We start from the raw sequence: 230,686 nt of genomic DNA on the forward strand, positions 1-230,686 counted from the left end.
GCAGATACTGGGCTGGCACGACATGCGTTGGCTGTATGTGCCATTCTTCCTGCTGCCGATTCCCAATACCGTGTTCTATGTGGAGTTCCTGCAATTGCGCCGGCACTTCCCCCGGCTGGCGCGCCTCAGCCGTATCAACTACGTCTTGCCGCTGTTGCTGTTGCCCAGCGTGGTGCTGGCGTTGCCGTATGCGCCATTCCTCGCCACGGTCGCCATCAGTACCTGGCTGACGCTCGCGCTGGTCAGCGGCATTGCCTGTGTCCGGGCAGGGAACCGGCCGGCGCGCTATTTCGTGCTGGCGTTTATTGCGCTGCTGGTGCCGGCCTGCCTGATCTTGCCGAGCAACCTGGGACTGGTGCCGCCGCCGGTGGACAACCCGGAATTGCTGACCTTATTGGGCGGCACGCTCGACGCCATACTGCTGGCGTTCGCGCTGGCCCACAAGCTGCGCCAGCTGGCGGTGGAAAAGGACCAGGCGCTCAAGCGCTTGAACCATTCCATCATCCAGGCCCAAACCGACCATTTGACGGGCATTTACAACCGCCATGCATTCGATGAACACCTGGCGCAGCGCTTCGATGCGCAGCGCGACGAATTGGCGGTGCTGTTGATCGACCTCGACGGCCTGAAGGCCGTCAACGACCGCCACGGGCATCCGCGCGGCGATGCGCTGCTGCGCGCCTTTGCCCAAGGGCTGGCGCGGCTGGCGGGCGAGGGCGTGTCGGTGTTTCGCCTGGGTGGCGATGAATTCACCGTATTGGCGCGCCAAGCCGATGTGACGGACTTGCTTGCGGCGCTGCAAGTGCTGGACCAGTCGTTGCGGGCGGAAGGATTTCCGCAGGCCGGCGCCAGCGTGGGCTGGGCCATCGCCATGGAAGCGGCGTCGAAGGACGCCATGGTGGCGCTGGCGGACCAGCGCATGTATGAACAAAAAACCGCGCGGCGCCACGCCCGCGCCGGCGATCCCCGTCCGGCCGGTGCGCTAAGCGCCTGATTCCGCCTATTCGACGATCGCCGGGTGTCCCGGCGCCGGCCCGCCCAGCATGGCGCGGTGCGACGGCGGCTGCTTGCCATCGAGGTCGCGGATGCCATAGGTTTCCGCCAGCTCCGCGCCGATCAGCACCTGGCCTGATTTGTCCATCCGCTGCGGATCGCCGTGCAGCTTTGCTATCACCATGCCGGTGAACTGCGGGCTTTCCGCCATCGGTTCGAATGCCGCATATTTATCGGGTTCGCGCTGCCACACGGCCTTGGTGCGCTCGGTCTTCAATGGCCCCATCCACAGCGACACGCACGCCACGTTATGGGGGCGCAAGTCGACCGCCATGTCCCGGGCGAATTTGTCGATGCCGGATTTTTGCGCGCCATAGGCGGGGCCGTGCATGTAGCAGCTGGCGCCGAACGACGACGTGAACACGATCAACCCCTTGCTTGATGCGATCAGCAGTGGCGCCGCGTAGTGGCTGGCCACGTAGCCGGACCGCAGGCCGACGTCGAGGATATCGACCAGCGCCAGCGGCTTTTCCCAGAACGGGCCCTTGTCGATCAGGCGGTCGTGCAGGAAGGTGGCGTTATTGACGAGGATATCGAGCTTGCCGTGTTCGCGTTGCACCCGCGCGAACAGCGCGGCCACCTGCGCATCATCGGCGTGGTCGCACGCGACCGCGATGCCGGTGCCGCCCGCCTTTGTTACGTCCGCAGCGGTGGCGTGGATGGTGCCGGGCAGGGCGGCGTCGCCTTCCTGCTGCGAACGGCCGGTGACATACACGGTGGCGCCCTGCGCGGCCAGCGCCAGCGCGATGCCTTTGCCGGCGCCGCGCGAGGCGCCCGTGACGACTGCAATCAATGGCTGGGTCATCGTGTCCTCCTTCACATGCGCTGCGACGACAGGTTGCCGCCGTCGACGACGATTTCCGCCGCCGTGATATAGCTGGCCTCATCGGACAGCAGGAAGCGCGCCACCTTGCCCACTTCGTCCGGGCGGCCCAGGCGCGACAGCAGGATGCGGCGCTCGAAGGCGCCCGCCGGCAAATGGTCGACCACCGGCTTGATCATCGGGGTCAGGATCTGGCCCGGCGAAATGCTGTTGATGCGGATGCCGTCGCGCCCCAGCGCATCCGCCAGCGAGCGCACCAGCGACAGCATGCCGCCTTTCGAAGCGCTGTAAATCGGGTTGACGGCGTTGCCCAGGGTGGCGTTGATGGAGGCGATGCCGACGATGGCGGAACCGGGGTTGGCTTTCAGGTCGGCATGCAGCGCGCGCACCAGCAAGGCCAGCGGGCGCAGGTTGACGTTCATGACCCGGTCCCAATTGGCTGGCGTGAGGCCATCGATGGAACCCATATCCACCATGCCGGCCGCGTGGACCAGGCCGCCGATGGCGGGCAACGCGGCGCGGGTGGTGTCCAGCGCGGCGGGCAGCGCGTCGGCATTGGCGAGGTCGATGCCGACGCCGATGGCGCGCACCTTGTAATCGCGCTCGATGGCGGCGGCCTGTTCGACGGCCGCGCCGCCATTGATATCCCACAGCGCGACGGGACGGCCGGCCTGCGCCAGCGCTTGCGCGCAAGCGAGGCCGATGCCGGAGGCGCCGCCGGTGACGATGACGGCGGTGTTGGAAGAAGACGTTTGCATTGGAACTCCCGTAAAACTAGAAATGGTGGGGCCGCATGGCGGCGTCGATGCCGCCATCGGCGAACAGGACGCTGCCGTGGATGAAGGGGGCGCTGTCGCCGGCAATAAAACCGATCAGCGCGGCGATATCGGCAGGTTCCGCGCGGGCGCGCGTGCTGAGCGGCGCGACAAAGTTGCGGATGCCTTCGCCATAACGGACATCGGCCAGCCCCGCTTCCAGCAGCGGGGTTTGCACGGCGCCGGGCGCCACGGCATTCAGGCGCACACCGGCCTTGCCCCAGCTTGCCGCACGCTGGCGCACCGCGCAGGCCACCGCGTTCTTCGAACTGGCATAGGCAATAAAGCCCGCCTGCGGCGCCAGGTCGGGCGGCAGCGCGGCCAGCATGGCGTGCACCGCGCTTTCATCGCCATCGAGGTAGGCCTGCCGCAGCGGGCTGCCATCCCAGGCCTGCAGGGTGGCCGAACTGGACGACACCACCACGGCGCTGGCGCGGCAGCCCGCCTGCAGCGCGCCGGACAGGCCGTCCAGCAGGGCGGTCACGCCAAAGTAATTGACGGAGGCAATGCTGGCCACCGGTTCCGCTTGCGGGCCCAGTCCCGCGCAGCACACCAGGGTGTCGATGCGCCGCTCCGACAGGCACAGCGCCGCTTCCACCGCATAGGCGCGTCCTTCCTGCGTGGACAGGTCGGCGCAGATGTCGCTGTGGCGCAAGTCGATGCCGATCACGCGCATGCCGGTGTGGCGCAACTGTTCGCACACGGCGGCGCCGATGCCGGAGGCGGCGCCGCTGACGATGGCGGTTCTTTTCATGGCCGCCCCTTATGCGCGCAGCGTGTAGTGGTCCATCCGCGGCGCCGTCATCGCTTCGCGGAAGCGCTGCTGCGACCATGGCCAGGTGGCTGGCACGCCTTCCGCGTCGAGGTACCAGCTGTTGCAGCCGGAGCCGAACACGGTCTTTTTTGCCGCCGCGATGCGGGCCGCGTCATAGTCGTCCAGCGCCTCCTGCTTCGCTTCGACTTCGTTGCACACGCCGTTGCGCACCAGGTCCATCAATTGCGCCACGTAGTGCCACTGCTGTTCCGCGATATCGATCAGCGAGAAGTTGCCGACCGGGCCGGTGGGGCCGTTGAGCATGTAGAAATTCGGGAAGGCCGGTATTGCCACCGCCAGGTAGGCGCGCGGGCGCTTGGCCCAGACGTCGTTGAGTTTGACGCCGTCGCGGCCCACCACATTCATCGGGCGCATGAACTGGTCGGCTTTGAAACCGGTCGCCAGCACCAGCACATCGAGTTCATGCAGCTTGCCGTCACGGGTGCGGATGCCTTTCGCTTCCACGCATTCGATGCCGTCCGTGACCAGCGCGGCATCCGGGTGCTGGATCGCCTTGTAATAGTCCGGGGAGTAAATCAGGCGCTTGCAGGCGACGCGGTAATCGGGCTGCAGCCTGGCGCGCAGCGCCGCATCGGGCACGCTGCGTTCCAGGTGGCCCAGCGCGATGGCTTCGATTTCCTTGATTTCCTGCGATTCCGCATCGAGGATGGCGTTGGTGAAGCGCTCCACGTTGGACAGGTACGTCGGGTCGTAGCGCAGGGAGTTCAGCAATGCGCGGTCGGCGCGGAACGCGGCTTTCTGTTCGTCCGTGAACGTCGGGTTTTCAACAGGGAAGATCCACTGTGCGGTGCGCTGGAAGTGCGATACCTTGGCGGCGCGTCCGGCCAGTGCGGACACGATTTGCACGCCGGTGGAACCATTCCCAACCACGCCGACCCGGGTGCCGTCGAGCGGCACACTGTGGTCCCAGCGCGAGCTGTGGAATTTTTTGCCTTCGAATTCAGCCAGGCCCTTGATGTCCGGCAGGCTTGGATGGTGCAGCACACCGGTGGCGGCAATCACGATGTCGGCCGTGTCGCGCAGACCGCTTTTCATGGCCAGGTTCCAGCGGCCATTGGCAAACTCGCAGCCGATGATTTCCTCATTGAAGCGGATCATGTCGCCAATGCCATACTTTTCCACCGTGCGTTCAAAGTACGCCTGGACTTCGGCGCCGGGCGGCAGCACGCGGGTCCAGTCGGGGTTCGGTTCGAACGAATAGGTGTAGGCGTGGGAGGGCACGTCGCAGGTCAGGCCCGGGTAAGTGTTTTCACGCCAGGTGCCGCCCACGCGGGCCGCCTTTTCATAAATCGTCACGCGGGTGTAGCCTGCCTCGCGCAATTTGATGCCGGCCAGGATGCCGGCCATGCCCGCGCCCATTACCACCACGCGCAGGTCGCTTGGATTTGTCGTTTTCTGATTCATTGGAACCTCTGAATTGGGTTGTCTGTAGTGCTAGGCTATGCGAGGGACCAGCGGGCAGCTACATCCGTTTGGACTAGTTCCCTACGGAGTCACCGCCTGCAGCATGTCGTAGCGCTGCGCCAGCGCGCCCTTGAGCATCTCCGCATGCGGGAAAATCCAGAACTGCTTGCGGTCCACACCGGCCAGCACAAGGTCCGCCAGTTCAGCGGGCGTCATGCCTTCCGCGATCATGCCGCGCAGGTAAGTATTCAACCCGTCCACCGCGGCATCGCCGGTGGCGCCGCCGATGTTGCGGCTGATGCCGGTATCGACGGGCCCGGGCAGCGCCACCGACACGTGCAATGGCATGCCCAGCGCCTGGAATTCCTGCTGCAGGGTTTCGCTGTACGACACCAGCGCATGCTTGGACACCGTGTAGGGCGCCAGGAACGGCGCCGGCAGCATGCCCGCCAGCGACGCGATATTGACGATGTGGCCGTGGCCCTGTTGCAGCATGCGCGGCACGAAGGCGCGCGCGGCCCGCACCACGCTCCAGAAATTCACGTCCATCAGGCGCGCCCATTGCTGTTCATCGAATTCCCAGCTGCGGCCGCTGGCCAGCAGTCCCGCGCAGTTGAACAGCCAGTCCACCCGTCCGAACGCTTCGAACGCGCTGCCGGCCAGGCCCGCGACCTGGCCGGGCTGGCTCAAATCAGCCACGATGGGCAGGATGCGGACAGCGGGGGCGGCCTCACTGAGGTGGCGCGTGGTGGCGTGCAGGGCGGCGCTGTCGATATCGGCCAGCATCAGGCTGGCGCCGCGCGCGGCCAGCGCGAAAGCCAGCGCGCGGCCAATGCCGCTGGCGGCGCCGGTGATGACAGCGCATAAGAAAGTCGGGGATTCAATGCCGCTGGCGGCGCCGGTGATCACGGCACATTGGAGGGAGGGAGTTTGCATGGCGGTCCTGTCGATAGGTGGAAGACTGGCTCAGAATGTGCGCCAGTCCCGCCCGCCGGTCATCGTCCCTTCAGACTAAGCGGGCGCTGACAGCCATGTGTTACTATGCGTTTTGCAAGTCGCCGCATGCCGGCGGCTTTTTTATTTCCCGCCTTAATTTGCAACGTTGTCAGAAGTTAAATGAGTAAAGAAGTAAAATCCCCAGTCAAACCCGAAGTAAGCACCGTCAAGGATGCCTGCGCGCTGACGGCGCGTGTCTGGCGCGAATCGGCCGGCTTTTTCAAGAGTGTCGAAGTGTGGCTGATGGTGCTGGTCGCCATGGCCATGGTGGCAGGCGTGATTTTCGCCTTCATGCTGGACGTGCGCGGCGTGTTTGCGTTCGGCTTTGTGGTGACGTACTTCGTTGCCCGCCCCGTGCTGCATGCCAGGGGCATCCTCAAGTGGCCGTTCGTCTAAGCTGCTTACAAACCTATGCGTTGTGACAATTTGCGCACATTTGCAGCTTGTTATTCGGTAGTATCCCGCCTTGGCTTACATTCAGGGGGAGTTGCAAGTGAAGTTTGGGAAGATTATCGCGTTTGGTCTGGTGCTGGCAGTAGCACTTTCCTGGGGCCATCCCGTATTCGCGCAACCGGTGTCAGAGTTTGACCTGATCGACCCAACCGGCATTAAGCGGGTGCGGATTTCTCCTGATGGCAAACATATTGCGGCACTTATACGTGACGCAAAGGGAATTCGCGTTTCGCTTGCCTCCACCGACAAGCTGGAATTCAAGGACTTTGCCAGCCGCCCCACGTTTGATGGCTTCAGCTTCAATCTGCCTGAGGATATTGTCTGGCTGAGTCCTGAAGTGCTGGTCATCAATTTCAGTAAGGGCGCCAGGGCTTATACCCTGGATGGCAAAGGAACAGCCTGGCTTGGAGAACGGGCTTTGCACCCGGTAACAGGTACCAATGATACGAGAACGCTGGCTTTGGCGTTTAATGATGAATCCCGCGACGATCTGGCGATTTTCGATGCGCTCACTGGTTCCAGGACGCGTTACCGTCTGCCCCCTCAAGGGAAATTGAGACACCTTGCCTATGACCGTAACGGCCTGCCCAGGGCTGCGACCATGGCTGATTCCGCATTTTGGAGTGACAAGACCAAAGTGTCCAATTGGTATCGGAAGGCTGACTCGGACGAATGGGAAAAACTGGAAGAGTTTGCATTGACGGCGGAAGCCTGGCTGCCGATGAAGGTGTTGGATGCTCCCGATATGCTGGCTGTTGCCAGCCGGATGGATCGGGATACCTATGCGGTGTTCTCATACAATACGCGTACCCGCAAGATGGACCGGATGCTGGCCGGGTATGCCGACCAGGATGTGCTGCTCACCAGTGAATTGACGGACGGGAAAGTTGAATTTGTGCGTACCGGAGGAATGAAATCGGAAAACATCTGGTTTGATCCCGTCTGGGCAAAAATACAGGCGGATGTCGACGCCACGTTTCCTGGCCAGCTTAATACCTTGAGCGGGCAGCCGGACGGGATGGTGTTGATTTTCTCCCATAGCGACACGCTGCCAGGTGAATGGCACCTTTACGACACGCGCAAGGGCGCGATCCAGACGATCGGCGCCATGCGCGGAACGGTCAATCCATCGGCCATGCGGCCCATGCAAACAGTGCGCTATAAGGCAAAGGATGGCTTGGAAATTCCCGCTTACCTGACATTGCCTGCCGGTCCAGCAAAGCAGCTTCCTGCCATCGTGATGATTCATGGTGGTCCAACAGTTCGGGATTACTGGGGATGGGATCAGGAAGTACAGTATCTCGCGTCGCGCGGATATGCCGTGTTACAGCCGCAATTCCGGGGCTCGACGGGGTTTGGCCGGCACTTCCAGCAAGCGGGATATGGTCAGTGGGGCAAGGCAATGCAGGATGACGTAACGGAAGGCGTCAACTACCTGATTGCGCAGGGGATTGCCGATCCGGCCCGCATTTGCATTTTTGGCGCGAGTTATGGCGGATATGCGGCACTGTGGGGGCTGGTCAAGACGCCCGATCTTTATCGGTGCGGTGCCAGCTTCGCCGGGGTGGTTGATCTTAATTTGATGTTCAACGACGGCTCCGACAACAATTACGACACCATGGCGCGCGAATTGATGCATTCGCGTATTGGCGATCCCCGCATCAATAAACAGCAGTTCGACGAAGTATCGCCGCTGAAGTCCGCTCACCTGATAAAAGCGCCTGTGCTGCTGATGCATGGCGAAGACGACATACGCGTGCCAATCGAGCATAGCAAAAGCATGTTAAAAGCGTTGCAGCGCAGCGGAAAACAGGTCGAGTTGATCCCCTTCCGTTTTGAAGGGCATGGGGTGGGGTTTATGGATAACCGCTTGCAGTATCTGAAAGCACTGGGCGCCTTCTTTGACAAGCATCTGCGCAAAAGTCCCGCGCCCTGACAGCGGCGTGCTGCGGACCATTCAGGACAGCCGTCCAAAGGTCAAAAACACCCAAGCGACGGCAATCACCACCATGCCCACCATGGTCATGCACGACCAGGTGAAGAAACAGGCCGACAGCACGGTGGTTTGCAAGAACCGTTCAAACAGGAATCCCAGTCCGAAGTCGAAAGTGGCCAGCACGGTCCAGCGGCGGAAATACAGCGGCAGGTAGCGGCTCATGTACTTGTTGTGCTGCAGCGCCGCGTGCCGCTCGAACAGGTTGCGTGCGGTGCTGACGTCGCGGAACAGCCAGTCGAAGAAAATGAACCGGTACAGCAGGGTGCGGAACGGCATCAGCGGCCGCACCGGTTCCTCTTGATCAGGTTGCAATGTTTCCATCGTCATGTGCACCTCCGATGACCTCATCATGACTGAACTTCCAATCGTGCGCCAGCCTGACCCTGTTGCCTGGCTGGCCTGACTGTTGCAGATGTGCCAATCCAGTGACTGCCCGGGATGGGATAATAGGAGATCCGTACGGGAGACTTCCGATGAAAAAACAGCCCACAAGGCTACAAATCAATGGCAAACCCCAGCGCTGCCAGGGCGATGCCGACCAGCCACTGCTGTGGTACCTGCGCGATGAACTGGGTTTGACCGGCACCAAATTTGGCTGCGGTATCGGCATGTGCGGCGCCTGTACCGTGCACGTCGATGGCGTCGCCGTGAAATCCTGCACCGTTCCCGCCGCCACCCTGGGCGGCAAACGCATCACCACCATCGAAGGCCTGGCGGGCCGTGATGGCGCCTTGCACGCGGTGCAGCGCGCGTGGATGGAAGCCAATGTGCCGCAATGCGGCTATTGCCAGGCCGGGCAAATGATGGCCGCCGCCGCATTGCTGGCGCGCCAGCCGCACCCCACCGATGCGCACATCGACGAAGCCATGCAGGGCAATTTGTGCCGCTGCGGCACTTATGACCGCATCCGCAAGGCGATTCACCGCGCCGCCGAACTGGCGCGCCAGCCGGGAGTGGCCGCATGACGCCCGCATCCCCCGGGCGCCGGCTGGCGCTGAAATCCGGCGCGGGCGCCGCGCTGGCATTGACCCTGGGCTTCCGCGTCGGCGCCGTTGAAAACAACGCGGGCAGTGGCGCAAAAGCCGGCGCAAGCTTCCAGCCCAACGCCTGGCTGCGCATCGACGACAGCGGCGCCGTGACCGTGCTGATTTCCAAGACGGAAATCGGGCAGGGCACGGCCACCGGCATTGCGCAAATTGTCGCCGACGAGCTCGATGCGGACTGGGCCCGTGTGGCGGTGCAAACCATCCGGCCCGATGGCAAGCGCATGATGGTGACGGGCGGCTCCTACAGTACGGCCGGGGCGTGGGATGGCGGCCGCAAGGCGGCGGCCGCGGCGCGCCACATGCTGCTGCAGGCGGGCGCGCAGGTCCTGGGCGCGGAAATTGCCGCGTGCGGCACGGCCGGCCATGCGGTGGTGCACCACGCCAGCGGGCGCCGCGTCGAATACGGCAAGCTGGTGCGCCACGCGGCGGCCTTGCCGGTGCCCGCCGCGCCGGCGTTGAAGGACGCGGCGGACTTGCGGCTGGTGGGCAAGCCGCTGGCCGCCAAAAACCTGGAACCCATCGTGCGGGCGCAGGCGGTGTATGGGCTCGATGTGCGGGTGCCGGGCATGGTGTATGCCGTGATCGAGCGCAGTCCCGTCATCAATGGCCGCGTGGCCAGCGTCGACGGCAAGGCGGCTTTGATGGTGGCGGGCGTGGAAAAAATCGTCACCCTGCGCGGCAACACTTTCCCGACCCTGGAATATGTGCGCGACGGCGTGGCCGTGGTGGCGCGTTCCACCTGGGCCGCGCTGAAAGGGCGCGGCCAGCTGAAAGTGCAGTGGAATGACGCCTGGTCCCAGAGCAAGGTCAAGAATGGCGCCCTGGCGTCCAGCACGGAGCTGGCGGCGGATTTCGACCGCGCGCTGGAAGGCCGGGACATCGGCAAGCCGCCGCATAAAATCCATGCGATGGCGACGGCCAGCCGCAAGGGATCGGCCGATGGCATGGCCGCCGCCTTCCAGTCCGCCGCAAAAACACTGGAGTTGCAATACGACGTGCCGCTGCAGGCGCACGTGCCGCTGGAACCGATGAACGCGGTGGCGCACTGGACGCCGCGGCGCTGCGAAGTGTGGGCGCCGTGCCATGCGCAATCGCAGTTGCTCGAGGTGTTGTGCGAAGTGACGGGCTTGCCGCCGCAAGCGGTGATCATCAACACGCCGATGGTGGGCGGCAGTTTCGGCCGCCGGCTCGACGCCGACTATGCGGTGGAAGCCGTGCTGCTGTCGCGTGAACTGGGCAAGGCGGTGCAGGTGGTGTGGACGCGGGAAGACGATATCCGCTATGGCCTGTACGCGCCGCCCAGCCGCCACAAGGTCAAAGTCGCGCTGGATGGGGCGGGGCGCATCCTCGCGCTGGACCACGCGTTCGCCGCGTTGTCCGTGTTCCGCCAAATGACGCCGGAAGCCATTGGCGCGGATGGCGTCGATTATGCGGCGGCCATCGACGCCATGAAGTTCCCATACCTGGCGCCGCAACTGCACGTGCGCCATGCGCTGGTGGAACAGGCGATCCGCGTGTTCTGGTGGCGGCGCGGCTATACGCCGAACCATACCTTCGTCAACGAATGCCTGCTCGACGAGTGCGCGCATGCGGCCGGGACCGACCCGCTGCAATACCGCTTGTCGCTGTTGCCGCCGCCGCAAGTGCTGGGTTTTAAAAATGGCGAAGACGTGGAAACCATCGATACCGGGCGGCTGGCGCAGGTGCTGCGGCTGGCGGCCGCCACGGCAGGCTGGGGCCAGGCCTTGCCGGCCGGCGCGGGGCGGGGCATTGCGTCGACCGTGACGGATACCTATGTGGCGCAGGTGGTGGAAGTCGCCTCCCATGATGGCAAGTTGCGGGTGCGGCGCGTGGTGACGGTGGTCGATTGTGGCCGCGTGGTCAACCCGCAACTGGTGAAGGCGCAGGTCGAAGGCAGCATCGTGTTTGCGTTGACGGCGGCGCTCAAGGGCGCCATCACGGTCGAGCAGGGCCGTATCCAGCAAAGCAATTTCCACGATTACCCGCTGCTGCGTATCGATGAAATGCCGCTGATCGAAACCGTGCTGGTGGACAGCACGGCGGCGCCGACCGGCATCGGCGAGCCGGCCTCGCATGCGGTGGCGGCGGCCCTGTCGAATGCGATCTTTGCCGCCAGCGGCAAGCGCTGGCGCTCCACGCCGATGCAAATGTAAGCAGGCCCGCCGTCGGGCAGCCGTGCAATGCCGCTGCCCGCTGCCCGCTGCCCGCTGCCCGCTGCCCGCTGCCCGCTGGCCCGGTCGCCCTGCCGCCCCGTGGCGTCGGTCCGGCTCCGGTTACTTCGAGCCGGCCACCGGCTGCAGCGGCTGCAAATTCGACGGACTGCTGGCGGTTTTCATCGACTGCACGGCCAGCAGCTTGCACTGGCCGTTCACGTCCGCGTAGGTGCGCATGAACTGGTACTGGTTGCTGCGCCAGGTCTTGCCATCGGCATTCCATTGTTCGACCGTGGACAGGCCGCGCAGCACGATGGTCTGCCCCAGCACGTGCGCGTGCACCTGGCTGGTGCTGCGGCTTTTCGGAATACTTTCCGGCTTTTTCAGACGCGCCAGCACCGATTCCCGGTTTTCGATTTGCGACGCCAAGGTGTGCACCCACACGTAGTCGTCGGCCAGCCAGGCCTGCAGGAACGGCACGTCACCAGTGCGCAGCGCTTCTTCATATTGACGGTCGCGCTCGATCAGGCTGTCGACCGGCAGGCAGGGCGCGGCCAGCACCGGCAAGGGCAGCAGGGCGCACAGGGAAAGCAGTGTTTTCATAGCGTTCACAGGTTCAGTGTCACGATGCGCGGGCAGTGGTCGCTGGACTCGATGACCTGGCCCGGTTCATTGACCACCGGCACCTTGCGCGAGCTGAACGTGGCATCCGGCTGCACGGCTCTCAACGCCTGGCTGACCACAATGTGGTCCAGCCCCGTAAAGCCCTTGCAGCCGCTGTCGGCGCCGGACAGCGGCACCTGGAACAGCGTGGGTTTGCCATCCGAAATTTCCTGCCACAGGTACCTGGTGGCCACATAGCCCAGCGCATCCTTCTTGTTCGGACCGGCCGGGTCGCTGCCGTCGGTGCGCACGTGCGATGGCGGCACCGATTCCGCCGCTTCTTCATCGATGCGGCGGTTGAAGTCGCCCAGCAGTACGAAGCGGGGGCTCTTCGCATCGATGGCGTCGATCCAGTCTTCCAGCGCCGGCACCTGGCGGTTCAATACGCGGCAGGCGGCATCGGCGTCATCGAGCTTGCGCGGCTGGTACGGCCCGTTCGGCTTCAGGTTGGCGCAGGCGGATTTCAAATGCACGTTCATGAACGTGACCGGCTGGCCATTGACCGTCAGTTCCAGCGCCAGCCCCGGGCGCAGGGTGCGGAAGTTGGCCGGGTTGGCGGGATCGTCGGACACGGCCAGTTCGGTGCGCGACGCGCACTGGCCGGGCTTTTGCGTGGCCGCCTTGTTCCAGGCAAAGGCCACGGTCTGGAAGGCATTGTGCGGCGCGAAGCAGACGTCGAAGGTGGCGGCATGTTTGCCCAGCACGTCGCGCACGGCCTGGTCCGATTTGACTTCCTGGAACGCGATCACCTGCACGCCGTCTTTTTCAATCAGGCTGGCAATGGTGGCGCGCAGGCCGGCCAGCTTTATCCGGTAATTGGCCAGCGTGACGTCGGCCGTGTTTTTGGATTTGTAGGCATTGCACGGCGCGATGCGCATTGCTTGCGGGGCGCCGCCGGCGAACTGGTCGATCGCCGCTTCGCAGCGCTTCGCGGTGGCGATCGCGTCAGGCGATGGCGTGGTTTCGCCCCGGTTGCGGCGCGGACGGGTGTCGCACCACTCGACGGCGGTGCACATCGCAAGGTGGGCCTGGAAATCGGCTTCCGTGCCGGCCCAGGCCATGTTGAATGAAGCAACGCCCAGCGGCACAGGCTGGGACACTGGGGTGGCCGGGGTGGTGCAGCCGGCCGTGGCGGACAGCAGGGCCAGCGCGGAAAGACGGAATTTCATGGGTTGAATGCGAAGTCAGCGGAACAAGTGGGCGACGATATCACAGCGCCGCCGCGCGCGACAGGGCGGGTTTGTATCAGCGTATTGCCGGCGCCGGCCGGTTCAGCCGCTCCATTAAAAAATCGACAAAGGTACGCACCCGCAGCGACAAATGCCGCGCGTGCGGATACAGCAGGATGAACGGCCGCGACGTGCCGCCATGCTGCGGCATCAGTTCCACCAGCTCGCCGCGCAGCAAATCCTGTTCCACGATATAGCGGTAAGTTTGCACCAGCCCCGCGCCGGCGCGCGCCAGGGTGACGATGCCCAGCACGTCTTCGGTGCAGGCCAGGCCGCCACGGGTGGCGATATCCACCGGTACGCCATCGCGCATGAAGGACCACGGAATGTGCCTGCCGGTGCTGGGCAGTTCGAACTGGATGCATTCATGGCGCGCCAGGTCGTCCAGCGATGCCGGGCGGCCGGCCCGCTTCAGGTAGGCCGGGGATGCCACCAGCACCAGTTCCGCGTCTTCCAGCTTGCGCGCCACCAGGCTGGAGTCTTGCGGCGCGCGGCCCCGGATGGCCAGGTCATAGCCCTCGTCGGCGAAATCGATATTGCGGTTGCTGACATGGACATCGACCGTCACCTCCGGATACAGCGCGCGGAATGCGCCCAGCAGCGGAAGCAGCCGGTAATGCGCATATGGCGTGGGCGCGCTGATGCGCAGCGGGCCGGCCGGCTTGGCCTGGCTGCCCGTCACTTGGCGCTCCGCTTCGGCCAGTTGCGACAGCGCATCGCGGCACTGTTCGAAATACAGCCGGCCGCTGTCGGTCAGGCGGATTTGGCGCGTGGTGCGCACGAACAGGCGCGCACCGAGCCGCTGCTCGAGACGGGCCACCGAACGGCTGACAGCGGCCGGCGTGACACTGGCGGCAACGGCGGCGGCGGTGAAGCTGCCCAGTTCCGCGGCCAGGCAAAACAGCTCGATGCTGCCCAACAGTACATCGTCAAACTGGCGCTGCATGGCGGCCTCATTGATTACATGGTGTATTAATTATAGTGATATCGAGGCTATTTATGTTCCTAGTGCGCATAAGTATAGTGATTTCCATGGCGGCGCAACGGCCGCTGTCACTGAAACACTGGACCTGAAACCAACCGGAGAATCGAACATGAACGCATCCCCCAAAACCGTCATCGTGACCGGCGCATCGAGCGGCATCGGCTTTGCCATTGCCAAGGCTTACCTCGAGCGCGGCGACAACGTGGTGGGCAACGCCCGCACCATGGAGCGCCTGCATGCGGCGGCCGATAAACTGGGTAGCCCGCCCAACTTCATCCCCGTGGCCGGCGATATCGCCCAACCCGGCACGGCGCAGGCGCTGCTGGCGCGCGCGGTGGCCGCCTTCGGCAAGGTCGACATCCTCATCAACAACGCAGGCATCTTCCTCGCCAAGCCGCTCGCCGACTACACGGAAGACGACGTCGAAGCCATGGTCGGCACCAACCTGAAGGGCGTGTTTTATCCGACCCAGGCGGTGGGCGCGCACATGGCGGCCAATGGTTCCGGCCATATCGTCAACATCACGGCCAGCATCGCGATGCAGCCGACCGCGAAAGTGCCGGCGCTGCTGCCGGTACTGATCAAAGGGGGCCTGAACCACGCAACGCGCGCGCTGGCGCTGGAACTTGCGCCGTCCGGCGTGAAGGTCAACGCCGTGGCGCCGGGGATCATTGAAACGCCGATGCACGGCAAGGATGAGGGCACGCGCAACTTCCTGAAGGGCTTGAATCCGACGAACACCATCGGCAGCACGCGGGACGTGGTCGATGCGGTGCTGTACCTGACGGATTCCCGTTTCACCAGCGGCGCCGTGCTGAACGTCGATGACGGCGCGGCCAGCGGCACCTGGTAAGGAGAACGAGCATGCCATACGTAAATATCCGCGTGACCAACGAGGGCGTCACGCAGGCGCAAAAACTGGAATTGATTGAAGGCGTGACCGACCTGCTGCAGCGCGTGCTGAACAAGAATCCGGCCACCACCTTTGTCATCATCGATGAAGTGGAAATGGATAACTGGGGCGTGAACCGGCAAAACGTCACGACCTTGCGCCAGCGCGCGGCGCAAGGCGGTGACCAGCCAACTTAATCGAGCTTGACCACGCGGTCGCCAGGCCCGGCCTGGCACCCGTCGGCAATCGGTTCCCAGCCATGGCGCACCACGATGTGCTTCTCGTTGTGGCAAATTTCGACCCGGTCGCTGCCCGGGATGCGCTGGTGCATGAACGATTCCAGCGAGGCCGGCAGGCTGACCTGCAATTGCAGCGCCTCGCGGTCTTGCCGCGGGTGGTCATCGACGTGCAGCAGCGGCACGAACGTCGGGAGCCACATCAGCAGGCGCGAACCGACCGGCACCGGTTCCGGCGCATAGTGCTGTGCGCGCAGCCAGTCTTGCGCGCGGGCGCGCAAATCCGGGCCCTCGGGCATGCCGGACCACGCCACCGCCAGCATTTCCGCCACCCACTGGTTGCAGTTCTGGTATTGCAGGCTGTAGGCATAGGCGTTGGCGCTGTATTGCGCCGCCAGCAATCCCAGCGCGCGCGGGCCGTCGAGCAGGGCCGGACGCAGGGTGTCGGCCGCCGCGCGGGGCAGGCGCAGCGCCGAGATATAGCCGAGCGACGGATTGTCGGTGCCCATGGTGAAGCCCGCCACGCCCTGGTCGAAGATGCGCGGCTTGCCTTCATCGCAGGCGTAATACAGCTGGCGCGCCGACCACGTGCCAGAGGTGGCGCGCCAGGCCAGCGCCGCGTGCGAATAGCGGATGCCGAAACGCGACAGGTCCAGGCCGGAACGGCTGATCAGGGCGATATCGCTGTCGCCGGCCGACAGCTCTTGCCGCACGATCGCGGCAAAGCGCAGCAGGCGGCTTTCTTCGGCCACGCTCAGGGACGGGTCTTCGTCGCAAAAGCGGGACAGGCCCGAGTTGGGCGCGGCGGCGTGCGCCGCGCCGGTGGCCAGGCAAAGCAGCAGCCCGGCGTACTTCACATCGATCACAGCGTCACTTTGCGCGACGCCAGTTCACCATAGACTTCGTCGGCAATCGCCAGGAAGAACGCTTCGCGGGTATCGGCGCGCGCGAATTCCACACCGAATTCCAGGTTCTTCGCAACCACGGCGTCGCCCTTGGCCAGGTGCGACTGGTCGAAGGTTTGCTGTGGCAGGGTCAGCACGAAGCTGTCCTGGCCGGCTTGCAGGGTGACGCGAGTCATGCCTTTGCGCTCGGGCGCCTGGGCGATGTCGATGATGTGGTAGGCGCCATCGGCCACCTTGTTGCCGCCGCCGGAAGAGCTGTTGCTGGAGGCGCCGATCGAATCGGACACGCTGCCGCTGGACGCGGAACCGGCGCTGGAGGCGGACGAGGTACTGTCGGCGCTGGCATTGACGGCAAAGGCCAGGGCGCCGGCCACGCACAGGAGACGCAGGGAAGACAGTGTACGCATGGGTTTCCTTCATGAAGTGAGCAGAGTATGGCCTCGATCATAGCGCATGAGAGGCAAGTATTGTATGCGTGCAATTGTTGATATGCCGCCCATGCAACGGATGCGCGCTGCCCGTGAAAGCCGACTACACGACAAAATGTAGGCAAACTACATATTGATTCACTTTGTGAGATGCCTATTCAATAAACACGTAATACATTTATGCTAGTTACAAACGATTGTAAACGGTATAAAAATAGGAAAATTACAGAATATTGAAGAAATATTTAGATATTTTCTAATTTTCTTACATTTGCATATTGACTACATCTAGTAAAAGTACAGAGAATGGCGCCGTGCGGTACATAGACTGCCAACCTACTACATGGAGACATTTGTGAAAGTTTTTCCCAATGGAAGTAAAGCCGGCGCGGCGTGGCGCCTGAGTCCTGTCGCGGCCGGATGCGCGGCGCTGTTTTGCGCCGCCGCCCCCGCCGGCAATGCGCTGGCGCAAGCCGCCGGCGAGCAAGCCGATGCCGCCGTGTCGACGGTGCGCGTGACCGGCATCCGGCGCGGCATCGAAGACGCGATCTCGGTCAAGAAGGACGCCACCTCCATTGTGGAAGCCATTTCCGCGGAAGATATCGGCAAGCTGCCCGATATCAGCATTGCCGAATCGATCGCGCGCCTGCCCGGCCTGGCGGCGCAGCGCGTGGCCGGCCGCGCGCAAGTGATTTCCGTGCGCGGCCTGTCGCCGGACTTCGCCACCACCACGCTCAATGGCCGCGAACAGGTCAGCACCGGCGACAACCGCAGCGTGGAATTCGACCAGTACCCGTCCGAACTGCTGGGCGGCGTGACCGTCTATAAAACCCCGGACGCCGCGCTGGTCGGCCAGGGCCTGTCCGGCACCCTGGACCTGCAAGCGGTGCGCCCGCTGAACTTCGGCGGCCGCACCGTGGCGCTCAACGCCCGCACCGAACGCAATTCGCTGGGCAAGCAGGGCCCGACCAGCCCGCAGGGCAACCGGTTCAGCGCCAGTTACATCGACCAGTACTTGAACCGCACGGTGGGCCTGGCGATCGGCTACGCGCACCTGGAGTCGCCCGTGGTGACGCAGGAAACCGGCATGTACGAGCCATGGAATGCCGACAGCCGCCCGGGCCTGGCGGCGGGCCTGTACAACACGGGCGGTTCGCGCGCCGGCTTGCGCACGGGTTTCAACCGCCGCGACGGCGTGATGGCGGTGCTGCAGTACCGTCCGAACCGCGAGTGGAACAGCACGCTGGACCTGTATGCGTCGCGTTCGCACGGCGAAAACACCAGCAACCGTTTTGAATTCAACCTCGGCGACTACAACGGCGGCCTGACGCCGGGCCTGCAATACACCAACGTCACCACCACCGGCAACACCTTTTCCAGCGGCCTGGCGTCGAACGTGTATCCGCTGGTGCGCGGTGTGTTCAACCGCCGCAAGGATGACATCCGCGCGCTTGGCTGGAACAATGAATGGCGCCTGAAGGGCGTCAAAGTGGTGGCCGACCTGTCGTACTCCACCGCCACCCGCGACGAATTCAATATCGAAACCAACTTGCAGCGCGGCGCCACCACGTCGGCCGCCTACCTCGACAACATCGCGTTCCAGGTGCGTCCCGGCCAGTTCCCGCAAATGGTGCCGGGCCGCACCTATGACGACCCGTCGCAGTTGTACGTCAAGAGCAGCATCTATGGCGTCGGCTATGGCACCTTGCCGAGGGTCGACGATGAAATGAAAAGCGCGCGCCTGAGCGCCACATTCGATGCGCCCGCCGCGCTGGAAGCGTGGGTCACCAGTATTGATGTCGGCATCAACCGCACCGACCGCAATAAGGAGCGCGGCCAGCCGGAAGCCGGATTGACCCTGCCGGGTGGCAGTTCCTTCGTGCTGCCGCAGCAGTACCTCACCGGCTCGATCGACGTCGGCTTTGCCGGCGTCGGCCGCATCCCGGTCTGGAACACGCCGGCGCTGGTGGCGGACCGCCTCGGCTTTGTGCCGACCACCACGGAAAGCTATTTGATTCCGAAACAATGGACGGTCGACGAAACCATCGATACCGCTTTCTTCCGCACCAACCTCGAACATGAATTCGGCGCGGTCACCCTGCGCGGCAACTTCGGCGTGCAAGTCCAGCATACCGACCAGTCGTCGCGTTCGAACTATTGGGACAACACGGCGCCGGCCGGGCAAAACATCAAGCCGACGCAAAACGGCAAATCGTATACGGACGTGCTGCCCAGCCTGAACCTGGCGTTTGCGTTCGACCATGAGCAGACCTTGCGCGTCGGCCTGGCCCAGCAGATCGCCCGCCCGCGTGTCGACCAGCTGCGCTCCGCACTGGACTTCGGCGTCGACCGCGCCACCGGCCGTCCCGGCGGCAGCGGCGGCAATACGGAGCTCGATCCATGGAAAGCCAAGGCGTTCGACCTGTCGTATGAAAAATACTTCGGCAAACGCGCGTATGTGGCGGCCGCGTTCTTCTTCAAGAAACTCGACACCTACATCTATACCCAGACCCGCGATTACGACTTCTCCGATTACATCGCGGGCACGCCGGCGCGCACGCCGATCGGCCAGTACTCGGCGCCATTCAATGGCAATGGCGGCACCCTGCGCGGCATCGAGTTGTCGGCATCGCTGCCACTGGGACTGGTCGCGCCCGCGCTGGACGGTTTTGGCGTGGTCGCCAGCACCAACTACAACGACAGCGCGATCCAGGTGGCCGACCCGGCCAGCGGCATTGGTTCCAATATCCCGTTGCCGGGCCTGTCGAAGCGGACCTCGAACCTCACGGCCTACTATGAAAAAAATGGCTTCGAAACCCGCATCAGCATGCGCCGCCGTTCGGACTTCGTCGGTGAAATCGCCAACTTCGCGGCGGAACGCATCCTGCGTTACGTGGCGGCGGAAAACGTGATCGACCTGCAGGTGGGTTACAACTTCGACGCCGGCGCGTTCAAGGGACTGGGCTTCCTGCTGCAAGTGAACAACTTGCGCAACGAACCGTATGAATCCTATAACGCGGTGCGCAGCCGCCAGGGTGATTTCAGCAACTACGGCCGCACCATTCTGTTGGGCGCGAACTACAAGTTCTGACGTTTTATCCAGTTTTATCGCAGTTCCGGGTTACCGCGCGCCAGTTCGGGCGCGGTTTTTTTCCTTGATGGCCCGGCTTCATACCTGGCAGGTATGAAAACCCTACCAAATCAGTGTTGGACCGCATGGCGGCAGGTATCTATTCTGCAAGTGCCTCGCACACATCCATATAACACTAAGGGAGACACCTGCCATGCGCAGTATCGACGTACACAAACTTTCCGATGGGGCGGCTTTTGGCCGGTTCCACGCCGGCGTCCTGTTCTGGTGCGCCATCATCATTATTTGCGACGGCTATGACCTCGCGGTGGCCGGCATTGCGCTGCCTTCGATCATGAAGGAAATGGGCGTCACGCCGCAAAGCGCGGGCTTCATGGTCAGTTCCGCGCTGTTTGGCATGATGTTCGGCGCCATCTTCCTTGGCACGATTGCCGACAAAATCGGCCGCCGCAAGGCCATCGCCATTTGCGTCGCCCTGTTTTCCATCTTCACCGCCGCCGCCGGCATGACCAGCGATCCCGTCATGTTCAGCGTGATGCGTTTCCTGGCGGGCCTGGGCATCGGCGGCGTGATGCCGAACGTGGTGGCGCAAATGACGGAATACTCGCCCAGGAAAATCCGCGCCACCATGGTGACGCTGATGTTCAGCGGCTATGCGGTGGGTGGCATGCTGGCGGCGCTGCTGGGCAAGGGGCTATTGGAATCCTATGGCTGGTCGTCGGTGTTCCTGGCGGCGGGCGTGCCGGTGGTGCTGATTCCGTTTATCTTGAAATCGATGCCGGAATCGATGCCTTACCTGATCCGCGCCGGCCGCACCGATGAATTGAAAGCCATCCTGGGCCGCATGGAACCGGCGTACGTGGCCAATGCGCAGGACCGTTTCACGCTGCAGTCGTCCGGCCACGCGTCCGACGCCACCATCGGCAAACTGTTCCAGGACGGGCGGGGCTTTTCCACGGTGATGTTCTGGGTGGCGTTCTTCATGTGCCTGTTCATGGTGTATGCGCTCAGTTCGTGGCTGGCCAAGCTGATGGCGGGCGCCGGCTACAGCCTGGGTTCCGCGCTGACCTTTGTGTTGGTGCTGAATTTCGGCGCCGTGTTTGGCGCGGTGGGCGGCGGCTGGCTGGCGGACCGCTTCCATATCAAGTACGTCCTGGTCGGCATGTATGCGCTGGCCGCCGTGTCGATCACCCTGCTGGGCTATAAAGTGCCGACGCCGGTGCTGTTCCTGCTGGTGGGCCTGGCCGGCGCCTCGACCATCGGCACGCAAATCGTGACCTATGCCTATGCCGGGCAGTTTTACCCGATGGCGATCCGCGCCACCGGGATCGGCTGGGCATCCGGTGTCGGCCGCAGCGGCGCGATCCTGGCGCCGATCGTGATCGGCACCCTGGTCGGCATGGCGCTGCCGCTGGAACTGAACTTCATGGCAATGGCCATTCCCGCCGTCATTGCCACCATCGCGGTGTCGATGATCCGCCACGGCCGCTCGGCCTCGCTGGCCACGGCGCCGGTCAACGCTGAAACGGCGCAAGCCGTGTAATACCCCGGCGGCGCCGGTGTCATTCCATGCGTGGCGCCGCCTCCTTTCGAAAATAATCCGGAGACATCATGAAACCAGCAGTAACGGGCGCCATCGTGGCCGCCCTGGGCGCGTGCGCCTTGTCGACCGCGTCGGCGCAAAGCAGTGTGACCATCTATGGCATCCTCGACAGCGGCATCGTCTATACCAGCCACGCCAACGCGGCGGGCGATTCGGTGCTGAAGGTGCCTGGACTGACGGGCAGCGTGCCGTCCCGCCTCGGCTTCCGGGGCACGGAAGACCTGGGCAATGGCGTGCAGGCGCTTTTCGTGCTGGAAAACGGCGTGTCCGCCGATACCGGCACGGTGGGGCAGGGCGGCCGCCTGTTTGGCCGCCAGGCGTATGTCGGCCTGAAAAACGCCTATGGCACGCTGACCTTCGGCCGCCAGGTCAACATGACCTTCCTCGCCGCCGTGAAATCCGACGTGATGGGGCCGAACCTGTTTTCGATGTCGAGCATCGACCTGTACATCCCGAATGCGCGCAGCGACAACGCCATCGGCTACCTCGGCACGTTCAATGCATTCACGGTGGGCGCCACCTACAGCCTGGGCCGCGACAGCTCCACCGCGGGCGGCCCGGCCGGCACCAGTTGTGGCGGTGAAGTGGCGGGCAACAGCAAGGCGTGCCGCCAGGTGACGGCCTTGCTGGGCTATGACAACAAGGCGCTGGGCGTCACCGCCTCGTACGACATCATGTATGGTGGCGCGGGCGCGGCGGCAGGCTTGACCACCAGCGACAGCCATGACCGCCGCGTCACGGTCAATGGCTATGCGATGGCGGGTCCGTTGCGCGTGGGCGCGGGGCTGATGGCGCGCAAGAAGGTGGCCGCCACGCGCGCCAATGACCTGGAGTCGAACCTGTGGTACTTCGGCGCCAGCTATCCGCTCACGCCATTGCTGCAGCTCGACGGCCAGGTGGCGCGCCATGACGTGAAAGGCAGCGGCAACGATTCCACCTTGTCGGTGCTGCGGCTGACTTACAGCCTGTCGAAGCGCACGGCGGTCTACGGCTCGATTGGCCACATGCGCAACAATGGCGTGGCGGCGATTGCGCTCGATGCGGGCGGTACGGTTGGCGTGGGGCGGGAGCAGTCCGGGTTGTCGGCGGGAGTGCGCCATGCGTTTTAATGTGCCGCTGCTGGCGGCCGCCGCCCTGGCCACGTCGCTGGCCACCGCCACCACCGCGGCCTGGGCCCGGGGCGCGAGCCGCGACGATGCCGTGGCGCTGGTGAAGAAAGCCGTGGCCCATGCCCGCGCCAAGGGCTTGGAGCAGGCGTGCCGCGACTTTGCCGATCCGCAGGGGGGCTTTATCCAGGGCGAACTGTATGTGTTCGTGCAGGATATGAACGCAAAGATGTTGTGCCACGCCGCGAATAAACGCATGAACGGCAAGGACTTGTCGCAACTGAAGGATGCGGATGGCAAGTTCTTCTCACGCGACATGGCGGCGCTGGCGAAGGCGAAGGGATCGGGCTGGGTCGATTACCAGTGGGTCAATCCCGCCACGCAGGCGCTGGAACCCAAGACGTCGTATATCGAGAAAATCGACGACGGGGCCTGGCTGGGCGTCGGCATCTACCGCAAATAAGCTACCGCAAACGGACGATGCCCCGGCGTGTGCAAACACGCTACAATTCGCGGCGCCCCGGCATGGAATCCAGGGCGCCCGTCTTGAAAGGAACCATCGCACATGGACAGCGTCCTCACAACTTCCACCTTGGCCGGCATGGCGCTGGACCGCGACAGCCTGGCCGCCGCCCTGGCGCGCGGCGTGCGCAGCTTCGACGGTTGCGCCTTCGATGACCTGGACTTGTCGCGCCTGGACTTGCAGGATTGCGCATTTATCCGCTGCACGTTTGGCGGCGCCGTGCTGTTTGCCTGCAAGCTGGGGCGCACCGTGTGGCTGCGCTGCCGCGCGGGCGGGGCGGATTTCGAGGCGGCGGACGCGGTCGATGCGCAATTCGACAGTTGCGACTTGAATAACACCAAGTGGCGGCGCGCACGGCTGGCGTCGGTGCGCTTTGCCAACTGCAAGCTGACCGGCGCATCGCTGGAAGAAACGTCGCACCTGGGCGCGACGTTTGAAGAATCGCTGCTGGTGGGCGCGGATTTGCGCGGCTTTTCCTTCAAGTCGGCCACCTTGAAACAGCTGGATTTTTCCGATGCCTACCTGGCCGGCTGTGATTTCCGCGATGCGGTGTTCGAAGGCGGCAGCCTGCGCAACGCGGTTTTAAAACAGGCGAAGTTTGCCGGGGCGGATTTGCGCAGCGTGAACCTGGAAGGGGTCAAACTGTCGGAGGCTGGCCTGTTCAAGGCCGCCGTGATTTCCCATGGCCAGGCAGCGGCCTTCCTGGGCGAACTGGGGCTGATCGTCGCCTGACCGCTGCCGGATTCGCGCAATTCCCGATCAACACCTTGAGTGTTTTTGTTCCGCCGCCGTGCCGCTGGCCGGAAAACTCTATCATGGCCCACCATGACAGTGACTGTGACGGAACACCACGATGAGCAACCATAACGATAACCGGAGACCAACCCTCAACCCGGGGCGCCTGACCTTGCTGGCGCTGGCCATGGCGGCCGGCGCCGCGCTGGCCCAGGCGCCCCAGCCCCAGCCCCAGCCCCAGCCCCAGCCCCAGCCCCAGCAACCGCCCGCCGTGCCCAATACTGGCGATGCGCTGCTCGACACCATGGGCCTGACGTCGGCCAACAAGGTGCAGACCACGGGGCCGCAGCAGGCACATGACGGATCGCATTTGAAGGTGACGCCGCGAAAGGGCGCCACCACGTATATCGCTGCGGCCTTCCCGTCCACCGCGGCGCCGTCACTGAGCCTGTTCAGCGGGTATGACGGCAAGCTGTTTACCTCGCTGGCGTCGGAAACCTATGCGCCGCCCGGTGGCGTGCGCGATCCATCGATTTTCCATGCGGAGGATGGTTATTACTATGTGGCTTATACGTCCGATTCCGCGCCGGGTAAATCCGGCGGCCTCGCCGTGGCGCGCTCCAGGGATTTGCGCAGCTGGACGCACGTGGTGGAGTTCAAGCTGCCGGGCGCACGCGCGCCGGAATGGCTGAAAGGGCGCGACGGCAAGGTCCACGTGATCGTGTCGGCCGCGCAGGGCGACGGGCCTGCGGTGAATTACCTGTTGACGGCGGCCGGGCCGGGCTTCAAGCGGTTTGGCAAACCCGTCCGCCTGCCAGGGCTGGACGGTTATGTCGATGCCTTCGTGGTGCCCGATGCCGGCATGTTCCGGCTGTTTGCCCGCAAGCAGGCGACCGGACACCTGGAAATGGCGCAGGCCAGCGATCCGGCCGGTCCGTGGACGTTCGAGCAGACCGGCGACTGGGCTGGCTGGGGCGCCGGTCATGGCGCGCCGTCGCTGGTGAAGCTCGAAGATGGCGGCTGGCGCCTGTACTTTGAGGGGGACGGCGGGCAGCGCTATTACACCAGCGACAGCAAGGACTTGCGCACGTGGACGCCGAAAGCCGAACTGGTATCGATGTCCGGCACCGCGCGCCATTTCACGGTGCTGGCCGAGCCGTCCGGGGTGGTCGATGCGGCCACCGCGCCCAAAGGCAAGCCGCAACAGGTCACCTGGGACAGGCATTCGCTGATGTTCGATGGCCAGCGCAAGATGATCTGGGGCGGCGAAATCCACCCGTTCCGTTTGCCGTCGCCGGACTTGTGGCGCGACGTGCTGCAAAAGATGAAGGCGATGGGCATGAACACCGTGTCGTTTTATTTCGACTGGGGCTACCACACGGCGCGTCCCGGCGAATATGACTTCACGGGCATCCGCAACATGGAGCGCGCCATCGAGATGGCCGAAGAGCTGGACATGTACGTCATCATGCGGGTCGGCCCCTACGTCAACGCGGAATTGACGCGCGGCGGCTTCCCCGGCTGGCTGGCGCGCCAGCAGGCCGTGGCGCGCACCGATGCGCCGGACTATATCCGCGCCGCCGATGAATGGCTGACGCAGATTAACGCCATCGTCGCCCGCCACCAGATCACCACCGGCGGCGGCAAGATCATTGCGTACCAGCTGGAAAATGAACTGAGCCAGACCACCGACACGCACCAGCGCTACATGCGCTACCTGCACGACAAGACCCGCGCGGACGGCATCACGGTGCCGCTGTTCCACAACTCGGCGGGCCGCCTGCCCAACTGGACGCCGCCGGATTCGAGCGCGCCGTTTGCGGTGCCGGGACCGGTGGATTTGTATGCGTTCGACGGCTATCCGGGCGGCGGCTGCACCAATACCCGCACCCCGGGCAAGCCGAACACCGTCCCGAACTGGGGTATGTATGGTGAAATGCCGCCTGCCGGCGCCGCCGGACCGGTCAAGATCGGGGCGCTGGCGTCACCGAAAACGCCGGGCTTTGCGGCGGAAATCGGCGGCGGCTGGTTTGACTTCTGGGGCAGCGTGGGTTCCTACGAATGCACGGCCGAGCGCATCGGTTCCAGCTATACGCGCGTGTTTTATGGCTCCAGCCTGGTCAATGCGCTGTCGATCCACACGGTCTACATGCTGTATGGCGGCACGTCGTGGGGCTGGTCGCCGGCCTCGGTGGTGTACACGTCCTACGATTATGGCGCGGCCATCGATGAAGGGCGTGGCTTGCGCGAAAAGGCGCAGACATTGAAACAGATGGGCCACTTCGTGCAGGCGGCGGAAGGCTTGCTGGCCAAGATGGACAAGGCTGAACCGCTGAAGGCATCGACCGACCGCATCAAGCTGTATCACAACATTAGTCCGGACACGGGCGCGCGCCTGATTTATGCGCAGCATGTTCCGTCCGACGCGACCACCAATGATCCGTTCAGCTTTGCGCTGACGCTGAAAGCCGGCAGTTATACTGTGCCGCAGCAGGGCAAGCTGGCGCTGAATGGCCATGACGCGAAACTGCTGCTGGCCGACTATGCGCTGGAACGGCAGCAACTGGTGTATACGACGTCCGATACCCAGACCCATATGCGCCAGGGCGCGCGTGACCTGGCGCTGCTGTATGGCCGGGCGGGCGAGGATGGCGAGACGGTGCTGCGCTATGCAAAGGCGCCGAAGGTGGACGTGCTGCAGGGGCAGGTGGCGCATGCGTATGACGCGGCGCGTGGCGATTTACGCTTGAATTATGTGCACCGGGATTTAGCCGTGGTGCGCATCACGCCGCCGGGCGGGGCGCCGTTGCTGCTGTTGCTGGCCGATGATGCGGTTGGGCGCCAAATGTGGAAGGCCGAGACCGCACAGGGGCCGGTGCTGCTGCGCTCCCCGGGGCTGGTGCGCTCGGCCGCATGGCAACAAGGTGTGCTGGCGGTGCAGGGCGACAGCGCCGCGCCGTCCAGCCTTGAACTGTGGGCCGGACGCGCCGCCACCGGTGTGCGCTTCAATGGCCAGGCGCTGAAAGTGTCCGGCGGCCCGGATGGCCGTGTCGTGGCAAGCGGGATTGCCGGACCGGCGCCGTACCAGTTGCCGGATCTGATGGCGCTGCCATGGGGCTTGCGCGTGGATTCGCCGGAAGCGCGCAAGGATTTTGACGACAGCGGCTGGCGCAGGGCCGATTTGAAGGTGAGCGCGGCGACCACCGCCACGCAGCCGCCGCAGGGGCAGCCGGTACTGGCCATGAGCGATTATGGCTTCCACCATGGCGACGTGTGGTACCGGGGCCGCTTTGAACTGGCGTCTGGCCACAACGCGCCGACGCAGCTGGAACTGGCGTATGGCGGTGGCGGCGCGGGCATGCTGCAGGCGTGGCTTGATGGCGTCTATCTCGGCGAGAGCGAAGTGCCGACCGGCGAAGCCCGGCCAAAGACCACGGCCACCGCATCGTTCACATTGCCGCCGGACGCGCTGAAGCCGGGGCCGCATGTGCTGTCCGTCATGGTGCGCAACAATTCCCACAATTGGGACTTGGCGGCCAACGACGAGCACAAGGAAGCGCGCGGCTTGATCAGCGCTTCGCTGGCCGCGCCACAGGGGCCGAAATTCGCGACGCCGATCGCATGGAAATTGCAAGGTAACCGGGGCGGCGAATACATCGCGGACCTGGTGCGCGGGCCGATGAACAATGGCGGCCTGTATGGCGAACGGCAGGGCTGGTATCTGCCCACGCCCGGCGCGGCGGCCGCCGATGGCTGGACGGCTGCAGCACCCGGCGCGGCGCCGCCACAGCCGGGCACCTACTGGTTGCGCACGAAATTCAAGCTGGACTTGCCGAAGCAGCACGACATCCAGCTGGGCCTTGCGTTTGGCGACACCAGCAAACCCAAGTCGGAAACAAAGACGCGCGTATTGATGTTCGTGAATGGCTGGAACATGGGTAATTTCATCAGTCACATCGGCCCCCAGCGCACCTTCGTGCTGCCACCGGGCGTGTTGAACGCCAACGGCGACAACACCATTGCGCTGGCGGTAACAACCGACGGCAAGCCGGAAAACGCGCTGGAACCGCTCAAGCTGGTCACGCTAAGGGCCGTACGCGGCGGCGTCCCCGTCACCCCCGTAGCCCAACCCACCCAAACCCTGCGATAACAACAATGGGGTCAGGCGTGCATTCGTGCAGAAAAATCGTGGGGTCAGGCGTGCAATCATGCATTCGTTTTGCAGTGCCAAGCATGGAAATATGCGTGGAAAGGCATTGAATGCATCGCCTGGCCAGGGGTGGCAATGCGGCGCGCCAGGCAGGCGCACTGCCGTGCTGGATATGCGAACAGCCTGTAACGGCGGGCCCGGTATCAAACGGGACCGCCCTGTTGGGCCCCAGCGAATGCACGAATGCACGCCTGACCCCAGCGGGAAAGCGCATCAATGCACGCCTGACCCCAGACTGGTCACAGCGAATGCACGAATGCACGCCTGACCCCAGCGGGAAAGCGCATCAATGCACGCCTGACCCCAGACTGGTCAGCGGGCGAAGTGGGCTTCGATTTCTTCCAGGGTTTTGCCCTTTGTTTCGGGGAGCAGGAACGCGGCGGCGAGGAAGTAGATGACGGTGCAGGCGGCGCCGTAGAAGAACATGGTGGAGTAGCCGTGCCGGCCCACCGTCGGCAGGAATACGGCGGCAATCACGGTCGAGACAAACTGGTTGATCAGCAGCGCGATGCTCATGCCGTTTGAGCGGATACGGGTTGGCATCAGTTCGGACAGGGCCAGCCAGACGCAGACGCCGGGGCCGACCGCGAAGCTGGCCACGAACAGGCAAATCGCCAATGTGACTTGCCACCCGTGCGATGCCGGCGGCACCATGCCCAATGTGGCCTGTTCAATTCGCAGCGGGGCGCCGCGCGCCTCGGCCGGATCGGCAAACGGATTGATGTGCAGCTTGCGGAAGAACGTGCCGATCACGCTGTCCTGCTGCACAGTGGCGTCGCGCGACACTGCCAAGGTGGGCAGGGCGGGATCGTCGCTGCGCAGCGATTGCACGTTCGTGAAGGGACCATACGCATAGGCCACCGTCAATTGCGCAGGGCCGTTGCTGGCGCCAGCGCCGCCGAGCGCCTGCAATGTCGCCGCATCGACCCGCAGCGACAAGCCATCGGCCGCCACCATCGCCTGCACCTGCGCCGTCACATCGCGCTGCGTGCCTTCGGCGCTGCGGAACAGCAAGCCCGCCGCCACCAGCGCAATCACTATGCCGCCGCTGCCCAGCATCAGCAGGAATTTGCGGCCCCGCGTATCGACCAGCGCCACGGCGGCCACCGTCATCACGGCATTCAATACTTTCAGCCCGACGTCCGCCATATTGGCGGTGGCCCCTGGCAACCCGGCCTGGTTCAGGATATTGACGACATAAGCCAGGATGGAATTAATGCCGGTCGCTTGCGTAAAGGCCAGGATCAGGCACGCCAGCAGGAACGGCAAGACGTAGCGGCGGCTCAGCAGGGAATCGGTGGCGCGCACCTGCCCCAGGTTGGCGTGCACCTGCGCCAGGCCGGCGCCGATGTCGCGCATTTCCGCGTCCGTCTCGGCTTGGGTGCGGGTGCGCAGCAGCGCGGCGCGGGCCTGTTCGATCCGGCCACGGCGCGCCAGCCAGCGCGGCGATTCCGCCAGCAGTAAGCTGCCGAGGGTGAACACCACACCCGGCGCAAGGCACATCCAGAAGATGCGGCGCCACGCGTTGTCCTTGGCGTCGAACAGTGCCTCGGCACGGGCCGATTCCGGCAGCGATTTGGCGGTTTCGACGGCGGCTTCCACCCCTTGTGCTTCCACGTAGCCGATCACGGCGGCGGCCACCAGGCCGATGGTCAACAGCAGCTGGAACAGCGCGGCGCCGCGTCCGCGTTGGCGCGCGTGCAGGCATTCGGCCAGGTACAGCGGCACCACCACGCCGATCAGGCCACCCGACACGCCCTGCAGCAGGCGGCCCAGCAACAGCGCGGTATAGCCATCCGATAAGGCGATCAGCGGAATGCTGGCGGTGAACAGGCCGCCGGCCAGCACCATGGCCCAGCGGCGGCCGATGGCGTCCGCCAGCGCCCCGGCAAACAGCGACGACAGTACGGAGCCCAGCAGCACGGCCGCCACGATGAACGACAACTGCTGGGCGCTCAACTGCCACGCCTGCGATGCGGTCGATTCCAGGTAGGGCAGGGCGCCGGCGATGATGCCGACGTCGATGCCATACAACAGGCCGCCCATGCCGGCGATGAACAGCATGTAGCGCATGGCCCAGGTGCGGGAGGGCGGGGCGGCGGTGGATGCTTCTGCTTGCGTTGATGCGGTTTGCATGATGTCTCCAGGTCGTTATTGGGCGTTATCGTTGTTATTGGTACGCGGTGAATTCCGTGCGGCGTGGCGGCGCATACATGGCGGCTTGCGCTGCGCGCAAACCGCCCTACGGGTTTTGCAATACAGATTCTGTTAACGGGATGGCCTCGCCCTCGACATAGACCGCGACTGGCTGCAAATCCTTGTCCAGCACGACCATGTCGGCCCAGGCCCCCGGCTGCAGGCGGCCCCGTTCCGCTTCGCCCAGGTAATCGGCCGGATAGCGCGACAGGCGGTTCGAGGCGTCGGCCAGGTCCAGTCCCAGCCCGACAAAGTTGCGCAGCGCCTGGTCCATTGTCAGCACGCTGCCGGCCAGCGAACCGGTCGCCAGCCGCACGCAGCCCTGGCATTTGAAGACCCGCTGCGTGCCCAGCGCATATTCGCCGTCCGGCATGCCGGTGGCGGAAGTGGCGTCGGTCACGCCATACAGGCGGGGGATCGCGCGCAGCGCTGCACGGATCGCGCCCGGCTGCACGTGCTGCAAGTCGGGGATGATTTCAGCGTATTCCGCATGGGCCAGCGCGGCGGCCGCCATGCCGGGGTCGTGGTGGCCGGCGCCGGTCATGCCGTTATATAAATGGGTGAATCCGGTGGCGCCCGCGTTGAGCGCGGCCACGCCGTCGTCATAGGTGCCGGCGCTGTGGCCGATCTGGACCCGGATGCCCATGCCGCGCAAGGCCGGGATCAATTCCTGGTGGCCCGGCACTTCCGGCGCCATGGTCAGCACACGGATCGGGGCGATCGCATTGAGCGCTTGCACCTGCGCCAGGCTGGCCACCATCACGTCCGGCGGCTGCGCGCCGAGGCGGTGGATATTCAGGAACGGCCCCTCCAGGTGGACGCCCAGCATGCGGGCCCCTCCCGCCGGGCGCGCCGCGATGACGCCGGCCAGTCCCGCCAGCGCGCGCCGGATCGCAGGCTCGCGCGCCGTCAGGGTGGTGCCCAGCAGGGCAGTGGTGCCATGCCGCGCATGGGTGCGCGCCACGACCGCGCCGGCATCGCCGCCCTCCATGATGTCGGTGCCGGCCGCGCCATGCACGTGCAAGTCGATAAAGCCCGGCAGGATGGTCAGTCCGCCATTGGCGGCGGCGTCATAGCCGATGGCGTGGATGCGCTGGTCAAAGGCGACCGTGCCATTGATCCAGCCGGAAGGAGTGAGGATTCTGCCACTGATCTCGTTCAACACAACGCTTTATTCCGCAATAAGTAATTCGATGCCCAGCCGCTGCAAGCCCTCGCGGTATTCCGGGCTGATGGCGGCATCGGTGATGACGGTATGGACGCGGTCCAGCTGCACGATGCGGTGCAGGCTGACGCGCCCGAACTTGGAAGCGTCCGTGAGGACGATGACTTTGCGCGAACGCTCGACCATCTTGTGGTTCAGGCTCGCTTCCGCTTCATGGTGGGTGGTGACGCCGAACTGCAAATCGAATCCGTCGACACCGAGGAACAGCTTGTCGAAACTGTAAGCCTGCAAACAGGATTCGGCCTGGCTGCCCTGGATCGACAGCGATTTCTTGTGCAGCAAGCCGCCGGTCAGGATCAGGTCCACGCCCGGCGCATCCTGCAATTCCCACGCGATATTCAAGCCATTGGTGGCCACGGTGACGCGTTCCGCCTCGCGCAAGTGGCGCGCCAGCGAAATCGTCGTGGTGCCGGAATCGATGACGATGTTATCGCCCGGCTGCACCAGGCTGGCCGCCAGCGCGCCGATGCGTTCCTTTTGTTCGTGGTTGATGGCGTCCTTCTGGCGGATGCTGTGTTCCGGCGGCGGCGTGCGCGCCAGCAGCGCGCCGCCGTGGCTGCGCGTGACCAGGCCCTGCGATTCGAGTGCCGTCAAGTCGCTGCGGATCGTCACGGCGGACACGCCGAACTGCTCCACCATGTCGGTGACTTGCACCGAACCCTGGCGGGCCAGGAGTTGCAGGATCGTTTCGCGGCGTTGGCTGGTATTGCGCATGGTCGGGCTCTGTTGGCGTGGGCTGAAAAAACGGCAGCTTAACAGATTGCCGCCGTGGCGCCAGCGGCGGCGGCGGTCCCGCTGTCCAGGGCCGCAATCGCGACGATGGCGGCGGCCTGGTTGCGGTTGCAGGCGCGCGCATATTGCGCCAGCACACGGCCCACTTTGTGTTCCAGCAGGCTGGCCGGGCGGTTGTCCAGCTGTCCCTGCAGCACTTCCAGGTATTGTTCCGGCAAGTGCTGCGACAGCAGCGGCAGCGGAATCGCCACGCTTGCCAGGTTGTCCATCAGGCGCGCCACCGCATGCACCACTTCCGGCTCGCCCCAGTAATAGCGGCAGCGGTCCGACAGCGCATAGCGGCGCAGCAAGCGTTGCTCGGCGCCGCTGCCATGGTAATGCTTGCGCCAGTGCTGCGGCTTGTCCAGCATGGTGTCTTCCAGTGCACGCATCAGGTTCGAGCACTGCGCCTTCGGCACCAGTTCACTCTCGATCTGTTCCAGCGCATACAAGCCTTCGCGCAGCGCGAAGGTTGCGGCGGGACCGACTTTCAGGATCGCGAAGTGGTCGCGCACCATCTGGTGCAACGCGCTTTCGCGCTGGTAATCGGTCGAATGCGCTTCGAACACCAGGCCCGGCTGGCCCGCCACGAAATCCGACAGGCTGGCCGCCTGCGCCGTGTCGTAATGCTGGATTGCGCTGTGGTCGAAATCCACGCCCGGCTGCACCACCATGGCGATCACGCGGCGCCAGGCGTCGTGCAATGCGCTGTCGTAGAAGGCGCGGCGGTGCACGTCCAGCGTATTGCGTGCGGCGGCGGGGGCGGTGACGGCCAGCGCTTGCGCCAGCGACGCTTCGCCGCCCGGCACCGGCACTTCAGTGCCGATCACGTACACCGGCGGCGGCAGCCCCGCGCCGGCGGCAGCAAGCTCGGCCACCACGCACAACCGCGCCGAGCGGGCCGCCACGGTTTCGTCGGGCAAGTGCTGCGGATCGTCGGCGCAGCGCATGCTGCAATCAAGGTGAATCTTATGGAAGCCGGCCGCCGCATATGCGGCAATCAGGGTTTCCGCATGGGCCATCGCGGTGGCGGCATCGAGGTGCTGCCACGCGTTTGGTCCCAGGTGGTCTCCGCCCAGCACCAGCCGTTCGACAGGGAAAGCCAGTTCGCGCGCCAGGCCGTGCACATAGTCACGGAATTGCGGCGGCGTCATGCCGGTATAGCCGCCAAACTGGTCGACCTGGTTCGAGGTGGCTTCCACCAGCAGCACGGTGTCATAGGCCAGCGCGGTGCGCATGGCGGCGCGCAGCACGACGGGGTGGCTGCAGCACACGCTGTACAGGCCCACGGCTTCGCCACGGCGGTGCGCCTTGACGATGTGCTGGACGGGAGACAGGGTTTCGGTCTGGTTCATAGGTCGGGACAGATGCGTTAAAAGATGGAAGTCATGGTTTGCTGGCGCGCCAGCAACGCCGCGCCGCGTGCGCCGCCGGCGTCGCCGAAGCGGGGCGGCAGGACCGGCGGCACTTGCACGCCACGGAACAGGTGGCGCCGCATCGCACCCGGCAAATCGCGGTACAGGTGCGGCAGATTCGACAAGCCGCCGCCCAGCACGATCGCATGCGGGTCATATGTGAGCACCAGGCAGGCCAGCGCATGGCCCAGTAAATCCAGGTGTACCGCTTCGGTATGCACCGCGGCCTCCGACGCCGCAGCCCCATGGGCACGCGCCGCGATGGCCAGCGGTTCCGCGCCGTCGCCGCCGAAATGCGCGTGCAGGCGGCTCATGCCGGGGCCGGAGACATAGCGTTCCAGGCAGCCTTGCTTGCCGCACGGGCAGTCGACAATTGGCAAGCCATGGCGCGCCAGCAGCGGCGCCGGGATGCTCCAGTGGCCCCATTCACCTGCGATGCCGTTGAAACCGCGCTGCAAACGGCCTTCGACGCAATAGCCACCGCCGGCGCCGGTGCCGAGGATGGCGCCGAACATGGTGGGCAAGCCATCGGCCGCGCCGCCCTGTGCTTCGGACAAGGCAAAGCATTGGCAATCATTGCCGATCGCGACCGGGCGCTGCAGCGCTTCCTGCATGGCTTGCGCCACCAGCCGGCCATTCAGCGCGGGCACGTTGGAACTGACCTGGCGCCCGCTGGCGCTGTCGATCACGCCGGGCAGGCCCACACCAACAGCGGCCCGCAACGGCTTGTCCTTGCCCAGCGCCGCATCGGCGCGCTTCACCAGAGCGGCAATCGCGCCCATGAATTCAACGAAATCGTGGCCCGGCGTGGCAATGCGTTCGCGGTGCCGCTCTTGCAGTTGCGCGCCCTGTTCGGCATAGGTCACCAGCTCGATCTTGCTGCCGCCGATATCGATGCCGTGCCACGCGCGGGGCATATGCTCGCTCATAGTCTTCTCAATCCTGGTAAATGGTGACGCCTTGCACCACGCGATTGACGGTGCCGCCGGCGAACGGATTGTCGGGGCGCAAGCCCAGCAGCGCGGACTGGTGCAGTGCATATTGCTGGGCCATCAGCAGCCACAGGGGCGCCAGCCACGCGTCGTTCAAGCCCGCATGCACATCGTCACCGCCCGGCAAGCCGACGTCGGCGTCAAAACCCACCGTCAGGCAGCGCGTGGCAATGCCGTCGCGGCGCAATTCCGCCAGCAAGTCCGCGTCATAGCGGCGCGCCAGCGCTTTCGCGCTGTGGAACAGCACCACCAGGGTCTGGCCGTTGACGGCGGCTTTCGGGCCGTGGCGGAAACCCAGCGGGGTGTTGGCCATCGCCTGCACCTGGCCGGCGGTCAGTTCCAGGATTTTCAGCGCGGCTTCCTTCGCCAGCGCTTCCAGCGGCCCCGCGCCCAAATACACTACGCGCTCGACACGCTGCGCCGCCAGCTCCGCCACCGGGGCGGCCCATGCGGCCAGGCCCTGTTCGGCCAGCGCCGCCAGCTGACGTAACTGTTCAACCGATTGCGCGGCGGGCCGCGGCGACAGCGCGCACAAGGTGGCCAGCACCATCGACGTAAAACTGCTGGTCATGGCAAAGCCACGGTCGCAGCTGGCGGCCGGCATCAGCAAGGTGCAGACGTGGTCATGGTCGCTGGCCTGGCGCGCCAGGGCGCCGTCCGCATTGCAGGTCACGTGCAGGAAACGCGCCCCGGGCACGGTCTTGCGCAGCAATTCCACCGCCGCCACGCTTTCCGGGCTGTCGCCGCTGCGCGCAAACGATACCAGCAGGGTGGGCGCGGCCGGGTCCAGGTACAGTTCCGCATGTGTCAGCAAGCTGGTGGTCGGCACGGCGCGCACGCGGGCCGGCCAGGCCGCATCGAGCGTGTCGGCAATGATTTCACCCGCATAGGCGGAACTGCCGGCGCCCGTCAGGATCACGCGCTGGGCGGGATTGCGCAGGCAGTCACCGAGGAAGGCCGCCACGCGCGGCAGTTCCGTTTGCAGGCTGGCGGCCAGGGCGCGCCAGACGGCCGGTTGCTGGGCGATTTCCTCGGCGGTGGACAGGCCGCCTATGTCGGACCAGCTGTGCGGGTCGCGTTGCAGAAGTTGTGTCATCGAAAGAAAGTAAAAGTGGCGATTGATTGAAAGCATAAGGTTCGTCTTTTCAAAAGTCAATAACGAAAGTAAAACGAAAGATAAATCGTTATTTACTTTTGCTTCCGATGCCGCGCAAGGCCCGCTTCAAGCGTATTAATGTGTGCTGTTTGCCACGAATTCGAAAGTAAAACACGTTAAAACACCTATAAACGAAAGAAAAATACGGAAAAATTGAGCTTTTTTCGCACGAATTTACAGTTTTTCTTTCTTTTGGTTGACGTTGCTTATTTTTCTTTCTAAAGTGCGTGCATCGATTCACATTGCAAGCCAGCCATGAAACGCAAACAAGTTTATCGCCGCGCCGCCGCCAGCGGCCTGTTGTCCCTGCTGACCGCCACCGCCGCGACGCTGCTGGCCGCGCCGGTCGGCAACCTGCGCAGCTTCCAGCCCGCGCAGGGCGCCGCCGCTGCCGGGGCATGGGATATTGCCACCGACAGTGGCGCCATTGTCCGCATTGAATTGCCCTGTGCCGATGTGGTGCGGATCTGGGCGGCGCCGAAGTCGGGTAATCAACCCGCCAAGCTGACCGGTGCGGGCGACCAGGCGGCCGCCATCGTGGTGGGCAAGGCGGATGCGCAAGTGGCGGCCAACGTTACCGAAGACAGCACGCACGTGGAAATCGCCACCAGCGCGCTGCGCTTGCGGATCGACCGCAAGCCGCTGCGTTTCACCTTGTACCGCGCCGGCGACACGGAACCGTTGTGGCGCGAAGTGCAGCCACTGGAATTGGCCACGGCAAACAACGACACCCAAACCGTGCAAACGCTGTCGAGCAGCCGCGCCGAGCGCTTTTATGGCGGCGGCCAGCAAAACGGCCGCTTTGAATTCAAGGGCCGCCAGTTGCACGTGTCGTACTCGGGCGGCTGGGAAGAGGGCGACCGTCCCAGCCCCGCGCCGTTCCTGATGAGCTCCAAAGGCTGGGGCATGCTGCGCAACACCTGGTCCGACGGCGTCTATGACTTGCGCCAGCAAGAACAAAGCACCTTGCAGCACGCTGAAAAGCGCTTCGATGCGTATTACTTCGTCGGCAAGGATATCCGCGACGTGCTGGCGCGCTATACCGAATGGACCGGTCGCGCGCAACTGCTGCCGCGCTGGGCGCTCGAATATGGCGACGCCGATTGCTACAACGATGGCGACAACGTGAAAAAGCCCGGCACCGTGCCGGCCGGCTGGAGCGATGGTCCGACCGGCAAGACGCCGGACGTGGTGGACAGCGTGGCCCGCAAGTACCGCGAACACGATATGCCGGGTGGCTGGATCTTGCCTAACGACGGCTATGGCTGCGGCTACACGTCGCTGCCGGACACGGTGGCGGGGCTGGCGAAATATGGTTTCCGCACCGGCCTGTGGACGGAAAACGGCGTCGACAAGATCGCGTGGGAGGTGGGCCAGGCCGGCAGCCGCGTGCAAAAGCTGGACGTGGCGTGGACCGGCAAGGGTTACCAGTTTTCGCTGGACGCGAATAAATCCGCGTATGACGGCATCTTGAACAATTCCGACAGCCGCCCGTTCCTGTGGACCGTGATGGGCTGGGCCGGTACCCAGCGCTACGCGGTGGCGTGGACCGGCGACCAGAGCGCCAGCTGGGATTACATCCGCTGGCACATTCCCACCCTGATCGGTTCCGGTTTGTCGGGCCAGGCGTATGCGACCGGCGACGTCGATGCGATCTTTGGCGGCAGCCCGGAAACCTATGTGCGCGATTTGCAGTGGAAAGCATTTACGCCGGTGTTGATGGGCATGTCCGGCTGGTCGCAGGCGGCGCGCAAGCACCCATGGTGGTTCGATGAGCCATACCGCGCCATCAATCGCCGCTACCTGAAACTCAAGCTGCGCCTGACACCCTACATGTATACCCTGGCGCGCGAAGCGGAACAAAGCGGCGCGCCGCTGGTGCGCGGCCTGATGTGGGATTATCCGGACGACCCGTCCGCGCTGCTGGAAACCCATAAGTATCAGTTCATGCTGGGACGCGACATGCTGGTGGCGCCGGTCTACCGCAGCCAGGCCGTGACGCAGGGCTGGCGCAAGGGCATCCACGTGCCGCAGGGGCAGTGGTTTGATTACTGGGATGGCCGCCAGGTGACGGCGGACAAGGCGGGCCGCGACCTGGACATGCAAGTCACGCTGGACAAGCTGCCGGTGCTGGTGCGGGCCGGCGCCATCTTGCCGATGTATCCGGAAGCGCTGTATGACGGCGAAAAGCCGAAGGATGTGGTGACCTTGGACCTGTATCCGCAAACAAGGGATGGCGCGTCCACTTTCACCCTGTATGAAGACGACGGCAACACGCGCCGCTACCAGCAGGGCGCCTTCAGCCAGCAGCGCTTCGCCATGGCGACGGCCAATGGCGCCGTGTCGGTGGAAATCGGCGCCGTGGCCGGCGGCTACGATGGCCAACTGGCGCGCCGTGGCTATGCGCTGCGCATGCTGGCCGCCAACCGCCCGTCGGCGGTGGACGCCGGTGGCCGCGCGCTGCCTGCCCTGCAGGACCGCTCCGCCTGGGATGCGGCGGCCGAGGGCTGGTATTTCGATGCGCAGGAACGGGGCGGCACCGTGTTCGTAAAAACCGCCGCCCGCGATATCCGCCAGCCGCTGCACATTACCGTGCAAGGCTCGGTGGCCGTGGCGCGCGCCGATGGCGACTTCCCCGCCGCACCGGCGCTGGGCCGCGCCTTGCCGGCCGACGCAATGGTGATCGTATCGCGCCCGTTTGAAGAACCGGGCCACCCGCTGGAAAACGCCTTCGATGGCAAGCCGGGCACCTGGTTCCGCACGGTGCGCAGCCAGGCCATCAAGAGCGGCGCGCATGAATGGACCATCGGCTTCACGGAGCGCCGCCTGGTCGACGGCATCGAGATCGCGCCGCGCACGGACGCCAACTGGAAGCATGGCCAGGTGCGCGACTATGAAATCTACCTGGCCGACAGCAATGGCGATTGGAGCAAGCCGGTCCACATCGGGCGGCTGAAGCTGGAACAGGGCAAGCAGGCCATCGCCTTCAAGCCTTCGATCGGCCGGCTGCTGCGCTTCCGCGTGCTGTCGGTGCACAACCCGGAAGGCGATGGCGCGGAAACCATTGACCCGATGGTGACGGCGGCGCAGGGGGCAAGCGCGCGGGCCTTCGATGCGGCGGCTGCGAAAGATGTGCCACCGATTACCTTGTCGGAATTCCGCATCCTTGAACATCCCGTCAAGGAAGGCGAAGAACAGCAGCGCTACCTGTCCGACCTGATGCCGGCCAAGGCGCCGGGCCGCGACAAGCCGGCGTCGATGGGTAAAGCGAACAACAGCGCGGAAATGCGCATGAACGGACTGAGGTTCCACAAGGGCCTTGGCATGGGACCGGCGGGCCGCATCGACCTGCAGCTGGCCGGGAACTGGAACTTGCTGCGCGCCGACCTCGGCGTGGACGACAGCTGCCGGGACGCCGGGGGCTTGCAATTCCAGGTCTGGAGCGGTGACCGGCTGTTGTACGACAGCGGCCTGGTCACGGCGCCCGCCGTCGTCAAGCCGGAACTCGATATCCGTGGTGTCACGCAACTGAGCCTGCGCACCTTGGGCGCGCAGGGCAAGCAACCCGCGAACGTATGCGGCAACTGGGCCAACGCCATGCTGACCGGCGCCGAAGGCGCGACGGTGCGAATGCGGCCGGATGCCCGAGCGGATTCGCGATCAGACCCACGCTGACACCAGCCTAACACCCCAACCACAACAAGACGCGCACCCCTCGCCATGACGGGGGAGGGGAGCGTGCATCCTAAAGGAGACGCACATGGAGACGCACATGCAAATGAAAAAAATGATCGCAGCCCTGGCGGCGGCGGGACTGGCATCGGGAATGGCCACCGTCCACGCTGCGGAAGGCGCGGAGGGCGCGGACCAGGCGGCCGCCAAGGAAATCGTACGGGTGGAAGTGACGGGTTCCAGCCTGAAACGCATCAATGCGGAAACCGCGTCGCCGGTGCAGGTGATCGATGCGAAACAGATTGAAAACATGGGCGCGCGCACCCTGATGCAAGTGCTGGACAACTTGCCGGCCGCCCGTCCCGCCCAGCAAGACTTCCGCTCCATGTTCACTGGTTCCGACGGCGGCTCGCAGGCGAACTTGCGCGGCCTCGGTGCGCAAGGCACGCTGGTGCTGCTCAATGGCCGCCGCCTGTCGTTCTATGGCGCGCCGTCCGGCTTCCAGACCATGTTCGTCAATATCGACGCGATTCCCGCCGCCGCCATCGAACGCATGGAAGTGCTGACCGACGGCGCCTCGGCCGTGTATGGTTCGGACGCCGTGGCCGGTGTGATCAACGTGATCACGAAAAAGAATTACAAGGGCCTGGAAGCACGCGCCAGCAACGACAGTTCGTCCAGTGTGAAATCGTATGGCGAGCGCCAGGCCAGCCTGATTTTTGGCACCGGCGACCTCGATAGCGATGGCTACAACGTTTACGGTTCGGTCAATGTCTACCAGCGCGACCGCATTTCGCTGGCGGACACCTACCTGAAGCGTCCCGAGTACTTCTATGTCAACAACCCTAACTTCATTTCCAACTTCCGCATCGGCACCGGCAGCGAACCGGGCACCTTGAACCCGGGCACGTTCTTTGTGTTCGACCCGCTGAAAAACAATGCGCGCACCCAGCGTGCGGTGGCCGGTTGCCCGACCATGATCACGGAAGCTTCCGGCACCCGCTGCATCTGGAACACCTTGCCGTATTCACTCGATACCGGCCCGACCTCGGACCGCGCCACGGCCTACCTCAGCGGCCGCGCGAAACTGGGCGGCGACATGGAAGGCTTCGCGGAAGCGGTGCTGACCCACATCAAGCTGCGCGGCGAGAACGGCCCGCGCAGCTTCAACAGCGGCACCACCAACAACTGGTTCTCGCGCAATACCGGCACCAAGCTCAATACCTTCAGCATTCCCTACCTGGGCCCGAACAATGTGTACCTGAAGGGCAAGCTGGATGCGGACATGGCGGCCACCATGGGCGGGGCGGCAGGCATGAATTACCTGATGCAGGATGCTGTCGGCCACTTCGGCCAGAAAAACACGGACGATAACTATCGCCTGATGGCGGGCTTGCGCGGCAGCGTAGGCGGCTGGCTTGGTGGCTTCATGAGCGGCTGGGACTTTGAAACCGCGCTGACGGTGGCGGGCAGTCATTCGGTGCTGTACCAGACCATCAACGTCAACACCAAGGGCTTTGAAAAGGCGTTCGGTCCATTCACCAAGGATCCTGTCACGGGCCGCACCTATATCTCGGACAATCCGGCCTATAAATTCGGCGTGATCAGCGACGCCAATGCGGCGCTGTTGCGCGAAGCCTATCCGACCTTCGACATCCAGTCCTGGACCAAGCTCATTACGTGGGACGGCAAGGTGGAAGGCACCCTGTTCAAACTGGGCGACCGTGAAGTGCGCGCCGCGTTCGGCGCCAACCTGATGCGCGAAAGCTTTGAGACGCCGGGCAATGCCGATGCGGCCAATGGCTTGATCACGCAGCAGGGCGGTTCCTGGTTCGACGGCAAGCGCACGATTTCGTCGCTGTTTGGCGAAGTGGTGGTGCCGGTCACGGACACGCTGGAAGTCAACGCGGCGGCCCGCCTCGACAAATACCCGAACTTCTCCGCCAATGTGGCGCCGAAGCTTGGCGTGCAATGGCGCGCGCGTCCGGAATTGCTGGTGCGCGGCACCTATTCGGAAGGTTTCCGCGCCCCGAACCTGGCGGAATCGGGCAGTGGCGGCGTGTTTGCGCAAGTCGGCGGCATCCGCGATACGGTGCGCTGCGACGAAACCAATGCGATTGCCCGCATGCTGATGAAGTCCGTGACCAAGACCGATGCGGACCTGGGCAAGGCGCTGCTCAACTCGAACTGCTCGACCACGGTGGGTGGCCTGACGCCGCCGAACCCGCAACTGCAGCCGGAAAAAGCCAAGATTTCCACCGCCGGCATCGTGCTGCAGCCGGCCAAGGATGTCAGCATCTCGCTTGATTACTGGTTCGTCTACCGCCGCAATGAAATCATCCGGCAAGACTTCAACCAACTGTTTACGCAACTGGTGGAAAAACATGGCCCGGGCCTGACCGGCACCAACCAGGCGATCCGCAGCGCGCTGACGGACGCGGACCGCGCCAATATGGCGGCGGTGGCGGCCATGTGCGGCAATCCCGCCAATGCCGCCGCCTGCGCGGGCGGTGTCCCGAGCTACTCGGTGGGCAACCTGGGCGGTTTGATCAACTCGTATTCGAACCGTGGCCGCACCCTGGTCGATGGCTTCGATATCGATGCGCGCACCCGCTTCTCGCTCGGCGATTGGGGCAAGCTGGGCACCGGCATTGCCACCACCATCCGCAAGCGTGAAAAATATAACTCGGACGACGGCGAGGGCTTCTCGGGCAATTACGTTGGCAGCTACGATTCGCCACGGGTGCGCGCCACCTTCAATGCGGACTGGAGCTACGGTAATTTTGTCACCAGCGTGTTCGTCAATTACACGGGCAAGACCAACTGGGCCTACGGCCCATGGGATGAGGAAAATGCACCAGGCACCTGCAAGGCCGCCGGTCTCGACATGCCGAAGGAATTGTGCGATGGTGCGCCGTCCTACACCACGGTCAACCTGGGCTTGACGTGGAAACCGATCAAGCACCTGGATGTGGGCCTGAACGTGAAAAACGTCTTGAACAAGCGTCCGTATTACGACCCGAATGGCTGGGAAGGCTATAACCACAGCACCAACCTGTTTGGCCGCCAGTTTGCGCTGTCCGCCAGCTACAAATTCTGGTGATCGTTCTAAAAACAAGAGGCTATAAACAATGGAAAAACTGATTAATCGACGTCACTTCCTCAATACCGCCGCCGGCGCCGGCGCGGCGCTGGCGGGCGGCTTGTCGCTGCCATCCTTCGCCGCCGCGGGGCGCGAGCGGCTGCGCCTGGGCATGATCGGCACCGGCATGCGCGGCCAGGTGCTGCTGCGTGAACTGGTGCGCCGCGATGACGTGGAAGTGGTGGCGCTGTGCGATATCGAACCCATCATGCTGGGCAAGGCGCTGGCCATGGTGGAAAAGGCCGGCAAAGCCAAGCCGCGCACCTTCGGAGAAAACGGCGACAAGCACGCCTACCGCGCCATGCTCGATGCCAAGGCGCTCGATGGCGTCATCATCGCCACGCCATGGGAGTATCACGCGCAAATGGCGATCGACGCCATGCAGGCCAAGGTGGCGGTAGGCTGCGAAGTGGTCGCGGGTGTATCGCTGCAAGACCACTGGAATGTGCTGGAGACGCAATTGAAAACCGGCACGCCGTACATGCTGCTGGAAAATGTGTGCTACCGGCGCGACGTGCTGGCCGTGCTGCAAATGGTGCGTTCCGGCCTGTTCGGGGAACTGGTCCACTTGCAGGGCGGCTACCAGCACGATTTGCGGGCGGTGAAGTTCAACAACGGCGATCCGGCGAAGCCCTATGGCAGCGGCGTGGAATTCGGCGCCAAGGGCTGGTCGGAGGCGCGCTGGCGCACCGACCACTCGGTGCAGCGCAATGGCGAACTGTATCCGAGCCACGGCATCGGTCCATGCGCGATGTACACCAACATCAACCGGGGCAACCGCTTTACCCGCATTAACACCTTTGCCACCAAGGCGCGCGGCCTGCATGACTACGTGGTGAAGCAGGGCGGTCCGGCGCATCCGAATGCGCAAGCTAAGTTCAAGCTGGGCGATATCGTCACCACCACGATTTCGTGTGAAAACGGCGAGACCATTTTGCTGCAGCATGACACCTCGCTGCCCCGCCCGTATTCGCTGGGCTTCCGCGTGCAGGGCACCAATGGCCTGTGGATGGACCTCAACCAGGGCATCCATATCGAAGGCGTCAGCAAGCCGCACCAGTGGGATGATTTCAAGGGTTACCAGGATAAATTCGACCATCCGCTGTGGCGCAAATATGGCGAACAGGCGGCCGGCGCGGGCCATGGCGGCATGGATTATTTCGTGATCCATGCGTTTATCGAAGCGCTGAAGGCGCGTGCGCCGATGCCGATCGATATCTATGACGCGGTAACCTGGAGCGCGATTACGCCGCTGTCGGAGCAGTCGATTGCGCAGGGCTTCCAGACCCTGGACTTCCCGGACTTCACCAAGGGGTTGTGGGCCAAGCGCAAGCCGATCTTTGCATTCGACGACAAGTATTAGTGCCGTAAGGCGGTCCCAGTCCCGGGACCGCCAACAGGGGGGGGAATGAATAATCCATCCAAGAAATTAAGAGTTATCGCCATCTCATTCAAGATTCTTTGCTTCATCGGGTTGTCGATTTCGGCCTGGATGCTGGCGACGCACGGCTTCGACTGGACCATGCTGTTTCTCCTGTTAAGCACGGCCGGTCTTATTTCGGAATCGAACGCACGAATCGCGTCGATGCTCGGCAGCGACGCAAGAATGGCGCTGTCAAATGCTTGGCAAGGAAAGGTCGAGGAGAGCAGCACGGAATCCAGGATCCTGGGGGCGATGACCGCGGTGGCTCTCCTCTGTCTCATCGCATCGACGATCTATTCTCTACTTTAGGGTATCTCGTTACCGCCTAAGTATTGATATCCGCAGCGCCGTAGAAGGGCGGTTTCCGCAGAGCGGAAGCCGCCATGCATGTACCTTCACCACATTGGAGACAGAAACGATGAAACGTAGAAGTTTGCTGGTGCAGTTCTCAGTCTTGTTGCTGGCTGGTTGCGGTGGTCCCTCCGCCGTCACGCAGGAAGCGCCCCGCGCGGTACAGGGCGCCAAAGCCGGCGCCCCGGCGGCTGCCGCCACCGTGGCCCTGGCCGGCAACGCCTTCATTACCAGCGCCCCGTCCGGCGCCACGGAAATCATCAACAGCAATGGCCTGGCCAACTGGACCAACGCCAATACCGTCACCAGCGCCTGGTTCCGCGTCAATGCAGCGGGTAGCGTGACGGTGGCGATGGACGCGAAACTGGCCGGCAGCGCCAACAGTACGGTGCGCGCCACCGTCAATGGCACGCCGTTTACCGTCAACCTGGCCGGCGCGGCCAGCAAGACGTACGCGGTGGGCACCGTCAACGTCCCGGCGCCCGGCTATGTGCGGGTGGATTTGCAGGGGATCAGCAAGAGTGGTGGCTACTTTGGCGACGTGTCGGCATTGAAGGTCACGGCCAACGCCACCTTGAACTATGCCAATGATCCTGCCAATTACTATTGGTCGCGCCGTGGCCCGTCGGTCCACCTGGGTTATACCGCGCCCGCCAACACGGAATATTTCTATAACGAAGTCACCGTGCCGGCCGGGCAAGACAAGATCGGCTCGTACTACATGGCCAATGGCTTTGGCCAGGGCTACTTCGGCATCCAGGTCAAGTCGCCATCGGAACGGTGGATCCTGTTCTCGGTCTGGGATGCGGATAACGGCGCCAAGACCACCTTGGTGAAAAAGGGCGCGGGCGTGGTGGACAACGCGTTCGGCGGTGAGGGTACGGGCGGGCAGACGTACCTCGTCTATAACTGGGCGGCGGGCACCACCTACCGCTTCATCACGCGCGCCCGTCCGGACGGCGCCGGCGCCACCGATTACTCGGCATGGTTCTATGCGCCGGAACTGGCCAGCTGGCGCTTCATCGCGACGTGGAAGCGTCCCGCCATCAGTACCTATTTGACCGGTGTGCACTCGTTCCTGGAAAATTTCATGGACACCAATGGCTACCTGGAGCGCAGCGCACAGTTTGGCAACCAGTGGGCGCGCAACACGTCCGGCACGTGGACCGAGCTGACCACGGCGCGCTTCACGGGCGATGCGACGGCCACCAATGCGCAGCGCATGGATTACGCGGGCGGGCTGCAGAATGGCCGCTTCTACATGCGCAATGGCGGCTTTTTCAGCCCTTACGTGCCGGTGAACCAGAACTTCACCCGGCCTGCCACCGGTGTGGCGCCCAATGTCGATGTGACGACCTTGCCGCAATGACATAGCGCGGCAGGCGGGATGGGCGCGTGTTATTCTTCCGGCAATGAACACGCCCATCTTTGAAACCACGATCCCCGCCGCCAGCCATTTGCACCATGATCTGGCTGGCGCATATTTCCACGATTGCTGGCAAACCACGGTCGCACCCCATCAGCGCACGGCCATGGAGATGTACCTCGAGACGGTCCGGCAGACGCCGGGCTGGGTCAATGCGCTGATGTCGTTGCGGAACCGCGTGGTGGGGCTGGTGGGCTTGAAGAACCTCGGCAGCCTGGGCGGCTTGCGGCCCGGGAAGGCCGCCGCCGACTACAAGCCGGGCGACCGCGCCGGTATTTTCAAGGTGCTGCGCGTGTCGGATGATGAAGTGATCCTCGGCGACGATGACAAGCATTTGCGCGTGCAAGTGTCTGTTTGCAAACTGCGCCACGACGGCCAGGATGCCGTCGCCGTGTCGACAGTCGTGCATTTGCACGGGCTACTGGGACGCATCTACATGATCCCGGTCGCGCCCATCCATAAGCTGATCGTGCCGGCCGTGCTACGCCGGCTGCGCCAATAGCAACCCGCAGCCGCCGGCTCAGATGCGCAGCTGCCCCTGGATACTGTCGTCCAGGGTTTTCCTGAGCACGGCGCCGGCCATGATCTTGGCGCCGGCCACCACGTCGCCATGCTTGTTGTCCCAGTAATAGCCCTGCGTCGGCGTGACGCGGATCACCGTGATGCGGGAATCGGCTTCGCCTTCCGTAAACCAGGTTTTCAGCGCGAAGTTCCACAGTTCGTGGATGCGCGCCTGGTCGCGTGAAATGACGGCGTGGCCATCGAGATACAGGAAGCCCGAATGCGCCGAGCCCTGGAAATACAGGCGCACGGCCGGGTTGGCGTCCAGCTCCTCATTCTTGTGGCTGTCGGCTGCGCTGAGGAACCACAGGTTGCCGCTGTCGTCGACTTCCAATGGGCTCATCGGGCGCACGCCGCCGGCCGTGCAAAAGAAACAAGTCTTGGCGTCGTCCACCATGTCGCGGATGCGGTGCACGGCGTCCGGGCCGGACAGGTCGCAATGATTGCTTTCGGGCTGCTGCTGATCGATGGAATTCATGCTGTGCTCCTGGTTGCGCGCGGGCCGGAACGGCCGCACCGGCAACCATGGTAGGGATGGCGCCGGCGCGGGTCGGTGCACCAGCTAACGCAGCGGCGCTATTGGCGTTTCCACCCATACCACGCGCATGCGGCGACGGGCAATGCGTGCTTGCGATTGACGTGGAAGTATTGAAAAGGACAAGCGTTGCCGGCCTGCATGTGGCCGGCAACGCTTACTACACTTACTTAAACGAATACGTCACGCTGCCAAACCACCGCCGCCCGCGCGGATCGGTGTAGGTCGGGTCGTAGCCGGAAATAAAGTAATACGCCTGGTTCGAATACGGCGGGCTGGTATCGAAGATATTTTGCACACCGGCGCGCAGCCGCAGGCGTTTGTTGGCCTGGTACGAGGCCGACAAATCCCACAGCGAATACGCCTTTACGCGGTTGGCCGCCACGACGCTGCCATCGTCGATATTGATGGCGGAATTCTGGTCGTTGTAGGCTGACGAATACGTGTGCGACAGGTACGCCGACAGCGCGCCCTGTTCCCAGTCGAACGTTGCCGTGTGGCGCCAGCGCTGTACGGCGCTGTCGGTGACGAAGCGTCCCAGGTTGCTGACCCAGGCGTCGCCCGGCGCTGTCTGGATGCGCGACTTCAAGACAAAGGTGCCATTGATGCGCGTGCCGAAGCGGCCCCACGGCGTCGATGCGCCGCGCCAGTCCAGCGCCAAGTCCACGCCGGACGCCTGTTGTGCGCCCCGGTTTTCTTTGCGCAGTTCAATGTATTCAATCAAGCCATCTTCATCGCGGTGCACCAGGTCGCCATATTTGGCCAGGTTGCCGAGGATGACGTCGTCGCCGATTTCGGAAATCAAGTTCGTGCGTGTGATTTTCCAGTAATCGATGGAGACATTGGCGCGGTCGGTGGCAGCCCACACGGTGCCCAGCGAGAGCTGGCGGCTACGCTCCGGCTTCAAGTTCTTGTTGCTGTAGCGGCGCGTTTCCCAGATATCGGCGCAATCGGCGTAATTATTGTCCACCGTGGCGCAATACACCGGGTCGGGCAGCGTGCCGGTAAAGCTGACCACGGTCGGGCGGAACAGGTCTGTCATCGACGGTGCGCGGAAACCACGTCCTGCGGAACCGCGCAGCATCAAGCCCGTTTGGGGACGGTAGCTGACGCCGATTTTCGGACTGGCGGCGCTGCCCACCACCTGATAATGATCATAGCGTCCCGACACTTGTGCTTCCCAGTCCTTGGCGAATGGCAGCAACAGTTCGCCATAAAAGCCCGCAATGCTTCGCTGGTCTCGGGTGGCGCGGCCGCCTCCCGGAGCTGGGTCTTCGTTGATGTTATCGCTCAGCAGCAATTGCGACGGATTGAACCAGGTGCGTTCGCGCCGTACTTCGCCGCCAACCGCCACCGCCATCGGACCGCCGGCCATCGGTGACAGCAGGCGGCTGAACTTGAAGTCGAGGCTGTCCATGGTGCCGCGCGAGTGGCGCACGTCGTCGTCCACCTGAATGGAATTCAACAGCGCGACACCGGCAGCATTGGAGGGACCGAACGGATTGATGATGCCATCGGTAATACCTTGCTGGAGTTTGTCGTATAGCAGGTAGCCGTGCGTATCCTTGTCGCTGATCGTGCTGGCACTGTGATTGATGGCCACGTCGTAATCCCACTTGCCCGCCACGCCATTGGTGCCGAGTACCAGGCGCGTGCCGGTGCTGGTCAGCTCACTGGTGCGGCGCCCTGCCTGAAACAGGCGTATGCGCAGTTCCAGTTCACCGTCCACTTGGTCCAAGCCTGTATTGGCCAGTTGCGGCACCTTGCTGTAATCAATGTAGCCCCGGGTCCGGGCGGATGACCCGACGTAATGGGTACGCGCGCGTGCATACGACGCTTCAGCATACAGCTGCGACACGGGATTCAACTGGAACACCGCGCGGCCCAGCAGGCTGGTTTTTTCCGACTTCGGATACAGCTCCGTGTCGCCCATGTAGTTATAGGTGCAGCCGTTTTCGCCACCGGTGCCCAACGGCAGGTAGACGTTGGCGGGCGGCGCGCAATCGGGCGCGGACAGGTTGATCAGGCGGTTGACGATGGGTTTGCCGTTGATCTTGAAACCGATGTCCTGCAAGTGGTCGCGCTGGGCCGACGTCAGGCGGATGTTGGCCGGGCTGGTGTAGCTTGACAGCAGATGGCCGAGCCGTTCCTCGATCTTCAAATCCTTGATGAAGCTGCGCTGCGACGTGCTCAGGCTCTCGGTGCGCTGGAAGTCCGCCATGCCGAACACATTGAAGCCGTTTTGCACGATGTCGCCCAGGCCGCCGGTAATGGTGGCGGTGCGCTTGCCGGCGCCGCCTTCCCTGGTGGCCGCGCCGTACACGCCCAGTTCCAGGCCCTGGTAATCGCGGCGGGTAATGAAGTTGATCACGCCGCCGATGGCGTCGGTGCCATACAGCGACGAGGCGCCATCGAGCAGCACTTCCACCCGTTCCAGCGCGGCGGCGGGGATCGTGTTCAAGTCCACGCCGGTATCGTCGCCGGGCGAGGCGAAGTTCGCCATGCGGCGGCCATTCAGCAATACCAGGGTGGACGAGGTGCCGATGCCGCGCAGATTGGCGCTGTTAAAACCTTTCTGGTCATAGCCGCCGACATTGATGCTGCCGCCATCGCTCAAGCCATTGAGGTTGGCGGCAATGCGGGCAATCAGTTCGGCCGCGGTCGTGACGCCGGCCTTGTCCATCTCCGCGCGCGTGATGATGTGCACCGGCAGCGGGGTTTCCGCTTCCACCCGCTTGATGGCGGAACCGGTGATTTCAACCCGGATCGGCGTGTCCGTGTTGGTATTCAGTGGGGTGTCTTGCGCCGTGGCGTGGCTGGCGGCCGCCAGCAGCGCGCCCGCCGCCAGCGCTTGCGCGCGTTTCCTTGTGTGCTGTCTGATCCGCTTGGTCATTGAATCTCCCGGGGCTGTTGATCTAATGTCATGATTGTTGAAGCGATCATACCATCGGGGCGGGAGTTGCGTGGCGGCACGCCCGGAGCGTCGCATGGCACAGCATTTGCTGCTATGCACCATGCGCTCCCAGGCCCCGTGCGCGGCAGTGAGATTTGATCGATAGTGGGTCACTGATGCACTCATTTAGTGCAACGACACAGTGCGAAGATACCGGAAGACCATGAAGAACGATTGCCTGCAGTTCCCCCGCGAAGACATTTTGGCCGCCGCGCTGGCGCCACCATCGCCAGGCGCGGGGGATGCCTGGCGCATCGTGCGCGAACGGGCGCTGCGCGCCAGCGCGGTCGACGAAGCGGCGGGACTGGGGCGCTGGTGGTATGAGCATCGGCACGGACGCCTGTATTTGTCGGCGGTGGCGGCGTCCCTGCTGGGGATTGCCGCCAGCGGTTGCCACGAAGTGGACGAAGCGCTGCTGTACGTGGCGCCGCATGATGCGTGGCGCCTGCGCAGCACGCTCGACGCCATCACCGACGCGCACCTTGGCGCCGCCTGTGAATTCCGCGTTAGCGCGCCGGGACGCGGCACGCGCTGGCTGAAAGTGCAGCCCGTGGCGCGCGAAGGGGAGGCCATCGTGGCCGGGATGGTGGTCGACATCACGGCCACCAAGCACGCGGCCATGCGTGAGCGCTTCAGCTTCGCACTGACGCAATACCTGATCGGCACCGATACCTTTGACGCCGCCATCCACAAGATCATCCAGCTGGTTTGCGATGAACTGGGCTGGGACTGGGGCGCGTTCTGGGTGCGGGACGAACCGGAGGGCCGTCCCGGGGTGCTGCGCTGCCGCCATGTTTGGCATGCGGCCACCGGCGACTATGCCGAATTGCGCTCGGTGACCAGCACCATCGCCAGCGATACCAATCACGGCATCCTGGGGCAGGTGTGGAGTGGCAAGGCCCAGTGGATCGATGCCGATACGCTACCGCTGCCCGGCCAGGACATGGCCGGCGCCGATACCCAGGAAGCGGCGCGCTTTGCCAGCGCGCTGCGCTGCGGGTTGCAGTCGGGTTACTTTTTCCCCGTGACGTACACCGGCGGCGATGGCGGCCTGCACAGCGCGGGCATCCTGGAATTCTTTTCGCGCGAGCCGCGCCAGCGCGAAGCACAATTGCCCGGACTGGCGGAATCGATCAGCGCCTTGATTGCGCAGACCGCGCAGCGCATGGCGCAGCAGGAACGCATGCGCGTGCTGGCGCAGACCGATGAAATGACGGGCCTGGTCAATCGCGCGCATTTTCACTACCTGCTGGACCGGGCGTGCGAACAGTGCCCGCCATGCACCGGCTTTGGCGTGCTGTATATCGACCTCGACCAGTTCAAGCCGATCAATGACGCCTTTGGTCACGCGGCCGGCAACGTGGTGCTGAAAGCGTTTGCCGAACGGTTGCGCAAGGTGGCGCCGGACGGCGCAGTGGTGGCGCGCCTGGGCGGCGATGAATTTGCCCTGATGACGGGCTATGGGCTGGAGCCGCCGGCGGTGGAAGCGCTGGCGCAGCGCGTGGCGGCTTGCGCCCGCGAACAATTCCAGTACATGGGCCATGAATTGTCGGTGTCGGCCAGTATCGGCATCAGCATGTTCCCGGGGCATGGCGCCAATACGGCGCAATTGCTGCATGCGGCCGATGCCGCCATGTATACCAGCAAGCGTAATGGCCGCAACCGCGTCAGCCACTACAGCGACGCGCAGGGCGCCGAACAGGATGTGCTGGCAAAGCAATTGATCATGCTGTCGGAATTGCAGCATGGCTTTGAGCGGGGCGAGTTTTTCCTGGCCTACCAGCCGATCATGGATGCCCACGGCGAAGCGATGCACGCGGTGGAGGCACTGATCCGCTGGCGCAAAACGGATGGCACCATCGTGCCGCCGGACCAGTTCATCCCGGTGGCCGAGCAAAGCCGCCTGATCGTGCACCTGGGGCGCTGGGTGGTGCAGCAAGTGTGCCGCGATTTGCCACTGATGCACGCGGCCGGCATGCATGGCGTCAAAGCCCACATCAATATGGCGGCGCCGGAATTCCTCGACAGCGCCTTGCCGGCGGAATTGATGGCCACCGTGCGCGCCGCCGGCATCGCCCCCGCCAGCCTGCAAATCGAGCTGACGGAAAACATGGTGATGTCGCACATCGATACCTCGCTGCCGATCATGCGCAAGCTGGCGCAGATGGGCTTTGAGATCAGCCTCGATGATTTCGGCATGGGCTATTCCTCGCTGTCGCTGCTGAAAACCCTGCCGATCGCTTCGCTGAAAATCGACCGCCTGTTCCTGCAGGGCGTGCCGCGCGAACGCGATGACTGCGCGATTGTCCGCACCATGCTGGACCTCGGCCGCAATATGGGCATTGGCGTGATTGCCGAGGGCGTGGAAACCGATGCCCAGCTGGGCTACCTGCGCCAGTTTGGCTGCACGCAAGTGCAGGGCTACCTGCTGGGCCGCCCGATGACCTTGCCCTTGCTGCTGGAACGCTACGGCAAGCAGTGATCCCCGCCGGCGGCCTGTTCCGGGCCGCCTTTGCTTTCTTTCTCCCGCATTTCCTGTTGCATTGCACACTGATCGGGCCTATACTCGATTTATGTTGTATGACATCCTATGACTTAAATTAATGGCAAAAACCATGAAAGGAGCAGGACTGTGAACATCAGGGTCAATCACTTCAAGCGGGCGCTCAAGGCGAAGCAATTGCAGGTGGGCTTGTGGTCCGGGCTGTCCAGCAACATCACGGTGGAATTGCTGGCCAATGCCGGCTTTGACTGGCTGCTGCTCGATACCGAGCATTCGCCCAATGAATTGCCGATGGTGCATTCGCAGTTGCAGGCGATCGCCCACAGCACCACCCATCCGATCGTACGCCCGGCCTGGAATGACACGGTGCTGATCAAGCGCCTGCTGGACGTCGGCGCGCAAACCCTGTTGATTCCGTTCGTGCAGGACGAGAACGAGGCGCGCGGCGCGGTGGCGGCCACGCGCTATCCGCCGCACGGCGTGCGCGGGTATTCCGCGGCGGCGCGGGCGTCCGACTATGGCCGCGTGAAAAACTATCCGCTGGTGTGTGAAGACGAACTGTGCCTGCTGCTGCAGGTGGAAACCCCGCACGCCATCGACCATATCGAAGCCATCGCCGCCCTGGAGGGGGTGGACGGCGTCTTCATCGGCCCCGGCGACCTGGCCGCCAGCATGGGGTATATCGGCCAGCTGGGCCATCCGGAAGTGGTGGCCGCGATCGAAGCGGCGATCCGGCGCATCGTCGCCACCGGCAAGGCGGCCGGCGTGCTGACGGGCGACGAAGCGCTGGCGCGCCGCTATATTGAAGCAGGGGCCACCTATGTTGCCGTCGGCAGCGATATCGGCTTGCTGGCGCGTGGCGCCGAAGCCCTGAGCGGCCGTTTCAAACAGGCAGCTTAACCAGACAATCAAGGAGATCAACATGAGTAAAATCGGCTTTATCGGCCTGGGCATCATGGGCGCGCCCATGGCGGCAAACATCGCCAAGGGCGGCCATACGCTGTATGTGCATGACCACAAGCCGGCGCCGGCCGCGCTGCTGGAACTGGGCGCGGTCGATTGCGCCAGCGGCAAGGCGGTGGCGGAGCAGGCGGACATCATCATCATCATGGTGCCGGACACGCCGCACGTGGCCTCGGTGCTGTTCGATGACGGCGGTGTGGCGCAGGGCCTGTCGGCCGGCAAGATCGTGGTCGACATGAGTTCGATCTCGCCGATCGAAACCAAGCAATTCGCGGAAAAAATCAATGCGCTGGGCTGCGACTACCTCGACGCGCCGGTTTCGGGCGGCGAAGTGGGGGCGAAAGCCGCGAGCCTGACCATCATGGTGGGCGGCCCGCAGGCGGCGTTCGACAAGGTGCAGCCGCTGTTTGCCTTGATGGGCAAGAACATCACGCTGGTGGGCGGCAATGGCGACGGCCAGACCACCAAGGTCGCCAACCAGATCATCGTGGCGCTGAACATCGAAGCGGTGGGCGAGGCGCTGCTGTTTGCCTCGCGCATGGGCGCCGACCCGGCCAAGGTGCGCCAGGCGTTGATGGGCGGCTTTGCCGCGTCGCGCATCCTGGAAGTGCATGGCGAGCGCATGATCAAGCGCACCTTCGACCCGGGCTTCCGCATCGAGCTGCACCAGAAAGACTTGAACCTGGCGCTGTCGAATGCGCGCCAGCTGGGCCTGAGCCTGCCGAACACCGCCACCGCGCAGGAATTGTTCAATACCTGCGCCGCCCACGGCGGCAAGGCATGGGACCATTCCGCGCTGGTGCGGGCGCTGGAAATCATGGCCAACCACGAAATCGGCGCGAAGTAAGGACGAGGCATGGGCATCCACCGAACCCTGTTGCGGCGCATGTTTGACGCCGCGGTGGCGGCCGCGCAGCCGTCGGCCTGCCTGCCGTCGCATTTGCCCGCGCCGCCGAAGGGGCGCACCATCGTGATTGGCGCCGGCAAGGCGTCCGCCGAGATGGCGCGCGTGTTCGAGCGCCACTGGCCCGGTCCCCTGGAGGGCCTGGTGGTGACGCGTTATGGCTATGCGGTCCCTTGCGAACGCATCGCGATCGTGGAGGCGGCGCACCCGGTGCCGGATGCGGCCGGCCTCGATGCGGCGCGCCGCATCCGGGAACTGGTGACGGGCCTGACGGCGGACGACCTGGTGGTGTGCCTGGTCTCGGGCGGCGGCTCTGCGTTGCTGGTGCAGCCGGGCGAAGGCCTGACCCTGGAAGACAAGCAAGCCATCAACCGCGCGCTGCTGGCGTCGGGCGCGACGATTGCGGAAATGAATTGTGTGCGGCGCCACCTGTCGGCCATCAAGGGCGGCAGGCTGGCGGCGGCGTGCTGGCCGGCGCGGGTGGTGACGTTATTGATGTCCGACGTGCCGGGCGACGATCCGGTCGATATCGCCTCCGGCCCGACGGTGGGCGACGCCAGTACTTGCGCCGATGCGCTGGCGATCTTGCGGCGCCACGCCATCGACGTGCCGCAAGCGGTGATTGAATTGCTGGAGAGCGGCGCCGGCGAAACCGTCAAGCCGGGCGATGCGCGGCTGGCGCGCTGTGAAACGCGCATGATCGCCACACCGCAGCGGGCGCTGGAAGCGGCGGCGGCGGTGGCGCGCGAGGCCGGCGTGGCGGTGCACATCCTCGGCGACAGCATCGAAGGGGAGGCGCGCGATGTCGGCATCGTGATGGCGGGCATTGCGCGCCAGGTGGCCAAGTGGTCGCAGCCGTTTTCCCCGCCCTGCATTTTGGTGTCGGGCGGCGAGACCACGGTGACCTTGCGCGGCACGGGCCGGGGCGGGCGCAATGTGGAATTCCTGCTGGCGCTGGGCGTGGCGCTCGATGGCCACACGGGCATCCATGCGATCGCGTGCGACACCGATGGCGTCGATGGCGCCGAAGAAATCGCCGGAGCGCTGCTCGATCCCGGCACCCTGGAGCGGGCGCGGGCGCTCGGCATCAAGCCGCGCGACAGCCTGGCCAACAATGACGGCCACGGGTTTTTCCAGGCGCTGGGCGATTCGGTGGTGTGCGGGCCGACGCTCACCAACGTGAACGATTTCAGGGCCATTTACGTCGAAGGTCCGAGCGCGCCGACTCCGTAGGGCGGCTTTTACAAAGCCGCCATGCTTGCGCCGCCGGGCTGCATGCGTGGCGGGTTCGAGGAACCCGCCCTACGGAGTCGCCCGCATCTCGGAGGTTGAAGCAGGTGGCCTGTCTTCAAAACAGGTTGCCGATATCCTTGTAAATCAGCTGCACCCCGGTGGCCAGCAACCCGGCCTGCGCGATCCGGTAAAACCACGTGGTATTGACCTTGTCCTGCAGCCACATGCCAAAGCGCACGCCCAGCGGCACCAGTGGCGCCAGCGCGAGGCTGGTGGCCAGGTTGTCGGACGAGAACTGGCCCAGCCACGCATAGGGCACCAGCTTGGCCGCATTGACGAAGGCGAAGAACACGCTGATGGTGGCGACATAGCGCACCTTGTCGAGTTGCTGCGGCAGCATGTACACCATCACCGGCGGGCCGCCCGCATGCGCGATAAAGCTGGTCAGCCCGGACAGGCCGCACCAGAACGTGCCTTTGACCGGCGAGCGGCCTGCCGTGTGCTGCCGGGCGGCCAGGCCCAGCCAGTTGTTGATGGTGAAGGCGATCGCCAGTCCGCCGATCATCAGGCGGATCGCGCTTTCCGACAGCATGCCGAACGTCAGCGCGCCGATGGCAATCCCGATCAGCGCGCCAGGCAGCATAATTTTGAGGTTGTCGGTATCCCACTTGCGGTAGTAGGCGCGCATTCCCACCAGGTCCATCAGGCACAGGATCGGCAGCATCACTGCGGCCGCCTGTACCGGCGAGACGGCCAGCGCCATCAGCGGCACCGCGACGCCGCCCAGGGCGCTGCCGAAGCCGCCCTTGGAAATGCCCGTCAGCAGGACGGCGGGTATGGCGGCGGCGTAGAACAGCGGGTCGGTGATCAGCATGGCGTGCGGGAAGGGGGAAGCCGGTATCTGGTAGCGCTGATACCCATTATAAGTACGCTTTGAATAGTCTGCCGGCGGTGCGGTGAAATCATAAGGTAATACTTATCAATCACGAATAATAATTAATTTTTCTTCCGCGTTTAACGATCGTATATTGACAGCTCTGCAAGCACCCACTGACGACGAAAGAGAGCCATGACGATCAACGCGATTCTGCTGAACCTGGATGAAATCCTGTTCGATACGGCGCCGCTGCACCTGGCGGCCATCCGCGCCGCAATGGAGGGCACGGGCGTGCCGCTGCGCTGGAGCATGCCGGAATTGCGCGAAGTGGCGTCCACCGTGGGCTGGACCCGGGTGCTCGACGTGGCGCTGCCACAGGACGAGAAGACCGACGGCAAAGCCGGCAAGTCGCGCGCGATCGACCTGAACGCCGCCCACCACCGCCATTTCCACGCGGCGCTGGCCACCCGCAAGCCGGAAGCCAATCCGCGCGGCCTGCAATTGATCAAGGATGCGCTGGACGCCGGCTGCAAGCTGGGCGTCATCAGCGATTTGCCTGCGCCATCGGTCGGCGCGCTGCTGGAGCAATTGTTTGGCAATGACGTCAACAGCAAGTTCACCGTGGTGGCGTCGCGCCACGACGCGCGCCACCGCCAGCATGACGGCCTGCATGCGCTGGCGCTGCGCACCATGGGCGTGGATGCGGAGGAAACCGTGTTGATCGATACCTCGCTGCCGAACCTGCTGGCGGCCCGCAAAGCCGGCTTGCGCACGGTGCACTTCAAAATGCCCGGTATCCTGAGCTGGAAATCGCTGCCGGCCATGGCCTCGCGCGCCAGCGCGAACTGATACAGGGTGCTGGCAGCGATATCGGAATCGATATCATCATTATCAAGAACTTGATTGGAAATTGAGCAGCGATCCACCTAAGATGGACTCGGCAGTCAACGGATCATCACCATCAGGAGAACCAGCATGACGCAGCAAAAGCACCCGACCAAGGAACAAATCCGGCAATACCTGGAAGCGCGCCAGGCGGAACGCTGCCCGCCGCCGTCGATGCAGGAAATCCGCCGCCAGCTGGGCTGGGACATGCTGCGCACGGCCGGCGGCCCGGCCACGTTGGGTTATCGCTGAATTAATGTGGTATCAGCCGGCGGGCCGCGTGCAATGTCTTTGCACCACCGCCAGCAAGTCGGCCCAGTCGACCGGCTTGGCAATAAAGTCATCCATCCCCGCCGCCTGGCATTGCGCCTGTTCCGACAACGTGACGCCGGCGCTCATGGCCAGCACCGGCAGCGACAATCGCAGGTCGTTGCGGATGCGGCGGGTGGCTTCGAAACCATCCATGACCGGCATTTGCACATCCATGATCACCAGGTCGATGCTGCCGGCATGGGTGCGCAGGTACGACACGGCTTCTTCGCCATTATTGGCAATCGCCACGTTGGCGCCGCCATGCTCCAGCATGTTGCGCGCCACCACCTGGTTCAGCAAGTTGTCTTCCACCAGCAGCAGCGATACGCCGGCCAGCGGCTGGTCCATGTCGGGTGGAATGTATTCCGGTTCAGGCGTGGGTTCTGGTTTCATTATTGATTGTTGGTCAGCTTTGATCAGCGCATGATACAACGCGGCGTGTGTCAATGGATGGGTCAATACCGCGCCGGCCGTTGCCTCCCGGTTGCCGGCCTGCAACTGGTACGCGTGGGCCGCCTCGATCACCAGCGGCGCGGGTTCCGTCAACGCCGCCACCGCCGCCAGCGCCGCAACCTGGTCATGTTCCGCCAGCACCGCGCTGTAAGCCTGGCCCTGCTCCCTGGCGGCCAGTGCCAGGCGGTACGCCGCCGTGCTGTCGCCGGCCATGTCCACAGTGTAGCCGAGGCGTGCCGCCAATTGCGCCATGCTGGCTTGTTCCGGCTTGTCCAGCCCCACGCACAGCAATCGCAATCCTTGCAGGTGCAATGGCAGCGGATGGCGGTCGGGCAGGGTGGCTGCGCGCAGCGGTAACTGCAGGCCGAAGGTACTGCCCACGCCCAGCGTACTGCGCACGTCCAGGGTGCCGCCCATCAGCGCGGCCAGGCGGCGCGACAGCGCCAGTCCCAGTCCCGTCCCGCCAAAGCGGCGCGCCATCGAGCTGTCGGCCTGGTTGAACGGGATGAACAGCCGGTCGGCCTGTTCCGGTGCGATGCCGATGCCGGTATCGGCCACTTCGCAGCGCAGCCATGGCCGGCCGTCCGGACCCGGCGTCGTCGACACCGTGACGGTCACCGAGCCCCGTTCGGAAAACTTGATGGCATTGCCGACCAGGTTAAGCAAGATTTGCTGCAGGCGCAACGCATCGCCGTTCAACGCATCCGGCACGCCGGGCGCGATGACGATGGCCACCGCCAATCCCTTGTCGCCCGCATGGATGGCCATCACGGACGCCAGCGCATCGACCACGTCGGCCAGGTAAAACGGTTCCTGCGCCACATCGAGCTTGCCCGCTTCGATCTTGGAAAAATCCAGCACGTCGTTCAGCACCGCCAGCAGCGATTTGCCGGCCACGGAAATCATTTGCACGAAACCGGATTGCTGGGAATCGAGGGTGGTCCGGTCCAGCAATTGCACGGCGCCCAGCACGGCGTTCATCGGCGTGCGCAATTCATGGCTCATGTTGGCGACAAACAGGCTTTTGGCGGCGCTGGCCGCTTCAGCCTGGATTTTCGCGTCATTCAGTTCGCGCTCGGCGGCTTTTTCCCGCGTCACATCGCGCAGGATCATGGCGTAGCCGATGCACGCGCCACCCTGGCCCAGCACGGGGAACAGTTGCATCAATGCGAGGAAAGCGCTGCCGTCGTGCCGCGTGCGTTCGCCCAGCTCTTCGAACTGGCCGGCCTGCAGCGCCGTATCGAGCATGGCGCGCGCCGCGTGCACCGCGGCGAGATCGGGGCTGATCAGGCTGGACATCGGACGGCCGATGATTTCGCTGTCGCCATAACCAAACAGGCGCGCCGCGCCGGCATTCCAGGTGGCGATAAAGCCGGACGGGTCGAGCAGCACGATGGCGTGGTTGGCGATGTTTTCGGTCAACAGCCGGAAACGCGCCTCCGACTGTTCCAGGCTGGCGGCCGAACGCACCACGTCGACTTGCGCCAACTGGCGCGCCTTCACCAGGCTCAGGCTGAGGCCATAAAACAGCAGGCTGACCAGCGTGCCCAGGGTCAGCACCAGGTGAGATTTGCCGCGGTCGACGTCGGCGTCGAAGGCCGCGGTGGGACGCATGCGCAAGATCCACTGGTGGCCGTTGTCGCCCACGGTGACGGACTGCAGGCTGGTGAGCGGGAGATAGCTGGGCGACTGGCCATGGTCGGCCACGCTCTCGTACATCAATTTGCCGTCGGGGGTGCTGTCGAGGATGTCGAGCCGCACCTGTTGCAGGCTGGCGCCGAAGATGCCGCGAATCAGGTCGCGCATACGGAACGGGCTGTAGACGAATCCGGTGGGCGGACCCAGTTCTTGCGCGCTGCGCGCGGCGCCGGTATACACCGGGTTATACATCAGGAAGCCGATCTGCTTGTCGCGTGTGATTTCCTGCACCAGCGTGACGGGTCCGGAAGCGCTGAGGCGGCCATTCTGGATGGCCTCCTGCAGCGCGCGCCGGCGCGTCGGTTCTTGCAGCATGTCGTAGCCGATGGCGGCACGGTTGCGCTCACTTTGCGGTTCCAGGTAGGTGACGGGCACATAGGCGGCGCGCCTGCCCTCCGGCCAGATGTGGAAGGTGGCGTACTCGCGCCGCAGCGCTGCTGCCTCCTCGTCGGCCGAAGCCTGGGGAATATAGCGTGCATACCCCATGCCCTGCAGGCCGGGATATTGATGTTCCAGGTCGATGGCGCTGACATAGGCGCGCCATTCCGAGCGGTCCACAGTGACCGATGCGTCGAACAACGCCGCGCCGGCGCGCAGCAGCGATTCATACGACGCCAGCCGTCCGGCCAGTTTTTCACGCACCGTGCTGGCGGCGTCGTCAAACCGTTCCCGGGTGCGCCGCTCCGTATCGGCATCGACCAGCGCCCAGGTGCAGACCGTGGCCGCGACGCCCAGGCCCAGGGTCAGCGCCGGCGTCCATGACAGTGGCGGATGCGCATGGCCGTGCTGGTCCGGCACCTGCTGGGCCGCCATGCGTTCGTCGCCATAGCCCGCCGTCAGCACCCACGCAACGATGGCCAGGATGGCGAGGAACGTGCACAGCGACAGCAGTGAGTGCTGCAGTACGCCGGAAATAAAGGCACCGCGCTGCATGGCGGTGGCGGGCACCGCGATGATGCAGATGATGGCCAGCACCAGGCACACCGCCGCGCGCCCGTGCCGCACCGCCGCCCAGCCGGCGAATACCAGCAACAGATAGGGCAGCGCACGCGGCACGATCCATTCATCCGGTGGCGGCGCAAATACCAGCAGCGCCGCGCAGGCGGTGGCGGCCAGCAGCGGCGCCAGGCGCGGTAGCGCGGCCCAGGCCCTGCGGCTGGCGCCGGCGTCGCGCTCATGGCGCATCAGCACCAGCAGCAGCGGGGAAATAATCAGCAAGCCAAGGAAGTCGCCGGTCCACCAGGTACCGCCCACCACCGCCAGCACGGCGGCGGGCACGATGCCGGACGCGCCCAGGGTCAGCGCGCCGATGATGGCGGCCACCAGGGCCGAACCGGCCGCGATGGCGGCGTACAGATAGACTTCCCGCTGCGATTTCATGCGGTGTGGCCGTACCCGCCAGCGCTTCGCCAGCCACGCGGCCAGCACGGCTTCCAGCGTATTGCCGATGGCGATGGCGCCGGATGCGGCAAAAATCACGGTATCGGCCGCGACAGCGTTGGATTTGAATACCGCGACATTGGCGCAAAACGCCCCGGCCAGTATCGCCGGCCACAGCGGCATGCCAAAGCGCAGCAGCAGCGCCAGCGCAAAACCGGAGGGCGGCCAGACCGGGCTGGCGTTGCTTTGCTCCAGCGCCAGCAGCAACCCCAGGCGGGCCAGCGCGTAATACACCAGCGCCGCCAGCACGATGCGCAGCACCAATGCCGGCTTGCGATTGACCAGTAACTGCGAGCTCACATCCATGCGTATCACCTGGCTGCGGGAAGGTGGGGTCAGGATACCCGAAAGGGGCCGGCGGGTGGTGACTGGTGGTGGCCCGCCGGTGGCGCTAAACCCACAACATCAGCGTATTGGCCATGGCCTGCAGCGCCGGCACGCAACGCGACGTGGCTTCCGCCTTCGACGTCCCCGACGCCAGCATCGACACGCTGAGCGCGCCGATCAATTGCCCGTGGCGGGTTTTCACGGGAACGGAAATGCCGCGCATGCCGATTTCATACTGGTTTTCCGTGATGCCGAATCCGGTTTCACGGATCGCCAGCAATTCGCGCAACAGCACGTCCTTGTCGGTCACCGTCAGGTGGGTGTAGGCGATCAGCTCGACCCGCGCCAGCCACGCGTGCAAGTCCTCGTCCGGCAAGGCCGACAACAGGACCCGTCCCGCCGTGGAGGCATAGGCCGGCAGGCGCGTGCCCGGTTCAAAGCCGGGCGACAGGTGGCGCGGCGCGTTGACCCGGCTGACGTATACCACGTCGTCGCCTTCGAGCACCGAATAATTGGTGGACTCCTGCAATTGCGCCGTGAGCTTTTGCAGGTACGGCACGATGGTGCGCGGCAGCCGCGCCGAATCGAGATAAGAGCGGCCCAGGGTCAGCACCTTGGGCGTCAGCCAGAACTGGCGGCCATCGGTGGCGGCCATGCCGGTATGCACCAGGGTCAGCAAATAGCGCCGCGCCGCGCTGCGGCTGATGGCGATCTTATCCGCCAGGGTGGTGGCGCTCAGGCGGGTGGTGTCGTCATCGAACGCGGCCAGCACTTGCAGGCCGGTCACCAGGCCGTCGATCAGGTCGCGCTGCGCGACTTGCACGTTGAGGAGCGGTGGCTTTTTCATGCCCTCATTATGCCCTCAAACCCGGCGGCACTGTCCGATAATCGCGCAAATTGCGCGATTAGCGCAGAAATCACGGTTTTTGCCGCTATTTTTGCCCCCTTGCCGTTTCTATACTGCCCTGCATACCAAGGACATGAGCAAGGAGCACATCATGCAAACACCACACAATCCGCTGGGCGTGGACGGCATTGAATTCATCGAATACGCCACCTCGCAGCCACTGGCGCTGGGCGCGCTGCTGGAACAGATGGGATTCGCCGCCACCGCGCGCCACCGTTCCCGCGAAGTCACCCTGTACCGCCAGGGCGGCATGAACGTGATCGTCAACGCCGATCCGCGCGCCCTGTCGCAGGCGGACGATGCGCCGCAATCGACCGTGATCAGCGCAATGGCGCTGCGCGTGCGCGATGCGGATGCGGCTTACCGCCATGCGACGGGGATGGGCGCGTGGGCGATCCAGACTCGCGCCGGCGCGATGGAACTGAATATCCCCGGCGTCCACGGCGCCGGCGACTCCATCGTGTATTTCGTCGACCGCTGCGACGACTTTTCCATCTATGACGTGGACTTCAAGCCAATCGCGCATGCACAGGACGGGAACAATGCGAATCCCGCCGCGCTGGAAGGATTGCATTTCTTTGGCGTGGTGCAGGCGATCGGCGAAGGCCGCACCGCCGAATGGTCGGACTTTTATCAGCAATTGATGGACTTCCGCCCGCTGCCGGAAGGCAGTTATTTTGGCGTGGTCCCGAAAGGCATGCTGCTGCAAAGCCCTTGCGGGAGCTTTTACCTGCAACTGGTGGAACCGCCCGCCGGCGCCGGCGGCTTGCAGTGGGAAGAACAGCTGATCCGGGTCGGCTTTGGCGCGCCGGACGTGCCGCGAGCGGTGCGCGCGCTGCGCGAACGGGGCATCGTGTTTGTCGACCGCGAGCCGGTGCAGGCCAGCGACAAGGGCGCATTGACGCAGCTGTACCGTGGCGGCGTGAGTTTCGAACTGGTGAAATCCAGCGGAGGCCGCCATGCGTGAGATTTCCGGCACCACCCGCATTTTCCCCGTGATCGGCTGGCCGGTGGAACAGGTCAAGGCGCCCGCGCTGTTCAACGCCTATTTCCAGCGCCACGGTATTGATGCCCGCGTCGTTCCCTTTAAAGTGCCGCCGCAGGATTACATCAACGCCGTGCGCACCCTGATGGCCATGGACAATGTCGGCGGCATCTTCGTGTCGATTCCCCACAAGCCGATGAGCGTGGAGGCGGTGGACCATCCGACCTCGCGCGCGCTGCTGGCCGGTTCCTGCAACGCCATCTATAAAGACGCGGACGGCTCGCTGATCGGAGATTTGATCGATGGCGAAGGTTTTGTGCGCGCCTTTGACCGCACCCTGGCCGGCGCGCCGTTCAACTGGGCCACGGCGAAAGCGCTGGTGGTGGGCAGCGGCGGCGTCGGCTGCGCGATTGCCGAAGCGCTGGCCGCGCGCGGCATTGCCGAAGTGGCGATCTGTGATACCCGCACCGAACAGGCCGAAGCGCTGTGCGCCCGCCTGCGGCATGCCTTCCCGCAATGCCGCGTGGTGCCTGGCCAGCCGGCCGCCGAGGGCTATCAGCTGGTGGTCAATTGCACGCCGCTGGGCATGTACCCGGACGATCCGATGCCGATCGACCTGCGCGGCGCGTCTCCCGAGTGCATCGTCGCCGATTGCGGCATGAAGATCGAGATGAGCCGCCTGCTGGTGGAAGCGCAAGCCCATGGCTGCCGCATCCAGAAGGGCAAGGAAATGCTGATCGAGCAGGCCCCGCTGTACCTGGAGCGATTCGGCTGGCCGGGTGTGAATTCCGATGATTTCCGCGCGCTGGAGGCCTTATGAATTTATCCAACTTCGGCATGGATATGATCACACTGCGCGGTCCCCTGGAAGCCAGTGTGAATTCCGCTGATTTCCGCGCGCTGGAGGCAGAATGAATTTATCCAACTTCGGCATGGATACGGTGACCCTGGCCGGCCCCCTGGAAGCCAAATTGCGGGCCTCGAAAGCCGCCGGTTTTTCCCAGCTGATGCTGTGGGCCAAAGACCTGGCGCAGCACCCGGCGGGCCTGGCGGACGCGGTGCGGGTGGTGCGCGAGAGCGGCGTGCGCGTGACGGGCATCCAGGTGATGCGCGATTACGAGGGACTCGATGGCGCGCTGCACGACTACAAGCTCGATATCGCGCGCCAGATGCTGCTGGTCTGCAAGGCGGTCGGCTCGCCCTTGCTGATGGTGTGCTCCAGCACCTCGGCGCACGCGACCGGCGACATGGACCACATCGTGCGCGACCTCGCCAAGCTGGCCAACCTGGCCGTGCCGCTCGGCGTCAAGGTTGGCTATGAAGCGCTGTCGTGGGGCCGCCACGTCAACCAGTACCAGCAATCGTGGGAAGCGGTGGAACGCGCCAACCATGCCAATCTCGGCATCGTGCTCGATTCCTTCCACATGCTGGCCAACCGCGCCGACTTCACTGAGCTGGACGATATCCCCGCGCACAAGATCGCGCTGGTGCAACTGTCCGATTTCATGTGGCGCGAAGTGCGCACGGCGGAAGAACGGCTGGAAACCGCGCGCCACCTGCGCGTGTTCCCCGGCGAAGGCAGCCATGCGCAGGAATTGTCCAACATGCTGCGCCGCCTGGACCGCAACGGTTACCGGGGCGATTTCAGCTTTGAAGTGTTCAACGATGATTACCTTCAATTCACGCCGGAAGTGGTGGCGCAGCGCGCGCACCGTTCCGCCAAATGGGTGACGGATCAAGTGTTGCGGCGCCGAGTGACGGTGCTGCAAGCGACCGCCGGCCATGCGGAAATGGCGTGAGGGGATGGCCATGAGTGTGAAAAAAACCATCCTGGTGTTGAACGGTCCGAATTTGAACTTGCTGGGCCAGCGCGAACCGGGCGTGTATGGCGCACAAACCTTGGCGGACGTGGAAACGCTGTGCCGAGCGGCCTGCGAACAGCATGGCCATGCGCTGGACTTCCGCCAATCGAACCATGAGGGCGCGCTGATCGATGCTCTGCACGAAGCCGGCGCGGCTCAGGCGGCCGGCACCTTGGCCGGCGTGGTGTTCAACGCCGGCGGCTATACCCACACCTCGGTGGCGCTGCATGACGCCATCAAGGGCGCGCAAGTGACCGTCATCGAGCTGCATATCTCGAACGTGCATGCGCGTGAACCGTTCCGGCATCACTCGTATCTGTCGCCAGTGTCGGCCGGCGTGTTGTGCGGCTTCGGCGTGCGGGGCTATGCCATGGCCATCGGCGCGCTGGCGGCAACTTTGTAATACCCAGGCAGTAACCAGGCAGTACCCATAAAACCACAACATCACAGAGACATCATGAACAAACACACTACCGCAGCACTGCTGCTGGCCGGGGCGGCGTTGTCCGCGCAAGCCCAGACTTCGTCCAGCGCAGTCCTGTACGGCACCTTCGATGAATACATCGGCTACATCAGCAGCAGTTCCGGCAACAGCGTCACGGGCCTGAACGATGGCGCCATCCTGCGCAGCCGCCTGGGCGTGCGCGGCACCGAGGAGCTGGGCAACGGCCTGCAAATGAAATTCACCCTGGAGCAGGGCGTCAATGCCGATACCGGTGCCGGCGCGGACAGCAGCCGCCTGTTCGACCGCCAGGCGTGGATCGGCCTGAACACGCCATATGGCGAATTCCGCGCGGGGCGCCAGAACACGCAAGTGTTTTATATCGGCGGCGCCATCGATTACACCGAACGCACCACGTTCGGCTCCATCTTCAATACCTTTGGCGTGCCGTCCCGCTACGACAACGATCTCTCGTACAAATCGCCCCGCGTCGCCGGCGTGCAAGTGGATTTGCACTATGCGCTGCCGGAAAAAGCAGGCTACGGAGCCGGTGGCGGCGTGCGCCAACTGGCCATCGACTGGCAGCAGGGCGCATGGCGCGCCGGCTACGCGGGCGTGGTGGCCAGTCCGGATCCGGCCACGGCGACCGTGCGCCGCAAGATCGAATACCACAACCTGTATGCCAACTACCGCTATGGCCCGGGCACGCTATATGTCGCGGCGGGGCGCAGCAACAATTCGACCACCAGCGCCGCCGGCCGCAATGCCGGCTCCATCCTCAGCAACGTGGCCGCCGCCGGCAACAGCTTTGCCGGCATCGACGCCAACGCCAACCGCTTTCACAACCTGTGGGAACTGTCGGTTGACTACCGCGTCAACCAGCAATTTCGCGTGGGCGCGATGGTGGGCGGCGTGCACGACACCAGTGGCGGCAACGCCGGCGCGCGCAGCGCCAATATCGGCGCGTATTACGACTTATCGAAGCGCACGGTGTTGTACGGCTTTGCCACGGTATTGAAAAACCAGGCCAATGCCGGCTTCCGCTTCAGCAGTTCCGCCGCGCCCTCGGCCAACCTGGCCGGCGCCGATATCGACGGGCACCGCCTGACCGGCGTGCAGCTCGGCATCCTGCACAAATTCTGAGCCACACATTGATAGATAATATGGAGGAAGACATGAACACCACCACCACGTTACGCCAGCGGGATGCCATGCGCACAGCACCAGACCAGGCGGAATCCGCCGCCGAACCGGCTGTAAAACATAAGAGTTCGCCACGCAAGGCGGCCTTTGCCAGCTGGATCGGCAGCGCGGTCGAATACTACGACTTCTTCATCTATGGCACGGCCGCCGCCCTGGTCTTTGGCAAAATCTTTTTCCCGTCGTTCGATCCCGCCGTGGCGGCGGTGGCGGCGTTTGCCACTTTTGGCGTGGCCTACATCACCCGTCCGCTGGGCGCCGTCATGCTGGGGCACATCGGCGACAAGTATGGCCGCAAGAAAGTGCTGACCTTTACCTTGCTGCTGATGGGCGTATCGACCTTCTGTGTCGGCCTGCTGCCGACCTATGGCCAGATCGGCATGGCCGCGCCGGTGTTGCTGGTGGTGCTGCGCATGCTGCAAGGCGTGTCGGCGGCCGGTGAACAGGCCGGCGCCAATTCCATGACCCTGGAACACGCGCCGCCACACCGCCGCGCCTTCTTTACCAGCTTTACCCTGAGCGGTACCCAGGCCGGCCTGATCCTGGCGACGCTGGTGTTCCTGCCGCTGTCGTCGCTGCCGGAAGAAGACTTGCTGTCGTGGGGCTGGCGCATTCCGTTCCTGCTGAGCGCGGTGGTGGTGGCGGTGGGCATGTGGGTGCGCCGCACCTTGCCGGAAACCCCGGCCTTCGAGGAGGAAGCGCCGCAAAAGAATGAACGGATGCCGCTGGTGGAATTGATTGCCGACCACAAGGCCAACCTGCTGCGCGTGATCTTTGCCGCGCTGGTGTCGGTGGTCAGCACGATCTTCAGCGTGTTCACCTTGTCGTATGCGGTCAATACCATGCAACTGCCGCGCTCGACCATGCTGACGGTGCTGATCCTGGCCAACGCGGTGGCGCTGGGCGCGATCCCGCTGTGGGCGTCGCTGGCCGACCGCATCGGCCGCAAACCGGTCTTCATCTTTGGCGCGCTGGGTTCCGCCGTGCTGGCGTGGCCCTACATGTGGTCGATCGCCCATGGCCAGGTCGCACTGATTTTCGTGTTCGGCATTGCGTTGTCGGGCGTGGTGTACAGCGCCGCCAACGGTGTGTGGCCGGCCATGTACGGTGAAATGTTCTCGACCCGGGTGCGCTTGTCCGGCATGGCGATCGGGACCCAGATCGGCTTCGCCCTGGGCGGCTTTGCCCCGACCATCAGCGCGGCGATCCTGCAGCCAGGCCCGATGGGCTGGATGCCGGTGGCGGCGTTTGTCACGGCGACCAGTATCGTGTCGGCGATTTCCGTGGCGTCGGCGAAGGAGACGTACAAGGTGCCGATGAGCGAGTTGGGCAAGTAAAGTTGGGCAAGTAAGCTTCACGCTGCTGGAATACCGGGGCCGGTTCCTGTAAAGGACCGGCCTTTTTTTATTGCATTGTTTTATCATGCCGGGGCGCCTGCAATCTTGTCAGGCTTTTAATGGAGTCATGATCGATGAAACGCGTTTTGACCTTACTGGCGGCATTGTTGCCGTTGACCTTCTCCAGCGCGTGGGCCGATGGCGGCAGCACGGTTGCCGGCCCGGAAAACAGGGGGAATTCGAACGGGCTCGCGGTGCAACTGGTCCTCACGGCCGACGAAAACGCGTTCCGGCAAGCGTGGAGTCAACCGACCACGCCGAAATTGAGCGTGACGCAGACGGTGCGCCAGGGTGGGGAGGTTGCCGCGCTGTTGATCTTTGGCGGCTGCGTGGCCAATGCGGCGGGCGTGTGCGACCTGGTATCGGAATTTGAGCTGGAAGGGCCTGATGGCAAAAAAGTTCCGGCCAGCGGCGGCGCGGTATGGCAGCTCCAACCGATGGCGCCCGGCCGGGTCCAGCTTGGGACTGTCTCTATCAGGATGAGTTTTGACCAGACCGATCCCCTTGGCGATTACCGGCTCTGGGCCGAGGTCAAGGACAAGGTGTCGGGCAATGTGGTGTCGGTTCGGACGGGGTTGAAGGTCACGCAATAGCCAGCGGAATCGCAAGTGAAAAATATTCCCGTTCAACCATAGGAAATCGCTTTCCGGCCCGTCAAATCAGTAGAGAGTAAGCGAAAGCCAGGTCATGGACCCAGAAATAATTGATTGGATGGCAACAAATTTTGTGCCGTTTGAGGCCGAATTGCGGCAGGTGCTTCGTCGCGTCTGTAGCAATCACTCCGAAATCGATGATGTCATCCAGGAGTGTTATTACAAGGTGCTGATGCTCGACAGCGTCGACCATGTGCGCGAACCGAGGGCTTTTCTGGTGCAAATGGCAAAGAACCTGGTGATCGACCGGTTCAGGCGGGAATCCATCGTCAATATCGAGGCCATGGCGAACCTGGATGAACTGGATGTGGAAGATTATTCGCCAACGCCTGAACGTGTCGCACTGGCCCGCTCCGAACTCAAATGGGTGATCGGACTGATTGCCAACCTGCCGGACCGCTGCAAGGAAGTGTTCCGGGCGCGCCGGATCTACGGGCTGTCGCAGCGGGAAACGGCGGAAACCTTGGGGATCACTGAAGGTATTGTTGAGCAGGAAACGATTAAAGGGATGGGCCTGATTTCGGATATGGTTGCGCGCGTGGGGTCGGACAATGGCCCCGGGCACGTGAAGACTCACAAACGCGCAGGCAAGAGAAAACATGTCAACGATTGATCAAGAAGCCATGCACTGGCTGGTGCGAAACACGCAGGGAACGCTGGGCGACGCGGAGCGCCAGGCTTTCCAGGCCTGGTTTGCCGCCGATATCCGGCATAAGGGCGCCTATGCGCGTGCCGCCGCCATCGACCAGACATTGTCGCGCGCTGCGGTGCAGGAAAACTTACGGCCAGGCCGTGAGCGGCTGCAAGTGGAGTGGTCGGGCGCATCCTGGAATCAGGCCAGTTCGCGCCGGAATTTCCTCCGGTTTGGCGCGATGGCGGCGGGTGTGGCGGTGCTGGCAACCACTGGCATTTTTTATATGCAGCCCGAAGAGTTCGCGGTGACCACGGCGGTCGGCCAGTTCCGCAAGGTGCAACTGGCCGACCATAGCATCGCCAGTATCAACAGCGGCAGCGGCCTGGATGTCCGGCTGAGCCGTACCGGGCGCGATATCACGCTGCGCCAGGGCGAGGCCTGGTTCGAAGTCGCCAAGGACAAGTCGAAACCGTTTGTGGTGACGGCGGGTGACGTGCAGGCGCGGGCGGTGGGAACGGCGTTCGGCGTGCGGCGTTTTGGCAATGGGTCCGAGGTGATGGTGACCGAGGGCACGGTGGAAGTGTGGAGCAGGGAAGCCGTGGCCCGGAAAGTCTTGCTGGCCGCCGGCGAGATGGCGTTCGTGCCTAACCAGGCCGCGCAGATCACCGTCGTCAGGCAACCGCAGGAAATCGAGCGCAGACTGGCCTGGAGGGAGGGTAAAGTGATCTTCGTGAACCAGACCTTGGCGGACGCGGTGGCGGACTTCAATCGCTACAGCCCGCGCAAGATCGTGATCGTCGACCCGCAACTGGGCGGCAAGTCGTTCGTCGGCCAGTATCCGATCGATGCGCCGGAATTATTCGCCAAGGACGTCGGCGCGTACCTGGGTGTGCCGATCGTGATTACCGCCGACCGCATCCTGATTGGCGTGAACCGGGGGAACAACGCTAAAATCTGAAGCGGTTGATCACAGGGACAGGCGATAGTCCCGGATAATAAGCCTTTCCAGGCAGGGGAGACGCCCGATGAACAGTCATCATTGCAGAAGCGTCGCTGCAATCGTGGTGAGTGTGGGAGCGGTGGCGGCGCCGCACCAGATACATGCGCAGGAAGTGCGCAAGCCGTTCAACATCGCGGCGGGAGCGGCAGCGGGCGCCATCGCTGAATTCGCGCGGCAGGCCGGCATCAATGTCCTGGTATCGAGCGAACACCTGACCGGAATCGCCACCCGCGAAGTGCGTGGCACGTTCCATGTGGCCGAAGCGCTGGAGCGGCTGCTGGCGGGCACCGGCCTGGCCAGCAAGGTCAGCGAGAGTGGCGGGGTGTTTATTTCGCCCCGGGCCATTGCGCCTCCCAGGCGTAACGAGGCGCCCAAGCCGGATGCCGCAAACGCCGCTGCGAACCCGCCGCAGGAAGCCGTCGTCGTGATTTCCGGCACCCGCCAGTCGATGATTTCCGCCATTCATAGCAAGCGGCTGGCCAGTACCATCACCGATGCCATCTTCGCCGAGGACATAGGGCAGTTCCCCGACAAGAATATTGCCGAGGCCATGTCGCGCGTTACCGGCGTCCAGCTGTCGCATGAGTTTGGCGAAGGCAACCAGATTTCCATCCGTGGCGTGCAGCCGGACTTGAACCGGATTGAGATCAATGGCATGACGGTGCTGTCCACGGTGGAAGCGGGCAGCCGCGCGCCGGAATTGCGCGAACTGCCGTCGGAACTGATCAAGGCGATCGATGTCATCAAGGGGGTGACCGCCGACACCACCGAGGGCGGGATCGGCGGCACCGTGAAAATCCGGACCAACCGGCCCCTGGATTTCAAACAATTCACCATTGCGGCCACCAGCGCGGCGGAACAAAATTCACTGCGCGGTGGTGTTCAGCCACGCGCCAATTTCCTGATTGCCGATCGCCTGCTGGACGACAAGCTGGGTCTGATGGTCAACCTGGTCTACGACAAGGTGCTGACCCAGGCGGACCGCGTGCGCAATACCGGCTGGCGTTTTCTGCGTGACTGGGATTTGTCTCCCGAGAAAACCGTCCCTTCGCTCAACCCGGCCGCTGCGGCTGTGATGGAGCGCAGCGGTTGCGGCACGTTGAGCGGGACCAGCCGCAGTGACTGCGAGCGCCAATGGTATGACTACAGCCCCAGCGTGCCGCGCTATGGGCTGTGGCGGCGCGACCATCAACGCATGACGGGCGAATTCACGGCCCAATACCAGTTCCAGCCTGGTCTGACCGCGTACGCGTCCTTTCAGCGGTTCCGGCAAAACACTCGTGTCGTCGACCATAACTTCCAGACCGATCTCACCACCGTGGACCGCCTGGCCAATGCCGATGTGCTGCCGTCGTATAGCGCCAGCGGTGTTCCCTCCGGTGGCGCCTGTCAAGCGGTCGATGGCGCCAGTACGCCGGCCGGCGTGGTGGTCACCAATCATCACGTGACCGAGTACGTGGTGGGTAACTGCGTCGCGGTGGCGGGGCGGGGCGGCTATAACGCTTTCACCATCTCGGCGCGCGACTCCGCGCAGCGTGCCGATGCCTATTACCGTTCCGCCGGCGCCAACTGGCGCCACGGCAACTGGGAAGCCGAGGGCATGCTGGTCAGGTCCAACGCCGGCTATCGCGCGGACAACAACTTTGTCGGCCTGACCATGAATGCACCCGGCCTGAAGGTCACGCTGGACAGGCATGGCTTCCCGCACTTCACCTTCCCGTTGGCCGCGCGTCCCGATAACCCGGCTGCCTATACGCAGGCGCAACTGGCATACCTGCCGTCGGAGCTCGACACGTTCGAAGACCAGATGAAGCTGGATTTGCGCTATCGGACCGGCCTGCCGCTGATGAAGAAAATCGCCTTTGGCGTGCAAGGCCGCCAATACGGATCGGTACGTTATGCGGACGGTGGCTACGTGCTGAACGCGGGTGGCAACCTGACCAGCACCGCCGACGACCTCGACGTGCAATCGTCCACCACGCGCTATACGTGGAACTACGATCCGCTGAATCCCGGGACGGCACTGCGGCCGCCCACGGCCTTGCCCTTCATCGACGCCAATAGCAGGGAACTCTGGGTATCGTCCGCGCAAATGCGGCAACTGGTGCGTGCGATCAGCACGCCGACACCGGCGTTTTTAACGGGGGCCGGACTGGGCGGATTTCCGTCGACGTGGGTGACGCCGGATTACGCCGCCACGACGCCTTTTTTTAATACCGCAACCTTCAACCATGACCTGGTGCGCCAGGCGCTCGGCAGGGATGGCAATGTCTACCCGCAAATCCCGTCGTACCAGGTGGAGGAACGGGTTCGCGCCGCCTACCTGCGCCTGGACTTCGACCATGAGTGGCCGGGTTTTTCAGTCGATGGCAACGTCGGCCTGCGCTATGCCGGCACCCGCACCCGCTCAACCGGCCGCTACAGGGTGCTGCAGCGGATTGAACGCACCCCCGGTAGCCCCTTGTTTGATGACCGCCTGGTGAGCAATGCGATCGTCGTGAAAGACAGCCGTTACGCTGACTATCTTCCGAGCCTGAATGCGGCCCTGTGGCTGCTCGACGGGCAGCTTGTGCTCCGCACCGGATATGGCAAGGTCATGGCGCGCCCGAGCCTGGACCGGCTCAATCCCAATTTTGCCTGCGTCATCGATAGCGGCAAACCGCAATTTGGTGGCGACGGCGTCGATGATTGCAATGGCGGCAACCCGGACCTGAAGCCTTACCGCGCAGCGAACAAGGATCTGTCGCTGGAATGGTATCCCCGCCGCGACAGCCAATTGAGCCTGGCGTACTTCCGCAAGGATATCGCGTCGGCGATCCAGGGCAACGCGGTGGTGCGCAAGGACTTGCTCGGCGACGGCATGCTGTTCGATGTGGCCACCGCCGTCAATGGCCCGGGCGCCACCACCACGGGGCTGGAGTTGGCGGGACGCACCGCGCTGACCTTCCTGCCGGGCGCATGGAGCGGCTTTGGCGTGGATGGCAGTTTCACGCGCATGGGGTATGACTATGCGCCTGGCACGGAGCTGGTCAATCCACTCGATGGCAGCCAGTTGCCGTTTCCAGGCATGTCCCGCACCGCCTACAACATGGCGCTGTGGTATGACAAGGGACCGGTCAACGCGCGCCTGGCCTACAGCCGCCGGGCCGGTTTTTACACCGGCTCGAATGACGCCAATACTGGCAATCCCTTGTTTGTCGAATCCTACGGTTTCCTCGACGCCAAGCTGCAATTCCGGATCGACAAGCATTGGTCGGTCTCGCTGGAAGCAAAGAACCTCACCGATGAAAGCACACTGACCACGGCCGGCGCGCGTACCCGCCCCGTGGAATACTCGTGGAGCGGCCGCCGCTACTTCCTGACGCTCGGCTATCGGCATTAAGCGGATGCCTCCTGGCCGGATCCGCTCACATTGTTGAGCGATTCAAATTTTTTCACGCAATCCCATAGGAAATGCCGTTGGAGCGCGTCAGAAATTATAAGAAGACCAGGATTGAAAACCAGGAGACCCGCATGACGTTCCCCCCACTTCGCCACAGTCCCGCACCGGCCATGTCCTGCCGCTAGCGGCGCGCGCTTAGCCACATCCCGTCGTTGGCATCGGTACCCGGTTTGTCCGGGCGCCAGGGGATGCTTTTATCTTTTTTTAGCACCAGCAGACATAACAATCAGGAGACCAGTAGCATGGATAAGTATGTAAGCCAGACCGTCGTGTTCCAGCGTAAACGTTGCGCCGCAGCGGTTGCCGCGGTGGTGGCGATGCTGGGCAACAGCACGGTGCTGGCGCAGCAGGCGCCGGCCAAATCGGAAGCCAAAGAGGGCGCGGCCCAGGTGGTGGTGGTATCGGGTACCCGCCAGTCGGTCATGTCGGCGATCGAGCGCAAGAAGGGCGCCGCGACCGTGACCGATTCGATCGTGGCCGAAGACATCGGCCAGTTCCCGGACAAAAACGTCGGCGAGGCGCTGTCGCGCATCACCGGCGTGCAACTGTCGCGTGATTTCGGCGAAGGTAGCCAGATTGCGATCCGGGGCGTGGAACCCGACTTGAACCGGGTCGAGATCAACGGCCTGAGCGTACTGAGCACCAACAACACTGCCGGCCGGGGCGCCGAACTGCGCGAATTGCCGGCCGAACTGATCAAATCGATCGATGTCTACAAAGGCATCACCGCCGACCTGACCGAGGGCGGCATTGGCGGCACGGTCAGCGTCAAGACCAACAAGCCGCTGGACTTCAAGAAGCTCACGGTGGTGGGCAACCTGTCCGGCCAGCAGGCCACCTTGCGTGGCGGCGTGCAGCCGCGCGCCAGCTTGCTGGTGGCCGACCGTTTCCTGAACGGCGACTTGGGCCTGATGGCCAATCTGACCACCGACAAGGCGTACACGCAAGGCGACGCGGTGCGCAACACCGGTTGGCGCTTCATCCGTGACTGGGACTTTTCGCCGGAAAAAACCGCGCCCTCGACCAATCCCGCCGCCGCCGCCGTCGGCACCAAGGCCGGTTGCGCGGCACTGGCCGGCGCCGACCGTACCGCCTGCGATCGTCAATGGTTTGATTATTCGCCGTCGGTGCCGCGCTATGGGCTGGGAACGCGCGACAATAAACGCACGTCCGGCGAATTCACCGCGCAATACAAGGTCAGCAACGAATTGAATGTCTTTGGCAGTTACCAGCGTAACAAACAGGAGGCGCGTTTTGTCGACCTCACGTATGGCACCGACCTGACCGATGCGAACCGCCTGTCGGGCGCTGGCACGCTGCCGCGCTATAACGCCAACGGCACGGTGGCCGCAGCCGGCAGCTGCACGCCGGTCAGCGCCACCGCCACCCCGGCCGGCATGGTGGTGACCAATCACCATGTAACGGAATATGTGGTCGGCAACTGTGTTGCCGTGGCCGGGCAGGGTGGCTATGGCGCCTTCACCACGTCGACTCGCGACTTCCAGCAAAAGGTCGATTCCGACTACCGCTCCGGCGGCTTTAATTGGCGCAAAGGGGCCTGGGATGTGGAGGGCCTGTTCGCCAAGAGCAAGGCGGCCTATGAAAACGATACCAATTTCCTGGGACTGACGATGAATGCGCCGAGCCTGAAGGTCAAGCTGGACGCAGACGGCCGCCCGCATTTCGAATTCCCGGCCGCCTCCAGCCCGGACAGCGCAACGTCGTACACCCGCGCGGAATTCAGTTATCGCCCGACGGAATCGGAAAGCATGGAAGACCAGGTCAAGCTCGATTTGCGCTACCGCCCCGATATCCCGTTCATCAAGAAAATCTGGTTTGGTGGCCAGGGCCGCAAGACGCGCCAGTTCCAATACAACGGCGGCGGCTACTTGATCAATAACGGCAGCAACCTGGCCAGCACGGCGGACGACCTGGACGTCAAGACCGCCAACGTGACCCAGGTATGGAACTGGGACCCGCTGTATGTCGGCTCCCCCCCGGGCACGACCCAGCGCCCCGCGACCACCCAAAGCTTCATCAACAGCAATAACTCGGAAATCTGGGTCGGCCCGCAGCAAATGCAGCAGCTGGTCAACGCCATCCAGGCCCGGTCGCCGAATTTCCTCGGCGGTTCCGGTATCGGCGGCTATCCGGCCAACTGGATGGCGCCGGATTACCAGAGCGGTGCGACGTACTTTGACACCTCGCGCTTCAATCATGACGAAGTGCGCCAAGCGCTGGGCCGCGACGGCAACATTTATCCGCAAGTGCCGGCCTACGACACCCAGGAACGAATCCGTTCGGCTTATCTGCGTCTGGACTTCGAACAGGAACTGTTTGGCTATGACATCGACGGCAACATCGGCCTGCGCTACACCGGCACCCGTACCGTATCGACCGGCTTGCAGCAATACCGCCGCCGTGTGGAGCGCTCGGCCGGCAGTGCCACATTCGACGACCGCGTGATCGCCAACAGCATCGTTTCCAAGGAAAACAAGTACCACGACCTGCTGCCGAGCTTTAATGCGGCGACCTGGCTGGTCCCGGACCAACTGGCGGTGCGCGCCGGTTACGGCAAGGTCATGTCGCGTCCCGCCATCAACCGGCTGGCGCCCGCCATTAATTGCCTGGAAGGTTCCGGCAAGACCCAGTTCGGCGGCGATGGCACCGATGACTGCTCCGCGGGCAATCCGGACTTGAAACCGTACCGCGCAGCCAACAAGGATTTGTCGGTCGAGTGGTATCCGAACCGCGATACCCAACTGAGCCTGGCGTACTTCCGCAAGGATATCCAGACCTCCATCATGCCCAACGTGGTGGTGCGCAAGGACTTGTTTGGCGACGGCAAGCTGTGGGACGTGACCACCACGGTCAATTATGAAGGCGCCACCACCAAGGGCATTGAATTGGCGGCGCGCACCGCCTTCACGTTCCTGCCGGGCTTCCTCAGCGGCTTTGGCGTGGACGCCAATTACACGCGGATGAACTTCAAATATGCGGCCGGGGCGGAAATCCTCAATACGCTCGATGGCAGCGTGCTGTCCTTCCCGGGCATGTCGAAGACCGCCTATAACTTTTCGATCTGGTACGACAAGGACAAGATCAATGCGCGCCTGGCCTATAACTACCGCGATCCGTACTACACCGGCGGCAACGACATCAACACCGGCAACCCGGTCTTCATGGAAGCCACCGGCTACCTCGACGCGAAGGTCCAGTACCGCATCACGCCGAACCTGACGTTCTCGGTTGAAGTGAAGAACCTGACGGATGAAGTCTCCCAAACCACGGCCGGGTCGCCGGAGCGCAAGAACGACCTGACTTGGAATGGCCGCCGCTATTACGCCGGCGTGAGCTACAAGTTTTAACGTTTTCATCGAGGGCCGTTATTTCGGCTCTTCTCCCTTCCCCGCGTACGCGAGTACGCGGGTTTTTTTGGCAAAGCTGGAACCAAATTTATGACTCGCATACGCTGGACTGCCATCGTGACCGCACTGGGCTTGGCAACGTCGCTGTCGCTGGGCGCTGCCGCCCAGGAATCGCCGCACCTGAAAAAGCAGGGGACCGCCACCCAATTGATCGTTGACGGCAAGCCCTTGCTGATACTGGGCGGTGAACTCGGTAACTCCACGGCATCCGACCTGAAATACCTGGACAGTCACTGGGCCACCTTGAAAACCATCGGCGTCAATACGGTGCTCGCGCCGGTTGAATGGGACCAGATCGAACCGCGCGAAGGCGTGTACGACTTCGCCCCGCTGGACGGGTTGATCCGCCAGGCCGAGGCCAACAACGTCAAGCTGGTGCTGTTGTGGTTTGGGGCCTGGAAGAACTCGATGTCGTCTTATGCGCCGCCGTATATCAAGCATGACTACAAGACCTATGCCAAGGCCCAGGACGATAAAGGTGTGCCGCAGGATATCTTGAGTCCCTATGATCCGGATACCTTGAAGGCCGACCAGCGCGTGTTCGGCGCTCTGATGGCGCACCTGAAACAGTTCGACAAGAGGCACACGGTGGTGATGGTGCAGGTTGAAAACGAGATCGGCATGTTGCCGGTTGTGCGCGATTACAGTCCGCAGGCGCAGGCCGCCTTCAAAGGTGCGGTGCCTGCGGCCCTGACCGGCTATCTGCGTAAAAACACCGCCGGGTTGCATCCCTACGTGCGCGACGCCTGGGCGGCCAATGGCAGCAGGAGCGCCGGCACCTGGACGGAGGTGTTTGGCGATGGCATCGCGGCCCAGGAAATTTTCCAGGCCTGGGGCTTCACGGTCTTCGCCAATGCACTGACCAAGGCTGGCAAGGCGGCTTACGACTTGCCGATGTTCGTCAACGTGGCCCTGAACAGCCCCGGCCAGAAACCGGGTGAATATCCCAGCGCCGGGCCGCTGCCGCACCTGTTTGACATCTGGAAAGCCGGCGGCCCGGATATCGACATGATTGGCCTGGATGCGTATTTCCCCAACTATGTGTACTGGGCCGACCAGTTCAAGCGCCCCGATAATCCGGTCTTCGTCCCCGAAGCGAACCAGGCCGGCAAGTCCGATGCCGGCGCCAACGCGTTTTATACCCTGGGCGAGCTGGAAGGCATCGGCTTCGGCCCGTTCGCGATTGAACTGTTACCCAATCCGGCGACCGATCCGTTGACGGATGCCTACCGGGTCTTGCACCAGATGGCGCCGCTGGTGCTGGCCAACCAGGGCAAGGGCACCATGCGCGGCTTCAAGGCCCCGCTCAGCTATGAAGGCAAGCCGGACGAGACGCCGCGTACCTTCGACCTTGGCGGCTACACACTGACGGTGTCCATGGTGGATTCCCGCACGCCGAAAGAGACGCAGGATATCGCCGCCCACGGTGGCCTGGTGATCCAGACCGGCAAGGACGAATTCATCGCGGCCGGCCGGGGCGTGATTATCCGCTTCGCCGATGCCGCCGGTGCTGCCCATGCCGGCTACCGGGTCGGCATCGAGCAGATCGTCGACGGCGAATTCGTCAATGGCCGCTGGGTCGGCGGGCGTTGGCTCAATGGCGATGAGAGTGGCCAGGGCCGCTACCTGCGCCTGCCGCCGAACAAGTTCGGTATCCAGAAAATCAAGGTGTATCGGTACAAGTAAATTGCCTGGCAACTACCCGCCGCTGCGGGGACATCAACAATGAAGGATAGGAAATGAAGATTGCAATTCGTGGGAGCAACCTGCGCCAGGGCGTGCTCCTGGGCGCCGCGGCAGTGGCATTGCTGGCGGGGCACAGCGCCACGGCGGCACCGCGTTGGCTGGAAAACCTGGACCGTGGAGCGGTGGCGGTGCCGGCCAAGGATGGCGGCATCCTGGTGAACTGGCGTCTGCTGGCGTCCGATGCGCCGAAGACGGATTTCGATGTGTACCGCGATGGCACGAAGATCAATACGCGCCCGATCGGCGGCGCCACCAATCTGGTGGACAAGACCGGCACGCCGCGGTCGACGTATGTGATCAAGACCCGCGCCAACGGCAAGGTGGTCGCCTCCAGCAAACCGGTGGGCGTGTGGAGCGACGGCTATCTAAGTATTCCGATCCAGCAGCCGGAACCCGGGGTGACGCCATCGGGCGAGGCGTATTTCTATACCGCCCACGAAGCCAGCGTCGGTGACCTGGACGGTGATGGCCAGTATGAAATCATCCTGAAATGGGACCCGTCGCAAAAAGATCCTGCCAAGGAGCGCATCAGCCATGGCGACAATGCCAGGGACAACGCCTTCCACGGCTATACCGGCCCGGTCTATCTGGACGCCTATACGCTCGAAGGCAAGCGCCTGTGGCGCATCAACCTGGGCCGCAATATTCGTGCCGGCGCCCACTATACTCAGTTCCAGGTCTACGATTATGACGGCGACGGCCGCGCGGAACTGGCCGTGCGCACCAGCGACGGCACCATCGACGGCACCGGCCAGGTGCTTGGCGATCCGAACGCCGATTGGCGCGAGACCGGCGGCGAAGTGCCGTCCACCGACCGCACCGGCGGCGAAGTCAAATCGGACGGCAGCCTGAGCGCGCCGCTGCAGGGGCGGATCTTGAAAGGGCCCGAATTCCTGACCGTGTTCGATGGTCTGACCGGCAGGGCGCTGGCCAGCGAACCGTACTGGCCGCAGCGCGATCCGCGCACCGACGCGCCGACCGCCGACCAGTTGATGGAAACCTGGGGCGACCGTTACGGCAACCGCGCCGACCGCTTCCTGGCGGGCACCGCCTACGTGGACGGGCAGCGCCCCAGTATTATCATGGCACGCGGCTATTATGGCCGTACGGCGGTGGCGGCCTGGGATTGGCGCGATGGCAAGCTGACCAAACGCTGGACCTTTGACAGCGCCGCGCCGGGCAACGAAGCCTTTGGTGGCCAGGGCAACCACCAGCTCAGCGTGGCAGACGTCGATGGCGACGGCAAGGATGAAATCATCTACGGTTCGATGACCATCGATGACAACGGCAAGGGCTTGTGGAGCGCGGGCCTGAAACATGGCGACGCCATGGCCGTCAGCGACCTCGATCCGACCCGTCCCGGCCTTGAAAAATTCGGCGCCCATGAGGAAGTCAGGCATAACGGCGGGATCGGCGCCGCCATGCTCGACGCGCGCACCGGCAAGGTCCTGTGGAGCACCCCGGCCGACAAAGACACCGGGCGCGGCGTCGCTGCCGACATCGACCCGCGCTTCCCTGGCGCCGAAGCCTGGGCATCCAACAATGACGTGCTGTACACCGCGCAAGGCAAGCCGATTGAAGGCGTCAAGCATCCGCGCGAGCTGAGCTTCTTCGTGTGGTGGGATGGCGACGACTTGCGTGAAATGTTCGACAAGAACCGCATCACCAAATGGGACTGGCTTGCAGGGAAATCGCACACCTTGCTGGAGGCTACGGGTGCGGTGCACACCACGGGATCGAAAAATGTCCCGGTGCTGTCGGCCGACTTGTTTGGCGACTGGCGCGAGGAAGTCATCTGGCACACGCCGGATGAAAAATTCTTGCGCATCTATACCACGCCATATCCGACTGAACGCCGCCTGCCCACCCTGATGCATGACGCGCAATACCGGGTCGCCATCGCTTGGCAAAACACGGCGTATAACCAGCCGCCTTATCCGAGCTTCTTCCTGGGACACGGGATGAAGACACCGCCGGCGCCAAAAATCTTTACCCCATTGCTGAAGGCGGGGAACGACAAGGCCAAGTAAGCAGCAATTCAGGGCTGACCAGCGGCGCGTGCGGGCAAGTCTTGCATGCGCCGCTGCCACATTTATCAGGGAAAAAGCATGAAACAACACGCTACAACGATCGCGAAGGCGGCGCTGCTGTCGGTGGCGCTGCTCGGCGCGCCGCAACTCCTTGCCCAGGAGGCGAAAAGCAGGGCGGATTGGGCGGGGCGGGGGCAACTGTATGTCGGCGCCTGCTACCAGCCGGTCGACCGTTCGCCGGCGCAGATCAAGCTCGACATCGCCTACATGAAACAGGCGGGGCTGACGGTCGTGCGCCTGGGCGACCTATCGTGGGATTACTTCGAGCCACGGGAAGGCCAATTCAGTTTCGCGGCCTTTGATGCGGTCATGGCCCAGATGCACGCGGCCGGCATCAAGGTGCTGTTCGACATCGGCGGGTCCCCCGCGCCGCAGTGGCTGCACCAGCAGTATCCGGGCGTAACGCTGGTACGGGAGGACGGCAGCAAGCAGTATCCGGCGGAGCGCTACATGGACGATATCTCGGACCCGGACTACCGCCGCTTGCTGCATCGATTTGCTGAAAAAGTCACGGAACGCTATGGCAACCATCCCGCCGTGATTGCCATCGGCTACAACAATGAAATCGGCAATGGCTATATGTCGTTTTCCGAACCGGTGCGCCAGCGCTTCATCGGCTGGCTGAAAGCCCGCTACGGCGGCCTGCCCGCGCTGAACAAGGCATGGGCGGCGCAGCGCTGGTCGCGCACGATCACGGACTGGGACCAGGTCCGCCTGCCCAGCATTGCAGGGGTCGGGCCCAACGAGCGCTACCTGGACTTGCGGCGCTTCTGGTCCGATACCACGATCGGCGTGCTGCAGGACCTCGAAGCCATCCGCAAACGGCACGCGCCGGACAAGCCGGCGATCTCCAACCTGTTCAGCGACGCGGCGCGCCGCGGCTTCGACTACCTGTCGTCGTACCGCCAGTACGCCACCCACGGCGCGTTTGGCTACTACGCCGGCAACGCGATCGCGGGCGCCTTTGAGACCATGATGATGAAGGGGGCGATGACGTCGCCGGTCTGGTTCAACGAATTCCAGGCCGGGAATTTCGGCTTTTATGGCGAAAAGGGCCGTTCGCGCATGCTGACGTATTTCGGCTTGCTGAACGGCGGGCAGGCCATGCTGGCCTGGACCTTCAACAGCCACCTGGGCGGCGAGGAACAGATCATCTTCGGGCTGCTTGACCATAACGACAAGCCATCGTGGAAGCTGGCGGAATGGGGCGCGATCTCGAAGGAATTCAGTGCCCTGCAACAGCTGGGCTTCCCGCGCGCGGTCCAGCCCGAGATTGCCATGTCGTATTCCTGGGAGTCGCGGCAGGCGGCCAGCCGCCAGTCCGAGGGCGTGCGGCTCAACAAGTACTACACCACGCCGTACCGCGACCACAAGCACAACGCCTTCGCGCCGCTGTACAACGACAACCTCGACGTGGCCGTCATCAACATCGCGCATGAGGATTTGAGCCGTTACAAGCTGCTGGTCATTGCCGGTGAATACCTGATGGACCAGGCGGCCACCGATGCCGTGCGCCGGTACGTCAGCGGCGGCGGCACGGTGGTCATGACGGCGCTCTCCGACAAGGTGGACGGCACCAACCAGTGGCACGGCAGCGACTTGCCGGGCCGGCTCAGCGACGTGTTCGGGATGAGCACACGCGAGTTCTATACCCATCCGGCGCCGCTGACCGGCGCCATCGATGGCGTGCCCTTCAAGACCGGCACGCACTTCTATGAAGTGCTGGAGCCGGGCACCGCCGAGGTGCTGGCGCGCTTCACGAATGTCGAGGGCGCGCCGCCCGCGGTCACGTCGAACCGCTATGGCAAGGGGCGGGCAATCTATGTCGCGACCCACGCCCAGCCGTCGGTGCTGCAGCCGCTGTATCGCCAGCTATATCGGGAGCTCGGCATCGCGCGCGGCCCGGTCACGCCGGACGGCGTCTATGCCCGTGCTGTGGATGGCCGCACGCTCTATGTCAATACCAGCCGCAATGCCGTGGACATCCCGCTGCAGGGCGCGAAGCGGGGGAGGCTGTCGGGCGACAGCCTGGACGGCAAACTCCAACTGGGCGGCTATGGCGTCGAGCTGGTGGAGTAATCACGGAACAGCAGGGCTTGCCCGTTGTTCCATCTTGTAACTATTCAGGAAGGACAAGAAACATGAACAGGAAGGAAGCAGCCATGATCGCCAGGCGGGCCGGCATGGGGAGGATGGTGCTGGCGGTCGCGCTGTGCTGGTTGCCGCTCATGCCGGGGGCGGCGGCGACGCCGGCCCAGGACAGGGACGCGGTGCGGCGAGCCGCGGCGGAATTGGTGGTCGTGAACGCAGACGCGGCGTATGGCAACCTGGCCTTGCCCGCGACGGCGGGCGGCGCGAGTGTGACCTGGACGTCCAGCGATGCCACGCTGGTGAGCGCGACGGGCGTGGTGGTCCGGCCTCGGCACCGCGACGCCACGGCCAGGTTGCGCGCCACGCTGCGCAAGGGCGGGGCGAGCGCCGTGCGGGACATTCCGGTCCGTGTGGTCAAGGCAACCACCAGGGGCGCGGACGAGGCTTACCTGTTCGTGCATTTCACCTTTTCGGACGAGAAGATCTATTTCAGCACCTCGAACGGCAACAACGCGCTGGACTGGCGTGAACTCAACAATGGAAAGCCCGTTTTCAGTTCAGCCATCGGCATGACGGGGCTGCGCGATCCGTACATCGTGCGCTCGCCCGAGGGCGACACGTTTTACCTGATGGCCACGGACCTCAAGTGGTTCAGCGGTCCCAAAGGTCCGGACCGCAAGCGGTATATCCAGGTCTGGGAGTCGCATGACCTGGTGCACTGGTCGGCGCAGCGCGACGTGCTGGTGTCGCCGCCGAATGCGCGCAATACCTATGCGCCGGAGGCGGCATGGGATGCGTCGATTGGCGCCTACGTGGTGTTCTGGACGTCGAAACTGGACGACAGCGAAGAGTTCACGCCGATGTACGCGACCACCCGGGACTTTGTGACGTTCAGCGAAGCGCAAGTCTGGCAAGCGGGCGAATGGCGCATCGATTCCACCGTGGCCAAGGTGGGAGAGTGGTACCACCGCTTCACCAAGTCGATCGACAAGGCGCATGGCCATTGCCATGACATCGTGCACGAACGCTCAAAGCACCTGCGTGCGCCGCGCGGCCAGTGGGAGACGGTCGGCGCGTGCATTGGCGCGGGGGCGGGCGTCCCGGAAACCGAGGCGCCGCTGACGTTCAAGGCGAATCCGGGCGATGTCCACGGCGACTACCACTACCTGTGGATAGAGCGCTGGGTACCGGACAAGCGCTATGTGGCGCTGCGCACGCGCAGCCTCGATCAGCCGCAGTGGGAAGTGGTGCCCGTGAAATTCCCCAACCCGCTGCCCAAGCACGGCGCAATCCTGCCGATCACGGCCGCCGAAGCGAAGGCGCTGGCCGCCGCCTATCCCACGACGGAGGCGGCGGCCCCGCAGTGACTTCACCGATGGCGGCGCTTTGCGGCGCGCAATCCGGCCGCACCGCCGCCATCTGATCAACTTGTTGCGCATTGCGCCGGCCGGCAGGGCCACTTCATAGGAATGTGCGAGGGCGCGCGTCGACATCATTGCAGGGTATCCGTCCTGCGCATGATTGTTCATACCACGCAAGCAAACCAAGATCCAGGAGACCTATGAAAATCAAAGACGTAATCCTCGCCACCACGTGCGCGCTGGTGGCCAGCACGTGTTTCGCCAACGTGCCGGGCGGCGGCGACGGCACCGGGCCGAATGTGACGTACCAGGACCTGGGCACGACCATCGTGCTCGACAATGGCATCGTGGCGATCACCATCAACAAGGCGGATGCATCCATCCGCAAGTTCATCTACCAGGGCACCAACCTGTTCGAAGGCGGGCATGGCGGGGGCGGCAATTTCTGGAGCTGGAACACGCCGAGCTTCGGCGGGCCGTCCGGCACCACCGCGACCGTGACCGTCAATCCGCAGTCCAACAATGGCGAGTATGCGGAGGTGAAGATCCGCAGTCCGTGGTCGGGCAACACGGCGCAGGGCGCCATGGACGTGGAAATCTTCTACAGCCTGAAACGCGGCGCGCAGGGCTATTATGTGACGGCCATGCTGGACCATCCCGCCTCGTATCCGCGCACCCCGGTCGGCGAGTGGCGCTCGAATATTTACGTCAATCCGACTTTCGACTGGCTCAGCGTCGATGAACTGCGGCAGCGCAAGATGCCGACCGTGGCCGACATGTCGGCGGCGGTGGCCGTGCCGGGCGCGCCGGTGGAAGTCACCCGGCTCACCACGGGCATCCATGCCGGCGAGTTCGAATGCAAGTATTCGTACAGCGCCGACCTGGGCGACTTGAACGTGTGGGGCTGGAGCAGCACCGCCAAGCGGGTCGGCATCTGGATGACGGTCCCCAGCCATGAGTATTACAACGGCGGGCCGATGAAGCGCGAGTTGACCGTGCACATGAACCCGGTGCTGCTGAACATGTTCAACGGCACGCACTACAGCCAGGGCACGCAATTGATCATGGAGGCGGGCGTCCCGTTCAAGAAGACGTTCGGCCCATACCTGGTCTACGCCAACAGTTACCAGGGGGCCGCGGCCGACTCCACCGCCCAGGTGACCGAGGCGCTGTGGCGTGACGCCCAGGCGCAGGCACTGGCCGAGCGCGCGGTCTGGCCGTACGCCTGGTTCAGCCACCCCAACTATGTGCAGGCGGCGGGGCGCGGCGAAATCACCGGCAATTTCCAGGTGAACGACCCCGCCAACCCAGGGGCCACGGCGGGCGGGGTGTGGATCGGCCTGGTGCCCGACGATGGCGGCGTCGACTTCCAGTTGCAGGGCAGGACGTACCAATTCTGGGTCAAGACCGACGCGAACGGCCAGTTCCGCATTCCCAATGTCTTGCCCGGCACCTACAACCTGACGGCGTTTGGCGGCAGGAATATCGGCACCTTCAAGCAAGCCAATGTCGAGGTGCTGGCCGGCCAGTCGCGCTATTTGGGCAACGTGCAGTGGACACCGGCCCGGGTCGCCGGCACGCTGTGGGAAATCGGCGTCCCCACCCGCAATTCCGAAGAGTTCCGCAACGGCGATTTCAACTATTCGCAGTGGGCCACCTACGCGCAATCCCTGGCCAACGCCGCCCTCGGCCAGACCTACACGGTCGGCGCCAGCGACTGGCGCACCGACTGGAATTACGCGCAATTCGGCCAGGCGCCGTGGAACGTGGATTTCTCGCTGTCGTACCAGCCCGCCGCCGACGCGGTGGCATCGCTGTACCTGGCCTTTGCTTCCGCCGCCACGACCTTGCAGGTCAAGGTCAATGGCACCCAGGTGCTCAGCAACAGCGCCCAGCTGCTCGACCATGCGCCGGTCCGGCTGGGCAACCATGGCCCGTTCGCGGAAAGGCGCGTGGCGATTCCCGTCAACTTGCTCAAGCAGGGCAAGAACACCATCACGTTCACCCAGGTCGGCGGCAACAGCCCGACCGGTACCACCCAGTACGACTACCTGCGCTTCGAGGCTTCCGGCATGCGGCTGTCTTCTCTGCAGGATGCCGATGCGAATGGCGTCATCCAGGCGGAGGCAGCCAATGTGGGCGGGGGCACGGCGGTCAAGGCCGACCGCACCGGCTACCGCGGCGCCGGATTCCTGACCTTCCCCGCAAGCGGCGGCAGTGCGCAGATCAACGGCATCAACGGCGGCACCGGAGGGACGAAAACCATCACTATCCGCTATGCCAACGGTAATCCGACGCCGCGCGCCGGCGTACTGAAAGTGAATGGCGTGGCGCAGCCGATTGTCTTTAACATCACGGGCGGCTGGGGTACCTGGAAAACGATGACAGCCAATGTTGCCCTGGCCAGCGGCCGGGACAACACCTTGCGCTTTGAATCCACCGGCCAGTCCTTGGCCAATATCGATGAAGTGACCGTGCAATAACGACTGCGTCGCCGGCCCCCACGCGTGCGGCCGGCGCACGTTGCTGGTCCATCCAATAAGGAAGACAAAAAAATGAACAAGAAAATGCTGTTGTTATATGCCCTGCTGGGCTGGTGCCTGCAAGCCGGCGCGGCGCCGATCGGTTGGTACAGCTTGAATGAAACCTGGCGTGATGGCGCCTTCTCCGGCCGTTTCTATTACGACCGTGCTGTACCTGGGGCCATCACGCAAATCACCGGTACCCTGACCGATGCCGCGCAGACCACCGCGATCAATACGGTATGGGCAGGAGAGAAGCCGGAGGGGGCGTCCTGGGTGTTCGTGAACAATGCGCTGCCGGGTGATCCCGATTCCTACGACGCGGGTTTTTACCTGAATTTGCTGGACCTGGGCACGTCGCTGACGCTTGATATTGTGGCCGATCTGGAGACCGGTAACCGGCTCTACGACTGGTCGAGCGATTTTTCCTTCTTCAGCCCGGAACAATTGAACGGCTCTCCGCTGTTGTCGTTCCAGATTGCCCCCGTTGCCGAAGTGCCTGAACCGGGCACCGCCAGCCTGGTGCTGGTCGGCCTGCTTGGTAGCCTGTATTGGCGCCGCCGTAGGCCGTCCGCCCTTTAGGTTGCTGAAGGCGGCGCCACGCGGGATGGTGGCGCCGCGTTTCACCCGTATTACCAATGTTCAAACCAAACGAAGGAGATGCACTTGATGAATGCCTTGAAGCTGCGCCGTTGCCTGACCGGGATGCTGGTCGCGGGGGTGTTCCCGCTGACGCTGCCGGTGTCGGCGCAGGACGCGCCGGTGGCGCAGGAAAAAGGACCGGCGGCAGCCGATGCCTTGCTGCACACCTTGCAGGTGGCGTATCCGACACCTTACCGCACGATGGAGGCGGCGGAAGTGAAGGCGGTGCTGGACCGCGTGTTTGGCTACCTCGACCGGACCACGCCCGCTGAGCTGATCAACAAGACCAGCGGCGCCCCGGTCACGGATCTGACCAAACCCGATCCCGACGCCGTGTTCAAGCCGGGCGACTTCCGCATCACCAGCTACGAGTGGGGTATCACTTACATGGGCATGCTGGCCGTGGGCGCCGCCACCGGCGACCAGCGCTACACCGATTACACGCTGACGCGCCATCAGTTGCTGTCGCGGCTGACCGAAACCTACCATCCCGCCGTCCAGGCGGATCCGAAGCATGCGCTGGCGCCGCACAAGAGTTTCCTGAATCCCCACGCGCTCGATGACGCGGGCGCGCTGTGCCACAGTTTCATGAAGGCCAAGCTGGCCGGATCGATGGTTGACTATGCCCGGATGATCGGCATTTGCGGCAATTTCGTCGCGAAGAAGGAGTACCGCCTAAAGGACGGCACTCTGGCGCGTGGTGGTCCGGATGGACAGGGTGGCGTGAAAATGCGGCCGCTGGCCGATACACTGTGGCTGGACGATATGTTCATGGGCGTGCCGACCATCGCTTACCTGGGCGCGGTCACGGGTGAACGCCAGCATTTCGACGACGCGGCCAGGCAAGTCCTGCAATTCTCCAGGCGGATGTTCAATCCCCGCTTGGGCATTTATATGCACGGTTACGTGGAGGGGGCGCGCGACCACCCCGAATTGCACTGGGCACGCGCCAATGGCTGGGCCGTGATGTCCATGGTCGAGATCCTGGAAGTGCTGCCGAAAAATCACAAGCTGTACAACGCGGTGCTGGCGCAGTTGCGCTCCCACATCAAGGGCCTGGCCGCGTACCAGAGCCGCGACGGTTTTTGGCACCAGTTGCTGGACCGCCCGGACACGTATCAGGAAACGTCCGCCACTGCGATCTACACCTACGCCATCGCGCGCGCCGTCAACCGGGGCTATGTGGATGCGCCGATGTACGGCCCGATGGTCAACCTGGCGTGGAACGCGGTTGCCAGCAAGGTGACCGCCGAAGGCCAGATCGAAGGCATTTGCGTCGGCACCGGCATGGCGTTTGATTCCGCGTTTTACGCTTACCGCCCGACCAGCGTGAAGGCGGCCCATGGCTACGGCCCGGCGCTGCTGGCCGGCGCGGAGATCATTGAGATGAATAAAAAATTCAGGTTTGGCCTGAACGACAGCGGCTTGATATACCAGGGCGCGCGCCGCTAAGCGGGGTCCAGTTGGCCGCCGTGCGCGGCGTTAGCGGGACGCGGACGGCAGGATATGCATTTCCGCGATCAGCTTGCCGCGCCGGTAATCGGTCACCGTGTCCACATCGAACCGTTCAGCAACATGCACCGCTGCCTTCGGTATGAATGGCTCCGCATCACGCAAAGAACCCGCTCGGCGTCTGCCCAAACTGCCGCTTGAACATGGTGGCAAAAGCGCTCGGGCTGTCGTAGCCCAATTCCAGCGCCACATCGACCACCTTGTGTCCCTGCGCCAGCCGTTCCAGTGCGCCCAGCAAGCGGGTTTGCTGGCGCCATTGGCCGAACGTCATGCCGGTTTCCTTTGAAAACAGGCGCTGGATGGTTTTCACGTCGATCGCCAGGCGCCCGGCCCAGTCGCGCAAGGTGTCGGGGCTGTCCGGCTGTTCCCGCAAGGTGTCGCAAATGGCCCGCAGGCGCGGGTCGCGCGGTTGCGGCAAGTGCAGCGGCAAAGTCGGCAGCGCTTCCAGTTCATCCACCAGCAGGGCCATCAAGCGGCCATCGCGCGAATCGCGCTGGTAGGGTTGCGGCACCTGCATCGCCGCCACGATCAGTTCGCGCAACAGCGGCGTGACCGCCACGGCGCGTGGCTGGCCGAATGCCGGTACCGGCAACGCCAGGGGGGCCGCCGCTTGCGGATGGATATAGACGCTGCGCATCAAGGTCGTGCCGATGCAGCGGATCCAGTGATCGACGCCGGCCGGCATCCAGATCGCCCGGTTGGGCGGCACGATCCACTGGCCATGGCTGGAATGCACGCACAGCACCCCTTGCACCGCATAGACCAGCTGGTGCTTGTTGTGGCGGTGGCGTTCAATGAAGGTATTGGCCGGATAATCGTTGGGCTTGCAACTGACATCGGTGGTGGCTCGGTCAATCGCGTCCAGGTATTGCCGGGTCGGGGTGTGCACTGAATGTCCTTTTTGCGAGGTGTTGCGCCATTTTTGCGTGAGAAGGGCGCCGCTATTATGCCTAAGATGGGCACAAGTTCAAGCCATCGACAGGAACACCATGCCTCTATCCGCTACCGCCAGCGCCGCCCCATCCAGTTCAAAACCGGCCGCACAGCCCGCCGCGCACGGCATCCTGGCCGCCGTCAGCACCTCGCACTTCATCAACGACATGATGCAATCGCTGATCCTGGCGCTGTATCCACTGTTGAAAGGGGAGTTTGCCCTCAGCTTTGTCCAGATCGGCATGATCACCCTGACGTACCAGTTGACGGCGTCGCTGATCCAGCCCTTGATCGGTTGGTACACCGACCGCCGTCCGCAACCCTATTCGCTGCCGTTCGGCATGCTGGCCACGTTGTGCGGGCTGCTGTTGCTGGCTTGGTCGCCTGGCTACACGGCGGTGCTGTTCGCGGCGGCGCTGATCGGGCTGGGCTCCGCGACTTTTCACCCTGAATCGTCGCGCATTGCGCGGCTGGCTTCCGGGGGCCGCCACGGGCTGGCGCAATCGCTGTTCCAGGTTGGCGGCAATTTGGGCAGCGCGCTGGGTCCCTTGCTGGCCGCCGCCGTGATTGTCCCTTTGGGCAAAGGCAGCGTGGCGTGGTTTTCGCTGGCGGCGTTGGCCGGCATGGCGTTGCTGCTGCAAGTGGGACGCTGGTATGCGCAGCATCACGTGGCACCGGTGGCGCCCGGCAAGGCCAATCCGCCGGTTGTTGGACCTTACCCTCGCCCGGTGGTCAAGCGTGCGCTGGCCGTGCTGCTGGTGCTGGTGTTTTCCAAGTATTTTTATATCGCCGGCATCAGCAGCTTCTACACGTTTTACCTGATGCACAAATTCGGCCTCGGCGTGCAAGACGCCCAGTTGCAATTGTTTTATTTTCTGGCGGCGTCCGCGCTGGGGACGATCGTTGGCGGGCCGGTGGGCGACCGCATCGGCCGCAAGCCGGTGATCTGGATGTCCGTGCTGGGCGTGGCGCCGTTTGCGCTGGCGCTGCCCTATGCGGACCTGTTCTGGACCACGGTGCTGGCGGTGACGATCGGCCTGGTGCTGTCGTCGGCGTTTTCCGCGATCCTGGTGTATGCACAGGAACTGGTGCCGGGCCGGATCGGCATGATTTCCGGTCTGTTCTTCGGCTTTGCCTTCGGCATGGGCGGATTGGGCGCGGCGGTGCTGGGGATGCTTGCCGACCGCGCCGGTATCGACGCCGTGTATCGCGGCATTGCCTGCCTGCCGCTGCTGGGCGTGGTGGCGGCGTTGCTGCCGGCGCGCGCCGCCCCGGGGATTACACCTCGGCGATGAATTGCTTGACGGCCCGCGCAAACGCGGCCGGCTGCTCGATCGCCGCCAGGTGCGACGCATCGGCCAGCACCACCAGTTCCGCGCCAGGTATGGCTGCCGCCATGGCCTGCGACATGGCTGGTGGCGTGCCCTGGTCCAGTTCCCCGGCGATCACCAGCGTGGGAATCGCCAGTTGCGGCAGGCGCGCCGTGGTGTCGACACCACCCACCGCCGCGCAGCAGCCGACGTAACCCTCGGTGCCGGTGGTGACGAGGCGCAGGCGGAAGCGGGCGACTGTCGCGGCGGAGGTGGCGCGGAAGTCGTCGTGGAAGTAGCGGCCCATGACGGCGTCGGCAATGGCTTGCGTGCCGCCCGATTGCACGGTGGCGATGCGCTGTTGCCACATGGCGCGCGCCTCGTCCGGATAGCCGGAAGTGGAATTGGCGATCACCAGCGCTTTGACCAATGCAGGGTGGCGCAGCGCCAGTTCTTGCCCCACCATGCCGCCCATCGACAGGCCGACCCAGACCACCGGCCCCGTGCCCAGTTCTGCCAGCAGGCGCGCCGCGTCGTCGGCCAGGCCGGCCATCGAATAGGGACCTGCCGGCGCGGCGGAACCGCCGTGGCCGCGGTGGTCATAGGCGATCACGCGGCAATCGGCTGCCAGCACCTGCGCCAAACCATCCCACATCGACAAATCGCAGCCCAGCGCATGGCTTAGCACCACGGTGTGGCGGTGGGCGCCGCCGCTGCGCGGTTCGCGCACCGTGTAATGCAGCGCGGGGGCGGACTCGGTGCGGCCTTCGCGGCCCACGCCGGGATGCGGCACGCCGGATGGCGCCAGCGGTTCCAGCTGGTAGCCGATTTGCGGACCGATTTCGCGCAGGATGTGCTGGGCATGGGTAAAGGCCGTGTTGGCGGCGGGGACGCCGGCGTAAATCGCCGACTGCATCAGCACTTCCTTCAATTCGTCGACCGACAGGCGGTGCTCGTCCGGCGCCAGCAGCGCGGCGCGCACGTGCAATTCGAATTCTTCCCAGCGGCCCAGTGCAATGGTAATCGACAGCACGATGGCGCGGCGGGTCTGGTAGTGCAAGCCCGGACGGCCCCAGATGTCATGCCATGCGAAGCGCGTGATCAGGTTCTGGAAATCGGCATTGAAGGTGGTGGCGGCGGCGCTGGAGCGGTCGACCCAGGCGTCGCCCAGGACGGCGCGGCGGTTGGCCATGCCGCGTTCGTAGTCATGTTGGTAGGGATCGTAAGTCATGTGCTCTCTCTTTGTGATGATTGCGCCGACGCCAGGGCGCGCCGCAACAGCGGCAATTGTTCCCGCGCCAGCCGGCGCGCCGCTTCGGACGCGTACACCGGATCAAACCGCACGCCCAGCTGGCCCGCATCGATACCGGCCAGCGCCGGATCGTCTTGCAGCGCTTCCAGCGCCAGGTCGCGCACATGGCGGCCGGTTTGCACTGCCTGCCGCGACAATTGTTCCAGCAGCGCATGGGCGGCGGGACGGCCGATGGCGGACGCCATCAACGCCGATGCCGCTTCCGCAAACACGAGACCCTGCTGCGCATCGATATTGCGCAGCATGCGCGCGCGGTCCACCTGCAAGCCGGCAAAGGCATCGTTGAGCGCTTGCAGCGCGCCATGCGCGCCGAGGAACAGTTGCGGCCACGCGGCCAGTTCCGCCTGCCAATTGCCCAGGCCCCGTTCATGCTGCTGGCCCATGGTGGACAGCAAGGTCGCTGCGATATGGGGCGCGCGGGCGCTGGCCGCCAGCGCGATCATGGCGGAAACGGGATTGCGTTTATGCGGCATGGCGGACGAGCCGCCACGGCCCGCGCCGGACGGTTCCGCCAGTTCGCCCACTTCGCCCTGCGCCATCAGCGACAGGTCGGTCGCCACCTTGCCCAGGCTGCCCGTCAATACCGCCACTTCCATGCCGAGCCGCACCCATTCGTCGCGCTGGGTATGCCAGTTGCCCTCCGGGACGCGCAAGTTCAGAGCATGGGCCATGCGCTGCGCCACGGCCGGTCCCTGTTCGCCCATGACGGACAGGGTGCCGACCGCGCCGCCCAGCTGCAATTGCAGCGCGCGTGACGCCGCGCCGCGCAGCCGCGCGCGGGCCCGCACCAGCGGCGCCGCCCAGCCGGCCAGCTTGAAGCCGAACGACGTGACTTGCGCCGGTTGCATCAGGGTGCGCGCCAGCACCGGCGTGTCGAGGTGTTGCGAGGCCAGTTCCAGCAAGTGTGCGCACAGCGATTCGAGCGCGCTGTCGATCAATTGCAGGGCATCGCGCGTGGCCAGCACCATGGCGGTGTCGAGCACGTCCTGGCTGGTGCCGCCCCAATGCACGTGCGCGGCGGATTCCTTGTCATACAGCGCCACGGTCCGGGTCAGTTCCTTCACCAGCGGGATCGCCAGGCTGCCGGCCCGCTGTCCCGCCACGATCAGCGCGGGGATGTCATACAGGGGCGCGCTGCAGACCGAGCCGATGGCGCGCGCCGCGCTGTCGGGGATCACGCCCTCGGCCGCCTGGGCCGCGGCCAGCGCGGCTTCGAACCGGAACATGCCCTGCACGATGGCTTCATCGCTGAAGACCGCCTGCATGTCCGTGGTGGTGAGAAAACTGTCGAAGATCGATCCGCTCACGGCGCCTCCCGTTATTTATAGTCGAAGAAGACGGTTTCCCGGCCGCCCTGCAGGTGGATGTCCCAGGTGTAGGAACCATCGGGCTGCGCGGCGGCCAGCAGGGTGGCGCGCCGTGGCGGCGGCACCTGGTCGAGGATCGCGGAATCGCGCAATCCCGCGTCGTCGCCGAGGAACACGGCGGTGAACTGGTGTTTCACCAGGCCGCGCGCGAACACGGTGATGTAGGCGGCCGGCTCGCCCGGCGTGGGCTGCGCGGGGCGTGAGATGCGGAACGCGAATTCGCCCGCTTCACCGGTGGGCTGGCGGCGGAAGCCGGGAATGGTTTGCTGCGGTTCGTGCGGCGCGCGGTCCGGCAGCCAGGCTTCGATCTGCGCATCGGTGACGGGCACGCCGTCGCCGTCATAGAGCACGCCGCGCACGGTCACGACGGCGGCGCTGGTTTGCAGCGGGACGTCCTGGGTGGCGGTCACGGCCCACTGCCACGCCTCGTGCGAGAACGGACCGATGGTTTGCGAGGTGGTGATGTTGCTCATGGCGATACTCCTTGTCAGATGCCCATCGGCGTGGCGTGGCGTCCGCGCAGGACGATGTCGAATTCGTAGCCGAGCATTTCATCGCCGACCGTGTGTTCCAGTGAAAAGCGGGAAACCAGGCGCTGGCGCGCGGCTTCGTCCGGGATGCTCTGGAAAATCGGGTCATAGGCGAACAGCGGGTCGCTCGGGAAATACATTTGCGTCACCAGGCGCTGGGCATACACATTGCCGAACAATGAAAAGTGGATGTGGGCGGGGCGCCATGCCTTGTCGTGGTTGGCCCATGGATAGGGACCGGGCTTGATGGTGACAAAGCGGTAGCGGCCGTCGTCGTCCGTCAACATCTTGCCCCAGCCATTGAAGTTCGGGTCCAGCGGCGCGTTGTGCTGGTCTTTCTTGTGGCGGTAGCGGCCCGCCGCGTTGCATTGCCAGACTTCCAGCAGCGAATTGCGCACCGCTTTGCCATCTTCATCGACCACGCGGCCGGTGACGACGATTTTCTCGCCCAGCGGTTCGCCGGCGCCCTGCGCCGTCAAATCCATGTCGTGCGGCAGCAGCAACTGGCGCGTCGCCACGATGTTTCCCGTCACCGGGCGCGGCGCGTCGATGCGCAGCGGCGCCTGCAGCGGGCCGCGCTTGGCGGTGGATTTGTACGGGGGGTAGACCAGTTCCGGATAGACGCCCGGGGCAATCGCTTCGAAATTCACGCTCTCTCCTTTGTGCGCATAGCGCGCGTTTGTGGGTTCGATGGGGACCATCTTAGGCAGGGAGCGGTGGGCAAACAATTGGGTAAATGCGGGGTGTATGCGATATTCGCCCATTTTGTGCGACAATCGCCCTTTTCATGGAATTTATGGCTGCCGACGACGATTTTTCCGCCCCCCATCCGCGCGATTTGATCGCCGGCCTGGAAAAGGGGCTGCAAGTGATCGAAGCGTTCGACCAGGAACGCTCGCGCCTGACCATCGCCGAGGTGGCCGAGCGCACCGGCCTGACGCGGGCCGCCGCGCGCCGCTACCTGATCACGCTGACGTTCCTCGGTTATATGCGGCATGAAAATAAACAGTTTTCACTGACGCCGGCCGTGCTGCGGCTGGGCCAGTCGTACCTGCACTCGGCGCGCTTGCCCCGCATCGTGCAGCCGCTGCTGTACCGGCTCGCGTATTCGCTGGAGGAAGCCGCGTCGTGCGGGGTGCTCGACGACGACCAGCTGGTGTGCGTGGCGGCGGTCAGCGCGGGGCGGCTGGTGTCGAACACCTTGCAGCCGGGCACCCGGGTGCCGGCGTATTGCACGGCAAATGGCCGCATGTTGCTGGCCTGCCTGCCGCATGCGGCGGTGGAGCGTTTCCTGGAACGGGCCGAACTCGAACCCATCACGGCGCACACCATCGTCAACAAGGACCGGCTGGCGCTGGAAATCGCGCGGGCGCGGGAACAGGGCTATGCGCTGGTGGACCAGGAACTGGAGCTGGGCTTGCGCACCATCGCGGTCCCGCTGCGCAATTTCCGGGGCGACGTGGTAGCGGCCATGAATATCAGCGTGCATGCCGGGCGCATGACGGCGCAGCAAATCGTCGAGCGCTGTTTGCCCGCCATGATCAAGATCCAGGTGGAGCTGGGCGCGCTGCTGTGACCCCGGGGAGTGACGAATGGCTGGATGACAGGCGCCGCCAAAACTGATACTTTAAATATTCAAGCAAATGATTGATATTTAAGGAGCCGCCATGTACCCGGATTTGCCCCGTTCCGCCCGCCATACGCCGGAACATGAAACCTTCCGCGCCTCGGTGCGGCGCTTTGTCGACGCGGAACTGATGCCGCATGTCGATGCGTGGGAAGAAGCGGGGACATTTCCCCGCGCGCTATACCGGCGGGCGGGGGAGCTGGGCTTGCTGGGACTGGGGTATCCGGCACCGTACGGCGGCAGCGAGGCGGACTTGTTCCACCACCTGGCGCTGATTGAAGAACTGGCGCGCACCGGCTGCGGCGGCCTGATGGCGTCGCTGTTCAGCCATGCGATCGGCGCGCCGCCGATCCTGCACGGCGGCTCGGACGCGCTGAAAGCGCGGGTCTTGCCCGGCATCCTGTCCGGCGAGCTGGTCAGCGCGCTGGCCATTACCGAACCGTCCGGAGGCTCCGATGTCGCCAATCTGGCCACCCGGGCCGTGCGCGAGGGCGATCATTACATCGTCGACGGGACCAAGACCTTTATTACCTCCGGCATGCGCGCCGACGTCATCACGGTGGCGGTGCGCACCGGCGGCCCCGGCGCGGGCGGCGTCTCGCTGTTGCTGGTCGATGGCGGCACGCCCGGGCTGACGCGCTCGCCCTTGAAGAAAATGGGCTGGTGGTGTTCCGACACGGCGCAATTGCACTTCGATGGCTGCCGCGTCCCGGCCGGGCACTTGCTGGGCGAAGAAAACGCGGGCTTTAAACTCGTCATGCGCAACTTCAACCACGAACGGCTGATGCTGGCCATGCAAGCGTATGGCCTGGCGCGGGCGGCGCTCGATGAAGCGTCGGACTGGGCCCTGCAGCGGGCCACCTTCGGCCAGCCGCTGGTGCGGCACCAGGCGGTGCGCCACAAGCTGGTGGCGATGGCGACCCGGATTGAAGCGACGCGCGCATTGATCGAAGACCTGGCGCGGCGGCTGGAGGACGGCGAAGCGCCCATCGCGCAACTGTGCATGCTGAAAAACTTCGCGGCGCAAACCATGCAACTGTGCGCCGACCACGCCGTGCAAGTGCTGGGCGGCATGGGATTCATGCGGGGCACGAAAGCCGAGCGGATTTACCGCGATACCAAGGTCTACATGATCGGCGGCGGCGCCGAGGAAATCCTCAACGACCTGGCCGCGCGCCAGCTGGGCTGGCATTGAACCGGACCGTTATGGATGAGTGAGGCACATGCACCACGCTATTTTGCTTAAATATTCAGTCATCTTAATAATTTCAACATAAAAGTCACGTTGGAAGCTTGCGGTGGCTGTGGCATTCCGGGATACTTGCCGGTGGACAAAACCGGAAATTCCGGTTGATCTCGATCAACTTCCAACTGAAGACCATGACTATTACCAAGCGCTTGATTACGACTCTCTCAGTCGCGCTATTGGCCCTGATGTTTGTCGGCGCCAATGGACTGATTCAACTGAAGCGCTCGCAGCAGCGTTTTGAAACCGTGCAATCGCGCCTGCTGCCCAGCATTGCCGGCCTGAACGCCGCCAAGCACGCGCTGGCCGCCAGCCGCCTGGCGGGTTACCGCCTGTCGGTATTCTCGAACTTGCCGGACAAGACCGGGCTGGACAAAGCCTACAACGATGCCCACGGCAACTTCGACAAAGTCATTAACGAGTACGAAAAAGAGCGTATTTACGACGACACCGACCGCAAGATGGTGGAGTCGGACAAATCCACGATGGCGGCTTACCGCCAGGCGCTGGTGCCGTTCCTGGCCGCGTCGCACGCGGGCGACATGGACGCGATCCGCGCCACACTGCAGCCTGGCACGCCGCTGGCGGTCAGCGCCGCCGCGCTGCAAAAGTCGCTGGACGACCATATTGCGTATAACAACAAGCTGATCGACGAAGTGCGCGTGGAAGCCGAAGCCGCTTACAGCAGCGCACTGACGATGCTGAGCATCGTGATGGTGCTGGCGCTGATCGTCACCGCCGTGCTGGGCTACCACCTGTACCAGATCATCAGCAACAGCCTGGCCGCCATCAAGGGCACGATCGAAGAGGTCAGCCAGTCGCTGGACCTGACCCGCCAGGTGCAAGTGGAACGCATGGATGAAATCGGCCACACCGCCGTCGCCTTCAACAAGTTGTTGACCGATATCGGCGGCGCGATAGGCGCGGCCCGTTCGTCGGCCGAAGCGGTCAGCTCGGCGTCGCAGCAAATCGCGGCCGGCACCGGCGACCTGTCGCAGCGCACCTCGGCACAGGCCGCCGCGCTGGAACAGACCGCGTCGTCGATGGAAGAATTGACGTCCACCGTCAGCCAGAACTCGGACAATGCCCGCCAGGCCAACCAGCTGGCCCGCTCGGCATCGGAAGTGGCGATCCAGGGCGGCAGCGTGGTGGAGCAGGTGATCTTCACGATGGGGTCGATCAACGATTCGTCGCGCAAGATTGTCGACATCATTTCCGTGATCGATGGCATCGCGTTCCAGACCAACATCCTGGCGCTGAATGCCGCGGTGGAAGCGGCCCGTGCCGGCGAGCAGGGCCGTGGTTTCGCCGTGGTGGCGACCGAGGTGCGCAACCTGGCGCAGCGTTCGGCGGCGGCGGCCAAGGAAATCAAGGTCTTGATCAACGATTCGGTGGAAAAAGTCGGTTCCGGCACCAAGCTGGTCGAGCAGGCCGGCATGACCATGGAACAGGTCGTGGCCAGCATCCGCCAGGTGACCGACATCGTGGGCGAAATCAGCGCCGCGACCGACGAGCAAAACGCGGGCATCGCCCAGGTGCACCAGGCGGTGTCGCAAATGGACCAGACCACGCAGCAAAACGCCGCGCTGGTGGAAGAAACCGCTGCCGCGGCGCAAGGCATGCAAGACCAGGCCGCCAGCCTGGCCAGCGTGGTCAGCGCCTTCCGCATCGACAACGCGCACTATGCGGCCAAACCGGCCACATCGCGTGCCGCCAAGGCGCCGGTCACGGCGCTGACGGTGTCGCGTCCGGCCAAGCCGAAAGCCGCGCCGAAAGCCGCCGCAGCGAAGAAAACCGTGAATTCGCCGGATGGTGAGTGGGAAGAGTTCTAACCCCGCCGCGCCGTACCGGCGCATCACGCCAAGCAGCCCGCCCCGTGCGGGCTGTTTCGTTTTGGTGCCCGTCAGTCGATTACTGCGCGAAGTGCACGCGCATTTTCGGCTGGCGGGGTTGGGCGATGTGGTCCAGCGGCAGTTCCGTCACCTGCTTAACCTTCTTTAATGAGATATTGGTTTTCACGTTGGTGACGCCCGGGATGCGCAGCAGGCTGTGCATCATGAATTCGGAAAACGACGCAAGGTCGTGCGACACCGCCCGCAGCACATAGTCCGCTTCGCCCGTGACGGAAAAGCATTCCAGCACTTCCGGCAAGTCGCTGACCGCCTGTTCAAAACTCGCGCCCGACGACGTGTTATGCCGGTCCAGCGTCACATGGATGAACGCCAGCACCCCCAGTCCCACCACGGCAGGCTCGAGCATGGCCGCGTAATGGTCGATGACCCGCGCTTCTTCCAGGCGCTGGATGCGGCGGCTGACTTGCGACGTCGATAAATGGATGCGCTCGCCCAGCGCGGCGTTGGTGGCGCGGCCGTCGCGCTGCAGTTCGGCCAGCAGGGCCAGGTCATGGCGGTCGACGCTGATGGTGGACATGACGATTCCTTGGTAAGGGGTGCACGATTTATGCGGGATTGATAAAAACCATGCACATTATGGCCGAGATGGCGTGGCCGGGGTAAGGAAATCCTCACGGTGGAATCAGGCGCGGATGATAGCGGCATGCAAGCACCGTTGTTAAGGTAAAGACAGCATCCAAGGAGATCATGATGAAACACACTTTCACGATGGCTTGCCTGGCGCTGGCGGCCGCGGTCTATGCCCCCGCAGCCGCCGCCGCCGCACCGGCCTACGCCACGCCGGCCCAGGCGGAACAAATGGTGGCCAAGGCCGTCGCCGCACTGCGCAAGGATAGTGCGAAAACCCGGGACGCGATTACCGCCAAGGATCCGGCCTGGGTCCAGGGCGACCTGTATCCGGTGGTCTACAGCCTGACCGGCAAGGTACTGGCGCATGGCCAGAATCCGCGCATGGTGGGCAAGGAAGTGCTGGACTTGCGCGATGCCGACGGCAAGGCCTTTATCCGCGAACGCATGGACCTGGCCGCCACCAAAGCCAGCTTTTGGCAAGATTATGCGTTTGTCGATCCGGTTACGAAGTCGATCTTGCCCAAGCGCATGTATTGCGAACGGTCGGACGATACCGTGGTGTGCGCCGGCATTTATAAACGCCATTGATCACCCCGATAGCGCCATCTGTTGCGCGCCGTCCGCACCGGTATCGCGCAGCAGCGGCAATCATCTTGCCTGCACCCGGTTAGTCAGTAATCATGGGAAACTACTTGCCAGGGGATAAACCATGCCACTGCCAGACGCACTGCCGGACGCCATTCCAACCGTGATTGTGGTTGGCCAGCGGGCCAGCCTGGAGTCGGCGCGCCAGATCCGCCGGACAAGCCTGGGCGTGATCGACGCCGTCGTGGCCGACGATATCGACAAGTTGCCCGACTTCAGCGTCAACGATGCCTTGCAGCGCATCCCCGGGGTGCAGGTCGGGCGTGACCGTGGCGAAGGCACGGCGGTGGCGATTCGCGGCTTGTCGCAAATGGAAACCACCCTCAACGGCCGCGAAGTGTTCACCGCCGGCACCGGCCGCACCCTCGATTTTGCCGATGTGCCGGCGGAGCTGGTGGCGGCCATCTCGGTCCATAAAACCGCGTCCGCCAGCCAGCTGGAAGGCGGCGTCGGCGGCCTGGTGGATTTGCGCACGCGCCGCCCGTTTGATTTCAATGGCATGCAGCTGGCCGCCACCGTGCGCCATGTGCGCGGTGAGCTCGTTGCCGGCGGCGCGCCCCAGTATGCGCTGCTGGCCAGCGGCCGCTGGCCCGGCGCCTTCGGTGAATTCGGCGCATTGGTCAGCGTGGCCAGCCAGCGCCGCGCGTGGCGTGAAGACCAGAAAAGCAGCGCCGAACCGCGCTTGCGCGCCGACCTGGCGCCGGGGCAGTCCGTGCTGGCGCCCGCCGGCGGCACGGAAACGGCCAGCCTGGGCCGGCGCCAGCGCGACGCCATCAGCGCCGTGCTGCAATGGCGGCCGGCGCCGGGGGCGGAATTGTATGCCGAAGGCAGCTATGCGCAATTCAAGACCGTGCAGGATTCCTGGCAGGTCAATCTGTCCGCGCCCGCCACCTTCCTGGCCGGTAGCGTGGCGCTGTTTCCCGGCACGCGCGACGTGCAGCGCGTTACATGGACCGGGGCGCCGGTCTCGGTATTGAGCTTTGCGCGCGACACGGTGGACCGCAACCGCCAGCTGGCCGTGGGCGGCGCCTGGCGCACGGGTGACTGGCTGTGGCAGCTCGACGCGAGCCATACCGCCAGTTATAACAACCTGTTCTTTTCCGGCGCCACCCTGGCCGCCAGCGCGCCAACCTACAGCATAGACTACAGCGGCAAGGTGCCCGCCACGGCGGTCGATGGCCTGGCGCAGGGCGGCGCCGCCGCTTACCGCTTTGTGGGAGCGCCATACCGCACGCGCCCTTTCGACGGCGCCCTCAATGCGCTGCGTATCGATGCCACGCTGGCGCGCCCGGGCCAGTGGCTGCACACGGTGACCGGCGGCCTGCGGCTGGCGCGCCGTAGCGCCGGCAATGCGCCGGGCCTGATTTTCGCCGACGCCGCGCTCAGCCTGCCTTCGTCGGCCGCGCCATTGACGGCGGGGCCGGCCGGGGCGCTGTTCCCGGGTGAAGCGGGCGGCAGTGTGGCCGGCCTGCTGTATGCGGACCTGGGCCTGGCCCGCGATGCGCTGGCGCTGCGCCGCCAGCTGGGGGTGACGGCGGCGATTCCATCCCAGGCCAGTGCGCTGACCCTGTGGCGCATCGATGAGCGCAGCGCGGCGGCGTGGCTGATGGCGGATTTCAAGGCCGATGGCTGGCCGCTGGAGGGCAATGCGGGCTTGCGCGCGACGCGGGTGCGCGAAGCGGTGGACGGCAGCCGCAGCGTGCCGGGCGTGGGCGTGGCGCCGCTGGCCGTTGCCGGCAGTGCGCTGGACTGGCTGCCCAGCGCCAGCGTGCGCTACCGTCCGGCGCCAGACACGGTATGGCGCGCGGCGCTGTCAAAAACCATGACGCGTCCGAATTTCGACCAGTTGTCGCCGTCGCTGACCCTGGTGCCCAATGCCATCACGCCAACGGCCAACACCGGCAGCGCCGGCAACCCCGCGCTGCGCCCGGTGCGCGCGGATAATCTCGACCTGGCGGCCGAGCATTATGGCGGCGGCGGGGGCAGCGCCGGCCGCCTGCTGTTTGCCACCGTGTTTTTCAAGCAGGTGGACGGCTTTGTCACCAGTGTCAGCGCGCCTGAAGTGCATGACGGCGTGACCTACCAGGTGACGCGGCCGCAAAACGGCAACCGGGCCCGCATCAAAGGCGTGGAACTGGGCTACCAGCAATTCTTTGATTTCCTGCCCGGCGCCTGGCGCGGCCTGGGGGCGCAGGTGAACGCCACCTGGGTGGACAGCAGCACGGCCAGTCCCATCCTCGGCGCCAATGTGCCGCTGCAAAACCTGTCGCGCCGCAGCGCCAACGCGGTGCTGATGTACGAGCGCGGCGGCTGGTCCGCGCGCGCCGCCTATAACTGGCGCTCCACCTTCCTCAGCGGGGTGTCGAATATCGTCGGCGTCGGCGCGCTGCCGGTGTATACGCAGGGTTATGGCTGGCTCGACGCCGCGCTGCGCTATCAGGTCAACTCCAGCCTGACCCTGGCGCTGGAAGGCAATAACCTGGGCAATACCGTGCGCCGCAATTTCTATGGCGCGCAGCAACGGCACCAGGGCAGTTTCATGAACGACCGCCAGTTCGCCGTCAGCGCGGCGTTCCGCTATTAGGGGTCGAGTTGTGTTTTTTGAATTCAGGATTTCCTTATAGGCAGCCCCGGGAAATTCTGGCATGCTGGTCCAGGCAGTGACGACTATGGGGCGGGCATGAAGATCAACGTCAGTGGCCGGTGGCTCCGTGCCGGCGTGCTGGCCGTGCTGGCATGGCACGGGCAGTGCGGCGCCGGCGATATGCCGCTTGGCTTGTGGCGCGCCGAAGCGGCGCGCGTCCTGCTGCTGGCCGACAATGACGCGGTGCGCGCCGAAGAACAGGTGCGCAAACTGGCCGCCACGCTGCCGCCGGGCGCGCCGCCGGCCGATACGGTGCGCCTGCTGAACTTGCGCGCCCGCATCGCGTTGTACCGCGCCCATACCGACGCGACAGCCACCCTGGCGGACCAGGCCTATGCGCTGGCGCTGCGCCACGGCGACCTCGTCGGGCAAGCCGAAGCGGACCTGGTGGTCGCGCTCAATACCGTCAACCAAGGCAACTTCCAGCGCCTGATCATCGTCACCAACCGCGCCGTCAAGGCGCTCGACGGCATCGACCGGCCCGATTTGCTGAGCGAAGCCATGCTGCGGCTGGCGATGATGTACAACCGCTTCGGCAAGATCGATGAATCGGTCGACGCGTGCGTGCGCAGTATGGAAATGGCGCGCCGCAGCGGGCAGCCGCTAGCGATGGCGTACGCCCACCAATGCATGGCCATTTCGTATAACCAGAGCGACAACAACAAGGAGTCGCTGCAGCAATACCGGCAAATGCAGGTGCAGGCGCAAGCCGCCGGTTCGCGCTTGCTGGAAGCCCTGGCGGTGGCCGGCCAGGGCGGCGTGCTGTCGTCGCAGGGCGACACGGCGGCAGGCAGCGCGCTGGTGCGCCAAGCCACGGCGATGTACCGCGCCATCGGCTTGCCGTTTTACCTGACCGCCGGCCTGTTTGCCGAGGCCCACCAGGCGCGCATGGCGGGCGAACACGCGCGGGCGCTGGCGCTGCTCGATGAAGCGGTGGCAACCTACGAACGCCTGCCCAACAAGACCGGGCTGTGGTGGGCGCTGACCGCGCGCAGCACCAGCTATGTGGAATTGAAGCGCATGGCGGCCGCCGAAGCCGACCTGGCGCGCTCGCTATGGCTGGCGCGCGAGCTGGGCCTGGCGCTGTACCTGAGCGAAAGCGAGCGCCTGCTGGGCCAGCTCGATGCGCGCCGGGGCGATTACAAGCTGGCCTATGAACATGCGCAGGCGGCGGCGGAAATGACGGCGCAGGCCAACCGCCAGAAGATCAGCACGCGGGTGCTGGAATTGACGGAACGCTATGAACAGCAGGCGCGCCAGCGCGAAATCGCCGACCTGACCCGGCGCAATGAACAGCAGCAGGTGGAATTGCGCGAACGCGCCTTGCAGCAGCGCTGGTTGTGGACGGTGCTGGCGGCGATTGCGCTGGTGCTGGCGGTGCTGGCGTTCTTCCTGCTGCGGTTGCGCCGCTCGCACCGCTTGCTGGGGGATGCCAATGCACAGATCCGGGCGCTCAACAGCAGCCTGGAATTCAAGGTACAGCAGCGTACCGGCCAGTTGCGCCAGCAGACGCGCTACCTGCGCGTGCTGATCGACACCATGCCGTGGCAAGTGTGGTTCAAGGATACCGACAGCCGTTACCTGGCGGCCAACCTGGCCACGGCGCGGGAAATGGGATGCGATGCCGACGACATGCCGGGCAAATCCGATTTCGACGTTAGTCCGGCGGACGTGGCGCGCGCCGCGCGCGCCGATGACATGCTGGTCATGCATGCGCGCTGCCAGCAAACCGTGGAGGAAGTGCGCAGCGGCGCCGGCGGCATGCGCTGGGTGGAGGTGTTCAAGGCGCCGGTGCTGGACGATGACGGCACGCTGCTGGGCACGGTGGGGCTGGCGCGTGACATCAGCGCGCGCAAGGAAACCGAAGCGGCGCGTGACGCGGCGCTGCTGGAAGCGCAACGGCTGGCGCGTATCCGCAGCGAATTCGTGGCGCAAATGAGCCATGAATTGCGCACCCCGCTCAATGCCGTGCTGGGATTTGCCCACTTGCTGTGGCGCGATACGCGGCTCGACGCCGACCAGCGCTCCCACGCGGAAGCCATCCGCAACAGTGGCGAGCATTTGCTGGGACTGATCAACAACGTGCTCGATTCAGCCAAGCTGGAAGCGGGCAAAGTCGAACTGTATCCGCAACCGTTTGATTTGCGCACCGAGCTGCAAGCCATTGCCGGCATGGTGGGCATCCGCGCGGCGGAGAAAAACCTGGAATTCGTCTGCGACGTCGGGGCCGATGTGCCGGCCACCCTGGTGGCGGACAGCCAGCGCCTGCGCCAGGTGTTGCTGAACCTGTTGTCGAACGCGGTGAAATTCACCGATGCGGGGCGGGTCGGCCTGCGTGTGATGCACGGCGAAGCGGGACGGCTGCGCTTCGAAGTGGGTGACAGCGGCGTCGGCATCGCGCAGGGCCAGCTGGAATCCATCTTCCAGCCGTTCGAGCAGGCCGGGGAAGCGCAGCGGCGCCTTGGCGGCACCGGGCTGGGACTGGCGATCAGCCGCCAGTTTGTGCGGATGATGGGCAGCGAAATCCAGGTCGAAAGCCGCCCGGGCCAGGGCAGCGTGTTCTGGTTTGACTTGCCGCGGCAGGTGCTGCCGCAGCAGGCGCCGGAACCGTTGCCGGACCAGCAGCCGCAACTGCGCGCGCAGGAACCGGCGGCAGACATGGCGGCGCCGGCGATCCTGGCCCGGGACGACAGCATCGATGCGCAGCTGACGCCGCCGCCACCGGAAGAAATGGCGGTGCTGCAGCAACTGGCGCGGTTGGGCAATATGCGGGCGATCCAGGTCCGCGCCGAGCGGCTGGAACAGATGGATGCGCTGTACCAGCCATTTGCGCGGCAATTGCGGATATTGGCGCGGGGTTACCAGTCGAAGGCGCTGCGCCAGCTGGTCGAGCGCTATGCCGGCGCCGCCCGCGCGGAAGAATAAAGAGGACATGACATGATCAGGGTATTGATAGCGGATGACCATGCGATCGTGCGGGAAGGATTGCGCCAGCTGTTTGCGCTGTGTCCCGACCTGGCGGTGGCGGCCGAGGCGGTCAACGGCGGGCAGGTGCTGTCGCACTTGCGGGACGGCGAGGTGGACTTGCTGTTGCTGGATATGGCCATGTCGGGCATCAGCGGGGTCGATTTGATCAAGCGGGTGCGGTTGCACCACGGCGGCTTGCCGGTGCTGGTGCTGTCCATGCACAACGAAGTGCAGATTGCACGGCGCGCACTGGCGGCGGGGGCGAATGGCTACCTGACCAAGGATTGTGGCGCCGAGACGCTCACCACCGCGATCCGCAAGGTCGCTGGCGGCGGGCGCTATATCGATGCCCGCATCGTCGAGCGGATGGTGTTCGACAGCGATGATGAGCAGTCACCGCCGCATGAACAGCTGTCGTCGCGTGAACAGCGCATCCTGGGTTTGCTGGGGCAGGGCCGCACCGTCAATGAAATCGCGGCGGAACTGTCGATCAGCAACAAGACCGTCAGCACGCACAAGGCGCGCCTGATGCAGAAAATGAGCTTTGCCAATAACGCCGAACTGATGCGCTATGTGTTTACGCATGATGTGACCGGTTAGGTTCCCCGGCCTTGTCAGGATTTCCCGACAGCGCCGTCGCGCTGCCCTACCGAGGAATCAGTCCGGGATGATAGGTATCCGCCGCGCTTGTTCCTATGCTGGTAAGTACGGAGCATGGGAAGTCCGGAAGTCATCAAAGCGGCGGAGTCGAACGTGATAAAAATTTCAAACATCCGTATCGGGATAAGGCTGGGAGCCAGCTTCGGCATGGTGCTGGCACTGCTGGCGGTGATCGGGCTGCTGGGACATTTCCTGCACCAGCGGCACAAGCAGGAATTGCTGGACGGCCTGGCGCACGTGGAACGGATGCGTGAACTGGGCGCCGACCTGAAGTCCTCCCTCCTGGAAGGGAGTGTGGCGATCCGCAATGTGGGCCTGGCGCATGACGTGGCCACCATGCAGCGGGAAGAGCGGGTGCTGGCCGCGCAGCAGGTCCGCTTCGATGCACAGCACGCCGAACTGGCGGCCACCGCGCTCAATCCGGAAGAGCAGGCGCTGGTGGCGCATATCGGCAACCAGCACCGGCAGGCCGCCGCGCACTACCGGGAAGCGCTGGGCCTGGCGCTGGCGTTCGATGCGGAGCACGCGATTGGGCTGATTAACAACAAGATCGAACCGTTGAACAAGGCCACCCTGGCCGACATCGTGGCGCTGGCGGGATTGCAGCGCCTTGCGGCGCGGCGCGTGGTGGCGCAGGTCGACGCGGAAGACCGCCGGCTGGCGCTGGCGCTGCTGGCGATCGGTGTGGTGGCGCTGGCGGCGGGTGCCGGCTGCGCCTGGGGCGCCACCGTCACCATTACCGGTCCGCTGGACCAGGCGGTGGTGCTGGCGCGGCGCGTCGCCGAAGGCGACCTCGGTTACACCATCGAACATGAGGGCCGCGACGAAATCGCCCAGTTGCTGACGGCGCTGGAGCGCATGAACGGCAGCCTGGCGGGCATCGTCCACCAGGTGCGCGGCGGCGCGGTGCGGATCCACCAGGCGTCCGATGAAATCGTGGCCGGCAATACCGACCTGTCGCGCCGCACGGAAGCCCAGGCGGCGGCGCTGGAACAAACCTCGGCCTCGATGGTGCAGTTGAACGGCGCCGTGCGCCAGACGGCGGACCATGCGCGGCGCGCCGAGGCGCTGGCGCAAAGCGCGTCCAGTGTGGCGGCGCGTGGCGGCAGCGTGACGGCCGATGTCGAGCAGATGATGGCGTCGATCCAGGCCTCGGCGCACCGGATCGCGGACATCATCGGCGTGATCGACGGGATTGCCTTCCAGACCAATATCCTGGCGCTGAACGCGTCGGTGGAAGCGGCGCGCGCCGGTGAGCAGGGACGCGGCTTTGCCGTGGTGGCCGCCGAAGTGCGGGCGCTGGCCCAGCGCAGCGCCGGCGCCGCGCGTGAAATCAAGGCCTTGATCGCCGATTCCGTCGGCAAGGTGGAAGCCGGGGCGCGGCTGGTCGGACAGGCCGGCGCCACCATGCGCGACATTGTTGACAGTGTGCAGTCGGTCACCTTGATCATGGGGGACATCGCGCAGGCCACGGGCGAACAGACCGACGGCATTGCCCAGATCAGCAGTGCGCTGGCGCAGATGGATGAAGCGACGCAGCAAAATGCCAGCCTGGTGGAACAGGCGCTGGGCGCGGCGGACGGATTGCGGGAACAGGCCGCCGAATTGTCGGAGATGATGAGTGTATTCCGGCTGGCTCCTGCCATGGAGGAGCACACCGCGCCGCTCCAGCCGGTCCAGCCGAACCAGGCGATGCGGCCGGGGCAGGCGCCGGCCGCATCGCCGCGCCAGCGCCTGGCCCTGGCGGCCGGATAACGAAGGCGAGGCAAACAAAATGGCTGACGGATCAAAACCAGTGTACCGCGCGGCTGCCGCCGGATACGCGCCCCCCCCGGCGGCGCAGGACCGGCTGCAATGGAAGCTGGAACGGCTGTTGCAATGGACCAGCCTGCTGGCACAGCGGGTCGATGCCTGCACTGGCGACGCGCTGTACTTGCAGCGCAATAAATCCAGGCTGCTGGCGGAGCTGGACCGCTATCGCCGCACCGTGCACCGCCTGGCCTACTTCGATGCACTGACGGGTTTGCCGAACCGCACCATGTTGTCCGAGTCGTTGCTGAACGCCGCCCGTGTTCCGCCGGTCGGGCTGATGATGCTCGACCTGGACCACTTCAAGGAAGTCAATGACACGCTGGGGCATGCGGCCGGCGACCGCTTGCTGGTGGACGTGGGGCGGCGCCTGCAGGCGTGCGCCTTGCCGCAGGAAATGGTGGCGCGCTTTGGCGGTGATGAATTCGCCATGCTGGTGCCGGCCGGCCGCGAACAACTGGCGCGCCGCGCCGCCTGCTTCCTGGCGGCCCTGGCGGAGCCTTTCTTTATCGATGGCCATGAATTGTTCGTGTCCGCCAGTATCGGCATCGCGGTGTGCCCCGACGATGGCAATGATATCGCCACCCTGTGCAAGCATGCGGATTCGGCCATGTATTACGCCAAGCGCGAAGGGCGCAACCACCATGAATTCTATGTGCAGGAATTGACGCGCCAGGCCGCCGAGCGGCTGGAAGTGGAAGCGGCATTGCGGCGCGCGTGCCGCAACGGTGAACTGGAACTGCACTTCCAGCCGCAAGTGGAGCTGCACACCGGCCGCCTGATTGGCGCCGAGGCATTGCTGCGCTGGAACCGCCCCGGCCATGGCGTGGTGATGCCGCAGCACTTTATCGGCATTGCCGAAGCGTCCGGCCTGATCGTGGAAATCGGCGAATGGGTGCTGGCCGAAGCCTGCGCCGCGGTGGCCGCTTGGAACCGCGACGGCGGCGCCGCGCAGGCATTGCAACTGGCGGTCAACCTGTCGCCGCGCCAGTTCGTGCGCAATGACCTGGCCGGCGCCGTACGCCGCCATTTGCAGGCCAGCGGCTGCCGGCCGGAATGGCTGAAGCTGGAGATTACGGAAAGCCTGCTGCTGGAAGGCGACAGCACGGTGGCGGACATGCTGCAAACCCTGACCGGCATGGGCCTGGCCATTTCCATCGACGATTTCGGCACCGGCTATTCCGCGCTCAGCTACCTGCACCGTTTCCCGGTCAGCCAGCTGAAAATCGACCGTTCCTTTGTCGGCGACGTACCGGGCGACCGCAGCAAGAGTGAACTGGTGAAAGCCATGCTGTCGATCGCCGCCGCGCTGCGGCTGGAAACCGTGGCGGAAGGGGTGGAGTCGGAAGAGCAAGCCGCCTACCTGGAGCTGCATGGCTGCCGCCATGCACAGGGCTACCTGTACGGAAAACCCATGCCGCGCGCGGCATTCGAAGCGCAACTGCAGCTGGCATAACGGAGTATCATGACAGCTATCACTCTCACCGTATCGTCGCCACGGCAGGAAGCCATGCAAGCGAGCCAGCTTTCCACGATATTGATCATTGATGACACCCCCGCCAACGTGCGGGTGGTGGCCGAGTACCTGGGCAGCCATGGCTATACGGTCATGGTGGCGGAAGATGGCGAAGAGGGCCTGGAGCGGGCCCGCTTCGGCCAGCCGGATTTGATCCTGCTGGACGTCATGATGCCGGGTTGGGATGGTTTTGAAACGTGCAGCCGGCTGCGGGCCGATCCCGCCACCTGTGGCATTCCCGTGATTTTCATGACCGCGCTGTCCGACATCAATGACAAGATCCGCGCCTACGATGCGGGCGGCGTCGATTACGTGACCAAGCCATTCCATGCGGAAGAAGTACTGGCGCGGGTCAGCACCCATTTGAACTTGCGCGCCACCCAGCGCCAGTTGCTGGAGCGCTCGCAGGAACTGGCGCGTTCCAATGCCGAACTCGAGCGCATGGCCTATGTCGCCTCGCACGACTTGCAGGAACCGCTGCGCATGGTGGCCAGCTACGTACAGTTGCTGGCGCGGCGCTACAAGGGCCGGCTCGATGGCGAGGCCGACGAATTCATCGCCTTTGCGGTGGAAGGCGCGACGCGCATGCAGGCGCTGATCGAGGACTTGCTGACCATTTCCCGCGTCGATACCAAGGCCCGCCCGCTTGCGCGCGTCGATTGCAATGACGTGGCGGCGATGGCGCAGGCCGCGCTGCGCATCGCGATCGATGAAAGCGGCGCACAGGTGCGCTGCGGCGAATTGCCCTGCGTATTGGGCGATGCGGGACAACTGGCGCAAGTGTTCCAGAACCTGATTGCCAATGCCATCAAGTTTTGCAAGGACCGGCCACCACGGATCGCCATCAGTGCGCAGCGCTCCGGCCGTTACTGGCGCATCGACATCAGTGACAACGGCATCGGCGTCGCGCCGCAACACGGACAGCGCATCTTTGACATGTTCCAGCGCCTGCACGCGGGCCAGGAATATCCGGGGACCGGCATCGGGCTGGCGATCTGCAAGAAAATCATCGAACGCCATGGCGGCGTGATCGGCGTGGCGCCAGGCGCGGCAGGTGGTTCCGTCTTCAGCTTTACGCTGGCGGCCGATGAACAGGAGGGGCTGTGATGGCGCCCGATCCCGCGGACCGCAACCGCATCCGCATCTTGCTGATCGAGGATAACCGCGGCGATGCGCTGCTGTTCCGGCACATGCTGGCCGACGCCGGGGCGCTGGACTGGGAATTGGCGTGGGCCGCCAGCCTGGAACAGGGCGTTGAACACTTGCAGTCCCATGAAGCGGACCTGGTGTTGCTGGACCTGGGGTTGCCGGGGTCGACCGGCTTGGAAACCATGCAGCGCCTGCAGGCGTGCCGCACGCGCGTGCCGGCGCTGGTGGTGTTGAGCGGGCTGAACGATGAAGCGGTCGCCATGCGCGCGGTACAGGCCGGTGCGCAGGATTATCTGGTCAAGGGGCAGGTCGATACCGGGATGCTGGTGCGTTCGATCCGCTATGCGATTGAGCGCAACCAGGCGGAAGCGGCGCTGCGGCAGGCGCATGACATGCTGGAAGCGCGGGTGGCGCAGCGCACCGCGGAACTGGCCAGCACGGTGGACGCACTCAATGCGCAGATCCGCGAACGGGAACAGGCTGAAACCCTGCTGCGCCGCCGCGAACAGGAATTCCGCACGCTGGCGGAAAACGCGCCGGACATGGTGATCCGCTACGATGGCGAATGCCGCCGCACCTATGTCAATCCCGCGTTTGAACGGGAAACCGGGATACCGATGGCCGAAGCGTTGCAGCGGCAGCCCCAAAAAATGGTGCGCACCCAGTCCGACATTTCGCCGGACGATTACATGGTGGCGCTGCGCAACGTGATGGCGTCGGGCGAGGGCACGGAAGTGTTCGTGCGGCTGGCCGACCCGGGTGAATCGGCGCGCGACTATGCGTTTCACCTGGTGCCCGAACGCAATGCGGATGGCCAGGTGGTGGGCGTGCTGGCGATCGGCCGCAATATCTCCGCGCTGAAGGAAACCGAGCGCCGCCTCAGTGAATCCCAGCAATTGCTGCGCCAGTTGGCCTCGCGCAGCGATGCGGTGCGGGAAGAAGAACGCAAATACATTACCCGTGAAATCCACGATGAACTGGGACAATACCTGTCGGCGTTGCGGCTTGGCGTGTCGGTGGTGGAAATGCAGTTTGGCGCGGCCAATCCCGCGCTGGCCGAGCGTACCCGCGCGCTCACGGGACTGGTCGATTCGACCATCCAGGTGGTGCGCGATGTGGTGTCGGCGTTGCGCCCCAGTGCGCTGGACATGGGTATCGTGTCCGCGCTGGAATGGCTGGTCGAACAGTTTTCCAGCCATAACGCCGTCGCTTGCCAGCTGCATGTGGATGAAGGACAGGTCAGCCTGGATGAGGGGCGGGCCACGGAATTGTTCCGCATCGTGCAAGAGTCGCTGACCAATATCCGGCGCCACGCGGGCGCCAGCCGGGTGGACATCGTCCTGGCCCGCGATGCTGAACGCTTCTTCCTGGAAGTGCGCGACAATGGCTGTGGATTCGATCCCGCGAAACGCAAGCGCCAGTCCTTCGGTTTGCTGGGCATGCACGAGCGGGCGCTCAAGCTGGGCGGCACCGTGGCGGTGGACAGCAAGCCAGGTCACGGTACGCGCATCCGCGTACAGTTTCCCATCGTGCCGTCAGGATTTCCTGACGACAAATCAGGCTCCACCTGATATTCACGGCCCGGGCCGTCCCGTACCATCGGTTGTGATCCGGCATCCATGCGGGATGCCGGCGCAACCATGGAGACTGCGGATGAACAATATAAAAATAGGCTGGCGGTTGACGGCGGGCTTTGCCGTCGTGCTGGTGCTGATGGCGGTATTGGCTGGCGCCGGACTGGCGGCCATGGCGCGCATGGACACGCACATGCAAGACATCACTGAAAACTATGTCGTCAAAGTCAAATTATTGGCGCAAATGCGCGACGCGGTGCGCAGTGCCGCCATCAACGTACGCAATGCCGTCATGGTTGACACGGAAATGGAAGTGGCGGGACAGGTGGCGCGCTTGCAGGAAGCCCGCGCGGCCTATGCCACCGCCTTCGAACAGTTGCAGCCGCTGGGGTGGACGGAAACAGGCAAGGCCATGCTGGCGACGATCGAGCGGGAGCGTCAGGCGGGCTTGCCGCCGATGGACCGGGCGATTGCGGCCGCGCGCGCCAACCACGACGACGAGGCGCGGCTAGTGCTGATGCGCGAAGCGGCTCCGGCGCAGGAGCGGTTGCTGGCGGCGCTGGACGCGCTGATCCAGCGCCAGGAAAGCCTGACCACCGCCGCCGTGGAGGAAGCGCGCACCGCGTATGAACGGGCGCAGGCCATCGTGATTGCCTTGTCGGCCGCCGCGCTGCTTGCCGGACTCGTGATCGCCTGGCGCATTACCTTGTCGATCACGCGCCCGATGGGAGAGGCGGTGCGGCTGGTGCGTACCGTGGCCGATGGCGACCTGACCAGCCGCATCGATGTCCGTGGCGCGGATGAAGCGGGACAGTTGCTGGAAGCGTTGCGGCAAATGAATGACAGCCTGGCGCGTATCGTCGGCGACGTGCGCGCGGGCGCCGATACCATCGCCACCGCGTCGCGCCAGATTGCCAGCGGCAACCAGGATTTGTCGTTGCGCACGGAAGAACAGGCTGGCTCGCTGGAAGAAACCGCGTCGTCGATGGAAGAAATGACGGTGGCGGTCAAACAAAATGCCCAGCATGCGGAACGCGCCAGTCAACTGGCGCAAGCCGCATGCGATTCGGCCCGCCATGGCGGCGATGTGGTGGCGCAAGTAGTGCGTACCATGGGGGCGATTCACACATCGTCCAGCAAGGTGGTGGAAATCATCGGCGTGATCGATGCGATTGCGTTCCAGACCAATATCCTGGCGCTGAATGCGGCCGTGGAGGCGGCGCGGGCCGGCGAGCAGGGACGGGGCTTTGCCGTGGTGGCGTCGGAAGTGCGCAACCTGGCGCAGCGCTCCGCTGCCGCCGCGCGGGAAATCAAGCATTTGATCGGCGATTCCGTCAGCGAAGTGGAAGCCGGTACCCGCCTGGTGGAAGACGCGGGATTGGCCATGCACGATATCGTGGCGGGCATCCGCAGCGTCACCGACCTCATGGCGGAAATCACGCAGGCGGGGGCGGAGCAATCGTCCGGCATCGAACAGATCAACCAGGCGGTGGTGCAAATGGATCAAGCCACGCAGCAAAATGCCGCGCTGGTGGAAGAAGCGGCGGCGGCGGCGGGGGCGCTGCAAGACCAGGCCGGGCAACTGGCGGAACTGGTCAGTGTGTTCCGGCTGGCGCCGGCCGACGGCGCGCGGGCAGCGGCAACCATCCGGCCGCACAGCGGCATGGTGCTGGAATTCAGCGCGCCGCGCGGCACGCAGCGCGCGCACGCTGCCGGCGACCCGTCAATCCCGCATGGGGGCAGGGACGGCGCGGCGCATGTCGCCTGACGGGATTCAGTTTTCCTTCATGACTGCAAAAGGTTGACCCTTTTGCAGGTTGCGGTACTTTTCCCGGGCCTGCGACTGCTTTTCCGCTTCCATTGCAACGTTTGCGGCGTGGATACGTTTCTTTTCTTCCTTGCTGCGGTGCTGGGCAATATCCTTGTTTCCAATACGTTTGGTCATGATGGCCTCCTGTGGACAGAACCCACATGGTGCGCCGGTCCCGGGCCCGATACCGTTCGCTCTCGCACATTCCCGCGCCGTATGTGCGGGGGCGCACGGTCATGAAGTGATTGCCGAATTACAGTCGAGCATGTTATTCAGGCCCAGGGAGCATGCTTTGAACTACCAAAAACTGGTCGCCGCATTCGACGGCATCTTTGAAGGAACCGACTGGCAAAACTGGCTGCTCAGCATCGGCGTGGCGCTTGCCTGTTACCTTGCCATTCACGGGGCCGTGGCGCTGTCCCGCCGCCGTCTCGAACGCATGCAGGCCGATCGCCGCGCCAACAAGCCGATGGCGGAAATGCTGTGCGCGATGCTGAAAAAGACCAGCAACCTGGTGGTGGTCATCACGGCGCTGCTGATCGGCCTCACCGTGCTGGACTTGCCGCAGCCGTGGGCCGGCCGGGTCACGCACCTGTGGTTCATTACGCTGGGCGTACAAATTGGCCTGTACGTCAACCAGCTGATCGACATCGGGTCACGCCGCTACTTTGGCGGGCGGCCCTCCGCGCAGGCGCGCGACACCGGCGCCGCCAATCCGACCGTGGCCCGCACCTTGATGGTGTGGGCGCTGAAGACCGCCCTGTGGGTGGTGCTGTTGCTGGCGATCCTGTCCAACCTGGGTATCAATATTTCCGCCTTCGTTGCCAGCCTGGGGATCGGCGGTATCGCGGTGGCGCTGGCGGTGCAAAACATCCTGGGCGATTTGTTTGCCTCGCTGTCGATCGCGGTCGATAAACCGTTCGAAGTGGGCGACGCCATCAGCGTCAACGGTTTTTCCGGCACAGTGGAACATGTCGGCCTGAAAACCACCCGTATCCGCGCCGATAGCGGCGAACAAATCGTCATTGCCAATGCGGACTTGCTGAAAAATACCGTGCGCAACTTCAAGCGCATGCAAAACCGGCGCGTGCAATTCTCGCTGAACCTGGCGCCGTCGACGCCGGTCGATGTGGCCGAGCGGGTGCCGGAAGCGCTGCAGCATGTGGTGGAAGCCCAGCGCCAGGTGCGCTTTGACCGCGCCCACTTGAAGTCGGTGACGCAGGATGCCCTGGAATTCGAAGTGGTCTATTACGTGCTGGATCCCGCCTATGCCGCCTACATGGAAGTGCAACAGCAAGTGTTGCTGGGCGCGATGCGGGTGCTGGCCGGTATCGGCGCTTCCACCGCCAAAGCCAGCCAGCGGGTGCTGGTCGATGGCCAGGGCCATTTGCGGCCGGCGACGCCGCTGCGCTCCATGCCCAAACCCTGAACCAGTGGGTCACGGTCGCGTCACATTGCGCTGATAAAGTGTGGCTTTTTCGCAATTTGACTATACAAATTTGCCAAATAGTTAAATTTGTCGATTTGTTATGTTACGCTGCGCCCTCGCTTTTTTTAACGCGACCGTTCGTACTTTTTAATTCAGGGAAACTATGAAAGTTGGAATGACTGCCATGGCGCTGGCCATGGCGGCGGGCATCGCCACGCCTGCCCACGCCTGGCAACAGGAAACGCACCGCCGTATCGTGCTGGACGCGGTGACGTTCATGAAAAACAATCCGTCCACCACCAACTACAACAAGCTGGCCACGGGCGTTGCGCGCGCCGGCTACACGGTGGACCAGTTCGCGCAGGCGCTGGGCCAGGGTGCGTATGACGTCGATGATTTCGCCGACACCTACCTGTGCGGCGCATCGACCGGCAGCTGCGTGCTGGCGCCGGTGTGGGGCGCGGGCGCGTCCATCGTCAAGTACACGTCGTACTGGCACTTCCAGAACCACACCTCCGGACCCGACGTGCACGGCAACCCGTTTGGCGGCTACAACTATGCCAAGCTGACGGTGAACGGCGACATCGACAACATGGCGGCCGGCTGGCTGTACGGCGATTACCTGGACGATGGTCCCGGCGGCCTGAAGGGCTGGTTCGGCGATAGCAGCAAGTACAACAGCTATGGCGTGACGGAAGCGCATTACCGCCTGGGCGGCAGCTCGAACGTGAACCAGTACGCCGATTTTGAAACCATGCCGTTCCAGCCGATCGACAACCTGGGCCAGTACTGGTTCCAGCAATTCCTGGCGCAGCCGACCGCGCAAACCCTGGGTTTCGTGCTGCACACCACCGACTTGCTGCAGCCGCACCACACCTGGACCACCTCCGCGCATGACCATGGCGGCTGGGAACAGTGGGTGCAGGATTACTACGACACGGAAAAGCTGAATGACCCGGCGCTGGTGAAAGCCGCGCTGGCCGACTTCACGCCGGTGGCGCCGGCCGGTGTCGACATCCGTCCGCTGCTGACCCAGGGCGGCACGTATTCGTACGCGAATGGCGGCATCGTGCTGTCGTCCAGCGACCATGGCGACCGCTCGCGCGTGGCCAAGCAAATGATTCCCCATTCGATCGCGATGGTGGTGCACGTGCTGAACCGCGCGGCTGAACGGCTGGGTAACTGATGGGGAAGCGGGCAGTGTTGATACCGCCCGCTGCGGCGCCGGTCCCTGCCGGGCCGGTGTTCCGCCGTGGGGTGGGGACGGCCGCGCATGCGGACCGGCTGTCGTACCGCGCGTTGCAGGGCATGTTGAGTGGCGCGTGGCGGGGTGCGCTCCGCGCCGGGCCTGCCGTCATGCTGGCTGTAGCCGTGACCTTCGCGGCATTACCCACGACGGCACCGGCGGCGGTGCGCCTTGGTGTGGATGATCCCGCGCTGGCGGCGCGCATCGACGCCGCGCCGCTGCAGGCGTTCACGCTCGACACCCTGTGGCGGCAGGCGCGGCTGGCCGATCCTAAAGCTGCCCGCGCCGCCACGCTGGAGACGCTGGTGGCCGAACGCTTGCTGGCCGCCAGCGCCCGTATCCAATGGGGCGAGGCTATCCTGTTGACGGGGCAGGGCGTCGGCTATGCGCATGACGTGGCGCTCGACGACCAACTGGCGGCGCTGCTGCGCAATTTGTACAAGAAAGAACTGGAACAGGCGCTGGCGCAATTGCCGGGCGGATCGCTCGATGGATTGATCGTGGCCGAACCGGGCGTGCCCGCAGCGGCGCTGGACGCGGTGTTTGGCAAGCAGGGCGCGCTGCGGCTCGATTATTCGCTGACCGGGGCGCAGGCGGAGCAGGCGAAAGCCTTGCCGGTGCTGGCTTACCGGTTGCCCGGCGGCGGGACAGGGACGCTGTCGCTGCATGACGTATACCGCCGCCAGAATGTACAGGGCCGGATCGCGCTGCACACGCGCCAGCCAGGCGCCTTGCCGCAGCAGGCGCGCCAGGCGCTGGGCGTGCTGGCGGTGCTGGACTGGGCGCGCGCTCGCTTTGGCGAGGCCGCGCTGGCGGACTTGCGGCGCGCGCTGTCGGACCAGATGGTGGTGGTGGCGGTGCAGCGCCTGCACGGCATCGGCGCGGACACCGACAGCGGCAGCGCGCTGCTGGACCGGCTGGCCGCGCAGGCGGACCGGGACGCGATCCGCGCGTATTACGAGCGGCACCGCGATGAATTCCGCCGCATCGAGAAAGTCCGGGCGCGCCACCTGCGCACGCACGACGAAGCGGCGGCGCAACAGGCGTATGCCGCGCTGAAGGGCGGCGCGGACTTCGCGGCGGTGGCGCGCAGGGTGTCGATCGCGGGCAATGCGGCGCAGGGCGGCGACCTGGGCTGGATCGACGCGGCCGGCAAGACCGGCTGGCTGCAGCAACTGGCCTTTGCGCATGCGCCGGGCGAAGTGTCCCGCCCCGTGCGCGCCCCGGTCGGACCGCACGACAAGGCGACCTGGGACATCGTGCTGGTCGAGCAGCGCGTGGAAGGCTACCAGCCTCCCGATGCGGAAAGTGTGCGCTACCTGGCCAGCCGCGCCATCGCGCGCCGCACGGCCATTGCGCAGTTGGCCGCGCTGCGCGAGCGGGTGGTGCGCGAGGCCGACATTGAATTGAACCGCAGCCTGCTCGACGCGCCGCTGCGGGTGCTGGAGCCGTCGCCATGAGGAGGCGCACGGCATTGGCCGCACTGGCGTGCGTGGCCATCCTGGCGTGGTACGCGTGGCCGGCACAGGGCGGACCGGCGCCGTTGCCGGCCAGCGCGGCGGCCATCCCGGCACCCGCTGCCCCCGCGCCTGCGGCCGATGAAGGGCCCCAATGGATGCAGGCGCTGGCGGACCAGCCGCCGCCGGAACCGGAACGGGTGCCGCTGCCCCCCGTCGATAGCAGCACCCCCGCGTGGCTGTCGATGGCGGACGCCCGCGAACACGGCGACCCGCGCACCCCGCCCGTGGTGCACGACGACCCTGCCGCGCAGGCGCGGCCGAGCGCCGAACAGCTGGCCGATCCGCAAGCCTACCGCCGCTTCGAACAGGGCCGCCATGCGCGCCTGCTGGCCTCCTTCGCCGATGCCGCCAAGGAAGAAGTGCCGCGCCTGCGCGCCGACGTGGAGCGGGGCAGGGCGGCGGGGGTGCCGGAGGGGGAGTTGGCAAAGATGGAGGAAAAGATCAGGCGGATCGAGGTGTTGCGGGATGAGGCGGTTCAGCACCAGGTTGGCCGCTGAACGGAATGTGGTCGCTGCGTTCGTCACGGCCGATGGCGCCATTTTCCATGCGCAGTATCCTGCGCGACATGGCGATGGTCTCGGGGCGGTGGGCAATGCAGATGCGTGTGATGTTGAGTGCACTGATCGCGCTGCTGACCTGTTGTTCCCGTTCGACATCAAGGTGGCTGGTGGCCTCGTCCAGTACCAGGATATGTGGCTGTTTATAGAGCGCCCTGGCCAGGAACAGACGCTGGCGCTGGCCACCGGACAAGGTGGTTCCCATATCGCCCGCCAGCGTCTGGTAACCCATCGGCATGGCACTGATGTCTTCATGAACCGCGGCAGCGCGCGCGCATGATGCGATACGTGCGAGGTCCGGCTGGGGATCGAAGAAGCAAATATTGTCGGCCAACGAACCTGCCAGCAAATGATCGTCCTGCATGACGGCTCCCATCACCTGCCTTAAAGCGGCGGGACCAAGGTGCGATACTGGATGTCCACCGTATCGAATTTCACCTTCAACTGGCTGCAATATACCGAGTATCAGCTTGACCAGCGTGGTCTTGCCGCAGCCTGATGGACCTGTAATGGCAAGCGACTCGCCAGGCTCGATCGTGAGCGACAGATTGCGAATCACCCACGGTTCCTGGTCCGCATAACGGAATCCGATTCCCACCAACTCCAGCCGGGCAGGTAAACGCTGGGTAGGCAAATCGGCGCGGCCATCGGGTTCCGGCGCTTCCAGTACGATGTCGGCCAGCCGCTCCGCATGCAGCGACAGCAGCCGGAATTCAAAAAATTTGTTGATCAAAGCAGAGAGGCGGCCGCCTAGCTGGTTGCCGTAGGCGGTAAAAGCGAACAGCATGCCTGTTGTGAAGCTGCCGGCGATGACCTTACCCGCGCCCAGCCACAGGATCAGCAGTCCTTCGAGGCCAAATACCGCCGTGTTTGCGATGGTAAACCACAGCATGAATTTTTCAGTGCGTATGGTCCGGTTTGCGGAGTCCACGGCGAGATTGAACCACCGGTTGCGCCGGTCGAGCTCACGGCCATGTAGCTTGATGACTTGTACTCCGCGCAGGGTCTCCAGGAAACAGCTCTGTTCCCGCGCATCGAGTACCAGCGCTTCTTCGTTGGCTTCCCGTAGTGGCTGGTAAAACAGGGCGCGCAGCAGCGTATAGACAGCGACCGCCACCAGCACGATGGCGGTGAGTTGCATGCTGTAGTAGAGCATCATGACCAGGGTCAGGATGGCAAACAGGCCGTCAAGGATGACTTCTATAAAGCCGGTAGTCAGCGTGTGCTGGATGGCGCTGATGGAAGCAAAGCGGGACACGATGTCGCCCAAGTGCCGCTTTTCAAACCATGCCACCGGTAGCCGCAAGAGATGGGCAAAGACGTTGGCAACCCATTGCAGGTTCAAATGCGTCGAAAGAAACATGACAGTCCAGCCTCGCGCCAGCGCGATGGCGGTTTGCATGGCCAGCATCAGCGCAAAGCCGGCGGCAATGACATTGAGCAGCTCTCTGTCTCCCGATGCGAGGGCTTCATCGACGACCCACTGGTTCAACATAGGTCCTGCAAGCGAGAACAGTTCAAGCGCCAGTGCCAGGGCGAATACCAGCGCCAGCGAATGCCATAAGCCGGCAATTTTTCCAGTCAGCGCCGCCAGCGAAACTCGGCGTCGTTCATCGGCTGGCTTGAAGCCTGTATTCGGTGTAAGTTCAAGTGCAACGCCAGTGAAATGGGCATTCAATGCATTGATTTCCACATGGCGCTTGCCTACAGCGGGATCGTGGATGACGGCGCGCTTGTGGTTGATGCTGACCAGGACGACGAAGTGGTTCAGGTCCCAGTGCAAAATGCAGGGAAGTGACAGTTGCGGCAATTCGTCCAGCTCCAGTCGGACGGCTCGGGAATTGAGGTTCAGTTGTTCTGCGCACGCGATCAGCTGTGGCAGGCTCATGCCCTTGAGCGATAACGGGAAGCGTGAACGCAACGTCACGAGATCAGAGTGCAGGCCATGCCATCCCGCTACCATGCCGAGACAGGCAAGCCCGCATTCAGCGGCTTCGCTCTGCAGCAGGATTGGAACGCGCCTGCTTCCAAACTGTAATCCAGACAATGTGTGCATGGCGCCTCCTGACCTGTGGTGAGGGCGCCGGATAAGTTCCGGCGCTGTACTGCGGATTAGGCGTCAGAATTCTTGTTTAAACCCATCAGGTAGCGGATCGGCCTACGCGGGCGCCTGCCTGAATCCACGTTGACGGAAGGAGTGGTCGTGCTTGTGGATGTGGGCGAGGGCATAGTGAGTACATCTTGTTGAGCTTCAGGCTTTAGTGCAGGGTTGGTGGGCACAGGTGGCATTCCGTCACGTGCGTACGGAACCGGGTGCAGTTTGATATCGCCATCGTCGGGCTGTTTGATCATGCGGCTCGACGCTTTCAGGCCGCCGCAAACCTGTCCCAGTTCATCATTTGAGATTTCGCGCATGGTTTAAGTCTCCTTCTGCAGGTTGAATTGCCATTCCAGGTGGAATGGGGGAATGCTGCCCGGTTAAGGCAGATTTTGAAAAGTTTGTACGGGCCTGGCGTTTGGTTGCGGTCCTGTGTCCGGGGCCAGGCGCCTCCAATACGCCATTCAGGAATTGTCGAACCCGATGCGCGATCGTTGCCGCAAACTCGGGCTCGAACCAGACTTCGTCCGGGTCGTTTGACAGCAAGTGCAAGCGTCCCGGGTACCGCTGGAACTGAATATTGGCGCCACGGGCACTGGCCTCTGCAATCAGGGGCAATTGCCGCTTTATACTGACTTGTGTATCGGCGTCGCCCCACAGGTAGAGGCCGGGTAGTCCATGCCGCTCCATGACATCGACCGTTGACAGGGAGTCCTGGAGGATGTGGTACAAGAACGAGTCGGTCGCGTAGGGTGCTCCGACCTGGTCGTTAATAAAGCGCCAGTGCAGGCGGCCAAGTTCCTTGTCGTCGCCAAATTCGCCAAGTATTTCCGCATAGGTGAATTCCAGGCGGGATTTCAACTGATCGAGGTTATGCTGATCCCATTGGCCATCTGGACTGATCCATAAGCGCAGCGACATGATGTTACCGATGCCCTGCTGGTACCCGAGCCGGATCTCGTCGTTGGTGACAATGCCATCGGCATCGAGGTCAAATCGGGGCAGCCATTCCAGCGCGCGCTCCTCGATTTGCCATCGTGCTGCATCAGACACCTTTTCCGCTGGGGAGCCCACCGATACCAGTGCCGCGACAGGGATGCCGGTGGATTCCACGATCGCGGCCGAGTGGACCAGCCCTTCCGAAAAGCCGAACAACGTCATGTTCCTCCGGGATTGCGGTATCCGACGCTGGACATGGGCTAACAAATTGGCGAGCGCCGCACGGTAGCGGGCTACCGTCAGCGTTGCAATCAGCCGGTAGTCGATGCACTTGGTGCGCAAGGTGAATTCATTGATGTCGCCTCGTTGCAATGTCTCGCGACACTGGCGTTGCGGTACGCGGGCGGCGGGATGCTCGAATCTGACGACGGCAATGCCTACGTTGCGCAACGCGGCGGACAAATCGGAAAAAGGCGCGTGGTGCCGTGTTTGGCCTGGAAATGCCGGCGCCTGCCAGCCGTCACGGGTGTATGGTCCTGCGGGGGGAATTAATACTACGACCGGGCCGTTCCACTGGCGCAGCGGACCGGCGGGCCATTCAATGACGCCGGTGGTCGCATCGGCGGTGCCATTCGCCGGCAACGAAAATTCCTCGCGATGCTGTCCAAACGCTGGGGGAGTAACGCATAAGACGATGCCGCCCAGAAACAGCAGTGAGCAAGTAATGGCGGATATATTCATGGCGCGGGAGTCCTTTTGCCGCCAGTAGCCAGGGCACTGGCGGCGGCAGTTTTAATGGAAGTTACTTGGTCTGGTGGGTGGTGGAAGTGCGGGTTGTTGTGCAGCCACCGACCATTTTTATGCTAAAGCCGGTGAAGCTACCGCTGGCTTCAGTGATGCGCGTGTCTGTGCAAGTCTCTGTAATCGTACCGCTGGTGGTGGTCGTAGGTTTCGGTGCGGTTGTTTGGGATGCTGCTCCCCCGCCACCAGCGTTGCCGCCACCGCTCGTGCCACTGTTTGTGCCCGTGCTGAGTTGAATGGTGCCGACTCGCGCCGGTGCGGCGCTGTCATCCCGCTTGCGGCTGATCGTCACTTGAGGTGTGCCGTCACCGCCGCCGATACTGTTCAGTTCGTGCTGTTCAATCTCGCGCATGTTGGTTCTCCTGGTTACGATGGAAGGTCTATCCATGGGATGGACCAAGGACTCCGCACATGTATCGATCTCGCTGTGCGGTCTGTTGCCACCCGGTCGGGGCGGCAAATTCATTTAGCGGTTGAGTCGCCTTGTGTGGCCGGCAAAATGGGCGCCACAAGCCATTCGAACAGCCGTCGTTGTTCCTGGCGGATTTCCGCGTCCAGGGTCATCCCGGGCAGCAAGCGGTGACGTTTGCCGTGGGCCGCGATCCCCTGTTGTGACAGTGACGCGGTAATCCGGTAGACCGGCGCCGGGCCCGCCGCAGTTGCATTGGGCGCGGCGATGGTGTCTTGTTCGACACGAGTGACAGTTCCAGCCACATAACCGAATTTTTGATAAGGGTAGGCCGCGACCATGAGCCGAACGGGCTGTCCTTCCGTTACTAATCCAATGGCGCTGGTGGGCGCATACAGGTGGGCCTCGAGTCCCCCATTGTCAGGAACGATAGACAATAACTGCGCGCCGGGCGCCACAGTTTGGCCTACCGTCGCAAGTAGCGCCGTCGCTGTACCGGCAGCGGGGGCCAGCACCTGGCTTTGCTGTCTTCCCTGTTGTTCCGCAGATTCGTGGACGAGGCCTTCCAATGCGCGTCGAGCTTGAATCGCATTGATCGATGACTGTGTGCGGACTTGGGCGATTTCCGCATCGGATTGCGATAACTCGCGTCGCGCATCCAATATGGCCCGCTCCAATACCTGGACACGCGATAGCTGTTCGTCACGTTCCGCCTGATGCTGCATTAACTGCAGCTGTGGCAGGAATCCTTCCTCATGCAGCGTCGCGTACCGTGCCAACATGGCGTTGCTAGTGGCCGCGCGGCTACGCTGTAGTGCGATTTCGTTTTCCAGACGGCGGATTGATGCTTCCGCCAGGGCGCGCCGGCGGAGCAAGGCTTGTTCCTGAGTGTTTGCCTGTTGTACCTGGAACTGCTGTTCCTGGACCAGCAGCGAGCGTCTTTTCTCCAACGTCGCCAGGATACGGTCATCCAGGTTGCCATCTGCCGTCATCCGTGTCGCCGATATTTCATATAGCACTTTGCCCGCTTCAACATGCTCGCCTTCACGAACGTGGCACGCTGTGACACGTCCGAATTGCGGGGCAGACACACGGACGGCTCCCGTCGCCGGTAATAACTGCCCCTGGACGCGCACCCGGGATGTATAGACACCTGTGTACAGAAAAATGATGAGGGCAACGGCGAGCATTGCGGCTACGGTCGCGGCGATCCGCATCGGAACAGGTCTGGCCAGCAGGATTGGGCCAAGCCATTGACTGCCACGGGCCGCCAGCGCTTCAGAGCGAAACAGCGGGCTATTCATGTTCGCCCCTGTCCGCTGGCAATGAATCCGGATTTGGATACGAAGTCCATGGCGGCTTCCCCTGTGGATTGAATTCATGAATCCATTCTAGGGAGCAGTGCAGTGCAGATATTGCGTGCCCGCAAGTAATTGCAGCTAGGTAAGTTAGAAGCACGACCGTGCCTTTCCCACCCCCATGCTGCGCCGCAAAACTTTCTAGTTGCCTGCTTTAACGATTTTGCACATAATGTAGTAAATTTACCTTATACCAGGTGTATGCGGCGGCTTATAGTTGAGCTATGCCGTATTTGGTGTAATTCTTATTCTAATCTGTAAAATTACTACATATCGGTGAAGGACAGCAACATGGATGGGTCGAAGGCGGTTGAGTTCAAGGATGAGTTGTTGGGACGGGATATCCGGCAACTGGGACGCATGCTGGGCGAGACAATACGCGCACAGCACGGTGAGGAAGCGTTCAACCGCATTGAAAACATCCGTCAGCTGGCGATCCGCTTCCGCCGCGACCAGTGCGAGCAGGCCAAGGCGGAGCTGGACCAGGCGCTGCACGCGCTGGGCCAGGAGGAAACCAGCCAGCTGATCCGTGCATTCACGTATTTCTCGCTGTTGGCCAATATCGCGGAAGACCAGCACCACACGCGCCGCAGCCGCGCCCACTTGATCGCCGGTTCCGCGCCGCGCGTGGGCAGCATGGCCAAGGCGGTACAAAATGTCGTCAATGCCGGCCGGGTCGATGCGCTGCCGGACTTCTTTGCCGACGCCCATATCAGCCCGGTGTTTACCGCGCACCCGACCGAAGTGCAGCGCAAGTCCACCCTGAATTGCCAGATGGCGATCGCCCGCGTCCTCGATGAGCGCGACCGCGTGCACATGACGCCGGAAGAACAGGAAAGCAACGAGAACGCGCTGGCGCGCGGTATCCACACCTTGTGGAATACCCGCTTGCTGCGCACGGCCAAGCTGTCGGTGCTCGATGAAGTGGAAAACGGCCTGTCGTTCTTCGACCGCACCATCCTGTCCGGCCTGCCGCAACTGTATTGCAACCTGCAGGATAGCCTGGCCAAGCTGGATGCGCGCTGGGCGCAGGAAGAACTGCCGACCTTCATGAAAGTGGGCAGCTGGATCGGCGGCGACCGTGACGGCAACCCGTTCGTGACCGCGACCATCCTGAAAGCGACCTTGCAGCGCCAGGCCGATGTCGCGCTGGAGCACTACCTGGGCGAACTGCATAAACTGGCGTCGCAGCTGTCGCTGGCGCAAACCATGACGGGGTCGTCGGACGAGCTGCGCGCGCTGGCCGACGCCTCGGCCGACCTGTCGCCGCACCGCATCGACGAGCCATACCGCCGCGCCATTTATGGCATCCATGCGCGCCTGTCCGCCAACCGCCTGCGCTTTGCCACCGGCGCGCAAGCCGATGCGAAAGTGCAGCCATACGCCAACCCGCAAGCCTTGCTGGCCGACCTCGAGATCGTGCACCGTTCGCTGGTGGCCAACGGTTCGGCCGTGCTGGCCCGTGGCCGCCTGCGCCATCTGCGCCGCGCCGTCAACGTGTTCGGCTTCTCGCTGGCGCCGATCGACTTGCGCCAGAATTCCGACGTGCACGAACGCGTCGTGGCCGAACTGCTGTGGGCGGCCCGTCCCGGCGTCGATTACAAGTCGCTCGATGAAGATGCGCGCTGCAAGCTGCTGCTGGAAGAATTGCACACGCCGCGCCTGCTGATTTCCCCTTACCTGGAATACAGCGACGACACGGCCGGCGAACTGGCGATCTTCCGCGCGCTGAAAGAGGCCCACGCGGCCTACGGTCCGGAATGCGTGACCAACTACATCATTTCCAAAGCCGCCAGCGTGTCGGATTTGCTGGAAGTGGCGCTGCTGCTGAAGGAACACGGCTTGCTGCGCGCCGGCCGCGTCGATGCGGAATCGCACATGGCGGTCAACATCATCCCGCTGTTTGAAACCATCGACGACTTGCGCGCCGGTCCCGCCATCATGGGCAAGGCCTTTGCGATCCCGCTGTACATGGACTTGCTGAAGTCGCGTGGCGCCATGCATGAAGTCATGCTGGGTTATTCGGACTCCAACAAGGACGGCGGCTACTTCACGTCCGGCTGGGAACTGTACAAGGCCGAGATCGAGCTGGTGCAAGTGTTCGAGAAATACGGCATCAAGATGCGCCTGTTCCACGGCCGCGGCGGTTCCGTCGGCCGTGGCGGCGGCCCGTCGTATGACGCGATCCTGGCGCAGCCGCAAGGCGCCGTGCAGGGCCGTATCCGTTTGACGGAACAGGGCGAAGTCATCACCGCCAAATACGCGAACCCGGAAGTGGGCCGCCGCAACCTGGAAGTCATGGTGGCCGCCACCATGGAAGCGACGCTGCTGGGCGACAGCGCGGCCGGCAAGGCTTCAGCGGCGCAATTGGCCGCGATGCAGGCGCTGTCGGATGAAGCGCTGCGCTCTTACCGTTCGCTGGTGTACGAGACCGACGGCTTTGAACAGTATTTCTGGGAATCGACCGTGATTTCCGAAATCGCCGCCCTCAATATCGGCAGCCGCCCGGCCTCGCGTAAAAAGACCACGTCGATCGAAGACTTGCGCGCGATTCCATGGGTGCTGAGCTGGGCCCAGTGCCGCGTGATGCTGCCGGGCTGGTTCGGTTTCGGTTCGGCCGTGGAAGCCTTCCTGGCCAACAACCCGGACGGCCTGGCGCAATTGCAGCAGATGTACAAAGACTGGCCATTCTTCACCACCTTGCTGTCGAACATGGACATGGTGCTGGCCAAGAGCGATATCGCGATCGCCAGCCGCTATGCCACCCTGGTGCGCGACGAGGCGCTGCGCGACGCGATCTTTGGCCGCATCAAGGCCGAACATGAGCGCACCGTGGAAGCGGTCAAGCAGATCACCGGCCAGGCCGAACTGCAAGACGCCAACCCGCTGCTGCAGCGTTCGATCCGCAACCGTTTCCCGTACATCGACCCGCTGAACCACGTGCAGGTCGAACTGCTGCGCCGCTTCCGCGATGGCGAGACCGACGCCGCCACCCGCGAAGGCATTCATTTGTCCATCAACGGCGTGGCAGCCGGCCTGCGTAACAGCGGCTGATTCAACATGAGATCGGGACCGGCGCTTCGCGCCGGTCTTTTTTTGCAGTACTGACCAATACATCCAAGAGGCATACCGTGAGAGACAGCGTAAAGAACAGCGCGAAAGACAATGTGAACGTGAACGCAGCAGTACCCGCCAAGCAGCGCGCGACCAAGATCGTATCGACCATCGGCCCGGCATCGAATGACATCGAGACCCTGGTCCGCATGTTCCGCGCCGGCACCAATGTCGTCCGCCTGAACTTCTCGCACGGTAAAGCCCAGGACCACGTCGAGCGTGCCCGCATGGTGCGCGAAGCGGCTTCCATCGTCGGCCGCGAAGTCGCCATCATGGCGGACTTGCAAGGCCCGAAAATCCGTATCGGCAAATTCGAGAACAGCAAGATCGAACTGGAAAACGGCGACAAGTTCATCCTCGACGCGAAGTGGGGCGAGAACGGCGAACTGGGCAACCAGGAGCGCGTTGGCCTCGACTACAAGGATTTGCCGCGCGACCTGAAAGCCGGCGACGTGCTGTTGCTGAACGATGGCCTGATCGTGCTGACCGTGGACCGCATCATCGGCAGTGAAATCCACACCACCACCAAAATCGGTGGCGAACTGTCGAACAACAAGGGCATCAACCGCCAGGGCGGCGGCCTGTCGGCGCCGGCGCTGACGGCGAAGGACATGGAAGACATCAAAACCGCGATGAGCATCCAGGCCGATTACGTTGCCGTCTCGTTCCCGAAAAACGCCACCGACATGGAAATGGCGCGCCAGCTGGCCAATATCGCCGGTGAACCGTATGGCCACAAGCCGTTCATGATCGCCAAGATCGAACGCGCCGAAGCGATTCCCGCGCTGCAGGAAATCCTGGACGCCTCCGACGGCATCATGGTGGCCCGTGGCGACCTGGCCGTGGAAGTGGGCAATGCCGCCGTGCCGGCACTGCAAAAGCGCATGATCAAGATGGCGCGCGCGTCCAACAAGCTGGCAATCACCGCGACCCAGATGATGGAATCGATGATCGTCAATGCCGTGCCAACCCGCGCCGAAGTGTCGGACGTGGCCAACGCGGTGCTGGACGGCACCGATGCGGTGATGACGTCGGCGGAAACCGCGTCCGGCAAATACCCGGTTGAAACCGTGGAAGCCATGGCGGCGATCTGCCTGGACGCGGAAAAATGGAACCCGTCCAACCCGGACGTGGAACTGATCAACACCACCTTCAGCCGCATCGACCAGTCGATCGCCTACGGCGCGCTGTTCACCGCGCACCACCTGCGCGTGCAGGCGATTGCCGCGCTGACCGAATCGGGTTCGACCTGCCTGTGGATGAGCCGTAACAGCATCGACGTGCCGATCATCGCACTGACCCCGAGCGTGGCGACGCAGCGCAAGCTGGCGCTGTTCCGCAACGTCACCGCGCTGGAACTGAAACAGACGCGCGAGCGCGAAGTGGTGCTGCGTTCCGTTGAAGACTTGCTGATCGCGCGCGGCATCGTGCAGCGCGGCGACAACGTGGTGCTGACCTGGGGCGAGCCGATGGGCCTGGTGGGCGGCACCAACGCGTTGAAAATTATGAAAATCGGCACCCCAGCCTGATTGGGCCAGGTGCTATTCGATGTAAATGGGGCCTGCCCCGTTTTGATATGAGGATGCCCGGCCTGAAGGCCCGGCACCCTTGGCTAAATTAGGAGATTTGAAATGACTGCAATCGTCGATGTTATTGCCCGTGAAATTATCGATTCGCGCGGCAATCCGACTGTGGAATGCGATGTGCTGCTGGAATCCGGCGTGACCGGCCGTGCGGCGGTGCCGTCCGGCGCCTCGACCGGCTCGCGCGAAGCCATCGAACTGCGCGACGGCGACGCCAAGCGCTATTTCGGCAAAGGCGTGCTGAAGGCCGTTGACAACATCAACTCGGAAATCGCGGAAGCCATCATCGGCCTGGACGCTTCCGAGCAGGCGCTGATCGACCGCACCCTGATCGAACTCGATGGCACCGAGAACAAATCCCGCCTGGGCGCCAACGCCACCCTGGCGGTGTCGATGGCGGTGGCCAAGGCCGCGGCCGACGACGCCAAGCTGCCACTGTACCGCTACTTCGGCGGCTCGGGCGCCATGGCCCTGCCGGTGCCGATGATGAACGTGATCAATGGCGGCGCGCACGCCGACAACAACCTGGACATCCAGGAATTCATGATCATCCCGGTCGGCGCGCCAAGCTTCAAGGAAGCCATCCGCTACGGCGCGGAAGTGTTCCACACGCTGAAGAAAATCCTGCACAAGAAGGGCCTGACCACGGCAGTGGGCGACGAGGGCGGTTTTGCGCCTTCCGTTGAATCGCATGAAGAAGCGATCAAGCTGATCATCCAGGCGATCGAGGAAGCCGGCTATGCGCCAGGCAAGGATATCGCGCTGGGCCTGGACTGCGCCGCGTCCGAGTTCTACAAGGATGGCAAATACCACCTGGAAGGCGAAGGCAAAGTCTTGAGCGCCGAGGAATTCACGGCGCTGCTGGCGTCGTGGTGCGCCAAGTACCCGATCGTGTCGATCGAAGACGCGATGCACGAAGGCGACTGGGACGGCTGGGCGCACTTGACCGAAGTGCTGGGCAAGAAGGTGCAGCTGGTGGGCGACGACCTGTTCGTCACCAACACCAAGATCCTGAAAGAAGGCATCCAGAAAGGCATCGCCAACTCGATCCTGATCAAGATCAATCAGATCGGCACCCTGACCGAAACCTTCGCCGCGATCGAGATGGCCAAGCGCGCCGGCTATACCGCCGTGATCTCGCACCGTTCGGGCGAAACCGAAGATTCGACCATCGCCGATATCGCGGTTGGCACCAACGCGCTGCAAATCAAGACCGGCTCGATGTCGCGTTCGGACCGCATGGCCAAGTACAACCAGCTGCTGCGCATCGAGGAAGACCTGGGCGCAACGGCTTCGTATCCTGGCCGCGACGCGTTCTATAACGTGAAGTAATACGCTTGAAGTAAAAGCATCAACACGGGAACCGCATCAAGCGGTTTCCGTCTCCGCCGGTGCTTCGCACATCGGCAACCGGATGGTAAAGCAGCTGCCTTTCCCGGCGCCTTCACTGTAAGCGGTCACGCTGCCGCCATGCAGTTCCACGATTTTCCGCACCAGGGCCAGTCCCAGTCCCAGTCCGCCCGCCGCGCGGTCCGGACGGCGCGCACCCTGTGAAAACAAGTCGAAGATCCGCGGCAGCAAGTCCGGTTCAATGCCGCTGCCATTGTCGGCCACCGACAGCACCAGCGTCGCGCCGTCGGATTCCGCACGCACCACAATGCGGGTGTCGGGTGGCGAATATTTGACGGCATTGACCAGCAAATTCGTCAGCACCTGCACCAGCCGGATCGCGTCGCCGCTGATCCACAGCGGCGCGTCGCCGGTTTCCACCACCAGTTCATGCCGGCCCGCTTCCACGATGGACGAGGCCTGTTCCAGCGCACTGGCGATAATGGACTGGATTTGCAGCGGCTTGCGTTCCAGTGAAATCAGCCCGCGCGTCACGCGCGACACATCGAGCAAGTCATTGACCAGGCGGTTCATGTGTTCGACCTGGCGGCCGATCACCTGGCCCGCGTGGCGCAGCCGGGACGGATCCAGGTTCGGCATGGACAGCAGGTGTGCCGCCGTGCTGATGGGCGCCATCGGATTGCGCAATTCATGGCCCAGCATCGCGAGGAATTCATCCTTGGCGCGGTTTTGCGCATCGGCCACTTCACGCGCCTGCTGCGCCTGCACCAGCAGGCGCTCGCGTTCCAGCGCGGCTTCCGTCAGCAGGCGGTTGGCCTGGTACACGCTGTCTTCCAGGTGGTCCAGTTCATCGATGCCGCTGCGTTGCGGCGGGCCGCCGGCGCCCGCGCCCATCGCGCGCGCGGCATCGTTCGTGGCCGCGATGGCCTTGGCGATGCGGTCCGACAGCGCCCAGGCGGTGGCAATCGCCAGCGCCAGGGCCAGCGCCAGGCCCAGGCCGGACAGCAGCACGGTGCGCTCGGTGGTGCCGTCCACCTTTTCCGTGGTTTCCGACATGGCGACCCACCAGCCCGACAGTGCGGAGCGGGCCAGCACCGTATAGGTATCGTCGTCGGTGCGGATCAAGCCGGTTTCATTGGATTTGATGGCCGCCGCAATCGTGGCCGGGGCCAGGGAACCGGCGCCGGTCGGCAAATGGTTGCTCTGGACCAGCCGGCCGTCGCGGTCGTAGATGCGGAACACGGCCCGGCCCGGGGCTGGCGGCGGCAACGCCTGCGCCAGCAGCGCCGCATCGAAACCATAGCTCATCACATAATGGCGGTCTTCCGGCAAATGCACGGGAAATTCCAGCGCCACCACGTGGCGGCCATTGCCCGGCGCCCGCAGCAGGTTGGAAATCACGGGTTTTTCGCCAGCCAGCACGGTGGCGATGCGCGGTCCGGACACACTGCGCGTGTCCGGTAGCGCGGCATCGGTTGACATGGATGTATTGATGAGTTGCTGGCCTTCGTGGTCAAACAACACCAGGTAGGCGGAGCGGTCCTGCACCAGCGAGCGGGCCTTGCCGCCAAACGCTGCCATCTGCTTGTTTTCCAGCTTGCTGGAATTGCTGGTGGCGCGCACCAGGCCAATGACTTCATACCACTGCGCATCGACCGCGAGCGACGTGGCGCGCGCAGCTTCCTGCATGGTGCGGACACCCGCATCGCGCTCCGCTTCCACCAGCCGGCTCAGCGGCGCAGCGAAGAAGACCACCACCGGCACCAGCGCAACTGTGATGGTCAGGGCAAGTAGCGAACGGACTTTCATGTCAGGGATCGATTGAAGAGGTCACATTGTTGCATAGTTTGCATTTATTTGCACCCCGCACCATGCTGCGGCGCGCCATATCCGCTTTATGAATTTGTTACGTCGGAATGATTCGTGTGCGAATTCCCCGCCAGCCGGTAGTCTGATGCCACCAACATAACAACGGCGCCGCGCCCATTGCAGTGCCGCAAAAAGGGAACACTCGTGGATAAATTACTGACTTTCCCGGATACGTCCGGAATGGCGCTCTCGATACGCGCCAAGGCCCTGATGTTCCACGATCCGCGCTCCGCGGAATTGCTGGAACAGGTTGAGCGTATTGCGCCGACCGAGGCCACCACCCTGATCATCGGCGAGACCGGCACCGGCAAGGAATTGATCGCGCGCCACATCCATAACGTCAGCGGCCGGCGGGGGCCGTTTGTGGCGGTCAACTGCGGCGCCTTCAGTGAAACGCTGATCGACGCGGAACTGTTCGGCCACGAAGCGGGCGCCTTTACCGGCGCGACGCAGGCGCGCTCAGGCTGGTTCGAAGCGGCCAACGGCGGCACCCTGTTCCTTGACGAGATCGGCGACCTGTCGATGGCGCTGCAAGTGAAATTGCTGCGGGTGCTGCAGGAGCGGCAAGTGGTGCGCCTCGGCGCGCGCACGCCGATCCCGCTCAATGTGCGGCTGGTGGCCGCCACCAACGTGGACTTGCACAAGGCGGTGGCGGCGGATCGCTTCCGCTCAGACCTGTATTACCGCCTCAGCGTGGCCACCGTGCATCTGGATCCGCTGTGCCAGCGTCCCGGCGACATCATCCCGCTGGCGCGCCATTTCATCGGTGTCTACAGTGAAAAAATGAAGGCGCCGGAAGCCGCGCTGTCGCCGGCGGCGCGCCTGGCGCTGCTGGAATACGACTGGCCCGGCAATATCCGCGAACTGGAAAACGTCATCCACTTCGCGCTGATCGTATGCCGCGACGGCGTCATCCAGCCGGACGATTTGAAATTGTCCGGCGTGTCGCGGCGCCGGCCGCAACGCCAGGATGAGCCTGCCGCCGCACCGGTGGCGCATGGCGGTGGGCTGGGCGCCACGTCGCCCGACGGCTTCCGCCAGCGCCTGTCCGCGCTGGTCAACGGCATGATCGAAGCGGATCAGCCGGACTTGTTCGACACGGTGGAAGAAATCATCGTCCGCACCGCGTTTGACGCCTGCCACCGTAACCAGGTGCAGACCGCGCGGGTGCTCGGCATCAGCCGCAATATCTTGCGTACGCACCTGAAACGCTTTGGCTTCATCAGCCATGCCGCCGGCACTGAGGGGGCGCTGGCGGTCGAACCGCTGGCGGCCGGCCGGGGCGTCGAGCTGTTGCAATGAAGCGCGCCGCTTTGCAGGCTTGCGCGCTGGCGTGCGAGCGGGGCGGGCGGCGGCTGTTCGAGGGCGTGGAATTTTCGCTGCACGAAGGTGACGCATTGTGGCTGTCCGGCGGCAATGGCAGCGGCAAGACCAGCCTGCTGCGGCTGCTGGCGGGGCTGGGGCTGCCGGCCGCGGGCGACGTCCGCTGGCGCGGCAAGCCGGTGCGGGAATTGCGCGAAGACTACCACCGGCACTTGCTGTATGCCGGCCACGCGGCAGGGATCAAGGATGACTTGTCGGCGTGGGAAAACGTGGTGTACAGCGCCACCCTGGCCGGCCGGCCGGTCAGCCGCGCGCAGGCGCAAGCGGCGCTGGAACAGGTCGGGCTGGATCACGTTGCCGTGCTGCCGGCGCATGCGCTGTCGCAGGGGCAGCGGCAGCGAGTGGCGCTGGCCCGCCTGAACCTGGATCCGTTGCCGCCGCTGCTGTTGCTGGACGAACCGTTCACGGCGCTCGATGCGCGGGCCGTGCAGGCGCTCGGCGCGCGCATCGCGGCCCATCTCGAGCAGGGCGGCATGGCGGTCTATACCACGCACCAGGCGCACGGGTTACGGCCGGCGCGGCTGCAGCGGCTCGATCTGGACAGCCTGGCCGAGGCGCGCGGCCGGCGGGCGGAGCGTTTATTGGCGGGAGCCGCATCATGATGGCCGCGCTGCGCTGGACCGTACAACGCGACGTGCTGCTGGCGTGCCGCCGCCGTGCCGATGCACTGGGATCGCTGGGTTTTTTTGTCATCGCCTGTTCGCTGTTCCCGTTGGGCGTGGGCCCGGAACCGGCGGCATTGCGGGCCATGGCGCCCGGCGTGCTGTGGGTGGCGGCGCTGCTGGCGGCCACCTTGTCGCTTCCGCGCCTGTTCAGCGCGGATTATGCCGATGGTGCGCTGGAGCAAATGCTGTTGTCGCCGGAACCGCTGGCCGTGATCGTGGCGGGCAAGGCGCTGGCGCACTGGCTGGTGTCCGGCTTGCCGCTGGTGCTGTTGTCACCCCTGCTGGCGCTGCAATTCGGCCTCGATGCGCAAGCGCTGGCGGTGCTGATGACCAGCCTGCTGCTGGGGACTCCCATCCTCAGCCTGGTGGGCGCCGTGGCGGCCGCGCTGTCGCTGGGCGCGCGCGGCGGCGGCGTGCTGGTGGCGCTGCTGGCGCTGCCCTTGTATACGCCGGTGCTGGTGTTCGGCGCCGGCGCGGTCGATGCGCTGGGCACGGCCGGCGGACCGGATGCGCACCTGCTGCTGCTGGGTGCGGGGCTGGCGTTTGCACTCGGGCTGGCGCCGTGGGCGGCGGCTGCCGCGCTGCGCATCTCCGTTGAATAAGCAAGTTTGAAGTTGGAATCGAAAGGAGTCACCATGTCCGCACATCTCACCAGCGCTTTTCCCCCAGGGAGGGGCCGGCGCTGGCTGCAATTCGCATCACCTCAGGCCTTCTTCGGCCCGGCCGGCGCGTTGGCGTCGCTGTTCCTGTCGTTCGCGCTGCTGCTGGCCGCCGCCGGCATGTATATCGGCTTTTTCCTGGCCCCCACCGATGCGCAGCAGGGCGACGCCTACCGCATCATCTTTGTCCACGTGCCGGCCGCCTGGCTGTCCATGCTGATTTACCTGGCCATGGCGTTCTGGTCGGCGGTCGGACTGGTGGCCAATACCCGGCTGTCGGCCATGATGGCCAGCGCGCTGGCGCCGACCGGCGCGCTGTTTACCTTCCTTGCCTTGTGGACCGGCGCCTTGTGGGGCAAGCCCACGTGGGGCGCGTGGTGGGTGTGGGATGCGCGGCTGACGTCGGAATTGCTGCTGCTGTTCCTGTACCTCGGTTTTATCGCGCTGCAGGCCGCGATCGACGATCCGCGCCGCGCCGACCGCGCGGGGGCGCTGCTGGTGCTGGTGGGCGTGGTCAACATCCCCATCATTTATTTCTCCGTCAAGTGGTGGAACACCCTGCACCAGGGCGCATCGGTGTCGGTCGCCAGCGCGCCAACCATCGCCACGCCGATGTTGCTGGGGATGCTGGTGATGGCGCTGGCCATGTGGGCCTACGCGGCCGGCGCGGCGCTGGTGCGGCTGCGCTGCATCATCCTCGAACGGGAAGGGCAGTCGGCCTGGGTGGCGCGGCTGGCGGGAGGTGCGCCATGATCTGGGGCAGCTTCGCGGAATTCGCCGCCATGGGCGGTTATGGCGGCTATGTGTGGGGATCGGTGCTGGTCACGGGCGGCGCGCTGGCGCTGGAACTGGTGTTGCTGTCGCGCCGCAAGCGCGCGGCGCTGGAAGCCGCCGTGTTGTCGGCGCGGCTGGCGTCACGCGGGAGGCGCGCATGAGCGGCCGCCGCAAACGCTTGCTGCTGCTGGCGGCGGCACTGCTGGCGCTGGGGGGCGCGGCGGCGTTGGTGCTGCAGGCATTCCAGAAGAATATGGTGTTCTTTTATTCACCGGCCCAGGTGGCTGCCGGCGAAGCGCCCAAGCACCGCAGTTTCCGCATCGGCGGCATGGTGGAGCCGGGCAGTGTGCGGCGCGAGGCGGACGGTTTGTCGGTCAGTTTCGCCGTGACCGATTATGCGAAAACCATCCAGGTGCGCTACAAGGGAATCGTGCCGGACTTGTTCCGGGAAGGGAAAGGCGTGGTGGCGCAGGGACGGCTGGAGGGAGGGGCGCTGTTTGTCGCCGATGAAGTGCTGGCCAAGCACGATGAAAACTATATGCCGCCGGAAGCCGCGCAAGCGGTGGCGGCGGGACGGGCGGCGGGCGCTGGCGCAGCGGCTTCCGATCCCCGTGACAAATGGGCTGAGCGTGGTCCTGGCGCGGTGCCGCGCGCGGGAGGTGCGCAATGACGGGCGAACTCGGTAACTTTGCCTTGATGCTGGCGCTGGGCCTGGCCCTGGTGCTGGGCACCTTGCCGCTGGCGGGGGCGTGGCGCGGCAATGCGCGCTGGATCGCGCTGGCGCGGCCCAACGCCTATGCGCTGGCGCTGTTTGTCACGCTGGCGTTCGGCCTGCTGTTGGCCGGCTTTGCGCAAAACGACTTTTCCATCGCCTACGTGACGGCCCATTCGAACACCATGCTGCCGTGGTATTACCGGCTGGCGGGCGCTTGGGGTGGCCATGAAGGCTCGCTGCTGTTGTGGATCCAGGTGCTGGTGCTGTGGCTGGCCCTGGTTGCGCGCGGCAGCCGCCGATTGCCGGATGACGTGGCGGCCCGCGTGCTGGCGGTCATGGGCTTGATCGCGGTGGGCTTCCTGGCGTTCACCTTGTTCACGTCGAACCCGTTCGAACGGCTGCTGCCGGCCGCGCGCGATGGCCGTGACTTGAATCCGCTGCTGCAGGATATCGGCATGATCATTCATCCGCCGTTGCTGTACATGGGCTATGTCGGCTTTTCCGTGGCGTTCGCGTTCGCCGTGGCGGCATTGCTGGGCGGGCGTCTCGACGCCGCGTGGGCGCGCTGGTCGCGGCCATGGACTCTGGCCGCATGGGCTTTCCTGACCCTGGGCATCTTCATGGGCAGCTTCTGGGCCTATTACGAATTGGGCTGGGGCGGCTGGTGGTTCTGGGATGCGGTGGAAAACGCGTCGTTCATGCCCTGGCTGGTGGGCACGGCGCTGCTGCATTCGCTGGCGGTGACGGAAAAGCGCGGCGCCTTCCGGGGCTGGACCGTGCTGCTGGCCATCCTGGCGTTTTCACTGTCGCTGCTGGGGACTTTCCTGGTGCGCTCGGGCGTGCTGTCGTCGGTGCATGCGTTTGCCAGCGATCCGCAGCGCGGCCTGTTCATCCTGGGCTTCCTGGCGGTGGTGATCGGCGGGGCGCTGGCGCTGTACACCTGGCGCGCACCGGCGCTGGCGCAGGCGGTGAAGGGCGCCACCTTCGCCCTGTGGTCGCGCGAATCGCTGCTGTTGCTCAATAACGTGCTGCTGTTGTCGGCCACCGGGGCAGTGTTGCTGGGAACCTTGTATCCGTTGCTGCTCGATGCGCTGGGACTGGGCAAGATCTCGGTCGGCCCGCCATATTTCGATGCCGTGTTTGCGCCGCTGATGCTGCCGGTGCTGGCGCTGCTGGCGGTGGGACCGTTCGTCGCATGGAGGCGCGACACCTGGCAAGCTTTGCCGGTGTCCCTGCGCTATGTGGCGCAGGCGGCGGCGCTGGCCGGGCTGGCGGCGGGTTTTGGGGGCGGTTTTGGCGTACTGGCGTCGCTTGGCGTGGCGCTGGCGGTGTGGATCGCGCTGGCGACGACGCTGCACCTGTGGCGGCGCCTGGCGGATGGCCGCGGCTGGCGTGCGCGCCTGCTGCGCCAGCCGGCCAGCTACTGGGGCATGCTGGCTGCGCACGGCGGGTTGGCGGTCTTTGTGGCCGGCGTCACGCTGGTGAAGTCCGGTGAAAGCCATGTCGACGCCAGCCTGCGGGTGGGCGCTTCCGTGCGGGCCGGTGCGCTGGAGTACCGCTTTACCGCGATGGAGAGGCACGACGGCGCCAATTATGTGGCGGCGCGCGGCACCTTTGAAGTATGGCAGGGCGCCGGGCGCATCGCCGTGCTGCAGCCGGAAAAGCGTTATTACCCGGTGCAGCAGTCGCCGATGACGGAAGCGGCGATTGACCGGGGCTGGACGCGCGACCTGTATGTGTCCCTGGGTGAACCGGCCGCCGATGGCGGCTGGCAGGTGCGCATCCAGCACAAGCCGTTTGTCGGCTGGATCTGGGGCGGCGCGCTGGCCATAGCGCTGGGCGGTTTCCTGGCCGCGTTCGACCGGCGCTACCGCGCGCGCCGCACGGCAGCCGAATCTTCCATTGAATCTTCCCATCGTTCGACCCGGGCCGCCGGCCTGGCTGAAGGAGTCTCGGTATGAAACGTTATATTCCCGCGGCGGTGTTTGCCGCCCTGCTGATCTTGCTGGGTTTGGGCCTGCGCCTGAAGCCCGATGACAAACCCACCGCGCTGGCGGGCAAGCCGGCGCCGGCGTTCACCCTGCAGCGCATCGGCGTGCCCGGTCCCGCGTTCCAGTCGCAGCAAATGGCGGGCAAGGTGTGGCTGTTGAATGTATGGGCGTCGTGGTGCGGGCCGTGCCGCGCCGAACACCCGGTGCTGGTGGACCTGGCGCGGCAGGGCGTGGCGCCGATTATCGGCCTGAATTACACGGACAAGCTGGAAGAGAGCGGCAAGTGGCTGGCCGAACATGGCGACCCTTACGTGGCGGCCGTGTTTGACGGCGATGGCCGGGTTGGCATGGACTGGGGCGTGGTCGGCGTGCCGGAGACGTTCGTTATCGACAAGCAGGGACATATCCGCCTGCGCCATGTGGGGCCGGTCACGGACGCCGTGGTGCGCGATAAATTGCTGCCGCTGGTGAGGGAGCTGGAACGTGCGTGACATCTCGGAACGGGGCGCCGCGCGGCAGCGCTACTTGCGCGCGTCCGGCGTGCGCAAGGGGCTGGCCGTGCTGGGACTGACAGCGGTACTGGCGCTGCCGTGCGTGGCGGTTTCGGCCGCCGCGCCCGCGGTGTCATCCAGCGCCGAACTCGAGGCGAGGGTCGAGCGGCTGGCCACGGAATTGCGCTGCCTGGTCTGCGACAACCAGACCATTGCCGATTCCAATGCGCAGCTGGCGCGGGATTTAAAGGGCGTGGTGCGCGAACAGCTGGCGGCCGGGCGCAGCGAAGACGACGTGATTGCCTTCCTGACGCAACGCTATGGCGACACCGTGCTGTACCGGCCGCCGGTGCGGGCCAGTACCTGGCCGCTGTGGTTTGGGCCGTTTGCCTTGCTGGGCGGCGGGCTGTGGTGGCTGTGGCGGACATTGAAGCGGCAACAGGGGGAGAAAACATGAACTGGTTTTTTGCGGCGGCCATTGCGATGGCTGCCTTGGCTTTTTTTGCCATTGCCGCGCCATTGGCGCGCACGGGCGCGGGCGGTACGGCTGACCCGTCGCCGTGGCGGCGCTGGCGCTCCGCGCTGCCGGCCGCGTTGATTGCGCCGCTGCTGGGTGTCGGAATGTATGCGGCGCTCGGCACCCCCGCCGCGCTGTTGCCGGAACAGCAGGCGGTGGAAGAAGCGGCGCCGCCGCAAGTCGAAGCCATGGTGGCGCGGCTGGCCGCGCGCCTGAAAGACCAGCCGCGCGATGCGGACGGCTGGCGCATGCTGGCGCGCTCCTATGAAACCCTGCGCCGGTTTGACCAGGCTGCCGAAGCGTACAAGCAATTGCTGGCGCTGCAGGGCGAGAGCGCGGAACTGCTGGCCGATTACGCGGTGGTGCTGGGCATGGCCCAGGGCCAGCGCCTGTCGGGCGAGCCGGAACAACTGCTGCAGCGCGCCCTGGCCCTCAATCCGCAGCATACGCAAGTGCTGGCGCTGCTGGGCAGCGCCGCGCTGGAACGCGGCGATGTCGATGCGGCCCTGCGCGCCTGGAAGAAAATCCTGTCCCTCGCCCCCGCCGGCAGCGAAATGGCCCGCACCATCGAAGACAGCATCAAAAGAGTGGAAGCCCAGGACTCCCGGCGCTAGCCAACCAGCAACCCCGGTGGGGTCAGGCGTGCATTGATGCATTCCCACCGTGGGGTCAGGCGTGCGTTCGTGCATTCAATGCGCGGCGTGACGCCGCTGTTTTTTGAACCACGCCAGGCGCTGCCTGGCGTTTTGCATTGGTGGGGCCGGATCACCGCGTCGTGCCTGATGCCCGTTGTTGCGACGAAGGCCATGCGTTGTGCTGGCGCTGAAAACAGCGTTCAGGCAGCAATGGCGGGGAAACCGGGCGTGAGAAGTGCACGAATGCACGCCTGACCCCACTGACAATATGCATGATCGCACGCCTGACCCCCCAAACACGCCAAAAAAAGGCACGCCCTGGCGAGGCGTGCCCTGTCAAAGTGATACCGGGGTGGTGTGCGGGTGTGGCGTGCTTAGTTGGCTGCGAAGCAGTACAGCAAGCCCGCGCCGCCGGTCGAGACCAGGTTTTGCTGGCCGCAGCCGCGGCTTGGGTGGGCGGAATTCCACGAGGTGTTGCCGCCGCCGGTGCGGTCGAAGTGGCCCAGTTGGGCGGAACCTTCGGCGGCACTGCTGGTGTAGTTCTTGCACGTGCGGTCCGCCGCATCGGCAAAGGCGCGGCCGTCCGGCGTCGATCCGGTCAGGATGTCATGCTCGTTCGGCTTGTCGCCCGCGCCTTTGACCGGCTCGTTCTTTTCCGTCAGCACCGTGTTCTTGCTCAGGTTATTGCCCAGTTGTGCGGCTTCCAGGGAATCGCCGTGCAAGTGCGCCACATCGCGTGCGATTTGCACGCCACGCGTGTTGAACCACGGGCCCTTGCCGATGCGGTCGCGTGCATTGACCGCCGGTTGGCCATCGGCCGCCTGCGTGCTCAGGTATGCGCGCCACGTCTTGCCACCGGCACCCACCGTTGCCGCCAGCTTCTGGCAGTGCGCATCGGCGCCGGCAACGCCACCCAGGTCCGCGCCTTTGCCGCTGCCTTCGCTGGTCACGAAAAAGCTCAACGGTTTAGCCGGATCGGTGGAACGGGCAGTGTTGGGAGCAGCCGCCGGCGCGGCGGCCGCAGCCTGGCCGGCCACCTGCGCCAGCACATGGCCGCCCCATGCGGAGGCCACCAGGGAAGCGCACACCAGTGCAGCGGTATGGAGTTTGATTTTCATAAGTGATCAGTCCTTGGCCTTGAAATCATCATGGCAGCTCTTGCAGGTGCGCTGCAGCTTGCCGAATTGCGCCTTGATCGCGTTCACGTCGCCGCCGGCCGAGACCGATGCCAGTTCGCTGGCTTCCTTGCCAAAACTGGCGCCCAGTTCGCCGAACTTCTTGGTGTCCTTGAACAGTTCCGGTTTCGAGCTGGTGTCGTGCCAGCCTTTGCCTTGTTCGGTGCCCGGCGCGAACAGCGCACCCAAGCCGCCGTTGGCGATGGCGGCGATGCTGTTGGCGGCGCGTTGCACTTCATCCTTGTTGTAGGTGCCGTCCAGCGACGCCTTGATGCGGCCGGTGTTCCAGGCCACCACCTGGAAGGCGGACTGGCGCCATTTGATCAGGTTTTCCGGCTTCGGACCCTGCTGGGCGATGGCGGGGGCGGTGGCGGCAAACGTGGCTGCCGCGATCGCCGCGGCGGCGATGAGGGTTGCTGCTTTCTTCATGTGCTTCCTTTTAGGTTGGCGTGAACAGGTAAGGGCCACACGGCTGCGGCCCGGAAATCAAAGGATTACTTGGCGCGGCCGGCAAAGCCCTGGGTCAGCGTGGCGATCTTGTAGGCCGCCCCGCGGCCCACCGCGTACAGGGTTTTCTTGCCGGGACCGGCGAAGGCGATGTTTTGCGGCGATTTCGGCAGCGCGATAATGCCCAGCGCTTCGCCCTTGTTGCTGAAGACCTGGATGCCGGCCGTGCTGGCGACGTACACCCGGCCGTCGGCGTCCACCGCCAGGCCGTCGGCGCCGCTGGTGCCGCCGGTTTCCGTTTTCTTGAATCCTTCCAGCTTGGCGAAGTTGCGGCGCGGGCCGACTTTGCCGTCGCCCAGGATGTCGTACGCCAGCACGTATTCGCCAAACGTGTTGGCGACATACAGGGTTTTTTCATCGGGGCTGAGCTGGATGCCGTTCGGGCGCTCGACGTCGGCGGCCAGGCGGGTCAGCGCCCCTTCGCTGGAGATGTGGTACACGGCTGGTTTCGCGGGCTTTTCCGCCGGCTGCGGGGCCGCTGGCGCCACCGCCGAGGCGCCGGCGGCCGGCGGATTCACGCCGGAATCCGTGAAGTAGACGCCGCCCTTGCGGTCCAGCACGATGTCGTTCGGGCGGCCAAACGGCGCGCCGTCATAGCGCGCCGCCAGGGTACGGGCACGATGCGGCGGATAGACGATGCCGACCTTCGGATCGGCCACCTGCACCGCGTAGATGTCGCCATCGGCGTTGATGGCCAGGCCATTGGAGCCGTTGGTGTTTTCCAGCAGGGTCGAAATCGCGCCTTCCGGGCTGATGCGCGTGATGCGGTTGGCCGGGGTCTCGGTGAAGGCGAAATTCCCGTCCGGCAGGGCCACCGGGCCCTCGGTGCCGTTGAATCCCTCCTTGATCAGTTCAATCGGCGTACCGGCCGCCACCACGCCGGCAATCGCGGCGGTGGCCAGCTGCGCATGCGCGTTGCCGCCGAAGGCGGCGAGCAGCAGCGCAACAATGGGGGCGATGTTCAATGTCTTATTCATGGTTTATCCCTCGAGGCTTATCGGTTGAGTTATCGATTGAGTTGTCAGGTACGCTTGCGCGCCAGTTGCTGCACGGTTTCCAGCGCTTTTTCCACATTGGCCGCCGGCGTCAGTCCGCCCACGGCGGCGGCAATGCGGCCGTCCGGGGTCACGATGAAGGTGGTGCGCTCGGTGGTGGCGTGCTCGATGTCGATGCCGCGCGTATCCTTCTTGCCGGCCGTTGCTTCACGGATGGCCAGGTCATACGAGCGGGCGATCTTGCCGTCGGCATCGGCCGCGACCGGGAATTTGCCCGCGCAATAATTCGGGTCGGCCGAGAAATCGTTGAGGCGCGCAATGCTGTCGAGCGACACGCCGACCACGGTGGCGCCGGCCTGTGCGAATTTGTCATGGTTGACGGCGAACGTGTGCGCCTGCACATTGCAGCCGCCGGTGTAGGCGGACGGGTAGAAGTACACCACGACCGGTCCCTTCTTGAGCGCCTCCTTCAGCGAAAATTCAAACGCCTTGCCGGCCTGCGAAGCCTGGGTGGTGAAGCCCGGCGCGTTGTCGCCGGCTTTCAGCGCCGCATGGGCGGGCAGGGTGCTTGCTGCCGCCAGGGTTGCTGCTGCCAGCATCAGTTTTTTCATCATGGTCATTCTCCTGTGGTGGTTTTACATTTCCGATACATACAGTGCGAGGGCGTCGATTTCCGCGTCGCTCAGGCTGGCGGTGGCTTCCCGCATACCCGCGCCATTGCTGCGCTCCCCGCTGCGCCAGTTCTGCAATTGCTGCGATAAATAGCGGCGCCCCTGGCCGCCGATCACCGGCGCCACGCCGGCAATCCCTTCGCCGGACGCGCCATGGCAGGCGGCGCAGGCGGCAACCTTGCGCGCCGCGTCACCATGCCGGTACAGCTGCGCCGCCGGACCGGCAAGCGCCGCCGGCGCCGCACCGCCTTTGCCGCCATTGATGCCATCGCGCAGCGCGGACGGCATCGCCGGCTGCGCGGCAAAGTAGGCGGCGATATCGGCCACGTCTTCATCGCTGACGCTATTGGCCATCATCGCCATGAACTCGTTCTTGCGGCGTCCCAGCCGGAAGTCCTGCACCTGCTTGACGATGTAGGCGTGCTGCTGGCCGTCCAACCGGGCAAACTTGCCATCCTCGCCCGCGCTGTGGCCTTGCGCCACGCCGGGCTGGCCGTGGCATTCGAGGCAGCGTTCCGCCTCGGCCTTGATCCGCCCCGCATCGGCATTGCCCGGCAGCGCGGCCGCCGGCCTGGACGCCTTGACAGTGGCCGTGGCGGGCGCCCTGGGCGCCGCCCGCGCATCCGGCGCCAGCCCAGCGGCCAGCATCGACGCGGACACCATCAGCAGCGCGCGGCGCAGCATGCGCAGCGCCTGTGACGCGACAGGCCAGGCGCATGCCTCGGCCAACGCGGCGGCCAGGCCGGCGGGCCATTCAATGCGCGTCACCGCGTCCGCAGCCATGCTCTTGATCGCAGCGATGGCCTACTCCTTCTTGTAGAACGTGTGGCAGGTACGGCAGGTGCGCGACAAGGTCGTGGCCTTGTCGGTCGCCACATCGAACTTACCGGTGGCAACCAGCTGCACGATGTCGGCCGACAATTCGCGGCTCTGCTTTGCCAGGTCGACCGCGTTTTTCGCGTCGCCCTTGTGTTCAAAGAAGGTTTCCACTTCCTGGAACATGCGCGTCAATTCCCTGGCATCGTCGCCGGCCGCCTGCTTGTTGGCCAGCGCGATATTGGAGGACAGGCTCTTGTTGGTATCCTCGATGGCCTGCATCAGGTCCATGCCCATTTCCGGCTCGGCGGAGCCGGCGTTGAAGGCAACGACGGCGGTAATCAGTGTCAGTAATATCGGTACTTTTCGCATACGGTTTCATGTTCAGGTCCGGTCCGGCGCGAAGCATCCGCGCCGGACCGGTGGTACAGCGTTACGGCGTGGTCAACTCACCATCAGGCGATCAATTCCTTGATGACCTTGCCGTACACCACGGTCGGACGCTCGGAGCGGCCGTTGTTCAGGAACGTCGTCTTCAAGTGGTCCAGGCCCAGCAACTGCAGCACGGTGGCGTGCAAGTCATAGGTATCGACCGCCTGGTCCTTGTTGGCCACCTGCAGGCCGATTTCATCGGTCGCGCCGTGCGTGTAGCCGGCCTTGACGCCGCCACCGGCCATCCATTGCGTGTAGCCCCATGGATTGTGGTCGCGGCCATTGCCGCTCTGGCCATACGAGGTGCGGCCGAACTCGGAGGTCCACACCACCAGCGTAGTGTCGAGCAAGCCGCGCGATTGCAGGTCGGCCAGCAGGCCGGCGATCGGCTTGTCGATCATGCGGGCATTGACGCCGTGATTTTTCTCCAGGTCGTTGTGCGCATCCCAGCTGGTGACTTCGGTCTGGCCGTCCGGCGCGCCGGACACCACCTGGATGAAACGGACACCGCGCTCCACCAGCCGGCGTGCACGCAGCAGCGTGGTGCCATAGCTGGCCGAGGTTTCATCATTCAGGCCATACAGTTCCTTTGTGGCGTCGGTTTCCTTGGTCAGGTCGACCGCTTCCGGCGCCGACACCTGCATGCGGTCGGCCAGGTCGTACGAACGCAGGCGGGCTTTCAGTTCCGTATCGGACGGATAGCGCGACGCGTTTTGCTGGTTCAGCTTGCGCAGCAAGTCCAGCGAGGCGTGCTGCTGGCCTTCGGTGCGCAGTTCCGGACGCTCCAGGTAGAAGATCGGCGACGGACCCGGACGGAACGCGGTGCCCTGGTAGACGGCCGGCAAGAAGCCCGAGTTCCAGTTGACGGAACCGGCGCTCGGCTCGTTCTTGCCGTTGTACAGCACCACGTACGGTGGCAAGTCCGGATTGGCCGAACCCAGCGCATAGCTGACCCATGCGCCCAGCGATGGGCGGCCCGGGCTCAGGTCACCGGTGTTCAGTTTCAGGATCGAGATGTCGTGGGTGGCGCCGACCGTCACGCTGGATTTGATGAAGGCGATCTTGTCGGACTGGGTGGCGATGTTCGGCACCAGGTCGGAGAAATAGTGGCCGCTTTCGCCATGCTGTTTCCACTCGCGCTTGGAGGCGAACACTTTGCCCACGCCGCCCTGGGTACTGGTCTTGATCCCTTTCAGGAACGAGGCCGGCACGTCCTGGCCCGCCAGCTTGATCAGGTCGGGCTTGTAGTCGAACAGGTCCAGCGTGGACGGGGCGCCGTTCATGTGCAGCCAGATGACGGATTTCACCTTGGCCGGGAAGTGCGGCGATTTGGCGGCCAGCGGATCGATCAAGTCCGCCGCCATGGCGCCCTGCAACAGGCCGCCGCCGGGCAGGAAGCCGGTAACGGCTGCGGCGCCCAGCCCGAGGCCGGATTTCAGCAGGAAGTCGCGACGCGAATGTTGGCACATATTGGTGTTTCCTTTTTTATTGAGTTAGTCGGTTGTGTGTAGTCGTGATGGATCAGAAGCGGTAGGCGAAATCGTTCGAGTTGGCCACCGTGTGCACCAGGTCCACCAGCGCCGCTGCGCGGATCGGGTTGACTTGCTGGTTTTCCTTCAGGCCGGTCGGCACCGCCACTTCGAACTTGCCATCGGTATTGCGCGCCTGGATGATGCGTTCCTGCTTGTTCAGGAATTCCTTCAGGGTCGCGCGCTCGGCCTTGCTCGGGGTACGGGCAAACAGGATTTCGTACAGGCGGTTCAACTGCGCGGTTTCATCGTTGCCCGCTTCGCGGATCACGCGGCCGGCCAATGCCTGCGACCAGTTCAGCACCACGTCGCTGTTGAACAGGGCCAGCGCCTGCAGCGGCGTGGTGGTCACGTTGCGCTTGTGGTGCGCGGCCGACGGATCGGCCGGGTCGAAGTTTTGCGTCAGCGGATACGGCACGCTGCGGCGCACGAAGGTATAGATACTGCGGCGGTTCTGGTCATGCGGATCGTTCGACGCGGTCCACAGGTTGCCGGCGCTGAAGTTCGATGGCACTTTCGGGAATACGGCCGGGCCACCGAGTTTCTCTTCGAGCTTGCCGGACGCCGCCAGCAGCGAGTCGCGGATCTGTTCGGCTTCCAGGCGCTTGCGCGGATACACTGCCAGCAGCTTGTTGTCCGGATCGGCGGCCGCCACGTCGGCGCGTTCGGCCGACGACTGGCGGTACACCGACGACAGCAGGATCTGGCGGTGCAGCTGCTTGACGCTCCAGCCATTCTTCACGAAGTCCGACGACAGGTAGTCAAGCAGTTCCGGGTGGGTCGGTTTCTGGCCGGCGCGGCCAAAGTCCGCCACGGTCGACACGATGCCGTTGGAGAAGTACTGGCTCCAGACGCGGTTGACGAACACGCGCGCCGTCAGCGGATTCGATTCGCTGGCCAGCCAGTTGGCCAGCGCCGTGCGGCGGCCGGACGACGTTGCGGTTGGCTTGATCTCGACTTTCGTGCCGTTGGCCCACAGGGCGGGCACGCCCGGCTCCACCGCATCGAGCGGCGCTTCATGCACGCCGCCAAAGCGCACGTGGGTCGGCGGCGCGTCCGGACGGCCCAGTTCCGTGGCCGCCGTGTAGAACAGCGAACCGCGTTCCGGACGCTGCTTGTCGAACTTGCGCAGTTCGGCCGTCAGCTTCTGGTACTGCTTCCATTTGTCCGCGTTTTCCGGGTTGTAGTCGGCGCTGTCCTTGTCTTCGGCCGTCAGGCGCAGGTACTGCACCACGTCGTTTTCCGTGCTGACGGTTTTCAGGCGGAAGTTGACCCAGCGGTCCAGCGCGTTCCATTGCGCTTCCGGCTTGAAGATGGCTTCGCGGCTGTCGGTCAGGTAGCGTTCCTTGTGGTACTTGACGCCGGCTTCACGCACGGTATCGAGGATGGCTTTCTGCTTGTCGCGGATGTCCTTGGTGGCGGCGCGGTAGGCGGCCTGCTGCTTTTCATAGGCCAGTTCCGCTTCGCCTTTCTGGGCCGGCACCTTCTCGTCGAAGCTGGTGTTGGCGAAGAACGCCTGCAGCTGGAAGTATTCCTTCTGGCTGACGCGGTCCGCCTTGTGGTTGTGGCAGCGCGCGCAACCAATGGTGGAGGCGAGGAAGGTTTCACCGACGGTGTCGGTCATGTCGGTGGCGATCTGGTATTTGCGCTGCACCAGGTCGCGCGAGTTGGAGTTGTCCGGGTAGCCTGCCAGGAAACCGGTGGCGACTTTCGCTTCCTCGCTGTCCGGGAACAGTTCGTCACCGGCGATCTGCTCCTTGATGAAGCGGTCGAACGGCTTGTCGCTGTTGAACGCCTTGATCACATAGTCGCGGTAGCGGTAGTTGTTCGGGCGGGTGTTGTCGTTCTGGAAGCCGGCGCTGTCCGCATAACGGGCCAGGTCCAGCCAGCGGCGTGCCTGGCGTTCGCCGAAATGGGGCGACGACAGCAGGCGGTCCGCCAGCTTTTCATAGGCGTTCGGCGACTTGTCGTTGACGAAGGCTTGCACTTCTTCCGGCGTCGGGATCACGCCCCAGGTATCGAGCGTGGCGCGGCGGATGTAGGTCGCGCGGTCCGCATCGGCGGATGGCTTCAGGTTCTTCTGTTCCAGCTTGGCCAGCACGAAGGCGTCGACCGGCGTGCGCACCCAGGCTTTTTGTTTGACTGCCGGGACGTCCGGGCGCTGGACGGTCGAATACTGCCATGCTTTCGCGGCGGCGGCGGCGGCGGGTGCGGCTTTGTCATCGGCTGCAATGGTGGCGGCAGTCGAGGTGGCTAGCAGTATGGCAATGGTGATGGCTTTGAGTTTCATCGGCAGAGGCTCCTGTGGAATAGTTTTATGACTGAACCTTTAATAGCAACTGCCGTGCCAGCAGGCATTGTTTGCTCAACTAATTGATTTTTAAGGAAGTTGTGACTGGAGCGTGACGAAGGGGTGATGCGTTGCACGCAGTGAAGCAGCAGAAGTGTTGGCGGATAATCAGTAGGGTGGATTTGCCGGAGGCAAAGCCACCGTGCTGGCGTTCCATCCGGCGCATGCAGTACTGGTCCGTTGGCGTCGCGCAAACCGCCCTACGGATTTAGTGCCAGTGGCCGCGCGTAAACGTTGTAGCGGGCCGGCACCGGTAATCCCGGTGCGGCCCGCTCATTCCGCGCGGTGGATCAGATCTTGCCGCTCACCACCAGCCCGATCCAGCGCGGCACCGCCGGCGTGTAGGTATTCCACGTCCTGGTCAGCGGCGCATCGTTCTGGAACGCGTTCTTGACGATCACGCTGACGTCATATGAGCCGCTGCGCGTGCCAAAGCCCACCGACAGGTCGGTGATCGACGAGGCGCCGACCCAGCCATAGCTCGACAGCGTGTTGTCCGCGTTGTAGCGCGAATTGAACGCGGTGTTGAAGCTGGCGTGGAACTCCTTGTCGGTGAAGACCGGCTTGCGGTAGTCGGCGCCGATGTTGAACGTGAACTTCGATGCGCCCGGCAGCGACTGGCCCGTGACGTCGCGGTACGGCGCCGCGCCCGCATAGCCGTTTTCCACCGGTTGCGCGGATTGCTTGAAGTCCTTGTAGACCGCGTCGGTGTAGGCGCCCGAGAAGCGCAGGGTGGTGTTGGCGATGCCGGAATACGCGCCGTCGAATTCCAGGCCCTTGGCCTGCACTTTGGGCGCGTTGCCGGTGGCCGTGGTGTAGTACAGCTGGCCGTCGTTGTTGAGGTTCGTGGTGTAGACGTCGAGCACCCGCACCGCCTGCTGGTAGTCCTTGATGTTCATCAGGAACAGGTTGGCGTTGATCAGCAGCTTGCGGTCCAGCAGCGCGGACTTGAAGCCAGTTTCCAGCGCGTTGGTCTTTTCCTTGCGCACCAGGTTCGACACGCCGTTGGTCAGCTGCGAAATGCCGGCCTTTTCACCGTATTGCCACGAGGCGTAGGCGGTCAGGTCCTTGCTGAACTTGTACGAAGGGCTCAGCACGAACGAGGGCAACGTGTCCTTGAACGGTTCGGCTTCCGTCGATGGGAAGATCACGCCGATCTGCGAGGCGCGGATGGCTTTCGCATCGGCCACTTGCTGTTGCTGGGCCGCCGTCAGCGCGCTGTATTGCGCCACGCCGAAGTATTTGAGGGCGGTGCTGTTGGCCAGTGCGATTTGCGCCGCGCTGTTGGACGCCAGCAGCGAACCGTTGGCCGCGCTGCCGAAGCCGCCGAAGGCCACGCCGTTGACGGACACCGGGTTCAGTTCCGGTGCATTGCCGTCATTGTTGACCAGGGTGCTGCCCTTGTTGCGGCGGTCTTCTCGGGTGAAGCGCAAGCCGGTGGTGACGGTCAGCGGATCGGACAGGTGCCAGTTGGCCTGGGCAAACAGGGCGGCGCTCTTGTTGCGGATATCCTGCGTGCCGGCGGGAGAGTTGAACGACATCTGCAGGCGGTCCAGCGAATTTTGCAGCAGGTAGCGGCCCGCCGCATTGGCGTCCAGGCGGTTGTACTGGGTCGCATTGGCATACCAGGCGCCCGCGTCGTTGCCCCATTCGCGGCGGTAGTCGGCCTGGTTATTCACCTTCATCAGGAACACGCCGGCCTGGTAATCGACAAAGCCGCCCGGCTGGGACGAGATGCGCAATTCCTGCGTGGCCTGGCGGTAGTCATTCCAGAAGCCGCCCGAGTTGCGGTGCACGTCGAACGGCGTGCCTTCGTCATTGGTGGCGTTGAAGTGGTAATCCTTGTATGCCGTGATCGACGTGATGTTGAACTTGTCGAGGTACCAGTTCAGCTCCGCCGCCGCGCCATTGCTGCCGGTGACCAGCGGGCGCTGGTTGTCGTTGTTAACCTCTCCGGTCTTCTCGTTGAGGAAATTGTTCTCGTAGCTGTAACCGGTCTGCTGGGTGAACCAGCGGCGCGCCAGGCGCACGGAGGCGTCCGTGGCCAGGGTATTGGTGGCGCCGTTCGCGTACACGTTTGGCGTCGGCGTGTTGATGGTGCGGGCGTTGTAGGTCTCGCCGGCGCGCGGCTGTGCATCGAGCGCGATGCGGGCGCTGAACGACGAATCGGGCGTCAGCAGGAATTGCAGGCGGCCCGACACGCGGTCCTTGTTGGTGTAGGTGATGTCCTTGTTGTACGCGTTTTTGATGTCGCCTTCGCCCTTGCTGACGGACAGGTTGGCGCGGTACGCCAGCAAGCCGTCGACGATCGGACCGCCGGCGGCAAAGCGGCCTTGCACCGTGTCCTGCTGGCCGATCGTCAGCGACCACGACGCATCGGGCGTGAAGGTTGGTCGGCGCGTGGTGACGTTGACCACGCCCACGCTGGTGTTCTTGCCCAGCAGGGTGCCTTGCGGACCGCGCGTGACTTCCACCGCATCGACATCGGTGAAGTCGAAGCTGGACGACAGCGCGTTGTAGGCGTAGTTGACGCCATCGACGATCAGTCCCACGCTGGGGTCTTGCGCCTCGGTCTGGCCCTGTTTGCCGACGCCGCGGATGGCCAGGCTGGCGGTGCGCTGGTTACCCTGGTTCCACGACACGTTGGCGGCGCGCTGGGTCAGCGACTTGATATCGGTGGCTTGCAGGCGGTCCAGTTCCTTGCCGGTCACGACGGAGACCGACAGCGGCACGTCTTGCAGGCGTTCCAGCCGGTTGCGGCTGCGCACCGTGACTTCGCCCAGGGTTTCGGATTCGTCCACGGCTGGCGTGGCGGCGGGCGTGGCGGCAACCACCGCGGGCGCAGCCGTCACCGGGGCACCCTGTGCCGCCGAAGGGTTCTGCGTTGCGAGTTGCTGCTTGAGCCGCGCGATTTCCGCTTGCAGTTCGGCCACGGTCGGCTCGGCCGACGTTTGAGCCGCGTACAGCGGCGCGGACGCCAGCAAGGCGGCGCCGGCGAACGTGGCGGCCAGTGTGGCGGCGACGGGAGACAAACGGAATGGCAGGGCGGTACGGTATTGTGCTTGGGTCGTCATTGCGAGGCTTTCATTGAACAAGAGAACAGCCTTACCTCAGCAAATGCCGTGCCACGCTGGAAACCCGGCAAATCCGTGGATTTCCACCAGGGTGCTGCTGCAAATGCAGCAGCACCGCCGGGGATATTGCTTATTACTGCAAACCAGGGTGGTGTGATCCGTTCATGGTGAAGTTGATATATGCATATGGTATGCGGGGCGCGGCAACGGCTGCAACGTCAAAGCTTGCCGCTGAACGTGATGCCATACCAGCGGGGATACGGGTTCGGCGAGTAGCTGACCCATGCCGGTTCGTGCTTGCGGTTGTCGAACGCGTTCTTGACGTTCAGGCTGACGTCGAAGCCCTTGAAGGCCACGCCCAGCGACAAGTCCGTGATGGCGCCGCCGCTGACCCAGCCATAGGACGACAGCGTGTCGGTATTGTTATAGCGGCTGGTGAAGGCGGTATTGAAGCTGGCGTGGTATTCGCGGCCGTTGTACGGCTTGCGGTATTCGGCGCCGATATTGCCGGTCCATTTCGCCGCGCCCGGCAAGACCAGGCCACTCTGGTCGACATAGGCGCCCGGCAGGTACGCCAGTTCATCCGGCTTGGCCGCCAGCGGGAAGCTGACGTAGCGCGCATCGTTCCACGCGCCGGAAAAGCGGATGGACAGGTTGGGAATGCCGCTGTAGACGCCGTCGAATTCAACGCCCTTGGCGCGCGCTTTTGGCACGTTGCCCTGCGCCGTCACATAGGCGGTCGGGTTGGCCTGGTTATTGGCGATGTTGGTCGCCGTCGTGAATTCATCGACCACCCGCACGGCGGTCTGGTAATCCTTGATGTTCATCAGGAACAGGTCCGTGTTGAGCACCAGGTTGTATTGCGGCAGGCTGGTTTTCAGCCCGATCTCGAACGCATTGGTTTTCTCCGGGCGTACGTTGGCGTTGGCGCCGTTGACGTTCAGCGCGGAACCGGACTTTTCACCGTACTGCCACGACGTGTACGCCGTGTACTGGTCGCTGAAGCGGTACGACGGCGCCAGCGCGGCGGTGTACAGCGTGTCGTCGTACTTGGCCACGACACCGGAGATCAGCTGGCCGATCTGTCCCGCGCGCAGCGCCTTGGCGGCGGCGACCTGGCGCTGTTGCGCCGCCGTCAGGCTGCCATAGGCGGCGCCCGGGACCGCCGTGATGGCCGCGCCATAGTATTTATTGGCGATCGCATCGGCCAGCGCCAGTTGGGCCGCGCTGTTGCCGATGGCCAGGCCGCCGTTGGCGCCGCTGTCGAAACCACCCAGCGCCACGCCTCGTACCGTCACCGGGTTCAGGGCGGCGCCGGCGCCATTGGCGCCCAGCACGCGGGTGTCGGTGGTGGTGCGGTCTTCGCGTGTCACGCGCAAGCCGCCCGTCATATTGAGCCGATCCGTCGCGTGCCAGGTCGCGTTGCCGAACAGCGCGTTGCTCTTGGTGTGCACCACGGTGTCGCCCTTGACGATCAAGTCGTCGAGGGAATCCTTCAGCAGCGCCAGGCCCACACCCCGGTTGACGCCGGCATCGCGTTCCAGCGTGTTGTATTGCGCCGTGGTGGCGAACCACGCGCCCGCGTCGGAACCCCAGCCGGATTTCGATGCGATGTCGTCATCGGTGCGGATATGGAACAGGCCCGCCACGTAGTCGAGCGGGCCGCCCGGCTTGGATTTCAGCTTGAATTCCTGGGTGAACTGGCGATAAGCGACGCCGCCGCCGCCATTGCGGCTGATGTCGAACGGTGTGCCTTCGTCATTGTGGGCGTCGAACGAATAAATGCGCACCGCCGATTGCGAGGTGAAGGTATGGCCCGGCAAATCCCACGTCAATTCGGCCGAACCTCCTTTGTTGTGCACAGTCTGGCCCTGGTTTTCATTGAAGTTGATGTTGTCGTCGCCGATATAGTTGGCTTCATAGGTATACGGCGTACCGCTGAAGTTGCGGCCGGCGAACCAGCCGCGCGGCCCCGTGAAGTTGCCGTTGGCATCGCGGTAGCCGGTTAGCTTGGAGCGGGTCGAGGTGCCGCTCGGGTCGGTCGGGCTGCCATTGGCAAAGGTATCCGGGATGTTCTTGTAGAAGGTCAGGCCGTTCTGCACCTGCGGCGCGTGCGGTTCCACGTCGAGGCTGATGCGGGCATTGAAGGTGCTGGTCGGTGTGAACAGGAATTGCGTGCGGGCGCTGACCCGGTTCTTGTTATACAGGCTGTAGTTATGGTCGAAGTTGTTGTCATAGAAGCCGCGTGCGCGGTGCACAATGAACGAACCGCGCCAGGCCAGGAATTCATCGATGACCGGGCCACCGAGGTTGGCCTTGCCGATCACGGTTTCATTCTTGCCATAGGTGACGGAATAGTCGGCGGTGGGGTAGAACGACGGCTTGCGCGTATTGATGCTGACCACCCCGGAGCTGGCGCCTTTGCCGCCCAGCGTGCCCTGCGGGCCGCGCGTCACGTCCACTGATTCCACGTCATAGAAATCAAAATTGGCCAGCTGCGACAAGCCATAGCTGACGCCATCGACCACCACACCCACGCTGGGGTCCTGGGTTTCCGTAAACGAGCGTTTTCCCCGGCCCCGCACCGACAGCGACGCGCCGCGCGTGTTGTTCTGGTTGAACTGCACGTTGGCGCCGCGTTTGGTGATGGCCGATAAATCCTGCGCCAGTTCGCGGTCCAGTTCCTGGCCGCTGACCACGGAAATCGACAGCGGCACTTCCTTCAGGGTTTCAATTTTCTTGCGGCCCCGCACGGTGACGGCGCCCAGCGCCTGGGGTTCTTCTTCCTGTGCGGCGGCCGGCGCTTGAACGGGCGGGGTGGCGGCCGGCGGCGTCACGCCCTGTGCCGCCAGCGCTTCTTTCAGGCGCGCATTCTCTGCCTGGATACGGGCGATTTCCGCGCGCAGATCAGTGATACCGGCGTCAAAGGACTGGCCGGCCGCGTGGGCGCTGAATCCGGCGCCGGCCAGCAGGGCGGCGATGGGCAGCAGGCGGATGGAGAAACGACGTGAGTGAATTTGCTTATGCATGTATGGCATCTTGGTGGTGGAGGATGCCCTATGCGTCGCAAACACCATGCCACCTGCGGGAAGCCCGCCGTTGCAGGCAAAACGGGGAATAGCATGGTTTGCGCTGGTGACCCGGCAACAGGCTGCCAGCGGCATTGATGGAAATGCAACAAGTTGCGGATAATACGTATTTGGCAACTTTATTGATCATGTGAAGATCAGGGCCCACCCCGCTATCGCAACCCAGGAAAACCATGCTGGCTGATCTTTCATACTCTCAATTTGCAATGGTCTGGTGCGCGGTCGCGCTGGCCTATGTGATTTTTTCCATTGCCGGTTTTGGCACGGCGCTGGTCGCCAGCCCCATCCTGGCGCAATTTGTTCCGGTGGCGCATATCGTCCCGCTGCTTGCGCTGCTGGATTTCTTTGCCGCGGTCACCAACCTGGCCCGCGACGGCCGCCACGCGGAAGTCGCCGAGTTGACGCGCCTGGTGCCGCTGATGATGGTCGGCAGCGCAGTCGGTGCGGCCATCCTGCTGGTCACCCGGCCCGATGTCCTGATGCTGATGCTGGGTGTATTTGTTATTGCCTACGCGCTGTATTCGCTGAGCGGTCTGAAAGCTGAAACCCGGTTCAGCGCAAGGGCAGCCGTGCCGTTCGGGCTGGTTGGCGGCGTATTCAGTGCGCTGTTCGGCAGCGGCGGTTTCCTGTATTCGATTTATCTGACGGGACGCATCGACGACAAAAACCGCGTCCGCATCACGCAAAGCACGCTGATCGGATTGAGTACGCTGACGCGGCTGGCCTTCTTCATCGCCGCAGGCGTGTTTGCCAATACCGGCTTGCTGTTGCTGGCCGCCGCGCTGGCAACGGCCATGCTGACCGGCGTGTTTGCCGGCCGGCGCATCACATTGCGGTTGACACGGGAGCAGTTCATCAAGGTGGTGAATGTGGTCGTGCTGGTGTCCGGCATAGGCCTGTTGTACCGCTACTTTGCTTAATCCGGATGGCGGCCGGCTGTTGAATTCTCAACAGCGGTGCGTCCACGCATGCTGGGCAGGCACCAGCATGCGTGGACGCAAAGGCCCATGCCGACGCTGTTTCGACTGATCCGGCGAATCGCAGGGAGCCTGTAACAGCGGGCGTTATGGTCAATCTGGCGCGGTGCGCAAGGCATCCGCAGGCCCCTTGGCACGGGAGTTGCAATCCCTGGTGGCGACAGTGGTGCGAATCGCGCACTGCGCTACTTGAGGAATGCCATGAACGCTCTGAAATCCGTTATCACCCTGACCCTGGCCCTGGCGGCCGCATCCGCCCTGGCCCAGCAAGCCCCGCAGCCATGGAAGTACAAGACCCGGCAATTGGAGCGCGCCGACGTCGACAAGCTGCTGGCCAGCCCGGAAAAACTGCTGGTGATCGACGTGCGCCGTCCGGATGAGCTGACCGCCAAGGGCAGCTTCCCGGTCTACCTGAATGTCCAGGCCAAGGAAGTGGAACAGCACCTGTCGTATATCCCGAAAGACCGCGTGATCCTGACCGTGTCGAACCATGCGCACCGCGCCGGCGCCGTCGGCGACCTGTTGGCCAGCAAAGGTTACAAGGTGGCCGGCGCCACCGGTTCGGAGGATTACGAAGCCCAGGGCGGCAAGATTACCCGCGTGGCGCCGCCGCCGCCACGCCAGACCGCACAGGCCGCGCAAGCTGCAACCGCGCAACAGTAAGGCGGATCGCGGCATGAGCAGCAAATTCTTCACCAGGACCTACGCCGCCGCCGGCGCGCAGCCAGACCGGCAGGTCCCGGCTGTCCGCAAGAGCCTGCGCGGCGTGGCCAAGGCCAAGCTGCGCGCGAGCAAAGCCGCTTCGGCCGCGTACCTGGCCAGCGCCGGCGGCGCGGCCGTGCGTGGCGGCCAGCAGGACGCGGTGCGGGGGCAAGGCGGCGCGGAACGCGGCGGCCCGCCGCCGGCGGTGCGCGTCTCCACGCCGCAAGGCAATACGGGTGGCGCGGCGGTCCACAGCCTGTACGCGCGGTCCATCCCGCCGGGCCAGGCGGGCGGGATAGCCAGGGCCGTCACCGACGGCGCATGCGCCTGCGACGCGGTCGGCCCTTCGGCCCGCATCCATGTGTGGGATTTGCCGACGCGGCTGTTTCACTGGTCGCTGGTGCTGTCGGTAACGCTGGCGCTGGCCACCGGGCTGGTGGGCGGCGACTGGATGCCGGTGCACGGCTATGCGGGCATCGCCATCGTGGGCCTGGTGGCGTTCCGGCTGGTGTGGGGCATTGCCGGCGCCGCGCATGCGCGCTTTGTGAATTTCGCCCCGACGCCGGGCCGCCTGCGCGCCTACCTCGGCGGCCGCTGGCAGGGACATGGCCATAACCCGCTCGGCGCCCTGTCGGTGTTTGCCTTGCTGGCGCTGCTGGCGGCGCAGGCGGGAACAGGGCTGCTCGGCAATGACGAAATCGCGTTCCAGGGGCCGCTGGCGCCGCTGGTGGATGAAGCCCGTTCGCTGCAATTGACGGGGCTGCACCAGCAACTGGCTTATGTGCTGCTGGGCGTGATCGCCTTGCACGTGCTGGCCATCGCGGCCTACCTGGTGGTGCGCAAGGCCAACCTGGTCAAGCCCATGGTGACTGGCTGGAAAGACGTGCCGGTGGTGGATGTGCCGGCCGCCAGCGCGCAAGCGTGGCGCTGGACCGCGCTGGCTTGCGCCGTCGGGGTGGCCGTGCTGGCGATGGCGTTTGCCAGCGGCGCCGGGCTGGCGCAGGACGCCGCGCCGGTTGCCGCCCCCGTGGTGGAAAGCACGGCGCCCGATGCGGCTCCGGCCGCGGCCCCCGCACCCGTATCAAGCCCTGCGCCCGCGTGGTAGCAGCGCCTTAACTTCCGGATTTGACAAAGGTATCCCATGACGACACTGACCTTCGACAGTTTTCATTCCGCCTCCCATGCGCCGCGCCGCGCCAAGACGCGCCGCGCCACGCGGCCGGCCGCGCAGCCAGTGCAAGCCTTGCCCAATGCGGCGGCGGTGCGCCCCGATCTGCTGAAGCAGGGCTTGCACAACCGGGTTGGCTTGACGGCGCTGGCCGGCGCGGCGGTGCTGCTGCACGCCGCCATCATCGTCGGCGTGCACAACCTGCCGGCCGATGCGAAGCTGCCGCCGCCCAAGGCCGAGCCGCTGGCGCTGGAATTCGCGCCGCCGCCACCGCCGCCGCCACCACCGGAGCCGCCCAAGCCGCAGCCTCGGACACCGGTGGTGAAACAGGCGCCGGTTCCACAATTGCCGGTGGTGCGCAACGTGGTCGACACCGGCCCGGCGACGGCGGACACCGTGGCGGTGGCCACCACCCCGCAGCCGCCCGCGCCGCCGGCGCCGGTGGCCGCGCCGCCCGCACCGCCGCCACCTGAACCGGTGACCGAACCGCGCGGCTTCGCCGGCTACAAGAACAACCCGGCGCCGGAATACCCGGCGCTGGCGCAAGACCGGGGTTTGCAGGGGCAAGTCATCCTCAAGGTGCAGGTACTGGCCACCGGCAAACCTTCCGCCATCAACATCGATAAATCCAGCGGCCACAAGATCCTGGACGATGCTGCGGTCAAGGCAGTGCAGGGCTGGGCTTTCGAACCCGCCAAGCGCGGCCAGACGCCGATCGATGGCTGGGTCAAGGTCCCGCTGAATTTCAAGCTCTCGTAAATTATTTTTGAAAGGAATTACCCATGCAATCCCATTACCTCGAATTGATCGTCCAGGGTTCCCTGTATGCGCTGGTGGCGTTTTCCGTCGTGACCTGGGTGCTGATCGCCGCCAAGGGCGTCCAGCACTACCGCCTGGCCAAACGCGACAAATCCTTCGGCAAGGCTTTCTGGAGCGCCAGCTCGCTGGACGCGGCCGCTGCCTTGCCCAGCGGCGCCAGCCCGAAAGCGCGCCTGGCGGAAGTCGGCTTCGAAGCGCTGTACGTCAGCGATGCCGACGCCAGCGCCGACCTGGAGCACAGCTGGGATCGCCGCGAATTGCTGGAACGCTACCTGCGCCAGCAAATCCAGAAGGAATACCAATCGCTGGAAAGCGGCCTGGCTGTGCTGGCGTCAATCGGTTCGACCGCGCCATTCGTCGGCCTGTTCGGCACCGTGTTCGGGATTATTCACGCGCTGGGCGCGATTGGCGCCAGCGGTTCGGCCAGCATCGACGTGGTGGCCGGTCCGATCGGCGAGGCGCTGATCGCCACCGGCGTCGGTATCGCGGTGGCGGTGCCTGCCGTGCTGGCGTTTAACTTCTATGTGCGCCGCCTGAAAGTCACCGCCGCGGAACTGGATAACTACGCGACCGACTTCGTCAACCTGGCGCAAAAGAACAACTTCCGTGTATCGGCCGCGCCGACGGGCAAAGCGCCGGTCCGTGACGACAGCGCCCAGGGCGCACTGGCAGCCGGCTTGCCGGCAGGAGCATACGCATAATGGCTTTCACGACAGGCAGGGATAGCAGCGACGTGGTCAGCGAAATCAATATCACGCCGCTGGTGGATGTGATGCTGGTGTTGCTGGTGGTGTTCATCCTCACGGCGCCATTGCTCAATAACGCGGTACGGATCAACCTTCCAAGAACCGCCGCCACCACGCCGGCCACGCCGAACAAGAGCGTCACGGTCAGCGTGGATGGGGAAAACCGCGTCTTCATTGACAAGCGCGAAGTGGCCTTGGCGGCGCTGGAACCGGAATTGCGCACGCTGGTGAGCGCCGACCCGGAACTGGCGCTCAGCCTGCAGGCTGACGAGGCGGTGCCTTACCGTTCGGTGGCGCAAGTGATTGCCCATATCCAGCGCTCCGGCGTCAGCAAGCTGTCGGTGCTGACGGAGCCGGCAAGTTAGCGGGGGCGGGAGCGGTATGGCAATCATCAGGGAAAGCGCCCGGGCCAAGGGTGGGCGCAAGGTACTGGCGGTGGCGGCGGTGGCCGCCGCCGTCGGCGCGGGGGGCTGGTTCTGGGCCGGTGGCGGGCAACTGCGGGACGGGCCGGCGCCGGGGGGCGCTGGCGCGCAGCAAGGACAGGACCGTGCGCGCGGCGCAGGCGATGGCGCCGCTGCGCAAGGTGTGGCCGGCCGGGAAGGTGCCGGGGCGGCGCGTGGCCCGGCGGGCGGCGCCGACGTCAATGGCGGCGGACGGCGTGGCGGTCCCGGCGCCGGCGGGCCGCCGCTGGTGCGGCTGGCTGCCGCCCGGCAGCAGGACGTGGCAGTGGAAATACAGGCCAATGGCACCGTGGTGCCGTTGTCCACGGTGGAAATCCGTCCGCAGGTCAGCAGGGTAGTGCGCCAGGTACACGTGAAAGAAGGACAAAACGTGGCGACTGGCGCTTTGTTGTTTTCGCTCGACAGCCGTGCGGAGCAGGCCGCGCTGGACCAGGCGCAGGCGCGCCTGGCGCGCAGCGAGGCCTCGCTGGCCGACACCGAGCGGCAAGCGGCCCGTTCACGTGAACTGGCGGCGCAAAAGTTCATTTCCGTCAGCGCGGCCGACAGCTTGCAGGCGCAAGCCGAAGCGGCCCGCGCACAAGTGCAGGCCGACCGCGCCGCGCTGCGGTCGGCCCAGGTGGACCTGGGCCATACCGTGCTGCGCGCGCCGTCGCCGGGCCGGATCGGCATCATCAACGTGTATCCTGGCAGCATGGCGCAGGCTTCCGCCGCGCTGGCGACGGTGACGCAAATGCATCCGATCGCGGTCAGCTTTGCCGTGCCGGAAAGCGGCTTGCCCGGTTTGCTGGACGGGCAAAAGGCGGGCGGCGCGCGGGTCAGCGCCACGGTGCCGGCCAATGGTCCGGGGCAGGATGTGCACAGCTATGCGGGACGCCTGAGCTTTATCGACAGCGCGGTGGATGCCCAGGCGGGCACCATCCGCGTCAAGGCGCAATTTGCCAACAACAGTTCGCCAACCGGCGCGCAATTGTGGCCGGGCCAGTTCGTGCAGGCCAAGGTCACGCTCGATACCTTGCGCAAGGCGGTGGTGGTGCCGCTGGCGGCCATCGTCACCAGCGGCAATGGCGCGCGGGTTTTCACGGTGGACGGTGAACAGCAGGCGCAATCGCGGCCGGTAAAGGTCTTGCATTCTTTTGGCGGCAAGGCCGCCATCGCGGGCATCGATGCCGGTGAACAGGTGATCGTCGAAGGCAAGCAGAATCTGCGGCCAGGCGCGAAGGTACGGGTCGACAAGGACGGCGCGGCGGCCCTCGCCGCACTGGGAGGTCCGGCATGAACTTGTCTGAACTGTGTATCCGCCGCCCGGCCATGGTGATTGTGCTGGCGCTGGCGCTGGCGGCGGCGGGTATCCTGGCGGTGCTGCAATTGCCGGTGGCGGCGCTGCCAAGCTATAACACCCCGGTCATCAACGTCAATGCGGACTTGCCGGGCGCCAGCCCGGAAACCATGGCGTCCTCGGTGGCGCTGCCGCTGGAAAAGCAGTTTTCCACGATCGCGGGGCTGAACCTGATCACCTCGTCGAGCGGGTCGGGTTCGACCTCGCTGACGCTGGAATTCGACCCGTCGGTGGACATCAACGTGGCCGCGCTGGACGTGCAGGCGGCGCTGCTGCGCGCGCAGCGATCCCTGCCGCAGGAAGTCACGGAATTGCCGTCTTACCGCAAGAGCAATCCGGCCGACGGGCCGACCCTGTTCATCGTGCTGAACGCGCCGTCGCTGAGCCTTGCTGAGCTCAACGACTATGCGGAAAACCTGATCGCGCCATCGATCGCCACCCTGGAGGGCGTGGCGCAAGTCAACGTGAACGGGCAAAAACGCTTTGCCGTGCGTGTCAAGGCGCAACTGGACAAGCTCAATGCCCGCAACATGACGCTCGATGAACTGGCCGCCGCGATCCGCGCGGCCAACGCCAATTCGCCGCTGGGCGTGATCGAAGGGCCGCAGCAATTGCTGACGATCCAGGCCGATGGCAAGCTGATGAAGGCGGCCCAGTTCGCGGAACTGATCGTGGCCAACCGCAATGGCTTGCCGGTGCGGCTGAAGGAAGTCGCCAGCGTGGAAGACAGCTACCTGTCGGTACGGACCACGGCCAGCTACAACGGCGCGCAATCGGTGGTGCTGCAGGTGCAACGCCAGCCGAACGCGAATACCGTGGCGGTGGTCGACGCGGTGCGCAAGCTGATGCCGCGCCTGCAGGCGCAATTGCCGTCGTCGATTTCCGTCACGCTGTCCGGCGACAGTTCGCTGTCGATCCGCGAAGCGATCCACGACGTCAATATCACTTTGGCGCTGACCGTGGCGCTGGTGGTGCTGGTGATTTTCCTGTTCCTGCGCCGGCTGGCGGCCACGGTGATTCCCGCTGTGACGTTGCCGCTGTCGCTGCTGGGCGCGATGATCCTGTTCCACTGGTGCGGCTACAGCCTCAATAATGTTTCGCTGCTGGGCATTACCCTGGCCGTGGGCCTGGTGGTGGATGACGCTATCGTGGTGCTGGAAAATATCGTGCATCACACGGAGCGGGGCGAATCGCCGATGAAGGCGGCGTTGGTGGGGGCGCGTGAAATGGGCTTTACCATTGTGTCGATTTCCGTGTCGCTGGTGGCGGTGTTCATCCCGATCTTCTTCATGCCGGGCGTGATCGGCTTGCTGTTCCGCGAATTTGCCGTGGTGGTGTCGCTGTCGGTGCTGGTGTCGGCCGTGGTGTCGCTGACGGTGGTGCCGATGCTGGCCAGCCGGCTGCTGCCGAAGCATACCGGCACGGCAACCATTTCCGGCGGCTGGCTGGGGCGCTGGTTTGAGGCGGGATTTACCGCGCTGACCAACGTGTACCGCGTGTCGCTGGACTGGAGCCTGCGCCACCGCCTTGTGGTGCTGAGCGGCGCGCTGGCCAGCGTGGCGCTGACGGTGGCGCTGTACCAGGACATGCCCAAGGGGTTCTTCCCGGACGAAGACCTGGGCCGCATCCGCGTCACGACGGAGGCGGCGGAAGACGTGTCGCCGGCGGCCTTGCTGGCGCTGCAGTCGCAGGTGGCGGAACGTTTCCGCAACCATCCGGCCATGCAGGGCGTGTTGTCCTTTACGGGGCCGGGTGGTCCGGGGGGCGGCAATACCGCGTCCAGCGGACGCATGATATTGACCCTGAAGCCGCGCGGCGAGCGGGCCCCGATGCAGGAAGTGCTGGCCGGGCTGCGCAAGGAAGCGCGCGCGGTGCCGGGCATCGCGGTCTACCTGAACCCGATGCAAAACCTGCAGATCGGTGGCCGCAGCAGCAAGAGCCGCTACCAGTACACCTTGCAGAGCGTCAGCCCGGAAGGGCTGGAAAGCTGGGCTGAAAAGATCCAGCAGGGCATGCGAAGCGATCCGATGTTCCGCGACGTGACCAGCGACAGCCAGAGCCGGGGCTTGCAGGCCAGCCTGCGCATCGACCGCGACAAGGCCGAAGGGCTGGGCGTGCGCATGTCGGACGTGCGCAGCGCGCTGTACCTGGCGTTCGGCGAGCGGCAGGTGTCGACCATCTATGCGCCGAGCGCCAGTTACGCGGTGCTGATGGAGGCGCAGGACAGGGAATACCAGGAAGCGCTGGGCAAGGTGTCGGTGCGCGGCGCCAATGGCGCCCTGGTGCAGCTGTCGGCTATCGCGGCGGTCGAGCGCACGGCGGGCCTGCTGGCGGTCAACCACCAGGGCCAGTTGCAGGCGATCACCCTGTCGTTCAACCTGGCGCCCGGCGTGGCCCTGGGGGAGGCGACCGCGAAGATTGCGGAAATCGGGCGTGACGTGCAGTTGCCGCTTTCGGTGATTACCCGTTATGGCGGCGAAGCGGCCACGTTCCAGGAAACGCAGAGCAGCCAACTGGTGCTGGTGTTTGTCGCGCTGGCGGTGATTTATGTGTTGCTGGTGGTGCTGTATGAAAGCTGGATCCATCCGGTGACGATCCTGGCGGGGCTGCCGTCGGCGGTGGTGGGGGCGTTCCTGTCGCTGAAACTGTGCGGCATGGAGCTGACCTTGATTGCCACCATCGGCATCCTGATGCTGATCGGTATCGTCAAGAAAAACGCCATCATGATGATCGACTTCGCGCTGCATGCGCAGCGCACCCGGCGCGTGCCACCCGGCGAAGCGATCCGGCAGGCCTGCCTGCAGCGGTTCCGGCCGATCATGATGACGACCCTGGCGGCGCTGATGGGCGCCGTGCCGCTGGCGTTCGGCCTCGGCGCCGGCGCGGAACTGCGCCAGCCGCTGGGCGTGGCGGTGGTGGGCGGGCTGCTGTTTTCACAGGTGGTGACGTTGTACATCACCCCGGTGATCTACCTCGCGCTGGACCGCTACAGCGGCACCGGCCCGTTGACGGATGCGGAGGTGGCGGCGCAAACCGGGGCGGCAATATCGGTGTCTGCGCCGCCCGCATTGGTCCCCGAACGCGACGCCGCCTGAAACCCCGCAATGGGGTCAGGCGTGCATTGATGCGTTTCCCCGGTGGGGTCAGGCGTGCATTCGTGCATTCAGCTCCCCTTTGACAGAGGAGCGCCGGTGCCGGGATGCATGCCAACCCCGTGGTGGGAGCCGGCTGTTTCCAGATTGCGCAGGCAGGCGAATCGGCTGATTTCCGCAACAGCCCCTTAACCACGGGCGCCGTTGAATTACGCATGGCGGGCCGAATGCACGAATGCACGCCTGACCCCAGGTCAAACGTGCACGAACGCACGCCTGACCCCATGGGTTGATCCCATGATTATTGCGGGTCCCAGCCGGCGCCATTGTTGTAGGCGGAGAAGACTTGGGCGCGGGTGGCGAAGCTTGTGGCTACGTCGGAGGCGCTTAGCTGGTAGCCGCCGACGCGCGTTGCCAGGTTGACGGGGTTGCCGGCCAGGTCGGTGGTGCCGTATTCACGCCAGCCGCTTGCCGCGGTTGGTGTGACGGGGTTTGGCGCGGGTTGGCCGTTCACGCCGAGGCCGGCCCAGCCCGCCGGCGCCACGTGGCTGTCCATCCGGCAATTGATGAAAGCGATGTTGTCCCACGTGGAGCTGCTGCCCGCGCTGCGCGCCAGCCAGGTGACGCCGTTCGGGATGTCGCCGTGCAGCGGGCCGGGGCCCGGGCCGTGCGTCAGCGTGCTGTTGAGGAAGACATAGCCCTTGTCGGTGGCGTTGGCCACGCGCGCCTGCAGCACATAGCCGCCGCTTGTGCTGCTGGTGGTATCGCCCACCGAGCGGATTTCGCTGTCCTCGAACAGTGCTGCGCGGCTGGAACCCCAGATGAAGTCCACATTGCCCGCCACCAGCGTACGGTAAAACCACGACCAGCCCTTCAAGTTCAGCGTGTCCTGCTCGCTGTAGAAATTCGCATCGGTGGCGATCAGCCGGCCCGCGTCATTGTTGAAGTACAGCGTTTCAGCCTGCGCGGAAATCGATGGCGACCGCAAGGTCGTGTTACGCAAGGTCAGCGACTGCAGGCGCAGCATGTCCGATGCCTCCACCAGCAGCACGGCGCGGCCACCGGCCGGCGTGGCGCTGGTCCCGGCGGCCTGGCTGGCGCCGCTGCCGGTGTTCAACGTGTCATGGTTGGTGTAGCGGATGTCCACGCCATCGCGGCTCTCGCCGGTCAGCGTGACATTATCCTTGCCGCGCAAGTACAGCAATTCCCGGTACACGCCATTCTTGATGCGCACCGTGACCGGCGCCGCCTTGTCCATTTCCTTCATGATGAAGTTCAGCGCGCCCTGCACGGTATCGAAGTCGCCGCTGCCATCAAGCGCCACGGTGATCTCGCTGTCCGCCACCGGCGGTGCGCTGCGCGTGCCGAAGGTCCAGCCCCCCAGCTTGCCAATGCCGACGAACGGCACGCCGCCCAGCGAAGCGCCGGTGATGGCGCCATTCGAGATCGCCACATAGTATTCGCCGCCATACGCCAGCTTGTTGGCATGGGGACGGATGGTCAGCGTGTTGCCGCTGATGGCCAATGGCGTGGTGTTGACCTTGCGCATCAGCGCCTGCCCGGCATAGCCGATTTCCTCCACTTCGCCGGACAATTTAATGGTGTCCACCAGCGCGTCATCGACCTTGCGGAAAATGCGGATGGTACCACCGGAACCCAGTGCCGGCGGATTGTCAAAGGTCAGCTTCAGGCTGGCGTCGATATTCACCCCGGTCTGCGCCACGGCGGGCCAAGCGCCGGCCAAGGTATACGTTTGTGCCGGCTGCACGAATTGCGGGCTGATGGTGGCAGCGATGCCGCGTTTTAAGGTGGGGTCGCCGTCGCTGGTGATGGTGATGTTGGCGGTGCCGGCGCCGACCGGCGTCACCGTCAGGGTGCCGCCATTGATGCCCACGGCCGCCACGGCGGGATTGCTGGAACTGGCCATGAAGGTGTCGGCGGAACCGTCCGGCTTGAGCGCCGTGATGGCGAGCGACAGCGGCGCATCGCCCGCTTCCGCCGCATAGGTTGTCACGGCGGGATTGAGCGTCAGCTGCGAAGGTTTCAAACGCGGGTCGCCGATGCGGACATCGTCGACCTGGAACGATTTGTTGGCCGTATACAGACCCACCAGCCCACGCGCGGCAAACGCCGTATCCGTGACGGAACCCAGCGATTCGCCATCGAGGTACACCGTCAGCACGCCGCCGATCATTTCAAAGCGCACCGTATAAAACTGCGCATCCATGTTGATGGGTTTTTTCACCTGTTTTGGACGGCTCAGCGAACCGGCCGCCATCTTGGCGATTTCCACCTGGGTGGACGCCGTCGTGCTTTGCACGTTCAATCCCGCGCCATACCAGTTGCTGGCGTTGCTGTAGCGCGTGAGCAGGTACAGCTGCTTGTTGCCGGTGGTGCTGTTGGTCAGTGGCTTGATGCGCGCTTCGACGTAATAGTCGGCGCCGGGTATGGCCGCCAGCGCGGCAGGTTTTAACAGGGCCAGCACGCCGCCCGTGGTGGCCGCCGTGTATTGCAGCACCTTGTTGCTCGCGCCGATGGTTTCCGTCTTGACGCTGAACGAACCGTTCGGACCCGCGACCGGCAGCAAGTCCCAGTTGGCGCTCGATCCATTCTGGAAGTCGTCGCAGAAATACAGGCCATTGCCAGTGGCGGGGCAGGCCAGCGTCAGGCCCGGATCGGTGCTGACGTCGCCGGTTCCCGTGATGGTAGTGGCCAGCTTGCCGCTGCCCGCCTGTGCCAGCGCATTGGCTTTCACCAGCGCCACGGGGCGGGACGTGAAGGCATATGGCGGCGTCCACGCGGCGGCGGCGGACACGGTGCAGCCGGACAGCGCGGCCCCGTTCAGCAGCGAGCCGGTATCCTTGAACACGCCGGTCGGCGTGCCGCCCGGGTTTTTCACGACATGCGCGCACGTCGTGGCCCCGGCAATGTCGAACACGTTGCCATGCGAAAGCACTTTCGCGTTATAGCCCGGGCCGATGCTGTAATCGTGCGGATACACCGCATGCGACTTGCTGCCCACGAAATAATTGTTCAGCATGTGCACCTGGCCATAGCGCACGCGCGGCGCGCGGTTGGTCACATCGCGGAACACGTTGTTGGCAAAGGTCACGCGCAATTTGCCCTCGTCCGCACTGGCGGAGTCGCTCGATCCGATCAGGTTGTTCTTGTGGTGCTGGCCGAACACGTTGTACGACACGGTGACGTAGTCGGATGCATTGGTCACATCCAGGGCGCCGTCGTGGCATTGCTTGATCTTGCCGTTTTCAATTGGCAGCAAATCGTCCGTGGTGGGTGTATCCGTAAACGTGTTGTGGTCGATCCAGATATGGTCCGACTGTGAAATACCGATGCCGTCATAGGCGGAATTCCAGTTGCCGGTGGCGCCATCGGTGGGATCCCAGATGGGGCCGACGTCGCACGCGTTGACCAGCTTCAGGTTGCGGATGATGACCTGGCTGACATTGCTGATGATGATATGGCCGTTGACGATGCCGGCATTGGCGCCATCGCCGATCAGGGTGGTGTTGCTCTTCATGCGGATTGCGCCGCGGATGGCCTGGTCGCCGGTATTGGCAAAGGGCACACCTTCGCTCATGTCGATCGTGCCAACCAGTTTGATGATCTTGGCGTTGTTGCCGCCATTGTTCAACGCCGCCAGCAATTGCGCGCGGTTGGTGACGGTATAGATAAAGCCGCCGGCGGCATTGGCGCCGCCAGTGGTGCCGCCGGCCTGGCTGGCCCAGCCATCGGCCGGGGCAAGCTGGCGTGCGGGATCCGTGGCGGCGGCGTTGATGCTTGTGCCGCCGCCTGCCGCCAGCATGGCCGACAGGCAAAGCGCGGCCCTGAAACTCCAGTGTTTCATGGTGAACTCCTGTGATCGGGTTGACGGTGGGTCAGGCTTTGCGGCAGCGCGCCAGCGCCAGCATGCCAAGGCCGCCCAGCAGCAGGGCAGTGCCGCCCGGTTCCGGCACGCTGGCACTGTCTGTGGTGGCCGTGAGGACGCCATAGCCGTCATCCCAGGTCAGGCCACTGAGGTCCAATCCCAGCGCCCGGCCGCCATCGAGCAGCGACAGCAGCGGCGTGCCGCTCACGCCGGTCATGCCGGCCAGGGTGAAGCTGGACAGCGGCGCGGCCAGGGACGCGCCAAAGTCGAAGCGGAAGCGGTAGTCGCCGGCGGGGATGGGGGCGTTGTTGTAGATGGTCAGCGAACCATTGTCATCGAAGTCAAAGCCGAACAGGGCGTCGGCGGTAAAGAATTCCACCCCGGCGCCGCCCGCATGAATCGCGCTGGTATTGGAACCCGGTTCCGTGGCGAAGCCATGGTCGAGGCCCAGCATGGACGCGCCGTCGCCGTTATAGGTGGCGGTGATGACGGCATTCTGCAGCGGCAGCACGGCGGCATGGGCGGCCGGTGCGGCGGTGGCGGCGAGGGCGCCGAAGAGTAGGCCACCAAGCACGCCACTGAGGACGCCATTGAGGGTGGTTTGGACGAATGTCTCCCGTATTGTTTTCATTGTTGCTCCTTGTAGGTCAGGAACTGCGTGAGGGATGTGCGGCGCTTCCGGGTTGTCTGCCGGTTGCGGTCGGGCCACCTCGCGTGGCCCGTGCCTCATGAACGAGGGCCGGTGGGGGCGGGGGCCGAGGTTCTGGAAGGGGGGAAAGTGAAATGATTCTATATTGGCCTGACCAAAAATTCAATATGGTCAGGCCGGACGGGAGGAAAAATCATCTTGGAATGTCCACTTTTGTCACATTTGGGGTCTGACCCCCGGATGTGACAAAGATGGGGGAATTCAGGCTTTCGCGCCACGTTTGTGCTGGCTCTGGTATTTCTGGTAATACGCTTCCAGTTCGGTTTCAATCAGCGCCTGGCCGGAATTGACCATGAAATCGCGGAACGCGGCGGCAATCCGGGGCAGGGGCTGGTCGGCCAGGTGCATCACGTGCCAGTCGCCTTCCAGCGGACTTTCCTTCATCGGCAAAATGTCGATCAGCCCGGCCTGGAATTCCAGCGCGCACGCGTGCACCGACACGAAGCCGACCCCGAGTCCCGCCGCCACCATGCTCTTGATGGCCTCGTTGCTCGATACTTCGGAACTGATGTGCAGGGTATGCCCGTGTTCCTTGAACAGCCGCTCGACGGCGGTGCGCGTACCCGAGCCGCGTTCGCGCACCAGCAAGTTCGATTTCACGATGTCGTCCAGGGTCACGCGCTTCTTTTTCATCAGCGGGTGCTTGGGGCTGGACACGAACGCCATCGGGTGGTGCGCGAAACGGGCCGCGTTGATGCGCAGCTCGCGCGGCGGCGTGCCCATGATGGCCAGGTCCACTTCCTTGCGCGACAGCAGGCCGATGATTTCACTGCGGTTGCCGGCGCGCAGGTTCATGCGGACATTGGGGCGCTCCAGAGTGAACTTCACCAGCATCGAGGGCAGCAAGTGTTCCGCGGTGAAGACCGCGCCGATGCGCAGGGTGCCGCTGCTGACGCCTTGCAGCTCGCCCAGTTCATCGCCGGCCTGGTCCCACAATTGCAGGATGCGTTCGGCGAAATTGCGCATGACTTCACCGGCGGCGGTCAGTTGGATATTGCGCCCGACCTTGCGCGTCAGGGCCGTGCCGGCCAGTTCTTCCAGCGCGCGCAGCTGGGCGGAAATCGCCGGCTGCGTGACATGCATTTCCTCGGCGGCGCGTGAAACGCTTTCATGGCGGGCCACGAGCACCAGCGCTTCGAGCTGGCGGAAGCTTGCGTGATACATAATCTAAACCTTATCAATCGCTGAAAATAAGTAATTTCTCTTTTCGTTTTGCGGGAACTATATTAGCACCCAGAAGGAAACAAAACGGAGGAAACATCATGCAAACCATCGTAATCGTAGGCGGAGGCGCAGGCGGCCTCGAATTGGCAACCCGGCTCGGGGACACCATGGGCCGCAAGGGCCGCGCGAAGATCATCCTGGTCGATCGTTCCCCAACGCACTTCTGGAAACCGCTGCTGCACACGGTGGCGTCGGGCAAGCGCGACCCGCAGGTTTTCCAGATCGAATACTCGGCGCAGGCGGCCGAACATGGCTTCCAGTTCGTCCATGCGGAAATGTGTTCGGTGGACCGCGCCACCCGCACCCTGGAACTGGCGCCCTGCATGCGTGACGACGGCATTGCGCCGCCGCTGCGCACCCTGGAATACACGACCCTGGTGCTGGCGCTGGGCGCGGTCACCAATTTCTACGGCGTGCCCGGCGCGGCCGACAATGTATGCACGCTGGATCATGTCGGCGATGCGAAAAGTTTTTACCGCCGCTTCCTGGGCGCCTGCGTGCGGGCCAGCCAGGGCGACGGCGAAAAGGTCAATGTGATGATCGTCGGCGGCGGCGCCACCGGCGTGGAACTGGCGGCGGAACTGGCGCACAGCGCCCGCGCGCTGGCCAAATACAAAGTGCACACCCTGGACCCGGCGCGCGACGTGCGCATCAGTATCCTGGAGCGGGGTGCGCGCATCCTGCCGCACCTGCCGCCTGAAATGTCGGCGCGGGCGGAAAAATACCTGGCCACGCGCGGCATCGATATCTGCACCGGCGCCGCCGTCACCAGCGTCGAAGCGGACACTATCCACGTGGACGGCGTGCCGCGTCCCGCGACCCTGACCTTGTGGGCGGCCGGAGTGGAAGGCCCGTCCATCAGCAAGACCTTCGGCCTGTCGCTGGGCCGCATGCGCCAGATCATGGTGAATGCATCGCTGCAATCGGTCGACGATGCGAACGTGTTCGCGATCGGCGACTGCGCCAGCTTCGTGTGCCCGGTGAAGGGTGCCGCGCCGCCACGGGCCCAGGTGGCGCACCAGCAGGCGGTGTTCCTGGCGGATGCATTGTCCCGCCGTGAAGGCAAGCCGCTGCCGGAATTCCGCTACCGCGACTACGGTTCGCTGGTCTCGCTCGGACCGGTCGCCGCCGTCGGCGTGCTGCTGGGCGGCTCGGTCGGCCGCCAGATGCCGGTCAGCGGCGCCACGGCGAACCTGCTGTACGGGATGATGTACCAGAAGCACCTGATGGCGCTGCACGGGGTGGTCCGGGCCGCCGCCGTCATGCTGGTGGACTGGCTGCGCAAGCGCATCACGCCGTCGGTCAAGTTGCATTGAGGTCGCCGCCATGCATGCGTCCCGTTGGCGCATGCATGGCGGCTTTGCCTGCGGCAAAACCTCCCTTCGGAAATTTTTGCCTCAAACCGGTTTAAATATATTTGATTGCGCTATCATTGCGCAATGTCTCCCATTTCCGCCACTTCTTCCCGTCCCCACGTCTTTACCCTGGCCTGGCCCCTGCTGATCGAACTGTCGCTGGCGGTGGCGATCGGCGTGGCCGGCACCGCCATGGCGGCGCGCGTGTCCGATACCGCCGGCGCGGCCTTTGCCGTCACGATCCAGATTTCGCAGACCCTGTTCCTGCTGTTCCGCATCATCGGTTCCGGCATCGGCGTGGTGATCACGCAAAACCTCGGCGGCGGGCGGCGCGATGTGGCGGACAGGGTGGCGCTGGCCATGGTCGGCGCCAGCACCTGGCTGGGCGTGGTGGCGGCGCTGCTGGCCTTTGCCGGCGCGCACGCCTTGCTGGGCGCCTTGCATGCGCCGGACGCGGTGTTGCCGCTGGCGGCGCCGATGCTGCAGGTGCTGGCGCCCGCGCTGCTGTTCGATGCGTGGAATGCCGCGATGGCGGGCGTGATGCGGGCCCACCTGCGCATGCGCGATTCGCTGCTGGTGCTGGCCGCCATGCATACCTCCCACTTATTGCTGGCGTTTCCGCTGATGTATGGCTGGGGCCCGCTGCCGGCGCTGGGCTTGCCCGGCTATGCGCTGGCGCTGTTGCTGAGCCGGGCGCTGGGCCTGGCGCTGCACCTGGGTTTCTGGCGGCGCAGCCTTGGCATCCGCCTGCAGTGGGGCGACTGGTGGCGGCTGCGCCGCGCGCCGCTGACCGACGTGCTGCACATCGGCATCCCGGCCGGGGCGGAAAATATCGCGTGGCGCCTGGCGTTCATGGCCAGCATGGCGGTGGCTGGCAGCCTGGGGGAGCGGGCGCTGGCCACGATGGCCTATGTGCAACAGATCGGCGGCGTGGTCATCATGTGCAGCATGGCCGTGGCGCTGGCCGTGGAAATCCTGGTCGGGCATATGATCGGCGCGGGCCGGCTGCGCGAAGCGCATGGCCTGGTGCGCGCGTCGCTGGCACGGGGGCTGGCGGTCAGCGGCGTGATTTCCGGCTGCATGGCGCTGGCGGGCCCGTGGCTGCTGGGCTGGTTCACCCGGGACCCGGACATCCTGCGCGACGGCGCGGCCCTGCTGTGGCTGACCGTGGCGCTGGAAGTGGGCCGCACCTTCAACCTGGTGGTCATCAATGCGCTGCGCGCGGCGGGCGATGTGCGCTATCCCGTGATGGCGGGCGCCGCGTCGATGGCGATGGTGCTGGCGGGCGGCAGCTGGCTTTTGGGCGTGTATTTCGGGCTCGGGCTGGTGGGGCTGTGGATCGCCTATGCGGCCGATGAATGGATCCGGGGGGTGATGATGTGGCGCCGCTGGGCCGTGCAGGCCTGGGTGCCGTATGCCCGCGCGGCGCGCCGGCGGCTGCGCCTGCAATGACGGCGGCGACAAGGTTGATGAACTTTGGTGAACTTTTGTGACAATTCGCCGCTGAAAACAAGGCACAATAGAGGCTTTCGCCCATAGGGCGGCGGCAGGGGCGGCGATGGCACACAAATGGATGAGCTGGACGGCAAAGGGCGGCGCGCTGGCGGCGGCGCTGGCGTTTGCCGTGGCGGGCGCATCGCTGTCCGGTTGCTCGCGCACGGAACGCTGGCAGGAACAGGTGCGGCTGCATACGGGCGAAGTCATTGTGGTGGACCGCCGCAGCACCGACGATGGCACCGCCATCCGCTTTACGCTGCCGGCCCAGCCGGGCAAATCCTATGAATGGCGCGCGGCCCACGACGGCGGCCAGGGCCAGCACGAAAACCCGCTGGTGCTCGATGTGGAAAATGGCGTGCCGGTCATCTATACCGTGGTATCGACCTCGCCCGGCTGCCGCCTGTTCACCCGCTATGCCTACCGTGACGGCGGCTGGTCCGAACAGGTCTTGCCGGACAAGTTCAAGGGCAAGGAAATGAACCTGTTTGTGCTGAACGGCCTGAACATCGGCGACATGGTCACGCTGGAGCAAAAGCGCCGGGAAAACGCCGCCGTCTCGTATTCGCGCGCGCTGCGCTTCCTGGGACCGGGCGATAAATCCTGCGGTTTGTGACGGTGCGGCCGCGGACGGTGTGGCGTGTGACATTCCCGGTAGCCTGACTATACAATTTCACCCGGGCATCGTGCATAATCTCCGCAGGCACTCAATTCCCGGAGAACGCGCGTGGCCAGACCATCCCCCCTGACAAATACTTTGCCGCCAACCCTGCTGGCGGTGCTGTTGTCGTCCCTGCTGGCCGCCTGCGGCGGTGGTGGCGGCAGTGGCGGCAGTACCACCACGCCGCCCGTGGTGACGCCGCCGGTGGTCAACGACGGTTCCCTGAACGATCCCGTGATTTACTCGGGCAATCCGACGGCGTCGCTGGCCAGCGCCACCGAAAGCGCGGCCATCGTCAAAGGCAGCATGGTGCTGAACGGCCAGACGATCGCCTACACGTCCACCACCGGCCATCTGACTGGTACGGATACGCGCACCGGCAGGGCGGCGTCGTTCTTTTATGTGGCCTATACCGCCGATGGCAAGGAACCGGGTTCGCGTCCCGTGACGTTCTTCTACAATGGCGGTCCCGGTTCGGCGTCGATGTGGCTGCACCTGGGCTCCTTCGCGCCCAAACGCATCCAGTCCCAGGTGCCGTCCAATGTGATCCTCGGCGCGGTGACCCCGGTGGATAACGCGGAAAGCCTGCTCGACGTGTCCGACCTGGTGTTTGTCGACGCCGTGGGCACCGGCTATTCGCAGGCGATTGCGCCGGCGCGCAACCGTGACTATTGGGGTGTCGACGCCGATGCGGCGGGCTTCCGCGATTTCGTGCAGCGCTATGTGGCGGCCAACAACCGCCAGCAATCGCCCAAAGTCCTGTTTGGCGAATCCTATGGCGCACCCCGCACCGGTATCATGGCCAGCTTGCTGGAAACCGCGGGCACCCGCGTCAGCGGCGTGGTGCTGCACTCGGCCATCATGGATTACAACAGCAATTGCAGCGTGATCAGTACGCGCATTTGCGAAGGCTACATTCCGACCTACGCGGCGACCGGCAATTACTACAAGCTGTCCAGCCCCGCGCCGGCCGATGTGCCATCGTTCCTGCAGGAAGTGCGCAGCTATAGCGCCACCACCTACCGCGACGCGGCCGGACGCTGGCTGTCGTCCAACACCTTGCCGCAGCCCGGCGTTGCGCAGCAATTGTTCCGCTACACCGGCGTGCTGGCGTCGCGCTGGCAAACCAACCTGAATTACGGGCCGGATGCGTTTGCGAAGGAACTGGTGCCGGGCCAGTTGCTGGGCCGATACGATGCGCGCGTGTCCGGCGCGGTCGGTTCGCCCGTGACGGCCGATGGCGATCCTTCGCTGACAGTGGTGAACGGCGCTTTCAATTCAGCGATCCGCAGCTACCTGACCGGCGCCCTGAAATACAGCGCGGCCAGCACCTACGTCACGTACAACAACATTATCGAAACGTGGAACTTCTCCCATGATGGCAAGGAAGTGCCGGACACGATTCCCGACCTGGCCGCCGCCATCAACCTGAATCCGGCCATGAAGGTGCTGGCGCAAAGCGGCTACCATGACCTGGCGACGCCGTTTTACCAGACCGAACTCGATTTGCAGCGGCTGGGCGCCAACCCGAATATTGTGATCCGCAATTACGCGGGCGGGCATATGATTTACCTTGACGATGCCGCGCGCCGTGCTCAAAAAACGGATCTGGTGCAGTTCTACAGCACGCTGGGGAAATGATGAATAAACTGCTTTTGATGACGATGCTGGCGCTGTCCGCCACCACCACGGCAACCGCCGCGGGTAACGGCAACGAACCGCCGGTCCCATGCGCCGACCCTTGCGTGCCCCAGCGCCTGCGCCACGCGCCCGCCACGCCGGCGGCATCCGGCGCCGCCTTGCAGCAGCAAGCCGTGGCCAAGCTGCGCCAGCGTTTCAGCGAAGCGGACCTGGACGCCAATGGCGCGCTGACGCAAGACGAGGCGCGCAAGGCGGGACTGGGCTGGGTGGTCAATCACTTCGCCGAGATCGATACCGCGCGCAGCGGCAAGGTCACGTTCGACGACATGCGCCAGTACATGGCCAAGCGGCGCAAGCAGGCGCTGGGTCCGGCCGCGCCGCAATAGTCCGCATCGATGCTGCATCGCAGCGGGAACGCCGCTACAATGAAACCGACACTGTTGTCGTTTCATTGAGGAGCGTATCGTGCAACCCCGTCCATTTATCGCCCCCCGGCATTTCGATGATCCTGCCGCTGCGCTGGCCCAGGTCCAGCATTTGTATGACGATTCCATCGGGTATTTGCGCGAATCATTGCAGCGTTTTGTGGCCGGAGAAAATCCGCAGGAACATGTGCGCGCCTGCTATCCCTATGTGCGGATCAATACGGAAACCGTGGCGCGCGCGCCGTCGCGCCTGTCGTTCGGCTTTGTGGCCGGCCCCGGCGCCTTTGAAACCACCTTGACGCGCCCTGATCTGTTTTCACGCTATTACCACGAACAATTCCGGCTGCTGTTGAAGAACCATGGCCAGCAGCTGGAAGTGGGCATGAGTTCGCAGCCGATTCCGATCCACTTTTCGCTGGCGGAACACGACCATGTCGAAGGCAGCATGGGTCCGGAACGGCGCTTGCTGATGCGCGACGTGTTTGATTTGCCGAACCTGGGGGCGATGGATGACGGCATTGCCAATGGCACGCATGAAGCGCCGTTTGGCGAGGCGCAGCCGCTGTCGCTGTTTACCGCGCCGCGCGTCGATTACTCATTGCAGCGCCTGCGCCATTACACCGGCACGTCGCCCGCGCACTTCCAGAAGTTCGTGCTGTTCACCAATTACCAGTTCTATGTCGATGAATTCATCCGCCTCGGGCACGCGCTGATGCAGGCGCCGGCCACGGGCGACGATGACTATATCGCGTTCGTCGAGCCGGGCAATGTCATCACGCGCCGCGTGGGCGCCGCCGCGCAGCCGGACGACGCGTTTGGCGTGGTGCCGCCACGGCTGCCGCAAATGCCGGGCTACCACCTGGTGCGCAGCGACGGCACCGGCATCACGATGGTCAATATCGGCGTGGGGCCCGCCAACGCGAAAACCATCACCGACCATATTGCCGTGCTGCGTCCCCATGCGTGGCTGATGCTGGGCCACTGCGCCGGCTTGCGCAATTCCCAGCAACTGGGCGACTACGTGCTGGCGCATGGCTATGTGCGCGAAGACCACGTGCTCGATGAAGACTTGCCGCTGTGGGTGCCGATCCCGCCGCTGGCCGAAGTGCAGGTGGCGATTGAAAAAGCCGTGGCGGACGTGACGCAATTGTCCGGGCTGGAATTGAAGCGCGTGATGCGCACCGGGACCGTGGCCAGCACCGATAACCGCAACTGGGAATTGCTGCCGCAGCGCACGCCGGAACGGCGTTTCAGCCAGAGCAGGGCGGTGGCGCTCGATATGGAAAGCGCGACGATTGCCGCCAATGGCTTCCGTTTCCGCGTGCCTTATGGCACCTTGCTGTGCGTCAGCGACAAGCCGATGCATGGCGAACTGAAATTGCCGGGCATGGCCAACCAGTTTTACCGCGACCGGGTCGACCAGCATTTGCAGATCGGCATCCGCACGGTGGAACTGTTGCGCGGCCTCGGCGTGGACCGGCTGCACAGCCGCAAGCTGCGCAGCTTTGCGGAGGTGGCGTTTCAGTAATCGTCAAAAACTTAAGATGATCTTCATGGTGGGCGCGTTACATTCTCGGCAACGCTGTTTCGCAGCTCATCCATGAGGAGAATTCCAATGCGCAAGACCACCCTGGCCGCCGCCATCATCACCGCCGCGCTGGCCGCACCGCATGCCGGCGCCGCCCAGGGCCGCGCCGGCTTCGGCGAATTGCCGGGCGAAAGCAGCCAGGCCTATGACGCCAACCGCGCCGGCCAGGTGGTCGGCATGATTGAAAGCGAAGACGGCCGCCGCCGCGCCGTGCTGTACGAGTATGGCAAGGTGACGGAACTGGGCACCCTGGGCGGCTCCGACAGCGAAGCGCGCGCCATCAATGCGGCCGGCATGATCACCGGCGCCGCGCAAAACAAGGATGGGCGCTGGCGCGCCTTCGTCTATGAAGTGAAAAAGGGCATGACCGACCTGGGTTCGCTGGGCGGCGGCGGCTCGTCCGCCGTGGCGATCAACGCGTCGGGCCAGGTGGTGGGCCATTCCGATGTGCCGAACGGCGACTTCCACGCCTTCATCACGCAAGACGGCGCCATGAAAGACCTCGGCACCCTCGGCGGCAAGACCAGCTATGCGGCCGGCGTCAACACCGCCGGCACCGTGGTGGGCACGGCGCAAAACAGCGATGGTTTCCGCCGCGCCTTTGTCGCCACGGCGGGCCGGCCCATGCAGGAAGTGCCGGGACTGGGCGGGCGCATCAGCATGGCCACCGCCATCAATGACGCGGGCCTGGTGGCGGGGGCGGCGGAAACGCCGGACCGCCGCTGGCACGCCTATATCTGGGACGGCGCGCGCACCATCGACATCGGCGCGCTGCTGCCGAAAGGCGTCAACAGTTTTGCCACCGGCATCAATGCGGCGGGCCACGTGGCCGGCTCGGTCACGGCCGAGGGTTACCAGCCGCTGACCTTTGTCTACAAGGATGGCAAGGTGTCGGTGCATCCGCGCGAAGCGGGGCTGTATTTGACCAGCAAGATCAGCGACAGCGGGCTGGTGGTGGGATCGAAATTCACCGGCCAGCGCCTGGCCGCGTATGCCGTCGATGAAACCGCGCCGGAAATCAAGACCAGTCCGTGGGACTGGGTCATCCGCTTTGGCATCGCGGCCGGCGTGGCCTTCACCGCGTGGCGCGTGCGGCGCCGCACGGCGGGCCCGATGTTCCCGTCGTCGCAGGTGAAGGTGATTGCCAACCGCTTTATCCGTTAATTAAAAACGGTAGCGCGCCGTCAGCTGCACGGCGCGCGGCGCGCCCGGCAGGATCAGGTGCTTGCTGCTGCCATGGCCCGCGCCCGCATAGGTGCGGTTGAACAGGTTCGTGACGTTCAACTGCAAGTCCAAGGCCCTGGTGCGGTAATACGCCATCGCATCGGCCGTGGTGTAGCCCGGCAGGGTCACCGTGTTGCCCGGATTGGCGTAGCGGTCGCCCACGTAATTGACGCCGCCGCCGGCGCCCCAGTGTTCCGCCAGCTCCTTGGTCAGCCACAGATTGGCGCTGTGTTCCGGCGTCAGGGTCGGACGCTTGCCTTGCACCAGCTGGCCATCGTCTTTCGCGATGGATTTCACCATGCGGCCGTCGAGCCACGCGTAGCCGGACCACACTTGCCAGCCGGCGCCAAGGTCGCCAGTGAGGGTCAGTTCCACGCCATCGGTGCGCTGCGTGCCGATCGGGATCACGCGGCTGGTGGCGGGATCGGTGGATTTCATGTTGGTGCGCTCCAGGCGGAACAGCGACGCGCCCGCCGTGGCGCGGCCGCCAAACAAGTCGATTTTCGCGCCCACTTCGTGGTTGGTGGTGCGTTCGGGCGCCAGGTCCGCGTTGTTGGCGGCCAGTACAAAGGTTTCACCGGACGGCTGGAACGATTTGCTGAACGACGCATAGTACGACTGGGTTTGCGTGGGCTGGTATACCAGGCCGGCGCGCGGGCTCCAGGCGCGGTCGGTGCGCGCCAGGCTGGGCTGTCCGGCGCGGCGTTCGCGGGTTTCCTGTTCGAAGCGGTCGTGGCGCACGCCCAGCAGCGCTTTCCAGTGCTCGGCCAGCGTGGCCAGGTCTTGCACATAGGCGCTGCCGATCCCCATCACGGCCGTGCTGTTGGCGGTTGGCGCGCCGCCCGCCGTGAAGGGCACGGTGGCCGGCTGCGGATTGAACAGCGACACGGTGGCGGCATTGGCTTGCGAGCGCACCAGCTGGTCCTTGTGCTGGCGGCCGAATTCCACGCCATATAAAACCTGATGCCGCAGGCCGCCCACGGTGGCGTGCTGCGTTAGTTCGGTCTGGTTGAACCAGCCGTCTTCATCGCGCAAGACGTTGCCGCGCGTGAGCGACACGGTCTTTGCCACTTCATTGACGGCGCCGACCAGCGTATTGTTGCGGTCGAGCTTGTAGTGGAAACCGCGGAACGCATTGCGCAGCGTGAAGTGCTCGTTGATGCGGTGGTCCAGCGTGAAGCCCAGCGCGTTGACCCGCGCTTCGCTGTAATCGAATGCTTTTGCGTTGGCGGCGCCGTAATACGTCCCCGCCGGCACGTCGGCAGGGCGGCCCTGGACCGAGGGAATCCCAAAGTCCGTGACGCGCTTGTCATGCAGGTATTCGCCCTGCACCAGCAGGCTGGTGGCCTGGCCCAGCTTGAATTGCGCCGATGGCGCCAGCGCTTCGCGTTCCAGGAATTGCTGGTCGCGGTAACTGTCGGCGCGCTCGACGGCGCCGGTGACGCGCAGCGCGGCGCCGGCCGTGCCGAGCTTGCGCCCAAGGTCGATTTCACCACGGCGGCCGTGGTGGCTGGCCAGGCGCACGGTGGCTTCGCTGATGTCGGCGCCCGGCTTCTTGCTGATGCGGTTGATCATGCCGCCCGACGAACCACGGCCATACAGCACGGAAGCGGGGCCTTTCAGCACCTCGACCTGTTCGATGTTCGACAGGTCGCGGAAGTACAGCGCATCGTCGCGCATGCCATCGATGAACTGGTCGGCGATGGCGGTAAAACCACGGATGGTGACCTGGTCGCGCTGGCCGTCGCCGTGAGACATGCCGACACCCGGCACGGATTTCAGCACATCGTTCAGCGACGCGACACCCTGGTCGCGCAACAGCGCCTGCGGCACCACGTTGATGGTTTGCGGGATGTCGCGCAGCGGCGCGTCGAGCTTGGCGGCGCTGGTATTGGCCGGGTTGTAGGCCGGTTCGGCCGAAGCCGTGACCATCACGGCGGGCAGGGTGGCGTCGGCGGAAGCAAAGGCGGGGGCGCTGGCGGCCAGCAGCAGCGCCAGGGGCAGTTTTTTCAATCGCATGGCAAGTCCGGAAGTTAAGGGGCTGGCTGGCGGATCGGCTTGCTGGCGGAATGAGAATTATTCGTACTGCCGTATTGTCGCAAAGCTGCATCAGCAATGCAAGTTAATGTCGGGAAATTAAGGAATGTTCAGCGTATCAATGCATCAAAGCGTCAGCGGGACGGCGGGCAGGCCGGCACCACGATGTCGGACTTGTGCGCCATGGCCTGCCAATCGTTGTTGCAGGGCAGGGTCGCCAGCGCTTCGTTGAGGGCGGCCAGCAATTCCGGTTTGTCGCGGGCCACAAACAGGTGGCGCGCAAAGCTGTTGGGGCCCGGCGTGCGGACGTACGACAGCTTGCCGGCAAATTCCTGTTCCGATGTGATGTGGCGGAACATGAAGCGGTTCATTTGCGTGAAATCGATCCGGCCGGCCAGCAGCTTGCGCAAGTTGGAATGTTCATCGTTGGCCAGGTCAAGCTGGACCACACCGTCCGCCACCATGGTTTCCAGGCCGGTATAGCGGTAGCCGCGCACGGTGCCGTAACGTTTGCCTTTCAAATCCGACAGCAGGTGGATGGCGGGCGGTTTGGCGCCGGCAAACACCAGCAAGTTGTAATCCTCGAAGATTGGCGTGCTCCACAGGTAGCGCGAGCGGCCATCGTCGTCGATGAAATTCGGCGCCAGCATCAGGCCCACGGCGTCGAAATGCAGTGGCGCATCGAGGTGGGCGCGCAGCAGGCGCATGCGCGGCAAATGCTGCAATTCGAATTTGTAGCGCCCCTTGAGCTGCTGGTTCAGGTGCTTGACCAGCACGTCGCACAGGCCGCTGCCGTCCTGATACAGGAATGGAGGGTAGCGGTACGTGTTGATCGCACTCAGGGTGATTTCCGCCGCCGCCGCGCCACCGCCGGACAGCAGCAGGGCAGGCACAGCACAAAAAGCGGCGAACAGGCGTTTGAGTCGCAGGGTCATGGTGCGGGCTGGTGTGGGAAGCGCTTGAAACAGTATATGTCAGGAAATATCCGCTGCACATCGGCTAGCGCGCGGTTGTCGATCAACTACGGATGGCCAGAAGATAGCATGCCAGCGACGCTAGCGCGGCGCCCAGCAAGACCAGCAGCAGGACGGTGGGCGACCCGGCCTGCGCCAGCGCCGCCACCGCCAGCGGCCCGGCGGCGCGCGACAGCAGCGATGGGCCGGCCAGCGCACCGGAAATCGCGCCGTAATGGCGCCGCCCGAACAGGGTTTGCGGAATGGTGCCGCGCACGATGGTCAGGATCCCGTTGCTCATGCCATACAGTATGCAAAACGCGGCCGCAGCCCAGCCGTGGCGTCCAAACAGCAACAGCGCCAGCAGGGCGGCGGGCAGGGCGCCAAAGGTCAGCTTGCCGATGGTTTGCGGCGCGGTGTGGCGCCCCAGCGTCATTTCACCGATCCGCCCCGCCACCTGCATCGGTCCCACCAGCGCGGCCAGCGCCACCGCCACGCCGGCCATATGGCCAAACTCCCGCAGCAGTGGAATCAGGTGGACCGACAGCGCGGCAAAAATAAAGCTGTTGGCGGAAAACGCGAAACCCAGTTTCCAGAACGCCGGATGGCGCACGGCTTCGGCCAGCGTGTGCTCGCGTGGCCCGGCGGTTGCGGGCGCAGTGGCGGCAGGTGTGGCAGGTGAAGCGGTGGCGGGAGGTGCGGCAGAGACAGCCGATGCAGCCGACAGGCTGGATCGGCCGGACTCCGCCTTCTGCCGCTCGCCCCGCTGCAACATCAGATGCAAGGGCAGGCACACCACCCAATGCGCCACGCCATACCACAGCCAGGTATCGCGCCAGCCGGCCGCGTCCAGCACATGCTGGGTCAGGGGCCACGACACGGTACTGGCAAAGCCGCCAAACAGGGTCAAGGTGGAAATCGCCTGCCGGCTCCGCATGCCGAATTCCCGGTTGATGGTGGCAAACGCCGCTTCATACATGGTCATTGCCATGGCCACCCCCAGCACGGTCCAGGCCGCGTAATACGCGGCCACCGTGTGCACCTGGCTGAGCGCGGCAAAGCCCGCGCCACACAGCAGCGAGCCCGCAGCCATGACCCAGCGGCCGCCATGGCGGTCGATCAGCATGCCGACCGGTGTCGCCGCCGCGCCGGACACCAGCAGGCTCCACGAAAAGGCGCCAATCACGGTTTCACTGCGCCAGCCCAGGTCGCCGGCCATGGCCGGGGCCAGGATGGCAATCGCGTAATACAGCGCGCCCCATGACATTATTTGCGTACAAGCAAGAATTGCGAGATTGGCGCGACGAAAATGCATGAGAAGTTGTGCAATGGCAAAGCGCCAAGTGTATATTGTTATCGCGCCGCCGCTGCAATTGGCATAGCATGGAACTGAAATGTTTTCCGCATGAAACGAGGGTTGGTATGCTGAAAAAGATTCCCGTCATAGAGTTGAAACTCGGTATGTACATCGAGAAGATTGTCGGTTCCTGGATGGATTCACCGTTTTGGCAAAAGCATTTGCTGCTGGAACGGCTGGAAGATTTGCAGCGGATACAGACCAGCCCCATCAAGGAAGTGTGGGTGGACTTCAGCAAGTCCCGCGCGCTGGAGGCGCCGGCGCAAGGTGTTGTTGTTGAGCAAGATTCGGACGGCGATGCGGACGAGGAGGACGCCGAAGCGGAGGCCGGCGGCGTCCAGGACGCCGTGGCCGCCCCAGCCAAAGCCGCCGCCGCGCCGGCGCCCGCGCAGGTAATTGCCCGTGCACCGCGCGCGCCCCGCGCCCCGCTGCGCTCGATCGCGCGCACCAGCATGGCCAGCGAACTCAAGCATGCCTCCGCGCTGATCAAGAAATCGCGCCAAGCCGTCCACTCCATGTTCACGGAAGCGCGCATGGGCAAGGCCGTGACGGTGGATGACGCCATGCCGCTGGTTGAGGAAATTTCCGAATCCGTGATGCGCAACGCGGGCGCCATGATCGGCCTGGCGCGCCTGAAAACCGCCGACGATTACACGTATATGCATTCAGTGGCGGTGTGCGCGCTGATGATTGCGCTGGGCCGGCAGCTGGACCTCGATGATGAACAAATCCGCCAGGCCGGTTTGGCCGGACTGTTGCACGACATCGGCAAGATGGCCGTGCCGGCGCCGATCCTGAACAAGCCCGGCAAGCTGACCGATGAAGAGTTCAACGCCGTCAAGCTGCACCCGTCGAAAGGCCATCAAATGCTGCTGGAAACACCCGGCATGCTGGAAGCGGCGCTCGACGTGTGCCTGCACCACCACGAGAAAATCGATGGCAGCGGCTATCCGGAAGGGTTGAAGGGCGACCAGATCAGCCTGTTTGCCCGCATGGGCGCGATTTGCGATGTATATGACGCGATCACGTCGAACCGCCCCTACAAGCAGGGCTGGTGCCCGGCGGAATCGCTGCGCCGGATGGCGGAGTGGAGCAAGGGCCATTTCGATGAGCGCATGTTTGCCGCCTTCATCAAGTGCATCGGGATTTACCCGGTCGGCACGCTGGTGCGGCTGAAGTCCGAGCGGCTGGGCGTGGTGGTGGAATTACCTACCGGGCAATCGCTGATCAAGCCGAAAGTGCGGATATTTTACTCCGCCAAGGCGGCCAGCTATGTGCGGCCGGAACTGGTCGACCTGGCGTCGCCCGCTGTGACGGACAGCATCGTGGCGCGCGAAGATGCGGTGACGTGGGGCTTGAAAGACGTCGATCGGTATTGGTCTGGCGCAATAGAATTTGCATAAGGCATTAAAATTGTTGCGCATGCGACACATTTGACTTCGCGGCGGGCATTCGTCCGCCGTGTCACATTCCCTGCTTTTCCCCTTGCCGCACCTATATCCATACTGTAAGGTTTGCAGTTGTCGTACAACCTTCGAAGCATATGACGTTCCCTTGTGATACCAAAAACGATATCGAAAAGCGCGAAAAATTGATTGGATTGAATTCAGTCCCGACAATTAATATGGTTTCCAGGCAGACGGGTTTGGCAAGGACCCGGAATCGATAACTAAAATGGTATTGGAGACCAAATGGAACGGACACAAGGCCCACTTACGGCCTCGCATCAACCTTTCATGTTGAAAGCCGCTGTGGCATCGCTGGTGGCGGCTGGCGTGATGAGCAGTGCTTCGGTCTGGGCACAGGACGCCAGCACGGTGGTGGTGACGGGTGTGCGCAAGGCAGCCCAGAGCGCACAAACCATCAAGCAAAATAATGAACAGGTGATGGATTCCATCGTCGCCGACGACATCGGCAAATTCCCGGACAAGAACGTGGCGGAAATCCTGGGCCGCGTACCGGGCACCCAGATCATCCGTGACAATGGCGAAGCGGGCCAGGTCATCATCCGTGGCCTGGGCGGCATCGTCACCACCCTCAATGGCCGTGAAATGTTCACCGCCGCCGGCCGCAGCCTGTTCCTGGCCGACGTGCCGGTCGCCATGCTGCAGCGCGTGGATGTCTACAAATCGCAGGCCGCCGACATGAATGAGGGCGGCGTGGCCGGCGTCATCGACGTGCGCACCAACCGTCCGTTCGACTTCAAGGGCGAGCAGCTGGCATTGACCGCGCGCGCCGAACATCGCGACCTGGCCGGCCACACCGACCCGAACCTGTCCGGCATGTGGTCGAACCGCTGGAAGAGCGCGGAATGGGGCGACTTCGGTATCCTGGCCGGCGTGTCGTACCAGCGCGGCCGCTACCATGACGAAACCGCGTGGGTCGCGCCACCGATCAAATGGCCGCTGTATAACAACATGCAGGGCGCCGATGCCATGGGCCGCGTGATGTCGCAGGGCGACCGCAAGCGCTGGGCCGGCAACTTCTCCGCGCAATGGCGTCCGAATTCGGACCTGGAAGTGTACGCGGAAGGCTTCAGCACCAAGATCAACCACGATTCGTCCAGCGTGTTCTTCGTCGGCGTGCTGCCGTGGTTCCAGACCGGTTCCACCGTCACCACGCAACAGGGTTCCAATTACCTGGATTCGATCAGCAAGAATGGCGCGACCGATCTGTTCACCCTGAGCTCGACCCAGGCCCGCCGCGATGAATCGATCGGCCACCAGGGCGCGATCGGCGGCCGCTATAACCTGACCCCGTCGGTGCGCGTCACCACGGAACTGGCTCGTACCCTGAGCCGCTACACCCAGGAAAACCCGATCCTCGACGCCGTGCTGCCAGGCCCGCATAACATCAAGGGCGCGATCCGCGACGGCGGCGGCTACCTGGAATATCCGGGCACCGACATGACCAGCCCGAACAAGTGGGTGACCGACGTGTTCTGGGATAACCACAATGCCTCGTCCGGCCGTTCGACCGACTGGCGCGGCGACGTGATCTGGGAGCCGGAAGACAACGGCATCCTGAAAGAACTGGCCAGCGGTGTGCGCCTGGCCAAGCGCTTCGCAACCTACGTGCACGAAAAGGACAACTTCAACAAGGTTGCCGCGATTCCCGTGACGTCGATGCCAAGCGGCCTCAATTGCGTGACCGAAGCCACCGGCGGCAACTATGGCATGAACCAGTTCTATGCGCCATGCCGCGATTACCTGCTGAACAACACGCAGGCATTGCGCACCGCGCTGGGCCTGAAAGGCCGTACCGCAGATGATCCGCTGTCGTACTACTCGGACGTGGAAACCACCACCGCCGTGTACCTGAAAGCCAAGTTCGGCGTGGACGTCGGTTCGGTACCGGTCGACGGCGCGGTGGGCGTGCGCTGGGTGCGCACCAACCAGGAAGTCGATGGCTACACCCAGTTGACGTCGGCCACCGGCGCCTCGACCATCACCCCGGCGCACAGCGACACCACCACCAACGACATCCTGCCGAGCGCCTCGCTGCGCGCCAAGTGGGCGCCGAACCTGCAATCGCGCCTGGTGGCTGGCAAGGCCATCCAGCGCGCCAACTTCGGCGACTACAACCCGGGCCTGATCCTGCACGATTCGACCGCCACCACCCTGGCGACCGGCAGCGCGGGCAATCCGAACCTGCGTCCGACCCAGAGCAAGAACGTGGACGTCTCGCTGGAATGGTACTTCGCTCCGGCCAGCTCGCTGACCGGCACGCTGTTCGAGCACAAGTTCACCGATTACGTGATGTGGAAGCAGCGTAACGAAACCATCAACGGCAAGACCTACCTGGTCAACCGTCCGCATAACGTGGGCAAGGCCAACCTGAAGGGCGCGGAAGTCGCGTTCCAGCAGTTCTTCACGTTCCTGCCGGGCTGGATGAGCGGCCTGGGCGTGCAAGCCAACGTCACCATCCTGCAGGGTGGCGTACAGGAAGAAGGCGGCACCGGCACCACTCCGGACTTCCCTGGCATGTCGAAAAAGGCGTACAACCTGGTTGGCCTGTATGAATACGACAAGTTCTCGGCCCGCCTGGCCTACAGCTGGCGCGACAAGTTCGTGGCCGAGTACAACTACCGCGGCTGCTGCGACCTGATCGTCGATCCGATCAAGTTCCTCGACGCGTCGGTCTCGTACAAGCTGACCAAGGACGTGACGGTGAGCGTGGATGCGAACAACCTGTTGAATTTCGCTTACCACGATTACCATGGCACTTCCGCCGCACCGCGTGACGTGCGCCGCTATGACCGTACGGTCGGCGTGTCGCTGCGCTGGAAGATGTAAGGAAGGCGTTGTATGAGCGGTTGTGCCGTCGAGGTCAGAGGCGGCGGCATGGCCGGTCCGGTGCTGCTATCGGGGCAGCGCCAGCCGCAGGCCCGCTTGGCGGGTTTGTAAAACCCGCCCTACGGACGCAAACTCCGTGGGGCGGTTTTGCCAAGGGCATAGCCACCAGCCATGCCCGCGGCTTGAAACAGGTTTGACAGTATCGGAGCAGCAGATGCACACGCAAAAACTAACCACGCTGGAAAAGATCGGTTTCGGCGCCGGCGACATGGCGCTGAATGTGGTGATTTCGTCGATGATGTTGATCATCACGTTCTTTTACACCGACATCTACGGCCTGCACACGGAAGACCTGGCCGTGCTGTTCTTCGTGGTGAAACTGGTGGGCGCCTGCGCCGACCTGGTGATGGGCCAGATCACCGACCGCTTCAGTGGCAAGTGGGGCCGCTACCGTCCGTATTTCCTGCTGCTGGCCGTCCCGTACGGCATCAGCGTCTTCTTTGTCTTCACCACGCCGTCGTGGGGCTATGACGCCAAGCTGCTGTGGGCGTATTCCACCTACATCCTGATGACCATCATGACCGCCGGCGTCGGCATTCCCTATATCTCGCTGCCGAGCAGCCTGACGGCCGATCCGCAGGAACGCCTGTCCGCCAATGGCTACCGCCTGTTCTTCGCCAAGATCGCCGGCTTCCTGGTCACCATCGTGGTGCCGGTGCTGGCCGAGCGCTGGGGCGGCGGCAATCCCGCCACCGGCTACCAGATGGCGATGGCGGTGATGGCCGCGATGGGTGTGGCGCTGTTCCTGTTCTGTTTCTTCACCACCACCGAGCGCGTGACGCACGTGGTGGAAAAACAATCGCTGTGGGCGCAGCTGAAGGTATTGCTGCGCAATGACCAGTGGCTGATCCTGTGCGGCGTCTGCGTGACGGGCACCATCGGCTATGTGCTGCGCGGCTCGGTGGCGATTTATTACGCCAAGTATTACCTCGGCGGCGATACCGCCACCGTCTCGACCTTCATGTCGCTGGGCGTGGCCGCCGCCATCGTGTCGATGATCGCGTCGACCTGGATCACCAAGTTTTATTGCAAGGTCAAACTGTTCCGCTACTCGCAAATCGTGGTGGCGCTGCTGTCCGTCATGATTTATGTGTTCGTCAAACCGGGCGACATCATGCTGGCCTTCGCGCTGTACTTCGCGCTGTCGTTCGTGGTGGATTTGCATGCGCCGGTGTTCTGGTCCGCGATTGCCGAGACCATCGACTATGGCCAGGTGAAAACCGGCAAACGCGTATCGGGCTTTGCCTTTGGCGGCATTTCCGTGTGCCAGAAAGCCGGCATGGGCGTCGCCGGCATCCTGGTGGGCGTGCTGCTGACTTACTTTAATTACCAGCCTAACCAGGAACAAACCCCGTTCGCGCTGAATGGCATCGCGCTGATGCTGTCCGTGATTCCTGGTTTCTTCCACTTCCTGATGGGCGCGCTGATGTTCAAGTACCGCATCAGCGACGAGTACTACACGGAAGTGAAGGCTGAAATGAAAAGCCACGCATATCAATAACCATGTGGCAGGTTGAATTTCTGGAAATGGAGAATCCCGTGGCTGACATTTTGAAGCCCCTGATCGAGCAACGCGCCGATCCGCATATCACCAAGCATACGGACGGCTATTACTACTTCACGGCGTCCGTGCCGCAATACGACCGCATTGAATTGCGCCGCTCGACGACCATCGCCGGCCTGGCCGACGCGGAAAAAGTCGACGTCTGGCACAAGCCGAGCGTCGGTCCGTACAGTGAACTGGTGTGGGCGCCGGAACTGCACTACAACCAGGGCGCCTGGTACGTGTACTTCGCCGCCGCGCCGAGCCGCGAAATCAAGCACAAGCTGTTCCAGCACCGCATGTATGCGATCCGCAATACCAACGCCAACCCCTTGGCCGGCGAATGGGAATTCATGGGCCAGGTCGATACCGGCATCGATACCTTCTGCCTGGATGCGACCACGTTTACCCACAATGGCCAGCTGTACTATCTGTGGGCGCAAAAAGATAACGCTATCGAAGGCAATTCGAACCTGTATATCGCGCCGATGAAGACGCCGTGGGAAATCGAAGGCAAGCCGGTGATGCTGTCGAAGCCGGAGTTTGACTGGGAAATCCGTGGTTTCTGGGTCAACGAAGGGCCATCCGTCCTGAAACGCAACGGCAAGATTTTCATCAGCTATTCGGCCAGCGCCACCGACGAGAACTATGCGATGGGTTTGCTGTGGGCCGATGACGGCGCGGACTTGCTGGACCCGGCCTCGTGGACCAAGTCGGCCGCGCCGGTGCTGCAAACCTGCTTCGAGCACGGCGTGTATGGCCCGGGCCATAACAGCTTCACGGTCGGCGACGACGATGAAGTGCTGCTGGTGTACCACGCCCGCACCTATACGGAAATCATCGGCGATCCGTTGTGGAACCCGGACCGCCATACCTATGTGAAACCGCTGCGCTGGGATGACCAGGGCATGCCGGTGTTCGGCCGTCCCTCTTTGGCGTAACTGCGTGGTGCGATGAAACTTCTACATATTTCCGAAGCTCCGTTTGGTACCACCCAGGCCGGTGAGCCGGTCAGCCTGTTCACCATGGTGAACGGCAATGGCATGACAGTGAAGGTCACCAATTACGGCGGCATCATCACGGAATTGCACGTGCCCGACCGTGACGGCAAACTGGCCGACATTACGCACGGCTTTGACAGCGTGACGCCATATGAAGGCGATGTGCCGTACTTTGGCGCGCTGATCGGCCGCTATGGCAACCGTATTGCCAACGGCAAGTTCGAGCTCGATGGCGCGCAATACGAGGTCGATGTCAATAATGGCGTCAACCACTTGCATGGCGGTGCGCAGGGGTTTCACAAGCAGGTGTGGAAGGCCAAGGCCTTTAGCCGCGCCGATGAAGTTGGCGTGGCTTTGCAGTACACCAGTGCCGATGGCGAAATGGGCTATCCCGGCAAGCTGCAGGTGGAAGTCGAGTACCAGCTGAACAACGCCAATGAATTCAAGGTGCTGTACCGCGCGACGACTGACAAGACCACGCTGGTGAACCTGACGCAACATGCGTATTTCAACCTGTCGGGCGAGGGCGACATCCTCGGCCACCAGTTGCAGATTTGCGCCGACCGCTACACGCCGGTCGACGCCGGCCTGATTCCGGTCGGTGGCCCGGTGGCCGTGGCGGGCACGCCGTTTGACTTCCGCAAGTCGCAACCGATCGGTGCGCGCATCGACGCGGACGATGAACAGTTGCGCCGTGGTCTCGGCTACGACCATAACTGGGTCTTGAATAAACCGGTGCCGGGCTTGCTGGCGCTGGCCGCCACCGTGCGCGACCCGGCATCGGGCCGGATGCTGGAACTGTACACGCGCGAACCGGGCTTGCAGTTCTACAGCGGGAACTTCCTGGACGGCACGCTGCAGGGCAAGGGCCGCACTTACCAATACCGCAGCGGCATTTGCCTGGAGCCGCAGCATTTCCCGGATTCGCCGAACCGGGCCGATTTCCCCCCGACCGTGTTGCGGCCGGGAGAAACGTACATGACGGAGTCGCTCTACCGGTTCTCGGCGGTGTGACGATAGTCGTGTCAGGTGCGCGGGCCGGTGCCGTGAACAGTACGGGCCTGCGCACCGTTGTGTTGTCGTAGTACTTTTCTTCTGTGTGATGTCTTTCGGGCCGGGAAGGGTGACTTTCCCGGCCGTTTTTTTTACGCCACCATCTTGTCAGGCGACGGTGAACAGCATGTTGTACGTGTCCTGCGTCTCGCCGATCACGACAAAGCCCAGCCGTTCATACAGGTGCAGCGCCGGATTGACTTTCAGGACGCACAGCTTGACCGAGGCGCCGGCCGCCATGGCTTGCGCCATCAGGGCGCGCAGTATTTGCTCGCCCAGCCCTTTGCCCTGGTGGGCGGGCGCCACCTGGATTTGAATCAAGTCCCACACCGGCGCCGTGCGCACCACTTTCAGCAGGCCGATCGGCTCACCCGCCAGCAGCACCACCTGCGCCCACTCGAAGGCATGCAGGACGCGCTGCATATGGGCTTCATCGCTGGGCGTCATGCCTGCCGCCACCATCACCGCATCCATCGCCTGGTGGCGCAAGTCCATCAGGAACGGAATATCGGTTTCCGTCGCGGGCCGCAGGGCGGGGCGGTGCTTGGGGCCCAGTAAGCTGAAGCTTTCGTCCGGAAAGCCTGCGCGCACCGCCTGGTAGATGATCCGGCCGACGGATTCGTAACCTGCGCCTTCTTCCCGCACGAATTTCAGCAACGGCGCCGGCGCGCGTCGCGCCGCCTGCTCAAGGATCGGCAAGGCCTCCAGCGCAGGGATGGTGACGCCCTCGATGGTGACCGTCTTCTGGTCGGCATGGAAGTGGATTTCGAGCGTATCGCGGGCTGGCGTGAGAGTAGTATTCATTGTGCGGGGACTCCGGCAGCGCGTGGAAAGAGTTAATTTTATGCTACCGCCGTGCCGGCCGCAAAAAAAACAGGCCGGAGAGTTTCCTCACCCGGCCCCAAAGACATCACACAAAGCTACTACAACTACCGACAACACAAATTCACGTTATGGCACCGCCTTCAATGCCACGCGCACCGGACTGTTCAAGCGTGCCGCGGCTTGCGCCACGTAGGCTTGCCACTGCTCGCGCGTGGTGATGTCACCGGCGCGGCTCCACGCGGCGCCCGCCAGGTAGCGCACCGGCTTGCCGGACACCGCCGGCGCGACGATCAACTGGTTCAGCGGATCTTCCGCATAACCGGTGGAGGTGGGCAGCACGATGGCCGTACCAAACGCACCGTTGGTGCTTTGTTCAACCCACTGCAGCAGCGCATGCGACTTGCCGTCGCGCTCGACCTGGATCACGGGATTCTGGCCCTTGTCGGTGGGCGTCTTGTTCAGGCCCGCCGCGATGTCCAGCTTCGCCGGGCCGTTGAAGGTGAACGTGCTGTCGATGGTGTCAAACTGGTGGCCCGCATCGACAGTAAAACGCTTGGTTTCCGCTACTTGCGTTCCGGCCGCGTCCCAGCCGCTGTAGCGCAGTTCGAATATCGCGCGGATCGGGCCATTGGCCAGCACTTTCCATTCCGCGTAATTGGTGCTGGCATGCAGCGCCTTGCCATCCCAAACACCGACCCCGCCCGCGCCGCGCGAACGGCCGACGTTGTACATGTCCATGCCTTCGCCTTCGTCATGGTGGTAATGGTCGTGGCCCTTGTTGTACCAGCGGTCGACGATCGGATAGCCCACGCGCTTGAACCAGATATCGAGGCCGCTGGTGACCAGCACTTCCTTGCCGCTGCCCGGCGCGGCGGGCGCGGCCAGCGCGGGGCCATAGGTGCGGTGCGCGATCTTGTCGTTTTCCCACGCGAAGTCATCGAGCCGCTCCTGCACATAGCGGGCCGAGACCTTGTTCGGGAATACCGGCGCCAACGTGTCGGTTTTCTCGACGGTGAAGGTGGCGCTTTTTTCACCGCTTGCGAAGCTGTGCTGGAAAATAAGGTCGCCGTACGCGATACCGACATTGTTCGGGTCCTTCGCTTGCGGCGCCACGTTGGTCACCTGGTGCGCCAGCACGCGGCCCTGCGCATCCTTGACCGCGATCCGCTGGATCAGCGCGTTCGGCAGCGCCTTGTTAACGTCCGCCCACGGGATCGTGATGGTTTCCGACGGGCGCGCCATCTCGAGGTCATGGCTGACCGTGACCGACAGCGACGCGGCCCACGCCGGCGCCGTGCTGAATGCCGCGGCGATGAAATACATTCGTTTCATGGCAACTCCCGCTTACTGGTGTTCACGGTAATCGGTGGCGCCAATGCCCTTGGGCTGGTAATGATAGGTGCGCACCTTGTACTCGACATTGATGTTCGGGTTTTTCAGCATTTTGAGCACTTCGGCGCCCGCCATCAAAGTCGGGCCGTAGCCATGCAGCGCATGCACGCTGGTGGGACGGTTGTAGTAATACGCCTGGTCGCCCGCCAGGGTGGTGCCGACGCAAATGCCTTCGATCTCGCCCTTGGCCGTGACCTTGGTGGACAGTGCCTGCCAGCCGGTCTGCGCGATGGAACCGTAGGTGGTCGGGCTGATCCAGCCCTGGTTGACGGCGTGCGCGATGGTGTAGACGAACATGGCGCTGGCCGAGGTTTCCAGGTACGAATCGTTGCGGTCGATCATCTGGTGCCACAGGCCGGAACCGGACTGGCGCTCGGCGATGCCTTTCAGGGCCGCGCGCAACTGGTTCAGCACCGGCTCATAGCCCGGATGGTCTTTCGGCAGCACGTCGAGCAAGTCGGACATCGCCAGCACGGCCCAGCCATTGGCGCGCGACCAGTAGAAGCGCGGCGCGTCCGGCGCGTTCTGGTGCCAGCCGTGCGTATAAATGCCCAGTTGCGGGTTGAACAGGTAGCGCGACATGTTCAGCACATTGTTGACGGCGTCGTCGAAGTACTTGCGCTGGCCCGTCATGCGGCCCAGTTCCGCCAGCGCGGGTATGCCCATGTACATGTCGTCGCCCCACAGCGACACCGCTTGCGGACGCTTGCGCGCCAGGGTACCGTCGGTCAGGCGGAACTGTTTGTTGGCGACCCAGTCGCTGCAGGCCGTGATCATGCCGGACAAGTCCGGGCCGATTTTCGCGTGGCGCACGCGCATCAGCGCGGCGCAGAACGAGCCGGAATCGTCCAGCGAGCGGGGATCGAGGAAGCGCGCAAAGCTGTTGGCGCGTTCCAGCTTGAATTGCTTTTCCTGGGCGGCGAAGTAGGGCTGCTTGTCCTTGAAGAAGGCGAAGTGGCGTTCCGTCATGGCCATGTAGCGCTTGTCGCCGGTGGCGTCCGCCACTTTCAGCAGGGCGGAATGGAACAGGCCCATTTCATACACGAGGATGCCGTAATCGCCCTTGGCCGGTTCGATGATGGCATCGGCCACCGGCTTGCTGAAGTCCGTGATTTCCGCACCGGTCTTCTTGTTGATGACGCGGGTCGGGGTGGTCGACTCCATGTAGCCCCGGATGCGGTCCAGCGTGCCCGTGATTTCCGCGGCAACCGGCATCTTGTAGGGAATCGGGTACGTCCCCTCGGACACATCGTCGAGGTTCTTGTTGTCCGGATTACGATAGGGGCCGGCGGCGTGCGCGGAACCCAGCAGGACGATGGCGGCGGCCAGGCCGGTCAGCAGGTGCGGAATGGTTTTCATGGCGTCTCTTTGTAATTGGTCAGGCCATTTTAATTTGGTCCGGCCAAATTCGCAATCTGGACTAGCCAAATATTTTCGAGGAACGGTATGCGGCGCGTGGTGGACGATGGGCGTGCGGCATCCACGCGGGCGGCAACTTGCCTGCGGTAAGTGTACGGGAACTGTGGGGTGGCCGCGGATTGCGCCGCGGGCCGGCGCGACTGCCAGCCTGCGGCGGGAATGAGGCAGGAACGCGGGTCAGCCGCGCGAGAAGGTGCGGTTCACCCGCTCCAGGTGGGCGCGCATCGCGGCGCGCGCCGCCGTGGCATTGCGCTCGGCAATCGCGCCCAGGATCGCCCGGTGGTCATTCAAGGTGTCCTTGCGCAGCTCTTCGGTACGGTAGTGTTCCTTGAGCCGGTGCCACAGGCTGCCCCGCTGGTCCCACAAATATTCCACCACGCCGACGAAGGCGGTATTGCCGGTGGCGCGTGCGATCGCCACGTGGAAGTTGCGGTCGGCCAGTTCATTGCTGGACTTGTCGTCGTGGCTGCGCTCCATTTCTTCCACGGCGCGCAAGATCGCGTCCACGGCGGAATCGGTGGCGTTTTTCGCCGCAATGGCGGCGATTTCACACTCGATCAGCTTGCGCGCGGCCAGCACTTCAAACGGCCCGGGACCGACTTCCGGCACCACCGCCGGCAGCGCCGCCTGCTCGCTGACATACACGCCCGAGCCGCCCCGGACTTCCACCACGCCGCCCAGTTCCAGCGCAATCAGCGCTTCGCGCAGCGAGGCGCGGCTGACATTGAGCTTGGCGGACAATTCACGTTCGGCCGGCAGGCGCGCGCCGGCCGCGATGTTGTCGTCCCTGATCAGTTGCTGGATACGCTCGGCGACAACGCGGTACAGCCGCTGTTCCGGCGCATGGGTGGCTTCCTGTGGTTCCTGGGGCTTTTTCATTCTTTTCGGTGTTGGCTGGGCTAGCGTGACTGGGTGTAACCGCTGATTGTAAGTGGCGCGTGGTGCTTCTGGCAATGCGAGGGGTGCCATATAATCGCGGCCATGCTTATTGACCACATCTTTATCCGCGTGCGGCCCGGCGCGCCCGAAGCCGCCGTGCTGTCGGCGTTTGGCCTGTGCGAGGGTTCCGGCAACCGCCATCCGGGGCAGGGCACGGCGAACCGGCGCTTCTTCTTTGCGAACGCGTTCCTGGAGCTGCTCTGGCTGGACGATGAGGCCGAGGCGCAAAGCGACATGACCCGCCCCACCATGCTGTTCGAGCGGCTCTCGGGCGCCGGTTCACCGTTTGGCATCTGTTTCCGTCCAGCGCTTGGCGACGCGGCTGCGTTGCCGTTCGCCAGCTGGCGCTACCAGCCGGGCTACTTCCCGCCCGGCGTCGCCTGCGATATCGCGCTGTCGCCGCTGTCGGAGCCGATGTGGTTTCATCTCGCCCCGGGCGGGCGGCCCGATGCCTTGCCGGCGGAACGCGCGCAGCCGCTGGCGCACCGGGTGCCGCTGCATGAAATCACCGCCGTCAAGGTCAGCCAGCCGCGCTGCCTGCCATCGCTGGCCTTGCCGGTGGCGTTTGCGCAGGGCGACACCGATTTGCTGGAAATCACATTCGATGGCGGCGCCCAGGGCCGGTCGCATGACTTCCGTCCCGCGTTGCCGCTGATCTTCAAATATTGAAAATTAAGAATCATCATGAAAAACCGTTCCCAGGGTGGCCTGGTCTATTCCACTGAAACCGGCCGCATGTGCCCCGCCTGCGGCAAGCCGGTCGCCGGCTGCGCCTGCGAGGCCAACGCCAAGGCCGTTCCGCGCGGCGACGGCAATGTGCGGGTGTCGCTGCAAACCAAGGGCCGGGGCGGCAAGGCCGTGACGCTGGTCAAGGGCGTGGCGCTCGATGACGTGGCGCTGGTGGCGCTGGGCAAGCAGTTGCGCTCCGCCTGTGGCGCGGGCGGCACCGTCAAGGATGGCGTGATCGAAGTGCAGGGCGATCACCGTGAATTACTGTTGGCGGCGCTGCTCAAATTGGGACACAAGGCCAAGGCGGGGTGAAACAGTGCTTCCATGTGATCCCGGCTATGGCTAAACTTAAGGACTGAAACCCACTTCAGGCCACACATAGCATGGGCAAATTTGCCGCCGCTGCATTTACACTGACTTCCCTTTCGCTGTGCGCGATGCCCGCCACCGCGCAGCAAGTAGTCAAAGTCGGCGGCTATGACTTCCCTCCCTTTGTCGATAAAGCCCCGGGCGCCACCAGTCTGACGCTCGACCTGATTGCCGCCCTGAACGCCTTTCAGAAAAAATATCATTTCCAGTTTGTCGAGACCTCGTCCAAGCGCCGGTTCATCAACTTCGAGGAAAAGAAGTACGACCTGATATTTTTTGAATCCATCGAATGGGGTTGGCAGGGCAAGGACGTGGAAGCGTCGGACGTGATCATGCACGGTGGGACGGTCTACATCACCCGGGCCGACCGCTATAAGGACCAGCACTATTTTGACGACCTGACCGGGAAAAGCATTTGGGGCATCCTTGGCTACCATTATGGCTTTGCCAATTTCAATTCCGACTACGAATTCCTGAAGAAGACCTTCAACGCCCACATGACGACGTCGCAAGACGGCTTGATCGAGGCGGCAGTGTCCGGGCGCGCCGATATTTCCGTGGTGGTGAAGGAATATTTGCAGATTTACCTGACCAGGCATCCGGGCGTGCAACGGAAAATCCTGATTTCGAAGAAATTCGACGCTGTGAACTTTTATACAATCCTGGCGCGCAAGGGCGCCAATCCGGATGCCGGTGAAATGAATAAACTGCTGTCGGACATGGAGAGCGCCGGCGTGTTGAAAAAACTGTGGGGAAAATACAATCTGAAATAGCGGCTGTGTTGCAATCGCGATAAAACCGCCGAGCTATGCCATTTTTGGTATGGCTTTCGTCAAAAAATTGATTAGTACCGGGGCGGTGTGCGGATAACAATGGCCATACAAACCCCATAAGAGGAGACGCCATGTTCCGCCATCCCGCCGCCGCCGCGCTGCTTGCCGGCGCCTTGTTGTGCACCCCGGCCACCGCCGCCATCAGCACCCTGAAGTTCAAGGTTGCCGCCGGCGAGGTCGAAACCGCCAGCATCACCTGTGTGGAATCGACCAGTGGCGGCTGCACCGTCATGACCGGCGTGCATGGCGATCCCAGCCCGGTGACCCACCGCATTGCCAGCGGCGGCACCATCGAACTGAAAAATCCGGGCGGGACGCTGCATTACTGCGTGGCGTTGAAGGACCGGATCGACTGGCCATCGTGCCTCGAAGGCAGCAATGCCGGGCTGCTCGGCGCGTCGCGCACCGTCAACAAGCTGCTGTGGGAGTGATCCGCCAGCCAGCTCCGCAAACCCGCCACGGCGCCTTCAGGGCGCCGCCTGTTTTCCCGATACCGATACAGTTTTTAATATCGATTTTGATTTTTAATTCATTGGAAACATATCGATAGCAGCTTTAGTATTCCTACATCGCAACCCGCCGCATCCCATATAGCCGGATGGTCAGAGCGGGACAATTACAGGAGAATTTTGCATGTCGGAGACTAAGAAAAAAGTAGCCCTGCGCTCCGCCGAATGGTTCGGCACGCAGGACAAAAACGGCTTCATGTACCGCAGCTGGATGAAAAACCAGGGCATCCCCGACCATGAATTCCAGGGCAAGCCGATCATCGGTATTTGCAACACCTGGTCCGAACTGACCCCGTGCAATGCGCATTTCCGCAAGCTGGCCGAGCACGTCAAGCGCGGCATTCTGGAGGCCGGCGGCTTCCCGGTGGAATTCCCCGTATTCTCGAGCGGCGAATCGAACCTGCGCCCGACCGCCATGCTGACCCGTAACCTGGCCGCGATGGATGTCGAAGAATCGATCCGTGGCAATCCGATGGATGCGGTGGTGCTGCTGGTTGGCTGCGACAAGACCACGCCGGCCCTGCTGATGGGCGCCGCCAGCTGCGACATTCCCGCCATCGTGGTATCGGGCGGCCCGATGTTGAACGGCAAATTGAATGGCAAGAGCATCGGTTCCGGCACCGCCGTGTGGCAGTTGCACGAACAAGTCAAGGCCGGCGAAATCTCGATGCACGATTTCCTCGCCGCCGAAGCGGGCCACTCGCGCTCCGCCGGCACCTGCAACACCATGGGCACCGCGTCCACCATGGCCTGCATGGCCGAAGCGCTGGGTACGACCCTGCCGCACAACGCCGCGATTCCCGCGGTCGATGCGCGCCGCTACGTGCTGGCCCACATGTCCGGCATGCGGATCGTGGACATGGTGTGGGAAGACCTGCGCCTGTCCAAAATCCTGACCAAGGAAGCGTTTGAAAACGCGATCCGCGTCAACGCCGCCATCGGTGGTTCGACCAACGCCGTGATCCACCTGAAAGCCATTGCCGGCCGTATCGGCGTGCCGCTGGAACTGGAAGACTGGACCCGCATCGGCAAGGGTACCCCGACCGTGGTGGACTTGCTGCCATCGGGCCGCTTCCTGATGGAAGAGTTTTATTATGCCGGCGGCTTGCCGGGTGTGATCCGCCGCCTGGGCGAATCGGAGCTGGTGGTGCACAAGGACGCGCTGACCGTGAATGGCAAATCGCTGTGGGAAAACTGCAAGGATGCGCCGATCTACGACGATGAAGTGATCCGCCCGCTGGACAAGCCGTTGCTGGACGATGGCGGCATCTGCATCTTGCGCGGCAACCTGGCGCCACGCGGCGCCGTGCTGAAACCATCGGCCGCCACGCCGGAACTGATGCAGCACCGTGGCAAGGCCGTAGTGTTTGAGAACTTCGAGCATTACAAGGAACGCATCCTGGATCCGGACCTGGACGTCACCAAGGATTCCGTGCTGGTCATGAAAAATTGCGGCCCGAAAGGTTATCCGGGCATGGCGGAAGTGGGCAACATGGGCCTGCCGCCGAAGCTGCTGGCGCAGGGCGTCAAGGACATGGTGCGGATTTCCGATGCGCGCATGAGCGGCACCGCCTACGGCACCGTGGTCTTGCACGTGGCGCCGGAAGCCATGGCGGGCGGCCCGCTGGGCATCGTCAAGGATGGCGATTATGTCGAACTCGATTGCGCCAACGGCAAACTGAACCTGGATATCTCGGACGAGGAAATGACGCAGCGCCTGGCGGCCCGTGCGGAACAGCATGTGGAAGGCGCCAAGTCGGGCTACCAGCAGCTGTACATCAACCACGTGCTGCAAGCCGATGAAGGCTGCGATTTCGACTTCCTGGTCGGCATGCGCGGTTCCAAAGTTCCGAAGCATTCGCACTAATTCGCCTACACAAGGATACAAACATGCTGCTCGTACAGTTCAAGAAAGAAAACGGAGAACGCCGCGTCGGCCTGCTGGAGCAGGACACGATCCGCGAACTCGAAGGCGTGAGCACCACCTACGCCCTGGCGCAGGAAGCCATTCGCGGCAAGACCGGCCTGGCGCAACTGGCGCAATCCAAAGCCGGCGCGCAAACCCACGCTTATGCGGACGTGCTGGCAGGCGGCCGTTTGCTGACGCCGCTGGATCATGAAGATAGCGCTCACACCTATGTGTGCGGCACCGGCCTGACCCACCTGGGCAGCGCCGACACCCGCGACGCCATGCACAAGAAAATCGGCGGCGATGTGGAAACGCTGAGCGATTCCATGAAAATGTTCCGCATGGGCGTGGAAGGCGGCAAGCCGGCTTCCGGTACCCCGGGCGTGCAGCCGGAATGGTTCTACAAGGGCGACGGCTCCGTCGTGGCCGCCAACGGTGAAGTGCTGAACATGCCGGACTTCGCGCTGGACGGCGGTGAAGAGCCGGAAATCGCCGGCCTGTATGTGATCGGCGACGACGGCCAGCCATACCGCCTCGGTTTCGCGATCGGCAATGAATTCTCGGACCACGTGACCGAACGCCAGAACTACCTGTACCTGGCCCACTCGAAACTGCGCGTCTGCGGCCTCGGCCCGGCGCTGCTGGTGGGCGACTTGCCGGCGCACGTGCAAGGCGTGTCGCGCATCCTCGACAAGGAAGGGAAAGTGCGCTGGGAAAAGGCGTTCGTCAGCGGCGAGCAAAACATGTCGCACACCATCGAGAACCTGGAATACCACCACTTCAAATATGGCCTGTTCAACCGTCCGGGCGATGTGCACATCCACTTCTTCGGCACCGCGACCCTGAGCGTGGCGGACAACATCAGCGTGCAGGCCGGCGAGAGCTTTGAAATCGAAGCCCCGGCGTTTGGCCCGGCATTGCGCAACAAACTGGCAGTCGTTGCCACCACCTATGCGAAAGTGAACCAGCTGTGAGCGTGACCATTACTGTAACCGGACAGGCATTCATCAACGGCCAGGCCGTGCAAGGCAACGGCGGTTCGTTCCAGGCCTTCGACCCGTCGCAGCGCAAGCACATCGAGCCGGCGTTCAACATGGTCGACGTGGAACAGATCAATGAAGCGTGCGCGCTGGCCGGCGCCGCTTTCGACACCTTCCGTGCGGTATCGGACGTCAAGCGCGCCGACTTCCTGGAAACCATCGCCGCGGAAATCATGGCGCTGGGCGATGCGCTGATCGAACGCGCCATGGCGGAATCGGGCTTGCCGCGCGTGCGCCTGGAAGGCGAACGTGGCCGCACCTGCAACCAGTTGAAATTGTTTGCCGACTTGCTGCGCGAAGGTTCGTGGCGCGACGCCCGCATCGACACCGCGCTGCCGCAGCGCACCCCGCCGCGTCCGGACTTGCGCATGCGCCTGATCCCGGTCGGTCCGGTGGCCGTGTTCGCGGCCAGTAACTTCCCGCTGGCGTTTTCCGTGGCGGGCGGCGACACCGCGTCCGCGCTGGCGGCCGGCTGCCCGGTGGTGCTGAAAGCCCACTCCGCGCACCCTGGCACCTCGGAACTGGTGGCGCGCGCCATCGTCAAGGCCGTGGCGCAGTGCGGCTTGCCGGCCGGCGTGTTCGCGCTGTTGACCGGCACCGGCAACGGCATTGGCCAGACCCTGGTGGCGCATCCGGCCATCCAGGCGGTTGGCTTCACCGGTTCGCGTTCCGGCGGCACCGCGCTGATGGCGGTGGCGGCGGCGCGTCCGCAGCCGATTCCCGTGTATGCGGAAATGAGCAGCATTAACCCGGTCTACCTGCTGCCGGAGGCGCTGGCAGCCCGTCCCGACGACATTGCCAAGGGCTTTGCCGGTTCGCTGACGATGGGTGTCGGCCAGTTCTGCACCAATCCCGGCCTGGTGCTGGGCATCGATGGCGCGGCGTTCGACCGCTTTGCCTTCGTTGCGGCGGAAGCGCTGGGCGACGTGCAGGGCGCGACCATGCTGACTCCAGGTATCGCAGGCTCGTTCCAGCGCGGCGTGGCGGCACTGGCCGGCCAGTCGTGCGTGACGACGCTCATCAACAGCAATGACAGCGGCGTGCAGGAATCCGGCAAAGGTGCGCCGGCGCTGTTCAAGACCACGGCGGCGGAATTCCTCGCCAAGCATGAATTGCATGAAGAAGTGTTCGGCCCGGCGTCGATGCTGATCGCTTGCGCCGATGTGGCGGAAATGGTGGCGGTGACGGAGCGCCTGGAAGGCCAGCTGACGGCCACCTTGCAGCTCGACGAGGGCGACTTCGGCGCGGCGGAACAATTGCTGCCGGTGCTGGAGCGTAAAGTTGGGCGCATCCTGGCCAATGGGTTCCCGACCGGTGTCGAGGTATCGACCGCGATGGTGCACGGCGGGCCATTCCCGGCCACCGCCGATGGCCGCAGCACGTCGGTCGGTACGGGCGCGATCAGCCGCTTCCTGCGGCCGGTGTGTTACCAGAATTTGGCGCAGGCGTTGTTGCCTGAATCGCTGCGCGATGGTAATCCATCGGGGATCTGGCGCCGTGTTGATGGCGCTCTCGGCAAGGCGTAATTTTCGCGGTATGCAGGCATGGCGGTTTAAGCGTTTCGCTTAAACCGCCCTACGGAAGCCGCCATGCCGGCACAGAGTTAAAATAAGATTCAGGAGACATCATGACAAATCTGGCCAAATTCGGCAGCTTGCAAGGCAAGCGCGTATTCATCACGGGCGGCGGCACCGGTATCGGCGAATCGCTGGTGGAATCGTTCGCGGCGCAGGGCGCCTCGGTCGCTTTTGTTGACATTGCCAAGGACGCCAGCCTGGCGCTGGTCGAGCGCGTCCGCGCCGCCGGCCACCCGGCGCCGCAATTCCGCTATTGCGACATCACCAACATCCCAGCGCTGCAAGCGGCCATCGCCGAATGCGCGGAAGAACTGGGCGACTTCGACGTGCTGGTCAACAATGCCGCCAACGACCAGCGCCACAACATCGAAGACGTCACGCTCGAATACTGGGACCAGCGCATCGCCATCAACCAGCGTCCGATGTTCTTCACGTGCCAGGCCGTGTTGGCGGGCATGAAGAAAAAAGGCGGCGGTTCCATCATCAATATCAGTTCGATTTCGTGGAAAGCCAAGGGCGGCGGCTACCCGGTCTACGCCACCACCAAATCGGCCGTGATCGGCCTGACGCGCAACCTCGCGCGTGACCTGGGCCCGCACAACATCCGCGTCAACACCGTGACGCCGGGCTGGGTCATGACCCAGCGCCAGATCGACCTGTGGGTCGATGATGCGGCGGAAGAGGAAATCAAGCGCATGCAATGCCTGCCGGGCAAACTGATGCCTGAACACATTTCCTCGATGGTGCTGTTCCTGGCGGCCGACGACAGCAAGATGTGCACGTCGCAGGAATTCATCGTCGACGCTGGCTGGGTTTAAGACCCCGACAGGCCCGCGTCCTGCCCGAACGCACCGGCTCCGCCGGTGCGGTGTTCGTTCACATCCCAAACTTCGATGAAGAACTCCATGACCGATTTGCGCCCGCATCGTATTGCCCGGCCAACGCGTTCCGCGTTGGCATTTTCCGTCCTGGCACTTGCCGTTTCCCACGCATACTCCGCGCCGCTGGCCAGTCCCGATGGCCACCTGGCCGTTGACGTGACCGTCGGCCCGGGCGGTGTCGCCCGCTACACCGTGACCCGCGACGGCGCCGCCGTCATCTTGCCGTCCACCCTGGGCCTGCGCCTGCAGGGCGCGGATTTTTCGCGCGGACTGAGCCTCAAAGAGACGTCGGACGCGGTGCGCGTCTCGGACCGCTATGACATGGCGGTCGGCAAACGCCGCCAGATCAGTTATACCGCCAGCGAACAAACCTACACGCTGGAAAACAGCCGCAAACAGCGTATCGCCATCACGTTCCGCGTGTCGGACGATGGCGTGGCGTTCCGCTACGTGGTGGCCGAAGGGACGCTGCCGGTCAAGAAGTTTATCGATGAAGCCACCAGCTTCGCCTTCGCCAAATCCGCGCAGGGCTGGCTGCAACCGATGTCGGTGGCGCAAACCGGCTGGGCCAACACCAATCCGTCGTATGAAGAACTGTACAAGATGGGCGTTCCCGCCGGTACGCCGTCGCCGCTGAAATCGGGCTGGGTATTCCCGGCCCTGTTCAAGACCGGAGACACCTGGGTGGCGCTGACCGAAGCCGGCATCGACGGCACCTTCCACGCGTCGCGCCTGCAGGCGCAGGCGCCAGGCGGCGTGTACCGCATTGGCGGTCCGACGAAACCGGAAGTGTTTTCCAAGGGCGCGCTGCTGGCGGAAACCACCGGCACCCTGACCTCGCCATGGCGCGTATTGACCATCGGGTCGCTGGCGCAGGTGGCAGATTCCACGCTGGGCACCGACCTGGCCGCGCCGGCCGTGGGCGCGCCGGTGGGCCAGCCGGGCCGCGCCTCGTGGAGCTGGGCGATCCTCAAGGATGACGCCACCGTCTACGACGTGCAAAAGAAATTCATCGATTACGCGGCCGACATGCGCTGGGAATACACGCTGATCGATGCCGACTGGGACCGCAAGATCGGCTACGACAAGGTGCGCGAACTGGCGCAGTATGCGGCGTCGAAAAATGTCGGCGTGCTGGTCTGGTACAACTCGTCGGGCCCGTGGAACAAGACGGAATACTCGCCGAAAGGCAAGCTGCTCGAGCGCGATGCGCGCCGCGCGGAATTCGCCCGGATCAAAGAAATGGGCGTCAAGGGCGTCAAGATCGACTTCTTTGCCGGGGATGGCAAGTCCATGATCGCTTACTACGTCGACATCCTGAAGGATGCGGCCGATGCCGGCTTGCTGGTGAACTTCCACGGCGCGACCTTGCCGCGCGGCTGGGCGCGCACCTATCCGAACCTGATGACGATGGAATCGATCCGGGGCTTTGAGTTCGCGACCTTCGAGCAGGCCAACCAGGATGCGGTGGTCAAGCATGCGGCCATGCTGCCGTTCACCCGCAACCTGTTCGACCCGATGGATTTCACGCCGGTGGTGTTCGGCGACATTCCGAACATCAAGCGCGCCACGCGCAACGGTTTTGAACTGGCGGAGTCGGTGCTGTTCCTGTCCGGCATCCAGCACTTCGCGGAAATCCCGGAAGGCATGGCCAGTGTGCCGCCTTACGTGAAAGCGTTCATGCAACAGCTGCCGAGCAGCTGGGATGACAGCAAATTCGTGGACGGCTTCCCCGGCCGCTACGCCGTGATCGCCCGCAAGGCCGGCGACACCTGGTATGTGGCGGGCATCAATGCGGAAGAGGGGGCCAAGACCCTGGCGCTGGATTTGTCGTTCCTTGGCCAGCGCAAGGGCGAACTGATCACCGACGGCGCCGGTCCACGCGACTTCACACAAACCGCCATCGAGGCGGGCAAAACCACTCAAATCACGATACAACCCCACGGCGGCTTCGTCGCGGTATTCAAATAAATAACAGAAAATAACTGGGAGATTCAAATGCGACCGACCATCACTAAAACTATTTTCGCCGTAGCGGCCGGCCTGCTGGCCAGCGCCGCCTGGGCCGAAACCGTTGTCACCATCGACGCCGCCAAGCCCGGCGCGGTCATCAACAAGAACGTGTACGGCCAGTTCGCCGAACACCTGGGCACCGGTATTTACGAAGGCATGTGGGTCGGCCCCGAATCGGCCATCCCGAACACCAAGGGCTGGCGCAATGACGTGCTGGGCGCGCTGAAGGAATTGCACGTGCCGCTGGTGCGCTGGCCGGGCGGCTGCTTTGCCGACGAATACCACTGGCGCGAAGGCATCGGCCCGCGCAAGGATCGTCCGGTGAAAGTCAACACCACCTGGGGCGGCGTGGAAGAACCGAACTGGGTCGGCACCCACGAATTCTTCGACCTGGCCGAATTGCTGGGCGCGGAAACCTACGTGAACGGCAACCTGGGCACCGGCTCCAACCAGGAAATGGCCGAATGGCTGGAATACATGACGTCCGACACCAAGTCCGGCCTGGCGGACCTGCGCCGCAAGAATGGCCGCGACAAGCCGTTCAAGGTCGACTACTTCGCGGTCGGCAACGAAGCGTGGGGCTGCGGCGGCAACATGAGGCCATCGTATTATGCGGACCTGTACAAGTCGGCCACCACGTTCCTGAAAGCGCCGCACAACAACCGCCCGAAATTCATTGCCAGCGGCGGCAACGGCAACGATCCGGCCTGGACCGAAACCCTGTCGAAGGAAGTGAAGTCGAACATCGACGCGATCAGTCACCATTACTACACGCTCCCGACCGGCAACTGGGAAGTCAAGGGCGCGGCCACCGGATTTGGCGAAGACCAGTGGATCTCCACCATGAAGAACACGCTGGAGATGGACAAGATTATTGCCACCAACGTGAAAATCCTCGACAAGAACGATCCGCAGAAAAAGGTCGGTTTCTATGTCGACGAATGGGGCACCTGGTACGACGTGGAAAAAGGCACCAACGCTGGTTTCCTGTACCAGCAAAACAGCTTGCGCGACGCCGTGGTGGCCGCGCTGAACTTCAACATCTTCCACAACTATGCGCAACGCGTGCGCATGACCAATATCGCGCAAATGGTCAACGTGCTGCAGGCGATGATCCTGACCGACAAGGACAAGATGCTGAAAACGCCGACCTACCACGCGTACCACATGTATGTGCCGTTCCAGGATGCGACTTCCCTGCCGGTGGCGATCAAGGATAACGCCGCCTACAAGCTGGGCAAGACGGCGGTGCCGCAAGTGAGCGCCTCGGCGGCGCGCGGCAAGGACGGCAAAGTGTACCTGGCGCTGATCAACACCAACCCGAACAAGGAAACCGAAGTCACCGTCAACGTTGCCGGCGGCAAGGCGGGGGCGTTGCAGGGCCGCGTACTGACCGCGGGCGCCATGGATGCGCACAACACCTTTGCCCAGCCGGACGCGGTCAAGCCGGTGCCGTTCACGGCGCAAGCCAAGGGTGGAAAACTGACCGTCAAACTGCCAGCCAAATCGGTGGCTGTGGTGAACGTGGAGTAAGCTGTGAAGAAGACTGCTTTATTCCAGGCGCTGGTAATGGCCGGCGTCCTGACCCTTGCCGCCTGTGGCGGCGGGGGCGGCGGTTCGGCGCCGGTGGTCAGTGTGCCGGCCAATCCTGTGACGCCGACCACGCCGGCCGAGCCGACGACGCCCACCACGCCATCGCAGGCCGCGCTGGCGTTTGCCAACGTGTCCGTGCACGATCCCTCCGTCATCAACGCGAACGGCACGTTCTACGTGTTTGGTTCGCACCTGGCGGCGGCGAAGACCACGGACTGGATGAACTGGACCAAGGTCGCCGATGGCGCCAACGCGGCCAACCCGCTGTTCAACGACGTCACGAAGGAACTGGCGGAAACCTTCGCGTGGGCGCAAACCACGACCCTGTGGGCGCCGGACGTGGTGCAGCTGGCGGACGGCAAGTTCTACATGTACTACAACGCCTGCAAAGGCGACTCGCCCCGTTCCGCGCTGGGCGTGGCGGTGGCGGACAAGATCGAAGGGCCTTACGTCAACAAGGGCATCCTGCTGAAGTCCGGCATGTGGGGCGAGATCAGTGAAGATGGCAAGACGGTCTACGACGCCACCAAACAGCCGAACGTGGTGGACCCGCAAGTGTTCAAGGACAAGGCGGGCAAGCTGTGGATGATTTACGGCTCGTACTCGGGCGGCATCTTCATGCTGGAAATGGACGAAGCCACCGGCAAGCAAAAGCCGGGGCAGGGCTATGGCAAGCACCTGATGGGCGGCAACCATGCGCGCATCGAGGGCGCCTATGTGCTGTACCACCCGCAGAGCGACTACTATTACCTGTTCACGTCGTGGGGCGGGCTCGATGCCAATGGCGCCTATAACATCCGTGTAGCTCGTTCGCGCAGCGCGGACGGTCCGTATGTGGATGCCAAGGGCGTCGACATGGCCACGGTGAAAGCCAATCCTGCCTTGCCGCTGTTCGATGACGCGTCGATCGCGCCGCATGGCCAGAAGCTGATGGGCAACCACCGCTTCGAACTGGCCACGGGGGAGACCGGAACGGCGCTGGGCTACGTGTCGCCAGGGCACAACTCGGCGTATTACGACAAGAACACGAAGCAGTCGTTCCTGGTGTTCCACACGCGCTTCCCGGGCATGGGCGAGGCGCACGAAGTGCGCGTGCATGAATTGTTCATCAACGAGGATGGCTGGCCGGTCGCATCGCCATTCCGCTATGCGCCGCTGTCGAAATCGTCGCCATTGCAAGCGGCAACGGTGACGGCGGCCGACGCGGCGGGCAGCTACAAGGTCATCAACCACGGCAAGGATATTTCCGCGGCCATCAAAACGTCGCAAAATATCAAGCTGGGCGCCGATGGCACGGTGAGCGGGGCGGTGATGGGCAAATGGGCTCACAAGGGCGGCAACAACGTGACCATCACGCTCGACGCCGGCGGTGCGTTCAACGGCGTGCTGTCGCGCCAGTGGAATACCAACGCCAGCGCCTTTGTCGTAACATTCACGGCGCAGTCTGTCGACGGCGTTTCGCTGTGGGGCGCCCGCACAGGTAATTAAAGCAGGCCCCCAGGCATGAGAGCTACGTGGCGCCAAACGCGCGCAGCACCAGCAACAAAGGAACCACCATGAACCGCATGAAAACCCTGGCCGCCACCCTGGCAATGTGCGCCACCGCCCACGCCGCCCAGGTCGAAGTCCACGACCCCGTCATGGCCAAGGACGGCAACAAATACTACGTCTTCAGCACCGGCCCCGGCATCACCTTCTACAGTTCCACCAACATGAAGGACTGGAAACCCGAAGGCCGCGTATTCGAAGGCCAGCCCACGTGGGCGAAATCGGTCGCGCCTTCGTTCGATGGCCATATCTGGGCGCCGGACGTGCACCACCATAACGGAAAATACTATTTATATTATTCCGTGTCCGGCTTCGGCAAGCTGGCTTCCGGTATCGGCGTGACGGTCAATAAAACGCTGGATCCGAAATCGCCCGATTACAAATGGGTCGACCAGGGTTTGCTGCTGCAATCGGTCCCGGGCCGCGACCTGTGGAATGCGATCGATCCCAACATCGTCATGGATGACAAGGGCACTGCGTGGATGAGCTTTGGCTCGTTCTGGGCCGGGCTGAAACTGGTCAAGCTGGACGCCAGCCATACCAAGCTGGCGGAACCGCAGGAATGGAAAACCATCGCCGCGCGCGCCCGTCCCGCCTTCACCGCCGATGATTCGGGCGGTCCGGCGGAAATCGAAGCGCCGTTCATCTTCAAAAAGAACGGTTATTACTACCTGTTCGCCTCGTGGGGCCTGTGCTGCCAGAAAGAGAAAAGCACGTACCACGTGGTGGTGGGGCGTTCCCGTTCGGTCACCGGGCCTTACCTCGACAAGGATGGCAAGGACATGGCGCAAGGCGGCGGCTCGCTGGTGATCGCGGGCGACAAGGACTGGATCGGCGTCGGCCACAACAGCGCGTACACGTTTGACGGTAAGGACGTGCTGGTGCTGCACGCGTATGAAACGGCGGACCGCTACATGCAAAAGCTGAAAGTGCTGGACATGCAGTGGGACAAGGGCGGCTGGCCGGTCATCGACCAGAAGGAATTGAACCGTTACCAAAGCACGCTGGTTCGCTAATCGCTTGCAATCGTGTTGGCGTCATTGCGTAGGGCGGTTTTGCCGCAGGCAAAGCCGCCATGCCGGCGCAGCCACAAGCACATGCGCCATGCGCTGAGCATGCATGGCGGCTTTGTAAAAGCCGCCCTACGGAGACTCTGAATGAAATTGAAGATCCTGGCCTTTGCCGCGGCAATGCTGGCGGCCACCGCCCACGCCGCCACCCTGTTCCCGCTGCAACAGGTGCGCCTGCTCCCGGGCCCGTTCCTGGAAGCCCAGCAAACCAACCAGCGCTACCTGCTGGAACTGGACCCCGACAAATTGCTGGCGCCGTACCTGCGCGAGGCCGGCATCGCGCCGGCCAAGGACAGTTACGGCAACTGGGAATCGACGGGCCTCGACGGCCACTTGGGCGGCCACTACCTGTCGGCGCTGGCTCTGATGCATGCGTCCACGGGCGATGCGGAAGTACTGCGCCGCCTCAATTACTTTGTCGCGCAATTGAAGCTGGCGCAGGACAAGCAGGCCGACGGTTACCTCGGCGGCATCCCCGGCGGCAAGGCCGCGCTGGAACAGGTCGCGCAAGGCAAACTGCAAGCCGATAATTTCTCCGTCAATGGCAAATGGGTGCCGTGGTACAACCTGCATAAAACCTATGCCGGCCTGTATGACGCCTGGCGCCTGACCGGCAATGCCGATGCGCGCGCCATGCTGGTGCGGCTGGCCGATTGGGCGCTGGCGTTGTCGCGGCACTTGTCGCCGGAACAGATGGAAGCGATGCTGCGCAGCGAACATGGCGGCATGAATGAGGTGCTGGCGCAAGTCGCGCACATGACCGGTGACGCCAAATACCTGGAGCTGGCCAAGCGCTTTTCGCACCAGGCGATCCTGAAACCACTGGAACAGGGCCGCGACGCGCTGACCGGGCTGCACGCCAACACGCAAATCCCGAAAGTCATCGGTTTCCACCGCATCGGGACGATGGCGGCGGACCAGCAGTGGAAGGATGCCGCGCAATTCTTTTGGCAAACCGTGGTGGATCACCGCACGGTGGCCATCGGCGGCAACAGCGTCAAGGAACACTTCCATGACGATAAGGATTTCAATCCGATGGTGCAGGAAGTGGAAGGGCCGGAGACCTGCAACACCTACAACATGCTGAAGTTGACGGAACTGCTGTACGAAGACGACCAGCAGGGCAAGTACACGGATTACTACGAGCGCGCGCTGTACAACCATATCCTGTCGTCGCAGCGTCCCGGCGCCGGCGGCTTTGTGTACTTCACGCCGATGCGCCCAAACCACTACCGCGTGTATTCGCAGGTGGACAAGGGCATGTGGTGCTGTGTGGGTTCCGGCATCGAGAGCCATGCGAAGTATGGTGAATTCATCTATGCCCATGACGGCGATGCCTTGCTGCTCAATCTGTATATCCCGTCTACCCTGGACTGGAAAGAAAAGGGGGTGCGGCTGCGCCAGGAAACCCGTTTCCCGGATGAAGAGCGTTCCACCATCACGGTGGAGCAGGGCGGCGCGTTCACCCTGAAACTGCGCTATCCGGGCTGGGTGGCGCGAGGCGCGTTAAAGGTGCACGTCAATGGCAAACCGGTGAAAACCGATGCGCTGCCGGGCGGCTACGTGGCATTGAAACGCGACTGGCGTGCCGGCGACAAGGTGCAGGTCCAGATGCCGATGACCACGCGCCTGGAGCAAATGCCGGACAAGTCGAATTACTATGCGGTGCTGCACGGCCCGATCGTGCTGGCCGCGAAAACCCAGCCGTTTGCCAATGAAAAGCTGAACTTCCTGGCCGACGACTCGCGCATGGGCCATATCGCGCAGGGGCAGGTCTGCCCGCTGGAAGCGGCGCCGCTGTTCGTCAGCGATACGAAGGCGTTCATGCACCGTTTCAAGCCGGTGAAAGGCGAACCGCTGACGTTTACCGCGCCGGGGCTGGTGCAGGGCAAGGATGCGGCGGCGATGCGTTTCATCCCGTTCTTCCGCCTGCACGATTCGCGCTACATGCTGTACTGGCAGCACACCACGCCGGCCAATTTGGCCGTGATGCGTGAAGCCACCGCCAAGGCCGAAGCGGAGCGCCTGGCGCTGGACGCGCGCACCATCGACCAGGTGGCGCCGGGTGAACAGCAGCCGGAATCGGACCATTTCTTCAAGGGAGAGGGCGCGGACGCCGGCATCAATAACGGCCGCCACTGGCGCCACGCGACCGGGTGGTTCAGCTATGAGCTCAATGACCGGGGCCAGCAGGCCAAGGTGCTGCGGCTGGCGTTTTCCCCGGCCGACGCCGGGCGCAAGTTCGATATCGTCATCAACGGCCAGTTGCTGCAGACAGTGGAACTGGCGCGCGGGCAGGGCGACGGGATTTACACCCGCGACTTCACCTTGCCGGCGGGCCTGGGCACGAAGATCAATGTGAAGTTCGTGGCGCAGCCGGGGTCCGTGGCGGGCGGTTTGTATGGCCTGCGCTTGCTGAAGGACTGACAGGGCTGGTGTTCAGTAAGGCGGTGCCAACTCGGTAGGGCGGTTTCCGCAAAGCGGAAGCCGCCATGCATGCCATACCACCAGCATCAGCGACATCGGGTTGCACGCACGGCGGCTTTGTAAATGCCACCCTACGTTATGCACCGCCAACTTAACGGCATTAGCGTCAGAGCCGGCATTGGCATCGCCATCAAGCGCGCCCTTGCGAAGTTCATCGCGGATTGCCGGGAGTCCTCTCGCGCCGCTTTTTCGCGTTGTTCTTGCCGGCCTTGCGCTGACGCCTGCTGCGCTTCTTGCCGGAAGGGGAAGAATCCGGCGCAGGATGTGCCTGTCGGCTGGGTTCATCGCTTGCCGGGGCCGGATCGGTGGTGTCAGCTTCATCTTCGGGGAAGTCGCGAAGCAACTGGTAAAGGGGAATGACCTCATGCTGCATCGGGGGCTTTTCAGTGTAGCGTTGCTGGTGAGGTCCGATCGGAATAGCAGGCTTTGCCTCCGGTTCGATTGATCCCGCCGCCTGATCCGGCTCGAACATCCGCGCAGTCACTGCCCGCCGCACAGTGCGGCATTCATCGGCGCGCACCCAGTCCTTGAAGCCCGGAAAACGCAGCCAGACCGCCTTCCACGCATTGCGGTTGCCACTGCCCTGCAGGTTGGCGAAAGCCGACGGCGACAGGGTGAACTGCCCATATTTGATTTCGGAGTTCTGCACCACTGCGTAGTAAGGCTGTCGCCCGAAGCTGGCCCGCAATACCGTACCTTCCGGCAGGAAGACTTGTTTCCACTGGTAGCCGTTGGCAGCGTCCACCTCGGGTGTTTGCTCATGCGCTTGCTGTGGCTTCATGGCAGAGGCAAGCGCATCGCAAATCGCCCCCTCGATTTCAATCCCACTCCAGGACAGGCCGATGTGCTTGCTGAATGCCATGAGCAAATCCGTGGGCATGTGAATATTGCGGTGAATGTAGGACATGGTGGTCTCCTCCCGAAAAACCGATTTCGCTATCGATTGCTACCCAAAACGAAGTCGCGCGGCTTCGCTATAACGGTTACTAAAACTTGGACAGGTGCCGCAGCATTAAGTTCCCGCCGGGGCGAAAGATCGGGAGGGGATCGGAAAGCGGCCGGTATCAGCCGATCGCGCGAATTAGTAAGATTGAAAAAACTGGGGGAGGTACCTGCGCGTCCAATCGACGTCGATCCGTTCTGTGCGGATGCTGTAATGCATCTTGCGGATCAAGGCGCGGACTTGGTCCAGCAGGTTGAATTTTCTCGGGCGGCATGATGTTTTTGCTCCTGGCTTGGGAGGTTTTATGTTCATGTGCGGTAGGGAATTGGGCTCGGGGCTTACCGAAGGGTTTGGAAACGGGCGTGGTAAAATTTGTTAAACCGTCAATTTGACGGCTATTTAACGTTAGCTCTAGAATGACAGACTTCGATTACGTCCTTTATATTATTAGTCCGTGGATTGATAAATACATCAATCACGGCCCAGAGGTGCTTTCCAGCGACGAGATCATTGGGGTTGGTGTCTGGCTGCTTGAAGCTGAAGTTAATAATGGAGGTTTTGATCAATACTATTTCAATTCTGCAGGCGATTTAGCTATCCCTACGGTAAAGGCACTTCTTGAAATAGGTGCGAAGAACACTGCTACCCTACTCGGTGCTGCGAATTCAGAATTTCCCGACTCGCTCCCGCCTGTAGATCGTGAGCTCCGCCAGCATTCGCTTGATGGTATTCGCGATACCGCACGCTTCGGAGCGTTGGAAGAGGAGTTCTATCGAGGTAAGGAAGACTTGACTGCCTTGTTGGCCTGCTACTATAGAATGCAAGAAAATGCTGGCTAACCCCGCAGTCCACTGGACTGCCTCCACGCTGCGCGTTCCGGCAGCCAGTGACTTTTCGTTGGGTACTCTAATGATCTGGAGAATTCTTTCGGCCGCTTTCCTTATCGCATACTCGGCATCCGCGTCTGCGCATGGGCAAGATATTTTTGTCACAATATATATACAGCTTCTTGCAGTGATTGCCACGGTTTGCGTGCTGTGCTTTGCGTCGCCGCTCAAGCGCTATCGAGTTGGTGGAATTGCATTTTGCTTCGTCGGCGCTATCCTGTCGTGGGCGTTTACCGCTAGACTACCGTACTCCGAAAACCAGACGCTTATTTCCGTCGTTGATGCGGTGTTGCCGATTGTTTTTGCCGCCACATTTGTGTTTTGGTGTCGCCGCCGTGCGCCGCGCTAGAATATCGCCCAACATGGCGCTCAAGTTCGCTCCACTTCGTTCCGCCGGACGCGCTGACGCGAGCCGCTTAGCTCTACGTTAGCGCGTACTTCCATGCAGATCGAACTGAAAGGTATTTTCAGCATTGAGCTGAACGAACCGTGTCTTCCGGCAGACCCGGCCTGTTGTTGCGTCCTGATGTGCGCTGACATTGGTCCCCGAAATTCCGCCGGTGCCGACCAGTTCAACTTTCATATCGTAACTCCAAACTTTCTCCTGACGTATGCGGAAGTGCGCTGGGGACACGCCTACCTTCTGATGCCCGAGTTCGACTGGAATGAGGCAAAGCGGATGCTCGGACGATTGATCGCTGGAATTCATGCGGATCGGTGGGAGGACGCTACAAATCAACTTTGCAGGTTTCTAGAGTGGGAGTTCGATGGTTACCACGAAGATTAAGCCCGCATTCGTCCAACCATTAGCTCCCGCGGACGCGCTACAGCGGACGTTGCCCGCTTCCGCGCGCCGCTGAGCAAGCATGTGGGCCTGAACATGCTGCCGCCGATTGCAATAGTTGATAGCGTTGAAATGATCCGAGATGGAGGATCGCTCGCGGCTATTTTTCACGGAACGGATAGCAGTGAGTATTGGCTTTTCTTAGAGATCCTTACGCGAGACCTGGGGCCAAACGAAATTGAAAAATTGGGCTATTCAGAGCCAAAAAATCTGGACCGTCTAACCGGAACGTCCCGCTCGATCTCATGGCAACATGCTGCAGCATTGCTTGGACAAATAGGCGAAATGATCTACTCAGAGCGTGATGTCAAATGGCATCATGTAATGGATCGAGTTATAGCGGCTGAAGGCGCGCTTCCACACGAGGTAGAGAAGGTGTCTCGTGTCTTTCGCCTCTAAGACGCTTTCGCCCAACCTGCTGCTCCTTTGGACACCTGACGGCGCCGCTGAATTTATTGCGTTCGCAGGCCGCAGCCGCAATCAGTCAATCCAGCTCTTGATCGGGTGAAGCGGCAGCGCGTCACCGCCTATGCCCCCCGGGAACGCTAAGGCAGCGTAATGGTGAGATGCGCCGTGCGCGGCGCCATTTTCACCACGTCGTGGTAAGCCGCCAGGCGCTGTTCCGTATGGCGCCCCAGCGACGTGCGCAGGCCCGCATAGCCCAGCACACACACCAGCGCGAACACGGACGCCAGCACCCACGGCGGCAAATCGCTGCGCAGCTTGTGGGCGATCTGGTCGGGCCGTTCCGCGTGCGGTGCAAAGCCGCCACGGCGGCCCTTCATTTGCGCGATTTCCTCGCCCAGGCGGCCGGTCAGGTAGGCCAGCTTTTCCGATCCCTCCAGCAGGTAGCGGCCCTGGAAGCCCAGCAGCAAACACATATGGAACACTTCCAGCGATTGCAGGTGGGCCGCGCCGCGCGTGCGCAGCGCGTCCAGCCGCACGAAGAAATTTTCACCGGCCAATTGGTCGCCGAATAACTGCAGCTGCAGGGGGCGTACTTCCCACGCTTCCCGGATGGCGAACGGCGAACGCAGGATGGTTTCATCGACCGTCGCGCAAAACGCATATTTGGCGGCGTCGATGTCGTCGGCGGAGGCGCCGTGGCGGCGCGCGTTGCGGCCGAATTCGTCGAGGAATTGCGTCATGCGCGCGGCAAAGGCGGCATCGTCCTGCGGACTGCTGCCGTTTTTCAGCATGAACAGCGCATAAAAGCCGTCATACATCAAATCCTGCAGCGATTGCGGGCGGTTCGTGGCCGGCGCGGCAGCGGGGCCCTGCATCAGCGACGGCGCAAGTGAGGGCCCGGGTGCGCGCCCCAGGCCGGGTGTAGCCATGTCGTTCATGGAAGTGTCTCCAGGTGATTCAGGCCGCAATGGCCAGTAATTCCAGCTTCAGGCCGCGCAGGCCCGACGGCGCATAAATGCAGGCCGACTGCGCCTGCAACATGCGTTCATACATTTGCCCCTTGCCCTCGACCAGGAAATAGCTGGCGTCCGGCCGCACCGGGATCGCCGCCGGCACTTGCGGCGCATATTGCAGGCGCACGCCGGGCATGGCGGACAGCACGAATTTTTCCACGTCGTCCGGGGCGCCCACCTTCAGGCGCAGCGGCACCACATCGACCAGTTCCACCGCCGGCATGTCGGCCGACACGGCCAGGTAAAACACGGTCTTGTCGTCGATCTTTTGCGATTCCAGCATGCCGTGGTGGTACGAAGGTTTCACTTCGCGCAGGGCGATGGCGAAGTATTTCGAGGAAATCACGGTGTCCAGCAATTCGCGGATCACCAGGTGCAGTTTCGCGAAGGCGGGACCGGGATCGCCGTGCTGGTAAGGCGGCAAGTCCGCCAGGGTCCAGCTGGTCGAAAACGTCATCAGGCCGCCGGCCAGCGACAGCAATTGTTCATACAGCCGTTCCGGGTGCAGCGCCGGATGGTGGAAGTAATGCGTCAGGCTGGCCAGCGCGGTATTGGCGGTATGCAGCAGCCAGAAGGACGACATGTCGCCCGAACGGAATTCCATCACGTGGCGGCTCGGTTCGCGGTGGTGGCCTTGCAGCGCGGCGACCTTGGCTTGCAGCGCATCGACCAGGCGGCGCAATTGCAGGAACAGTTGCGGCGCGCTGCGGATCGACAGGCTGGGCGCAATGAAGGTGGGGTCCAGTTCAAAGCCGCCACTGGCCGCGCGGCGCAAGCGCACCAGCGGGAAGTGCGTATACGAATCGCGCGCATCGTGATCGGCCACCAGCCGCACGGATTTTTTCAGGTAAGTGAGGCGCGCCGGCGCGGCCTGGGTGTACAGATCGGGCGTGTCGTCGTCGCTTTGCACAAAGCGCACGCCATTGCCGGCTTGTCCCTGCATCGTGAAATTGGCGCCAAACGGTTTAAAGGCGGGCAGGGCGGCGTAATACGTGACGGTCTGCTGGCTGTGCGGCAACTGGCCCAGGTCCACCGGATCGGGCAGGGCGTCCTGGCCCGGCGCATCGATCAATTCGCCGTCGGCAAAGCGCAGCGCCAGGTCCAGCACGCGCAGCGCATTGTTGGCCAGCGCGTCCTGGTCGATTTCGAGGCGCGCGACGCCCCACGCATACGGGTGCAGCGCTCTCACGCTCTCATGCAGGCGGTACTCGTGGTACCGGTCTTGCTGCTGGAAATGCTGGGGACGCAGGAATAAACCCTCGCCCCAAAGGACTTTGCTGGCCATCTTATCAAAATAGAAATTTTCGAACGGTCGAACACTAACATTTCCCCGGGAAACTTGGCGCTCAGCTGTTTTTCAATCGTGCGCAATGCATTGCATTCAGAAAGTTTCCTGACGGATTTCAATTGAACGCAGCAAAAAATAAATTTCTGATAACGTTGCGCTCCGTGAATGTTATCAATAAATCATTGGTAACTTTGCATCGATGACGAACAAGATTGAGGGAGCAATGAAATCAATTCAACACCTGGGCCGCTTGGCCGCGGCCGCCACCGCCACCATTTTCCTGGCCGCTTGCAGCACGCCGCCGAAAATCGCGGACATTCCCAAGCCGTCGATGAACGACTTGCTGGCGCAAGCCACGCAAGCCGCGTCGACCGGCCAGAAAGAGCAGGCCGTCACCTTGTGGAAGCAGACCGCCGCCGCCTTCCCGTCTGAAAAGACGCCGTGGGTCAGCATCGCCCAGGCCCGCTATGACGCCGGCCAGTATGGCGAAGCCATCGTCAGCGCCCAGGAAGCCCTGGTGCGCGACCCGAATGACCAGGTGGCAAACAGCATCATCGCCGTGTCGGGCCTGCGCCTGTCGACCCGCGCGTTGGCCGACCTGAGCCGCCAGAACAACCTGACCGGGCCATTGCGCACCGAATCGCAAGACCTGGCCAAGCTGCTGCGCGAAAGCCTGGGCGAGACCGTGCTGGTGCCGCCGCAGCCGGTGACGGCCGCCGCGCCGGCGCGCGCCCCGGCCCGCACCGCGAAAAAAGCGCCCGTCAAGCGCGAAACGTCCAGCGCCGATCCGTTCAGCGCCCTGAAGTAACTCACCCAGAAGAGGAATGCCATGTCCAGGAATGAAAGTGTCCAGAAACGGCTGCAAAAAGTCCGCGCCCCGCGGGTGCAGATGAGCTATGACGTTGAAATCGGCGATGCCGTGGAAAGCAAGGAATTGCCGTTCGTGATGGGAGTGGTCGGCGACTTTGCCGGCGCTTCGCAGATCGAACAAAAGAAACTCAAGGAACGCAAGTTCGTCGGCGTCGACAGTGAAAGCTTTGACGACGTCATGAAAGGGATCGCGCCCCGCGCGGCCTATCGCGTCGCCAATGAACTGACACCGGAAGGCGGCACCTTTTCGGTGGACCTGACGTTCGAGTCGATGAATGACTTCCGTCCGGAGTCCGTGGTGGAGCAGGTCGAACCGCTGCGCAAGCTGCTGGAAGCCCGTACCCGCCTGGCCGACTTACGCAACAAACTGGCCGGCAACGACAAGCTGGAAGACATCCTCAGCGATGTGCTGTCCAACACGGAAAAGCTGGCGCAACTGAGCCGCGCCGCCCAGGCCCCGACCGAGAAGGAGTAAGCATGTCCGCCGTACTGACCCCTGAAGCCAATGCCACCGCGCTGGAAACCGTCAACGAACCGGCGCTGCTGGACCAGATCGTCGAGCAAAGCCGCGTGGCCCGTTCCAGCACCGAACATGCGCGCGCAAAAGACTTGATCACCGAGCTGGTACACCAGGTGATGGAGGGCACGGTCGTGGTCTCCGACAACCTGGGCGCCACCATCGATGCCCGCGTGGCGGAACTGGACCGCCTGATTTCCAGCCAGCTCTCGGCCATCATGCATGCGCCGGAATTCCAGAAGCTGGAGTCCAGCTGGACCGGCCTGCATTACCTGGTGAAAAACAGCGCGTCCGGCCAGCACCTGCGCATCAAGATGCTGAACGCCACCAAGCGTGAACTGGTCAAGGACTTCCAGGGCGCGCTGGAATTCGACCAGAGCACCATGTTCCGCAAGATCTATGAAGAGGAATTCGGCACCTTTGGCGGTGCGCCGTTTGGCGCGCTGCTGGGCGACTTCGATATCACGCGCCAGCCGGAAGACATGTATTTTATCGAGCAGATGTCGCACGTGGCCGCCGCCGCCCATGCGCCGTTCATCAGCGCCGCGTCGCCGGAACTGTTTGGCCTGGAAAGCTACGGCGACCTGGGGAAACCGCGCGACCTGGCCAAGGTGTTCGACACGGCCGAATACATGAAGTGGAAATCGTTCCGCGAATCGGAAGATGCGCGCTATGTCGGCCTGACCCTGCCGCGCTTCCTGGGCCGCCTGCCATACAACCCGGCCGATGGCGCCACCACCGAAGGCTTCAACTTCGTGGAAGACGTGGACGGCGCCGACCACCACAAATACCTGTGGTGCAATGCCGCGTACGCGTTCGGCGCCAAGCTGACCTCGGCCTTTGATGACTTTGGCTGGTGCGCGGCGATCCGCGGCGTGGAAGGCGGCGGCCTGGTGGAAAGCCTGCCGACCCACACCTTCAAGACCGACGATGGTGAAGTGGCGCTGAAGTGCCCGACTGAAATCGCCATCACGGACCGCCGTGAAAAAGAATTGAGCGACCTTGGCTTCATCTCGCTGGTGCACTGCAAGAACACCGACTACGCGGCCTTCTTTGGCGCCCAGTCGGTCCAGAAAGCCAAGAAATACAACAGCGAGGCCGCCAACGCCAATGCGGTGCTGTCGTCGCAACTGCAATACATCTTTGCCGTGTCGCGCATCGCGCACTACATGAAAGCCATGATGCGCGACAAGATCGGCAGCTTTGCCGCCGCTTCCAGCGTGGAAGACTACCTGAACCGCTGGCTGACCCAGTATGTGCTGCTGGACGATAACGCCAGCCAGGAACAGAAAGCGCAATTCCCGTTGCGCGAAGCGTCGGTGCAAGTGTCCGAAGTGCCGGGCCGTCCGGGCGTGTACCGCGCCGTGTCGTTCCTGCGTCCCCATTTCCAGCTCGATGAGCTGTCAGTATCGCTCCGATTGGTCGCGGAGCTTCCTACGACCAAAAACTAACCAAGCCCATTACCTACTGAAAGGAAAAACATGGCAATCGACGTATATCTGCAAATCGACGGCATCAAAGGCGAATCCACTGACCAGACCCACAAGGACTGGATCGAAGTGAAATCGGTTGATTTCGGCGTGCTGCAGCCAAAATCCGCCACCGCTTCCACCGGCGGCGGCCACACTGCCGAGCGCACCGAGCACAAAGACGTGCTGATCTCCAAGCTGGCCGACCTGGCCACGCCGATCCTGCTGCAGACCTGCTCGCAAGGTAAAACCATTCCGAAAGCGAAGCTGGAATTCCTGCGCGCCGACGGCCAGGGCGACCGCGTCAAGTACTTCGAGATCGAACTGGAAAACGTGCTGATCTCGAGCGTGGCGCCAACCATCCGTCCAGGCGACATCCTGTCGGAAGACGTGTCGCTGAAGTATTCGAAAGTGAAGTGGAAGTACACCCAGCAGAAAGTCACTGGCGGCACCGGCGGCAATACCTCGGGCGGCTGGGATCTGTCGACCAACCGCATTGCGTAATCCAGGCATCGTCCTGACTTGATATCCGTGGGGCGGCAAGCCGTCGGCTTACCGCCCTGCGGATTCGGAGATAACATGCCGATCAAAGGCTACACCCCCGGCCTGCTTGACCGCCTGCTGGGCGTCCAGGGCAGCGAAACCGGCGCCATTGCGCGCCTGTCGGTGGACGAAGTAAAAGACGCGGTGGCGCGCGACCTGGAAGCCCTGCTCAATACCCGCACCGTGGTGCGCGAAGACTTGCTCAAGCGGTTCCCTGAATGTGGCCGCTCCATCGCCAGTTATGGCCTGGCCGACTTTGCCGGCATGTCGCTGTCAAGCACCGATGACCGCGCCGCGATTTGCCGCGCGCTGGAGCGCGCCATCGTGCGCCACGAGCCGCGCCTGCGCAATGTCGAAGCGTCGCTGGAAGTGCGGGAAGGGGCGATCAACCGCCTCGGCTTCAATATTTCCGCGCTGCTGGTGGCGAGCAGCACCCAGGAACCGGTCAATTTCGACGCCGTGCTGCAGCCTTCGAGCCAGCACTACACCATCAGCAAGGGCCGCCGCCAGGCGCTTGCGGGAGCCTGACCTTGGAACAGCTGTTACCGTATTACGAAAGGGAGCTTGGCTTCCTGCGCCGGCATTCGCGCGAATTCGCCGAGCGTTATCCGAAAATCGCGGGCCGCCTGCAAGTGAGCGGCGAAGTCTGCGAAGACCCCCACATCGAGCGCATGATCGAATCGTTCGCGCTGATGAACTCGCGCATCGCCAAGCGCCTCGATGACGATTACCCCGAATTCACCGAAGCCATGTTCGAGGCGATGTATCCGCATTACCTGCGGCCATTCCCGTCCTGCTCGATCGCCCGCCTCGATACCGGCGGCGCCGCCGAACAACTGGCCTCCGCCACGCGGATCCCGCGCGGCACGCAGCTGACATCGCGCCCCGTGAAGGGCGCCGCCTGCACATTCCGCACGGCGTATCCCGTGACCGTGGCGCCGCTTGCCGTCACGCAGGCGGTGTTCAATCCGATTCTCGCCATGCCGGAGCCGCTGCGCGCACCAGGCGGCGCCACATCAAGCATCAGCATCACCCTGTCCGCCACCTCGGCGCAGGCCGGCCCTTTGCAGCTGGGGCTGGACAAGCTGCGCCTGTTTATCGATGGCGAACCATCGTTTTGCGCCGCGCTGCGCGACGCGCTGTTCATGCGCACCGTGGCGGTCTATGCGGAAGGCGACGGCGACGGCCGCTGGCGCCCATTGCCCGCTTCGCCGCTGGCGCAGGCCGGCTTCGGCGAAGACGATGCGCTGATCGACTTTTCCGCCCGCTCGCACGCGGCGTACCGCCTGTTGACCGAGTATTTCTGCTTCCCGGACAAATTCAACTTCATCGACATCGACCTGGGCGCGCTGGCTCGGGTGCTGCCATCGGGCAGCCGGCAGGTGACGATCCACCTGGCCCTGTCCGGCCTGCGTACCGATTCCAATGTGGCGCGGGTACTGGCGCCGTTGTCCGTCAACCATTTGCTGACCGGCTGCACGCCGGTGGTGAACCTGTTTCGCCAGCGCGGCGAACCGATCCGCCTGACACATACCACCGCCAGTTATCCGGTGCTGGCCGATGCGCGCCGCGCCTTTGCCTATGAAGTGCAGGCGATCGAATCGGTATGCCTGGTGCGGCAAACGCCGCAAGGCGAATCCATCACCACCTTCCGTCCGTTTTACTCCCTGCGCCATGGGCAGGCGCCGGAAAAGCATGGCCACTACTGGGTGGCGCGCCGCAATGACGCGGTGGCGGAAAAAAGTCCCGGCTATGAAACCGAAATTTCCATCGTCGACATCGACTTCGATCCCGCCGCCGTGGAAACCGATACCCTGAGCCTCGAGTTGAGCTGCACCAACCGCGACTTGCCCCTGCTGCTGTCGTACGGCGCGCGTGGCGGCGACCTGTTCATGGAGGGCGGCTCGATGGTGCGCGCCGTCAGCCTGTTGCGCAAACCGACGCCCTCGTACCGTTTCGAGCGGGGCGGCGGCGCGCAGTGGCGCCTGATTTCGCACCTGTCGCTGAACCACCTGTCGCTCGATGAAGACGGACTCGATGCCTTCCGTGAAATGCTGGCGCTGTATGACTTGCCCCGTTCCCCGTCCACCCAGCGCCTGATTGGCGGGGTGCGCGGCATCGCCCACAAGGGCGCCAATGCCTGGCTGCCCGGCAACCCCTTTGCCTGCCTGGTGCGCGGCATGGAAGTGCGGCTGGCGATCGACGAGGAAGCCTTCGTCGGCAGCGGCATCCACGCGTTTGCCCACCTGGTCGAGCGCTTCCTGGGCCTGTACGTCCACGCCAACAGCTTCGCGCAACTGGTCGTGGTATCCCATCAAACCGGAGAGGAATTGCTGCGATGCCAGCCACGAAGCGGCGATTTGAGCCTGCTGTAATCGAGCGCCTGTTCGCCGAGCCGTACCGCTTCGAATATTTCCAGGCGGTGCGCATGCTCGAACTGTGGCTGCGCCGCCATGGCAATGCCCAGGACGATGCGCTGGCGAACTTCGTGCGCTTCCACAATTCCACCTCGCTGGCGTTTCCCGCCAGTGAGATCGAATCGTTGCAGGCGGAACCGGCGGGGCTGCCGCGCGACGCGCAGGCGCTGGGCGCCGCGCTGCAAACGGCCCGATTGAAGTACGTGCGCATCACGCCCACGTTCATGGGATTGTTGGGCGCCAATGGCGCGCTGCCGTCGCATTACACGGAGCGCATCGCGTCGCACGCGCTGTACCAGCGCGACGACGGGCCGCGCGCCTTCCTCGATGCGTTTTCCAGCCGTTCGCTGGCGCTGTTCTATGAAGCGTGGCGCAAGTACCGGCTGGAATTGAAGTACCAGGTGACGGGCAAGGATGGCTTCATGCCGCTGCTGCTGTCGCTGGCGGGACTGGGCCATGGCGCGCTGCGGCGCCGCCTGGGCGGCGGGATGGATGGCGGGAAAGACGGCGTGCGCGATGAATCGCTGGCGTATTTTGCCGCCATGGTGCGGCAAAAGCCCGCATCGGCCACCCAGTTGGCGCGCGTGCTGTCGGAATACTTTGGCCAGCGGGTCGTGCTCGAACAATTTATCGGCTGCTGGTATGACGTGCCGCCGGCGCAGCAGACCGCGCTGGGCGGCGCCAACGCGGTGCTGGGCGGCAGCGCCCTGGCCGGCGCGCGGGTCTGGCAGCGCGACTTGCGCCTGCGCCTGGTCATCGGTCCGCTCGACTACGCCAGCTATGTGGCATTCCTGCCGGGCGGCGCGGCGGCCGCCGCCTTGAAAAACATGCTGGCGATGTTTACTGGCGTGACCCTGGAATATGAAGTGCAACTGGTGCTGCGCGCCGATGAGGTCCTGGGCGCCTGCCTCGATGGCGGCATGGGCGGCATGGGCGGGACCCGGCTGGGCTGGGACAGTTATTTACCGCATGGCGGTGCTGCGCGCGACCGCGCCGATGTGCGCTATGAAATCCATACTATTTAAAGAGAATCCAAGGAATTGTTATGACCATCAACCTGAAAACGCTGATCGGCAAATTGAACGACACTTGCCGCGACGCCGCCACGCGCGCGGCCGGCATTTGCGTGTCGCTGGGCCAGTACCAGGTCGACATCGAGCATTTGCTGCTGGCGCTGCTGGAACAGCCGGGCAGCGACATCAGCATCATCGCTCGCCGCTGCGGTATCGCGGCGGGCGCGCTGGAAGCGGACTTGCAGGCGGAAATTGCCGGCTTCAAGAACGGCAACACGCGCACGCCGGTGTTTTCCGAACGCTTGCCGAAGTTGCTGGAGCACGCGTGGCTGATCGCGTCGCTGGACATCCGGCCGGGGCGCGTGGCGCAGATCCGCGGCGCGCATATCCTGCAGGCGCTGTTGACGGACGCGGAATTGTCGCAGCTGGCGCAGCGTACGTCGGGCCAGTTTGCCCGCTTTGAAGTGGAGCAGATCCGCCATAAGCTCGACGTCATCGCGGCCGGTTCGCAGGAAGCCGACGCGCCCGTGACCGCGCAGGGGGCGGCGCCGGCGGACGAAGCCGGGGAAGCCGCTGCGGCGTCGCTGCCGGTTAAAACGCCGGCGCTGGACCAGTACACCAGCAACCTGACGCAGCGTGCGCTCGACGGCAAGCTCGATCCCGTGATTGGCCGCGACGACGAAATCCGCCAGGCGATTGACATCCTGATGCGCCGCCGCCAGAACAATCCGATCCTGACCGGGGAAGCCGGGGTCGGCAAGACCGCCGTGGTGGAAGGGCTGGCGCTGCGCATCGCGGCGGGCGACGTGCCGGACGTGCTGCAAGGCGTGCAGTTGCACGTGCTCGATATGGGCCTGCTGCAGGCCGGGGCCAGCGTCAAGGGGGAATTTGAAAACCGCCTGAAAAACGTCATCGATGAAGTGCGCAAGAGCCCGCGTCCGATCGTGCTGTTTATCGATGAGGCGCACACGATGATCGGCGCCGGCGGACAGGCGGGGCAGAACGACGCCGCCAATTTGCTGAAGCCGGCGCTGGCGCGCGGCGAATTGCGCACGATCGCCGCCACCACCTGGGCCGAGTACAAAAAATACTTTGAAAAGGACGCGGCGCTGGCGCGGCGCTTCCAGGTCGTGAAAGTGGAAGAGCCCAGCGAAGAACTGGCGTGCGCGATGTTGCGCGGCATGGCGCCGCTGATGGAACAGCATTTCAAGGTGCGCATTGCGGATGAAGCCATTACGGAAGCGGTGCGCCTGTCGCACCGGTACATCACTGGCCGCCAGTTGCCGGACAAGGCGATCGGCGTGCTCGATACCGCCTGCGCCCGCGTGGCGCTGGGCCAGAACGCCACGCCGGCGCAGCTGGAACGGCTGGCGCGCAAGATCGAGCGCAATGGCGTGGAAGCCGCCGCGCTGGAACGCGAAGTGCAAGTGGGCGGTGCAAGTCACGGCGCACGGCTGGCGCAGCTGAAGGCCGAACGCGAGGCGGCCGCGCAGGAACATGAAGCGCTGGCGGCGCGCTGGGAACAGGAAAAGCAACTGGCGGCGCACATCACGGCGGAGCGCGTGGTGCTGGAAGCGGGCGGCCCGCCTGACACTAGCCGGGGCAAGGATTTAAAGGCGCTGCAAGACCAGTTAATCGCGCTGCAGGGCGAAACGCCGCTGGTGCCGGTGCAGGTCGATGGCGGCGTGGTGGCGGCCATCGTGTCCGGCTGGACCGGTATCCCGCTGGGCAAGATGGTCAAGGATGAAATCAAGACTGTATTGAACCTGCAAGGCTTACTGGCGGAACGGGTGCTGGGGCAGCCGCATGCGCTGGCGGCGATTGCACAGCGGGTGCGCACGGCGCGCGCCGCGCTCGATGATCCGAACAAGCCGAAGGGTGTGTTCCTGTTCGTGGGACCGTCCGGTGTCGGCAAGACGGAAACCGCGCTGGCGCTGGCTGACGTGCTGTACGGCGGCGAGCGCAAGCTCATCACCATCAACATGAGCGAATACCAGGAAGCGCACAGCGTGTCGGGCCTGAAAGGCTCGCCGCCGGGCTATGTCGGCTATGGCGAAGGCGGCGTGCTGACCGAAGCAGTACGGCGCAACCCGTACAGCGTGGTGCTGCTCGATGAAGTGGAAAAGGCGCACCCGGATGTGCTGGAAATGTTTTTCCAGGTATTCGACAAGGGCGTGATGGACGATGCGGAAGGGCGTGAGATCGACTTCCGCAATACCATTATCATCCTGACGTCGAACGTGGCGTCGGCCACCCTGATGCAGGCGTGCCTGAACAAAACGGCCGATGAGTTGCCTTCTGTCGAGGAACTGGAAGCGCTGATCCGCCCGCACCTGATGAAGCAATTCAAGCCGGCATTCCTCGGGCGTTTGAAGGCCGTGCCGTTTTACCCGATTGCCGATGACGTGCTGGTGGAAATCATCGCCTTGAAACTGGGCCGCATTGGCCGCCGCATTGCCGACAACCACAAGGCGGAATTTTCCTGGGACAAGGCACTGGTGGAAGCCGTGCTGGCGCGCTGCACGGAGGTCGATTCCGGGGCGCGCAACGTGGACCACATTTTGAACGGGACGCTGTTGCCGGAGATTGGCGAGGCGGTGCTGGCGAAGATGGCCGAAGGCGCCGCGATTGCGAAAATCAAGGTGGGGGCGGACAGGCAGGGGCGGTTTAAATATACGATCCGCTGAATTACGCCAGGCCACACAGCGGATCTCTGTGTTATCGCCCGTCCCGTAGGGTGGTTTCCGCGCAGCGGAAGCCGCCATGCATGCGTCGCGGCGATATCAACCGCAGCCGTTCCGCAAGCATGGCGGCTCGGCACACCCGGCAAGCCTGCGGCTTACCGCTCTACGGAATATCGCCCCGTCTTCATTCTCTGCTCCGGCCCGCCCGCATCAACTCAATGTACCGCCGTGCGCCCAGCCCCAATGGCCGTTCACGCGACCAAACGACATCCACCCACAACGGCAGCTTGTTGCTGATGTTGTCGAAATCGATTTCCACCAGCGACCCGGCGGCCGTCAGCGGCTGCACCAGCGCGCGCGGCAGGTAAGCCCAGCCGAGGCCGGACTGCACGAGGCTGAGGGTGGCGTGCTGGCTGTCGGTGCGCCACACCTGGCGCGAGATCACATAGCGGGGATCGTGGTCGGGGTTGTCCCTTCCTTCGCGGCTGGCCACCACGATTTGCCGCATGTCGAGCAAGTCTTCCAGCCGCAAGCGCCGCGCCCCGTCGGCGGCTTGTGGATGGCTGGCGGCCAGCGCCGCCACCAGCAATTCACTGCCGACTTCCTCGAACGCTTCCCGGTCATCGACCCGCTCCCGCTCATACACCAGCGCCAGGTGCACTTCGCCCTCGTGCAGCATGCGCAGCGCATCGGCTTGCGTGGCCGACAGCACGTCGACTTCCAGCGCCGGATATTCCTGCGCCAGCACGGCCAGCGGCGCGCTCCACGGCGCGGCCATCAGGTCGGGCGCGATGGCGATGGTCAGCCGCCGCTCCAGTCCCGCGTGCAGCGCCAGCGCATGGGCATCGAGCTGGCGCAACTGGCTGGCCAGCTGGCGCGCGCGCGGCTCCAGCGCCCGCGCCGCGTCGGTGGGGCGCGGTTCGCGGCCGACCCGGTCGAACAGCGCTAAATCCAGTTCCGCTTCCAGCTGGGCGATGGCCATGCTGACGGCGGACGGCACTTTACCCAGGGCGCGCGCGGCGGCGGAAAAGGAACCGTGATCGAGCACGGCGAGGAAGAGGGCAACGGTGTCGCTGGTGAACGCCATGATCTATCAATAAAAATGAAAGGTTCTGACTTTTTATATCAGGTAAACACACATATAGTCCAGCCATTCCCACTCACCGAAGGAGGCTGGCCGTGCAAGGACCCCTGCGTAAAGTCGTGTATGTGACGTTTTTCGAATTGATTGCGATCGGCTGCACCACGGTCGGTTTGACGATGTTTTCCGATCATGGCGCGGGCCACGCCAGCATTGCGGCGGTGGCCTCGTCGACGATTGCCGTGGTGTGGAACCTGGCGTACAACACGCTGTTCGAAGCGTGGGAAGCGCGCCAGGCCAAGCGCGGCCGCGGCGTGGCGCGGCGCGTCGCCCATGCGGTGGGGTTTGAAACCGGCATGCTGGCCATGCTGGTGCCGCTGTTTGCGTGGTGGCTCGGCATCAGCCTGTGGCACGCGTTCCTGCTCGACTTTGGGCTGGTGCTGTTCTTCCTGGCGTATACGTTTGCCTTCAGCTGGGCGTTTGATACGGTGTTTGGCTTGCCGGCGTCGGCGCGGGCGTAATTGGCGGGTTAGCTGCTGGTCCGTCCTTTGACCCCCAGCAATTCTTCCACATGTTCCATCGACGCGGGGTCTTTAATGACGGAACGCAGCCAGGTATGCAAATCGAGGTCGGCGGCATCGGCGGCCTTGTCGGCGAAGTATGACACTGGACTATGCGGTTCGGTCTTCCGGAAAAATTGGGCGACGGTGCGCAGCAAGGTCACGGCTTGTGTGCGGCTGGTGAGTACACCGGGTGGTGGCGCCGTGACCGGCTGTTCCCAGCCGCCGGCATGCAGCGCCGGCGCCAGGGAGGCGGGTTTTGCCTCTTGCGGGATGGCATGGATCAGTGCCTGCAGCGCTTCCCGTGCCGGCGTGAAGCTGGGGCTGTCCGCGCCCAGCCTGGCATCGGCCGCCTGCTCGAATGCCCGCAGCGCATCCATGCAAGCCGCCGCGTCGGCGGCCGCCGCGCCAGCCGCCGGAATGCCGCGCAGCAGGGCCGGGGTGCGCGCCAGGATCCACGCCACGTTGCCGATGCGCTGTTCCTGGTCGTCGTCCGCTTCGGGATACAGGCCCTGGTCCCAATAGCGTTCAAGCAGGCCGGCCAGCACGGTCCAGCTTTCCGCCAGCCCGGCCAAGCCGTGCCGGTGGGCGGACGCCTCGGCCAGCCACACGGCCAGCCGCAAGTCCTTGCTGCGCGTGGCCAGCAGCGCGGCGCAGCGCTCCACCACGAAGCCCCAGTCGGCTTCCTTCAAATCCGTGACCCATTCACCCTGGTCCAGCGACGGGTCGTCGAATTTGCGGGCATGGGCTATCGCGTCGAGTTCCGGGGAAAAAGCCAGGTCGCTGCCGCCCGGCTGGGAGGTGCTGATCGGTTCAAGCAGTTGTTGTGCGGTAAACATGGGGCTCCTTATTGCGCCAGGCGGAATTCAATGCGGCGGTTGCGCGCGCGGCCTTCCGGGGTATCGTTGCCGGCCACCGGACGGTCCGGTCCCTGGCCGCTGGCGGCCAGCAAGTTGCCATCGATGCCGTGGCCGGCCAGGTAGGTTTTCACGGCGTCGGCGCGGGCCTGGCTCAGGCCCAGGTTGGTGGCGCGCAAGCCCAGGCTGTCGGTGTGGCCGATGATTTCCACCTTGCGGCCTTTGACCTTCAACAGCGCGGCCACCATTTCATCGAGGATGGCGCGGCCCGATGGCGTCAGGGTTGCCTGGCCGCTGTCAAATTCCACGATACGGTTGCCCAGCGCATTGTCGAGGATGCGCTGTTCGCCGGCCGGCACGCGCAGCGCATTGTTGACGGTGTAGGTGGGATTGAGGCTGCCGGCCACATTGCCGGCGACTTTCTGGCGCAGCGCCTCATTGGCGACTTCGCCGCGCAAGGTGACGGTGCTGCCGTCGATCTTCAGTTGGCCACGGCTGATC

General features: G+C 63.9%; 180 protein-coding genes (2 of these 180 cut by a window edge). 119 read left to right on the forward strand and 61 right to left on the reverse strand.

All coding sequences use genetic code 11. From position 1 onward, the window contains the following. Nucleotides 1-994: the 3' portion of a diguanylate cyclase domain-containing protein gene (locus AC1RRC_RS04575; protein ID WP_493054077.1), read on the forward strand. It extends 701 nt beyond the left edge of the window; 994 of the gene's 1,695 nt are visible here — the last part of the coding sequence; its start codon lies off the left edge, out of view; it ends in the stop codon at nucleotides 992-994. A gap of 6 nt (nucleotides 995-1,000) precedes the next feature. Here the strand turns inward: AC1RRC_RS04575 and AC1RRC_RS04580 are convergent, their stop codons facing one another. The 5 genes from AC1RRC_RS04580 to AC1RRC_RS04600 form a co-directional block, all read right to left on the reverse strand. After that, a complete protein-coding gene (locus AC1RRC_RS04580) occupies nucleotides 1,001-1,858 on the reverse strand; it encodes an SDR family NAD(P)-dependent oxidoreductase (protein ID WP_493054078.1) in 858 nt (285 codons plus the stop codon). Between the two features lie 11 nt (nucleotides 1,859-1,869). Continuing rightward, nucleotides 1,870-2,634, reverse strand: coding sequence for an SDR family NAD(P)-dependent oxidoreductase (locus tag AC1RRC_RS04585; protein WP_493054079.1), 765 nt, complete (start codon nucleotides 2,632-2,634; stop codon nucleotides 1,870-1,872). A gap of 16 nt (nucleotides 2,635-2,650) precedes the next feature. Further along, nucleotides 2,651-3,445 carry an SDR family oxidoreductase gene (locus AC1RRC_RS04590; protein ID WP_493054080.1) on the reverse strand — a complete coding sequence of 265 codons (795 nt, stop codon included), beginning with the start codon at nucleotides 3,443-3,445 and terminating at the stop codon, nucleotides 2,651-2,653. 9 nt (nucleotides 3,446-3,454) lie between these two features. Next, nucleotides 3,455-4,930 (reverse strand): flavin-containing monooxygenase, encoded by a 1,476-nt coding sequence (locus AC1RRC_RS04595; RefSeq protein WP_493054081.1) that lies wholly within the window; start codon nucleotides 4,928-4,930, stop codon nucleotides 3,455-3,457. Nucleotides 4,931-5,011: 81 nt separating this feature from the next. Further along, nucleotides 5,012-5,866, reverse strand: coding sequence for an SDR family NAD(P)-dependent oxidoreductase (locus AC1RRC_RS04600; protein ID WP_493054082.1), 855 nt, complete (start codon nucleotides 5,864-5,866; stop codon nucleotides 5,012-5,014). Between the two features lie 180 nt (nucleotides 5,867-6,046). Between AC1RRC_RS04600 and AC1RRC_RS04605 the strand changes: the two genes are divergently transcribed. Together AC1RRC_RS04605 and AC1RRC_RS04610 are read left to right on the forward strand one after the other, a co-directional pair. Next, nucleotides 6,047-6,322: a hypothetical protein gene (locus tag AC1RRC_RS04605; protein WP_493054083.1), complete on the forward strand. Its 276-nt coding sequence runs from the start codon at nucleotides 6,047-6,049 to the stop codon at nucleotides 6,320-6,322. Nucleotides 6,323-6,392: 70 nt separating this feature from the next. Continuing rightward, entirely contained in the window at nucleotides 6,393-8,315 is a 1,923-nt protein-coding gene (locus AC1RRC_RS04610; RefSeq protein WP_493054084.1) for an alpha/beta hydrolase family protein, read from the forward strand. Nucleotides 8,316-8,336: 21 nt separating this feature from the next. Here the strand turns inward: AC1RRC_RS04610 and AC1RRC_RS04615 are convergent, their stop codons facing one another. Then, nucleotides 8,337-8,702 (reverse strand): hypothetical protein, encoded by a 366-nt coding sequence (locus AC1RRC_RS04615; RefSeq protein ID WP_493054085.1) that lies wholly within the window; start codon nucleotides 8,700-8,702, stop codon nucleotides 8,337-8,339. Nucleotides 8,703-8,848: 146 nt separating this feature from the next. On the opposite strand from AC1RRC_RS04615, the gene AC1RRC_RS04620 reads away from it, so the two are divergent. Beyond that, nucleotides 8,849-9,340: a (2Fe-2S)-binding protein gene (locus tag AC1RRC_RS04620; protein WP_493054086.1), complete on the forward strand. Its 492-nt coding sequence runs from the start codon at nucleotides 8,849-8,851 to the stop codon at nucleotides 9,338-9,340. Beyond that, complete coding sequence (locus AC1RRC_RS04625; protein WP_493054087.1) at nucleotides 9,337-11,595, forward strand: xanthine dehydrogenase family protein molybdopterin-binding subunit; 2,259 nt, start codon at nucleotides 9,337-9,339, stop codon at nucleotides 11,593-11,595. Before AC1RRC_RS04620 ends, AC1RRC_RS04625 begins: the two co-directional genes overlap by 4 nt. Before the next feature lie 120 nt (nucleotides 11,596-11,715). Here the strand turns inward: AC1RRC_RS04625 and AC1RRC_RS04630 are convergent, their stop codons facing one another. The 3 genes from AC1RRC_RS04630 to AC1RRC_RS04640 all read right to left on the reverse strand — a co-directional run bounded on the left by AC1RRC_RS04630 (nucleotide 11,716) and on the right by AC1RRC_RS04640 (nucleotide 14,433). Then, on the reverse strand, nucleotides 11,716-12,198 hold the full coding sequence (locus AC1RRC_RS04630; protein ID WP_493054088.1) for a nuclear transport factor 2 family protein: 483 nt from the start codon (nucleotides 12,196-12,198) through the stop codon (nucleotides 11,716-11,718). Nucleotides 12,199-12,203: 5 nt separating this feature from the next. Next, on the reverse strand, nucleotides 12,204-13,427 hold the full coding sequence (locus AC1RRC_RS04635; RefSeq protein ID WP_493054089.1) for an endonuclease/exonuclease/phosphatase family protein: 1,224 nt from the start codon (nucleotides 13,425-13,427) through the stop codon (nucleotides 12,204-12,206). A gap of 76 nt (nucleotides 13,428-13,503) precedes the next feature. Continuing rightward, nucleotides 13,504-14,433 carry a LysR family transcriptional regulator gene (locus tag AC1RRC_RS04640; protein ID WP_493054090.1) on the reverse strand — a complete coding sequence of 310 codons (930 nt, stop codon included), beginning with the start codon at nucleotides 14,431-14,433 and terminating at the stop codon, nucleotides 13,504-13,506. 148 nt (nucleotides 14,434-14,581) lie between these two features. Between AC1RRC_RS04640 and AC1RRC_RS04645 the strand changes: the two genes are divergently transcribed. Continuing rightward, nucleotides 14,582-15,325, forward strand: coding sequence for an SDR family NAD(P)-dependent oxidoreductase (locus AC1RRC_RS04645; RefSeq protein WP_493054091.1), 744 nt, complete (start codon nucleotides 14,582-14,584; stop codon nucleotides 15,323-15,325). 11 nt (nucleotides 15,326-15,336) lie between these two features. Next, a complete protein-coding gene (locus AC1RRC_RS04650; RefSeq protein ID WP_493054092.1) occupies nucleotides 15,337-15,561 on the forward strand; it encodes a tautomerase family protein in 225 nt (74 codons plus the stop codon). Here AC1RRC_RS04650 and AC1RRC_RS04655 read toward each other — a convergent pair. Both AC1RRC_RS04655 and AC1RRC_RS04660 read right to left on the reverse strand, forming a co-directional pair. Continuing rightward, on the reverse strand, nucleotides 15,558-16,466 hold the full coding sequence (locus AC1RRC_RS04655; RefSeq protein ID WP_493054093.1) for a DUF2145 domain-containing protein: 909 nt from the start codon (nucleotides 16,464-16,466) through the stop codon (nucleotides 15,558-15,560). The two genes, AC1RRC_RS04650 and AC1RRC_RS04655, sit on opposite strands and share 4 nt — an antisense overlap. After that, the gene (locus AC1RRC_RS04660) at nucleotides 16,463-16,912 is read right to left on the reverse strand and encodes a hypothetical protein (RefSeq protein WP_493054094.1); all 450 of its coding nucleotides are present in this window, start codon (nucleotides 16,910-16,912) and stop codon (nucleotides 16,463-16,465) included. Before AC1RRC_RS04660 ends, AC1RRC_RS04655 begins: the two co-directional genes overlap by 4 nt. A 376-nt stretch (nucleotides 16,913-17,288) precedes the next feature. Here AC1RRC_RS04660 and AC1RRC_RS04665 point away from each other — a divergent pair, with 376 nt between their 5' ends. The 6 genes from AC1RRC_RS04665 to AC1RRC_RS04690 all read left to right on the forward strand — a co-directional run bounded on the left by AC1RRC_RS04665 (nucleotide 17,289) and on the right by AC1RRC_RS04690 (nucleotide 28,141). Further along, nucleotides 17,289-20,024: a TonB-dependent receptor gene (locus AC1RRC_RS04665; RefSeq protein ID WP_493054095.1), complete on the forward strand. Its 2,736-nt coding sequence runs from the start codon at nucleotides 17,289-17,291 to the stop codon at nucleotides 20,022-20,024. A gap of 193 nt (nucleotides 20,025-20,217) precedes the next feature. Beyond that, complete coding sequence (locus AC1RRC_RS04670) at nucleotides 20,218-21,567, forward strand: MFS transporter (RefSeq protein WP_493054096.1); 1,350 nt, start codon at nucleotides 20,218-20,220, stop codon at nucleotides 21,565-21,567. 68 nt (nucleotides 21,568-21,635) lie between these two features. Beyond that, nucleotides 21,636-22,736, forward strand: a complete 1,101-nt coding sequence (locus AC1RRC_RS04675) for a porin (RefSeq protein ID WP_493054097.1) — start codon at nucleotides 21,636-21,638, stop codon at nucleotides 22,734-22,736. Then, a complete protein-coding gene (locus AC1RRC_RS04680) occupies nucleotides 22,726-23,196 on the forward strand; it encodes a cache domain-containing protein (RefSeq protein ID WP_493054098.1) in 471 nt (156 codons plus the stop codon). The genes AC1RRC_RS04675 and AC1RRC_RS04680 overlap by 11 nt, the downstream gene beginning before the upstream one ends. Nucleotides 23,197-23,298: 102 nt before the next feature. After that, the gene (locus tag AC1RRC_RS04685; RefSeq protein ID WP_493054099.1) at nucleotides 23,299-23,988 is read left to right on the forward strand and encodes a pentapeptide repeat-containing protein; all 690 of its coding nucleotides are present in this window, start codon (nucleotides 23,299-23,301) and stop codon (nucleotides 23,986-23,988) included. Between the two features lie 121 nt (nucleotides 23,989-24,109). Then, on the forward strand, nucleotides 24,110-28,141 hold the full coding sequence (locus tag AC1RRC_RS04690) for a beta-galactosidase (RefSeq protein ID WP_493054100.1): 4,032 nt from the start codon (nucleotides 24,110-24,112) through the stop codon (nucleotides 28,139-28,141). Between the two features lie 372 nt (nucleotides 28,142-28,513). Here the strand turns inward: AC1RRC_RS04690 and AC1RRC_RS04695 are convergent, their stop codons facing one another. From AC1RRC_RS04695 to AC1RRC_RS04720, 6 genes are all read right to left on the reverse strand, one after another. Further along, entirely contained in the window at nucleotides 28,514-30,337 is a 1,824-nt protein-coding gene (locus AC1RRC_RS04695; protein ID WP_493054101.1) for an MFS transporter, read from the reverse strand. Nucleotides 30,338-30,443: 106 nt separating this feature from the next. Then, nucleotides 30,444-31,562: an N-acetylglucosamine-6-phosphate deacetylase gene (locus AC1RRC_RS04700; protein ID WP_493054102.1), complete on the reverse strand. Its 1,119-nt coding sequence runs from the start codon at nucleotides 31,560-31,562 to the stop codon at nucleotides 30,444-30,446. A gap of 6 nt (nucleotides 31,563-31,568) precedes the next feature. After that, nucleotides 31,569-32,336 (reverse strand): DeoR family transcriptional regulator, encoded by a 768-nt coding sequence (locus AC1RRC_RS04705; protein WP_493054103.1) that lies wholly within the window; start codon nucleotides 32,334-32,336, stop codon nucleotides 31,569-31,571. Nucleotides 32,337-32,374: 38 nt separating this feature from the next. Beyond that, a complete protein-coding gene (locus AC1RRC_RS04710) occupies nucleotides 32,375-33,748 on the reverse strand; it encodes a D-tagatose-bisphosphate aldolase, class II, non-catalytic subunit (RefSeq protein WP_493054104.1) in 1,374 nt (457 codons plus the stop codon). A gap of 17 nt (nucleotides 33,749-33,765) precedes the next feature. Next, nucleotides 33,766-34,737 (reverse strand): ROK family protein, encoded by a 972-nt coding sequence (locus tag AC1RRC_RS04715; protein WP_493054105.1) that lies wholly within the window; start codon nucleotides 34,735-34,737, stop codon nucleotides 33,766-33,768. Nucleotides 34,738-34,744: 7 nt separating this feature from the next. After that, nucleotides 34,745-35,896 (reverse strand): SIS domain-containing protein, encoded by a 1,152-nt coding sequence (locus AC1RRC_RS04720; RefSeq protein ID WP_493054106.1) that lies wholly within the window; start codon nucleotides 35,894-35,896, stop codon nucleotides 34,745-34,747. Nucleotides 35,897-36,211: 315 nt separating this feature from the next. Here AC1RRC_RS04720 and AC1RRC_RS04725 point away from each other — a divergent pair, with 315 nt between their 5' ends. The 6 genes from AC1RRC_RS04725 to AC1RRC_RS04750 all read left to right on the forward strand — a co-directional run bounded on the left by AC1RRC_RS04725 (nucleotide 36,212) and on the right by AC1RRC_RS04750 (nucleotide 46,472). Continuing rightward, nucleotides 36,212-39,631 (forward strand): TIM-barrel domain-containing protein, encoded by a 3,420-nt coding sequence (locus tag AC1RRC_RS04725; RefSeq protein ID WP_493054107.1) that lies wholly within the window; start codon nucleotides 36,212-36,214, stop codon nucleotides 39,629-39,631. A 97-nt stretch (nucleotides 39,632-39,728) separates the two neighbouring features. Beyond that, complete coding sequence (locus tag AC1RRC_RS04730; protein WP_493054108.1) at nucleotides 39,729-42,731, forward strand: TonB-dependent receptor plug domain-containing protein; 3,003 nt, start codon at nucleotides 39,729-39,731, stop codon at nucleotides 42,729-42,731. Between the two features lie 28 nt (nucleotides 42,732-42,759). Next, nucleotides 42,760-44,133, forward strand: a complete 1,374-nt coding sequence (locus tag AC1RRC_RS04735; RefSeq protein WP_493054109.1) for a Gfo/Idh/MocA family protein — start codon at nucleotides 42,760-42,762, stop codon at nucleotides 44,131-44,133. Between the two features lie 45 nt (nucleotides 44,134-44,178). Next, nucleotides 44,179-44,502, forward strand: a complete 324-nt coding sequence (locus AC1RRC_RS04740; protein WP_493054110.1) for a hypothetical protein — start codon at nucleotides 44,179-44,181, stop codon at nucleotides 44,500-44,502. Nucleotides 44,503-44,611: 109 nt separating this feature from the next. Then, the gene (locus tag AC1RRC_RS04745) at nucleotides 44,612-45,913 is read left to right on the forward strand and encodes a DUF3472 domain-containing protein (protein ID WP_493054111.1); all 1,302 of its coding nucleotides are present in this window, start codon (nucleotides 44,612-44,614) and stop codon (nucleotides 45,911-45,913) included. A gap of 43 nt (nucleotides 45,914-45,956) precedes the next feature. Beyond that, nucleotides 45,957-46,472, forward strand: coding sequence for a DUF2867 domain-containing protein (locus AC1RRC_RS04750; protein WP_493054112.1), 516 nt, complete (start codon nucleotides 45,957-45,959; stop codon nucleotides 46,470-46,472). An 18-nt stretch (nucleotides 46,473-46,490) separates the two neighbouring features. Here the strand turns inward: AC1RRC_RS04750 and AC1RRC_RS04755 are convergent, their stop codons facing one another. Next, nucleotides 46,491-47,009, reverse strand: coding sequence for a pyridoxamine 5'-phosphate oxidase family protein (locus AC1RRC_RS04755; RefSeq protein ID WP_493054113.1), 519 nt, complete (start codon nucleotides 47,007-47,009; stop codon nucleotides 46,491-46,493). Nucleotides 47,010-47,232: 223 nt separating this feature from the next. Further along, nucleotides 47,233-49,959: a TonB-dependent receptor gene (locus AC1RRC_RS04760; protein WP_493054114.1), complete on the reverse strand. Its 2,727-nt coding sequence runs from the start codon at nucleotides 49,957-49,959 to the stop codon at nucleotides 47,233-47,235. Between the two features lie 223 nt (nucleotides 49,960-50,182). Between AC1RRC_RS04760 and AC1RRC_RS04765 the strand changes: the two genes are divergently transcribed. The 4 genes from AC1RRC_RS04765 (at nucleotide 50,183) to AC1RRC_RS04780 (ending at nucleotide 55,622) form a co-directional block, all read left to right on the forward strand. Further along, nucleotides 50,183-52,501, forward strand: coding sequence for a putative bifunctional diguanylate cyclase/phosphodiesterase (locus AC1RRC_RS04765; RefSeq protein WP_493054115.1), 2,319 nt, complete (start codon nucleotides 50,183-50,185; stop codon nucleotides 52,499-52,501). Between the two features lie 150 nt (nucleotides 52,502-52,651). Next, complete coding sequence (locus AC1RRC_RS04770) at nucleotides 52,652-53,422, forward strand: aldolase/citrate lyase family protein (protein ID WP_493054116.1); 771 nt, start codon at nucleotides 52,652-52,654, stop codon at nucleotides 53,420-53,422. Between the two features lie 22 nt (nucleotides 53,423-53,444). Further along, nucleotides 53,445-54,332, forward strand: coding sequence for a 2-hydroxy-3-oxopropionate reductase (gene glxR, locus AC1RRC_RS04775; protein ID WP_493054117.1), 888 nt, complete (start codon nucleotides 53,445-53,447; stop codon nucleotides 54,330-54,332). Between the two features lie 9 nt (nucleotides 54,333-54,341). Beyond that, the gene (locus tag AC1RRC_RS04780; RefSeq protein WP_493054118.1) at nucleotides 54,342-55,622 is read left to right on the forward strand and encodes a glycerate kinase type-2 family protein; all 1,281 of its coding nucleotides are present in this window, start codon (nucleotides 54,342-54,344) and stop codon (nucleotides 55,620-55,622) included. A gap of 115 nt (nucleotides 55,623-55,737) precedes the next feature. Here AC1RRC_RS04780 and AC1RRC_RS04785 read toward each other — a convergent pair whose 3' ends face one another. Continuing rightward, nucleotides 55,738-56,496, reverse strand: coding sequence for a sulfite exporter TauE/SafE family protein (locus AC1RRC_RS04785; RefSeq protein ID WP_493054119.1), 759 nt, complete (start codon nucleotides 56,494-56,496; stop codon nucleotides 55,738-55,740). A gap of 195 nt (nucleotides 56,497-56,691) precedes the next feature. Between AC1RRC_RS04785 and AC1RRC_RS04790 the strand changes: the two genes are divergently transcribed. Beyond that, nucleotides 56,692-57,348 (forward strand): HAD hydrolase-like protein, encoded by a 657-nt coding sequence (locus tag AC1RRC_RS04790; RefSeq protein WP_493054120.1) that lies wholly within the window; start codon nucleotides 56,692-56,694, stop codon nucleotides 57,346-57,348. A 126-nt stretch (nucleotides 57,349-57,474) separates the two neighbouring features. Continuing rightward, the gene (locus tag AC1RRC_RS04795; protein WP_493054121.1) at nucleotides 57,475-57,636 is read left to right on the forward strand and encodes a hypothetical protein; all 162 of its coding nucleotides are present in this window, start codon (nucleotides 57,475-57,477) and stop codon (nucleotides 57,634-57,636) included. A gap of 12 nt (nucleotides 57,637-57,648) precedes the next feature. Here AC1RRC_RS04795 and AC1RRC_RS04800 read toward each other — a convergent pair whose 3' ends face one another. Both AC1RRC_RS04800 and AC1RRC_RS04805 read right to left on the reverse strand, forming a co-directional pair. Then, nucleotides 57,649-61,593, reverse strand: a complete 3,945-nt coding sequence (locus tag AC1RRC_RS04800; RefSeq protein WP_493054122.1) for a CHASE domain-containing protein — start codon at nucleotides 61,591-61,593, stop codon at nucleotides 57,649-57,651. 85 nt (nucleotides 61,594-61,678) lie between these two features. Next, nucleotides 61,679-62,461 (reverse strand): IclR family transcriptional regulator domain-containing protein, encoded by a 783-nt coding sequence (locus AC1RRC_RS04805; RefSeq protein ID WP_493054123.1) that lies wholly within the window; start codon nucleotides 62,459-62,461, stop codon nucleotides 61,679-61,681. A 151-nt stretch (nucleotides 62,462-62,612) separates the two neighbouring features. Here AC1RRC_RS04805 and AC1RRC_RS04810 point away from each other — a divergent pair, with 151 nt between their 5' ends. The 18 genes from AC1RRC_RS04810 (at nucleotide 62,613) to AC1RRC_RS04895 (ending at nucleotide 89,468) form a co-directional block, all read left to right on the forward strand. After that, nucleotides 62,613-63,488: a 4-hydroxyphenylpyruvate dioxygenase gene (locus AC1RRC_RS04810; protein WP_493054124.1), complete on the forward strand. Its 876-nt coding sequence runs from the start codon at nucleotides 62,613-62,615 to the stop codon at nucleotides 63,486-63,488. After that, nucleotides 63,481-64,326, forward strand: coding sequence for a shikimate dehydrogenase family protein (locus AC1RRC_RS04815; RefSeq protein ID WP_493054125.1), 846 nt, complete (start codon nucleotides 63,481-63,483; stop codon nucleotides 64,324-64,326). Before AC1RRC_RS04810 ends, AC1RRC_RS04815 begins: the two co-directional genes overlap by 8 nt. 91 nt (nucleotides 64,327-64,417) lie before the next feature. After that, complete coding sequence (locus tag AC1RRC_RS04820) at nucleotides 64,418-65,305, forward strand: sugar phosphate isomerase/epimerase family protein (protein WP_493054126.1); 888 nt, start codon at nucleotides 64,418-64,420, stop codon at nucleotides 65,303-65,305. A 10-nt stretch (nucleotides 65,306-65,315) separates the two neighbouring features. After that, nucleotides 65,316-65,771 (forward strand): type II 3-dehydroquinate dehydratase, encoded by a 456-nt coding sequence (gene aroQ / locus AC1RRC_RS04825; protein WP_493054127.1) that lies wholly within the window; start codon nucleotides 65,316-65,318, stop codon nucleotides 65,769-65,771. A gap of 54 nt (nucleotides 65,772-65,825) precedes the next feature. Then, nucleotides 65,826-66,953, forward strand: a complete 1,128-nt coding sequence (locus AC1RRC_RS04830; RefSeq protein ID WP_493054128.1) for a porin — start codon at nucleotides 65,826-65,828, stop codon at nucleotides 66,951-66,953. A gap of 32 nt (nucleotides 66,954-66,985) precedes the next feature. Further along, on the forward strand, nucleotides 66,986-68,347 hold the full coding sequence (locus tag AC1RRC_RS04835; RefSeq protein ID WP_493054129.1) for an MFS transporter: 1,362 nt from the start codon (nucleotides 66,986-66,988) through the stop codon (nucleotides 68,345-68,347). Between the two features lie 134 nt (nucleotides 68,348-68,481). Next, a complete protein-coding gene (locus tag AC1RRC_RS04840) occupies nucleotides 68,482-69,000 on the forward strand; it encodes a hypothetical protein (RefSeq protein WP_493054130.1) in 519 nt (172 codons plus the stop codon). Between the two features lie 94 nt (nucleotides 69,001-69,094). Then, complete coding sequence (locus AC1RRC_RS04845; protein ID WP_493054131.1) at nucleotides 69,095-69,673, forward strand: RNA polymerase sigma factor; 579 nt, start codon at nucleotides 69,095-69,097, stop codon at nucleotides 69,671-69,673. Then, nucleotides 69,660-70,652: a FecR family protein gene (locus tag AC1RRC_RS04850; RefSeq protein WP_493054132.1), complete on the forward strand. Its 993-nt coding sequence runs from the start codon at nucleotides 69,660-69,662 to the stop codon at nucleotides 70,650-70,652. The genes AC1RRC_RS04845 and AC1RRC_RS04850 overlap by 14 nt, the downstream gene beginning before the upstream one ends. Nucleotides 70,653-70,719: 67 nt before the next feature. After that, nucleotides 70,720-74,076 carry a TonB-dependent receptor gene (locus AC1RRC_RS04855; protein WP_493054133.1) on the forward strand — a complete coding sequence of 1,119 codons (3,357 nt, stop codon included), beginning with the start codon at nucleotides 70,720-70,722 and terminating at the stop codon, nucleotides 74,074-74,076. A 302-nt stretch (nucleotides 74,077-74,378) separates the two neighbouring features. Beyond that, nucleotides 74,379-77,504: a TonB-dependent receptor gene (locus AC1RRC_RS04860; RefSeq protein ID WP_493054134.1), complete on the forward strand. Its 3,126-nt coding sequence runs from the start codon at nucleotides 74,379-74,381 to the stop codon at nucleotides 77,502-77,504. A 90-nt stretch (nucleotides 77,505-77,594) separates the two neighbouring features. Beyond that, nucleotides 77,595-79,250, forward strand: a complete 1,656-nt coding sequence (locus AC1RRC_RS04865) for a GH35 family beta-galactosidase (protein WP_493054135.1) — start codon at nucleotides 77,595-77,597, stop codon at nucleotides 79,248-79,250. 53 nt (nucleotides 79,251-79,303) lie between these two features. Then, a complete protein-coding gene (locus AC1RRC_RS04870) occupies nucleotides 79,304-81,340 on the forward strand; it encodes a rhamnogalacturonan lyase (protein ID WP_493054136.1) in 2,037 nt (678 codons plus the stop codon). 78 nt (nucleotides 81,341-81,418) lie between these two features. Continuing rightward, on the forward strand, nucleotides 81,419-83,479 hold the full coding sequence (locus AC1RRC_RS04875; protein ID WP_493054137.1) for a beta-galactosidase: 2,061 nt from the start codon (nucleotides 81,419-81,421) through the stop codon (nucleotides 83,477-83,479). A gap of 62 nt (nucleotides 83,480-83,541) precedes the next feature. Continuing rightward, nucleotides 83,542-84,858, forward strand: a complete 1,317-nt coding sequence (locus AC1RRC_RS04880; protein ID WP_493054138.1) for an immunoglobulin-like domain-containing protein — start codon at nucleotides 83,542-83,544, stop codon at nucleotides 84,856-84,858. A gap of 194 nt (nucleotides 84,859-85,052) precedes the next feature. Next, nucleotides 85,053-87,335 carry a polysaccharide lyase family protein gene (locus AC1RRC_RS04885; RefSeq protein ID WP_493054139.1) on the forward strand — a complete coding sequence of 761 codons (2,283 nt, stop codon included), beginning with the start codon at nucleotides 85,053-85,055 and terminating at the stop codon, nucleotides 87,333-87,335. A gap of 72 nt (nucleotides 87,336-87,407) precedes the next feature. Continuing rightward, on the forward strand, nucleotides 87,408-87,956 hold the full coding sequence (locus AC1RRC_RS04890; protein ID WP_493054140.1) for a PEP-CTERM sorting domain-containing protein: 549 nt from the start codon (nucleotides 87,408-87,410) through the stop codon (nucleotides 87,954-87,956). Nucleotides 87,957-88,043: 87 nt separating this feature from the next. Further along, entirely contained in the window at nucleotides 88,044-89,468 is a 1,425-nt protein-coding gene (locus tag AC1RRC_RS04895) for a glycoside hydrolase family 88/105 protein (RefSeq protein WP_493054141.1), read from the forward strand. Nucleotides 89,469-89,625: 157 nt separating this feature from the next. Here the strand turns inward: AC1RRC_RS04895 and AC1RRC_RS04900 are convergent, their stop codons facing one another. Then, nucleotides 89,626-90,417: an AraC family transcriptional regulator gene (locus AC1RRC_RS04900; RefSeq protein ID WP_493054142.1), complete on the reverse strand. Its 792-nt coding sequence runs from the start codon at nucleotides 90,415-90,417 to the stop codon at nucleotides 89,626-89,628. Nucleotides 90,418-90,517: 100 nt separating this feature from the next. On the opposite strand from AC1RRC_RS04900, the gene AC1RRC_RS04905 reads away from it, so the two are divergent. After that, a complete protein-coding gene (locus AC1RRC_RS04905) occupies nucleotides 90,518-91,756 on the forward strand; it encodes an MFS transporter (protein ID WP_493054143.1) in 1,239 nt (412 codons plus the stop codon). Here AC1RRC_RS04905 and pcaCD read toward each other — a convergent pair. Genes pcaCD through pcaH form a run of 4 tightly spaced genes read right to left on the reverse strand, consistent with a single transcriptional unit; the run spans nucleotide 91,740 to nucleotide 95,630 of the window. After that, entirely contained in the window at nucleotides 91,740-93,002 is a 1,263-nt protein-coding gene (gene pcaCD / locus AC1RRC_RS04910) for a bifunctional 4-carboxymuconolactone decarboxylase/3-oxoadipate enol-lactonase PcaCD (protein WP_493054144.1), read from the reverse strand. The genes AC1RRC_RS04905 and pcaCD overlap by 17 nt on opposite strands. Next, nucleotides 92,999-94,390: a 3-carboxy-cis,cis-muconate cycloisomerase gene (pcaB, locus tag AC1RRC_RS04915; protein WP_493054145.1), complete on the reverse strand. Its 1,392-nt coding sequence runs from the start codon at nucleotides 94,388-94,390 to the stop codon at nucleotides 92,999-93,001. Before pcaB ends, pcaCD begins: the two co-directional genes overlap by 4 nt. A gap of 11 nt (nucleotides 94,391-94,401) precedes the next feature. Continuing rightward, nucleotides 94,402-94,923 (reverse strand): peptidase associated/transthyretin-like domain-containing protein, encoded by a 522-nt coding sequence (locus AC1RRC_RS04920; RefSeq protein WP_493054146.1) that lies wholly within the window; start codon nucleotides 94,921-94,923, stop codon nucleotides 94,402-94,404. Between the two features lie 14 nt (nucleotides 94,924-94,937). Next, a complete protein-coding gene (pcaH, locus tag AC1RRC_RS04925; protein ID WP_493054147.1) occupies nucleotides 94,938-95,630 on the reverse strand; it encodes a protocatechuate 3,4-dioxygenase subunit beta in 693 nt (230 codons plus the stop codon). 146 nt (nucleotides 95,631-95,776) lie between these two features. On the opposite strand from pcaH, the gene AC1RRC_RS04930 reads away from it, so the two are divergent. The 3 genes from AC1RRC_RS04930 (at nucleotide 95,777) to AC1RRC_RS04940 (ending at nucleotide 99,685) form a co-directional block, all read left to right on the forward strand. Continuing rightward, on the forward strand, nucleotides 95,777-96,556 hold the full coding sequence (locus AC1RRC_RS04930; protein ID WP_493054148.1) for an IclR family transcriptional regulator domain-containing protein: 780 nt from the start codon (nucleotides 95,777-95,779) through the stop codon (nucleotides 96,554-96,556). A gap of 91 nt (nucleotides 96,557-96,647) precedes the next feature. Beyond that, entirely contained in the window at nucleotides 96,648-97,802 is a 1,155-nt protein-coding gene (locus AC1RRC_RS04935; RefSeq protein WP_493054149.1) for an acyl-CoA dehydrogenase family protein, read from the forward strand. 185 nt (nucleotides 97,803-97,987) lie between these two features. Beyond that, on the forward strand, nucleotides 97,988-99,685 hold the full coding sequence (locus AC1RRC_RS04940; RefSeq protein ID WP_493054150.1) for a methyl-accepting chemotaxis protein: 1,698 nt from the start codon (nucleotides 97,988-97,990) through the stop codon (nucleotides 99,683-99,685). 79 nt (nucleotides 99,686-99,764) lie between these two features. Here the strand turns inward: AC1RRC_RS04940 and AC1RRC_RS04945 are convergent, their stop codons facing one another. Further along, on the reverse strand, nucleotides 99,765-100,283 hold the full coding sequence (locus AC1RRC_RS04945; protein ID WP_493054151.1) for an Lrp/AsnC family transcriptional regulator: 519 nt from the start codon (nucleotides 100,281-100,283) through the stop codon (nucleotides 99,765-99,767). Between the two features lie 170 nt (nucleotides 100,284-100,453). On the opposite strand from AC1RRC_RS04945, the gene AC1RRC_RS04950 reads away from it, so the two are divergent. From AC1RRC_RS04950 to AC1RRC_RS04990, 9 genes are all read left to right on the forward strand, one after another. Beyond that, nucleotides 100,454-100,924: a cache domain-containing protein gene (locus tag AC1RRC_RS04950; RefSeq protein WP_493054152.1), complete on the forward strand. Its 471-nt coding sequence runs from the start codon at nucleotides 100,454-100,456 to the stop codon at nucleotides 100,922-100,924. Nucleotides 100,925-101,045: 121 nt separating this feature from the next. After that, entirely contained in the window at nucleotides 101,046-103,565 is a 2,520-nt protein-coding gene (locus tag AC1RRC_RS04955; protein WP_493054153.1) for a TonB-dependent receptor, read from the forward strand. 96 nt (nucleotides 103,566-103,661) lie between these two features. Then, the gene (locus tag AC1RRC_RS04960) at nucleotides 103,662-106,550 is read left to right on the forward strand and encodes a PAS domain-containing sensor histidine kinase (RefSeq protein WP_493054154.1); all 2,889 of its coding nucleotides are present in this window, start codon (nucleotides 103,662-103,664) and stop codon (nucleotides 106,548-106,550) included. 12 nt (nucleotides 106,551-106,562) lie between these two features. Then, on the forward strand, nucleotides 106,563-107,192 hold the full coding sequence (locus AC1RRC_RS04965; RefSeq protein WP_493054155.1) for a response regulator: 630 nt from the start codon (nucleotides 106,563-106,565) through the stop codon (nucleotides 107,190-107,192). Between the two features lie 153 nt (nucleotides 107,193-107,345). Next, on the forward strand, nucleotides 107,346-109,007 hold the full coding sequence (locus tag AC1RRC_RS04970; RefSeq protein WP_493054156.1) for a methyl-accepting chemotaxis protein: 1,662 nt from the start codon (nucleotides 107,346-107,348) through the stop codon (nucleotides 109,005-109,007). A gap of 19 nt (nucleotides 109,008-109,026) precedes the next feature. After that, nucleotides 109,027-110,517: a putative bifunctional diguanylate cyclase/phosphodiesterase gene (locus tag AC1RRC_RS04975; RefSeq protein ID WP_493054157.1), complete on the forward strand. Its 1,491-nt coding sequence runs from the start codon at nucleotides 109,027-109,029 to the stop codon at nucleotides 110,515-110,517. 9 nt (nucleotides 110,518-110,526) lie between these two features. After that, nucleotides 110,527-111,684 carry a sensor histidine kinase gene (locus AC1RRC_RS04980; protein ID WP_493054158.1) on the forward strand — a complete coding sequence of 386 codons (1,158 nt, stop codon included), beginning with the start codon at nucleotides 110,527-110,529 and terminating at the stop codon, nucleotides 111,682-111,684. Next, complete coding sequence (locus AC1RRC_RS04985) at nucleotides 111,684-113,297, forward strand: hybrid sensor histidine kinase/response regulator (RefSeq protein WP_493054159.1); 1,614 nt, start codon at nucleotides 111,684-111,686, stop codon at nucleotides 113,295-113,297. The genes AC1RRC_RS04980 and AC1RRC_RS04985 overlap by 1 nt, the downstream gene beginning before the upstream one ends. A gap of 82 nt (nucleotides 113,298-113,379) precedes the next feature. Next, a complete protein-coding gene (locus tag AC1RRC_RS04990) occupies nucleotides 113,380-115,068 on the forward strand; it encodes a methyl-accepting chemotaxis protein (protein ID WP_493054160.1) in 1,689 nt (562 codons plus the stop codon). A gap of 6 nt (nucleotides 115,069-115,074) precedes the next feature. Here AC1RRC_RS04990 and AC1RRC_RS04995 read toward each other — a convergent pair whose 3' ends face one another. Continuing rightward, nucleotides 115,075-115,245, reverse strand: coding sequence for a hypothetical protein (locus AC1RRC_RS04995; RefSeq protein WP_493054161.1), 171 nt, complete (start codon nucleotides 115,243-115,245; stop codon nucleotides 115,075-115,077). 157 nt (nucleotides 115,246-115,402) lie between these two features. On the opposite strand from AC1RRC_RS04995, the gene AC1RRC_RS05000 reads away from it, so the two are divergent. The 4 genes from AC1RRC_RS05000 (at nucleotide 115,403) to AC1RRC_RS05015 (ending at nucleotide 119,802) form a co-directional block, all read left to right on the forward strand. Next, nucleotides 115,403-116,539, forward strand: coding sequence for a mechanosensitive ion channel family protein (locus tag AC1RRC_RS05000; protein ID WP_493054162.1), 1,137 nt, complete (start codon nucleotides 115,403-115,405; stop codon nucleotides 116,537-116,539). A gap of 175 nt (nucleotides 116,540-116,714) precedes the next feature. After that, the gene (locus tag AC1RRC_RS05005; protein ID WP_493054163.1) at nucleotides 116,715-117,725 is read left to right on the forward strand and encodes a phospholipase C/P1 nuclease family protein; all 1,011 of its coding nucleotides are present in this window, start codon (nucleotides 116,715-116,717) and stop codon (nucleotides 117,723-117,725) included. A 14-nt stretch (nucleotides 117,726-117,739) separates the two neighbouring features. Next, nucleotides 117,740-119,245: a peptidylprolyl isomerase gene (locus AC1RRC_RS05010; RefSeq protein WP_493054164.1), complete on the forward strand. Its 1,506-nt coding sequence runs from the start codon at nucleotides 117,740-117,742 to the stop codon at nucleotides 119,243-119,245. After that, the gene (locus AC1RRC_RS05015; RefSeq protein ID WP_493054165.1) at nucleotides 119,242-119,802 is read left to right on the forward strand and encodes a hypothetical protein; all 561 of its coding nucleotides are present in this window, start codon (nucleotides 119,242-119,244) and stop codon (nucleotides 119,800-119,802) included. Before AC1RRC_RS05010 ends, AC1RRC_RS05015 begins: the two co-directional genes overlap by 4 nt. Here the strand turns inward: AC1RRC_RS05015 and AC1RRC_RS05020 are convergent. From AC1RRC_RS05020 to AC1RRC_RS05040, 5 genes are all read right to left on the reverse strand, one after another. Continuing rightward, complete coding sequence (locus AC1RRC_RS05020; RefSeq protein ID WP_493054166.1) at nucleotides 119,747-121,918, reverse strand: peptidase domain-containing ABC transporter; 2,172 nt, start codon at nucleotides 121,916-121,918, stop codon at nucleotides 119,747-119,749. The genes AC1RRC_RS05015 and AC1RRC_RS05020 overlap by 56 nt on opposite strands. Nucleotides 121,919-121,974: 56 nt before the next feature. Continuing rightward, complete coding sequence (locus tag AC1RRC_RS05025; protein WP_493054167.1) at nucleotides 121,975-122,277, reverse strand: hypothetical protein; 303 nt, start codon at nucleotides 122,275-122,277, stop codon at nucleotides 121,975-121,977. Continuing rightward, a complete protein-coding gene (locus AC1RRC_RS05030; protein ID WP_493054168.1) occupies nucleotides 122,258-123,640 on the reverse strand; it encodes an alpha/beta hydrolase in 1,383 nt (460 codons plus the stop codon). The genes AC1RRC_RS05025 and AC1RRC_RS05030 overlap by 20 nt, the downstream gene beginning before the upstream one ends. A gap of 61 nt (nucleotides 123,641-123,701) precedes the next feature. Continuing rightward, nucleotides 123,702-124,052: a hypothetical protein gene (locus AC1RRC_RS05035; RefSeq protein ID WP_493054169.1), complete on the reverse strand. Its 351-nt coding sequence runs from the start codon at nucleotides 124,050-124,052 to the stop codon at nucleotides 123,702-123,704. 110 nt (nucleotides 124,053-124,162) lie between these two features. Continuing rightward, nucleotides 124,163-125,413: a beta-barrel domain-containing protein gene (locus AC1RRC_RS05040; RefSeq protein WP_493054170.1), complete on the reverse strand. Its 1,251-nt coding sequence runs from the start codon at nucleotides 125,411-125,413 to the stop codon at nucleotides 124,163-124,165. Between the two features lie 345 nt (nucleotides 125,414-125,758). Between AC1RRC_RS05040 and ppc the strand changes: the two genes are divergently transcribed. From ppc to eno, 3 genes are all read left to right on the forward strand, one after another. Next, nucleotides 125,759-128,521 carry a phosphoenolpyruvate carboxylase gene (ppc, locus tag AC1RRC_RS05045; protein ID WP_493054171.1) on the forward strand — a complete coding sequence of 921 codons (2,763 nt, stop codon included), beginning with the start codon at nucleotides 125,759-125,761 and terminating at the stop codon, nucleotides 128,519-128,521. A gap of 119 nt (nucleotides 128,522-128,640) precedes the next feature. Continuing rightward, nucleotides 128,641-130,110, forward strand: a complete 1,470-nt coding sequence (gene pyk, locus AC1RRC_RS05050; protein WP_493054696.1) for a pyruvate kinase — start codon at nucleotides 128,641-128,643, stop codon at nucleotides 130,108-130,110. Between the two features lie 102 nt (nucleotides 130,111-130,212). After that, the gene (eno, locus tag AC1RRC_RS05055; RefSeq protein WP_493054172.1) at nucleotides 130,213-131,496 is read left to right on the forward strand and encodes a phosphopyruvate hydratase; all 1,284 of its coding nucleotides are present in this window, start codon (nucleotides 130,213-130,215) and stop codon (nucleotides 131,494-131,496) included. A gap of 36 nt (nucleotides 131,497-131,532) precedes the next feature. Here eno and AC1RRC_RS05060 read toward each other — a convergent pair whose 3' ends face one another. Further along, nucleotides 131,533-133,323 carry a sensor histidine kinase gene (locus AC1RRC_RS05060; RefSeq protein WP_493054173.1) on the reverse strand — a complete coding sequence of 597 codons (1,791 nt, stop codon included), beginning with the start codon at nucleotides 133,321-133,323 and terminating at the stop codon, nucleotides 131,533-131,535. 240 nt (nucleotides 133,324-133,563) lie between these two features. Between AC1RRC_RS05060 and AC1RRC_RS05065 the strand changes: the two genes are divergently transcribed. From AC1RRC_RS05065 to AC1RRC_RS05110, 10 genes are read left to right on the forward strand one after another with little or no spacing between them, the layout of a single operon-like run. Beyond that, complete coding sequence (locus AC1RRC_RS05065; RefSeq protein WP_493054174.1) at nucleotides 133,564-134,685, forward strand: sigma-54 interaction domain-containing protein; 1,122 nt, start codon at nucleotides 133,564-133,566, stop codon at nucleotides 134,683-134,685. Continuing rightward, entirely contained in the window at nucleotides 134,682-135,368 is a 687-nt protein-coding gene (ccmA, locus tag AC1RRC_RS05070) for a cytochrome c biogenesis heme-transporting ATPase CcmA (protein WP_493054175.1), read from the forward strand. Before AC1RRC_RS05065 ends, ccmA begins: the two co-directional genes overlap by 4 nt. Then, on the forward strand, nucleotides 135,365-136,033 hold the full coding sequence (gene ccmB, locus AC1RRC_RS05075; protein WP_493054176.1) for a heme exporter protein CcmB: 669 nt from the start codon (nucleotides 135,365-135,367) through the stop codon (nucleotides 136,031-136,033). The genes ccmA and ccmB overlap by 4 nt, the downstream gene beginning before the upstream one ends. A 33-nt stretch (nucleotides 136,034-136,066) precedes the next feature. Next, the gene (gene ccmC / locus AC1RRC_RS05080) at nucleotides 136,067-136,843 is read left to right on the forward strand and encodes a heme ABC transporter permease CcmC (RefSeq protein WP_493054177.1); all 777 of its coding nucleotides are present in this window, start codon (nucleotides 136,067-136,069) and stop codon (nucleotides 136,841-136,843) included. Further along, nucleotides 136,840-137,025 carry a heme exporter protein CcmD gene (gene ccmD / locus AC1RRC_RS05085; RefSeq protein WP_493054178.1) on the forward strand — a complete coding sequence of 62 codons (186 nt, stop codon included), beginning with the start codon at nucleotides 136,840-136,842 and terminating at the stop codon, nucleotides 137,023-137,025. The genes ccmC and ccmD overlap by 4 nt, the downstream gene beginning before the upstream one ends. Further along, nucleotides 137,022-137,534, forward strand: a complete 513-nt coding sequence (ccmE, locus tag AC1RRC_RS05090) for a cytochrome c maturation protein CcmE (RefSeq protein ID WP_493054179.1) — start codon at nucleotides 137,022-137,024, stop codon at nucleotides 137,532-137,534. The genes ccmD and ccmE overlap by 4 nt, the downstream gene beginning before the upstream one ends. Continuing rightward, nucleotides 137,531-139,540: a heme lyase CcmF/NrfE family subunit gene (locus AC1RRC_RS05095; RefSeq protein ID WP_493054180.1), complete on the forward strand. Its 2,010-nt coding sequence runs from the start codon at nucleotides 137,531-137,533 to the stop codon at nucleotides 139,538-139,540. The genes ccmE and AC1RRC_RS05095 overlap by 4 nt, the downstream gene beginning before the upstream one ends. Then, nucleotides 139,537-140,061, forward strand: a complete 525-nt coding sequence (locus AC1RRC_RS05100; RefSeq protein ID WP_493054181.1) for a DsbE family thiol:disulfide interchange protein — start codon at nucleotides 139,537-139,539, stop codon at nucleotides 140,059-140,061. The genes AC1RRC_RS05095 and AC1RRC_RS05100 overlap by 4 nt, the downstream gene beginning before the upstream one ends. Next, nucleotides 140,054-140,518 (forward strand): cytochrome c-type biogenesis protein, encoded by a 465-nt coding sequence (locus tag AC1RRC_RS05105; protein ID WP_493054182.1) that lies wholly within the window; start codon nucleotides 140,054-140,056, stop codon nucleotides 140,516-140,518. Before AC1RRC_RS05100 ends, AC1RRC_RS05105 begins: the two co-directional genes overlap by 8 nt. Continuing rightward, nucleotides 140,515-141,192 (forward strand): tetratricopeptide repeat protein, encoded by a 678-nt coding sequence (locus AC1RRC_RS05110; protein WP_493054183.1) that lies wholly within the window; start codon nucleotides 140,515-140,517, stop codon nucleotides 141,190-141,192. The genes AC1RRC_RS05105 and AC1RRC_RS05110 overlap by 4 nt, the downstream gene beginning before the upstream one ends. Nucleotides 141,193-141,587: 395 nt before the next feature. Here the strand turns inward: AC1RRC_RS05110 and AC1RRC_RS05115 are convergent, their stop codons facing one another. The 10 genes from AC1RRC_RS05115 to AC1RRC_RS05160 form a co-directional block, all read right to left on the reverse strand. Next, a complete protein-coding gene (locus tag AC1RRC_RS05115) occupies nucleotides 141,588-142,331 on the reverse strand; it encodes a lectin (RefSeq protein WP_493054184.1) in 744 nt (247 codons plus the stop codon). A 6-nt stretch (nucleotides 142,332-142,337) separates the two neighbouring features. Beyond that, nucleotides 142,338-142,817, reverse strand: a complete 480-nt coding sequence (locus AC1RRC_RS05120) for a c-type cytochrome (RefSeq protein ID WP_493054185.1) — start codon at nucleotides 142,815-142,817, stop codon at nucleotides 142,338-142,340. A gap of 65 nt (nucleotides 142,818-142,882) precedes the next feature. After that, nucleotides 142,883-143,872 (reverse strand): SMP-30/gluconolactonase/LRE family protein, encoded by a 990-nt coding sequence (locus tag AC1RRC_RS05125; protein ID WP_493054186.1) that lies wholly within the window; start codon nucleotides 143,870-143,872, stop codon nucleotides 142,883-142,885. A gap of 44 nt (nucleotides 143,873-143,916) precedes the next feature. After that, a complete protein-coding gene (locus tag AC1RRC_RS05130) occupies nucleotides 143,917-144,504 on the reverse strand; it encodes a peroxiredoxin (RefSeq protein WP_493054187.1) in 588 nt (195 codons plus the stop codon). Between the two features lie 21 nt (nucleotides 144,505-144,525). Next, on the reverse strand, nucleotides 144,526-145,344 hold the full coding sequence (locus AC1RRC_RS05135) for a c-type cytochrome (protein ID WP_493054188.1): 819 nt from the start codon (nucleotides 145,342-145,344) through the stop codon (nucleotides 144,526-144,528). A 21-nt stretch (nucleotides 145,345-145,365) separates the two neighbouring features. After that, a complete protein-coding gene (locus AC1RRC_RS05140) occupies nucleotides 145,366-145,749 on the reverse strand; it encodes a hypothetical protein (protein WP_493054189.1) in 384 nt (127 codons plus the stop codon). 83 nt (nucleotides 145,750-145,832) lie between these two features. Beyond that, nucleotides 145,833-147,278: a DUF1501 domain-containing protein gene (locus AC1RRC_RS05145; RefSeq protein WP_493054190.1), complete on the reverse strand. Its 1,446-nt coding sequence runs from the start codon at nucleotides 147,276-147,278 to the stop codon at nucleotides 145,833-145,835. A gap of 52 nt (nucleotides 147,279-147,330) precedes the next feature. Further along, on the reverse strand, nucleotides 147,331-149,628 hold the full coding sequence (locus AC1RRC_RS05150) for a DUF1549 and DUF1553 domain-containing protein (RefSeq protein ID WP_493054191.1): 2,298 nt from the start codon (nucleotides 149,626-149,628) through the stop codon (nucleotides 147,331-147,333). A gap of 350 nt (nucleotides 149,629-149,978) precedes the next feature. Continuing rightward, nucleotides 149,979-152,762 (reverse strand): TonB-dependent receptor, encoded by a 2,784-nt coding sequence (locus tag AC1RRC_RS05155; protein ID WP_493054192.1) that lies wholly within the window; start codon nucleotides 152,760-152,762, stop codon nucleotides 149,979-149,981. Nucleotides 152,763-152,980: 218 nt separating this feature from the next. Then, complete coding sequence (locus tag AC1RRC_RS05160) at nucleotides 152,981-155,791, reverse strand: TonB-dependent receptor domain-containing protein (RefSeq protein ID WP_493054193.1); 2,811 nt, start codon at nucleotides 155,789-155,791, stop codon at nucleotides 152,981-152,983. Nucleotides 155,792-156,024: 233 nt separating this feature from the next. On the opposite strand from AC1RRC_RS05160, the gene AC1RRC_RS05165 reads away from it, so the two are divergent. From AC1RRC_RS05165 to AC1RRC_RS05200, 8 genes are all read left to right on the forward strand, one after another. Continuing rightward, on the forward strand, nucleotides 156,025-156,771 hold the full coding sequence (locus AC1RRC_RS05165) for a sulfite exporter TauE/SafE family protein (RefSeq protein ID WP_493054194.1): 747 nt from the start codon (nucleotides 156,025-156,027) through the stop codon (nucleotides 156,769-156,771). Nucleotides 156,772-157,029: 258 nt separating this feature from the next. Then, nucleotides 157,030-157,491, forward strand: coding sequence for a rhodanese-like domain-containing protein (locus AC1RRC_RS05170; RefSeq protein WP_493054195.1), 462 nt, complete (start codon nucleotides 157,030-157,032; stop codon nucleotides 157,489-157,491). Between the two features lie 13 nt (nucleotides 157,492-157,504). Next, nucleotides 157,505-158,635: a cytochrome b/b6 domain-containing protein gene (locus AC1RRC_RS05175; RefSeq protein WP_493054196.1), complete on the forward strand. Its 1,131-nt coding sequence runs from the start codon at nucleotides 157,505-157,507 to the stop codon at nucleotides 158,633-158,635. Between the two features lie 36 nt (nucleotides 158,636-158,671). Then, a complete protein-coding gene (locus AC1RRC_RS05180; protein WP_493054197.1) occupies nucleotides 158,672-159,457 on the forward strand; it encodes an energy transducer TonB in 786 nt (261 codons plus the stop codon). A 23-nt stretch (nucleotides 159,458-159,480) separates the two neighbouring features. Next, nucleotides 159,481-160,218 carry a MotA/TolQ/ExbB proton channel family protein gene (locus tag AC1RRC_RS05185; RefSeq protein WP_493054198.1) on the forward strand — a complete coding sequence of 246 codons (738 nt, stop codon included), beginning with the start codon at nucleotides 159,481-159,483 and terminating at the stop codon, nucleotides 160,216-160,218. After that, complete coding sequence (locus AC1RRC_RS05190) at nucleotides 160,218-160,628, forward strand: ExbD/TolR family protein (RefSeq protein ID WP_493054199.1); 411 nt, start codon at nucleotides 160,218-160,220, stop codon at nucleotides 160,626-160,628. The genes AC1RRC_RS05185 and AC1RRC_RS05190 overlap by 1 nt, the downstream gene beginning before the upstream one ends. 16 nt (nucleotides 160,629-160,644) lie before the next feature. Further along, the gene (locus tag AC1RRC_RS05195; RefSeq protein ID WP_493054200.1) at nucleotides 160,645-162,000 is read left to right on the forward strand and encodes an efflux RND transporter periplasmic adaptor subunit; all 1,356 of its coding nucleotides are present in this window, start codon (nucleotides 160,645-160,647) and stop codon (nucleotides 161,998-162,000) included. Then, on the forward strand, nucleotides 161,997-165,155 hold the full coding sequence (locus AC1RRC_RS05200; RefSeq protein WP_493054201.1) for an efflux RND transporter permease subunit: 3,159 nt from the start codon (nucleotides 161,997-161,999) through the stop codon (nucleotides 165,153-165,155). Before AC1RRC_RS05195 ends, AC1RRC_RS05200 begins: the two co-directional genes overlap by 4 nt. Nucleotides 165,156-165,453: 298 nt before the next feature. Here AC1RRC_RS05200 and AC1RRC_RS05205 read toward each other — a convergent pair whose 3' ends face one another. The 3 genes from AC1RRC_RS05205 to AC1RRC_RS05215 form a co-directional block, all read right to left on the reverse strand. Continuing rightward, nucleotides 165,454-169,017, reverse strand: a complete 3,564-nt coding sequence (locus AC1RRC_RS05205; RefSeq protein ID WP_493054202.1) for a pectinesterase family protein — start codon at nucleotides 169,015-169,017, stop codon at nucleotides 165,454-165,456. Between the two features lie 31 nt (nucleotides 169,018-169,048). Then, nucleotides 169,049-169,669, reverse strand: a complete 621-nt coding sequence (locus tag AC1RRC_RS05210) for a PEP-CTERM sorting domain-containing protein (RefSeq protein WP_493054203.1) — start codon at nucleotides 169,667-169,669, stop codon at nucleotides 169,049-169,051. 279 nt (nucleotides 169,670-169,948) lie between these two features. Beyond that, entirely contained in the window at nucleotides 169,949-170,911 is a 963-nt protein-coding gene (locus AC1RRC_RS05215) for a LysR family transcriptional regulator (RefSeq protein WP_493054204.1), read from the reverse strand. Between the two features lie 98 nt (nucleotides 170,912-171,009). Between AC1RRC_RS05215 and AC1RRC_RS05220 the strand changes: the two genes are divergently transcribed. The 7 genes from AC1RRC_RS05220 to AC1RRC_RS05250 all read left to right on the forward strand — a co-directional run bounded on the left by AC1RRC_RS05220 (nucleotide 171,010) and on the right by AC1RRC_RS05250 (nucleotide 179,299). Continuing rightward, the gene (locus tag AC1RRC_RS05220) at nucleotides 171,010-172,287 is read left to right on the forward strand and encodes an NAD(P)/FAD-dependent oxidoreductase (RefSeq protein WP_493054205.1); all 1,278 of its coding nucleotides are present in this window, start codon (nucleotides 171,010-171,012) and stop codon (nucleotides 172,285-172,287) included. Between the two features lie 123 nt (nucleotides 172,288-172,410). Then, nucleotides 172,411-173,778 (forward strand): MATE family efflux transporter, encoded by a 1,368-nt coding sequence (locus tag AC1RRC_RS05225; RefSeq protein WP_493054206.1) that lies wholly within the window; start codon nucleotides 172,411-172,413, stop codon nucleotides 173,776-173,778. A gap of 106 nt (nucleotides 173,779-173,884) precedes the next feature. Then, nucleotides 173,885-174,436, forward strand: coding sequence for a hypothetical protein (locus AC1RRC_RS05230; protein WP_493054207.1), 552 nt, complete (start codon nucleotides 173,885-173,887; stop codon nucleotides 174,434-174,436). A gap of 111 nt (nucleotides 174,437-174,547) precedes the next feature. Beyond that, nucleotides 174,548-176,122, forward strand: a complete 1,575-nt coding sequence (locus tag AC1RRC_RS05235; protein ID WP_493054208.1) for a S10 family peptidase — start codon at nucleotides 174,548-174,550, stop codon at nucleotides 176,120-176,122. After that, nucleotides 176,122-176,508, forward strand: a complete 387-nt coding sequence (locus AC1RRC_RS05240; protein ID WP_493054209.1) for an EF-hand domain-containing protein — start codon at nucleotides 176,122-176,124, stop codon at nucleotides 176,506-176,508. The genes AC1RRC_RS05235 and AC1RRC_RS05240 overlap by 1 nt, the downstream gene beginning before the upstream one ends. Before the next feature lie 79 nt (nucleotides 176,509-176,587). Further along, nucleotides 176,588-178,075, forward strand: a complete 1,488-nt coding sequence (locus tag AC1RRC_RS05245; protein WP_493054210.1) for an AMP nucleosidase — start codon at nucleotides 176,588-176,590, stop codon at nucleotides 178,073-178,075. Between the two features lie 87 nt (nucleotides 178,076-178,162). Then, nucleotides 178,163-179,299: an HAF repeat-containing protein gene (locus AC1RRC_RS05250; RefSeq protein WP_493054211.1), complete on the forward strand. Its 1,137-nt coding sequence runs from the start codon at nucleotides 178,163-178,165 to the stop codon at nucleotides 179,297-179,299. Here AC1RRC_RS05250 and AC1RRC_RS05255 read toward each other — a convergent pair whose 3' ends face one another. The 3 genes from AC1RRC_RS05255 to AC1RRC_RS05265 all read right to left on the reverse strand — a co-directional run bounded on the left by AC1RRC_RS05255 (nucleotide 179,300) and on the right by AC1RRC_RS05265 (nucleotide 183,664). Then, the gene (locus tag AC1RRC_RS05255; RefSeq protein ID WP_493054212.1) at nucleotides 179,300-181,378 is read right to left on the reverse strand and encodes a TonB-dependent receptor; all 2,079 of its coding nucleotides are present in this window, start codon (nucleotides 181,376-181,378) and stop codon (nucleotides 179,300-179,302) included. Nucleotides 181,379-181,530: 152 nt separating this feature from the next. Beyond that, entirely contained in the window at nucleotides 181,531-182,331 is an 801-nt protein-coding gene (locus AC1RRC_RS05260; RefSeq protein ID WP_493054213.1) for a substrate-binding periplasmic protein, read from the reverse strand. A gap of 82 nt (nucleotides 182,332-182,413) precedes the next feature. Next, nucleotides 182,414-183,664 carry an MFS transporter gene (locus AC1RRC_RS05265; protein ID WP_493054214.1) on the reverse strand — a complete coding sequence of 417 codons (1,251 nt, stop codon included), beginning with the start codon at nucleotides 183,662-183,664 and terminating at the stop codon, nucleotides 182,414-182,416. A 107-nt stretch (nucleotides 183,665-183,771) separates the two neighbouring features. Between AC1RRC_RS05265 and AC1RRC_RS05270 the strand changes: the two genes are divergently transcribed. The 5 genes from AC1RRC_RS05270 to AC1RRC_RS05290 all read left to right on the forward strand — a co-directional run bounded on the left by AC1RRC_RS05270 (nucleotide 183,772) and on the right by AC1RRC_RS05290 (nucleotide 191,619). After that, nucleotides 183,772-185,109, forward strand: coding sequence for a cyclic di-GMP phosphodiesterase (locus AC1RRC_RS05270; RefSeq protein WP_493054215.1), 1,338 nt, complete (start codon nucleotides 183,772-183,774; stop codon nucleotides 185,107-185,109). A gap of 333 nt (nucleotides 185,110-185,442) precedes the next feature. Further along, nucleotides 185,443-188,001: a TonB-dependent receptor gene (locus AC1RRC_RS05275; RefSeq protein WP_493054216.1), complete on the forward strand. Its 2,559-nt coding sequence runs from the start codon at nucleotides 185,443-185,445 to the stop codon at nucleotides 187,999-188,001. 214 nt (nucleotides 188,002-188,215) lie between these two features. After that, on the forward strand, nucleotides 188,216-189,562 hold the full coding sequence (locus AC1RRC_RS05280) for an MFS transporter (protein WP_493054217.1): 1,347 nt from the start codon (nucleotides 188,216-188,218) through the stop codon (nucleotides 189,560-189,562). Nucleotides 189,563-189,588: 26 nt separating this feature from the next. Continuing rightward, entirely contained in the window at nucleotides 189,589-190,545 is a 957-nt protein-coding gene (locus AC1RRC_RS05285) for a glycoside hydrolase family 43 protein (RefSeq protein ID WP_493054218.1), read from the forward strand. A 12-nt stretch (nucleotides 190,546-190,557) separates the two neighbouring features. After that, the gene (locus AC1RRC_RS05290; RefSeq protein ID WP_493054219.1) at nucleotides 190,558-191,619 is read left to right on the forward strand and encodes an aldose epimerase family protein; all 1,062 of its coding nucleotides are present in this window, start codon (nucleotides 190,558-190,560) and stop codon (nucleotides 191,617-191,619) included. Nucleotides 191,620-191,766: 147 nt separating this feature from the next. Here the strand turns inward: AC1RRC_RS05290 and AC1RRC_RS05295 are convergent, their stop codons facing one another. The 4 genes from AC1RRC_RS05295 to AC1RRC_RS05310 all read right to left on the reverse strand — a co-directional run bounded on the left by AC1RRC_RS05295 (nucleotide 191,767) and on the right by AC1RRC_RS05310 (nucleotide 196,173). Beyond that, entirely contained in the window at nucleotides 191,767-192,462 is a 696-nt protein-coding gene (locus AC1RRC_RS05295; protein ID WP_493054220.1) for a GNAT family N-acetyltransferase, read from the reverse strand. A gap of 147 nt (nucleotides 192,463-192,609) precedes the next feature. Beyond that, complete coding sequence (locus AC1RRC_RS05300) at nucleotides 192,610-193,815, reverse strand: DUF4861 family protein (protein ID WP_493054221.1); 1,206 nt, start codon at nucleotides 193,813-193,815, stop codon at nucleotides 192,610-192,612. 12 nt (nucleotides 193,816-193,827) lie between these two features. Continuing rightward, nucleotides 193,828-195,234 (reverse strand): glycoside hydrolase family 88/105 protein, encoded by a 1,407-nt coding sequence (locus AC1RRC_RS05305; protein ID WP_493054222.1) that lies wholly within the window; start codon nucleotides 195,232-195,234, stop codon nucleotides 193,828-193,830. 237 nt (nucleotides 195,235-195,471) lie between these two features. Then, nucleotides 195,472-196,173: a FadR/GntR family transcriptional regulator gene (locus AC1RRC_RS05310; RefSeq protein ID WP_493054223.1), complete on the reverse strand. Its 702-nt coding sequence runs from the start codon at nucleotides 196,171-196,173 to the stop codon at nucleotides 195,472-195,474. 102 nt (nucleotides 196,174-196,275) lie between these two features. On the opposite strand from AC1RRC_RS05310, the gene AC1RRC_RS05315 reads away from it, so the two are divergent. The 13 genes from AC1RRC_RS05315 (at nucleotide 196,276) to AC1RRC_RS05375 (ending at nucleotide 212,731) form a co-directional block, all read left to right on the forward strand. Continuing rightward, a complete protein-coding gene (locus tag AC1RRC_RS05315) occupies nucleotides 196,276-196,902 on the forward strand; it encodes a VOC family protein (RefSeq protein WP_493054224.1) in 627 nt (208 codons plus the stop codon). Between the two features lie 15 nt (nucleotides 196,903-196,917). Continuing rightward, complete coding sequence (locus AC1RRC_RS05320) at nucleotides 196,918-197,274, forward strand: translation initiation factor Sui1 (RefSeq protein ID WP_493054225.1); 357 nt, start codon at nucleotides 196,918-196,920, stop codon at nucleotides 197,272-197,274. Nucleotides 197,275-197,345: 71 nt separating this feature from the next. Next, complete coding sequence (locus tag AC1RRC_RS05325; RefSeq protein ID WP_493054226.1) at nucleotides 197,346-198,104, forward strand: substrate-binding periplasmic protein; 759 nt, start codon at nucleotides 197,346-197,348, stop codon at nucleotides 198,102-198,104. A 131-nt stretch (nucleotides 198,105-198,235) separates the two neighbouring features. Next, the gene (locus AC1RRC_RS05330; protein ID WP_493054227.1) at nucleotides 198,236-198,595 is read left to right on the forward strand and encodes a hypothetical protein; all 360 of its coding nucleotides are present in this window, start codon (nucleotides 198,236-198,238) and stop codon (nucleotides 198,593-198,595) included. Between the two features lie 202 nt (nucleotides 198,596-198,797). After that, entirely contained in the window at nucleotides 198,798-200,540 is a 1,743-nt protein-coding gene (locus AC1RRC_RS05335) for an IlvD/Edd family dehydratase (RefSeq protein ID WP_493054228.1), read from the forward strand. Between the two features lie 23 nt (nucleotides 200,541-200,563). Then, nucleotides 200,564-201,556: an AraD1 family protein gene (gene araD1, locus AC1RRC_RS05340; RefSeq protein WP_493054229.1), complete on the forward strand. Its 993-nt coding sequence runs from the start codon at nucleotides 200,564-200,566 to the stop codon at nucleotides 201,554-201,556. 8 nt (nucleotides 201,557-201,564) lie between these two features. Continuing rightward, nucleotides 201,565-203,148, forward strand: coding sequence for an aldehyde dehydrogenase (NADP(+)) (locus AC1RRC_RS05345; RefSeq protein ID WP_493054697.1), 1,584 nt, complete (start codon nucleotides 201,565-201,567; stop codon nucleotides 203,146-203,148). 101 nt (nucleotides 203,149-203,249) lie between these two features. Further along, nucleotides 203,250-204,017 (forward strand): SDR family NAD(P)-dependent oxidoreductase, encoded by a 768-nt coding sequence (locus AC1RRC_RS05350; RefSeq protein ID WP_493054230.1) that lies wholly within the window; start codon nucleotides 203,250-203,252, stop codon nucleotides 204,015-204,017. Between the two features lie 87 nt (nucleotides 204,018-204,104). Then, complete coding sequence (locus tag AC1RRC_RS05355; protein ID WP_493054231.1) at nucleotides 204,105-206,051, forward strand: glycoside hydrolase family 97 protein; 1,947 nt, start codon at nucleotides 204,105-204,107, stop codon at nucleotides 206,049-206,051. A 27-nt stretch (nucleotides 206,052-206,078) separates the two neighbouring features. Beyond that, nucleotides 206,079-207,626 (forward strand): alpha-N-arabinofuranosidase, encoded by a 1,548-nt coding sequence (locus AC1RRC_RS05360; protein ID WP_493054232.1) that lies wholly within the window; start codon nucleotides 206,079-206,081, stop codon nucleotides 207,624-207,626. Between the two features lie 3 nt (nucleotides 207,627-207,629). Continuing rightward, nucleotides 207,630-209,174: a glycoside hydrolase family 43 protein gene (locus AC1RRC_RS05365; RefSeq protein ID WP_493054233.1), complete on the forward strand. Its 1,545-nt coding sequence runs from the start codon at nucleotides 207,630-207,632 to the stop codon at nucleotides 209,172-209,174. 68 nt (nucleotides 209,175-209,242) lie between these two features. After that, nucleotides 209,243-210,250, forward strand: coding sequence for an arabinan endo-1,5-alpha-L-arabinosidase (locus AC1RRC_RS05370; protein WP_493054234.1), 1,008 nt, complete (start codon nucleotides 209,243-209,245; stop codon nucleotides 210,248-210,250). A gap of 141 nt (nucleotides 210,251-210,391) precedes the next feature. Continuing rightward, on the forward strand, nucleotides 210,392-212,731 hold the full coding sequence (locus tag AC1RRC_RS05375; RefSeq protein WP_493054235.1) for a beta-L-arabinofuranosidase domain-containing protein: 2,340 nt from the start codon (nucleotides 210,392-210,394) through the stop codon (nucleotides 212,729-212,731). A 211-nt stretch (nucleotides 212,732-212,942) separates the two neighbouring features. Here AC1RRC_RS05375 and AC1RRC_RS05380 read toward each other — a convergent pair whose 3' ends face one another. Continuing rightward, complete coding sequence (locus AC1RRC_RS05380) at nucleotides 212,943-213,698, reverse strand: hypothetical protein (protein ID WP_493054236.1); 756 nt, start codon at nucleotides 213,696-213,698, stop codon at nucleotides 212,943-212,945. Between the two features lie 452 nt (nucleotides 213,699-214,150). Here AC1RRC_RS05380 and AC1RRC_RS05385 point away from each other — a divergent pair, with 452 nt between their 5' ends. The 4 genes from AC1RRC_RS05385 (at nucleotide 214,151) to AC1RRC_RS05400 (ending at nucleotide 215,864) form a co-directional block, all read left to right on the forward strand. Then, nucleotides 214,151-214,573, forward strand: coding sequence for a DMP19 family protein (locus tag AC1RRC_RS05385; protein ID WP_493054237.1), 423 nt, complete (start codon nucleotides 214,151-214,153; stop codon nucleotides 214,571-214,573). Next, complete coding sequence (locus AC1RRC_RS05390; protein ID WP_493054238.1) at nucleotides 214,563-214,970, forward strand: hypothetical protein; 408 nt, start codon at nucleotides 214,563-214,565, stop codon at nucleotides 214,968-214,970. Before AC1RRC_RS05385 ends, AC1RRC_RS05390 begins: the two co-directional genes overlap by 11 nt. A gap of 93 nt (nucleotides 214,971-215,063) precedes the next feature. Beyond that, nucleotides 215,064-215,408, forward strand: coding sequence for an Imm8 family immunity protein (locus AC1RRC_RS05395; RefSeq protein ID WP_493054239.1), 345 nt, complete (start codon nucleotides 215,064-215,066; stop codon nucleotides 215,406-215,408). Between the two features lie 93 nt (nucleotides 215,409-215,501). After that, on the forward strand, nucleotides 215,502-215,864 hold the full coding sequence (locus AC1RRC_RS05400; protein WP_493054240.1) for a hypothetical protein: 363 nt from the start codon (nucleotides 215,502-215,504) through the stop codon (nucleotides 215,862-215,864). 146 nt (nucleotides 215,865-216,010) lie between these two features. On the opposite strand, the gene icmH is transcribed toward AC1RRC_RS05400, so the two are convergent. Both icmH and tssK read right to left on the reverse strand, forming a co-directional pair. Then, entirely contained in the window at nucleotides 216,011-216,811 is an 801-nt protein-coding gene (gene icmH, locus AC1RRC_RS05405) for a type IVB secretion system protein IcmH/DotU (RefSeq protein ID WP_493054241.1), read from the reverse strand. Between the two features lie 19 nt (nucleotides 216,812-216,830). Further along, nucleotides 216,831-218,171 (reverse strand): type VI secretion system baseplate subunit TssK, encoded by a 1,341-nt coding sequence (gene tssK / locus AC1RRC_RS05410; RefSeq protein ID WP_493054242.1) that lies wholly within the window; start codon nucleotides 218,169-218,171, stop codon nucleotides 216,831-216,833. A 226-nt stretch (nucleotides 218,172-218,397) separates the two neighbouring features. On the opposite strand from tssK, the gene AC1RRC_RS05415 reads away from it, so the two are divergent. The 8 genes from AC1RRC_RS05415 (at nucleotide 218,398) to tssH (ending at nucleotide 227,690) form a co-directional block, all read left to right on the forward strand. Then, nucleotides 218,398-218,982 (forward strand): hypothetical protein, encoded by a 585-nt coding sequence (locus AC1RRC_RS05415; RefSeq protein ID WP_493054243.1) that lies wholly within the window; start codon nucleotides 218,398-218,400, stop codon nucleotides 218,980-218,982. Between the two features lie 21 nt (nucleotides 218,983-219,003). Then, a complete protein-coding gene (tssB, locus tag AC1RRC_RS05420) occupies nucleotides 219,004-219,519 on the forward strand; it encodes a type VI secretion system contractile sheath small subunit (protein ID WP_493054244.1) in 516 nt (171 codons plus the stop codon). Between the two features lie 2 nt (nucleotides 219,520-219,521). Further along, entirely contained in the window at nucleotides 219,522-221,012 is a 1,491-nt protein-coding gene (gene tssC / locus AC1RRC_RS05425; protein ID WP_493054245.1) for a type VI secretion system contractile sheath large subunit, read from the forward strand. Nucleotides 221,013-221,042: 30 nt separating this feature from the next. Next, nucleotides 221,043-221,534, forward strand: coding sequence for an Hcp family type VI secretion system effector (locus AC1RRC_RS05430; protein WP_493054246.1), 492 nt, complete (start codon nucleotides 221,043-221,045; stop codon nucleotides 221,532-221,534). Between the two features lie 81 nt (nucleotides 221,535-221,615). Then, complete coding sequence (gene tssE / locus AC1RRC_RS05435; protein ID WP_493054698.1) at nucleotides 221,616-222,101, forward strand: type VI secretion system baseplate subunit TssE; 486 nt, start codon at nucleotides 221,616-221,618, stop codon at nucleotides 222,099-222,101. Between the two features lie 2 nt (nucleotides 222,102-222,103). Continuing rightward, on the forward strand, nucleotides 222,104-223,948 hold the full coding sequence (gene tssF / locus AC1RRC_RS05440; protein ID WP_493054247.1) for a type VI secretion system baseplate subunit TssF: 1,845 nt from the start codon (nucleotides 222,104-222,106) through the stop codon (nucleotides 223,946-223,948). Then, the gene (gene tssG, locus AC1RRC_RS05445; protein ID WP_493054248.1) at nucleotides 223,912-225,015 is read left to right on the forward strand and encodes a type VI secretion system baseplate subunit TssG; all 1,104 of its coding nucleotides are present in this window, start codon (nucleotides 223,912-223,914) and stop codon (nucleotides 225,013-225,015) included. The genes tssF and tssG overlap by 37 nt, the downstream gene beginning before the upstream one ends. Nucleotides 225,016-225,035: 20 nt before the next feature. Further along, nucleotides 225,036-227,690 carry a type VI secretion system ATPase TssH gene (gene tssH, locus AC1RRC_RS05450; RefSeq protein ID WP_493054249.1) on the forward strand — a complete coding sequence of 885 codons (2,655 nt, stop codon included), beginning with the start codon at nucleotides 225,036-225,038 and terminating at the stop codon, nucleotides 227,688-227,690. A gap of 181 nt (nucleotides 227,691-227,871) precedes the next feature. On the opposite strand, the gene AC1RRC_RS05455 is transcribed toward tssH, so the two are convergent. Continuing rightward, a complete protein-coding gene (locus AC1RRC_RS05455; RefSeq protein WP_493054250.1) occupies nucleotides 227,872-228,774 on the reverse strand; it encodes a LysR family transcriptional regulator in 903 nt (300 codons plus the stop codon). A gap of 92 nt (nucleotides 228,775-228,866) precedes the next feature. Here AC1RRC_RS05455 and AC1RRC_RS05460 point away from each other — a divergent pair, with 92 nt between their 5' ends. Beyond that, nucleotides 228,867-229,289, forward strand: a complete 423-nt coding sequence (locus AC1RRC_RS05460; RefSeq protein ID WP_493054251.1) for a PACE efflux transporter — start codon at nucleotides 228,867-228,869, stop codon at nucleotides 229,287-229,289. 8 nt (nucleotides 229,290-229,297) lie between these two features. On the opposite strand, the gene AC1RRC_RS05465 is transcribed toward AC1RRC_RS05460, so the two are convergent. After that, the gene (locus AC1RRC_RS05465) at nucleotides 229,298-230,167 is read right to left on the reverse strand and encodes a type VI secretion system ImpA family N-terminal domain-containing protein (protein WP_493054252.1); all 870 of its coding nucleotides are present in this window, start codon (nucleotides 230,165-230,167) and stop codon (nucleotides 229,298-229,300) included. A gap of 8 nt (nucleotides 230,168-230,175) precedes the next feature. Beyond that, nucleotides 230,176-230,686, reverse strand: partial view of an OmpA family protein gene (locus AC1RRC_RS05470; protein ID WP_493054253.1) — the 3' portion only. It continues 266 nt past the right edge of the window; 511 of the gene's 777 nt are visible here — the last part of the coding sequence; its start codon lies beyond the right edge, outside the window; the stop codon is at nucleotides 230,176-230,178.

The organism is Pseudoduganella sp. GW821-FHT12E03 (genome assembly GCF_058807115.1).

Coding starts and splice junctions, on each gene's coding strand:
- AC1RRC_RS04580 (WP_493054078.1), bottom strand. CDS start 1,858: ATGACCCAGCCATTGATTGCAGTCGTCACGGGCGCCTCGCGCGGCGCC.
- AC1RRC_RS04585 (WP_493054079.1), bottom strand. CDS start 2,634: ATGCAAACGTCTTCTTCCAACACCGCCGTCATCGTCACCGGCGGCGCC.
- AC1RRC_RS04590 (WP_493054080.1), bottom strand. CDS start 3,445: ATGAAAAGAACCGCCATCGTCAGCGGCGCCGCCTCCGGCATCGGCGCC.
- AC1RRC_RS04595 (WP_493054081.1), bottom strand. CDS start 4,930: ATGAATCAGAAAACGACAAATCCAAGCGACCTGCGCGTGGTGGTAATG.
- AC1RRC_RS04600 (WP_493054082.1), bottom strand. CDS start 5,866: ATGCAAACTCCCTCCCTCCAATGTGCCGTGATCACCGGCGCCGCCAGC.
- AC1RRC_RS04605 (WP_493054083.1), top strand. CDS start 6,047: ATGAGTAAAGAAGTAAAATCCCCAGTCAAACCCGAAGTAAGCACCGTC.
- AC1RRC_RS04615 (WP_493054085.1), bottom strand. CDS start 8,702: ATGACGATGGAAACATTGCAACCTGATCAAGAGGAACCGGTGCGGCCG.
- AC1RRC_RS04620 (WP_493054086.1), top strand. CDS start 8,849: ATGAAAAAACAGCCCACAAGGCTACAAATCAATGGCAAACCCCAGCGC.
- AC1RRC_RS04625 (WP_493054087.1), top strand. CDS start 9,337: ATGACGCCCGCATCCCCCGGGCGCCGGCTGGCGCTGAAATCCGGCGCG.
- AC1RRC_RS04630 (WP_493054088.1), bottom strand. CDS start 12,198: ATGAAAACACTGCTTTCCCTGTGCGCCCTGCTGCCCTTGCCGGTGCTG.
- AC1RRC_RS04635 (WP_493054089.1), bottom strand. CDS start 13,427: ATGAAATTCCGTCTTTCCGCGCTGGCCCTGCTGTCCGCCACGGCCGGC.
- AC1RRC_RS04640 (WP_493054090.1), bottom strand. CDS start 14,433: ATGCAGCGCCAGTTTGACGATGTACTGTTGGGCAGCATCGAGCTGTTT.
- AC1RRC_RS04645 (WP_493054091.1), top strand. CDS start 14,582: ATGAACGCATCCCCCAAAACCGTCATCGTGACCGGCGCATCGAGCGGC.
- AC1RRC_RS04650 (WP_493054092.1), top strand. CDS start 15,337: ATGCCATACGTAAATATCCGCGTGACCAACGAGGGCGTCACGCAGGCG.
- AC1RRC_RS04660 (WP_493054094.1), bottom strand. CDS start 16,912: ATGCGTACACTGTCTTCCCTGCGTCTCCTGTGCGTGGCCGGCGCCCTG.
- AC1RRC_RS04670 (WP_493054096.1), top strand. CDS start 20,218: ATGCGCAGTATCGACGTACACAAACTTTCCGATGGGGCGGCTTTTGGC.
- AC1RRC_RS04675 (WP_493054097.1), top strand. CDS start 21,636: ATGAAACCAGCAGTAACGGGCGCCATCGTGGCCGCCCTGGGCGCGTGC.
- AC1RRC_RS04680 (WP_493054098.1), top strand. CDS start 22,726: ATGCGTTTTAATGTGCCGCTGCTGGCGGCCGCCGCCCTGGCCACGTCG.
- AC1RRC_RS04685 (WP_493054099.1), top strand. CDS start 23,299: ATGGACAGCGTCCTCACAACTTCCACCTTGGCCGGCATGGCGCTGGAC.
- AC1RRC_RS04690 (WP_493054100.1), top strand. CDS start 24,110: ATGAGCAACCATAACGATAACCGGAGACCAACCCTCAACCCGGGGCGC.
- AC1RRC_RS04695 (WP_493054101.1), bottom strand. CDS start 30,337: ATGCAAACCGCATCAACGCAAGCAGAAGCATCCACCGCCGCCCCGCCC.
- AC1RRC_RS04705 (WP_493054103.1), bottom strand. CDS start 32,336: ATGCGCAATACCAGCCAACGCCGCGAAACGATCCTGCAACTCCTGGCC.
- AC1RRC_RS04710 (WP_493054104.1), bottom strand. CDS start 33,748: ATGAACCAGACCGAAACCCTGTCTCCCGTCCAGCACATCGTCAAGGCG.
- AC1RRC_RS04715 (WP_493054105.1), bottom strand. CDS start 34,737: ATGAGCGAGCATATGCCCCGCGCGTGGCACGGCATCGATATCGGCGGC.
- AC1RRC_RS04720 (WP_493054106.1), bottom strand. CDS start 35,896: ATGACACAACTTCTGCAACGCGACCCGCACAGCTGGTCCGACATAGGC.
- AC1RRC_RS04725 (WP_493054107.1), top strand. CDS start 36,212: ATGAAACGCAAACAAGTTTATCGCCGCGCCGCCGCCAGCGGCCTGTTG.
- AC1RRC_RS04730 (WP_493054108.1), top strand. CDS start 39,729: ATGCAAATGAAAAAAATGATCGCAGCCCTGGCGGCGGCGGGACTGGCA.
- AC1RRC_RS04735 (WP_493054109.1), top strand. CDS start 42,760: ATGGAAAAACTGATTAATCGACGTCACTTCCTCAATACCGCCGCCGGC.
- AC1RRC_RS04740 (WP_493054110.1), top strand. CDS start 44,179: ATGAATAATCCATCCAAGAAATTAAGAGTTATCGCCATCTCATTCAAG.
- AC1RRC_RS04745 (WP_493054111.1), top strand. CDS start 44,612: ATGAAACGTAGAAGTTTGCTGGTGCAGTTCTCAGTCTTGTTGCTGGCT.
- AC1RRC_RS04750 (WP_493054112.1), top strand. CDS start 45,957: ATGAACACGCCCATCTTTGAAACCACGATCCCCGCCGCCAGCCATTTG.
- AC1RRC_RS04755 (WP_493054113.1), bottom strand. CDS start 47,009: ATGAATTCCATCGATCAGCAGCAGCCCGAAAGCAATCATTGCGACCTG.
- AC1RRC_RS04760 (WP_493054114.1), bottom strand. CDS start 49,959: ATGACCAAGCGGATCAGACAGCACACAAGGAAACGCGCGCAAGCGCTG.
- AC1RRC_RS04765 (WP_493054115.1), top strand. CDS start 50,183: ATGAAGAACGATTGCCTGCAGTTCCCCCGCGAAGACATTTTGGCCGCC.
- glxR (WP_493054117.1), top strand. CDS start 53,445: ATGAGTAAAATCGGCTTTATCGGCCTGGGCATCATGGGCGCGCCCATG.
- AC1RRC_RS04780 (WP_493054118.1), top strand. CDS start 54,342: ATGGGCATCCACCGAACCCTGTTGCGGCGCATGTTTGACGCCGCGGTG.
- AC1RRC_RS04785 (WP_493054119.1), bottom strand. CDS start 56,496: ATGCTGATCACCGACCCGCTGTTCTACGCCGCCGCCATACCCGCCGTC.
- AC1RRC_RS04790 (WP_493054120.1), top strand. CDS start 56,692: ATGACGATCAACGCGATTCTGCTGAACCTGGATGAAATCCTGTTCGAT.
- AC1RRC_RS04795 (WP_493054121.1), top strand. CDS start 57,475: ATGACGCAGCAAAAGCACCCGACCAAGGAACAAATCCGGCAATACCTG.
- AC1RRC_RS04800 (WP_493054122.1), bottom strand. CDS start 61,593: ATGGATGTGAGCTCGCAGTTACTGGTCAATCGCAAGCCGGCATTGGTG.
- AC1RRC_RS04805 (WP_493054123.1), bottom strand. CDS start 62,461: ATGAAAAAGCCACCGCTCCTCAACGTGCAAGTCGCGCAGCGCGACCTG.
- AC1RRC_RS04810 (WP_493054124.1), top strand. CDS start 62,613: ATGCAAACACCACACAATCCGCTGGGCGTGGACGGCATTGAATTCATC.
- AC1RRC_RS04815 (WP_493054125.1), top strand. CDS start 63,481: ATGCGTGAGATTTCCGGCACCACCCGCATTTTCCCCGTGATCGGCTGG.
- AC1RRC_RS04820 (WP_493054126.1), top strand. CDS start 64,418: ATGAATTTATCCAACTTCGGCATGGATACGGTGACCCTGGCCGGCCCC.
- aroQ (WP_493054127.1), top strand. CDS start 65,316: ATGAGTGTGAAAAAAACCATCCTGGTGTTGAACGGTCCGAATTTGAAC.
- AC1RRC_RS04830 (WP_493054128.1), top strand. CDS start 65,826: ATGAACAAACACACTACCGCAGCACTGCTGCTGGCCGGGGCGGCGTTG.
- AC1RRC_RS04835 (WP_493054129.1), top strand. CDS start 66,986: ATGAACACCACCACCACGTTACGCCAGCGGGATGCCATGCGCACAGCA.
- AC1RRC_RS04840 (WP_493054130.1), top strand. CDS start 68,482: ATGAAACGCGTTTTGACCTTACTGGCGGCATTGTTGCCGTTGACCTTC.
- AC1RRC_RS04845 (WP_493054131.1), top strand. CDS start 69,095: ATGGACCCAGAAATAATTGATTGGATGGCAACAAATTTTGTGCCGTTT.
- AC1RRC_RS04850 (WP_493054132.1), top strand. CDS start 69,660: ATGTCAACGATTGATCAAGAAGCCATGCACTGGCTGGTGCGAAACACG.
- AC1RRC_RS04855 (WP_493054133.1), top strand. CDS start 70,720: ATGAACAGTCATCATTGCAGAAGCGTCGCTGCAATCGTGGTGAGTGTG.
- AC1RRC_RS04860 (WP_493054134.1), top strand. CDS start 74,379: ATGGATAAGTATGTAAGCCAGACCGTCGTGTTCCAGCGTAAACGTTGC.
- AC1RRC_RS04865 (WP_493054135.1), top strand. CDS start 77,595: ATGACTCGCATACGCTGGACTGCCATCGTGACCGCACTGGGCTTGGCA.
- AC1RRC_RS04870 (WP_493054136.1), top strand. CDS start 79,304: ATGAAGATTGCAATTCGTGGGAGCAACCTGCGCCAGGGCGTGCTCCTG.
- AC1RRC_RS04875 (WP_493054137.1), top strand. CDS start 81,419: ATGAAACAACACGCTACAACGATCGCGAAGGCGGCGCTGCTGTCGGTG.
- AC1RRC_RS04880 (WP_493054138.1), top strand. CDS start 83,542: ATGAACAGGAAGGAAGCAGCCATGATCGCCAGGCGGGCCGGCATGGGG.
- AC1RRC_RS04885 (WP_493054139.1), top strand. CDS start 85,053: ATGAAAATCAAAGACGTAATCCTCGCCACCACGTGCGCGCTGGTGGCC.
- AC1RRC_RS04890 (WP_493054140.1), top strand. CDS start 87,408: ATGAACAAGAAAATGCTGTTGTTATATGCCCTGCTGGGCTGGTGCCTG.
- AC1RRC_RS04895 (WP_493054141.1), top strand. CDS start 88,044: ATGAATGCCTTGAAGCTGCGCCGTTGCCTGACCGGGATGCTGGTCGCG.
- AC1RRC_RS04905 (WP_493054143.1), top strand. CDS start 90,518: ATGCCTCTATCCGCTACCGCCAGCGCCGCCCCATCCAGTTCAAAACCG.
- pcaCD (WP_493054144.1), bottom strand. CDS start 93,002: ATGACTTACGATCCCTACCAACATGACTACGAACGCGGCATGGCCAAC.
- AC1RRC_RS04920 (WP_493054146.1), bottom strand. CDS start 94,923: ATGAGCAACATCACCACCTCGCAAACCATCGGTCCGTTCTCGCACGAG.
- AC1RRC_RS04930 (WP_493054148.1), top strand. CDS start 95,777: ATGGCTGCCGACGACGATTTTTCCGCCCCCCATCCGCGCGATTTGATC.
- AC1RRC_RS04935 (WP_493054149.1), top strand. CDS start 96,648: ATGTACCCGGATTTGCCCCGTTCCGCCCGCCATACGCCGGAACATGAA.
- AC1RRC_RS04940 (WP_493054150.1), top strand. CDS start 97,988: ATGACTATTACCAAGCGCTTGATTACGACTCTCTCAGTCGCGCTATTG.
- AC1RRC_RS04945 (WP_493054151.1), bottom strand. CDS start 100,283: ATGTCCACCATCAGCGTCGACCGCCATGACCTGGCCCTGCTGGCCGAA.
- AC1RRC_RS04950 (WP_493054152.1), top strand. CDS start 100,454: ATGATGAAACACACTTTCACGATGGCTTGCCTGGCGCTGGCGGCCGCG.
- AC1RRC_RS04955 (WP_493054153.1), top strand. CDS start 101,046: ATGCCACTGCCAGACGCACTGCCGGACGCCATTCCAACCGTGATTGTG.
- AC1RRC_RS04960 (WP_493054154.1), top strand. CDS start 103,662: ATGAAGATCAACGTCAGTGGCCGGTGGCTCCGTGCCGGCGTGCTGGCC.
- AC1RRC_RS04965 (WP_493054155.1), top strand. CDS start 106,563: ATGATCAGGGTATTGATAGCGGATGACCATGCGATCGTGCGGGAAGGA.
- AC1RRC_RS04975 (WP_493054157.1), top strand. CDS start 109,027: ATGGCTGACGGATCAAAACCAGTGTACCGCGCGGCTGCCGCCGGATAC.
- AC1RRC_RS04980 (WP_493054158.1), top strand. CDS start 110,527: ATGACAGCTATCACTCTCACCGTATCGTCGCCACGGCAGGAAGCCATG.
- AC1RRC_RS04985 (WP_493054159.1), top strand. CDS start 111,684: ATGGCGCCCGATCCCGCGGACCGCAACCGCATCCGCATCTTGCTGATC.
- AC1RRC_RS04990 (WP_493054160.1), top strand. CDS start 113,380: ATGAACAATATAAAAATAGGCTGGCGGTTGACGGCGGGCTTTGCCGTC.
- AC1RRC_RS04995 (WP_493054161.1), bottom strand. CDS start 115,245: ATGACCAAACGTATTGGAAACAAGGATATTGCCCAGCACCGCAGCAAG.
- AC1RRC_RS05005 (WP_493054163.1), top strand. CDS start 116,715: ATGACTGCCATGGCGCTGGCCATGGCGGCGGGCATCGCCACGCCTGCC.
- AC1RRC_RS05015 (WP_493054165.1), top strand. CDS start 119,242: ATGAGGAGGCGCACGGCATTGGCCGCACTGGCGTGCGTGGCCATCCTG.
- AC1RRC_RS05020 (WP_493054166.1), bottom strand. CDS start 121,918: ATGCACACATTGTCTGGATTACAGTTTGGAAGCAGGCGCGTTCCAATC.
- AC1RRC_RS05025 (WP_493054167.1), bottom strand. CDS start 122,277: ATGCGCGAAATCTCAAATGATGAACTGGGACAGGTTTGCGGCGGCCTG.
- AC1RRC_RS05030 (WP_493054168.1), bottom strand. CDS start 123,640: ATGAATATATCCGCCATTACTTGCTCACTGCTGTTTCTGGGCGGCATC.
- AC1RRC_RS05035 (WP_493054169.1), bottom strand. CDS start 124,052: ATGCGCGAGATTGAACAGCACGAACTGAACAGTATCGGCGGCGGTGAC.
- AC1RRC_RS05040 (WP_493054170.1), bottom strand. CDS start 125,413: ATGAATAGCCCGCTGTTTCGCTCTGAAGCGCTGGCGGCCCGTGGCAGT.
- ppc (WP_493054171.1), top strand. CDS start 125,759: ATGGATGGGTCGAAGGCGGTTGAGTTCAAGGATGAGTTGTTGGGACGG.
- eno (WP_493054172.1), top strand. CDS start 130,213: ATGACTGCAATCGTCGATGTTATTGCCCGTGAAATTATCGATTCGCGC.
- AC1RRC_RS05060 (WP_493054173.1), bottom strand. CDS start 133,323: ATGAAAGTCCGTTCGCTACTTGCCCTGACCATCACAGTTGCGCTGGTG.
- AC1RRC_RS05065 (WP_493054174.1), top strand. CDS start 133,564: ATGGCGCTCTCGATACGCGCCAAGGCCCTGATGTTCCACGATCCGCGC.
- ccmA (WP_493054175.1), top strand. CDS start 134,682: ATGAAGCGCGCCGCTTTGCAGGCTTGCGCGCTGGCGTGCGAGCGGGGC.
- ccmB (WP_493054176.1), top strand. CDS start 135,365: ATGATGGCCGCGCTGCGCTGGACCGTACAACGCGACGTGCTGCTGGCG.
- ccmC (WP_493054177.1), top strand. CDS start 136,067: ATGTCCGCACATCTCACCAGCGCTTTTCCCCCAGGGAGGGGCCGGCGC.
- ccmD (WP_493054178.1), top strand. CDS start 136,840: ATGATCTGGGGCAGCTTCGCGGAATTCGCCGCCATGGGCGGTTATGGC.
- ccmE (WP_493054179.1), top strand. CDS start 137,022: ATGAGCGGCCGCCGCAAACGCTTGCTGCTGCTGGCGGCGGCACTGCTG.
- AC1RRC_RS05095 (WP_493054180.1), top strand. CDS start 137,531: ATGACGGGCGAACTCGGTAACTTTGCCTTGATGCTGGCGCTGGGCCTG.
- AC1RRC_RS05100 (WP_493054181.1), top strand. CDS start 139,537: ATGAAACGTTATATTCCCGCGGCGGTGTTTGCCGCCCTGCTGATCTTG.
- AC1RRC_RS05110 (WP_493054183.1), top strand. CDS start 140,515: ATGAACTGGTTTTTTGCGGCGGCCATTGCGATGGCTGCCTTGGCTTTT.
- AC1RRC_RS05115 (WP_493054184.1), bottom strand. CDS start 142,331: ATGAAAATCAAACTCCATACCGCTGCACTGGTGTGCGCTTCCCTGGTG.
- AC1RRC_RS05120 (WP_493054185.1), bottom strand. CDS start 142,817: ATGAAGAAAGCAGCAACCCTCATCGCCGCCGCGGCGATCGCGGCAGCC.
- AC1RRC_RS05125 (WP_493054186.1), bottom strand. CDS start 143,872: ATGAATAAGACATTGAACATCGCCCCCATTGTTGCGCTGCTGCTCGCC.
- AC1RRC_RS05130 (WP_493054187.1), bottom strand. CDS start 144,504: ATGATGAAAAAACTGATGCTGGCAGCAGCAACCCTGGCGGCAGCAAGC.
- AC1RRC_RS05135 (WP_493054188.1), bottom strand. CDS start 145,344: ATGGCTGCGGACGCGGTGACGCGCATTGAATGGCCCGCCGGCCTGGCC.
- AC1RRC_RS05140 (WP_493054189.1), bottom strand. CDS start 145,749: ATGCGAAAAGTACCGATATTACTGACACTGATTACCGCCGTCGTTGCC.
- AC1RRC_RS05145 (WP_493054190.1), bottom strand. CDS start 147,278: ATGTGCCAACATTCGCGTCGCGACTTCCTGCTGAAATCCGGCCTCGGG.
- AC1RRC_RS05150 (WP_493054191.1), bottom strand. CDS start 149,628: ATGAAACTCAAAGCCATCACCATTGCCATACTGCTAGCCACCTCGACT.
- AC1RRC_RS05155 (WP_493054192.1), bottom strand. CDS start 152,762: ATGACGACCCAAGCACAATACCGTACCGCCCTGCCATTCCGTTTGTCT.
- AC1RRC_RS05160 (WP_493054193.1), bottom strand. CDS start 155,791: ATGCATAAGCAAATTCACTCACGTCGTTTCTCCATCCGCCTGCTGCCC.
- AC1RRC_RS05165 (WP_493054194.1), top strand. CDS start 156,025: ATGCTGGCTGATCTTTCATACTCTCAATTTGCAATGGTCTGGTGCGCG.
- AC1RRC_RS05170 (WP_493054195.1), top strand. CDS start 157,030: ATGAACGCTCTGAAATCCGTTATCACCCTGACCCTGGCCCTGGCGGCC.
- AC1RRC_RS05175 (WP_493054196.1), top strand. CDS start 157,505: ATGAGCAGCAAATTCTTCACCAGGACCTACGCCGCCGCCGGCGCGCAG.
- AC1RRC_RS05180 (WP_493054197.1), top strand. CDS start 158,672: ATGACGACACTGACCTTCGACAGTTTTCATTCCGCCTCCCATGCGCCG.
- AC1RRC_RS05185 (WP_493054198.1), top strand. CDS start 159,481: ATGCAATCCCATTACCTCGAATTGATCGTCCAGGGTTCCCTGTATGCG.
- AC1RRC_RS05190 (WP_493054199.1), top strand. CDS start 160,218: ATGGCTTTCACGACAGGCAGGGATAGCAGCGACGTGGTCAGCGAAATC.
- AC1RRC_RS05195 (WP_493054200.1), top strand. CDS start 160,645: ATGGCAATCATCAGGGAAAGCGCCCGGGCCAAGGGTGGGCGCAAGGTA.
- AC1RRC_RS05200 (WP_493054201.1), top strand. CDS start 161,997: ATGAACTTGTCTGAACTGTGTATCCGCCGCCCGGCCATGGTGATTGTG.
- AC1RRC_RS05205 (WP_493054202.1), bottom strand. CDS start 169,017: ATGAAACACTGGAGTTTCAGGGCCGCGCTTTGCCTGTCGGCCATGCTG.
- AC1RRC_RS05210 (WP_493054203.1), bottom strand. CDS start 169,669: ATGAAAACAATACGGGAGACATTCGTCCAAACCACCCTCAATGGCGTC.
- AC1RRC_RS05215 (WP_493054204.1), bottom strand. CDS start 170,911: ATGTATCACGCAAGCTTCCGCCAGCTCGAAGCGCTGGTGCTCGTGGCC.
- AC1RRC_RS05220 (WP_493054205.1), top strand. CDS start 171,010: ATGCAAACCATCGTAATCGTAGGCGGAGGCGCAGGCGGCCTCGAATTG.
- AC1RRC_RS05225 (WP_493054206.1), top strand. CDS start 172,411: ATGTCTCCCATTTCCGCCACTTCTTCCCGTCCCCACGTCTTTACCCTG.
- AC1RRC_RS05230 (WP_493054207.1), top strand. CDS start 173,885: ATGGCACACAAATGGATGAGCTGGACGGCAAAGGGCGGCGCGCTGGCG.
- AC1RRC_RS05240 (WP_493054209.1), top strand. CDS start 176,122: ATGAATAAACTGCTTTTGATGACGATGCTGGCGCTGTCCGCCACCACC.
- AC1RRC_RS05250 (WP_493054211.1), top strand. CDS start 178,163: ATGCGCAAGACCACCCTGGCCGCCGCCATCATCACCGCCGCGCTGGCC.
- AC1RRC_RS05255 (WP_493054212.1), bottom strand. CDS start 181,378: ATGCGATTGAAAAAACTGCCCCTGGCGCTGCTGCTGGCCGCCAGCGCC.
- AC1RRC_RS05260 (WP_493054213.1), bottom strand. CDS start 182,331: ATGACCCTGCGACTCAAACGCCTGTTCGCCGCTTTTTGTGCTGTGCCT.
- AC1RRC_RS05265 (WP_493054214.1), bottom strand. CDS start 183,664: ATGCATTTTCGTCGCGCCAATCTCGCAATTCTTGCTTGTACGCAAATA.
- AC1RRC_RS05270 (WP_493054215.1), top strand. CDS start 183,772: ATGCTGAAAAAGATTCCCGTCATAGAGTTGAAACTCGGTATGTACATC.
- AC1RRC_RS05275 (WP_493054216.1), top strand. CDS start 185,443: ATGTTGAAAGCCGCTGTGGCATCGCTGGTGGCGGCTGGCGTGATGAGC.
- AC1RRC_RS05280 (WP_493054217.1), top strand. CDS start 188,216: ATGCACACGCAAAAACTAACCACGCTGGAAAAGATCGGTTTCGGCGCC.
- AC1RRC_RS05285 (WP_493054218.1), top strand. CDS start 189,589: ATGGAGAATCCCGTGGCTGACATTTTGAAGCCCCTGATCGAGCAACGC.
- AC1RRC_RS05290 (WP_493054219.1), top strand. CDS start 190,558: ATGAAACTTCTACATATTTCCGAAGCTCCGTTTGGTACCACCCAGGCC.
- AC1RRC_RS05295 (WP_493054220.1), bottom strand. CDS start 192,462: ATGAATACTACTCTCACGCCAGCCCGCGATACGCTCGAAATCCACTTC.
- AC1RRC_RS05300 (WP_493054221.1), bottom strand. CDS start 193,815: ATGAAACGAATGTATTTCATCGCCGCGGCATTCAGCACGGCGCCGGCG.
- AC1RRC_RS05305 (WP_493054222.1), bottom strand. CDS start 195,234: ATGAAAACCATTCCGCACCTGCTGACCGGCCTGGCCGCCGCCATCGTC.
- AC1RRC_RS05310 (WP_493054223.1), bottom strand. CDS start 196,173: ATGAAAAAGCCCCAGGAACCACAGGAAGCCACCCATGCGCCGGAACAG.
- AC1RRC_RS05315 (WP_493054224.1), top strand. CDS start 196,276: ATGCTTATTGACCACATCTTTATCCGCGTGCGGCCCGGCGCGCCCGAA.
- AC1RRC_RS05320 (WP_493054225.1), top strand. CDS start 196,918: ATGAAAAACCGTTCCCAGGGTGGCCTGGTCTATTCCACTGAAACCGGC.
- AC1RRC_RS05325 (WP_493054226.1), top strand. CDS start 197,346: ATGGGCAAATTTGCCGCCGCTGCATTTACACTGACTTCCCTTTCGCTG.
- AC1RRC_RS05330 (WP_493054227.1), top strand. CDS start 198,236: ATGTTCCGCCATCCCGCCGCCGCCGCGCTGCTTGCCGGCGCCTTGTTG.
- AC1RRC_RS05335 (WP_493054228.1), top strand. CDS start 198,798: ATGTCGGAGACTAAGAAAAAAGTAGCCCTGCGCTCCGCCGAATGGTTC.
- araD1 (WP_493054229.1), top strand. CDS start 200,564: ATGCTGCTCGTACAGTTCAAGAAAGAAAACGGAGAACGCCGCGTCGGC.
- AC1RRC_RS05350 (WP_493054230.1), top strand. CDS start 203,250: ATGACAAATCTGGCCAAATTCGGCAGCTTGCAAGGCAAGCGCGTATTC.
- AC1RRC_RS05355 (WP_493054231.1), top strand. CDS start 204,105: ATGACCGATTTGCGCCCGCATCGTATTGCCCGGCCAACGCGTTCCGCG.
- AC1RRC_RS05360 (WP_493054232.1), top strand. CDS start 206,079: ATGCGACCGACCATCACTAAAACTATTTTCGCCGTAGCGGCCGGCCTG.
- AC1RRC_RS05370 (WP_493054234.1), top strand. CDS start 209,243: ATGAACCGCATGAAAACCCTGGCCGCCACCCTGGCAATGTGCGCCACC.
- AC1RRC_RS05375 (WP_493054235.1), top strand. CDS start 210,392: ATGAAATTGAAGATCCTGGCCTTTGCCGCGGCAATGCTGGCGGCCACC.
- AC1RRC_RS05380 (WP_493054236.1), bottom strand. CDS start 213,698: ATGTCCTACATTCACCGCAATATTCACATGCCCACGGATTTGCTCATG.
- AC1RRC_RS05385 (WP_493054237.1), top strand. CDS start 214,151: ATGACAGACTTCGATTACGTCCTTTATATTATTAGTCCGTGGATTGAT.
- AC1RRC_RS05390 (WP_493054238.1), top strand. CDS start 214,563: ATGCTGGCTAACCCCGCAGTCCACTGGACTGCCTCCACGCTGCGCGTT.
- AC1RRC_RS05395 (WP_493054239.1), top strand. CDS start 215,064: ATGCAGATCGAACTGAAAGGTATTTTCAGCATTGAGCTGAACGAACCG.
- AC1RRC_RS05400 (WP_493054240.1), top strand. CDS start 215,502: ATGCTGCCGCCGATTGCAATAGTTGATAGCGTTGAAATGATCCGAGAT.
- icmH (WP_493054241.1), bottom strand. CDS start 216,811: ATGAACGACATGGCTACACCCGGCCTGGGGCGCGCACCCGGGCCCTCA.
- tssK (WP_493054242.1), bottom strand. CDS start 218,171: ATGGCCAGCAAAGTCCTTTGGGGCGAGGGTTTATTCCTGCGTCCCCAG.
- AC1RRC_RS05415 (WP_493054243.1), top strand. CDS start 218,398: ATGAAATCAATTCAACACCTGGGCCGCTTGGCCGCGGCCGCCACCGCC.
- tssB (WP_493054244.1), top strand. CDS start 219,004: ATGTCCAGGAATGAAAGTGTCCAGAAACGGCTGCAAAAAGTCCGCGCC.
- tssC (WP_493054245.1), top strand. CDS start 219,522: ATGTCCGCCGTACTGACCCCTGAAGCCAATGCCACCGCGCTGGAAACC.
- AC1RRC_RS05430 (WP_493054246.1), top strand. CDS start 221,043: ATGGCAATCGACGTATATCTGCAAATCGACGGCATCAAAGGCGAATCC.
- tssG (WP_493054248.1), top strand. CDS start 223,912: ATGCCAGCCACGAAGCGGCGATTTGAGCCTGCTGTAATCGAGCGCCTG.
- tssH (WP_493054249.1), top strand. CDS start 225,036: ATGACCATCAACCTGAAAACGCTGATCGGCAAATTGAACGACACTTGC.
- AC1RRC_RS05455 (WP_493054250.1), bottom strand. CDS start 228,774: ATGGCGTTCACCAGCGACACCGTTGCCCTCTTCCTCGCCGTGCTCGAT.
- AC1RRC_RS05465 (WP_493054252.1), bottom strand. CDS start 230,167: ATGTTTACCGCACAACAACTGCTTGAACCGATCAGCACCTCCCAGCCG.